Raw genomic sequence first — 225539 nt, forward strand, 5'->3', positions numbered from 1 at the left:
ATGACGCTGCAAGCGGCAGGCTTTGGACCGGCGACGCGCCTGTGGCCGCAAGACGAGCGCAAGCCGGGCGAATCGCTCGATGCCGAGCAGGGCATGCTCGAATACTTTACGTTTGCCGAAAAATTCCACTTCATCGACCTGTGCGGCTTCGATGCCGCGTGCCTGCCGGCGGGAGAAACGCGGGTGGCATTCGAGATCGTGCTGACGCGCCCGCTGGCAAGCGAGGTCACGGTTGCTGCGTCCAACGTCCGCCTGCATTGCACGCCCGTCATCAATCTGTTCGAATTGGACGCAGCGCCGATCCAGACCGTCCGGCATGAGCGCGAGTACCGGGTCATGAGCCCGCCGTCGGCCGGGCCGCACATCGAGCCGTATGCTGCCGTGTCCGTGGTGGCGATCGACCATCAGACGGCAGACAAGCACGCGTACGCGCCGTTTGCCGCGTTCCGTCATCGTGGCGGCATGTTGCGCCACGAAGCGCCCGAGCGCTACTACCATACGCGCAGTGTCCGGGGGCCGTCCGGCGCACGCGAGCTGTGGCTGACGCTCGACGGGCAGGCGTGGGACGCTCCCGGCAGTCTGCCGGACGATCATGTCACGGTACGCGTCATGGCCTGCAACGGGCGGCTGCCGCGCATGGCGTTGCATGAATCGTCGCTGACGGCGTCGTCGGCGCCGCTGCCGGGCATCGAGGCAGTCCGCAACCTGCTCCCGCCGACGATGCCGCTGTATCCGCCCGAAGGCGAGGGTTACCAGTGGAAGGTGTTGTCGCACTTCGCGCCGAACCAGTTGTCGATGCTCGACGCGGATGTGCTGCGCGAGACCCTGGCGCTCTACGACTGGACGGGTGGCGAGGCGAACCGGCGCCGCATCGAGGCCATCACCGACGTGCGCCACCAGCTGCTGCACAAGCTCGAGCGCGGCGGGCTGCGGCGCGGCGTCGAGATCGAGGTCACGCTCGACCCGAGCGGCTTCATGGGGTCGGGCGATATCGCATTGTTCGGCGACGTGCTGAACCGGTTCATCGGGCGCTACGCCAGTGCGCAGCACTTCGTTCAGCTGGTGCTGTGCGTGGCGGCGTCCGACTTCAACAGAGCGTCGGCGGCGCGTATCGAGTTTGCACGCATTGAATTCAGCTGGCCGGTTTTGTAAGTCAATATGCGCGGGCGCATTGATTGACGAGGCATGGCATGCTCACTTCGGCTACAGCGTTTCGATTCGACGACTACACGATGTGAGGGGCGTTTCGATGAAAATGAAACGGCCGGTGCAATCCACGAAATGCACCGGCCGTTACTTCAACGAAGCGCTGAGCGCTTTGTCTGCATTTTGCGCGGCGACCTACGCCGTCACTTCATCCAGCGCCGGATAGTCGAGATATCCGCGCGCGTCCCCGCCGTACAGCGTGGCCTTGTCGAGTGCATTGAACGGACCGCCACGTTTCAGGCGCTCGACCAGATCCGGATTCGCGATGAACGGCTTGCCGAACGCAATCAGGTCCGCGCGGTTTTCCTTGCGCACGTCCAGCGCCAGTGCGAGGTCGTAGCCGTTATTGGCCATGAACGTGCCCTTGAAGAGGCGATGCAGCTTCTGCAGATCGAAGCCGTTCTCGACATCTCGCGGGCCGCCCGTCGCGCCTTCCACGATGTGCAGATACACCAGGCCGAACCGGTTCAGTTGCTCCACGGCGTACGTAAACACCGGTTCCGGATTCGAATCGGCGCAGTCATTCGCCGGGCTGATCGGCGACAGACGAATACCGACGCGATCCGCGCCCCAAACGTCGACGACCGCTTGCGTGACTTCCAGCACGAGGCGCACACGATTCTCGATGCTGCCGCCGTACTGGTCCGTGCGATGGTTCGTCTTGTCGCGCATGAACTGGTCCAGCAGATAGCCGTTCGCCGCGTGGATTTCCACGCCGTCGAAGCCGGCGCGCTTCGCGCATTCCGCCGCGTGGCGGTATTGCGCCACGATGCCCGGGATCTCGTCCGTTTCCAGCGCGCGCGGGCTCACGTGCGGCAGGAAGCCGTCTTCCGTGAACGCCTTGCCGGCCGGTTGAATCGCCGACGGGGCCACCGGCAGCGCACCGTTTTCCTGCAGCGACGGATGCGAGATACGGCCCACGTGCCACAACTGGCAGAAGATCTTGCCGCCCTTGGCATGCAGCGCGTCCGTCACGGTTCTCCAGCCGGCGACTTGCGCATCGGTGTAGATGCCAGGCGTGTACGCGTACCCCTTGCCCTGCTGCGAAATATTGGTCGCCTCGCTGATGATGAGGCCGGCCGACGCACGTTGTGCATAGTATTCGGCATTCATCGGGCCGGGGACGTCGCCCGCGCCGACGCGGCTGCGCGTCAGCGGCGCCATCACCACCCGGTTGGCCAGCGTCAGCGGCCCGAGTTGATACGGTTCGAATAGATCGGTAGATAGCGTTTGCAACGAGTCCGTCATCGTCTTGCTCCTGTAAAAAAAAATGACCGTTATGCGTGTGCAGGTGTCGCTGCTTCCGGCGCCCGGCGATGAATGCGCAGGACCATCACCGCGCCGAGAATGCACACGCCGCCCGACAACATCGACGCCATCGTGTAATTGCCGAGCGTGGCGCGCATCATGCCGGCCACGAGCGTTGCCGTCGCCGCGCCCAACTGATGGCCCGCCACGATCCAGCCGAAGACGATCGGCGCCATCGCGCGGCCGAACACATCGTTCGTCAGACGCACCGTTGGCGGCACCGTAGCGATCCAGTCCAGACCGTAGAACAGGGCGAACACCGGCAAGCCGAAGAAATCCAGGCCGAAAGCATACGGCAGATAAATCAGCGATAAACCACGGAGTCCGTAGTACCAGAACAGCAGCACGCGGCTGTTATAGCGGTCGGAAAGCCAGCCCGACGCTGTCGTGCCGACGAGATCCAGAATGCCCATCGCCGCGAGAATGCCGGCGCCCTTGACCTCCGACAGCCCGAAATCGCTGCACATGGCGATGAAGTGCGTGCCGATATAGCCGTTGGTGCTCGCGCCGCAGATGAAGAAGCTGAAGAAAAGCAGCCAGAAATCGCGCTTCTTCGACGCCGTGGCCAGCGTCGCCAATGCCGTCGTCAAAGGATTGCCTTGCGACATCACCGGATCCGGCGTATCCGCCGTGGCCCCGACCTGGCGCAACCCGACCGAGGCCGGCTGTTCCGGCAGCAGCAACGCCACGAGCGGCAGCATGATCGCCGCCACGATCGCGACGATCCAAACCACCGGGCGCCAGCCGTACGCCTCGACCACGGCCGCCATCATCGGCAGGAATACCATCTGGCCTGTGGCCGAACTGGCGGTGAGAATCCCCATCGCCAGGCCGCGGTGCTTGTGGAACCAGCGATTCGAGACCGTGGCGGCCAGTGTCACCGCCGCCACGCCCGTGCCGCTGCCGACCATGACGCCCCAGATCAGCACCATTTGCCACGGCGCAGTCATCAGCGAGGACAACGCCGTGCCGCTGGCGAGCAGTACCAATGCCCCCATGACGGTCGGTCGAATCCCGAAACGCTGCATGGCCGCCGCCGCGAACGGGCCGGTGAGGCCGTAAAGTGCGAGATTGACCGAGATGGCCAGCGAAATCGTGGCGCGGCTCCAGCCGAACGCGTGTTCCAGCGGCACCATCATCACGCTGGGCGTGGCGCGGATGCCGGCCGAAGCGAGTAGAACAAGGAAAATCACGGCCACCACGACCCATCCGTAGTGGAACCGCCCGTTGATCCGTTGTGCGAGGGCTTTCATCGGCGAGAATCCTTCTGGCGCACATGGCGCTTATGCGTTATGGGGCATTGCCCTGAAGGTTTGTGACAGATCGGTAACATGAGCTTGCTATGTTATGAACCGATCGGTAACATGTCAAGCATCAAAATTGACTTTTGACGTTCGCGGCTGGCTTTCGGGGGCGGGCGGCGATTTGACGGAGAGCAACGATCATGACGAACACACCGGATGAAAAGCCGGAGGGCGTGCCGGGCGAATCGCATGGCAAGCGCACCCGCCAGGTCGTGCCGGCCGGCGTGGCGCAGCAATATCTGGTGGATGCCGCGGTCGAACTGTTTCACGCCGAGGGCGTTCGCGCCGTGGGTGTCGACGCAGTGGTCAAGCGGGCGGGCGTCAACAAGATGTGCCTTTACCGCCAGTTCTCGTCGAAAGACGAGCTGATCCTTGCGTATCTGAAGCGCATGCAGGACGAGAGTTTGGGCAAGATCGACCGGAGCATTGCAAGCCGTGCGGGGCATCCGCGTGAGCAGTTGCTGCAGATTTTCGTCGATTTGTCGGAAAGGGCTTCGGCGCCGGGCTATCGCGGGTGCCCGTTCGTCAACGTTTCGGCGGAGTTCCCCGACCCGGCGCATCCGGCGCGCCTGCAGGTATTGGAATACAAGTCGGAGGTCGTGCGCCGCCTCACGGATCTGGTGAACGCGGCCGGCGCACGCGAGCCGGCGCGCCTGGTCGACATGCTGGGCTTGATCCTGGACGGCGCCTATGCGGCGAGCCAGACCTACGGTCCGGGTTGCGGTCCGCTGCGCGTGTTGCCGGAGGTGGCACGCCAGCTGATCGACGCCGCGGTAGCGCCGATGTCAGGCGCGTGCCCGCCTACCCGTGGATGACGACCAACAGTCCGCGCGCCACCCCCTTGCCTGTGTTGCGGATCGCGTGTGCGCGATCGGCCGGATAACGCGCCGTCTCGCCCGGCTTCACCTTGCGCAGAAACGCTTCGACTTCCACGTCGACGTGCCCCTCGAACACCGTGAAATGCTCGCGCGTGCCCGGGTCGTGCGGGTCCGAGACCAGCGCCGCACCGGCCTGTAGCGTCAGCTCGTACCACTCGAACTTGCCTGCCAGGTCCATCGGACCGAGGATTTTCAACTGATAGGCATGATCGCCGCCGTCCAGCGTCGGGATCTCGTGCTTCCCCATCACGCGGACCGGTTCCGGGTCGCCGCCGGGCCCCCCCAGCAACTGATCCAGCCGTACGCCGAGGGCGTTGGCCAATCGCCACGCGACCGCGATCGTCGGGTTGGCCTTGTCGCGCTCGATCTGCGACAACATCGATTTGGACACGCCCGAAGCGCGCGACAGTGTTTCCAGGGTCATGCCGCGCTCTTTGCGCAACTGCTGGATCATGTCGCCGACCGGCGGCGGGGCGGCGTGGGGGGGGGGCGGGGGCGCCGATGAAGGAGTGCTTGCCATATGCTTTCCTGGATATTAGAATTTTCCAATATATTGAAACAAGTTCAATATAAAGCACACATTCCGCTAAGGTGAATGCCGGCATGGTAGCAGACCCGCACCGTGCCGTGCGCCCCGGGCGGCATGCTATCCCGGAGAGACCGCATCATGACCGACACCGCCCGCGAGGGTTTCTACCGCCAACTGGCCGAACGCCTCGACGACACGCGCCGCCAAGGCCTGTTCAAGCAGGAACGGGTGCTGATGTCGCGCCAGGGGCCCGAAGTCATGTGCGACGACGGCGTGGCGCGCATCAATCTGTGCGCCAACAATTATCTCGGGTTGTCGGGCAGCGAGGCGTTGGTCGAAGCGGGCGTGAAGGCGTTGCGGGAATTCGGTTTCGGCCTGTCGTCCGTGCGCTTCATTTGCGGCACGCAAGGTCCTCACAAGGCCCTTGAAGCGCGCATCGCCGCGTTTCTCGGCACCGACGACGCGATCCTGTACGCCGCAGCATTCGACGCCAACGGCGGCGTATTCGAGCCGTTGTTCGACGAAAAGGACGCCATCATTTCCGATGAACTCAATCATGCGTCGATCATCGACGGCATCCGGCTGTGCAAGGCCGGGCGTTTCCGTTACAAGCACAATGACATGGACGACCTGGCGCGGCAACTGGAGGCTGCATCGGGCGCGCGTCACAAGGTGATCGTCACCGACGGCGTGTTTTCGATGGACGGTACGATCGCGCAGCTCGACAAGATCGTGGCGCTGGCCGAGCGCTTTGGCGCGCTGGTCATGATCGACGAATGTCACGCCACCGGATTCATGGGCAAGACCGGCCGCGGCACCCACGAGCATCACGGCGTGCTTGGCCGCATCGACATCATCACCGGCACGCTTGGCAAGGCGCTTGGCGGCGCTATGGGTGGCTTCACCGCCGGCCGCCGCGAACTCGTTGAAACGTTGCGCCAGCGTTCGCGTCCGTACCTGTTTTCGAACAGCCTCGCGCCGGCGATCGTCGGCACCTCGCTGGCCGTATTCGACGATCTCGAGCGATCCACCGAATTGCGCGATCGTCTGCACGAGAATACTGCGTTCTTCCGCCGTGAAATCGCCGCGCTCGGATTCACGATCAAGCCGGGCACGCATCCGATCGTGCCGGTCATGCTGTTCGACGCCGAACTGGCCCAGCGTTTCGCCCAGCGCCTCTACGCGCTCGGCGTGCTGGCGACCGGCTTCTTCTATCCGGTGGTGCCGCTCGGGCAGGCACGCGTGCGCGTCCAGATGTCCGCCGCACATACGCGCGAACACCTGACCCGGGCCCTGGCCGCGTTTGCGCAGGCCGGCGCCGAACTCGGCATCCTCAAATAAGGTACCCCTCATGGAACGCATCCTCATCATCGGCGCGAACGGTCAGATCGGCAGCGAACTTGTTGACGCGCTCGCCGTACGTTTTGGCGCGGAATACGTCGTCGCCACCGACATTGCGCCGGGACCGTCGGGCCATCCGGTGCACTACGAAACGCTCGATGTACTCGACGCGGCGCGACTGAGCGCGCTGGTGCAGCGTCATGGCATCACGCAGATCTTCCATCTGGCGGCGCTATTGTCGGCCACGGGCGAAGCGCGCCCGATGCAGGCCTGGACATTGAACATGAACGGCCTGCTGAACGTGCTGGAACTGGCGCGCGAGCGGCCGGGATTGCGCGTGTTCTGGCCGTCGTCGATCGCCGCGTTCGGGCCGCATACGCCGGCGATCGAAACGCCCCAACTGGCGATCATGGACCCGACGACCATGTACGGCATCAGCAAACAGGCCGGCGAGCGCCTTTGCGAATACTACTTCGCGAAGTTCGGGGTCGATGTGCGCAGCCTTCGCTATCCGGGCGTGATCAGCTACAAGACCCCGCCGGGCGGCGGCACGACCGATTACGCGATCGACATTTTCCAGGCGGCCAAGCGCGGCGAAATGTACACCTGCTTCCTGAAGGAAGACGCCACGCTGCCGATGATGTACATGCCCGATGCCGTGCGCGCCACACTGGATCTGATGGCGGCGGACGCGGCGTCGATCCGGGTGCGTTCCTCGTACAACGTGGCGGGCGTGAGCTTTGATCCGGCGACACTGGCGGCGGCGATCGCCAAGCGCGCGCCGGGCTTCACTGTGCGCTATGCCCCGGATTTCCGTCAGGAGATCGCCGAGACGTGGCCGCACACGCTGGACGACACGCATGCACGCTACGACTGGGGCTGGCGTCCCGAATACGATCTGGCGGCGATCGTCGACGATATGCTTGCCCACGTGCCGCTCGACTGGCATGCGCCGGTGTTGAGCGACGCCGCCTGAGCACAGCGAGGACAGCGGCGCCGGCAAAGGGTGGTCGCAGTCGCAAGGGGAGAAACGAAGGAAAGGCCGGCCGGGGTATCCCGCCGGCCTTTTCCATGACCGCGCAGCGGTATGCGACGCTGCGCGGTGCTTAGCGCGGGCCGTGGAGCGCGTAGTAGACGAGCGCGGCGAGGACCGCGGCCGTCACGGCGAGCGTACGGCGGCGCAAGCGGTAGCCCGACGTGAATTGAAGGGCCCGGCTGTGGCTTTCTTCTTTGGAATGATAGTAGCTCATGATGCAGTCGTTCTACGGCACGTGGCCGCGCAGCGAGCGCACGAGAGTCATGCCGTGGGCCCCGACCCACGTCAGGTGCGCTCTGAAATGATTATGCGACTGCTGAAATCAGTGTGCGAATTGGTATCTACACTAATATTTGTCGCGTTTTTGTCACGCTCGAGGCGTGCATGACCCGGTATCGCCCGGATGCTTCGAAGTTCTGAATACGCGCGATACGAAGGATCGTGAATTCCCCTTCGAATCGCTTGCGCGCGACTCACGGCCCTGAAACAATGCCAAAAACGAAGGTCGGTCCAACACGCCTGGGAGGGACGTGCCATGATGCCGAAAACAGTCTGCCTGACAGTCTGTGCCTGTCTGGGGGCCGCGAGCGCGATCTACGCGCCAAGTGACGCGAATGCCCAGGAGGCGATCCTGCGTGCCAACAATCAGGTCTGGGCGGGCTTGGGCGGCCACCATCTCCAGTACGACGAACGCATCGACGCGGCCCGCAGCGATTCGGAAAGCGGTACGCAGTTTGCCGGTGCCCTCGGTGGCGTGGCGCAAGGGACGGTGTTCGGACTATCGAATATCTATGCGGCGGGGTCGTTGCGCTTCGCGCGCGGCAACACGCAATACAACGGCTATCTGCAAGACAATCGCGGCCGCGTGGTGGTGCCGTCATACCAGATGGACACACGCAGCACGACGGCCGATCTCACGCTCAAGGTGGGCCGTGCCTTTCCGCTCGCCGCCGGCCGCGCGCAGCTGACGCCTTACGCCAGCTACACGTATCACGATTGGATCCGCGACAGCACGCGCAATCCCGTGGGATTCTACGAGCGCTACCGCCATCACGTCGTGAGCGCGGGGCTGATGGGGCAGTTCGAAGTAACGCCGGGCCTGGTGGCGAACGCCGACGTGCGGGCGGGGACGATGGTCGGCGCGAACATGACGCTGTCGGGCTCGTCCAATACGTTCAACCTCGGCAACAAGCCGGTGTATTCCGCGGGTCTGGGGCTCGACTACGCCGTGGCGCGCAATGTCCACGTCAATGCAAGCTACGAATGGACGCGCTTCAAGTACGGCCGATCCGACCTGACGCCGGTGACGCCGGGCATTACGGCTTACGAGCCCGATTCGCGTACGACGCAGCAGGTCTGGATGGTCGGGCTCGGATACGCGTTCTAGATCGCGCCTTCCACGTCCTCGAGGCTGAACGTTTCGGTGTGGTCGTTGTACGAGAAGATCTCGGCGTAACGGCCCCAACTGATGACGGTGTCGAGCGTTTCCTCGGCGAGGCCGTCCGACAAGGAATCCTCCAGCTCCTGCTCGAAGCGCACGCGCGGCGCCCGCTGCCCGCGGCGTTCCTGCAGCACTTTCCGGATGCGCGCCGCCAGCGGCACGTTGCGCAGCAGGTGTTCGGCGAAGAGGACCTTGCGCGCCTGCGTGCCTTCGCTGGCGAATCGCTTGCCGGCGGCGGTCAGCAGGATGTCGCCTTCCTTGAGCTCCGCGAAGCCAAGCTGCTCAAGGATTTCCGCCACGGGGAACAGGTCGTCGACCTCGAGCAGCAGCGTCTGCGCGATCTCGGGCATGTCGGCCTTGCCGTTGTATGGCGCCCCCTCCAATGCTTCGAGCAGACCGGCCATCAGGTTCGTCGACACTTCCGGCAGCGGGCTGCCGAGTTCGAGCTTCACCTTCTGCGTCGTGTGCGCGCTACGGCGCGCGGTCATGAGCGCGTAGATGTCGTCGACCATCTTGCGGAATGCCGGGTCGAGGCGGTTGCGCGGGTGGGGGAACGGTACCTTGGTTTCGGCCACCACTCGGCCCGGATTCGACGACAGCACGAGGATGCGATCGCACATGAACACCGCTTCCTCGATATTGTGCGTAACGATCAGCACCGACTTGATCGGCAACTGGCGGTGGCTCCACAGATCGAGCAAATCGGTCCGCAGCGTCTCGGCGGTGAGCACGTCGAGCGCTGAGAACGGTTCGTCCATCAGCAGGAGCGTCGGGTTGACGACGAGTGCGCGCGCAAACCCTACGCGTTGGCGCATGCCGCCCGAAAGCTCGCGCGGGTAGGCGTTTTCGAAACCGTCGAGACCGATCAGGTCGATCGCCGCCAGCGCACGCTGGCGGCGATCGCGCGGCTCGACGCCGAGCGCTTCGAGGCCCGCTTCCACATTTTGCAGCACGGTCAGCCACGGAAACAGCGCGAAGGTCTGGAACACCATTGCGACGCCTTCCGGCGGGCCGTCAAGCTGTTCGCCCTTGTAGCGGATCTCGCCCGAACTGGCCTGAATCAGGCCGGCGATGATGCGCAGGAGGGTCGACTTGCCGGAGCCCGAGCGGCCGAGCAGGCCGACGATCTCACCTTCGCGCAGTTGCAGATTGACGCCGTCGAGCACCAGACGTTCGTCGCTGCCTTTGCTGAAGCCGCGGCTGACGTTGGCGAGCGAGAAGATATCTTGTCCGATGGACATTTGGCTATCGTTGGGCATGGCGGACTCAATTCAGGCGAAGCTTGTTTTCGGCAATGGCGTAGAGCGGACGCCACAACAAACGGTTGAACAATACGACGAACAGCGACATGACGGCGATGCCGAGCAGGATGCGCGGATAATCGCCGGCGGCAGTCGTCTGGGCAATATAGCTGCCCAGGCCGTGCGCGGCGACCTTTTCGTTGCCCCACGTCACGAACTCGGACACGATGCTCGCGTTCCACGCACCGCCCGAGGCGGTGATCGCGCCAGTGACGTAATACGGGAAGATGCCCGGCAGCATGACTTGCCGCCACCATTGCCAGCCGCGAATGCGGAAGTTGGTGGCCGCTTCCTGGAAGTCGTTGGGGAAGGTGGTCGCCCCGGCGATCACGTTGAAAAGAATGTACCACTGCGTGCCAAGCACGATCAGCGGAGAGAGCCAGATGTCCGGATTCGCGTGGAAATGCACGATCGCCACGACGAAGATGGGGAACAGCAGGTTCGCCGGGAAGGCGGCCAGAAACTGGGCGAGCGGCTGAATCCGTTCCGCCAGTTTCGGACGCAGCCCGATCATCACGCCGAGCGGCACCCAGACGAGCGAGGCGATCGCGATCAGCAGGACCACGCGAATCAGCGTGATGAAGCCGAGGCCGAATACGCGCAGCACTTCGAAGCCGTCGACTTCCGTTAGCACGAAACTGATGATCTTCCAGGCCGTGAAGACGGCAAGCGCGACGATGGCGATGCCCCAGACCCAGTCGATCGTGCGCGACAGCGGGGTTTGGGCGGACGAATGGATGCCGGCCGGCAGCGACACGTTCAGGCGTGCGCGCGCGATCTTGCGCAGCAGCTTGCCGAATGGGCGCAACAGGTGCTGGATCGCGCGCGTGCGCTGGATCAGCTTGAGCACCCACGATTCCGGCGCGGCTTGCGACGACGTATCTTCGAGCCGGAACTTGTCGGCCCAGGCGACCATCGGGCGGAACAGGAACTGATCGTAGATGACGATGACGACCGTCATGGTCAGGATCACCCACCCCACGGCGCCCAGGTCACGGTGTTCAATGGCGGTCGCGAGATAGGAACCGATACCGGGCAGCGTCACGGTCTTGTCGCCGACCGTGATGGCTTCGGAGGCGACCACGAAGAACCAGCCGCCGGACATGCTCATCATCATGTTCCAGATCAGGCCGGGCATCGAGTAGGGCACGTCGAGCTTCCAGAAGCGTTGCCACGACGACAGGCGCAGATTGACGGCCACCTCGCACAAGTCGCGGGGCTGAGTGCGTAGCGACTGATAGAACGAGAACGTCATGTTCCACGCCTGGCTCGTGAAGATCGCGAAGATCGCCGCGCATTCCGCGCCGAGTACGCGTCCCGGGAAGAGGGCGAGGAAAAACGTGACCGTAAACGAGATATAGCCGAGCACCGGTACCGACTGGAGGATGTCGAGGAACGGTACGAGCAGCTTCTCGGCGCGGCGGCTCTTGGCGGCCAGCGTACCGTAGATGAGCGTGAAGATGAGCGAAGCGACCATTGCCGCGAGCATGCGCAGGGTGGTGCGCAGTGCGTATTCGGGAAGATTGGATGGATCGAGCGAGATCGTTTCGAGTTGAAGCGCGGCGAGCGGCCCGAACGTCTGTCGTATCCCGCTTGAACTGACCAGCAGGAAGCCGATGATCAGCGGGAATGCGACAAAGTCCCAGCGATTGGGCAGCAAGCGTCGAGCGGTGGCGGGGATGAACGGACGGGCAACGCGCGTCATCAAGCCTCTCCGGGGTGAGGGGTGAATCGGAATGGGATGCCGGAACCGGCCCGCCAGGCCGGGTTTTACGGCGTGAAACACCGGCCAGCGAAGAATCTGGCGGTAACGGGAGCGGATGCTACCAGATTGCGCCGCAAAATAATGTTAAAGCGATGTTAAAGCGAATGACGCTTGCAGCGCAACGCCCGTCAGGCTTGGGCCGGACCGCTTGCATGGCGCCGTCGCCGGGGCGTCAGCGGTGCCGACTGTTGTATTTACGCTGCAACCGCAACGTGGAGGCGCCATGTCAAAAAACTGTCGTTTCCCCCTCAAAAGTCCGCGCCGCGTACCTTGCCGCGTGCGGCCTTGACCTGGCTGCGCTGGGTCTTGCCGTCGAGCCTGCGGGTTTTGGAGGCGAGCGTCGGGCGGGTGGGGACGCGTTTTCTGGGCGGCAGGGCGACGCTCTGCACGAGCGCGGACAGGCGCGCAATGGCGTCTTCGCGATTCAGCTCCTGCGAGCGGTGCTGCTGGGCCTTGATGATGACGACCCCGTCGCGTGTGATGCGCTGGTCGCCAAGGGCGAGCAAACGGTGCTTGACGTCGTCGGGCAGCGACGAGGCGCGGATGTCGAAGCGCAGATGAATGGCGCTCGACACCTTGTTGACGTTTTGCCCGCCTGCGCCCTGGGCGCGCATGGCGGTGAGTTCGATGTCGTCGGCAGAAATGTTGATGCGTCGGGTCATCGCACGAGCATAACCGATGACGCGCGGGCCCGCTTACGCCGTATTCAGGGTCGGAAACGGCAGGCGTCGCATGCGTTGTCGCGTCAACGCGGCCACGGCGTTGGCGACAGCCGGCGCGATCGGCGGCACGCCGACCTCACCGATGCCGGTAGGCGGCGCCGCGCTCGGGCATACATGGACCTCGACATGCGGCACATCAGCCATGTAGGCCGGCGTGTAGTCGGCAAAATTCGACTGTTGAACCACACCGTCCTTCAGGGTGATTTCGAAGCCCGGCAAACCCATGCTCAAACCGAACACCAAACCGCCCATCGCCTGTGCCTCGATCGTGCGCGGGTTGACGGGCAGGTTGCAATGCACGGCAGCCGTAACGCGATGCACTTTCGGGCGGCCGTCGGCGATCGAGACCTCGGCGACATACGCCACGGCGGAATCGAAACAAAAATGCACGGCGACACCCCACGCCTGGCCAGCGGGCAGCGCGCGAACGCCGTAGCCGGACTTCGCGACGGCCAGATCCAGCGCTTCGCGGCTGCGCGCGTTCCCGCCCTGCAACAGCTCGCGGCGGAATTCGACCGGGTCGCGGCCTGACGCGACCGCGATCTCGTCGACCATCGTTTCGATCACGTAGGCCGTATGGCTGTTGCCGACCGACCTGAACCAGAGCACGGGCACGTTGGCGACCACGTTGTGCACCGAAATCGCCATATTGGGTATCGCGTATTGCGATCCCCGCGCGCCCTCGACCATGGTGTCGTCGACACCGTCCTTGACCAGCATCGGTTCGAACATCGTGCCGGTCAGGATCGACTGGCCGACGATCACGTGGTCCCATGCGGCGATCTTGCCGTGAGCGTCAAACCCGACCTTGACGCGATGCACATGCATCGGACGGTAATAGCCGCCTCTGACGTCATCTTCGCGCGACCACATCACCTTGACCGGCGTGCCTTGCATGGCACGGGCAATGTGCGCCGCTTCGATCGCGTTCGCCGCCGTCGAGACCGCACGACGCCCGAATCCGCCACCGGCCATGACCGTGTTGAAGCGGACTTTTTCGACCGGAAGTTGCAGCGTCTTGGCAATGGCCTCGCGGTCGGGCGACTGGAATTGCGAGCCGGCCCACACGGTACACGCGGCGCCGGTGTACTGGAGCGACATGTTGAGCGGCTCCATCGGCACGTGCGCAAGATACGGAAACTCGTAGACGGCATCGATCACATTCGGCGCGCGGGCGAGCGACGACGTATCGGCGCGCTGGGCCGGCGTGCCGGGCGTGGCGGCGAGCGCGCGATAGCGCTCGAACGCCTTGGCGCTGTCGACGCGTTCGATGCCCCGGTCGTCCCATGTCACGACGAGTGCGCCGCGGGCGCGTTTAGCCTGCCAGTAGCCATCGGCGACGCACACGACCGATTCGCCGCCGCGATCGCCGGGAATCCTGAACACCGCGCGCACGCCGGGCATCGCCTTGCTGGCGCTGTCGTCGAGGCGGGCCACTTTCGCACCCCACACCGGCGCGCGCGCCACCACCGCGGTCTTCATTCCCGGCACGTCGACGTCGATGCTGAAGTGCTGGTGGCCGCTGGACTTGGCGGCTGTATCGAGCCGCGTGGTCGCGCGGCCGATCAGTCTGAACTTTGACGGGTCCTTGAGTTCGACGTGCTCGGGAAGCGGCAATCGCATGGCCTCGGCGGCAAGCGCGCCATAGCGCAGGCGCTGTCCCGACGGACCGGTGACGACGCCCTTCGACGTTGCGCATGCGCTCGGCGCGACATGCCAGCGCTGCGCCGCCGCCGCGATCAGCATCGCACGCGCCCTTGCACCCAACTCGCGATACTGTGTGAAGGTGTTGGCGATGCTGGTCGAGCCGCCGACGAATTGCAGGTGGTAGATCGGGTCACGGTAGACGTCTTCGCCCGGCGCGAGTTCCGCGCGCACGTTGTCCCACGGACAGTCGAGTTCCTCTGCGAGCAGCATGGGCAACGACGTCAGCGTGCCTTGACCGAAGTCGAGCTTCGACACCTGAATCGTCACGATGTCGTTGGGCGCGATGCGCAGGAATGCGTTGGGCGGGAACGGCTTGGCCGCTTCTGCACCTTGCGCCATCGCTTGCCACCGGCCTATCGGGATGACGCAGCCGAGCACCAGGGCGCCGCCCGCGCCGGCCGTGAGCTTGATGAAGCGACGTCGTTCACGCGAGGCCGGCGTCATGCCGGCGGCGCCGGGAGACGTGTTGAGATTCGTGGGCTCCATCCTGGGCTCCTCACGCGAGTGAACTGGCTGCGTCGAGCACTGCGTCCTTGATGCGCTGGTAGGTGCCGCATCGGCACAGGTTCGCGCCCATTGACGCGACCACTTCCTGTTCGGTCGGATGCGGGTTCTTGCGCAGGAACGCGACTGCCGTCATGACCTGGCCGCTCTGGCAATAACCGCATTGCGGTACGTCGTGCTTGATCCACGCCGCTTCGACAGCGCGGCCGATCCTGTCATGCTCCATCGCCTCGATCGTCGTGACGTTCCGTCCGGCCACTGCCGACAGCGGGTACGAGCACGCGCGGATCGAATTGCCGTCCAGATGGACCGTGCACGCCCCGCATGCGCTGATGCCGCAACCGAACTTGGTGCCGAACATCTTCAGTTCGTCACGCAGCACCCACAACAAGGGAGTATCGGGTGCGCTGCGGACCACGACCGTCTTGCCGTTGAGCTTGATCGTCGTCATCGATTCCTCCGATTGCATTACCCCGGGACAGGGCGGTGTGTCTCACTGCGCGGGGCAGGGGCCGTCCTTGGCAACCCATTGCCGGAACACCTCGACGAAGGCGTCGTGCGGCATGGGTGGCGGCTGTCGCGGTTCGCCGTTCGGATGCGCGCCCGGCTGCCATGCCCAGTTGACGAGCGGCTCGTGCGAGTTGTGCTCGAGCAGGGCGTTGAGGTCGCGCTTGCCGTTGCGGGCAGGGTCCTTGAGCATGAAGCAGAGCTGAGCGCTCGTCATCGCGACACCGGGCCGCTGCTCCCATGACATGCTGAGCGGCGCGAGATGCCAACCCTTGCCGCCGGGAATGCCGGCCGCAGCGTTGTTGATGGCGCCATGGCAGGCCGCGCACATCGCGCCCGGCACGCCGTTGCCGTCTTGGCCGCGGAGCACGCCGAACTTGTGCACATGACGATCATCGCCCTGGCGCGGGTAGTCGGTCGAAGTGTGGCAGTTGAGGCAGCGCGGGCTCGTCAGCACGCGGTAGATCCGGTCCCATTCGGACGGCTGGGATTGCGCGCTCGCCAGCGCAGAAACGAGGCAACACGCGAGGAACAGAAGCGATGTTTTCGAGCCAATACGCATATGACCCCCGCGCGACATCCACGGATCCCGAAACTCCGGATCCTCGAGTGCTGCATCCGCGTCGTGTGCAATGACGGCTAGCGTACAGACACTCCCACATGTCCGTCAATATCACGAGGCGAGCCGTTTCGAGACTCGGAATCACCTTTCATTTTTCCGGCGTACGGAACGCCAGGCCGGTGCGCGTTGGCAACGCAAGAATGCAAACCCTTCTGCCCCGAGCGTTTATCTATGGGGCGATTCCGCAAAGGGCCGGGGTGTTTCCGCCAAAACCTGCGTCCGTAAAGGGGCCATTTTGCGTTGCGGAATGAGGGTTCGCCGGGGAGAAGGGGCGGATTTCGGGCTTTCGGCCGAATGGCATCCTCCAACCACGGGCGCGCTCAAGTCGTCACAATCCTTCTTCATTTTATGTTCCCCCCGAGTCTTCCCGACCGTGGGCGGGGTGTGGATTGCCAGCGCCCCATGAGAAGGCTCTGCGAAGCCAGGGGCGATGCTTGCCGTCGTGATGGCGCTATCCGCGCCCGCGACCGGTATTTGAAACCAACTTTTATCGATGTCGCGCACGTCGAAATTTTCGAGGAATTATGATAATGAGGTGTCCATACTGCGAGGCTGCTGAATTGATTCATGACACACGTGACGTGCCTTACACCTACAGGGAGGAGACGCAAGGCAGGCATCCGGGCAGATCATGCCGGCAAGTTGCGTCGCCAACTGGCGCGGCTTGACGTGGCGACGAATTCCCGGGATATGGACGTCCCGAATTGGAAACTGCACTTGCTCTCGGGAAACATGGCAGGACATTGGTCGGTGTGGGTTAGCGGCAATTGGCGCCTGACCTTCCGGATGGACGGGGAGGATGCCGAAATTGTCGATTACCAGGACTACCATTGAGGATACCAACATGACGCGAATGCACAATCCGCCGCACCCCGGCGAAACGCTCAAGGAGGACGTGCTGCCCGCCTTGGGGCTGACCGTGACGCAGGCAGCCGAACAGCTCGGCGTGTCTCGGGTGGCGCTGTCTCGCGTGTTGAACGGGCGTGCCGCTATCAGCGCCGACATGGCTATCCGGTTGTCTCAATGGTTGGGAGGCAATCCGGAGGTCTGGCTGCGTGAGCAGCTTCAATACGACCTTTGGCATGCAATGCAAAAGAGCACCGTCAAGGTGAGGCCCGCGGAGGGTGTCTCCGCAGCATGACGGCCGTAGGTACGGCGGCACCACGGTTTGCGGAGCAACGAAAAACGGCTTCCATCGCTGGAAGCCGTTCTCAAGCCACCGTCGGATGCGCTCATGGCTCCCAGCCATTCCCCCCCTCCGACACGACAGCGTTAGGGGGGGAGACGTTGATTCAGCGACTGCAGCCGGAGTGATGCGCAACCACTTGCCCTGGCGCCCATCACAGAGCGTCGTCCTTCATATCTGACTGAACCCGACGCGGGATAGCAGTTCAGAGAATCTGGGATCGAAGCGAGCGCTGTCGAAGGTAGGTTCTGTCCTGAGCTCAATGAAGTCAGGACTGTGCTCATCGTAGGCTTTTTCCAGCCAGCCGAAGGTCTGCTCTTTGTCCCCGAGCGAACCAAACACTTTCGCCATGTTGTAGGGGTGGACGTAGTGCTTGTCGGATTCCGTCTCCAGCGCATCCACGATCTGCTGCATGGCCGCTCTCATGTCGGCGGCAGCGTAGGTCTGGGCCAGCCCCGTCAGCGCCTCTGTGCTCCTCCCGGAAAGCGTTACAGCCTTCTGCATCTCCTCGATTGCGTCATGGAACAACTTCTGTTGCTGGTAGACCAATCCCAGCCTGAAGTGAAGCAGAAAGTGGTTTGGATCGATTTCCAGGGCTTTACGGAGTTCGTCCCGTGCCTGGTCGTATCGCCGAGCAAGGTACAAGATGATGGCAACAGATGAATTCACCACTGAATTCAACGGATCCATCTGTTGGGACTGCCTGACCCTGGCAATGGCCTCTTCGGCTCTGCCTGCCATCATGAGATATTCCGCGTACCAATAATAGGCGATCGCGTGTCCTGGACTCAGGTCAATGGCACGCAGGAAATCCGGTTCCAGATCGATCCAATCCCAATCGTGCAAACGCACATGGGCCAGTGACGCATAAGCCTCACCCAAATCGGGTTCAATCTGCAGCGCTTTCCTGGCTGCCATTTTTGCTTTATGAAACGTTTCGCGCGCAGGGCTCACGCCGCGACATGCAAGCATCGTGTAAGCATCGGCCACGCCATCATAGGCGGCCGCAAAGTTCGGCTGGTGTCCAATAGCGAGCTGAAAATACTCAATGCTCTTTCGCATTCCTTCTTCGGTGCGCGTGGACCAGAAGTGACGCCCCTTGAGATAGGCTTCGTGCGCCTGCGCATCAATGGCAGGAGCACGGTCTAAACGCCCTTGCTCGTGCGGCGTGAGCTTGATCTCAATTTCGCGGGCAATTGCCTTGGCCACCTCGATCTGGAGTGCCAGGATGTCATGTCGGTTCCCCTCGTAGGTCTCGGCCCAAAGGTGCGTTTCGTCGCTTACCCGGATGAGCTGCGCCGCAACCCGTACCCGATCTCCGGCACGCCGGACGCTTCCCTCAAGCACGTGGGAAACCCCGAGGTCTTGGCCAATCTGATGAATTGTCCTGGTCGTGGATTTGTAGCGCATCGCCGAAGTCCGGGCGATTACACCCAGGCGCTCCGGGCTGAGCCGGGCAAGTTGGGTGATCATATCCTCAGTTAAGCCCTCACTGAAGTAATCATATTTGTCGCCGCCACCGAGACTTTCGAACGGAAGCACGACGAGTATCACTCGCCCCGCCGATAGCCATGGATTATTTTGGAGCGCTACTGCTTCCGGTTCACTCCGTTCGCTTTCCACCGGCGCCCTGCCGTCAGGTTGCAAACGCCCCGCTCCATCTTCAGTGAGTGGCGGCCGTCCCGGGGCAGCAGTGACCGGTCGGTGCCGGTTCCGATATAGCGCATCAGTCACAATGATTGCGATTCCAACAAAGACAATCACCGGCCGGACATCGAGCGCCAGGCGCGACAAATGCTCCACCCTCTCTGGCGCAGCAATATAGCGGATTAGTCGAGCGATGAATTCCTGCGGCGCGAAGCCGGTGATGGCCAAGAGGACGCCCCCAATGAACCATTCGCTAACCCGCGCTCGCAACATCGCCCACAGGTGCCCCGGTATTCGCTGTGGGGTTCGTCCGTCTTTTTCATCTTCCATGTCGTCCCCGCATAGAGTCGTGTCGACCAGGCGTTACGGTCCCTGACGCGGCACAGGAAGTTGGGAGGTGGGCCAAGGCGTACACGCCGTCGCAATCTACGCGCGGCGTTCTCTAGCCTACACAAACAGCGCTCATTGTTTCTGGGGCGAGAGGTAGCGCAGCGCTGCGGTCCACTAGTAGCCTTCAAGTGACTCGAACGATTCGTGCGCGCGGGAGGATCAAGAAGATTGCAATTCGTGCCACGCCGACATAGCTACATTAATAAGTATCTGCCTTTCCCAGACGAAAATCTACGCACCACCGTGCAAACCACCCAGCCCCTCCAGTGGATTCGCCCTCGGCGTATAACGCTGTAGTCTTGTGAACTGTAACCTCCCGTTGGTACCACTCAAGGGCTTCGCGTAAGGTGGTCCGTTCGGCTTCGCTGCGATCAACGAAGGTTCCGCGCTTCACGGAAGCCTCGACTTCGAGTGCTCACGACTCGGCTTCGGCTCTTGTGTTGAACGTCTTGACCTGGGGAGGAAAGCCCTTGCGGGCGATACTGGCTTGCCACCGAAGCTCGCCGCGCTTGCGGAAGGATGCCATTGTTTTTGCCTTTACCTGTGTGAGACCTGGCGGCCTCATTTGGACAGATTTTGGACAAAAAACCGGAACCCGGAAAGACAAAGGGGTTAGGCATGGCCTAACCCCTTGTTTTGTTTGGTGGCGAATCAGGGACTCGAACCCCGGACCTGCGGATTATGATTCCGTCGCTCTAACCAACTGAGCTAATTCGCCGTAGAGGAGGAATTATAGGGAGGGCCTATGGGGCTGTCAACACCCTTTTGTAATTTTATTGGCTTATCTCGCGTCCCATGAAAAATGCCGGCCACGCGGGCCGGCATTTCAAAGTGGCATCGGCCGCCCGGACAGACCGGGCGGCCGTGGCGAACGTCAGTCGTTCGCGTAGATGTCCACGTCCTTGGTTTCCCGCACAAACAGCATGCCGATCACGAACGTCACAAGCGCGATGATGATCGGGTACCAGAGGCCCGAGTAGATATCCCCCTTCGCCGCCACCACCGCGAACGCCGTGGCGGGTAGGAAGCCCCCGAACCAGCCGTTGCCGATGTGATACGGCAGCGACATCGAGGTGTAGCGGATCCGTGTCGGGAACAGTTCCACCAGCATCGCCGCGATCGGTCCGTACACCATGGTCACGTAGATCACCAGGATCGTCAGGATCACCACCACCATCGGCTTGTTCATCTGTGCCGAGTCGGCCTTGGGCGGATAGCCGTCGCCCTTCAGTGTCGCGGACATGTCGCCTTCGAACGCCTTGGTCTTGTCCTTCGCGTCCGTCGCCTTGCCGTCGACCGACGAAATCACCTTCTCGCCGATCTTGACTTGCGCCAGCGTACCTGCCGGCGCCGCCTGGTTCTGATAGTTCAGGCCCGCGCGTGCCAGATAGCTCTTGGCGATGTCGCACGACGAGGTGAACTTCGAGGTGCCGACCGGGTTGAACTGGAACGAGCACTCGCTCGGATCGGCGATCACCGTGATCGGCGACCGTTGCGTGGCGGCTTCGAGCGCCGGATTGGCGTAGTGCGTCAGCGCCTTGAACAGCGGGAAGTAGGTCAGCGCGGCGATCAGGCAGCCGGCCATGATGATCGGCTTGCGGCCGATCTTGTCGGACAGCGCGCCGAAGAACACGAAGAACGGGCTGCCGATCAACAGGCTGAGCGCAATCAGGATGTTGGCGGTGTTGCCGTCGACCTTGAGCGTCTGCGTCATGAAGAACAGCGCGTAGAACTGACCCGTGTACCAGACGACTGCCTGGCCGGCGGTCAGGCCGACGAGCGCCAGGATCACGACCTTCAGGTTCTTCCATTGGGCGAACGACTCGGTCAGCGGCGCCTTCGAACCCTTGCCTTCGGCCTTCATGCGCTGGAACGCCGGCGACTCGTTGAGCTGCAGGCGAATCCACAGCGAGACACCCAGCAGCACGACCGACATCACGAACGGCACGCGCCAGCCCCAATCGGCGAATTGCTCTTCACCCATCCACTGACGCGTGCCGAGAATCACCAGCAGCGACAGGAACAGGCCGAGCGTTGCCGTCGTCTGAATCCACGACGTGTAGAAACCGCGGCGGCCGTGCGGGGCGTGCTCGGCCACATACGTGGCGGCGCCGCCGTACTCGCCGCCGAGCGCAAGGCCTTGCAGCAGGCGCATGCCAATGAAGATGACGGGTGCAGCGATGCCCCAGGACGCATAGCCCGGCACCAGACCAACGACCAGCGTGGACAGACCCATCAGCGTAATGGTCACGAGAAACGTGTACTTGCGGCCGACCAGGTCGCCGATACGGCCGAACACGATCGCGCCGAACGGACGCACCGCAAAACCTGCCGCGAACGACAGCAGCGTGAAGATGAACGCCGCGGTCGGATTGATCCCCGAGAAGAAGTGCTTGCTGATGAAGGCGGCCAACGAACCGGCCAGGTAAAAGTCGTACCACTCGAACACCGTGCCGAGGGAAGACGCGAAAATGACCTTTCGCTCCTCACCCGTCATCGGCGCATGGGACGGGGCTGTGGTTGCAGTAGCCATGCGGTTGTCTCCTGTCGTGTTTATATGCACGGCCTGTCGGACCGTTGCACTGATTATTGGCGGGCAACCTTACCTGCGTCTGACGGGAAACTGACGCGAACCTTACGTGTGTAGGGACTTACCCTAGAAATTCGGCTTGCCGATGGCCGGCGTGAGCGGCAACGTCACGCGGAAGAGGGTGCCGGTCGCTTCCGGTTGTTGCGCGTCGACGTGATCGAGCACCTGGACTTCGCCGCGGTGGATCTGCACGATCTCGCGCACGATGGCCAGGCCGAGGCCGCTGCCGTCGCTGTCGCTGCCGAGGATGCGGTAAAAGCGCTCGAATACGCGATGCCGTTCGGCGGCCGGAATGCCGGGGCCGGTGTCCTCGACTTCGACATGCACGAACCCGTCGGAAGGCTCGAGCCGCAAGCGCACCGTGACCTTGCCGCCGAAGGGGGTGTAACGGATCGCATTGTCGATGAGGTTGTTGAGCAACTCGCGCACCATTAACGATTGCCCGGAGAAATGCACCGGAAACGGCGGCTCTTCATAACCGAGGTCAATGCCCTTGGTGAGGGCGGCCTGAACCCAATCCTGCAGCGCACTGCGCGCAAGCGTGCTCAGATTGAACGGGGTGAACGCGGCCGCGTCGTTGGCGCTGTTCTCCGTGCGCGCGAGCGCGAGCAACTGATTGACGAGGCGCGCTGCCTGTTCCGAACTGGCCGCGATTTGCGAAAGCGACCGGCGAAGTTCATCGGGCGACGTCTGACGCAGTGCCAGCTCGGCTTGCGTGCGCAATCCGGCCAGCGGCGTCTTCAACTGATGTGCGGCGTCCGCGATGAAGCGTTGTTGCAGCTTCATGTTCTGTTCAAGGCGTCCGAGCAGTTCGTTCAACGAATTGACGAGCGGTGCGATCTCGGGCGGCGCTTGCCGTGCTTCGAGCGGCGAAAGATCATCGGGACGCCGCGCACGGATGTGCTCCTGCAAGGCATGCAGCGGTGCGAGGCCCCGCGTCAGGCCGAACCAGACCAGCACGATGGCAAGCGGCAGAATCACGAACTGCGGCAGGATCACGCCCTTGATGATTTCGTTGGCGAGCTGACTGCGCTTGTCGAGCGTTTCGGCGACCTGGACGAGCGCCGTGCCGCCCGAGGGCGCAAGGCGCGGCAGGTCGACATAGGTATAGGCGATGCGGATATCGTTGCCGCCGAGCATTTCGTCGCGGAATTGCACGACGCCCGGTTGCGGGCGGTCGTCTTCGTGCGGCAGGGGCAACTCGCTCGTGCCGCCAACCAGTTCGTCCTTTGCGCCGAGTACCTGGTAATAAATGTTGTCAGTCGCGTCGGCGCGCAGCAGATCGCGCGCCGGCATCGGCAGCGACAGCGTGACCTGTCCACGATCAAGGTGCACCTGCTGGGCGAGCACGTAGGTGTTGGTTTCCAGCGTGCGGTCGAAGGGGCCGTTCGCAATCGATTTGGCGACGAGGTACGTCACCGCGATGCTCATCGGCCACAGCAGCAGCAGCGGGGCGAGCATCCAGTCGAGGATTTCCCCGAAAAGCGAGCGGGGCGGCATCTCGATTTCGCGCTCGGCGGGCGCGGCGAAGCCTGGCTTCGCAAACGGGTCGGAGAATGGATCGAACGGATCGGTGGAGCCGGGCGGCAACGGGTCGTGATGCGGCGGCATCCCGGGTTTCACGGGACGCGGAAGACCGTCGGAGGATGCACGATGCCACAGTTTCATACGTCTATGCGCCGGCCTCGCGCGGGTGGGGTGCGCGTATCGCGCTCATCGCCGTCAAACCGCAGTGGCGCTGGCCGGGGCGGGGGTGCTGGACGGCTTTTCCAAACAGTAACCGAGGCCGCGGATGGTTGCGATGCGCACGCCGCTCGGTTCGATCTTCTTGCGCAACCGGTGCATGTAGACTTCGATGGCGTTGTTGCTCACTTCCTCGCCCCAACCGCAAAGATGGTCGACGAGCTGCTCCTTCGACACGAGGCGGCCGGTGCGCAGCAGTAGAACCTCGAGCAATTCGAGTTCACGCGCCGACAGGTCGAGCATCTGCTCATGAATATAGGCGGTGCGGCCGACCTGATCGAACGACAGCGGGCCATGCCGGATGACGGTCGAGCCGCCGCCGGCGCCGCGCCGGGTGAGGGCGCGCACCCGCGCTTCGAGTTCCGCAAGTGCGAATGGCTTGGCCATGTAATCGTCTGCGCCCAGATCGAGTCCCTTCACGCGTTCGTCGACACTGTCGGAGGCGGTAAGGATCAGGACGGGCAGATGGGAATTGCGTGCGCGCAGGCGGCGCAGGACTTCGAGGCCGGGCAGGCGGGGCAGGCCAAGGTCGAGGATCAGCAGGTCGAACGTTTGCGCCGCGAGTGCCGAATCGGCTTCGAGGCCGGTCTTCACATGATCCACGGCGTAGCCCGCCTGGCGCAGCGAGCGTGTCAGGGCGTCGGCCAGAATGCTGTCATCCTCTGCGATGAGAATTCGCATGGGCGTGATAGGCTTATCGATACACCGGCGCGTGTCGTGGCGATCCGGCGAGTCTCCGTTGTAGGCGCGTGGTCGCGGCTTTTTTCTGTCGTATCGGCGCAATCGGACAACAGGCACTTGCAAAAAACACTGGTTTTTTATACAGTGCTGACATCACGCCTCACTCGAGCCGTCTCGCTCATCATATCAAAGGACGATTCATGGAAGAAAGCAAGAAAGGGTCCGCCGCCCTGTCGGCCGAGAAAGGCAAGGCACTGGCTGCCGCGCTCGCGCAGATCGAAAAGCAGTTCGGCAAGGGCTCGATCATGCGTCTCGGCGATAGCGATGTCGCAGAGAACATCCAGGTTGTCTCGACCGGCTCGCTGGGCCTCGATATCGCGCTGGGCGTCGGCGGTCTGCCGCGCGGTCGTGTCGTGGAAATCTACGGCCCGGAATCGTCGGGCAAGACCACGCTGACGTTGCAGGTCGTCGCCGAAATGCAGAAGCTGGGCGGTACATGCGCGTTTATCGACGCCGAACACGCGCTGGACGTCGGCTACGCCAACAAGCTGGGCGTGTCGGTGCCGGAACTGTTGATCTCGCAGCCGGATACGGGCGAGCAGGCGCTGGAAATCGCCGACGCGCTGGTGCGCTCGGGCTCAATCGACCTGATCGTGATCGACTCGGTGGCGGCGCTCGTGCCGAAGGCCGAAATCGAAGGCGAAATGGGAGATTCCCTGCCGGGCCTGCAGGCGCGTCTGATGTCGCAAGCGCTGCGCAAGCTGACAGGCACGATCAAGCGCACCAACTGCATGGTGATCTTCATCAACCAGATCCGCATGAAAATTGGCGTGATGTTTGGCAACCCGGAAACAACCACGGGCGGCAACGCGCTGAAGTTCTACGCCTCGGTGCGCCTGGACATCCGCCGTATCGGTTCGATCAAGAAGGGCGACGAAGTCATTGGCAACGAAACGCGCGTGAAGGTTGTGAAAAACAAAGTCTCGCCGCCGTTCCGCGAAGCCATCTTCGACATTCTTTACGGTGCGGGCATCTCGCGCGAAGGCGAAATCATCGATCTGGGCGTCGGCGCGAAGATCGTCGAGAAGTCCGGTGCGTGGTACAGCTATAACGGTGAGAAGATCGGTCAAGGCAAGGACAACGCACGCGAGTTCCTGCGCGAGAATCCCGATCTGGCCCGTGAGATCGAAAACAAGGTGCGTGCCGCTGTCGGCGTCACGGCGGCCAATGAAACGGGCGAGATCGAAACTGAAGACGAAGCTTGACCCGTTGTTGCATCTTTTTGCGGGCGTGAGACCGGCATCGCTTGAGATGCCGGTTTTCCGATTGCATTCACGCTTACGAGAGGCATGCGCATGATCTCGCGCACGCGGCGGCCGTCGAAATCCTCCGGCGGCGCGCCAGATTCTCCGCCGGATTTTGCGCCGGCTTCTCCACCGGCTTCTCCGCCGGATTTTGCACCGGCTTCTCCGCCGGATTTTGCACCGGCTTCTCCTTCGGATTCCCTCTATCGACGCTCGTCCGAGCGCCGCGCGAACGAACGAACCGATGCCGTCCCGGCGAAGCGGGGCAAGCCCGTGCTTAGCCTGAAGGGCCGCGCGCTCGGTTATCTTTCCCGCCGCGAATACAGCCGCGCCGAGCTGCGCCGCAAGCTGCTTCCCCATACCGACGATCCGGACGAAATTGATCGTCTGCTCGATTCGCTCGAACGCGACAAATATCTCTCGAACGATCGTTTTGCCGAGAGCGTCGTGCATCGACGTGCACAACGTGTGGGTACGTCGCGCATCGTCGGCGAACTCAAACAGCATCAGGTTGACCCTGCCAAGGTCGCCGCACTGGCCGAACAATTGCGCGATACCGAATTGGCACGCGCGCGCGCCGTCTGGCAGAAAAAATTCGGGGAAGTGGCCACGACGCCGGAAGACCGCGCACGCCAAATGCGCTTTCTGGCCAGCCGCGGCTTTTCCCATGCCGTGATCGGTAAAGTCGTAAGCGGCGCCGACGAATTTCCCGACGATTCGTAGGGTCACTCCCCGTCGCGGCAAGAGAACGCATGGGGGTGCACGCCCCGCGATGCCGCATTGCACAAGGATTTGCACCTTATTTAACCGACCGGACGGTCGGGTTTTGCCGGGCGGATGGCCGGTTCGCTTGTGCGACCGCGAAAGCGGGCAACTTGCGTATGCTAGAATCAAGATCTTTCCGCGTTCATGCACCGCACATTCGCATGCCGCTCTCAGAGCCCGCCCCTCGTACCCTGCGTCACCGTCGCGCCATCGAAGTCGAAGCTTTCGTGCGCGACGATGGCCTATGGGATATCGAAGCCCGTCTGACCGACCACAAAACACGTGATTTTGCGTTGGCGACGGGCATTCGGCCATTGGGCGAGCCGATTCACGAGTTGTGGCTGCGCGTCACCATCGACGATCAATTCACCGTGCTGGACGCCGAGGCTGCCTCCGACTGGGTACCGTATCCGGGCATCTGCGATGCCATCGGTACCGCCTACCGCCAGCTGATCGGCTTGAACCTGCGTCGCGGTTTCCGCCATGCGGTGCGCGAGCGGCTGGCAGGCGCGGCAGGCTGCACTCACATCACTGAGCTGTGCAGCGTGTTGCCCACGGCGGCGATCCAGGCATTCACGGGCGAAGTCATCGACACGCGCGACACTGCCGGCGCAGGCGACAATTCGGATTCACCCCCTTTCCAACTCGGACATTGCCACGCCCTGCGGTTTGACGGTGAGGCGGTGCGCCGGTTTTACCCGCGCTGGTTCAACGGCCGCGCAAACGATCGAGCGAACGAACCCACGACGGGCGCCACGGAAGCGTCTCGCGATGGCACTTCGGCTCGCACGCTCGAACCCAAACTTCCAACTCAGCAAGAAGGGAATCACGCATGAAGATTCATGAGTATCAAGGCAAGGAAATCCTCCGAAAATTCGGAGTCGCGGTGCCCCGCGGCATTCCGGCGTTTTCCGTGGATGAGGCCATGAAGGCAGCCGAAGAACTCGGCGGTCCGGTTTGGGTGGTCAAGGCCCAGATTCACGCGGGTGGTCGCGGTAAGGGCGGCGGCGTGAAGGTGGCCAAGTCGCTCGAGCAAGTGCGCGAATACGCCAACCAGATCCTCGGCATGCAACTGGTCACGCACCAGACCGGTCCGGAAGGCCAGAAGGTCAACCGCCTGCTGATCGAAGAAGGCGCCGACATCAAGAACGAACTGTACGTCAGTCTCGTCGTCGACCGCGTGTCGCAGAAGATCGTGCTGATGGGCTCGAGCGAAGGCGGCATGGACATCGAAGAAGTCGCCGCAAAGCACCCGGAACTGATCCACAAGGTGATCGTCGAGCCGTCGAAGGGCCTGCAGGACGCAGAAGCCGACGACCTGGCCAAGAAGATCGGCGTCCCCGACGCTTCGATTCCGCAAGCCCGCGCGATCCTGCAAGGTCTGTACAAGGCCTTCTGGGAAACCGATGCATCGCTGGCCGAAATCAACCCGCTGAACGTTGACGGCAACGGCAAGGTCACCGCCCTGGACGCCAAGTTCAACTTCGATTCGAATGCCCTGTTCCGCCATCCGGAAATCGTCGCCTACCGCGATCTGGATGAAGAAGATCCGGCCGAAGTCGAAGCCTCGAAGTTCGATCTGGCTTACATCTCGCTCGACGGCAACATCGGCTGCCTGGTGAACGGCGCCGGCTTGGCCATGGCGACGATGGATACGATCAAGCTGTTTGGCGGCGAACCGGCGAACTTCCTGGACGTGGGCGGTGGCGCCACGACGGAGAAGGTCACGGAAGCCTTCAAGATCATGCTGAAGAACCCGAACCTGACCGCCATCCTGGTCAACATCTTCGGCGGCATCATGCGCTGCGACGTCATCGCCGAAGGCGTGATCGCGGCTTCGAAGGCCGTTTCGCTGAAGGTGCCGCTGGTCGTCCGCATGAAGGGCACCAACGAAGACCTGGGCAAGAAGATGCTGGCGGAATCCGGCCTGCCGATCATTGCTGCGGACAGCATGGAAGAAGCTGCCCAGAAGGTTGTGACGGCTGCCAAAGGCAACTAACGAAAACTGTTGAGCCGCAGCGAGGCGCCGCAGTGATCTGCCAGCGCCTGACGCTGCCCGGCAACCGGATGAAGGAAATAAGCAATGTCGATTCTGATTAACAAAGACACCAAGGTCATCACCCAAGGTATCACCGGCAAGACCGGTCAGTTCCACACGCGCATGTGCCGTGAATACGCCAACGGCAAGAATGCCTACGTCGCCGGCGTGAACCCGAAGAAGGCCGGTGAGGACTTCGAGGGCATCCCCATTTTCGGTTCGGTCAAGGACGCCAAGGCACAAACCGGCGCGACCGTTTCGGTGATCTACGTCCCGCCCGCAGGCGCTGCCGCCGCGATCTGGGAAGCCGTCGAAGCCGATCTGGACCTGGCGATCTGCATCACGGAAGGGATTCCCGTGCGCGACATGATCGAAGTGAAGGACCGCATGCGCCGTGAAGGTCGCAAGACGCTGCTGCTCGGACCGAACTGCCCGGGCGTCATCACGCCGGACGAGCTGAAGATCGGCATCATGCCGGGCCACATTCACAAGAAGGGCCGCATCGGCGTCGTGTCGCGTTCGGGCACCCTGACGTACGAAGCCGTCGGTCAATTGACGGCACTGGGCCTGGGCCAATCGAGCGCTGTCGGTATCGGCGGCGACCCGATCAACGGTCTGAAGCACATCGACGTCATGAAGATGTTCAACGACGATCCGGATACGGACGCCGTGATCATGATCGGTGAAATCGGCGGTCCGGACGAAGCCGAAGCCGCTTACTGGGTCAAGGACAACATGAAGAAGCCGGTCGTCGGCTTCATCGCGGGTGTCACGGCGCCGGCAGGCAAGCGCATGGGCCACGCCGGCGCGCTGATTTCGGGCGGTGCCGATACGGCCGAAGCGAAGCTGGAAATCATGGAGGCCTGCGGTATCACGGTCACCAAGAACCCGTCGGAAATGGCGCGTCTGCTGAAGGCCAAGCTGTAATACAGCCCCATCGTACGATGTGCCGCCTGCCGGAACCGGCGGGCGGCTTGGGTGTCTGAGGAAGAGGGAATCCGGCTTGCCGGGTTCCCTCTTTCGTTATTGTGACGGCATCGTCATCTGATATTGTCGTATTTTCCGGAAAAGGAACCCCCGGCATGTTTGAGTTCTTCGTTGAACTGAATTGGGCAGCGGTGCTGCAAATCATCATGATCGACATCCTGCTGGGTGGCGATAATGCCGTGGTGATTGCGCTGGCCTGTCGCAATTTGCCGGCCAAGCAGCGTTTGCAAGGCGTGATGTGGGGGACCGCCGGCGCCATCATCCTGCGGGTGATCCTGATCGCCTTCGCCGTCACGCTGCTCAATATTCCGTTCCTGAAGGCCATCGGCGGCCTGCTGCTGCTCTGGATCGGCGTGAAGCTGATGTTGCCCGACGCAGATGCGCACGACAACGTGAAGCCTGCCGACAAGCTCTGGACCGCCATCAAGACGATCATCATTGCCGACCTCGTCATGAGCGTCGACAACGTCATCGCCATCGCCGGCGCGGCGCAGGGTGCGGCCGATCATCATCAGATGCCGCTGATCATCTTCGGTCTCATCGTCTCGATTCCGTTGATCGTGTGGGGCTCGCAACTCGTGCTCAAGCTGCTCGACCGCTTCCCGATCATCGTCATGGCCGGCGCCGCGCTGCTCGGCTGGATCGCGGGCGGACTCCTGGTCACCGACAAGGGCGTGGTGCCGTATATGCCGTTCGATCCCGAAGTGGCGCATTACGCCGCGGCTGTGCTCGGCGCCGCGTTTGTCGTCGTCGTCGGCTTGATCCTCAAGAAACGTCAGACGGCGCGCCAGGTCGGCGCGGCGTCGAAGTAAGCGGCACTCGGATTAACGGACGATGCCGCTCGGCATCGTCCGGTTTTGATCCGGGGCAGGGGCGGCGCGGCCGGCCTGTGGCATACTCCGCCCACAGTTTTCCTGCATTCCATTCAACGCTTTCCCCAGGGAGTTTCATGATGCGTCGTACAGGCCGCCGGGTTGCCGGCATCGCCAAGCCCAAGGGCTTTACCCTGATCGAACTGATGATCGTGCTCGCGATCATCGGTGTGTTGGTGATGGCCGGCGTGCCGTACCTGCAGAACTACCTGATCCGCGCACGCGTCGTGGAGGGGCTTGGCGCGGCTGCCGGTGCCAAGACGCTCGTGAACGAGAACGCCATGCATGGTGCGCCGTTTTCGAACGGCTGGGAGGCGCCTGCCGCCACCGACAACGTGAACGCGGTCACAATCGACAATGCGAGCGGCGCCGTCACGGTCGCGTACACACAACGCGCTGGCGACGGCGCTATCGTGCTGGTGCCGACCGCCCGTGCCGCGAATGGCGACGGGCAAGCGCTCACCGTGGGGCAAACGCCGCAGGGCCAGATTGTCTGGGTCTGTTACGCCCAGGGCAAGCAGAACGCGCCGGGCGGCGCCACGCTGCCGGCCAAGTACGCGCCGGCCGAGTGCCGCGACGCCACGCCGGCGACGTAACCTCGACACAAACCATTTGCCTGCATGCCGGGCCCCGTCCGGATCTGACGACGGCGGGCCCTGGCCCGGCAGCGCGCCGCATTCGTCCCCGCACCAGCCACTTTTTGGGTATGCTTTGCGCTTTGCCCGAACTCCCCTTTTGCGGCGGCGACCTTGTTTCCTCCTCTGCTTCTTTCCCTGATCGGCCTGACTGTCGGTCTGATCTGGGCCTGGCCATATAACCTGGTCCGGCACACCTACCCGATTTCCACGTTCTACTCCGAGAGCCTGTGCTTTGCGCTGTTCGTGGTGTTGACCGTGTTGTTGATGATCGCCGTTCAGCGGCGCGATGCCCGGCAACTGCAAACGCCACGTATTGCGCTGATGCCGCTCGGCTTTCTCGCCGTCGTTCTGCTCCAGAAGGCGCTGATCCCTACCGAACTGCCGACGCTGCAGGCGACCGCGGTGTTATACGGTCTGGCCATGCTGGCCGCTGTGCACTGCGGATTCTGGGCCGCGCAACTCGGATGGCGCGACGCGATGATGCGCTGGAGCGCGGCCGCGCTGACGATTGGCGGGCTGTATGCCGTCGGGGCGCAGCTGATGCAGGCATTTCATCTCGAGCCGTCGCTGCCGTGGCTCGTTGCGCAGTACACGGTCAAGGTCGCGCGGCGGCTGTTCGGCAATATGTACCAGCCAAACCATCTGGCGACGTATCTTTCGCTCGCCAGCGCCGGCGCGTTCTATCTCTGGTATTTGCGCCGCTTGCCGGGCTGGGCGTGGGTGCCCATTGCCGCCGCACTTGACATCGGCATCGCGCTGACCGCGTCGCGTACGCCATGGCTGCAACTGGGGCTGCTTGCGGCCGCCGGCCTGTGGATGGTCTGGCTGGAGCGCGCCGAAACGCCGCACACGATGCGCAGGGCGCTACGCTGGTGGGTGCCGGTCGCGATCCTGCCGTTGATGGCGGTGATGACTGAAGGGGTGCATTGGGCCGACGCCGCGTTTCATCTGCAACTGGAAGGCAGCGCCATGGAGCGCCTGCAACAGGCCGGGCAGGTGTCCGGGCGCCTGAATCTGTGGCGCTACGGATGGGGCATTTTCGAGCAGCATTGGCTGTTCGGCGCCGGGTGGTCGAATTACCTCGACGCACAATTCGCGCTGGCCAGCACGCTCGGGCCGGTGGAGATGGCCGACAACGCGCACAATGCGGTGCTCGACATGCTCGCCAAGGGCGGCATCATAGGCGTGATAATGGTGTTCGTGCCGCTGCTGTTCTGGTGCGTGCGCGCGGTACGCGGCCTGAAATCGGCACCGGTCACGTTGGCTTTCATCCTGCTCGGCATGCTGGCAGTGCACGCCATGCTTGAATATCCGCAGCATTACGCGTTCTTCCTGCTGCCCGCGATGTTCCTGCTCGGGTTCGCCGAGACGCGCGCGTTCGAACGCATCAAGCCTGCCGCGGTCGGCACCGTCAACGCACTGATTGCGGTGTTGGGATGTGTGATGCTGGTCTACCTGCATCTGGACTATCGGCGTGCGGAAGTGGCCTACCGCGCGGGCCAGATCGAGGCATATCGCAGCAATCCGGCCCGGTTCTTTGCCCCGTATGGTGACTATGCGGTGACGGGGGCGTTGCAACTCGATCGCGATTCGCTGGACGAGAAGCTTGCCGCGCATCGTCAAGCCATGGCGCTCGGTGCGGGGGCGACCATGATCAAGCGCTATGTCGTGCTGTTGGCGTTGGCAGGCCGGGACGACGAGGCGCTCGAGGATGTTCGCCGGCTGAAGAACTACAACTCGGGATGGTTCGATCGCGAGTACGCGGCGCTCGTTGCCATGTGCCGCGCCCAAGGCGAGGCATTGAAACCGTTTACGAAGAAGCTCACACGCGAGTTCGGTCCCGCGAAGGGCGTGCCGCCGGCGGAAGACGACGCGGCCATCTCGGCGCCGGCACCCCGGCAGGGCGCACGGCTCGCCTAGGGCCGGTTCACGCGACTATCGGACCCGCAGCGGTGTGCGGCGTTATGCCGTGCCCGCCGTTTTTCCCGCGGCCGTGCCAGCCTTCCCGTCTGATTCGCCCCCTGCGTCTGCCCCCGCTGCGTTCTCCTCGTCCCCTCGGGCCCAGAAGAACCGGTCGGGAAAGTGCCGGCCCATGCCGGGGCGGAACGCGTTGAGCGTGACTTGCTGAAGATATTCCTGCGCCTCGCGCACGGCTTCGGGCATGTCGAGTCCGTTCGCGAGCATCGCCGCCACGGCGGCGGCAAGCGTATCAACGGCGCCGGCGATGTTGTGCGGCGGACGATCCCAGGCATCTTCACGAACCACGCCGTCATCGCTGTGCAGCGTGTGCGTCCATTGCGGGCCGCTCGTGTCGCTCACCAGCACGAACTCGCAACCGTGCTCGAGCAGCGCGGCAACGGCTTCGTCCAGCGTCGGATTTTCGTTTTCGATCGTGGCCTGCGCCAGCGCGATGACGGTGGCGGGGCTGGCAACCAGCACGCTCGATTGCGGTGCAAGCAGGCTGGCCGTCGCTTCGCGCAGTTCGTCGGCCGACAGCAAATGCTCGCCGGCCAGCGAGAAGTCGGGCGCAATGACCAACGGGGTGTCGTCGTAATCCGCCACGATCTCCGCGACCGCGGCAACGTTCTCGGCGTTGACTGCGCCGCCGACCTTGAACGCGGCCACCGGCATGTCCTCGAGCAGCATGCGTGCCTGGTCGATGACCCAGTCGGGATCGACGGCAACCACGTCGTCGAGATTGCGGGAGTCCTGTGTCGAATATCCTGTCAGGACAGACACGCCGTAACCGCCCATGCTGGCGAACGTCAGCAGGTCGGCTTGCACGCCGGTGGCGGAGGTCGGATCGGCCAGGCCGAAGGTGAGAATGATGGGCGGGGAATCGATTTGCATGTATTGCCGTCTGGCGTGGGGTGTGCGATCTGGTCAGGGGGTGGGTTCCACGGTACCATCACGCCTTAAGCCATTGTAACGGAACGCTTGTCGCTGAAGAAGAATGGAATACAAGAGCTGGATGTGCCTGATTTGCGGCTGGATTTACGACGAAGCGGCGGGAGCGCCCGATGACGGCATTGCGCCCGGCACCCTTTGGGCGGACGTCCCGATGAACTGGACGTGCCCGGAGTGCGGTGCGCGCAAGGAAGACTTTGAAATGGTCCAGATCTAGGGCCTGTTCCGGCCCAACCCCGCCATCCCCGCCCGACGGGGCAGGAGATACGGCCCATGACGGCTTCGCCCGATAATACGCCGCCCCGCGACAATCCTTTGTGGCGCTTGCCCGATGTCGCGGCCGCGCTGACCGACGCATCTGACGCCTGGTCGTCCGGCGCGGCGGCGGCGCTCGGCCCTTTGCGCCGCGCCAACCGGATGCTGCAGACCAGCGGCCACGCCGATTGGGCCTTGCAAGGCGAATGCCTGGTGCAGGCGATTGCAGAGGCGGCCTACGGTTCGTCGGCAAGCACCGACGCGCTGCGCAACGCCTTGCGCGAGTTCGAACGGGAGGTCTGGCGCGCCGGCGCGCCGCCGGCCGAGTCGGTGCGGGTCTGGCCCGGCGCCCCCACCGCCGGCGAGACAATGGCCGCAGGCTGGCCCCTGGCCCGCGCGCGCACTGGCCCCATGTCCGGCGCCGCTGCACCGTTGCGAGCTGGCGTGGAGCGCGCCCTGCTGCGCCTGCTGCGCGCCGACAGCGATGCCGCGCAGACAGCCGTCGCCCTCGGTCACCTGCATGACCTGGCATCGGACCTGCATCGTCTGGGCGGGAGCGCGCCGCTGGACTTCTGGCGGCTGGCGGCCGCCTGGCTGAGCCACCTTCGCACCTTGCCGGCGCCGCTGAGCCTGCACTCAAAGCGGCTTGCGGGCAAGATGAACCTCGTGTTGCGCCGCCAGTTGACACCCCCCGAGCCCCTCCCAGCCGGGCCCGAGGCGGCGCCCATCCCGGAGCGCACGGACGACCCTGGCCGCGACATGCTGCTATGTCTGGCCACCTGGCAGGCACAGGTGCCGTCGACCGGTCACGAGCGGCTGCTGGCCGACTTCGGCATTTTGCGGCGCAGCAATGTCTTGCCTCCTGCGCTCGCCGGGGCGGGCCTCGCCGAAGACAAACAGAATGCAGGCCTCAATCCGCATGACTGGCTGCGGTTTGGCCCTTTGGCCGTTCGCCTCGATGTTTGTCAGGCGTTTCTGAGTTTGGCGGACGAAGCGCTGCCGAATCTCTCCGATCCCGCTGTCGTCGCGCGGGTTGCGGATTACGCGGGCGCGATCGGCCTGGCGCCTGTGGCGCGCCTGGCCGCTGCGCTGGCGGCGACCGGCGAGCGGCTGGCCGCACACCCGGCGGCAAAGCCCGGCGGCCCGGCGGCGCTGGCGGTCGGCGTGAAGGCCTTGCGGGGCATGCTGCATCAGTTCGCGGCCGACGCGTATCCCGACACCCGGCCGGATCTCATCGCCGACCTGGGCCAATGGCGTGAAGGCGCGCTCGACGCCGCGGCGGTGTCCCGGCGTCTGGCGACCGGCGACGGCGATCCGTGCTAAAGTCATCTAAGGGGCAGCTGTCGTCGGCTGCCGATACCGGCGCCGGCGTGGCGCGAGCAATGGGAAGCCCGCGCCGGACGGCCACCAGGCTCTGATAAACTTGGCCCTATGCCGAACGATCGCATCAACCTTACGAATCAGTTTCTGATCGCCATGCCCGGCATGGCCGATCCCACTTTTTCCGGCACCGTCGTGTATCTGTGCGAACACAGTGAGCGCGGCGCCATCGGACTCGTCATCAACCGGCCGACCGATATCGATCTGCAATCGCTGTTCGACCGCCTCGACCTCAAGCTGGAAATCGAACCGCTCGTGCATCAGCCCGTCTTCTTTGGCGGTCCCGTGCAGACGGAGCGCGGATTCGTGCTGCACGAAGCGACCGGGACAACGTATAGCTCGTCGCTGTCGGTGCCGGGCGGCCTCGAGATGACCACGTCCAAGGATGTCCTCGAAGCCGTCGCCCATGGCGGCGGCCCGAGCCGCTTCTTGCTCACGCTCGGCCACTCCGGCTGGAGCGCCGGGCAGCTCGAAGACGAAATCAGCAAGAACGGCTGGCTGACTGTCGCCGCCGATCCGGGCATCGTCTTCGAAGTGCCGCCTGCCGAGCGCTTCGAAGCCGCGCTTGCGCTGCTCGGCATTTCGTCGAGCATGTTGTCGGCCGACGCGGGTCACGCATGACGGCTGGCAGTGCAACGGTGCTTGCCTTCGACTACGGCGAGCGCCGCATCGGCGTCGCCGTGGGCAACATGCTGCTGCGTGAGGCGCGCGCGCTGACCATCATCGCCAATACCAATCGCGACGTCCGTTTCGCCGAGACCGGCCGCGTCATCGCTGAATGGCAGCCCGAACTGATTGTCGTGGGCTTGCCGACGCATCCCGATGGCGCGCCGCATGCGATGACGCAGCAATGCAAACGTTTCGGCAACCAGGTCAACGGCCGTTTCGACGTGCCCGTCGTCTGGGTCGATGAACGCTACTCGTCGGTGGCTGCGGCAGCCGCACTCGCGCAAGCGGGTCAGGCGGGCGGCCCGCTCGATGCCGAGGCCGCGCGCATCATCCTGCAACAATACTTCGATGAAAATGCGTCCCACTGAAGCGCAAGCGCTGTCCGGCGCATGGCTCGCACCGATTCGCACGGCGCATGGCATCGCGCCGGAGGGTGCTGCATGATCAAGGGCCATCCGCAACTGACCCGAAACGGCGAGCTCAAGCATCTGCTGACCGTCGAAGGCCTGCCCCGGCAGGTCGTCACGCATATCCTCGATACCGCAGCGCAATTTGTCACCCCGGCCGAAGGCGGGGACGGCGAACTCGGGAAGGTCCCGCTGCTGCGCGGTAAATCGGTCTTCAATCTGTTCTTCGAAAACTCGACACGCACGCGCACGACCTTCGAGATCGCCGCGCAGCGCCTGTCGGCCGATGTCCAGAATCTGAATATCAATGCTTCGTCGACGAGCAAGGGCGAGTCGCTGCTCGACACAATCAACAACCTGTCGGCGATGCATGCGGACATGTTCGTGGTGCGTCATGCGGAATCGGGCGCCCCTTACCTGATCGCGCAGCACTGCCCGCCGCATGTGCATGTCATCAATGCGGGCGATGGACGTCACGCGCACCCTACGCAAGGGTTGCTCGACATGTACACGATCCGTCATTTCAAAAAGGATTTTACGAACCTGACGGTCGCGATCGTCGGTGACATTCTGCACTCGCGCGTGGCGCGTTCCGACATTCATGCGCTGACGACGCTCGGCGTACCGGAAGTGCGCGCCATCGGGCCGCGAACGTTGCTGCCCACCGGGCTCGAACATCTCGGCGTGCGCGTGTTCCACGACATGGACGAAGGTCTCAAAGGCGTCGATGTCGTGATCATGCTGCGCCTGCAAAACGAACGGATGAGCGGCGCGCTGCTGCCGTCGGCGGGCGAGTACTTCAAGTATTACGGCCTGACACCCGCCCGCCTCGCGCGGGCCAAGCCCGATGCGATCGTGATGCATCCGGGGCCGATGAATCGTGGTGTCGAGATCGATTCGGCCGTGGCTGACGGTCCGCAATCCGTGATTCTCAATCAGGTGACGTTCGGCATCGCCGTGCGCATGGCCGTGATGAGCATCGTGGCCGGCCACAACCACTGAATTCTCCATGAAAATCCATCTGCAAGGCGGGCGCGTGATCGATCCAGCCACCGGCGCCGATGCCGGGCAGGACCTGTTCATCGCCGCGGGCACGATCGTGGGCGTGGGGCAGGCGCCGTCCGATTTCACCGCGAACCGGATACTGGACGCGCGCGGACTTGCCGTGATGCCGGGGATCATCGATCTGGCCGTGCGCGGCGCGGCGCAAGGCCCGGAAGCGGCGGCTGCGCTGGCGGGCGGCGTCACGAGCGTCGTGTGCCCGCCGGATGCCCGGCCGGTGCTCGACGAACCCGAGCGGGTCGAAATGCTGCGCTATCGCGCGCGCCAACCGCATCAGGCGCACGTGTTGCCGCTGGGTGCGCTGACGGTCGGGCTCGCCGGCAAGGTCATCACCGAAATGGGCCAACTGATGGCCGCCGGCTGCGTCGGTCTGTCGCAAGGCAACGCGCCGATCGCGGACACGAAGACGCTCTTGCGCGCCTTGCTGTACGCGCACACCTACGGTTTCACGGTGTGGTTGCGTCCCCAGGATGCCGCGCTCTCGCAAGGCGGCGTCGCGGCGGACGGTGCCGTCGCATCGCGCCTCGGGCTGGCGGGCATTCCTGCAGCGGCCGAAACGATCGCACTGTTCACGATCCTCGAACTCGTGCGCGCGACGGGTGCACGCGTACACCTGTGCCGCCTGTCGACTGCGGCGGGTATCGCGCTCGTGCGCGCGGCGAAGACGGAAGGGTTGCCGGTGACGTGCGACGTTGGCGCCAACTATCTGCATCTGACCGACATGGACATCGGCTACTTCGACACCCAATGCCGGCTCGATCCGCCGCTGCGCGGCCAGCGCGACCGCGAAGCGATTCGTCAGGCAGTGCGCGACGGCACCGTCGATGCCGTCTGCTCCGATCACACACCGGTGACCGACGATGCCAAACTGCTGCCGTTCGGCGAGGCCAAGCCGGGGGCATCGGGGCTCGAACTGCTGCTGTCGCTGGTCCTCAAATGGGCCGACGAAGCGCGTGTGCCGCTGGTTTCGGCGCTGGCGCGCGTGACGACCGGACCGGCGGCGCTGCTGGGCCGTGCAGGTGCCGAAGCGGGGCGCATCGCCGTGGGCGCGCCGGCCGATCTGTGCCTGTTCGATCCGGCGGCGCATTGGAAGGTGGACGCGCATGTGTTGCGCAGCGGCGGCCGTAATACGCCGTTCCTTGGCTACGAACTCCCGGGGCGGGTGCGCGCGACGTTGGTCGGCGGGCATGTCGCCTTCGAACAATCTTGACCGTCAGGATGTCCCGACCGTGTTGCTGATCAGGAAGTTTCGAATCGCCGCGCATCTTGCGCGCGGCCTGCTCACCTGCCTGCTGCTGTTTCCTCGCTTGAGCGAAGCTCAGAAGCAGGCCCGTATCCAGGCGTGGTCGCGTCGGCTGCTGGCATTGTGCGGCATGCGTTTGGCGGTCGAAGCGGCCGCGCCGCTGGCGACGCAGACCCACCGTACCGGTGTGATGCTGCTGTGCAATCACGTGTCCTGGATCGACATTTTCGCGATCAACGCATGGCATCCCGTGCGCTTTGTCGCGAAGTCCGAGATTCGCGGCTGGCCGCTCGTCGGCTGGCTGGCTGCGCAAACCGGCACGATTTTCCTGCAGCGCGAGCGCCGCGCCGATGCGAAACGCATCATGCACTACCTGGCGGAATGTCTGCAGGGCGGCGAAATCATCACCGTGTTTCCGGAAGGCACCACGACCGACGGACGCAGTCTTCTGCCGTTTCACGCCAATCTGCTGCAGGCGCCGCTGGTCACCGGCACGCCGGTGCAGCCGCTGTGTCTTTTCTATACGGACGAGGCCAGCGGCGCGCAGACGATGGCGCCGGCCTATATTGGCGAGACGAGTCTCGTGGAGTCCATCGACATGATCCTGCGCGCGCCACCGATGGTGGTGCGCCTGGCGGTCGGTCCCGCATTGATGCCCGAGGCCGATCAGCACCGCCGCGAATTCGCATATGCGGCGCAGACTGCGGTCGGTGCGGCCCTGCAGGGATTTCTGCCGGAAGCCATGCTGCCGGAGATGTCGGGCAATGGCGCTACCGGGACGCGGCTGGCCGCGGCGTCGGAAGTGCCGGACGCCGACGACGCCGAGGCGGTCCGGATCTGATCAGCCTTGCGGCGCCGCCTTGGCGGTCTGTACCTTGGCGAACGGATCGCGCGACTGCCGGCAGTCGACCTGCAGGACTTCGCGATCTGCCGGATCGGCTGTCAGCTTGACGGCCGTGAGCTTGCCGCCCCACACGCAGCCCGTGTCGAGGCCGAGCAGATTCTCGCGCATCACGAACCCCAACGCCGACCAGTGCCCGAACACGACGGTGGTGTCGGCCGTCTTGCGCCCGGGGGCGTCGAACCAGGGTGCGAAGCCCGGCGGCGCGGCGTCGGCGCCTTCCTTGATCTTGAAGTCCATGCGTCCGTCAGCGGTGCAGAAGCGCAGCCGCGTGAGCGCGTTGATGGTCAGTCGATGGCGGTCTTCGTCGACGAGATGGTCTTGCCATTGATCCGGCTGGTTGCCGAACATGCGGCCGAGGAAGGCCTTCCAGTCGGGGCCGCGCAGGGCGTTCTCGACGTCCCGCGCCAGGGTAACGGTCTGCGCGGCCGTCCATTGCGGCACAACGCCCGCGTGCACCATCAGATATCCGCGCGCGTAGTGCGCGAGCGGCCGGTGACGGACCCAGTCGATCAGCACGTCCCGGTCGGGCGCCATGAGGATGTCGTCGATGGTGTCGGACGCATGCGTCAAACGCACGCCGGCGGCGACAGCCAGAAGGTGCAGGTCGTGGTTGCCGAGCACGACGGTCGCCCGCGAACCGAGCGACATGACGTGGCGCAGGGTGCCGACCGAATCGGGACCGCGGTTGACGAGATCGCCGGGAAGCCACACGTCCGCATCAGCGGGCAGGCGGGCGATCAGCGTTTCCAGGGAAGTCAGGCAACCCTGCAGGTCGCCGATGGCGTAAGTCGTACGCATCTCTCTGATTGGTGCCGTCTTGTCATGTCGGGGCGGACACCGCACGGATGCCGCCATGAGGTTATTTCTTGTAGATCAGCCAGCGCGGCGCCTTGAAGCGCACGATACGCAGATACAGCCAGACGTACATCACCATGAAGGCCACGCAACCGCCTGCGAGAACCCACGTGTGCCGCCAGAACACCGTCGCCGGAATCACTGCCAACAAGCATAACAGCCAAAGGTAGGGCGAAGTCAGGGAATTGCGCTGCGTGAGGGCGCTGGCGGTGCGTGCGCCGACTGCCCAGCGCATCAGGCGCTTGTAGACGAGCATGTGCAGATGCACCCCGTCGGGGATGCCGGGTGACATGCCGCGCACGAAACGCTTGCGGTAAATCGAGAAACAGACCTCAAACACAGGGTAGATGACCATCAGGGCCGGATACCAGGGCGACACTTGCGGGTTGCGCATGACGAGCAGGATCGACACTTCCGCGAGCATGAATCCCACGAAATACGCGCCGCCGTCGCCAAGGAAGATCAGTCCGCCCGGAAAATTCAGGATGAAGAAGCCGAGCATCGCGCCGATCATGATCATCGACGTCGTCAGCACGACCGGGTCCTGCACCTGAAAGCCGACGTAGCCGAGCGAGGCGAACATCATCACCGCGACCATCGCCGCGAGGCCGTTGAACCCGTCGATGATGTTGATCGCGTTGGCCATGCCGGCGGTGCACAGGACGGTCAGCGCGACCGATACCGTCGTGACGGTCAGGAGCTTGTCGAGCAAGCCGATGTCGATACGGGAAATGTGAATGCCGAGCGCCGCGTAGGCGAACACCGCTGCGACCATGGTTGCCAGCAGGCGTGCGCGCGGCGACACGCGTTTCGTCACGTCTTCCAGGAAGCCGCTGGCGAACGCCGGCAAGCCGCAAGCGGTGAGCAACAGGATGCTGCGCGCGACCGCGGGATAGCGGGGCGCCAGCGCCACGGCAGCCACGATCAGTCCGAGCAGGATGCCGACGCCGCCGACGCGCGGTACCGGACGGGCATGGAATTTCTGGACTCCCGCGATATCGCTGTCGCCGGAAAAGCGCGCATGGACATGCGCGTAGCGGACAATCAGCAGGGTCGCGATGAACGAGACCACGAAGGCGATGACGAGACTGAGCATGGCTGGGTGGTGCGGCTGGCGCCGGCAGGGGCGCCGGTAAAAATCAGGACGAAGGGTATCAGGCAACCGTGGCCAGAATCCGGAAATACTGCGCGATTACCACGCGCTCATCGAATTCGCGCGCTACTTTAGCACGCCCCGCCTCGCCCATGCGCTGGAGTGCGTCGGCGGGCCGGCCGGCCACGTCGCGCATGCGGTCCGTCAACGCGGCGCCGTCGCGCACCGGCACCTGCCAGCCGGTCACGCCGTCGTCGACGACATCGCGGCAACCGGGCGCGTCGCTCGCGATTACCGGACGGCACAGCGCACCGGCCTCCAGCAAGGTGCGCGGCAGTCCTTCGCGATATGACGGCAGCACGATGCAATGCGCCTGTGCCATCAGCGGCCGCACGTCCGGCGTCGTGCCGAGATATTCGATAATGCCTTCGCGCTGCCAGGCATCGACTTCCTCGCGCGTGACCGCCGTCGGGTTGGCGACGTCGGCCGGCCCGAGGATCTGGCACGTAACGTTCGGCATTTCGCGTTTGAGTGCACGCGCGGCCTCGACATACTCCAGCACGCCCTTGTCGCGCAGCAGGCGGCAGATCAGCAGGAAACGGAAGGCCGTCGGCCCGTCGGGGGCCCCGTTGGCGGCTGGCACTGCCGGCGGCCACGGCGCTGCGGCGAAATGCGCCAGATCGACACCTTCGCCGGGCAACAGCCGCGTCTTGTGAAGCGCCACGAGCCCGCCGTCGACGAAGGCGCGATGGTCTTCCGGATTGAGGAACCAGTTCTCGCGGGTATGACGGAAGGCGTAGCGGTACAGGCCGCGCGCGATGCGGGTCGTGAGCGAATCGTTGATGAACACGTAGCCCAGTCCGGTCGTCACGGAGATCGCCGGGATGCCCGCCCAATGGGCGGCGATCGAGCCGTAAATGTTCGGCTTGATGGTGTAATGCAAGATGACAGCAGGACGCAGGCGCCGGTACAGACGATACAGGCGGCCGGTCAGCGCCAGATCCTGCAACGGATTCGTGCCCTTGGCCGCCATCGGCATCAGGTGCACCACGCACCCCATGGCGCGCAACGGTTCGGCGAATTCGTCGTCGGGCGCCGCCACGTGCACGGGGTGGCCGGCGGCAAGCATGGCCGCGATCGGACCGCGCCGGAAGTTATAGATCGACCAGAACGTATTGGAACACAGGAGAACGGGACGGCTGTCGGTCATGGTGCGGGGGGGTGGCGTTGAAGGACGCGGTCGTAGCACGCCAGCCAGCGTGCCACGATCGCCTCCAGCGAATAGTGGGCGTCGATGCGGGCGCGATTCGCGCTGGCGATTTGGGCGCGTGCTTGCCGGTCGAGGGCGAGCCCGGCCTCGATCGCGCCGGCCAGTGCGGCGTCGTCGCCGATGGGCACGAGCCCCGCGGATGCGGTCTCGCCGACCAGTTCGCGCACGCCGCCGCAGTCGGTCGATGCAATCGGCAGTCCCGCCGCCATCGCTTCGCCGATCACGAGCGGCAGGCCTTCCCATGCGGACGACATCACGAAGACGTCGGCGGCGCAGAGCAGGCCGGGGATGTCGTCGCGGCGGCCGAGCAGCGTCACGGCGGCCCGCAGGCCGAGGGTGTCGATCTGTGCGTCAAGTGTGTCGTGCAGCGTGCCCGCGCCTGCGATGAACAGTCGTGCTGCGGGGCGCGCGCCGCGCACCCGGGCAAAGGCGCGCAGCAGCGTCGGGTAGTCCTTGGCCGGGACGAGGCGGCCGGTGGCGAGGGCCACCGGCGTGACATCCGTCACGCCAAGGGTGGCGCGCAAGCGTTGGCGCGCCCCGTCGTCCGGCCGGAAGCGTCCTGTATCAATCCCGTTGGGCATAGCGACGATGCGCCGCGCAGGAGCCGCGTGAGCCGCCACAAATGCGGCGACGGCGTCGTCGCTGACGTTCGTTGTCACGTCGGCCAGACGGTCGGTGAGCCGGTACGCGAGCATCCAGTGTCTGCCACCTTCGTTGCGGCTGTGCGCGCTGCAGATCAACGCTGGCAGTGGCGTGAGCAGGCGTGCCAGACGTGTCATCAGGTTGGCGTGCACCATATGGCTATGCACGACGTCGGGCCGGATGCGCCGCAGATGGCCGGCCAACCGCCACAAGGCGCGCATCAGCGAAACCGGCGATTTCGCGGCACGGAGTTCGATGAGGCGAAAGCGCGCGTCGTCGGGCAGACGAATGGCGCAGTCGCCTGTCAGCGAGATCAGTGTGACGTCGTGGCCGCGCGAAAGGAAGCCGCGCGTCAGGTCGGCGACCTGCGTTTCCGCGCCGCCCAGCTGCAATCCGGTGACAACCAGGGCGATCCTCACGGGCGGCCTCCGCCGGCGAGCAGCGGTTCCCACAGGGCGGCGATGGCGTCCGGCGTGAAACGGCGCGCGTGCACGAATCCTGCACGCCCGAATTGTTCGCGAAGGTCGTGCGAGCCGATGAACCGGCGCAATCCCGCCGCGAGCGCGTCGACGTCGCCAGCGGGGGCGATCAGGCTGTCGACGCCATCCGTCAGCAAACTGCGCGGTCCGGCATCGGCCGCAAATGCCACGATCGGCAGTCCGAACGCCTGGGCCTCGATCAGGACCAGTCCGAAGCTTTCCTGCCGCGACGAAAGGCAATAGACCGAAGCCGACGCGTAATGGGTGGCAATGTCGCTTGTCGCCGGGATGAAATCGACGCGATCGGCGATACCGTCGTCGCGCGCCTGATCGCGCAGGACGGTGTCCATCGGCCCGTCCCCCACGATGCGTAAGCGCCAACCGGGCGCGTCGGGCGCAACTTGCGTCCAGGCACGCAGCAGCAGGTCGAACCCTTTGGCAACGACCAGCCGGCCCACGGCGAGGACAACGGGGGCATCCAGCGTGTTTCGGACCGGCGGCGGACTGATGCCCAGTGGATTCGGAATCGTCACAATATTGGCCCGGGCGCGCGGATGATGACGACGCCACGCCCGAGTGTCGTCGTCCGTCAGCGTCACGACGGCATCGGCGCGCGCTGCCGCAAGGCGTCGGGCGTAGCGGCGCGATTTGCGCCCCAGGTCGCTCGCGTAGGTGCTGTGTTCCCACGCGATGCGCCGCACCGGCAGGCCGAAGGTTGCGGGCTCGGTGAACCACGCGAGCATCGGGTCGACGTCGACGAGGGTGCCGATGGCGTGCTCGCGCAGATAGCGCCGGATGCCGCAAACGGTTGCGGCGAAATGGCGCTTGAACGACACGCGGGCATCGAACAATGCGTGATGCGTGACGCCTGGCGCGAGCGGGAACACGGGCGTGCGGCCCCATTGCGCGAGGATGTGCACGCGATGGCCGCGCGCTGCGAGCGCATTGGCGAGCGTGGCGGTGGCGCGCTCGGCCCCGGCGAAGGCCGAGAGGGTGCCAGTCAGGAAACAGATGGGCGGCAGCGTCATGGCGTCAGTCCCGTACAAGCAGCCAGACGCCGAGCACGAGCGCGGCGGCATAGCCCGCGCCATAGCCCAGTACACCGGCAAGCGCACCAATATGCGGCGCGAGCGAGTAGACCGTCACGAATGCGGCCAGCGCGGCGCATGTCCATTTCGCGATGACCCAGCGTCCGGCGCCACGGCGCACCAGCGCCAGGTTGAGCGCCGCGTCGGCGAAGACGAGGATGCCGAACAGGGCGGACACGCGCAGGATTTGCGCCGCGCCGGTGAATGCCTGCCCGTAAATCAGATGGACGATGAGCGGCGCGCATAGCGCGATCGGCACACCCAGGCAGGCGCCGGCAGCGATCATCAGCCACGTCGCGCGCCACGTATTGCGCCGCGCTTGCCCGGCCGTTGTCGTCTGGAAAATCAGTTGCGGTGCGAGCGAATTGGCAATGATCGGTGCGACCAGCACGAAGTTTTCCGTCACCTGCATGGCAGCGGCATACGCCCCCAGTTCCGAGAGCGGGATAAGGGGCTTGAGCACGAGTTGATCGATCCGTTTGAAGATCATCATCAGCAGCAGGCCCGCCCAGAACGCCATGCCGGTGTGCAGCAATTCGCGCAGCAGCAACGGATCCCACCGGATGGGCGCGATTGGCACGCGCCGCTGGTAATAGATCATGAGCAACGCGGCCGCGACGATGGCCTCGACGGCATAGGCCATCGCAAACGCAACCAGCGGCGCCTGCAGCCAGAACAGCGTGCCGATCAGCGCCAGCTTGACGAACAGCGCACTCAGATTGGCCTTGACGCTGGGCCGGTTGAATGTGCGCGCCTGCAGCCACGCGATGACGATGCCGAACGGCTCGCGAAACAACAGTCCGACGCCCAGCCAGAGCACGACGCCGTGCAGCGCGGGCTCGGTGGCGAGGAGGATGTAGACGGCAAGGGCGGCATAGGCGAGGACGGCACCGCCCAGGCGCAGCACGAACGCGTGCGCCATGACATGCTGCTGGGCGCCCTCGGTGCAGCCGACGAGCCGGGGCACGACGACCTCCGAGCCGCACAGCAGCGTGAGCGCGGCGGCGAGGAAGACCAGCGACTGGCCATACTGGAAAAGTCCGAACTGGGCGGCGCCGAGACTGCGGGCCAGCAGTCCCGAGACAAGAATGCCGCCAACGATCTGCGAGCCGCGCTCGGTCAGCATCCAGAGGATGTTGCGAAGGATGTTCCGGTAAGGCATGTATTCGCGCGGGTCGGCGTGAACCTTGGGTATCAGATAAACGAAACCGGTCCAGGGGACCGGTAGCATGGGGCGTCTCGATGCGGTGGCCCCGCAGTGGGTGCATGCGGCAGGCATTCGGGACTTCTTTATAATTGTAACGTAACGTGGCATCGGCCGGCCGAGCGGGTAAGGTGGTGGGTCCACCGGTCGCAAACGCCTTGGCGCCTGTGAACAGGCCCTGGCGCATGGCGATCCGCCACGCTGCCACCGTATTCATTCAAGAGAGTTATTGCCTATGACGTATCGCGCCGCCCCATCGCCCGCCATTTTCAAGGCCTACGACATTCGCGGCATCGTCGGAACGACGCTGGATGCGAACGTGGCCCGCCAGATCGGTCTGGCGTTCGGCACCCACGTACGGCGCGAGGGCGGCAATGCGGTTGTCGTCGGCCGTGACGGCCGCCTCTCCGGCCCCGAACTGATCGGCGCCCTGGCTGACGGCCTGCGTGCCTCGGGCGTTGACGTTGTCGATATCGGCATGGTGGCGACGCCGATGGTCTACTTCGCAACGCAGGTCTCGCTTGACGGCCGCCAGGTCGACTCCGGCATCATGGTCACGGGCAGCCATAATCCGCCCGACTACAACGGCTTCAAGATGGTGCTGCGCGGCCGCGCGATCTATGGTGACGCCATTGCCGCGTTGCGCAAGACCATCGTCGACCAGGATTTCGAGCGCGGCGAGGGGGCATATCTGGCGACCACCATCGCCGACGCCTATCAAGCGCGCATCACCGCTGACGTCAAACTGGCGCGTCCGCTCAAGATCGCCCTGGACTGCGGCAACGGTGTCGCCGGCGCCTTCGCGCCGCAACTGTTCCGCGCCCTTGGCTGCGAGGTCACGGAATTGTTTTGCGAGGTCGACGGCACATTTCCGAACCATCACCCCGATCCTGCCCATCCGGAAAACCTGCAGGATCTGATCGAATGCCTGCGCACGACCGATGCCGAACTGGGTCTCGCCTTCGACGGCGACGGCGATCGTCTTGGCGTAGTCACGAAGGACGGGCAGATCATCTATCCGGACCGTCAGCTGATGTTGTTCGCGGCCGAAGTGCTGGGCCGCAATCCGGGCGAGACAATCATTTACGACGTCAAATGCACGCGCAACCTGGCCGCCTGGGTCAGCGCGCACGGCGGCCGCCCGCTCATGTGGAAGACGGGCCACTCGCTCGTGAAGGCCAAGCTCAAGGAGACGGGCGCGCCGCTGGCCGGCGAGATGAGCGGCCATATCTTTTTCAAGGACCGGTGGTACGGCTTTGACGACGGCCTTTACACGGGCGCCCGCCTGCTGGAAATCCTGGCCCGCGCGGACGATCCGTCGGCGGTGCTGGGCGCGCTGCCGGACTCGCTGTCGACACCGGAACTACAGATTCAATGCGCCGAGGGCGAGAACTTCACGCTGATCGACCGGCTGCGCGCCACGGCCAGCTTCAATGGCGCAGGGAACGTGGTGACGATTGACGGCCTGCGGGTCGAATATGCCGACGGCTTCGGTCTGGCGCGTGCGTCCAACACGACGCCGGTCGTGGTGTTGCGCTTCGAAGCGGATAACGAGGCGGCCATCCGGCGTATCCAGGACGCGTTCCGCGACGCCATCCTGACCGTCAAGCCGGACGCTGCGCTGCCGTTCTGACCACCCCAATTCGTGCGGGCAGGCACGGGCGGGGTAAAATCGCGCTTTTGCTCACGAGGCCCGGCCAAACCGCCGGGACGGCCGGTTGCAGGTTCTGATCGTCAAAGTCTCGTCGCTCGGCGACGTCGTCCATAACATGCCGGTGGTGCAGGACATCCTGCGCCGGCATCCTGATGCCCAGATCGACTGGGTGGTCGAGGAAGGGTTCGTCGGCCTCGTGAAACTCGTGCGCGGGGTGCGCCGCGTGATTCCGTTCGCCTTGCGCCGGTGGCGCAAGAAGCCTCTATCCGCCGCCACCTGGCGCGAAATCGGCGAATTCCGGCAGGCCTTGCGGACCACGCCGTACGATCTCGTCATCGACACGCAAGGCCTCGTCAAGACCGGCCTGATCGCGCGTACCGCGCGCGGCACGGTCTGGGGCCTCGGCAACCGGACGGAGGGCGCGAGCTACGAATGGCCGGTGCGCTTCCTGTACCAGCACATGGTCAGGATCGCGCCGCATACGCATGTCGTCACGCGCTCGCGCGAGCTGGTGGCCGGCGTGCTTGGCTGCCACGTCCCGGCGAGCATCGACTTCGGCATCGACACGGATCGCGCCGACCACAGCGTCTGCTCGGCCGAGCCGTACGTCGTCTTCGTCCATGCGACGTCGCGCGACGACAAGACGTGGCCGGAAGCGAACTGGACCGCGCTCGGGCGCGAGCTGCTCGCGCAAGGACTCGGGATCGTGCTGCCATGGGGCAGTCCGGCCGAGCGGAGCGTGAGCGTGCGGCTCGCGGCCGCTTTGGGCGAGGGCGCCATCGTGCCGCCCAAGCTGAGTCTGCCGCAGGTCGTCGGCCTGATCGACGGCGGTGTCGCGACGGTCGGCGTGGACACGGGTCTGGTGCATATCGCCGCAGCGCTGAACCGCCCGACGGTCGAGTTGTACAATTTCAGCACTGCATGGCGTACCGGCGGTTTCTGGTCGCCCAACATCATCAATCTCGGCGACGCCGCACACAAACCCACCTTGCCTGAAGTGCGCGACGCGCTTCGGCAATTGGGCGTGCTGCACGTGGCGCTCGCATGAGCGGAGGACTCGCATCATGAGCGACAACAGCCAGATCGTCACCGTCGAATCCGGGGATTGGCACGGTCGGGACCTGTCGGTACCGCGCGAGGCGCTGGTCGCCGACGTCGAGGCGGGCAAGGTCCTGTACTTTCCGCATCTGGCGTTCGATATCCGTGCCGACGAGCAGCGCCTGCTCGACCCGGCCATCGCCGATCCGAAGCGCAAGAACATCAGCCGCGATCCGGCGACAGACGTGTTGGTCGGCGTGGCCGCCGACGACGCCACGCAATCGGCGGTGCACGCGCTGGTCAAACGCTATTACACGCAGGCGTGCGCGCTGATCGACGGCCTGTTGCCCGAGTATCGCGGCCATCTGCGCGCCGCCCCGACCAGCCTGCGGCTGCATCAGGTGGAAACACGCCAGACATCGTGGCGCAAGGACGACAGCCGGCTGCATGTCGACGCGTTTCCGTCGCGCCCGAACTACGGCGAGCGGATTCTGCGCGTATTCACGAACGTCAACCCGGCCGGCCAGCCGCGTGTGTGGCGCGTGGGCGAGCCGTTCGAGACCGTCGCGCAACGCTTTCTGCCCAAGGTGCCGGCGCAATGGCCGGGACAGGCGTGGCTGCTCAACGCCGTGGGCGTGACGAAGCGCCCGCGCAGCGGCTACGACCACATCATGCTGCACCTGCACGACGGCATGAAGGCCGATCTCGACTATCAACGCGACGCCGGACAGGAAACCATGCCGTTTCCGCCCGGATGCGTCTGGATCTGCTTCTCGGATCAGACGTCGCACGCCGTCATGTCGGGTCAGTTCATGATGGAACAAACCTTTTTCCTGCCCGAGGCCGCCATGGTGCATCGAGAATTCTCGCCGCTGTCGGTGTTGCAGCGGCTCACCCAACGCGCGCTCGTCTGAATGCTACGTCTCGTCTATCGCGCCTTGTGGTGCTTGATTGCACCGGTCGCCGTGGCCCGCCTCTGGTGGCGCGGGCGGTTCGAGCCCGGCTATCGCCGTCACATCAAGGAGCGCTTCGGCTTCTACGACGCCGCGCCCTACACGGGGCGCCCGCTCATCTGGGTGCATGCCGTGTCGGTCGGTGAAACGCGTGCCGCGCAGCCGCTGATCGAAGCATTGCTCGCGCGCTATCCGGACCACGGTGTCCTGCTCACGCACATGACCCCGACGGGCCGCGCCACCGGCGAACAGATTTTCGGCGACCGGGTGATGCGGTGTTACCTGCCGTACGACATGGTCGGTGCGATCCGCCGGTTCCTGCGTCAATATCAGCCGCGCGTGGGCGTGGTGATGGAAACGGAAGTCTGGCCGAACCTGATTTACGTCTGCGGTCTTGACTGCGTGCCGCTGGTGCTCGCCAATGCGCGCATGTCGGCGCGATCGTTCCGTCGTGCAGCGAAGTTCGGCGACGCCGCGCGCCCCGTGTTCGGTGGTTTCGCGCGTGTGCTGGCGCAAAGCGATGCCGATGCGGAACGGCTGCGCATGTTGGGGGCCGCGGATGTCGATGTCCTCGGCAATCTCAAGTTCGATCTTGCGCCCCCGCCCGCCTTGCTGACGCTCGGCGTGCGCTGGCGCGCGCGTTTCGGCGAGCGTCCGGTGTGGCTGGCGGCGAGTACGCGCGAAGGCGAGGAAGCGCTGGTGCTGCAGGCGCGCGCCGCGTTGACGGCGACGCCCGGGCCCGGCCAGCGCGCCTTGCTGCTGCTGGTGCCGAGGCATCCGCAGCGCTTCGATGACGTCGCGGGGTTGCTCGCGAAGGCCGGTTTGCGCTATCTGCGGCGCAGCGAATGGCTGGACGACGGCCAGCCGTTGCCCGACGACGTCGATGTCCTGCTCGGCGATTCGATGGGCGAGATGACGGCGTATTTCGAGGCGGCCGATCTGGCGTTCATCGGCGGCAGCTTGCTGCCGTTAGGCGGGCAGAATCTGATCGAGGCGTGCGCGGTCGGCACACCGGTGTTGTTCGGCCCGCACATGTTCAACTTCACGCAGGCGAGCCAGGATGCGCTGGCCGCCGGCGCAGCCCAGCGCGTGACCGATCCGGCCGAGCTGGGCACTGCGCTCGCAGCCCTGTTCGCCAATGCGGATCGCCGCGAGGCGATGGGCACGGCGGCGCTATTGTTCGCCCGCCAGCATCAGGGCGCAACGGACCGCACGGTGACCGCCCTCGGGCACTGGCTCGCGCCCGGGACGCCGGTCAGCGCGCCGGCTTACGCGGCGCAGTAACGCCGGGTCGCCCGCCATCCTTGGGCACGCCGATGACCGGCGTACCCGGGGTGGCTTCCGGGGTGGCGCCCCGGGTGGCGCCATCCCCTGCATTTTTCCCTGCATCCTTGCGCCGCGCGCCCGCCAATGCGGCGGAAGCGTCCGGATTTTCCGTCAGCAAGGTATTGAGTTGCAGCAGATCCGTATCGGCAAGCGTCGCTGCGCTGGCCTTGAGCTGCAGGCTGCTCATTAGCGTGCTGTAGCGGGCACGCGCCAGATCCCGCCGCGTCGTGAACAGCTTGTCCTCGGCATTGAGGACGTCCGCATTGATACGGATGCCGACCTGATAGCCGAGCTTGTTCGACGCGAGCGAGGTCTGCGCCGACTGCTCGGCCGCTTCCAGCGCCTTCACTTGCGCGAGACCGCTCGATACCCCAAGGAACGACTGCTGGGCTGACAGCACGGCGGCGCGGCGGGCGTCGTCGAGATCGCTGGTGGCCTTGTCTTCGAGCGCGAGCGTCTGGCGCATGCGGCTTTGCACGGCGCCGCCCGCGAAAATCGGGATGCTGATCTGGATGCCGATCTGGCCGGCCGAACTGGGCCCTGCGCCGGGGCCTGTGCCGCCGGACATCCCCGCGTTCAGCAGACTGTTGGCGTTGGCGGTGTTGGAGTGCGCACCGCCGGCGACCAGGTCAATGGTCGGCAGATTGCCCGATTTGGCTTTCGACGTTTCCCGCTTCGCTGTCTCCAGCGTCAGCGTTTGCAACTGCACGCCGTAGTTCGACACCTGCGCCTGCTCGATCCAGTCCGCAACGTTGTTCGGGCTGGGCGATGGCAACGACGCACCGGCGCGCAGCGTGGCGAGCGAGGCCACCGGATGGCCGACGATCTTCGCGAACACCGCGCGGCGCACGTCCAGCGTATTCTGCGCGGCGATTTCCTGCGCGACAGCCTGGTCGTAGCCGGCCTGCGCCTCGTTGGCATCGACCACCGTCGCATTGCCGACTTCGAAATTACGCTTCGCGGCGGCGAGCTGCTCCGCGATGGCCTGCTTGTGCGTGCCAGCGAGGGCGAGGTCGTCCTGTGCGGCGAGGACATCGAAATAGGCGGTCGCGACCCGCAGGATCAGGTCCTGCTGCGCTTGCGCGAACGACGCTTCTGCGCTGGCGACGGCGAGCTTGCCCTGGGCGTAGGTTTGCCAGCTGTCCCAGTGGAAAATCGGCTGGGTCAGCGCGAGGCTGTAGCCGGTGGCGCCGAACGTGTTCGAGACCCCGTTCGTGCCGTAATGCGAATTGACGCTGCCCCAGCGGGCAACGACCGTGGGCAGTAAGGCGGCGCGTGCTTGTGGCAGCGCTTCGACGTTGGCCAGATAGAGCGAGCGGGCACTGATGATTTGCGCGTCGCGGCTTTGGGCTTCCCCGTACAGCTGAAGAAGATCGACGGCTCGCGCAGGCGTGCTGCCGATGGCGCTGGCGAGCGCGAAGGCAGCCAGCGCGGCCGCGCGCGTGGGCGCGGCGTGCCTCGGGGGGCGCACGGGAGGGGCTCAGTAAGTCGGCATGGACGGATCGACCTGGCGAGCCCAGGCATCGATACCCCCGTCCAGATTGAACAGCTGCGTAAAACCTTGTTGTTCCAGGAACATTGCCGCGCGGGCGCTGCGCATGCCGTGATGGCAGATGCAGACGATCGGCGTGTCGCTGTCGAGCTCACCGAAACGCGCAGGCACGTCGCCGAGTGGCACGTTCTTGCTGTCGGCAAGGTGGCACGTCTGCACTTCCCAGTCTTCGCGCACGTCGAGCAGCGTCGGCTGGCTGCGTTCCCCATCCGCCAGCCATTGGGCCAGTTGCGACGGTGTAATGTTTTGCATGATTGGTGTGTTGTATGAATGACGATGGCGGCCGGCCCGCCTGACGATCCGGGGCCGGTCCGCGCGGCGCGCTTAGAACTTGAATTGCGACGGTTGCGGGGCGATCAGCGGCGAAATCTGCGTTTCGAACAGGTTTTCGGTGCGGAATTCGGTTTCCGTCACGCGCGTGATCAACTGGGCTTCCATGACCGGGGCGTCGCCGACGATTGCGACGAGTCGGCCGCCGACCTTGAGCTGTTGCAGGAACGCCTGTGGCAGCACCGCCAGCGCGCCGGAGAGGGCGATGACATCGTACGGCGCGGCGGCCGGCCAGCCTTGGGCGCCGTCGGCGTTCACCACATCCACGTTCACCACACCGTTGCGGCGCAGCGTTTCAGCGGCGGACTTGGCGAGGTTGGCGTCGAGTTCGACGGTCGTGACGTGATGCGCGGTATACGCGAGCAGGGCGGCCATGTAGCCCGAGCCGGTGCCGATCTCGAGCGCGTTTTCGCTCTTGCGCGGCGCGAGCGCCTGCAGGATGCGGGCTTCGACGCGCGGGGCGAGCATGTGCTGGCCGGAATACGGGTTGGCGGCGCCCGTCAGCGGGATTTCGACGTCGGTAAATGCCAGGTCGCGGTAGGGCGCCGGCACGAAGTCTTCGCGCTTGACGACCTTCAGCAGGTCGAGGATATGCTGATCGAGCACGTCCCACGGACGGATCTGCTGCTCGATCATGTTAAGGCGGGCCAGTTCGTAGTTCATCTCGAATACCGTTGGAATGTGGGCAAACACAGACCGCGATTTTACCAGTTCCGGAAGCCCGTGATTATGCCGCGCCACGGTGCGTGGAAACCGGTTGTCTCAAAAATGCCATTGTTACGGGTGTTTACGGCAGGGGTGGGCCGAGTTCGGCAGCGTTCGGCGGGTTCGGGCAGACCCGCGTCGGGGCCGTCGCCGCGGACCGCGGTAAAATCGCGGATTCCCCTGAACCGATTCATCATGGAATGCCGCCCCCACTGCGGCGCGTGTTGCACCGCGCCGTCGATTTCGTCGCCGATGCCCGGCCTGCCCAACGGCAAGCCGGCGGGCATGCCGTGCCCGCATCTGGACGAGGCGAGGCGCTGCCGGCTTTTCGGAAAACCCGAACGGCCAGCGGTGTGCGGCAGTCTGCGCCCCTCGGCGGAGATGTGCGGTAATTCGCGCGAAGCCGCGATGCGCTGGATTGGCGATCTGGAAGCGGCGACGGCCATCGTGGCCGTCTGAACCGGCCGCGTTACCCCACACTGCGCCCCCGCATTACCGCCACCCGGCCTTGGGATGCCGGAGCGGCCGCCAAGCATGGCAGTGCTATAGTCCGGCCTGAACAGGTCACAGGGAAACCGCATGTCCAGAACACCCCGCACCGCGCCGGCGCTTGCGTCGCAGCCGTCTTCCGCGATTACCCGCCGCGGCTGGCTCGGCTTCGCCGCCGCAACGCTGGCCACCGGCCTTGCCGGTTGCGCCGGCTTTCCGTTCGGCAACGACTACACGTTTTCCGAAAGCCAATTGCAGCGGGCGCTCGATCGGAAATTTCCGTTCGACCGCCGTATGCTGGCCGTGCTCGACATCAGCCTCACGCGGCCGCGTCTGACGCTTCTGCCCGATCGCAACCGCATTGCCGTCGCAGTAGACGCTTCGGTTTCCAATCCTCTCGGAGGTGCACCGCTGCTGGGTACGCTGGCGGTCGAAAGCGCGCTCGCCTACGATCCCGCAACGCGGTCCATCGTCCTGCGCGACCCCGAGGTCGACGATTTCACCGTCGCCGGATTGCCGGATCGCCTGTCGCGACAGTTGCGCGGCGTGGGGGCGATATTGGCCGAGCAGTTGCTGGAGGGCACGCCCATATACACGTTCAAGCCGGAACAGTTGACGGCCAACGGCGTGTCACGTGAGCCGGGCGCCATCACCGTCCTGCCGCATGGCGTGAACGTCAAGATCGAACGCCGCTAGACGGAACGACCGCACGACGTCGCGAGCGCGCACGCATTCTTTCACTTCAGGATCGATCGCATGGAACTGCTATTGGCGTTCAAAGCCATTATTCTCGGCATCGTGGAAGGCTTGACCGAGTTTCTGCCGGTATCGAGTACCGGTCACCTGATTCTGGCGGGTAGCCTGCTCGATTTCAACGACGAAAAAGGCAAGATCTTCGAGATCGTGATCCAGTTCGGCGCGATCCTGGCCGTGTGCTGGGAGTTCCGCGCCAAGATCGTGCAGGTGGTCGTCGGCCTCGGGACGGAGCGGAAGGCGCGCCGCTTTGCGCTCAACGTCATCGTCGCGTGTTTGCCGGCCATCGCGCTCGGCTTGCTGTTCGGCAAGAAGATCAAGGCGGTACTGTTCAATCCGATCCCGGTGGCGCTCGCCTTCATCGTCGGCGGCTTCGTCATCCTGTGGGTGGAACGGCACAACCGCAAGAAGGCCGAACAGGGTGAGCCGGCGCGCGTGAACGCGGTCGACGACATTACGCTGGCCGATGCCTTCAAGGTCGGTTGCGCGCAATGTCTCGCGCTGATTCCAGGCACGTCCCGCTCCGGCGCGACCATCATCGGCGGCATGCTGTTCGGCCTCGAGCGCAAGGTGGCGACGGAATTCTCGTTCTTCCTCGCCATTCCGATCCTGTTCGGCGCCACAGTCTACGAACTCTACAAGGCGCGCGCACTGCTGTCCGCATCGGACCTGGGCCTGTTCGGCATCGGCTTCGTCGCGGCATTCATCAGCGCATTCATTTGCGTACGCTGGCTCCTGCGCTACATCGCATCACACGACTTTACCGTGTTCGCGTGGTATCGAATCGTATTCGGCGTGCTGGTGCTGGTCACCGCATACAGCGGATGGGTCGTCTGGACGGACTGAGCGGAGCGAATGCCGGGCACGCCGGCGATCAAGCGCTCATCGACACGCGCAGTTCGCCGTGCCGCACGACCTGGTTCTCCATCGGACCGCCGAGCCAGTAAGCGAGCTCGGCCGGGCGATCGATCTGCCAGGCGACAAAATCCGCTGTCTTGCCGGCTTCGAGCGTGCCATGCGTGGCGAGCATGCCCAGCGCCTTCGCGGCGTTGCGCGTGACGCCAGCCAGCGCCTCTTCCGGCGTGAGGCCGAACAACGCACACGCCATATTGATCATGAGGCGCAGCGACAGCGCGGGCGACGTTCCCGGATTCAGGTCGGTGGCGATCGCCATGTCGACGCCATGATGGCGCAGCAGTTCGACCGGCGGCCGGCGCGTCTCGCGCAGCGTGTAGAACGCGCCCGGCAGCAATACCGCGACGGTGCCCGCGCGCGCCATCGCTGCCGCGTCGTCGGCTGTCATGTATTCGAGATGGTCGGCCGAGAGTGCGCCCAGACCCGCCGCCATGCCCGATCCGCCGAGCGATGACAACTGTTCGGCGTGCAGCTTCACAGGCAACTTCAACTTCTGTGCGCGCAGCAGCACCCGCATCACCTGCGCGGGCGAGAACGCGATCGACTCGCAGAAGGCATCGACGGCATCGACCAGCCCTTCGGCCGCCAACGCCGGCAGCATTTCATTGCAGATGTACGTCACGTACTCATCCGCCTGGCCGGCAAACTCGGGCGGCACTGCGTGGGCGGCGAGGCACGTGGCCTTCACCGTCAGCGGCAGCGTCCGGCCGAGACGGCGTGCCACGCGCAGCATTTTGCGTTCCGTCGCCAGATCGAGCCCGTAGCCCGACTTGATCTCCACGGTCGTGACGCCGTCGCGCATGAGCTGCAGCAGGCGCGCCCGGGCCGACGCGAAGAGTTCGTCTTCGCTGGCCTCCCGCGTGTGGCGCACCGTGTGCTTGATGCCGCCGCCGGCCGCGGCGATGTCGGCGTAGCTCACGCCCTCGAGTCGTTGCTCGAACTCGTGGCTGCGGTCGCCGCCGAATACCGCGTGGGTATGGCAGTCGACGAGCCCCGGCGTGACCCAGGCCCCGCCGAGATCGACCTTCGCGTCGTTGCCCGCGGGCGGGCGCTCGCGGCGCGGGCCGATCCATTCGATCCGCGCGCCTTCCGTCACGATCACGGCGTCTTCGATGATGCCGTACTGGCCGCCTGTCATCGTCGCGACGTGACAGTTGCGCCACTGCGTGCGCTTCATGACGGGTTCGTCTCCTGCGCCAGCCGCCCGCCAAGGTTCGGCTTGACCCCGGCGTAGTATGCGATCGACATCAGCACGATCCAGCCGGTGCCGACATACAGGGCGATACGCGTGTCTTCGAAGTAGCCCAGCACGCCAATGACGAACAGCATGAAGGCGATCGCCAGGGCCGGCGCGACCGGCCACAGCGGTACCTTGAACTTGAGCGCACGGATTTCCTCGGCAGACAGGCGGCGGCGCATCGCGACTTGCGACAACAGGATCATCAACCACACCCAGACGGTCGCGAAGGTGGCGATCGACGCGATGATCAGGAACACTTCCTGCGGGATCAGGTAATTCAGCACGACCCCGCCAAGCAGGGCGCCGGCCATCACCAGCACGGTGACCCAGGGCACGCCATGACGCGATGTCGCGCTGAAGATGCGCGGCGCCTGGCCATGTTCAGCCATGCCGTACATCATGCGGCCCGCGCCGAAGATGTTGCTGTTGATGGCCGAGATCGCGGCGGAAATCACGATCACGTTCAGAATGGCAGCGGCCGACGAAATGCCCAGGCCCGAGAAAATCTGCACGAACGGACTGCCCTTGCTGCCGATGCCGGTCCACGGAAAGATGGCCATCAGCACGCACATCGTCAGCACATAGAACAGCAGGATGCGCATCGGAACGGCGTTGATCGCCTTCGGGATCACGGTCTCGGGATTCTTGGCTTCGCCGCCCGTAATGCCGATGATCTCGATCCCGCCATAGGCGAACATGACCACGGCCAGCGAGGCGATGAGCCCGCCAATGCCGTTCGGGAGGAATCCGCCGTGCGCCCACAGGTTGCTGAAGCCGGCCGCGTGCTCGCCGTTCATCGACACGCCGAGGAACAGGACCACCGTGCCGCCGACGATCATCGCGGCGATCGCGAGGATCTTCACCAGCGCGAGCCAGAACTCCATCTCGCCGAAAACCTTCACGTGACACAGGTTCAGGCCGCAGATCATGAGGACAATGCCGAGCACCCAGATCCACTGCGGGACGTCCGGGAACCAGAAGCCCATGTAGATGCCGAAGGCGGTCACGTCTGCGAGGCAGACGATGACCATCTCCAGGATGTATGTCCAGCCGGTGAGGAAGCCGGCGAGCGGCCCCAGGTTGTCGCTGGCATAGCGGCCGAACGACCCCGAAACCGGTTGGCGCACGGCCATTTCGCCGAGCGCGCGCATGACCATGTAGACGGCCGCGCCGCCGATGATGTAAGCCAGAATGACGGCCGGCCCGGCCAGCTGGATCGCCGAGGCCGAGCCGTAGAACAGGCCCGTGCCGATGGCCGAGCCAAGCGCGAGAAAGCGGATATGCCGCGCGCCGAGATGTCGTTGCAGGGTTTTCAAACTGTCTCCTGTATTGCAGTGGGGTCAGACGGGCGGCAGTCTACCTGCCGCCGTCTGAAGGAACGCCTTGTCGCGGGTCTACGCCCGCTCTTCAGATCTGGTCGGAACGAGTGTCGTCAGAGGCTCGGCAGCATGCCCGCCGGCAGCAGCGCATTCAGATGCCGCTCGGTGATCAATGCCCCGGCACGCTCGATATCGGGCGCGAAGAAGCGGTCCTGTTCATAGAACGGCACCGCGCGGCGCAGCATCCCGCGCGCGGTTTCGAGCGTCTCGGAGGTCTTAGCGCCATCGCGGAAATCGAGTCCCTGGCACGCGGCGAGCCATTCGATGGCCAGAATGCCCGTGACGTTTTCGGCCATCTCCCACAGACGCTTGCCGGCGGCGGGGGCCATCGACACATGGTCTTCCTGATTGGCGGATGTCGGCAGGCTGTCGACGCTGGCCGGGTGCGCAAGCGCCTTGTTTTCGCTGGCGAGCGCGGCGGCTGTGACCTGCGCGATCATGAAGCCGGAGTTCACGCCGCCGTTGGCGACGAGGAACGGCGGCAACTGCGACATGTGCTTGTCCATCATCAACGAAATCCGTCGCTCGCTCAGTGCGCCGATTTCCGCCAGGGCCAGCGCGATATTGTCGGCCGCCATTGCCACCGGCTCGGCGTGGAAATTGCCGCCGGAAATGACGTCGCCTTCCTCCGCGAACACGAGCGGGTTGTCCGACACGGCGTTGGCTTCCACCACGAGGACGTCCGCCGCATTGCGAATCTGCGTGAGGCATGCGCCCATCACCTGCGGTTGGCAGCGCAGCGAGTACGGGTCCTGCACCTTGTCGCAATGCGCGTGCGAAAGGCCGACCTCGCTGCTCGCGCCGAGCAGATGGCGATAGATCTGCGCCGCATCAATTTGCCCGCGCTGGCCGCGCGCCGCGTGGATGCGCGGATCGAACGGCGCTCGCGAGCCCAATACGGCTTCGACCGTCAGCCCGCCGCACACCGAGGCGGCTGCGAACATGTCTTCGGCCTGAAACAGTCCCTGGAGCGCGTAGGCGGTCGAGACCTGCGTGCCGTTGAGCAGCGCCAGGCCTTCTTTGGCCGCGAGCGTCAGCGGTTGCAGGCCGGCGACGGCCAGCGCGTCCTTCGCGGACAGCCATTCGCCGCGATGCCGCGCACGGCCTTCGCCGAGCAGCAGCAGCGACATATGCGCGAGCGGCGCAAGATCGCCGGAAGCGCCGACCGACCCCTTCACGGGAATATGCGGATAGACCTCGGCGTTCACCAGCTTGATGAGCGCCTCGATCACCTTGCGGCGAATGCCCGACAGGCCGCGCGCAAGGCTGTTGATCTTGAGGACCATGATGAGGCGCACGACCGCGTCGTCGAGCGCGCGTCCGACGCCGGCGGCGTGCGACAGCACGAGCGAGCGCTGCAGGTTTTCCAGGTCTTCGCGTGCAATGCGCGTTTGCGCGAGCAGGCCGAAGCCGGTGTTGATGCCGTAGGCGGTGCGATCTTCGGCAATGATTTTCTCGACGCACGCCACGCTGCGATCGATGGCGGCGAAGGCGGTTTCGTCGAGCGTGATCGTGACGGCGTTTTGATGGATGGCACGCAGTTGCGCGAGGTCGAGCGTGCCGGGTTTGAGGCGAAGTTGGGTCACGTTCATGCTCCTTGTTTCGAGGCGGCCGACGATCCGATCATCGGCAGGTTCAGGCTGTTTTCACGGGCGCAGTCAATGGCGATGTCGTAGCCGGCGTCGGCATGACGCATCACGCCGGTTGCGGGATCGTTATGCAACACGCGGGCGATGCGTTCGGCTGCGGCGTCGGTGCCGTCGCACACGATCACCACGCCGGAATGCTGCGAGAAGCCCATGCCGACACCGCCGCCGTGGTGCAGCGACACCCACGTCGCGCCGCTGGCGGTGTTGAGCAGGGCGTTGAGCAGCGGCCAGTCGGAAACTGCGTCGGAGCCGTCGCGCATGGCTTCGGTTTCACGGTTGGGGCTGGCGACCGAGCCGGAGTCGAGATGGTCGCGGCCGATCACGACCGGCGCGGACAGCTCGCCGCTGCGGACCATTTCGTTGAACGCGAGGCCCAGCTTGGCGCGCAGGCCGAGCCCGACCCAGCAGATGCGCGCCGGCAGGCCCTGGAAGCTGATGCGCTCGCGCGCCATGTCGAGCCAGTGGTGCAGATGGGCGTCGTCCGGGATCAGTTCCTTGACCTTGGCGTCCGTCTTGTAGATATCCTCGGCGCTGCCCGACAACGCGGCCCAGCGGAACGGACCGATGCCGCGGCAGAACAGCGGACGGATGTATTCCGGCACGAAGCCCGGGATGTCGAACGCGCGCTCGACGCCGGTTTCCTTGGCCATCTGGCGGATGTTGTTGCCGTAGTCGAAGGTGGGAATCCCTTGCGCCTTGAAGGCGAGCATGGCGCTCACATGTTCGGCCATCGACTGCTTGGCGGCGGCAACGACACCGGCAGGATCGGTCACGGCGCGGTCGCGGTATTGCGCCCACGTCCAGCCCTTCGGCAAGTAGCCGTTCAACGGGTCGTGCGCGCTCGTCTGGTCGGTGACCATGTCCGGACGCACGCCGCGGCGCACCAGTTCCGGCAGCAGTTCGGCCGCGTTGCCGCACAGTGCGATCGAAATTGCGCGGCCTTCCTTCGTGTACTTGGCGATGCGGGCCAGGGCGTCGTCGAGATCGGTGGCCTGTTCGTCGACATAACGCGTGGCGAGCCGGAAATCGATGCGGCTCTGCTGGCATTCGATGTTCAGCGAGCACGCGCCGGCGAGGGTCGCGGCGAGCGGCTGCGCGCCCCCCATGCCGCCCAAGCCGGCCGTCAGGATCCAGCGGCCGGTCAGATTGCCGTCGTAATGCTGGCGGCCAGCCTCGACGAACGTTTCATACGTGCCCTGCACGATGCCCTGGCTGCCGATGTAGATCCAGCTGCCGGCGGTCATCTGGCCGTACATGGCCAGGCCCTTGGCGTCGAGTTCGTTGAAGTGTTCCCAGTTGGCCCAGTGCGGCACGAGATTCGAGTTCGCGATGAGCACACGCGGGGCGTTGGCGTGCGTCTTGAACACACCGACCGGCTTGCCGGATTGCACCAGCAGCGTTTCGTCCGCTTCGAGCTGCTTGAGCGATTCGACGATCTTGTCGTAGCACTCCCAGTTGCGCGCGGCGCGCCCGATCCCGCCGTACACGACGAGTTCCTTGGGGTTCTCGGCGACTTCAGGATCCAGATTGTTCATCAGCATGCGCAGCGGCGCTTCTGTCAGCCAGCTCTTCGCCTGCAACTGCGTGCCGCGCGGGGCTCGGATCTCAACGTCACGATACCGGTCGTGGGAGTGGGTGCGTTCGGATGTGCTCACGGGGGTTCCTCTTCCAAAGTGTCATCCATGACGCGGGAACGTCATGTCATTGGGTTGTACAGTATTGTATATACAACTTCACTTGTACTAGGGTTTACCCTTGGTGTGGCGAATACGAGGCGAGATAGGGAGTCCCGGCGAGTGCCGGGAGTGCTCAGGGCCCGAAGCGGCCTTCGAGCCGATGGCGCGAGCCGGGATGCAACAGGCGTGCGGACGTGGCCACCAGTTTGCCGGACCAGGTGCGGCGCCGAATCAGCAGGCAAGGCTCGCCGCGTGGGATTTTCAGCAGATGACACTCGTCGGCCGTGCCCAGCACCGCCTCGACAACATGTTCGCCGGCGGTCAGCGGCGAAACGCGCTGGAGATACGAGTATGGCGTGTGCGTCGTGAAATCCTGTTCGAGGTACTGCGGCGCCAGCGGCGCGTTCACGAAACGGTCTTCGATCTGCATCGGCACGTCGTCCTGATAGTGGACGATCAGCGAATGAAAGACCGGTTCGCCTTCATGAAGGTTCATGGCCAGCGCGCGCTCCGGGCTCGCGGGCTCCTGCCGCAGCAGCACGACTTCGGAGCGATGGCGATAGCCGCGCACTGCGATTTCCTCGGCGATATTGTTCACCGCGAACAGCGCCGAGTGCATTTTCGGCTCTGCGACAAACGTGCCGACGCCCTGCATGCGCACCAGTAGACCTTCCGCGGTCAACTCGCGCAGCGCGCGATTGATCGTCATGCGGCTGACTTGGAGTTCCTCGACCAGTTCGTTTTCGGACGGGACCCGATGATGGGGCGGCCAGGCGCCGGTGAGGATCTGCTGGCTGATCATCTGCTTGACCCGCAGGTAGCGCGGCACCGGCATGCCTTCGACTTGGCTGTCGGTGGATGGCAGAGACGTGGATGGTGGCACTTCGGCGACTCCCTCAGGCGTTTGGGAAAACAGGAACAGGCCACAAGGATAAGGCCTATTGCCTATACAACGATAGACAATTGCCACCAGCATGTCGGAAAACGGCCGCAATGATGACCGGATCGGGCATTCATAAATTCGCTTTGCGGGCGCAAACTGACAACTCGAATCGCGGCAAGGGGCTGCGACGAGCGCCAAGCGAGGTGAAATCATGCTGGACTGGAATGGTTACCGCAAGGAACTGGTGGGTCGTATCGGCGAGATCGGCCAACTGTCGCCGGACACGCTGCGCGGGTATCAGACGTTGTCGCAGGCGGGCGTGAAAACAGGGCATCTCGATGCGAAGACGCGCGAGCTGATCGCATTGGCTGTCGCGGTAACCACGCGTTGCGACGGGTGTATCACCGTGCACACTGCGCAGGCCTTGAAGCTTGGCGCGAGCCGCGAAGAGATTGCGGAGGCGTTGGGGGTGGCGGTGGAGTTGAACGCGGGCGCGGCGTTGGTGTACTCGGCGCGCGTGATGGATGCCGTGGCGGCGTTTCCGTCGGCCAACACGGCGTCGAATGCGACGGAATGAATGCGATGTGAAGGCTTGATCGGCGCACGGCGGCAGTCACGCCGCTGTGGCGGGCGGGACGTCTCCATCGGGACATCCCCGCCTTTGCCGAATGGATTACGGCGCCTGGTACGGCCGGGTACGACACAGCCGCGATGCCGCTTCGGCTGGATGAAAATGCCTTATCCCCGTTTGCGGAAGACGACGTCCCAGACACCGTGACCGAGGCGCAGGCCGCGGTTCTCGAACTTGGTGACGGGACGATAATCCGGGCGCGGCGCGTAGCCGCCGGCCGTATTTTCGAGCGTGGGCTCGGCGCCGAGGACTTCCAGCATTTGCTCGGCGTACTCTTGCCAATCGGTGGCGCAGTGCAGGTAACCGCCGGGCTTGAGGCGCGAGGCGAGCAGGGCGACGAATGGCGCTTGCAGGAGGCGGCGCTTGTGATGGCGCTTCTTGTGCCAGGGGTCGGGGAAGAACACATGAACGCCGTCGAGCGAGGCTTCCGGCAACATGTTTTCCACAACTTCGACGGCGTCGTGTTGAATGATGCGCACGTTCGAGAGCGGCGTTTCCCCGATCCGTTTGAGCATGGCGCCGACGCCGGGCTCATGGACTTCGACGCCGAGGAAGTCGTCATCGGCACGCAGTTTGGCGATATGGGCGGTGGTTTCGCCCATGCCGAAGCCGATTTCGAGGATGCGCGGGGCGTTTTCGCGGCCGAAGGCGGCGGGCCAATCGAGCGGGGCGGGCTGGTAGTCGAGCTTGAACTGCGGGCCGAGGACGTCGAAGGCGCGCTTTTGGGCTTCGGAGCTGCGGCCGGCGCGGCGCACGAAGCTGCGGATGCGGCGCGGATGGGCGACACCTTCGGGGCCGGTCGGATGATCGGCGCCGGCAGATGTGGCGTTATCGGCAGTGTCCGCGCTGGCCGGGATCTCGTCGTCGGCGGGCGGTTGTCCGTGGGTCGTCATGCAAACAAAAAGCCGTCTGAACGACGGCTCATCGAGAAGGGATTCGGTGGAGCGGGCGATGGGAATCGAACCCACGGCTCTAGCTTGGGAAGCTAGGGTATTACCATTATACGACGCCCGCGTAACCGCGCATTATACGCGGGGTTAAGGGGTTTTGGCAATTGAGGAATCTGGTGGGTGGGGTGGAAGGTGTATCCACTCGGGATGAGATTGCTGGCTTCGCTGTGTGTTGGAGGTGCTTCGGGGCATTCGGGCCGATCTCCATCTCCATCGTCGGACGCTTTTTTGAGATTCTTTTTTTCGTTTGATTCGTTTCCAAAACGGTTCGCCTGATTGACTCAGCCGGACGAAAATCGGGTCAAACAATCCCCAAGCCCATCGCCTGACCTCATAAAATCCATCCCGAGATATTTTTTCAATTCACCTATTAAGTTTTCAATCCGCCCGCCGTTAGGTAGTCATATTGCATTCGGCATCCAAATGATGCGCCTGGTGTACAGACAACGCGCCGCGTGGATCGCGGGGCAACACCGATCCGTCAGCCCCCGACTCACACGATGTTAGCGACACCCCGCGCGTCCCAGCCCTGATTACTTGCGTAAAACAGAATAGCGAATCCATGGCGATTATCGATTTGGTGAAATGGAGCGGGAGTCCGAACCTGCTCGCCTGGAAGTTTCCGTCGGAGGAGCTTTCCACCTGGACGCAACTCGTCGTCAATGAATCCCAGGAGGCTTATCTCGTGCGCGGCGGCGTGTACGAGGGGCCGTTCGGGGCCGGCCGCCATACACTCAGCACCGAGAACCTGCCGGTCATGCGTACGCTGATCGGCGTCCCATTCGGCGGTAAGTCGCCGTTTACGGCCGAGGTCTGGTATGTCAACCGCGTCACCAACCTGGACGTGCGCTGGGGCACGCCCGATGCCATCCAGCTGCAGGACCCCAAGTACGGCGTGATGGTCCCCGTGCGTGCGTTCGGCCAATACGGCGTGCGTATCACCGAGCCCAAGAAATTCCTGCTCAAGCTTGTGGGCACACTGGCCGGTTTCGACGCCGATACGCTTGCCGAGTACTTTCGCGGCGTCTTCATCACGCGCATCAAGACCGAAATCGCCAACGCGATCACGCGTGCGGGCCTGTCAGTGCTCGAGATCAACACCCAGCTCGAGGCGTTGTCCGAAGCGCTCAAGACCTCGCTGTCAGCGGAAATGGCGGAGTATGGCGTCGGCCTGGCCCAGTTCAACATCCATTCGATCAACGTTCCCGAGAACGATCCGGCCGTCAAAACGCTCAAGGCCGCGCTCGCCAAACGCGCGGAGATGGGCATCATCGGCTTCACGTACCAGCAGGAGCGCAGCTTCGACGTGATGGAGACGGCCGCCGGCAACGAAGGCTCGGCCGGCACGCTGATGGGCGCGGGCCTGGGCGTTGGCGCCGGCATCGGCATGGCACCGGCGATCGGCCAGGGCTTCGCGCAGATGACGCAACACATCCAGCCGCCCGCCGTGCCGCCGATGCCGCAAACGCCTCAGGCGCCCCCGCCGGCACCCGCGGCTTCTTCCGCCCCCGCCGCGGAGGCGGGCGCGCGCTTGAGCCCCGCCGAGCGCATCCGCCTGCTGAAGGAACTCGCCGAACTCAAGACAGCCGGCATCCTCAGCGACGCCGAAATCGAAGCCGAGAAACAAAAAATCCTCGCCTCCTGAGCGCCCATCCCATGACCGTTCGATACAAACTCGCGGCGGCGGCGATCGTCGTCGTCCTGGCGACGCTCGGCGTCCTCCGTACCCTCCTGCCGTCCAGCTGGAGCGAGGCCGTGACGGCCAGCGCGATCGCGGTCGCGCTCTCCTTGGGCGCGCTCGTCTATCTGCCGGCCGGTTTTACGCGCGCGTCGCGGAGCACGGCGGCACGCCTGGCGGGCCTGGGGCCGCTCGGCGCAACGCTCGCGGTCACGCTGCTGGCGTCGATCGTGGCCCTCGCAACCAGCACGACGGGCCACCCGGGGCTTGCATGGGCCTTGCTGATCGTGGCGCTTGCCGTCTTCGTCATCGGCGTGCTCCTAACCAGCGCGACCGGCAACGTGGTCGACGACGCGCAGACGCGCCAGCGCAAGGATGACCGCTACGGCCAATGGACGCGTTCGCTGGCAAGCGCAGCGCATGCGATCGGCGACGCCGCGCTCAAGGCTCGCTGCGACAAGATCGCAGAAGCGTTGCGCTATGCACCGTCGACGCGCAGCGAGGATGCCTCAAATGAAGCCTCGCTCGTCAGCGCGGCGGTCGCGGCATTGCAGGCGAGCGCCGACCAGGGCGATATCTCCGAGATCGCCGCAAGGATCGACCACCTGCAGCGTGTACTCGCAGAGCACGCGGCCACCGTGACCGCGCTGCGCTCGCAGGCATGAGCGCGACGTCCCGGGCGCCGCCCTGGGGGGGGCATCGCACACGACGCATGAACGCATGAACAAAAACCACACGCATACGGGGAAGTGATGGAAGACGGGGATTTGCAGCTGCTTTGCAGCGGCTGTGGCGCAGACCTGAAATACTCGGCCGGCGCGCGCGCGCTGAAATGCATCTATTGCGCGGCGGTGACCGAGATTCCGCGTGCCGAGAATGAGGCAGTCGACGCGACGCCCGATCAGGTTGTCACGTTGACGGTGAGCCGCAATCAGCTCGAAGACGCGGTGTTCCAGCATCTCGCCGACGGCAAGTATACGCCGGACAACCTGCTCGAACACGCGACCTTCACCAAGATCGAGCAGTTCTTCGTGCCCGCGTATGCGTTCACGGGCACCTACGAGGCGCAGTGGACCGCGAGCTTCGGCTACAACCGCACCGAGCATTACACCGAGTACGTGCGCGACAGCAATGGCCGCAGCCAGCCCGTCAACCGCACCCGCACCGTCACCGATTGGCGCCCGGTCAATGGCTCTGACAGCGGCAAGTTCGGCATCCTGATTTATGGTGGAAGCCGCTTGCATGACAACGCGCTCGCGCTGACGACGCGCCTCGTCGAACATTGCCAGATGGCGGGCGACGTGGCCGACTACAGCCCGTCGTACACCAGCGGCTTCGAGGTCGAGGCATACAGTGTGCCGCTGGACGATGCCTATCGTGAGCGCGGCAGCGCTCTTGTCGACGAGGTCATCGACGCGGGCGTGAAGCGCCATGCGCAGGGCGACACCCAGAAGGACTGGCACTGGACGGCGACGACGCGCAAACAGTCGTCGCGAGTGCTGGTGCCGGTCTGTCACGTCGTCTACGAATATCAAGGCCAGTCGTACAACGTCTGGACCGACGGCACCTCGACCGCCAACCTGCTGGCCGATCCGTCGCCGCAGGACGATTCGCGCAAGCGTGCGGTGCGCATCGGCTTCGTGCCGACGGCCGTCGGCGTGGCGGCGTTCGCCGGCGTAGTGGCGAGCACCGATGGTGCGCTGAGCGCGCTGCCCGAGAACCCGCTGATGTGGGGCGGCCTGCTTGCGACACTACTCTACGGCGTGTTGCGCCGCGGCGCGATCCTTTCGTACTCGATGAAGCTGCGCCAGGCGATTCTTGCGCAGAAGAAGCTCGACACGACGAATACCGCGAATGTCGACGAGGCCGAGCGCCAGCGCATGATCGCCGCCTGCAAGCGACCCAGTCGCTCGTGGCTTGCCGGCGCGATGAAGGATGCCATCATGGTGCCAGCGGTCTCGGCCGTCGCGCTGGCGGCCATCGTCGCGCCGCGCCTGCACCAGGCCGCTCTCGAACATCGCGCGCGACCGGCCGAGATCGCGGCGGCGCGGCCCTACGCGAACCCGCAAACGCAAGCTGCACCGCCGGCGGACCAGGCCCCGGCGACGACCGGGCCAGCCCCGCAAGCGACGCCCGAGCAGACTGAATCGCAGACGGCGCGGATGGTTGCCGACGTGCCGGCGAATGCGGCGCGGCAGGTGTCGCTGCCGCAGCCGGTCAACGACGTGCTCGCGGCGGCCCAGCGTGGCGACTGGGGTGCGGTCGACGCCGGCGCAGACCGCATGCGCAGCGACCGCGAGACCGGGGCGCCCCGCGATCGCGCCATCGCCCGCGACGCCAACAACGAAGGTCGGGCCGCATTGCAGGCGCGCGACTTCGGCGCCGCGATCGAGGCATTCCGCCGCGGCGCCGAGGCCGATCCCGCCGATATCGAGATCCTGAACAATCTCGGCTACGCCTACGGCGAAGCTGGCGAATCGGACGACGCCGTCGAGACGCTCTCGGAAGTCCTGATGCGCGCGCCCAAACGTTCGTCCGCGTGGGCCAATCTGTCGGATGTGCTCGCCGATACCGGCCACCTGTCCGAAGCGACGGCCGCGCTCGGCACTGCGCTGCACTATTCCGGCAATCGCGACCGTACCCTTGCCGCCTTGCAGAAGCAGTCGAACACGGGCCGTACCGAGGCGATCAGGCAGGTTAACCTGGCCGTCGCGCAGCAAGCGCCGGGCATCCCTGGCGCGACGGCACCCGCCAAGGCGGCGACGGCGCAGTCGTCACCGCAGCGGCCGCCGGCCCACGCGCAGGCACCCAATGCCGGCTACCGTGACGAAGTGTCCGTGCGCGACATCCAGCAGCACGTCAATCAGCAACTCAGAAGCATGGGGATCTCGCGATAAGCCGTGCATGGCAGGACGGGCAGGGCGATGGCGCCGTTGGTCTTGCGACCGGTGGTGTCGTCGCGCCTAAACAGGCCATGGGGGTACGACTGTCCGCCCTTCAGGCCGGTGGCAACCGCAATGGATATTGAAATGGCGGCTCGCCCGAAGCCCGCCATTTGTAAAAACTGGCGCTGCTCATGCCGTGCTCCCGGCATAGCTCCGGAACTGGCGTACCGGCTTCGGCCTGCTTCAAGATGGCGATGATCTGGCCGTCTGTGAATCGGGAGGTCTTCATGCAAAATTTCCTAAGGTACCGCTGCTAGAAAATTCTACCTCCCACGACGCATACTTTTCGGGGGGAATACCCACCAGATCGACAGTCCGGAGATTGAAGGGGACGCTCCACAGATCATGGGGCTTACCCGCGGTATTTTGCTGTGCACGCGAACGATCCTGCCAATCATTTGGCGATCTAAAACAAAACCTTGACACTGCCAAATTCCGCACCTACTTTTAGTTTGACGTCGCAGGAAAAATAAAACAAATAGACGCTTTGGGAGGTGTCTATGGCGGCTGATATCGGTGGCATTGCGGCTGTCGGCGGATTCGGTGTGGCGGGCGGCGCCATTGCGGGCGGCGCGGGCTTGAGCGCACCTCCGGTCAGTTCATTGGCCGCGGGACTCGACCCAAGCACGGAGGTGTCCGACGATACCATCGTGTCCATCTCGACAGCGGCGCGTCGAGCGCTCGCGGCGGACACGCTGCAGCCCGGTTCGACCGGCGCGACGGGCACGAGCAAGTTCGACGAACTTGCCGAGGCCGCGCTGCTGGCGCTGCTGCTGGCGCACAGAAATGACAAACAGAACGATCAATCCGTGCCAAGTATCGGAGCGATGCTTGCCCTTGCGGCAATCAGCGCCTATCTGACCGTTCAAACCATGACGTGATCGGTGACGCCAAGTCCTGACACACACACTGGTTAAATCAATGTATCAGACTCGAGCGTCGGGTCGATGGCAAAACTCGGTGGTCCAGCGTCGGCTCCGCGACCAGCTTCTTCAGTTGGGCGTTCTCGTCCTGAAGTTGCTTGAGTTGCGTCCTGAGCCAAGCCGCGCTTTCACTGGTCCGGACGCGCCGCGATCCATGAGTTCAAGCGACACGCAAACCCAGCTCTGATACGATCATGGCCGCCTGATCGTAAGAGATGATGGCACCGCGAAACTGTTCCATATCTGCCAGACGTAGTCCTCCCAGGTCGACACCGCGCAGGTCCGCCCCTGCAAAGCGCGTGTTCTTGAGAAGTGCATTGCGCAAGCTGCCACCCTGGAATACAGCATCGCGAAAATCTACATCGCAGAGATCGGCATCGGAAAGCTCGAGGCGTTCCAGTTGGGCCTTTCGAAATGAGATGCCGCGCAGGGTGGCGCCAATGAGCAGGCACTCGACGAATTGAAGGCCAAGCGTGGCCGCGTGTTCGAAGCTCGCGCCCGTGAGTTTGCTTTCGCGGAATGAGGCCGACGCCAGTTTTGCCCGCCGCCAACTCGTGTTGTTGAGGTCGCAAGCGCGGAAATCCGCGTCGTGCAGGTCCGCAGAGCCGAAGTCGGCTTGTCGACCACGACAGTTGCGCCAGTGGGTGCCCGACAGCGTTGCGCCGAAAAGCGACGTTTCGATGAACGAGCAGCGCTGGAAACGGCAGCCACTCAAATCCAGCCGCGACAAATCCGCCTGTTCGAAATCGCAGTCTTCAAAAATCTTCGGCTCAGGGGAGTCCGCGAGCAGTGCCTGCAGTGAATCCCGTGTGAACGTCGCGGAAACGATCGGACTGCCATCGCGCTCAGGTTTCAGCGTCGAGAATAAATCTTGATTCATGGTCGGCTAAGGGGAGTCGCGCAAGCGATGAACGGGTGAGATGGCCGACGCCGGTCACCCGCAACCGGGTCTTCATTGACATCGACGTCGTTTTCAGTTGAGCGCGGCGCCATGTTATCGGGACATGCGAGTGGCACCTGTCAGAATATAGGTGCCACGGGGCGGCAGCGTCGCCCTGCATACGGACTATTCGTTCGCGGGACGGGCGTGCACAAGGGTGTCGTCGATCTGATACCCGGTGTTCGCATCGCCTCACCCCGACGCGCTGCTTTGGCACGAAACATTGAATCTGACGTTTTAGCAGGCGTCGTGTTAGCTGGTGGGGACGTTACCGACGTGCCCATACTGCGGTGGATTGGCACGCCCCAATCTCCTCATGTTCAACGATCGGGATTGGGCAGGCGACGAGTTCGATCAATAGCGACAAAGGCTCGAATGGCTGCGAGTAGAATATTTCAGGCGCCCGCCATAGCGGTGGATGGATCGCTTCACATCCCGACGAATCATGCCGATCAATTATCTACGTGGCTTCACACAGCCCGTCCGGACCGAGAAGACCAACCGGCGGCTGGGATGTTCTCTGGCATTCGTTGCAGGTGCGGCGAATGCCGGGGGATTTCTGGCTGTCGGGCAGTACACTTCGCACATGTCCGGCATCGTCGCCTCGCTCTCGGACAATCTGGCGCTCGGGCAAATCGTGCTCGTCATCGCGGGATTGTGTTCCTTGCTGGCGTTCCTCGTTGGCGCCGCCACCTCGGCGGTGCTTATCAATTGGGGGCGGCGACATCACACGCATAGCGAGTACGCCGCACCGCTGATGCTTGAAGCCTTCCTTCTGCTGACATTCGGCGTTCTGGGCGCGAACCTTGAACACCATCAATTGCTGTTCGTGCCAGCGACCGTCGTGTTGCTCTGTTACGTAATGGGGTTGCAGAACGCCATCATTACCAAGATCTCGAAGGCCGAAATCAGAACGACGCACGTCACAGGGCTCGTCACCGACATGGGCATCGAGTTGGGAAAACTTTTCTATTGGAACGGGCGGCGAGCGCCCGCCAGCGAGGCGAAGGTCATGGGCGACCGGGCCAAGCTGCGCTTGCTCTCGTCACTACTCGGCATGTTTGCGTTGGGCGGCCTGATCGGCGCTCTGGGGTTCAAGCATCTGGGCTTTGTATCGACAGTACCGCTCGCCCTGATCCTCATGGTATTGGCGGTCGTCCCGCTGATAGACGACCTGACCAGGTCTGCGCACTAGGCAGAGCGTATCGACCTTCCCCCACAGCGGTTACGACCCGTGTCGATAGCGACGAGTCGTCACGCTTGATCCGCTTGGCGCGAAATATTTGGGTTTTCAACTGACAGACCCGTGGGGAATCGCACTCGAGTACACCAACCGTAACGGCAGCCGCAAGTCAGCGCGTTTTGGCGCGCGAGGACTTGCCTGCCGTCGCGGCGCGTGCGGCGCTCTTGCCGGGCATGAGGCCCGACGCTTCCATGTCCTCGAGCCACGACAGTGCCTCTGCATGGCGAAGGAAGTGCCGCAGATAATCCGGCGACACGTCATGCATCAGCGACAGCGCGCGATGAACGAGATGGCTGGAGTTGAGCGGCCCCGCGTTCTCCGGCACTTGCGCGAGCGACTGGCGCAGGTTGCCGTCCGTACTCACCCTGGACCAGGTCTCGCGGAAGTACTCGAGCACGTCCATGTCTTCGATCGGCGCGTCCGCAGAGACGCCGGTCGGGCGTACCACGAGCGAGGCAACCGGCGCCACGCGGCGCTCGTCGGTACGCCGCGCCATGTCGGCGACCAAGGCCGCAAGCGCAGTCGGCGCCGGCGATGACGTGGTTGCATCACGCGGGCCGTCTGCCGTGCCGTCGGAAACACCGGACGTCGTCGCAACGACCGTGCCTGCCTCAGACAGCTCGCGGGAAAAAGCGTCGATCAGTTCACCCAAGCGCGCATCCAGCACGCGACGCGCTTCGCCAGAATAGGCATCGGCACGGCGCGCGGTCGCCTCGATCCGGTGAAAGCGAACGCGGTCGTGGGCATCGGCACCTTGCGCGCGCCAGGCGTCGAGCGTCGCACGCACGTCCAGTCCCTCGTCGCGATCGTCGTCATGCATTCGGCTTCCCCGTACTGGCGCTCGTACGCGGCATCGGCGCGATCTCCACGCGCCGGTTCTTCGCGCGACCGGTCTCGTCGGCGTTCGAAGTCACCGGCTGTTCGGCGCCGAACGCTGCCGAGAAAATCGACGACGGCGGAAGGCCGGCCGCGATCAGCTCGCGCGTCACTGTCAACGCTCGCTGCGCCGAGAGCTCCCAGTTATCGGCAAAGCGCCGGTTGCTCTCGCGCACTTGCTGGTCGTCGGTGAAGCCGCTCACCATCAGGATCTCGTCGCTCGCGCGCAGATAGGCCGAGAGCGGCCCCGCCAGACTGCGCAACACCTCGCGCCCCTGTGGCTGCAATTGGTCGGAATTCAGCGCGAACAACACATTGCCGCTGATTCCGATGCGACCGTTGACGAGCGTCACACGACCGCCCGCGAGCGGGCCGGCGAGCGCTTTCTCGAGCGTTTCGCGCCGTTGCGTCTCGGCCTGCCGCTGCTTGACCTCGCGTTCGAGCTTGGCCGAGAGTTCGAGTTGCACGCCGATCACGCCGAGCATGATCAGCACGAAGGCCCCGAGCATCACCGACATCAGGTCGCCAAAGACGGCCCAGGTCGGCGAGGCCGCTTCGAGTTCGGCGTCGATGTCGTCTCTCATGCCGCACCGCTACTGTGATTGGCCCGTGCGTCGCCGAGCTGTTGCAGGTTCTCGAGGATCTGCTTCTGCGACATCACGCTGAGCTCGACCACCTCGCGCGCTTGCGCCACGTAATAGCCCAACTGTTCGTCACTGCGCGCCATCGACTTGTCGAGCGCGGCCTCGAGGCGCTGTAAATGTTCGAGCAACTGCGTGTTCGATTCGCCAAACGACTGCACCGCCGCGCCGAACGCGTCGCCCAGGCTCGCGACTTCCACCGCGCTGCCAGTCACTTGTGCAGAGGCGGTGGCGAGCTTGTCGGTTTGTGCCTCGATGGCATCGTTCAGGCGGGCGCTGGCGCGCTCGAGCAACTGCGCGGACGTGGTGACCAGCTCGTCGACCGCAGCGCGCTGTGCATTGCCCGCATGGCTGACGGTGTCGAGCAGCGTGCCGAGCGTGTCGAGCAGGCGCGAGCGCTCCGCGAGCATGGCGTTGTCGCGCACCATGCTGTCCGAAAGCTTCTGGCGCAGCTCGGCAATGATCTCGGCTGCCGCCTTGGGAGCCTCGGAAGCGGTCTGCACGAGGCGCGAAATCTCGGCGATGGTGTGGCTCGCGTTGGCACGCGTTTGCTCGGAGATGTCGAGCGCGGTGCGTGTGAGCGTGTCGCAGATCGTTTGCTGCTGGCTCGCCGTTTGCGCGCCCGCTTGCTGCCATTCGTTGCGCAGGGTGGCCAGCGTGCCTTCGAGCGCTTCGGTCCAGGCGGACAGGCGTTGTGCTTCGCGCTGTGCGGTAGCATCGCCATGCGCGGCGTTGGCGGCGCTCAGTGCTTGCAGCAACGAAGCGTTGTGCTCGGAGAGGGCGGACGTCGCCGCGGCAACCAACTGCTGATTGCCACCGGCAAGTTGCTCGCTCACGCGTGCATGCTCTGCGATCGCATCGCGCCAGGACTGCGAGACGTGCGTGGCGGCACTGTCCATTTGCGTCGAGACGTTTTGCAGCAACTGCGTCGAGCGTTGTTCGAAGGTGTCGGTAAAACGCGCCAGCGCGGCGTCGAGATTCGCTGCGAGCGATGCATTGGCACGTTGTTGCTGCGCCAGCGTTTGATCCCATGACTGCGCGACGCGCGCGTGTGCGTCTGCCACGTTCCCGCTGGTCGCTTCCAGACGGGCCGCCACATCGCCGAGCAACGCGGCCGAGCGCGTCTCGAAAGTCTGCGTGAACTCGGCGAGCGACGCGCGCAGATCGGTCGTGAGCGATTCGTTGGCGCGCAACTGACCGTCGAGCGAATCCCTCCAGATGGCCGCCACACGGGTGGTCGTGGCCTCGAATCGATCGGACAGGCCGCTCATGCGGTCCTGCACTGCGTTCGACACGGTCTCGTGCCACGAGGCCGTTTCGCGTGCGAGGCTCGCCATCGTCGCCTCGACTTCCGGGCGGATGACCGCACCGGCAGCGCTGGCCGTGGCCGCCACGCTGTCTTTCAGATACTGCTGCATGGCGCCGGCAAGCTGCGAATACGACGCGTCGGTCTTCGCGTGCAGCGCTTCCTGGTTGGCCGTGAGTCGCTCGCCAAGCGCGTGGCTCTGGCGCTCCATGGCCGCCATCATGTCTTGCAGGCGATCGACCAGCGCCGGCATCACCAGCGCTTGCTGTTGCAGCAGATGGAGGGTGGTTTCGCGCTGATGTTGCCGTGTGAAGCCGCGCAACGTGGTCAGGATCCGTGCGTCGAGGGTTTGCGCGACCCGCAAGCGCTCCTTGCGCGCCAGCGCGGAAAGCAGGCCGAGCATGGCGGACGTCGCCACGCCGGCCACCGACGTGCCGAACGCGAAGCCCAGCCCTTTGACCGGCGAGGCCAGCGATGCGCGGATCGCCTGCAAATCGGTGGCGCTTTCGAGCGCGAGGCCGGTGCCGCGCAGCGTCGCGGCCATGCCGAGGAAGGTGCCGAGCATGCCGAGCAGCACAAGCAGGCCGACGAGATACGGCGTGAGCGCCGGGCCGGGCAGGGCGACACGCTCACCTTCCACGCGCAGGCGCACGGCGGGGCGCAGGCTGGCGGGCAGGGCGTCGAGCCAGGTGCCGAGCGAGGCCGGCGGTGCACTCAGGCCGGCGATGGCGTTCGCGAGCGCGCCGGTCGCCTGATGAAAGCGCTTGAGTTCGAGCGCGCCAATGACATAGACGGCGGCGATGAGCAAAGTCACCGCCAGCGCGAGGGTGTTGGTACCGGTATAGCCTATGCCGATCCAGCACACCACGGCGAGACCGGCGACAAAGGAAACGAGATCAACGAGGTGTCGGGTCATGTTGTCCGGGTTCGCAGGTACGAAGCGCCGCGAGCAGCGCTTCGACCGGTTGAAGGCGAATATCGAGTTCAGCGAGCAAAATGCTCTGCATATCCCGGTGGAAGGTGTCGAGCCACATGCCGGCGAGCGCGGGTGGCGGCGTGCCGGGCGCGCGCGGCGCGGCCAATGCCGCCTGCTCCGTAGCGCGCAGCCGCACGAAATGGCCGTCGAGCAGATTGGGCACGCCGGCGAGCAGGGTGCGCTCGCGTGCGCCCATCACCCGTTCCATTACCGCATCGACGGAGGCCAGACGCGCCGCTTCCGGCGATTTCGTGACCAGCTGCGCGCGCAAACGCGTGCGTAGCGCGCTGATAGCGGTATCCATTGTCTGCTGCGACGTCGCGTAGCGCTGCCTGTACGCCGGGAACTCCGCGAACGAAGCAGCCCGTTGACGCTCGGCCGACCCCAACGAGCGAATCTGCCCGCCGGGCGCTGCGGCCAGACTGCAGTCGCGCGCGATGGCGGCGGTAAGCTCGGTGCGCACGCGCTCGAACTCGCTCGTCGGCGCCGGGGCGGCCGAACGCGCGCCGGGCGTTGCAGCCGGCGGGTTGGCTTTGAGGGCCGACGAGAGCGCGATGGCGTCGGTCCAGCCCAGCCACTGGCTCAGCCGGTCCGACAGCGGCGGCGCGGCCTCAGGGGGCTCGAACGTGCTCAGGCGGGCCAGCGAGCGTATGAGTGTCGGGGCGCTGATGACGGGACGCTGGGACACTTGCACCATTCCACTGGGGGCAAAAAACAGCAGTTTACACTGCGGCCGGCCCGGCCCCCCTGCGCGGCAGCCGCGGATATGCCGACATGGGTCCCTCCAGGTCATCCCCCAAGGGCGATGACCGCCATTTCGCCAAGAAAGGCGTGAAGTTTTGGCGAATCGCAATAAGCGACATTAAACCTGAACCAAACCGAGTCGGCCGGTGTATCGACGTAGAACAGGTCACCCGGCGCAAGGGCGATACCCGCGCGCCGGCCTGCGTCGACAACTGTCTGACTGTTGAACGCCGGACTTGGCTCGACTTGCCATCCAGCGCTCACGAAAAGTCCGCCACGAGGCGTCGCCAGCGTCGCCATGCGAAGCTCGGCGAGCGTGGCAAGGAACCGCTCCCGGTCGTTCGACAGACGTGTGCGCAAACGGTCGATATAGCGACGATGACTGGGGTCCGACAGCAGCTCGAACACGCAGCGTTCGTTGAGCTCCGACGTGGTCAGCCCGCAGATCATTTTCGTATGCAGCAAATCCGACAACAGCCGCTCAGGACATAGCACATAGCCCACCCGCAGCGATGGCGCAATCGTCTTTGAAAATCCACCGATACAGATAACGCGGTTGAAGCCGTCAAGGGCGGCGAGCGAGGCGTCCGACGGGCCGCACAGATCTCGGAAGATATCGTCTTCCACGATCCAGAAGTCGTATTGTTCGGCCAACGCGATGACGCGATGGGCGTTGGCCATGGAGAGCGTTGTCGAAAGGGGGTTCTGCAGCGCGGTGTTGACGAAAATGGCCTTCGGACGATGCAGCGCAGCCAGACGGGCAAGGGCATCCGCGTCGAGTCCGTCGCCGGTACGCCGCACTCCCACCACATTGATGCCCCATTTACGCAAGAGATCGTGGAAATAGAAATAGCCGGGATCTTCCACCAGTACGGTATCCCCCATCCGCACGAGATTGCGCATCACCAGGTCCAGGCCATGGGTTACGCCATTCGTCAACACGATCTGATCGGGGGAGACGGTGCAAAAGCGCTCGCTGAAGTCGCGCGCCAGCATATGCCTTAGCCGCCGAAAGCCAAGCGGGTGCCCGTAGCCGACAAGGCGCTGCGCCGGCATTCTTGTCGCCTGCCGAAGCGCTTGCAAGAGCATGCTCTCGCTGCACCACTCCGGCGGAAGCCACCCGCAGCCCACGGGCAACATGTCCGGATGCTCGTTCCATATCTGAACCGACGTCCAGGGGGTGTCGCCGGCCGGCAGCAATTTGGAGGGCGCGTCGTTGAACACCGGCATCTGCGCCGTGCGCGACGCGACAAAATAGCCTGAGCCCGGGCGGGAATTCAGTATCCGGCGCGAGACCAGAACCTCGTAAGCTTCCGTGATCGTAAACGTGCTGACGCCCAACGCTTTCGCCAACTCCCTGACCGAGGGCGTTTTCGTGCCCGGCTTGAGGCGCCCTGACTCCACTAGCCGGTCAAGCTTGCCGACGATTTGTTCGACCAGGCTGATTCCCCGCTGCCGCTCAACGCGCAACTCATCCAGCAATGTGGATTCCCGGTGATCCGACAGTGCGCCGGGACTGAGCGTGACGTTCGCATAGTGCTGCGGCATGGACGATCTCTTCAAGATTCCGATGTCTGCCAGATACCCTCAGGTACCTTCCCGGGACCTGGCTCGCCTCGTATGCCTCAAAGTAACACAAGCCAACTCACGCAACTACAGTTTATTAAACAACACGTGTTGCGTCAAAAATGTTACATGTTGCCGTGCAGCAATCGCTCCGGGGGCAGCCCTGCGCGCAGCAAAGGTTAGCTGCCGGTGCGCGTCGGCGTTGACGCGCTTGAGATCGGTCCGTTTTGCGAGTAGCCTTTTAGACTCACATTGATTCAATGAACACATGTCGTGACAAAAGCTCGCCTTGCGCAACGACACTCCTCAGAACTTCTTCGGGAACCACGATCGGAATGGCGACAACACCCAAGGGCAAGGAAGATGTGCGGCCGGCAAAACGAAATGGCGGGATGTCGCTGAGGGAGACGTACAAGCAGCTCACGCGTGAACGTTTGATTGACGCCGCGCTGGAAATTTTCGACGAGATCGGATTCAGCAACGCTACCATTGAACAGATCGCAAACCGGGCAGGCACGAATCGCACGACCTTCTATCTGCACTTTAAAAGCAAGGTGGATCTTGCCAGTATCGTGATCCTGAGAGCCGAGCCCGACATTCAGGAGGTCATGTTGGCACTCAACGCATTGGTCAATCCCACGTGGCGGGACGTGCGATTGTGGTTGAACCAATGGGTCGCCCTGACGCGCAAGCAGAAGGTTGCATTTGACGTCGGTTCCCAGCTGATGACGTCCGCCGATCCCGACGCCTCGGCCTCCTATCTCGAACGTGGCCGTCGATTCGCCAGTCTCTTGACGAATCACCTCGACCGGTTCGAGGGCAAGGCCAGGAAGGCCGCCGTGACCCGCTATGCGTTGCTCATGATGATGACCCACCAGACCGTATGTAATAAGGAGTTCCGCAGTTGTCAGTTCGACGACGACGAACATCTCGATCTGCTTGCGGATATGCTTTGGACCGGTTTGTCGATGGGCATCGAGGCGAGAAAGGCTCCGGCGCGAGCGAAGCCGCCGGCGCCGGTCAAGGCATGAGCCGGTTGTGAAGTCAGCGCATGTGCTCGAGGACTTCCGCGCCCGTGAGCACGTCACCGAACTGCTGGATGATGGTTTCGAGCGATGACTGATGTTCCTCGTCGGACAGGGCCGCGCAGCAATCGGACACCATCACCACATTGAAGTCGAGCATCATGCCGTCGCGGGCGGTCGATTCGCAGCAAACGTTGGTCTTTGTGCCCGCGATAAGCAGGGTGTCGATGCCAAGTGATCGCATCGTGCGCTCCAGCGACGATGAACCGGGAATCAGGGCGCTATAGCGCGTCTTGAAAATCGTCAGGTCGCCGGGCGCAGTCTCGAGTTCTGGCCAGACCGTCTGGCGCCCGGGCGTCAGGCTTTCGATCGTGCGTGCCTTGACGTCCTTTGCCACGATATGGTTGAAGAACATTTCCCAGTCGCTCCTGTCGCCGATACGGGCGTTTGCGTGTAATACCCAGACAATCGGGACACCCATCGGCCGCAGGCAACGCGTCAACTGATTGATGCCGGGAACGATGGCACGTGAGCCCGGAACCTCGCCTGGTGCCCCTGCCTCGCAAAACAAGCTTTGCATGTCGATGACGATCAGGGCGGTACGTGCCGGATCGATGCGATCAAACCAATGCACATGTCCACGCCTGGCCATGACCCGGTCAACGATGTGTGGGCGAATATTGACGTCATGCATAACGATGCCTCTCCTGAAGCGATGGATTGTTCTGCGCGCATGAGGCCCTGAGCCGCGCCGCGCAACGGTGTGGGGCGGCCAGCCGGCGCCTGCATCAGCGTGCGCCGGCCGGACATCGTCCCGTTCTGGCACTACATGGCAACCACGTCGTTGAGAAACGGGTCGTCCGGCAAGGCGGTCTCGGTATCGAGAAGGCTGCCGCAACTCGGGCACGAGAACCTGCGTAACACTAGCAGTGCGTTCGTCGCGCACGACGCCCCGGGCAAATCCTTCACCCGCACGGTTGTCAGACTCGCGTGTGGTTTCCATGCGGTTCCCGCCCGTGCCAACGCATGCCCGCACGCCCGGCAGGCAACGCGGTTACCGTCCCCTACCAGGGTTTCCGAAATCCGTTGCGTGCTCATCGCGCCACCTCCGTTTTCGTACGCGCCATGCGCAATGCCGCGCGGCGCTCCGACGTTTGCCGCACGTCGACTTCGTTCCCCTCCAGAACAACCCCATAGATATCGCGCGCAGCGCGCGTGGAGATGGTGCCGCAGATCACGTCGTTCAGGACCTGATCCCGCGCGCGTTCGAGCGGATCGCCGACCCCGCCGCCGCCATCCCAACGCAAGTAGAGTGCATCGTTGCCCATGAGCGGAAAGACCCCCCAGTTGATCGGCTCCGGCTCGCCCGGAATGGCGTCAAGCGTTTGCGCGAATCCGCGTGCCGAATCGAACGCTTCCGGGGCATGTACCCAGACGTAATCGTTGATTCCGCCGGGATAGCCGCCGGCCAGGCCGTCGCTTTGCGGAAAGCTCGACCCCTTGCCCGACAGCACATAGTGAAGCCCGCCGTCCGGCCCGTCGTGCGGGACAATTGCCATCTCGCCCCCGGTTCCTCCGCGGAATTTCCCCGGACCGCCGGAATCCTTCAATCGGCGACGGAATAGGTACCGCACGGGAAACGATGCTTCTATCGTTTCGACGTTCGCCATACGGGAAATCGGATTCGGTATTTCGCCGCCGATATCCACGCCATCGCCGAACGTACGAGCGCCACCGGATCCCGCGAACGTTTCCGTCAAAATGCCGATCGATTGACCGCCTCGCTGATTGGTGCCGAACATGAAAAGGGCGAAGTGATTGGCGTGCCAGACTGCCGTGGCTTCCTCTGCGTACTTGTCGCTCGCGGCCAACATCTTGCCGATGGTGCCGCACGCGGCGTTGTTGACCGACTGGATGGCGCCGACGGTCGCCACGGAGGTCGGTGCCGGCCGTGCGCAATTCACGATGCTCGCCTCGGGTGTGATCATGGTGATCGGCCGGATCACGCCTTCGTTCCACGTGATGTCATAGCACAACAGGGGAAACAGCGGCGCGAACAAACCGCCCAGCGCGGCCCACTTCGTGCAATTCACCGGGTATTGCGACTGAGGTGACGATCCGGTGAAATCGAAGACCAGCGAGTCGTCCTTCTTGGTCATTTCGAGCACGACCTTGAGCGTTTCTCCCTTGACGTCGAGATACTGACGCGACTGCCACACGCCATCGGGCAACTCGCGCAGGCGGGCGCGCAGGCGCGCCTCGGACTGTGTGATCAACGTCAGGCACGCCTCGTCGAACGTATCGGGGCCATACTTGCCGACCAGGGCCAGCACCCGGTCCCGTGCGACGTTGTTGCAGGCGATCATCGAACGCAAATCCAGGGCAACCATTTCCGGACCGCGGACCATGTTCAGGATCGTGTCCCACACATCCTGACGTAGTTGGCCGCGATCGACGAGCTTGATGCCTGGCGAGCTGAATCCTTCGGCAAAGATGTCGCGCGCATCGGGCGCAAAGCCACCGGGGTTCATCGCGCCGATGTCATACACGTGGACAAAACACGCGCTCCACGCGATGAGCTGTCCTTCATGGTGAATCGGTGAAACGAGGTACACGTCCGAGGTATGTAATGCCGCTGTGAACGGATCATTCAACAGAAACAGGTCACCCTCGTTAATATCTCCGTCAAAACGCCGGATCACCGCCTTGCACGCTTCGGCTGCGCTCGTGAGGTGATGCAGGAAGCCGACGCCCCCCATCAAGAGAGAGCCATCGGGGCGATACAGCGACACCATCAAGTCGTGCCCTTCATTGGTGATGGCCGTGCCGGATACGTGCTTGAGTGTGATGACCGCCTCTTCGACGACCCGGAACAAGCGGTGCCGGATAATGGAAAACGTAATCGGATCCATGATTTTCCCTGTGGCCTCAGTTGACATTGATGATGACATTGCGGAATCCGTCCACCGACCCTTGCTGGTTCGCTTGCAGGACAATCGTCGTGATCGGGGTATGAATGACAGCAGGTCCTGTGACCACATTGCCCGGCTTCAGGCGTTCGAAATCGTAGATGTCCGACTCCACCATCGCGCCGGCGGCCTCCACGAAGATAGGACGGCGGGCGATGCGCGCGGCGGATGGATCTGCCGGCGCGAGTGCGACAGGTTCGAGCTTCGGCCGCTCCATCAGGCCGCGAGCGGTCAGCCTGAACTGTGTCATTTCGATCCCGGCTTCGCGGTAGGCCGAGCCTTTCCCGTATTTGCGCTCGTAGATCGCTTCGAAATCGGCCGCCAGCTGTCGTACGCCATCGTCGTCGAGCGGCGTCGTACTGCGCACAGGCGTCGTGACTTCATGGACCTGGCGCGAATAGCGAAGATCTGCCGACCAATCGAGTTGCACTCGGCCCCCTTCGAAACCTTCGGCCTTGAGGTCCCGCAACGCCTTGTCCACCATCGGCGCGAAGATCGCATTGATCGCTTCCGCCGGCGATGGCATCGGCAGGTGCTTCGTTGTGGCGTATTCATGAACAATGTCCGCAGACACGAGACCGAATGCGCAGTTAACCGAAGCTGTATAGGGCACAACGATCTGCTTCACGTTGAGTTCGCCGCCGAACAACCCGCATACCATGCCGCAGCTGCCGCCGAAGGCGTGCAGTACGAAATCGCGCGGGTCCAGTCCCCGCTCGACGGTAATCTCGCGGATCAGGTCCGTGAACTGGGCCGCAGCGACGCGGTAGATGCCGAACGCCGCTTGTTCGACCGTCATGCCGAGCGGACGCGCAATCTTTTCCTCGAAGACTTGCCGGGCGCGCGCCTTGTCGAGCGTCATGGTTCCGCCCAGGAAAATCTCCGGATCCATGTAGCCAATCAACATGAACACGTCGGTGAGCGTTGGCTCCTCGCCTCCCAATCCGTAGCAGACCGGACCCGGGCGAGAACCCGCCGAACGGGGGCCGACGCGAGGTGCATTGCTGCCGGGCTCCAGGGAAATGATCGAACCACCGCCGGCGCCAAGCGAGACCACCTCGATCTTGGGTTGTGCGTAGTGGAACCGGTCGACCATCGGCTCACGGGCATACTCGATCTCGCCGTTCTGGATGACGCTGACCTTGAACGTCGTTCCGCCCATGTCGGTGGCTATGACGTCGGGATGGCCGAGTTGTTCGCCAAGTGCACGACTTCCGATCACGCCGGCCGCCGGCCCGCATTCGAGCATGCCGATCGAACGGTCGGCCGCTTCATGTGCAGGCAGAAGGCCGCCATATCCCTGCATGATCATGACCGCGCCGTCATACCCGGACGCCCGCAGCAGATCTTCAAGACTGTTGATGTACGACTTTGTCACGCGCCCTGCGTAGGCGTTGATCACCGTCGTCGAGGTGCGTTCGTATTCACCGGGGGTGGGCGCTATCTCACTCGACAATGTGCAGTAGGCCTGTGGCGCCACGCGAGCGACCAGCTCGCGGACTCGGGTTTCGTTGGCAGGGTTATAGAATGACCACAGGAAGGACACGGCGATGGATTCGACGTGCCGCTCGTCGATCAACCAACGGATGGCCTGCTCCACTTCCGTGTCGTCAGCTTCCCTGAGCATCGCACCTTTGTAATCGGTGCGTTCGGCAATGCCGACAATGCAGTCGGGATTGATCAGGGGAGCGCCCCGCTCGGTCTTGACCGGGTGCTTCAGGCGGTCCTCGGTCAGTCCGCCCCAGCGTCCATAAGCGCCCCGTGTGACCAGCACCGTGTCCTCGAAACCGCGCGTGGTAATCAATCCCGTTTTTGCGCCGTCCCGTGTCAGGATCGCGTTGTCCACCACGGTTGAGCCGTGGATGAACAGTTTTGTCTGCGCCAACAGTGTCTCCAGCGATATATCCATGCCGCGTGCTACCGTTCGAATGGAGTCCAGGACCCCGTCCGCAAAGTTCGGAGGCGTGGACAACGCTTTGCCCATCCGTACCGGTTCACCGTCGGCGTAGACGATCGTATCGGTGCAAGTACCACCGACGTCCGTTGCAACGAGATACCTTTTATGATTGTCGTTCATGCGTATTCTCCAGCGCTTACTGATTCCGGATCGGTGTGTGCCGATCAATAGTTGCCTTCTTCATGCAAAGCACGGCTGAGCGCCTCGGGGCCTTCGTTCGCAGCGTTGGCAAGTTCGCGCATGCGTTTTCGCCAGATGATGTCGGACTTGTCGCCCGGCACGGACACCTCCTCGTGTGGTTCGCCGATGGCGCGCGGACTGTGTGAGGCGACGAGCGGCAGATCTTCCGTCAGCACAATCGACTGAAGTGCCAAATGCTCCTCCGCGGACGACCCGTCCGACGTCAGGCAGGTAAACCAGTAGCTCCGACAGTTCTCGGCATCGATTGGCGTGGCGTGCATGAAGAGTTGGGTGTCCTTCGTTGCCGACCATCGGAACGAAATGATCATCGTGAACGGCAGGATGACCTGGTAGGCGGCCGGTGCGAGCATTACCGAATCGGGACTGCTCGGCGGCCCGTACGTGGCGTCGCCCGGATTGAACGCCAGGAACGTGTCGTTAAGAAACTCGAGGCGCCCGGCTTTCTGTTCAATCGGATACGGTTTGAACCGTGTGTGTGGCGGCCCGCCCAGCGTGCCCTGATGTCCGAATGCAAGGTGGGTGACGTCGATGAAATTCTCGATGCGGCGTCCGGCCGAGACCGGCCATAGATACGGCGCGCCTGCGTGGCACGTCATGGTGGTGTCGCTCCACGCCGGGAAGTGCGGGATCGTGGTGTCCGCACCCGGCGTCAGTCTCACCCAGATGAGGTCGTAGCGGACTTCACACTCGTATTCCTTGATCTTTGCGCGGGCGGGAATCGGATCACCCTCGTTCAACGTGGGAATTTCGGTGCATTTGCCGGCGTCGCTGTAGCACCATCCGTGATAGCGGCAGCGGAGTTGGTCACCGTCCACCCATCCGAGTCCGAGCGACGCGCCGCGGTGCGCGCAGCGGTCGTCGAACGCGCAGATCTTCTCGCCGAGTTCCGCGATGACGAGACGCTGACCCAACAGCATGGTCGACATCGGTCCCTTACCGCCGTGCGCATGCGAACGAAACTCCTTGACCGTCGCCACTGGATGCCAGAAGTACTTCCACGTGTCGGCCGTCGAGCCGAGGTCATAGTGCGCATCGGGTCGCGACAACGGCTTTAGCTTGCGGTATTCCGGTGGTTTGCAGGGACTGCCGGGATCGATCATGTCGGACGGTTCGATCCATTCGGGCGGATGGTAGGGCAGCTTGGCATTGAGCCAGTTTTGAGCCATGGCAGTATCTCCTCGGGGATTAGTACAGCTTGATTTCTTCGTCATCGCGAAACAGCGCGATGCATTGTGTCGGGCAGCTCTTGGCCGCCTTCAACAGCAAGTCGAACGGACTGTCTGCCGCGTGAGGGAGCGTGCCGGCCATGCCTGCATCGAGCAGCACGAAGGCCTCTGGCGCCAGCGTCACGCACATTTTCGAGCCGCAACAAATCGACTGGTCCACCTCAATCTTGATCATCGTGATTTCCTCCTGGCCTATCGGTCCGATGCAGGCAAATGCTTCCGGACCATCGCTATCGCCTGCTCGACTTCCGCGTGCTGCTGAAGTTGCTGTCGCAGGACCGCAAAAGCCTTTGGCGCGTTCACGGCCACCGCGCCGACGAACTTGCCGACATGCCGGTACAAGGCCACGAATGGTCGTGAAAATTCGTCTCCTGAGAGCGCCACCATCTCGCCGATGTCGGTACGTCCGGCGGCTTGAATCCGGCACCCGTATTGATCCGACCAGAAGTACGGGATGGTCGAAAACGACGACGCATGTGAGCGTCCAAGCAACAGGTTGGATGCCGCGTGCCGCCCTTGGTCCGCAGCTACCATCCATTGCTCACCGCGAACCATCGCGCCCGACCACCGGTTGGGCCACGACACCACGTCGCCCGCGGCGAATACATCGTCGTGACCGACGTTGAGTGTTTCATCGCAGATCAGGCCGTTGGCGATATGCAGACCCGACCCAGCCAACCACTCCACGTTTGGGACCACGCCGATGCCGACCACGACGAGATCGGCCGGAAAAATCCATCCATCCTCGAGGCGCACTGTCTCGACATGCGCCTTTCCGCCGAATCCGACGACTCGGGCGTTGCATACGAGCGTCACGCCATGCTCGTCATGGATCCTTCCAAGCGCGTCGCCCAGGCGGATGCCCACGGCGCGTACCAATGGCGCAGCCGATGCCTCGAGAATGGTGACCTGCGCGCCGCACGCGGCAGCGCTCGACGCGACTTCCGCACCGATAAACCCGGAGCCGATGATCACCACGCGCGTGCCCGGCAGGATCTGCGCCTTGATCGCCAACGCGTCGTCCAGCGTGCGCAGCGTGTGAATGCCGGTCAGTCGCCCACGCGTGGGCAGGTTGCACGGCCGCGAGCCCGTAGCGAGGATCAGTCCGTCGTATGCGAGCCACCGGGTCCCTGCCTGGATGCGCTTCGCGCCGAGATCAAGCCCTTTTGCTTCGCAGCCGAGACACAGCTCGATCTGGTTCTGCGCAAACCAGGCGGCGTCCCGGTACGGCAACTGCTGGACGTCGATCTCGCCGGTCAGTACCTGTTTGGACAACGGCGGGCGGTCATACGGCAGGTGTGGCTCGGCGCCGATCAGGAAAAGTTCGCCGTCGTAGCCCTGCTGCCGCAAAGTCTCGACCGCGCGCAATCCGGCAACGCTGCCGCCCACCACCAGGACTCGCTTCAATGGCATATCTTTGTCTCCGTTGCCGGAAAGGGCCTTGTCGTCATTACAAGTGAATCTCCGCGATGACCGTCGGCGCGGCCGAGTTCGCCCCGGTCGATGCAGTGGCGCCGTACTTGTTGCGCCAGATTTCGATCCCGATGCCGACCTTCACGAAATCCTTCTTCTTGAACAGGAGCGCGCCAGCGTCGAGCATCAGTTTCGGGAAAATATGGAACTCGGTTTTTGCGTCCTTTCCGGTAAATGACGAGAAAAGCTCCGGCCCCTTGGGCCCGATGACATCGCCGTATCCGGTGAAGCTCAAGTACTTTCCGAGTGGAAGGCTCCAGGCAACGTTCAGGTCGTACGTCGCGCGGAACGACACCGAGGAGGGCGCCGGTTCGGCGATATAGCCGTTGTGGTTGTATTCCTTGTAAAGCCATACCCCGACGTCGAGGAAGCCGCCGGTGACGTTGAAATTGAACGTCGGCCCCAAGGTGAACTTAAGCGGCCGCATTGCCCCGACGGTGTTCTCCGCGCCATACACCACGCCGCCGGTGACGGACACATCCCGCACGGGACCGAAGGCAAGCGAGGCGCCGCTCAAGGCCGACAGGCTGAACGACCGTCGCAGTACCGCGTATACGGACAACGACCCGCTGCCGTGACACGCCTCGCCGGGCGCGAAGGGGGGATTGCTCGGCGCGGCGGGATAGCATGAATTGGAAAAGTAGTTATCGACGATCGCCAGGTTGGTGCCCAGCTTGTCGGCGCTGACGTAGCCCAGCTCGACGATGTTCTTCTGGATGCCCGACGTTACGCCGGGTTCGTGCATGTTGCTTTGGAACTGGTAGCCGATCCAGGCGTCGCTCCAGTCAGCCGCCTGCGCGGGGCTACCGAGCAACGCGGCCAGCGTTCCCACGAGAATGCAGATCGAGGATTTCAACATTGCTTTCCTTCCTTTTTTCGGAACGTTTTCATTGCAAGAGGGCAACAACGACGCCCGGATGTCGTTCGTGACGCATACGGGGGACATGAATGATTTGAGTAAGGGGAATAAGGGGAATAAGGGCCGCATAGTTCACACCTGCTCCATGGGGAGATCGGCATCGAGTCGTTGGCGCTCACCGGCCATCAACGGCACGTAGACCAGCATGGAAATGAACACGCCGACGAACCACGCGTAGTTGTAGATTTCCTTGAATCCGCCGGGCACCCATTGGAATTGCCGGGGAAATGCGATAGTGAGAAATCCCGGGATATTGGGAAGGACAGCGATAACGAACGCGGCGATGGCGGAGGGATTCCAGCCGTTCCGGTATTGATATTGGCCGTCGGTCTTGAACAGGTCGTTGACGTTGAGTCTTCCGCGCCGGATTAGCCAGTAATCGGCGAGCATGATCCCAAGTACCGGCCCAAGCAGCGCGCCGTAACCGATCAACCAGGTGAAGATGTAGCCCTGCGTCGATTCGATCAGCCGCCAAGGCATGATGACCACGCCGATCACGGCGGTGATGTAGCCTCCGCGGCTGAAATTGACGTGCTTCGGAAAGATGGCCGAAAAGTCATACGCCGGGCCGACGGTGTTGGCGGCAAGATTGACGCACAGCGTGTCGATCGTAATGATCGCGAGTCCGATTGCCACCGCCACGCCTTCCATCCGGCTGGCGAGATCGATCGGGTCCCAGATGGCCTTGCCGTAGATCGATACCGTGGCCGACGTCACCGCCACGCCGACGAATGCCAGAGCCGCCATCGGGAGCGGCAGTCCGATCGCCTGCCCGATGTATTGGTCGCGTTGCGTCTTCGCAAAACGGGTGAAGTCCGGAATGTTCATTGCAAGGGTCGACCAGAGGCCGACCATTGCTGTGAAGGACGGCCAGAACGCCACCCAGAACTTCCCCGCTTTTTCACCGCCGGCAGAGAATTGCGATGGCGCGAAAAGCATCGCCCCAAAGCCGCCGGCGCGGGAGTATGCCCACCAGAGCAATGCAAGAACGATCAATATCTTGACGGGCGCGCTAAATGTCTCGATCCAGCGAATCGACTCCGGACCGCGCGCGATAAAGTAGAGATGCATGGCCCAGAAGGCAAGAAAGCAGGTCGATTGGCCGAGATCGATGCCCAACCATCCGATTTTGGGTCCGACCAACGCGCCATGAAGCAGGATGTTCCCGATCGCGTAAATCGCGCTTCCGCCGACCCAGCACTGAATGCCGAACCATCCGCAGGCGATGATGGCGCGAAGAAATGCCGGAAGCTTGTTCCCCCTGACGCCGAACGAGGAGCGAACCACGACCGCAAACGGAATGCGATAGCGGGTGCCCGAATGGCCAATCAACACCATCGGAATCAGGATGACCGCGTTGCCGAGCAACACCATGCCCACAGCCTGCAGCGCTGAGAATCCCTGTTCGATCAAACCTGCCGCCAGTACGTAGACGGGAATGCACACGACCATTCCCGTCCACAACGCGGCGTAGTGATGCCAACGCCAGGTTCTGTGATCCGGCGCCGTCGGCGCCAAATCTTCATTCCATAGTTCTGACGCGTTGCTGTTGTTCTCTGACACGTTGTCTCCTCCTGCCGAGCGCCTTAAAGGCCCCGGATTTCTCGCCTTTGTGTGCCGCATGAAAATTATCGTTGTACTAACAATATGTTCATTGCGGTGTCGTCATTCATCCGATCAATGCAGTCTCCTTCGTAGTCGTTGGGGGTGGGGAGTCGATAGCTTGTGCAGTGAATGGTCCTCGTCCAAAAATGGCGGGAACATATGCAGTTGGCGGCAAATCGATCAACCGTTCAGTTGGTCGACGAAAACCGTCATGGTCGAAATTTCTGGACAGTTTCAGGCGGGCGCCGACGGGCAATAGCGACGTGCGGCGCGTCGATGGTGTGATTGACTTGCTGAAAAAACGGCTGGCTTCGTCGCCGTGCGCAACAAGCGACCGGATTGGCCTGGCGACCCCCGGGGGGCATGGGTGCCCCTGATGCGTTTCGTGCTTTGCGAAATGGTGCTCGCCGGCATCGCGGCCGCTGTGATGGTGCCTGGCGCTTTTGAGGCGGGCGACGCCCGGTTGCTACGTTTTCCGATAGAAGGAAATATGCACGGCAATGCTGATAAGGATTGCGAGCGCGCCGATCGTCTCGAGCAAGGCTGACATCATGGTTTTCTCCAGGGCTGGGCGCAATGACCGGACATCGGTCATCGGTGCAACAACGCGGGTGCATACGTTCGTACGAAGAACGCCAGCGCATTCATCGCACCAGCCAGTAGCCCTGCGCCGGAAAGAAGAAAAAGTGGATGCATGGGAGGGATCGTAGCGACGAAACCGTAGGCCCGCAATCTGGCATTTCCAATGCTAGACTTCGGAGAAACGGAAGAAAAAAAGCGGACGGGATCAAAGAAGACGCGCAGGACCAGCTCGTCGTGGTAGCCAACCGTTCGCATCGAGTAGCCGCCGGGGCGTCCGTGGCGTTTTGCTGCGCTGACGCCGCATGCCAGTCTGCTGGCGCAGCAGTTGATTGATGGCGCCGCGCAAATTCCGCGGCCGACTTCACTTTCAACCTGATTTCCGACGAACCGCCAATTCCATGGACACGGCCATTCGAATGTCCGCCATGTTAATCTTCGCGTCTGGGGGCGCAAGCCCTCCGTGTCTTTGATTGCATTGGATAATTTCTTTGCGCAGGGAACGGGATGGCTGAGGGGGACAAGCGAAACGATTGTTTCATTACCATGCCTATTGCCGACGTTGACGATGTGTTGCCGTGTGTTCGGCGTGATGTCACATAAGGCTGAGATCTGACGTAGAAAAACGAGAAGTAAGCGTCGTATGGAATTCGTGACAAGGGAAGTTCTGGCGAACTGCATCGAACTCTTGTTGGATGCCGTTTTCTTGGTGGATCCGGTCGGCAGACTGGTGTACGTAAGTCCGGCTTGCGAGGCAATTCTGGGGTACACGAGCGATGAGCTAATCGGCCAGTCGATGATCAACTACGTGGCGAAGGAAGATCGCGATCGCACGCTGGAGGAGTCGAAGCTCGTGATGGCCGGCATCCCGCGCATTGGATTCGAGAATCGCTATATTCACAAAGACGGCCACTACGTCCACCTGATGTGGTCTGCACGATGGTCCGAAGAACATGGCGTGCGGATCGGGGTGGCTCGGGATGTCTCCGCGAAGAAGCATGCGGAAGCGATTCAACGCGCTACCTACGCAATTTCTGAGGCCGCCCACGACGCCCCGGACTTACGCACCCTGGCCAAGGAGGTTCGCGAAACCCTGACCTCGCTGATCCCGTTGGGTGCGTTTGCCATTGCTGTCAGGGATGAGAAATCTCGATCATTGCAAGAGGTCTATCAGCATTGCGATGACGATGGAGGAAGAGCCGTCGACTGGTCAAGCGTTCAGTCTATCTGCAGTAGCGTCATTGACTCACGGCAAATGAAGCTGATCCGCGCGTCACATATTGGCGACGGAATCAGTGCTGATGACGAGTCGGCCGATGTAACCTGGGCAGTGCTTCCCATGGCGACGGCGCAAAGAGCCGTTGGCGTCATGATGATCAGATGTCCGGTCGGTACCATCGAACCAAGCATGGAGAGGCAGCTCCTTGCGTTCGTGTGCGATCAGGCTGCGCTAGCGATCGAGAGAAAGCAGTTGATCGACGAGTTATATACCGCTGCCCGGTTTGATGAACTGACGGGACTGCCGAATCGGCGGACGTTTCGCGATTTCACGATCGACGCACTTCGCCGTACACAGCACAATAACGAAAAGCTGGCAGTGCTTTTCGTGGATATCGATGGATTCAAGAATGTGAACGATTCGTTCGGGCACGCGGCCGGCGACGCTTTGCTCAAAGAGGCCGCCGCAAGGCTTCACAGGTTGGTGAACGGATATGGCATGGTCGCCCGCCTCGCAGGCGACGAATTCGTTGTGGTGATAGAAGACGCGATTTTTGTCGAGAAGATCGATCTTGTCGTCAAGCAACTGCGTACAGCCGTGATGGAGGCCTTCAGGCTGGGGACTCACGACATCGTGATTCGCGCGAGTGTTGGCGTGGCGCTCTATCCGGATGATGCGGAGTCGTTTTCTGAATTGATGCAAGTCGCCGATAGAAGAATGTATGCCAACAAGTCGCGACGGGATGGTGATGTCGGCGGCATTCTGGATTGGATTCGGTAAGATTTGCCGAACCATGATCTCAAATCACCCTTGTAGGCGTCTGCCGCTCAGCGCGCGGTCGGCAGTTCCCCCCATGTGACGAGGACCTTTTGAATGCCGCGTGCGTAGGCGTCGCGTTTGTTCGGCGTTTCGGAATGATATGCGCCCACGGCACTCCAGGTATTACCGTACTTCACCATCTTTTGCTTGAGTAGCCAGGCGGCAACGTAGATGTTGACGCACGCGTCGGTGAGCGCGCGAGAGGGCACGCCGTTTTGCGCCAACGCCGTGAAATGCACCGAGTTGATCTGCAACTGGCCGATGTCGACCGACCCGTTCGCATTGCGGTGTACCGCACGCGGATCGCCCTTGGATTCATACCATGCGATCGCGCGCAGGAGCGTCGGGTTGACGCCCTGATACATGCCGGCCTGTTCGAAGCAGTCGTCGGCCATGGCCGAACGACAGAACATCGACGAGATCATCGCCAGGCCGAGGATCAGGCAGCGTCGGCGGGCACTCATTTCTGCAACGCCTGATTGAGTTCCCGCTCGACCCCGGTCAGGTAGGCACGCGATGCGTCCGATACGACGAGGTATGCCGTCGGTGCAGCGCTCTTGTGCACGCGCGTCGATATTTTCTTGTACCCGCGGCCCGAGTTGGGTGGCGTTGCGCTTTCGGCGGCGGCCGGCGGCAACATGTCCATCGACGGCAGCGGTGGGTACACCTTGTTGGGCGAGGGCGTGGCGGCATCCTGCGGACTGGCGAACGACGAGGCGCAGAGCAGCAAGCCGAACGTGAGAGTGGCAATACGCAGCATCAGGTTCCGCTCCCCTTGTCCGAAGTCTTGATCGTTACGGTATACGGCTGGTTCGGTCCCGCCGTGCGATTCTCCAGGCGTACGTTGGCCGCGTGCGGTGCGGGAACACCATTCCACAGTGCCTGGTTGATATAGCGGAAGTCCTGTCCGAGCGCCGTGACGAGAATGGTCGCGGGCTGCTTCTGCGCCGCCGCCAGGGCGCCGGCCTTGCCGAGCACCGCAGTGAGTTGCGGATCGTGCGCGCCGAGCGCATCGGGCGGCAGTGCGAACGTCATGATGTCGCGGGCCGGTGGCGTTTTGGCACCGGCCGACGCGAGTCCAGCGGACGACGGCGGGCCCGACAACGGCGCGCAAGCGGCGAGGGCAAGCACGGCCAATCCACCAACGATGCGAAGCGCCGCTGCGTCCTGCAAGCGGCCAATGCCGACGTTCCGAGGCCATGCCGATCGGCGAGGGCGCTTGAGGCGCACGTCTGCCCGGACTTCCGACACCGACTTATTCGTCATGTTTTCCATACGCATGCGCCCACGATATGCCAATCCCCGGGCGCAGTGTAAGCGGGCGTGGAACCGTCAATGCGACGAAAAGCGCCCATTTTTCCTGTCTTTCGCAAGAATTGATATCCGGTGCGGTTTTCCGGGCGGATATCGGGGCGCAGCGGGTTGCGAATCGCGCCACATCGGCGCTCGAATGCCAGGCTGGCGTACTCCGGTGACATCCATACGTGGTAGCTCACGCGGAATTAACCTGTCGTCGCTGACACATTCTAGGCAATTCCACGTGACGCGCTGGTCACCGGATCGCTTTCGCTCCTACGCCGCACACGTGCTGGCGGCAACTCGGGCAGCAAGCCGGGCGCGCGTGATCGAGGCGATTTGCGACAGCGCTTCGTCGAGTTCCTGCGGCGTGCTGCGCGACAGCCGCTTGTTAAGTTCGGCGAAGATGCCTTCGCGCGTGTAGTGGCGCACGCAGATGATGAACGGGAAGCCGTGCCGGCAAGCGTACGCCTCGTTGAGGGCATCAAGCTGCGCTTCGTCTCGCGCCGACATGGCGTCGAGGCCGGCGCTTTTCTGTTCGTCGGTCGAGTCTGTCGTCATGGTGCCGGCGCGCAACGCGCGCCCGGACAATGGCGGGTGTCCGTTGAGAAACGCCTTCCGGCCCGGCTCGTCGAGTCGTTGGACCACGGCCATCATCGCGTCATGCAGCGCTGTCATGTCGGCGAAGGGACGACGGGCCCACGCGCCTTCCGCCGCTTCCGGAAAATGCTCGAAGATGCCGCCGAAGGCCGCCGTGAATGCGTTGCGCTCCATGGTGTTGATGGCCGCCAGATCGTACGTCGCTGACATGACTTTGCTCCCGTTGCCCGCGCCCCCTTGGCGACGGTCGAGAGCAGTATAGGAAGGCCGCGCGCATGCTGCGAGAGGCTGTGACCTATAGGTCGGATAACAGATCCCGATACGCGCGGCCGAGGCGCGCTACGGCTGTATGTCGCGCAAGCTGCGCAGCGTATGCGACGCAGTGCTCAGCAGACCGCGCAGCCAGATATGCGACGCGGAGCGGTGCCGCGACGGATGCCAGAGCTGGTAGAAGCGCATGAAGGGGAATGTGAACGGCGAGGGCACCACTCTTATCGGCACGATCTGCGCATGATAATTGGCGAAATGGCGGCCTGTGGTGAGGATCAGGTCGGTGCCGGGAATCAGGCTGGGCGCGAGATTGAAGTAGGGGCAACTCACGCGATTATCGCGATGCACACGCAAGGTCCCGAGGCCTGTATCGACCACGCCGCGCTGGCCGCGCGAGTACGGCGTGGGCACGATGTGCGAGGCCGCAAGATAAGCTTGCTCGGTAAGCTTGCCGGGCTGGGCGTGCACGCTGTCCTTGTCGACGACGCACACGACCTCGTCTTCGAGCAGTACCGAAAGGTGCAGGTGTTCAGGAGGATTCGGCCAGTTGCCGATGACGATATCGACATTGCCTTCCGAAAGCGCACGTTCGTAGTCGTAGTCGGGGCCCATCGGCATGGCGACAAGCCGCGCGCGCGGCGCCGCCTGGCGAAAAGCGCGCACCACGGCTGCGAAGAAAGGTGGCGCCAGATAGTCGGGCATCGCCACGACGAAGTTCTGCTCCGTCAGCGCAGGGTCGAAACGGTCGTCCGAGACGAGCAGGGCATCGAGCGCGCTCAACGCCGTCTGCGCGCTTTTGGCCAATTGCAGCGCACGTTCGGTCGGCACCATCACGTTTTTTTCGCGCGTGAGCAGCGGGTCGTTGAAGATTGTCCGCAGGCGCTTGAGGGCGCTGCTGATCGCCGGTTGCGACTGGTTCAAACGAATGGCGGTGCGCGAGACGCTTCGTTCCGCGATCAGGATGCAGAGCACGCGCAAAAGATAGGTATCGAAGGGATCGTCTGTCCGGAGCATCAGGGTTCCTGTCTGAGAGCGCGTCGCGGGCCGCGCAAGACGCGCGGGTGGCTGTGGCGGATAAGCCCTTGTACCGTGCCTGCGTCAAACGGGCAAGAAGGCGCGTTCCGGGCACCCGCGCCACCCGGGTGCCAAACCGACCCCAACCCGGGGATTTTCGCCGTATCAGGGTAATCCTTAGTCAGCGATTATAGCGCCGCCAGTGGCCAAGGCGCCCGTGGCACAAGGCTTTCCGGCAGATATGCATCCTCATATGGGGCTTATAGCAGCACGGCCGTTTCGCACTTTTTTGCCGCTCCTATACTTGCCTGCACCGATCGGAAAACACGGCCTGCGCGTCCTGCGGCGCGCACTGGCGAGTTCACATTCAGCACAGGGGTGATGTCATGTCGACCACCAAGCAAGCGGTTCCCGCCTTCGTCGCCACGGTGACGGATGCCGAAAACCACGTTTATCGAAAAGTGTCCTGGCGGCTGCTGCCGTTTCTCGGCGTGCTCTGGGTCCTGGCGTGGCTCGATCGGGTCAACATCGGCTTCGCCAAGCTGCAAATGCTCGATGCGCTGCATTTCAGCGAGGCCGTCTACGGTCTCGGCGCGGGCATCTTCTTTCTCGGCTATTTCCTGTTCGAAGTGCCATCGAACGTATTGTTGCAGAAGATCGGCGCGAAGAAGACGATCATGCGCATCACGATCTGCTGGGGCGTGATCTGCATGTTGCAGACGTTTGTGACCACGCCCACGCAGTTCTACGTGCTGCGCTTCCTGCTCGGCGCGTTCGAGGCCGGGTTTTATCCGGGCGTGATCCTGTATCTCACCTTTTGGTATCCGTCCAAACGGCGCGCGAAGGCGTTCGGCACGTTCATGTCGGCTTCGGCCATCGCCGGCGTGCTCGGCGGCCCGCTCGCAGGCTGGATCATGACGTCGATGGGCGGCTTCCACGGCCTGCACGGCTGGCAGTGGCTGTTCGTTCTCGAAGGCATCCCGTCCGTGTTGGCAGGCCTGTTTGCTTGGCTCTACATGACCGACAAGCCGGAGCAGGCCAACTGGTTGTCGGCAGACGAGAAGCGCGTGCTGCAATCCGCGCTTGCGAACGACAGCGCATCGCTCGGCGAGCGCGGCAGCGACTGGCGTAGCCTGTTCGCCAACCCGAAAGTCTGGTTGCTCATCGCCATCTTCTTCTGCCTGCTGTGCGCGAATTCCACGCTGACGTTCTGGATCCCGACGATTGTCAAGGAAGTCGGCTTCGCCACGCCGATGGCCGTAGGCTGGGTGGCGGCGCTCGCCTATCTGTGCGGCGCGATCGGCATGATCGCCAACGGCGCGCACTCCGACAAGCGCAATGAAGTGCGCTGGCATTTCAGCGCGGCGGCATTCGCCGGCGGCACGGCCATGGCGGTGCTGGCGGTGATGCTCAGCGTGGGCGGCCTGACGCCGGCGTTGACAGTGCTCGCCATGACTGTAGCGCTGGTGGGCACCATGAGCGCGATTCCGGTGTTCTGGCAGTTGCCGAACCGTTTTCTGACGGGCACGGCCGCCGCGGTCGGCGTGGCGCTGATCAACTCCGTCTCGAACCTCGCAGGCTTCGGCGCGCCGTACCTGATGGGCGTGATCAAGAACGCCACCGGCAAGGTCGCCCCGGGCCTGTACCTGGTCGCCGCGATCGAAATCCTGGCAGGTGTGCTCGTGCTCGTCGGCATCCGTCAACTCAAGCAGTCGCGGGAGGCATGAAATGACCCACAACGCTTTCGATTCACGCCGGCAAGGCGGTCAGGGGATGGACCCGCAAGCGGCATGCGACGTCTCGCGCCGCCGCTTCGGACTGCAAGCACTCGGCTTCGGCGGCGCACTGCTGGCAAGCACGCAACTGACGGCTTACGCGGCCGAGACCGTGCCGAACCAGGCGACGGGCCCGGTGCAGCAGGGCGGTCTCAGCCCGCGCCTGACGATGCATGCGCTCGATACCTACCACGGCACGCCGGCGGCTGGCATGCGCGTCGATTTTTCGCGCATCGACGGCGAGCGGATCACGCAGCTGGCGACGGTCACGCTCGCGCCGAACGGCCGCAGCGAGCCGCCGCTGCTGATCGGCGACAGTTATCGCGTCGGCACGTATGAGTTGTTGTTGCACGCGGACGACTACTTCGCGATGCGTCATGCCGTCCTGCCGCGGCCGGCGTTCCTGTCGAAGATTCCGATCCGCTTTCGCGTCGTCGATGCCGGCCAGCGCATTCATCTGCCTGTGCTGTTCGGTCCGTGGAACTACACGTACTACCGCGGCAGCTGAGGCGTTCTGACGGCCGGGCAACCCTTCAACGAACAGGAGCATCCCATGACAGGCATCAGCACGCATGTCCTTGACGTGTCCACCGGCAAACCGGTTTCGGGCATGCAGATCGAGCTATACGACCTCGGCACGCAGCCGCCCACGCTGCTCGCGCGCACGCGCACCAACGGCGACGGACGCACCGACGCGCCCATGCTGCCGCCGAACCAGGCGCGCACCGGCGACTTCGAATTGCGCTTCTCGGTCGCCGAGTACTTTCGGACCCCCGAGGTATTTGCCGACGTGGTGCCGGTGCGGTTTTCGGTCGCCGACGCCAAGCAGCACTACCACGTGCCACTGCTGTGCTCGCCGTGGAGCTTCGGCACGTATCGGGGAAGTTGAGCGGGCCGGGGCCGGGCCGCCATCGGCACGGCTCATCGTCCGTTACCGTTCGGACGGCTTACGGGATCTTGTGCCCGTGGCGGCCGAGATAATGTGCGGTGAGCGTGGGCTTCACCTTGATTTCCTCGACGACTTCGTAGATACGCTCGTACCCCGTGTGCTTGATTTTCCAGCGGCCATCCACCTTGACATACTTGTCGCGGTAGAGCGCGGTGCCGATGGTGCTGCGCATGGCGCGCAAGTCATGGAAGACGTCGTGCAGGTACCAGACGCCCGTCGCTTCGGTCTCGCTGATTACATCGATATCGGGGTGGTGGCCATTGTGTTGCGCAATCGCGTCGGCGTGAAAGCCGTTACGCACCATCTCCAGATAGTCGTCGCGCCCCGCGAGTTCCACGACATAGCTGCCGCCGACCAGTTTGGCAGTTACGTGCTCGTCAAGAATCTCGGCGAGATCGGTGACGTTCGCCGTGTCGATGCAGCGGAAATACTGATGCTTCACGCGTTTGATCTGCTCGATATCCCGCAAGATCCGGATATCTCGCATGCATTGCCGAAGTTCATCGTCGAGTTCCATTCACAACTCCTTTTGGGGCGCATGAGGGCGTGTCCTGATTCTAGGCACGGATCGACGGCGCTGGCCTACTCCGATCGAGGCGATACGCGATGTCGCGTTCGTCGAACAACATCCGGGTATCCATGGTCCATGCCTCGTAACGTGAGAGAAGCATTGAAGCGCGTTGCCCATTGTCAGTGGCATTTCCTGACAATGCGGGCATCCATCTGCGCGAGACGTCTTGCTTCAGACAGGCACGTTAAGATGAAAACGCAAATCGCCGGTGAACTCCAGCAGCGAATAATCGCGGTAGCAAAAGCGCCACGTCTGGCCGACGCGCTCGAATTCGTCGTGATAACGGCCTGCCGCAATTGGCTGGAGCGGAAGTTCGCTGGTTGCCTGAAGCACCGTGTAATACGAACGTGCGGTCGCCTTGCCCGAGGTTTCGTCGACTTCGATGATCGGGTTGGTGATCACGTGTTTTGTGCGCGGCGTGCCGCAAGGATAGATCTTCACGTACTGCTTCCAGAGGCGCAGTATTCCCGCCTCGTCGAGCATCTCCTCGCTGTCCTTCACCTTGACGCGCGCGTGCCGGAAGAGGGCTGCCACACCTTCCAGGTCGCCTGCGTCCATCATCTCGGCGTAACGGTAGAGCAGATTGGCGATTTCCACGGCGCTATGGCTCATCGATCATCCTTGTCGACAAATGGTTAAGGGGCTTGCCGGGGGCGGTGAACGTTACGCGCGTTGTCCGCGCAACCGGCTGTCAGCGCGTCAGGTAGTTGCGCTTGATCGCATCCACGTCAACCTTGAGCGTATTGCGCAGATAGGCATCCATGCCGCCATATTGCTGATTGATGACGTCGAGCGCGGCGTTCAGGTATTCCGGCTTGACCGTCAGCAGCGCCTGCAGCACGTCGGGCTTGATACCGGTCGGCGCGACTTTCGCTACCGTCGCCTCATTGGACGCGGCGTTCCATTGGTTCGACTCGAGGTAGTTGTCCATGATCGTGTCCGGGGCGACGCCGAGCGCGGATAGCAGCAGCAACGACGCAAAGCCAGTACGGTCCTTGCCTTTCGTGCAGTGGTACAGGATCGACTTGTTTTGCTCGGCGAGCGTCAGGAATGCCTTGAATTGCGACTGGAAGTCGCTCGGGAAGCGCCGGTACGAGTCGATCATGAACGCATCCGCGTCCTGTGCCGTTGCTGTCCGGAGCCATCCGAAGAAGCTTTTTGCCGAAAAATCGCCGCTCAATACCGGATCGGAAATCCACGGAAACGCGGCGGCAAAGGCTTGCTCCGTGGCCGGCGATCGTTCGCTTGGCGTTCTGAAGTCGACGACCGCATCGAGATGAAATGTCTTGAGCCGCGCGATATCGCCGGTGCTTGCCAAGCCAGGATTGGCACTGCGGAACAGGCGGCCGGGTTTGATCTTGTGACCGTCTGCCGTCACGAGGCCGCCGAGATCCCGCGCGTTGTCGATTTGTTCAAAGGCGACATGGGTGTCGGTCGGTTGGCCGGCCTCAGTGGCGCCGCACGGAACCGCAATCGAAAGCGATGCGGCGACGCTCAATTGGCCGATCAGGCGGGTAATGCCGGAAGCAGTGAGGCCGGTCATGGACGAGTCCTTTCTACGATTTATCGCAGAGCATACGGACCCAGGCCAATGCCCTCATCATTCCTTTGGACTAGATCGGCGCAAACGCATGCCCCGCGTTCCGGCGGGGGCCTGATGCGGATGGGGGCGACGCGGGCGTCGGCCGGCAACGTGCGCCGGCTGATCAGGAGGGATTGCTCAACGGGCCCAGTGGCCCGGGACCCAGCGCCAGTCGCCGTCGCGCCATTGCCAGTGGCCCGGCACCCAGAAATGGGCGGGACTTGGCGCCACGGTGATTTGTTCCACAATCAGCGGCGGGATGGGGCGAACCACGCCGGGATTCCAATGACCGGCTTGCCAGCGCCAATCGTCGCCTTGCCAGACCCAATGTCCGGGGACCCACTGGAAGCCGGGCCCCGGCTGCGCCGTGCGTACCTCAGCGACCGGCGCAGGCATGCGTTTGACGACGACCCGCGCAGGCTGTTCCCGAACGACAACGGGTTCGCGCACAATCGTCGTGCATCCGAAAAGGGTTGCCAGCGTACCGGCCGAGGCGGCGGCAAGGAACAGGCGGCGTTTTGACATGGTGTTCTCACGGGAGAGGGAGGAAATCCCGAGCGTGCGCTTGTGAACGCTTCGGGGATATTCCAACAACGTTGCACGATGTTCCCGCGATGACCGTCGTATCAGGCTTTCGTGTTACCAATCGTTAATGGTCACGTGAGGGCCACTTGAGCGTCACGTGAGCCGTACCCACCCCCGGGGCCGGGGGTGGGCAATCCTGCGAATTCACCGATCAGAAATCGTAGGTAATGCCAGCCGAAACCGCCTTGATCGTGGTGCCGGCAAACGCGTTGCCCGCGCCGTCCTTGTCGTCGACGACGACGCCGTGACCGCCTGCGCCGAGGTCATAGTGCGCGCCGACGTGGTTCTTCATCACGGCGCCGATCAGGTAGAAGGTCGTCCGTTTGTCGCCGAAATAGTGTCGGTAGCCGATCGCATACATATTGGCCTTGTTGTCGATCTGGCCCGCCACTTGCGTCAACGGCACACCCGGCTGGTTGATCACGCCGCCGGGGTCTCCCGGGGTCGCCCCGGCATGCGCCCAGGCGGCCATGACTTCATCCGAGCGCGTGATCCTCTGCACCAGCGACAGGTAGAACGCGTTGTTCCGCGTGCGCTCGTTGAACGCGTCAACCGGTGCTTTGCGATTCAGGCGCTCCCAGATGAAGGCCCCCGTCGTTCCCGTCGGCTCGTAGGTATATTGGATACCTGCCTTCAGGGCGCTTTCGTCGCCGATCCCGACCGATCCGGCGGGCGGATTGACACCGTCGGACGCGCCGAGTTCGTCGCCGATACGGTTCACGTTCGCGTGATGCTCGTAGGCCAGGGTAAGGTACAGCGGCCCGTTCTGGTAGGCCAGCGACGCGCTCCACAGGTTGCCGAAGGCACCGTCGGTACAGGAGCCGCCGCTGTTGCCCGGTGTGTTGCCGCCCGTGCAGTCTGGTTCGCCGCGTGCCGTGATGGAGTTGTCGTTCGTGCGGTTCTGACCCGGTGAGAACAGCACTGAGCCGCTGAAGCCGTGGATGTTCGGCGACTCATACCAGATGGCATGCGGCACCCGTGTGGCAAACTCGACGCGATTGTCGCCGCCACTGTTGCCCATGATGCTGCGCATATCGCCCAGTGTGTTGACGAACGGGTCCATGCGCGTAGTCGAGTTCTTGTACGGCGCGTCGGTCTTGCCGAGCTTGACCGCGCCCCAATTGCCCGCCAGGCCGACGAAGCTGTTGCGCGAACCGATGGCGCCCTTGACCGAGCTGTCGTGTGCGCCGCCGCCGTTGACGTCGAGGTTGTTGCCCGGCGTGGCAGCGAACTGGATATCGGCCTCCAGCTGGAACACGCCCTTCAGGTTGTCGGCGATTTTGCGCTCACCCTTGATGCCGAACGCCGAGTTGTTGCTTGAGACCTGGCTGAGCCACCCGTTCTTGCCCACCGCGCCCGGCCGGCCGTTCAAGCCGTTGTTGACAAAGTCGAAGGACAGGTCGCCGTGTCCGTACAACGTGACTTCGCCGCCTCCCACCAGAAACGTAAGCGACTTGGAATCGGGTTTCATCTGAATAGCCGGAGCCGACTGCGCTTGGGCCTTCGCCAATGCGTCGGTTTTCTGCTCCATCTGCGTCGTTTTCTGCTCCATCTGCGTGGTGACCTGCGACATCTGGGCTTGCAGTGCGCTCATCTGCTGCTGGAGCGCTTCAAACTTCGCGCGCAATTCACTGTCGTCCGCAGCAAAGGCGCCGCGGGCGGCGGTGCCTGCCAACAGGCATGCGGCAAGTAGAACCTTCCTGTAAATCATGACTACTCCTCCTGGTTCCTGGAACCGTGTCTCAGTTGTCCCGTTAGTCGTTGGTTTTTTGCTACACGTCGCCGGTGCGTCGCTTCGGGACAAGAGACGAGCCGGTCTGGGCTGGGAATGTCTTGGTGGGTGTCGGGCGCCTCGCGGATGAAGAGCATATGCAATTTCAAATCCGAGCTTGAAATGTAATATGCGATATATTAATCAATGATATTTAATATATTTAAAAATTGGCCGAATTTTGGCATCTCCTGTATAAAAATCGTTTGGGAAAGGTATCTAATGCATTACATTGGTGCGATAATGACCTGATGCGGTGCAAAATCTGATCGTCGCAAGGTTAACAAGCGACAAACATTCGCTAATAAATTGCGTCTACGCACCGTCTTGCACCAAGTTCGAACGTCGTTTCGCAAGCCCTTCGAACCGTCCATCGTCGAATGAACAGGCCGAATATATCGCCATTCAAAGTCGTGTGCAATTCAAAAATACCATATGTGATATATCGTATTTTTTGTGAGACGAGGAGGTAATTCAATCAGACGTTGCAACTCGCAGGACGACGTGGAAAAGTGCCCTCGACAAAGCATGGCGCGGTGATGCGCAAATGCTGTTGGCGCAAGCCGTTTCAAGGGGCGCAAGCCCCTGGCGAAGGCGTTCGAGCGCAACCGATGCGCAGGGAAATTGGGGAACGTCCATCTGGGCACTTGATCGAGAGAACAGAAAACATGGTGACGCAAGCGAACGAAGCGGGTTTTTCGACGGAACGGTTGCAGCGGCTGTCAGACGCGATGCGTGGATACGTCGAGCGCAAGGAGGTGGCCGGGTTGGTCGCCATGGTGTATCGCAAGGGGGTCCTGGCTCACTGCGATGTGCTCGGTGCCCAGGACGTCGAGACACGTGCGCCGATGCGCCGGGATTCGTTGTTCCGCATCGCGTCGATGAGCAAGCCGGTGACCAGTGTTGCCGCCATGATGCTGATCGAGGAAGGACGCCTTCTGCTCGATGACCCCATCGAACGTTGGCTGCCGGAATTTGCGAACCCCCAGGTCCTGTGCAATCCCGATGGGCCGCTCGACGAAGTTCGTCCGGCCGCGCGCAGCATTACGGTTCGTGACCTGCTCGTGCATCGTTCGGGGCTGTCGTACCCGGTCACGGCGTCGGGCCCGTTGGCCGAAGCGCTCTTTCGCTTCAACACGGAAGTGCTCCCTGCCGGCGATCCCGATGCGTGGTTGAAAGCGCTGGGCGCGCTGCCGTTGACCTTCGAGCCCGGCGCCCGGTGGCACTATGGTTTCTCGACGGATGTACTGGGTCTGCTCGTTGCGCGCGTGGCCGGGTGCACATTTCCGGAATTTCTGCGTACGCGCATTTTTGAGCCGCTCGGCATGAACGACACCGGCTTCGCCGTGCGGTCCCAGTCGCTCGATCGCCTGACCACCGGCTACGTGACGGGACCGGCGCCTGGCGAGCTGATTGCACACGATCACCCGGAGCGCCGGGTGTGGAATCAGACGGGATTTCCGTCCGGCGGGGCGGGCCTGATATCGACCGCTGACGACTACATGAAGTTTGCGCGAATGCTGCTCGGCAACGGGCGCGGCGACGCGGACCGTATCCTGTCGCGCAAGTCGGTCGAACTGATGACCACGAATTTCCTGACCCCCGAAGAACGGAGCATGCCGTTCATGGGCATTCCGGGTTTCTGGGGCGCTCAAGGTTTCGGGCTGGGCCTCGCGGTCATCGACAACGCCGCGCAGCAGGCAACGCTGGGATCGACCGGTCAATACGGTTGGCCCGGCGCGTATGGCACCTGTTGGCAAGCGGATCCGGACGAGGACATGGTGTACCTGCTGATGATCCAGCTCTACTGGTCGACACAGTGCCGGATTGCGCAGCACTTCCAGTCGCTCGTGTACGCCGCCATCGACGACTGATCGGCCTCGGCGCGGTCTTCCGGCACGGGGCGAACTGCGCCTTGTGCAGGGGCCGCGCCCGCGTCGTTTTCCGATGGACTGGATTTTCGCTTATCCAAAGAGACGATGCGTCTGTCACGCCTGGATCCTAAATTGGGCATGGCAAACAATTATTTGAGAGGGGGCCGACGTGGCAACGACGCATTCGGAATTTCCGCAGGGCTCGGTATTGGTGATTGGCGGCAGCGGTGGCGTGGGAGAGGCAATTTGTGCGCGCTTCGCCGAACTGGGATCCGATGTGGTGCTGACCTACCACCGCAATGAATCCCGCGCCGCGCAAGTCGTGGCGAAGGTCACGGCACAAGGGCGCCGCGCCGAGGCGTTTCAGCTCTCGATGAGCGACACGGCCCGAACGCGTGCAGTGATCGACGATATCGTCGCTCGCGAGCGCGTGCATACGGTTGTCATCGCCGCGGGGTCGGATATCGCGCAACCGAAAATTCGCGATCTGAGTGTCGAAGACTGGCGGGCCGTCATCGACGCCGACCTCAACGGCTTCTTCAATATCGTGCACGCCACGCTGCCGCATCTCAAGGGGAACGGCGGCGGCTCATATGTGCACGTCAGTTCCGCCGGTTTGCATCGCTGGCCTGACGGCGACGTCCTTTCAGTTGCACCGAAAGCCGCCATCGAATCCTTGCTCAAAGGCATCGCCAAGGAAGAAGGGCGCTTTGGTATCCGTGCCAACAGTGTCGCCATCGGCGTCATCGAAACCGGCATCTTCCTGCGCCTTTGGCAGGACGGCACCTTCGACGAGAAGTGGCAGAAGGCCGTGCATGCCAACTTGTGCCTCAAGCGTTGGGGGCAGGCACAGGAGGTCGCGAACGCCGTTGCCTTCCTGGCCTCGAACCGGGCGCTTTACACCACCGGCCAGATGCTATCCGTCGACGGCGGCTACGGCGTCTAACGGCCAGCACGCCGCCTCCTTTCGCACGGCTGCACTTCCCCGCCCGGCGTCAAGCCGCAGGCGGGCGGAGAGTCGGCCGGTTCGCTGAAAATGCCATCCGGGCGATTTCCGCAAAGCTGGCGGGAATCGTTCGCCGGCATCGGGATGCGATATTATTCCTCACACGCATCGCCATCGGCGGTGAGTGCTTCGTGATGCAAAATGAATACCAATCGGCGCATTGCCGTCACTGTTTGCATTCGTGACTCGGGGGAGTAATGAACATGGACCTGTCAGGGGATCGCCTGCCGCAGCCGCAACCGGCTGGATCTGTGCAGAACGAAATGCCTTTCACCTTCACCGGAAGTGGCGCAAGCTACTTCCGCATCTGGATCGTCAATGGCGTACTGAGCCTGCTTACGCTTGGCATTTATTCGGCATGGGCCAAGGTGAGGCGGCTGCAATACTTCTACCGCAATACCCAGGTGGATGGCGCCGCCTTCGACTATCACGGTACGCCGTGGGCGATCCTCAAGGGCCGCATCATCGCCATCGTGTTGTTCATGCTCTATTCGTTTGCCGGCGAGTTCTCCAAGCTGGCCGGCGGGTTGGTGTTGCTTGCACTGATCGCGATCATGCCCTGGCTGCTGTGGAACTCGTTGCGGTTTCGCCTGTACAACTCCAGCTATCGCGGCATCCGGTTCGCGTTCCGCGGCTCGCTCGGCGGCGCGTACGGCATATTCCTGGGGCTGCCGGTATTGGCGCTGTTTACCTTGTATCTGGCGGCGCCGTTCGCCCACTGCCTGTTCAAGCGCTATCAGCACAACGGATCGGCGCTTGGCAATACACGGTTCAGCTTCCATGGACGCGCGTCGCGTTTTTATCTTGCCTATGTCGCGTGTTTCGCCATCGTGGCCATCATCACGGTGATCGTGGGCACGGGGTTGCTGGGGCTGTTTTCCGCAGTCGCGACGCAGGCCAAGCACACTGCGGCCTTTGCGTACGTGATCGGGTTCTATGTCGGCTTGCTTGCCGCGTATCCCGTCTTTTCGGCGTTGATCCTGCGTTGTGTCTGGAACGATACACGTCTCGGCGAACATCGATTTGTCTGCCGTCTGAGCGTGCTCCGATTCCTCGGCATCCATTACGCCAACCTGCTGCTGACAGTGATCACGCTCGGGCTGTACCGGCCGTTTGCCAAGGTGCGCGTGACCCGCTATTTGCTCTCGACCTTCGCGTTGATCCCCAGCGGCAGTCTCGACGCGTTCACGCAGTCGGAAGCCGACGCCATCGGTGCCGCAGGCGAAGAAGCGGCCGGTGTGTTCGACATCGACATCGCATTGTGACGCAGGTTGACGCGTATTACTTCGACGGGCGGACGTCGGCGCGCCATCGCGTCGTCCTGTCCGTCGAAGACGATGTCGCCACGGTGCGCGGCGATGGCATCGAGCGGCAGGCGCCGCTGCGCGAACTGCGCGTTTCGGAGCGTGCCGGCGCCGCGCCGCGGCTGGTCACGTTTGCCGACGGGGCCTTCTGCGAGATCGGCGATCATCCGGCGTTCGAACGATTGCTTGCGCAGACCGGGTGGGCCGACTCCGCGGTCGTGCGTTGGCAGTCGCGCTGGCGCACGACCTGGATTGCCCTCGCGGCGGGCGCACTGGTCTTGCTGGCGGCCTATCGCTGGGGCGTGCCGTGGATGGCGGAGCAGATTGCCACGCGCCTGCCGTCCCAGGTCGCCGCGGCGGTCGGCCAACAGGCCCTGACAGCGCTGGACCAGCGCGTGTTGCGCCCGAGCCGTCTACCGCTTGCCCGCCAGCGACGCATCATCGATGCGTTGTCCGCTTTGCACGCGCCGGGCGAGGGCGCGGCTGGCGGGCGGGCGCCGCTACCCGCATTTCACGTGCATTTCCGCGATGCGCCGGCCATGGGCGCGAACGCATTCGCGCTGCCAAGCGGCGATCTCATCGTCACTGACCAGCTGATAACCCTTGCCGGCGACGACGACACCCTCGTCATCGCGGTGCTCGCGCACGAGCTTGGGCATTTGCAGGCCCGCCACGGCATGCGCATGCTTGTCCAGGGGAGTATCGTCGGTGCCGCCGTGGCCCTGTATACGGCCGATCTGAGCAGCATCGTGTCGGGAATGGCGGCGGCCAGCCTGTCGACGCGCTATTCGCGCGAGTTCGAAACGCAGGCGGACGATTACGCGGCGGCGCTGCTTCGCGCGAACGGCCTGTCACCGGCACGATTGGCGGACATGCTCGAGAAAATGACGGCCGGGCATGGTGGTAAGGCGGGCGCCGCCGGAGCAGGCGGCCATGATGGCGATGCGCAAGACAAGTCCGGATGGGACGCGTATTTTTCCACCCACCCGGATCCACAGGCGCGCATTGCGCGGTTGCGTCGCGGCGGGGGCTGATGGGGTGGCGAAGTTCGCGTCAGGGGTGCACTGAGCGTCGCAATGTCTCAGGACGCGTCGCGTGACCGGCGCTCCGGATCGTCCGTCTGCGCTGGCGGTGTAGCAGGGTGCTCGGAATCGTCCTGGTCCCATCGATGCCTGGCGCGCGCCTGGCGTTGCGCACGCTCGCGCGCCATCTGTTCCTCGAACTGCTGTCGGCCGGCTTTGGCGGCCGCGATCATTTTCGTGCGGTCCTTGTAGAGCGGGTACATATCGTTCGTCAGGTTGAGGTTGCCGCGCCGGAACGCCATTGCGGCTTCGCGCGCCTCATGCGCAGGCCAACCCAGGACCTCCAGAACCGAACGCGCACTGTGCAGCGACGATTCGAACAACTCACGTTCGATATGTTCCACGCCGCGGTCGCGCAGTTGGAACAGATGCCCCACGTTGCGGGCCCGCGCCACGATCTGCACGTCCGGAAAATGCTCGCGCAGCAGGTCGACAATCTCCAATGACTGATCCACGTCGTCCACGGCGACGACTACGGCAGACGCCTGCGCCACGCCCGCGATGCGCAGCAGATCGAGTCGCGTCGCATCGCCGTAGAACACGTGGAAGCCGAACTGCCGCAGACTCTCGATGGTGTCGGGATCGTGATCGAGCACCGTGATCTTGATGCCCTGCGGCAGCAATACGCGGCCGACGATTTGCCCGTAACGCCCGAATCCGCAGATGACGACGCTCGCTTCCTGCGGCTCCGAGATTTCCTCCATGCGCGGGGAGCCGCGGGCGCTGTAGCGCGGCAGCAGCCACTTGTCGACAGCGACGAGCAGCAGCGGCGACAGCAGCATGGACAGGGCGACGGCTGCAATCAGGAACGACGCCACGCCGGGGGGAAGCACATGCGGGCCCGCGGCCTGGAAGACGACAAACGCGAACTCGCCGCCCTGCGCGAGCAGCAGCGTGAAGACCGGCCGTTCCTGGTAGGGCAGCCGCATCGTCCGTGCCAGTGCGTAGATGGCGATCGCCTTGACCAGCATGAAGCCTGCCACCGCAAGCAGCATTTTCACCGGTTGCGTGAGCAGCACCCCAAAATCGATGCTCATGCCGACCGCAATGAAGAAGAGCCCGAGCAGCAGCCCCTTGAACGGCTCGATGTCGGTTTCCAGTTCTCTGCGGTATTCGCTTTCCGCAAGCAGCACGCCGGCCAGGAACGCGCCCAGCGCCATCGACAGACCGATGATCTGCATCAGCGTAGCGATCGCCACGACCAGCAACAACGAGGCGGCGGTGAAGATCTCCGGCGTGCGGCTGTGCGCGATCCATCGCAACAGGGGCCGCAGCGCGAGCCGGCCGCCGAGCACGATGGCCGCGATCACCCCGACAATCTTGGCGCCCTCCAGTGCGCGTTCGGCGCCAGTCATGGCGTGGTTGCCGGCGTCGGTCGCGAGCAGCGGCAGCAACGCGAGAATCGGAATCGCGGCAACGTCCTGGAACAGCAGGATGGAAAACCCGGCCTGTCCGCTTTCCGTACGCATCAGATTGCGCTCGCCCAGCACCTGCAAGGAGATCGCGGTCGAGGAGAGCGCCAGTCCCAAAGAGGCCACGAGTGCGATACGCCAGTCCACGCCGACCACGAGGCCGCCTGCGAACAGCAATGCCGCGCACCCGGCCACCTGCGCCGTGCCCCAGCCGAAGATCGGACGCCGCAGACTCCATAGCCGGCGGGGTTCAAGCTCAAGGCCGACGAGGAACAGCATCAGCACCACGCCAAACTCGGCGAAATGCAGGACATCTTCCACGCGCGAGACAAGGCGCAGGCCCCACGGCCCGATGGCGATGCCGGCGGCAAGATACCCGATGATGGCGCCGAGGCCGAGCGCCCGCGAAAGCGGGACGACGAATACCGCGGCGGCAAGGTAGATGAGGCTGCTGAGCAACCAGGCGGGGGCGTGTTCCATCAGGCGCTTGTCGCGGGACGGTCGGCCGGCGGAACGTCGCAGACCGGTTGGGCAGCGGGATCGGCGTGCCCGCACCATTGCGGATAGCGGGCCAGCCGGTCGGCGACGATCGCCACGTGGGCGTCGAGTTGTGCGTTGCCGGCGCTGCGTGCGCCGTGGAAGATCAGCGGCGGCAGGAAACGCATGCCGCAGAGCACCGCCGTCTGCTCGTAAGGCGGGAGAAAGGCGTCGAATGCGTAGCGGTTATAGCTGCGCGTATCGTAGCTCGCCGCCGAGCCGCCGGTACTGCCCACAAGCCAGACGTCCTTGCCCGCCAAGGCGTGGCCATGCGTGCCGTAGGCCCAGCCCCATGACAGCACTTCGTCGAGCCAGAGTTTTTGCAGCGGCGGCATCGAATACCACTGGATCGGGTGCATCAATACCAACATATCGGCGCGCGCCAGCCGCGCCTGCTCGGCCGGGACGTCGATCGCGTAGTCGGGATACGTCGAATAAAGGTCGTTGACATCGACGCCGGGCGTCTCGCGCACCACCTCGAGCAGCCGGCGGTTGACGCGCGAGTCGCGCCATCGGGGGTGCGCCGCGAGCAGGTAAATCCGTGGGGCTGGCGTGTCGGTCATGGGTGATGACATGGGGATTTCGTGGTCGTCCGGCCGGACTGTCCGGCACCGCCATCGTACCGGATGCCGTGCGCAATGACGATGGCCGTTTCGACAGCCGGCACCGCCGTGCGCGGCGGGCAAACGCCTCCCGGGGACTGAAATATGCGATTTGCGTCAGCGTGTTACCATCCGTGCACTTCGGATTGGCGCCGCAAACAAGGCCACCCCAAATGAAACGTATTGGTTTTGCCTTCCTGATTGGCGTCCTGCGGCTTTGTGCCGTGCTTCCATACGGATGGGTGGCCCGCGTCGGGCATGGCCTTGGCCTCGTGTTGTATGCGATTCCGAGCCGCCGCCGGCATATTGCGCTCACCAATCTGCGCCTTTGCTTCCCGAATCGCACCGACGCGGAATACGAAGCGCTCGGCCGCGCCCATTTCGCCCACGTCGTGCGCAGCTATCTCGAGCGCGGCGTGCAGTGGTTCGGCAGCGAAAAAGCCATCCGCCGCCTGGTCCAGGTGGAAAGCCACATCGATCTCGCCGCCGACGCCAGCGTCCCGACCATCTTCATGGGGTTTCACTTCGTGGCCATCGAGGTGGGCTGCATGCAGTATTCGGCGGGTGCACCGGTCGCCTCGCTGTATACGCGCATGTCCAGCCAGCGCATGTGCGACCTTGCCAAGCGTCAGCGCGGACGATTCGGCGCGCAGATGATCGAGCGCGGCGAAAGTGCCCGCAAGGTCGTGTCGATCCTGAGGGCCGGCACGCCCGTCATGCTTGCCGCCGACATGGATCAAGGCATCAAGAATTCGGTGTTCGTGCCGTTCTTCGACGTTCCCGCCTGCACGCTGACGTCGGTCTCCCGGCTGGCCAAGCTGGGCCGCGCGCGCGTGGTGCCGTTCATCACGGAAGTGCTGCCGGACTATCAGGGCTACAAGCTGACCATCTTCAAGCCGCTCGAGGGGTTTCCGTCCGCCAGCGAGGAAGAAGATGCGCGCCGGATGAACGAATTTCTCGAGACCCAGGTGCGCCGGTTGCCCGAACAGTACTACTGGGTGCACCGCCGGTTCAAGCACCGCCCCGAGGGCCTGGCGCCCGTGTATTGACGATGCGGGCGCGCCGCGGCGCTCAAGTTGTGGCGACGGAATGCCGATGAATGTCTTATCGCCCCGTTCCAGCGCGGCCGGTTGACAGCATGCCTGCACCGGCCGACGATGCACGGCGGCAAAAGGAACATTCCCAAAAGCCGCAGGACAACGAACCATGTCGCCGCAATCGTTCAAGGCCGTCACGAATGCCATTGACTACGCGAGGAATGCCGCGCTTGCCGGGCTGATATTTGCGCTCGTCTACAACCAGACGTTCTGGGCGCTCGTCAGCGTGATCGCCGCCGGCGTTTGCACCGCGGCGCTGAAGCAGGCGTATCGCATGCCGGACGCACCGGTGCCCCGGCGCTCCCTGCCGATGCAAATCCTGCGCATCTCCGTCCCCCTTTTGCTGACGATGTTCGCGATCGGCTATGTGGCCGTTTGGGCAACAAAACAGTTCGCCTAGGGCCGGTTCGGTTGGCGGGGTATCAAGCTTTTTTCCGCATGACGATCGCCTGCGATGGATCGCACAAAACATCGTTTGCGCTGTGTGGGTAATCCGCGTATAAATGGGGCATGGATCCGCCTGTTGGCGAACGTCGTGCGCAGGCCGAAACGTCTCATTGATCACGCCATTCGCCGATGCCTGCCGGTATGTGTGCGTCAAGCAGGCCTCGCCATCCCGCCGCGCAATTGCATCTCCGGTTGCCGCCGCGTCCTTTTCCACGAAACATGCTGCATTTCGCCGAGCCGCGGTGCCCGCAGGGCAATGCGTGCCCCCTATCGCCGTAGCGTTTGCCGCGCGTACCCGCGGCGCGCCGGCCCACCCGCCGAACTTGCTCCTGGAGCGCTCATGCCCTACATCCTGCCCTTCTACAAGGGTTTTGAAATTGAAACCCTGGTGTACCCGCAAAGCAATGGCGACGGGTTCGTGTCACGTCGCGATCGCACGTATGGTGTCGCCGTGAAGATCTCACGTGCGGTGGCCGACGTCACCGACAAGACCAGCCGTGTGTTCAAGCTCAAATCCCAAACGCCGTTTGAATCCGTTGGCGAAGCACGCCGCGCAGGCGACCAGTTCGGCCAGTCGATCGTCGATGGGAAAATCGACGACATGTCGATTCACGACCTGTGAGCGGATGACATCGGTCGACATTTCGCGATTATTTTTCAATGGCATGGAATAAAGGGGGGGCGTCATCCGTCCATGCTTGTGTCGATCCCGACAATGTCGATCCAAGGACCCATTATGCAAACTCGTTCGCTCCTCGCCATCGCCGCGGCCTGCGCCGCGCTCGCCACCTCGCTCGCGCATGCCGAAGCCCCGGTCAAGATGTCCGGGGGCATGCTTGTGGACAGCAAGGGCATGACCCTCTACACGTTTGACAAGGACACCGCCGGCAAGAGCGCCTGTACTGGCGGGTGCACCGACCTTTGGCCGCCGGTCATGGCCGGCGCCGACGCCAAGCCCGAGGGCGACATGACCCTCATCAAGCGTGACGACGGCAACATGCAATGGGCCTACAAAGGCAAACCCGTCTATCTGTTCAAGCAGGATGCGAAGCCCGGTGACATGAAGGGTAATAACTTCAAGGACATCTGGCACGTGGTCAAGCCGTAAGCGCTTCCGTTTCGAGACGGCGTCCGCGCTCGTGCGGCATCCGACCGGGTGCCGGGCCCTAGCGCCGAGCGCCGTTGCCGAGCGGGGCGATGACGTGATACAGCCCGCGGGCGTCCATCGGGCGGGCGAACCAGTACCCTTGCGCCTCGTCGCAGCCGAGTTCCGTCAGATGTTTGGCCTGCTCGGCGGTCTCGACGCCTTCGGCCGTGACGCGCAGGCCGAGCGCGTGCGCCATGGCGATCACGGCGGCGACGATGGCGTTGCACTGCGGGTCGGTCAGCATGTTACGGACGAACGACTGATCGATCTTCAGTCGATCGGCCGGAAACCGGGTGAGGTAAGCCAGGCTGGCATAGCCGGTGCCGAAATCGTCGACGGCGATTTCGACCCCCAGTTCGTGCAGCTCGCGCAGCGCCGCACCGGCCGGCTCGGCATCGGTCAACAGTACGCTTTCCGTGATCTCGATTTCCAGGTAACGCGGCTCCAGCGCGAAATCGTCGAGTGCGCGGCGCACCATGGCGACCACATCCTGCCGGTGAAATTGTTGCGGCGAGACATTGACGGATACGCGCGGCAGCACGCCGCTGCGGCGCAGCAACAGGCTGGCCTCACGGCAGGCCCGGCGCATGACCCATTCGCCGAGCGGCACGATCAGGCCGCATGCTTCGGCCACCGGCACGAATTCGCCGGGGGAAATCATGCCATGCACCGGATGTCGCCAGCGCATGAGCGTCTCGACACAGCGCATGGCGCCATCCGCCAACGTGACCTGCGGCTGATACACGACATGCAGTTGCGGCTGGCGCGGTTCGGCAAACGCCGCGCGCAGCAGCGATTCGAGTTCCTGGCGGCGATTGGACGCGGTGTCCATCGCGCTGCGGAACACCCGCACCCCGCCACCGATTGTCAGTGCATCGGCCAGCGCAACGCTGGCGCGCCGCATCAATGCTTCGGGCGTGTCGCCGTGCGCGGGATAACTGGCCACGCCGACGCAGGCGTCCAGCGTCAGCGGCGCCGGGTGGGCGTCGATCGATTGCCCGAGATGTATTCGCATGCGCTCGCCCAAGGACAGCGCACGCTCCCCGGTGCCAGGCGTCACGACGACGAATTGCCGTCCACCGATACAGGCGACAGTGTCTTCCGGTCCAGCCGAGCTGCGCAAGCGCTCGGCTGCGATCTGCAAGGCGCGCTCGGCCGTCGGCTGGCCGAACGCACCTTGCAGTTGGCGCAGCTGTTCCAGTTCGATGAGCAGCACGGACAGATCGCCGCCTAGCCGCGCGCATCGGCTGATGGCGAGTTCGAGGCGTTGGATCAGCAGTCTCTGGTTGGGCAGACGCGTGACTTCGTCGTGATGGGTCACGTACCAGAGCTGCTGCGCGATCTGTGCTTCCTGTGACAAGTCGAGCACGATGCCGACCCAACGGCGTTCGCCCGGCGCGCCCTCGACGCACGACAATGCGAGGCGGACCGGCAGGCGGGTGCGGTTGTGATGCAGGCACGACCATTCGCCGTCGTACGGCGTTTCATCGGATTGCACGCCGGACAATACGGGCAGGTCGCGGCGAGCGACTTCGGCGGGATCGAGCAGGGACACGAATGTTCGCCGGTTGACAAGACTGTCGGCGTCGAACCCGGTCAGGCGGGTGAAGGCGGCGTTGACGCGTTCGAATACGCCGTCGTCATTGCAAACGAATACCGCGTACGGCGCGCTTTCGATCGCGGCGCGGCTGATATCGGTGTCGGCGGAGGTGCGGGGCGGCGGCATGCAGCCTCGGCTCAATGGTGGTAAGGGCGCGGCCGGCCGACCGGTTGCCTGCGCATTGTCACTGCGGTCATGCAACACCTCCCTGGTGCCCACGTCGTTGCCGCAATCGCTTGGAAATCGAGCGGTCTGTGCCGCGTGCAATCATTTTGCCACATCGTTGTCGAGTGTTCGGCCAAGGTTGCCACGGATGGCACGAGACCCGGTTTATGCGTACGTATCCATAGGTATTGACCGGTTCCGGATCCGCGTACACCGAGCCTGTGTGAAACTCGGGCACAATCACGGTATTGCCGCTTGAAATTTCACCAATGATATTGCTTCGAGTCGCGCGGGCCGCCGCGGTTTGCGCGGCACTTTGGACGAACCTCGCAGGGTCCGTCGCCGCGCAACCCGCCGGAATCGGCTGGGCCGGCGCCTGGGCCACCGCGCCCCAGGCCGTTGCGCAACACCCTGATGCGCCCGCCTTCAATCGTGCACCGTCCGTTGCGGGGCGCACGGTCCGTCAAATCGTTTATCTGCGCGTTGCGGGCCGTCAACTGCGCGTGCGCTTGTCCAATTCCTATGGCCCCCATGCGCTGACCATCGAACGCGCGAGTGTAGCGCTTTCGGGCGGCGGCGCGGCGGTGCAGGCTGCGACATTGCGGCCGCTTACGTTCGGCGGCCAGCCCTTCGCCCGCATTGCGCCAGGCGCGGAATTGGATAGCGACCCGGTCGCGCTCGACGTGCCGGCCGGCGCGGCGTTGGCGGTGAGCTTTTACACGCGGGAGGCTTCGCCGCCGACCACGTGGCACAAGGTCGCCGGGCAGGTGGCTTTTCTGAGCGCGTCAGGCGATCAGACGCTCGATGCGTCCGCGGCACCTTTCCGTCAAAAGGTGACGAATACGCTCTGGCTGGCGGGCGTGAGCGTTGCGCCCGTTGCGCCCGTGCATGTCGTGGTGGCCATCGGGGATTCGATTACCGACGGGCTGCGCAGCACGTTGAATGCGAACCGCCGCTGGCCGGATGTCCTGACGCGGCGGCTGGAAGCGGCGGGCCGGCGCGACGTGTCCGTGCTCAATCTCGGTATCAGCGGGAATCGTCTGCTGCACGATTCCGCGTGCTACGGGGAACGTCTGGTGGGACGCTTCGCGCGCGACGCGCTGGAACAGCCCGGTGTGCGCACCGTTGTGGTCCAGGTCGGCACGAATGACATCAATTTCGGCTATGTACCGCCCCATGGCGGGCTCGACTGCGACGTGCCTCACGTGATCGTGTCGGCGCCCGAGATGATCGCGGGATACGAGCGCCTGATCGCCGCAGCGCGCGCACACGGTGTACAGATTCTCGGAACGACGATTCCGCCGGGCAAGATGACCGGACCGCGCGAATCGGTGCGGCTCTCGGTGAATCAGTGGGTCCGGACGTCAGGGGCATTCGACGGCGTGATCGATTTCGACGCAGCGCTGCGCGATCCGTCGCAACCGGCCCGCATGCTGCCCCGCTTCGACAGCGGCGACGGCACGCATCCGAGTGACGCGGGCTATGCCGCGATGGCCGAGGCCGTGCCGATTCCGCTGATATCGGGCGCGGTGCGCTAGGCTGAACAGGTCATCAGCCCGCTTAACGCGCGCGTTCCACGCCGACCGGCAACGCGCCGATGCGGCGCACTTCCGCTGAGTCCAGCCATTCGGGATGCTTCAGGCAGTGGACGAACAGGGCGGTTGCGTCGTCGCCCCAGAACAATTCCCCCTGACGAACGAACGTCGGCACCCCAAATACACCGGCCGCAATCGCCGCTTCGGTGTTTGCGCGCAATGCCTGTTTGACGGCCGGGTCCTCGACGCGGGCGTCGGCATCCTCGGCCCCAAGCCTCGTACAGAGATCGCGCCAGCCGTCCGGGCTGACGACATCCCGCCCCTCGCGCCAGATGAACCGGAAAATGGTCTGTACGACGTCGAACGTCGCACCCAGGGCCACCGCCAGCCGCAAGATGCGGATCGGGTGGAACGGGTGCACCGGGGGCATGCGAAAAGGGATGCCCGCCTGTTCTGCCCGAAATTGCGCCATGCGGTACGTGAGCGTCCGCTTGCCGGGAATCTCCGCCGGACCGCGTGTCTGCCAGTGCGAGAGCAGAGCGCCCAGCACGACAGGGTGCAGGGTGACGGTCAGGTCCGCTGGCAATTCGCCAAAGCGCTCCAACTGCAGGTAGGAAAATGGCGAAGCGAAATCGAAATACCAGTCGGCCAGGGACGCAGAGGGCGTGGCAGTTGAAACGGATGGCGTGGCAGCGTGCGACATGGCGAAATTGTCTCCGGTGTGTATCCACTGAGTAATGTTCGGATTCGCGCTTGGATTGGCCGCCTTCGCTCGTGCCTCGGGCGCGATATCGCTTGCTGATCGAGTGTAACGCAGGAAGGGCTACGGGCTTCACCGCGGACGCTCACCGGTATGGGTGGTCGGGATTTGGGTGAACATCCATTTTTCTGATATTTTTCATAAGATATAACGATTTTTATTATTTATCGGGAGTTCTTAGACTTCAGGGTATTGATTCTGCGAGCCCTGCCATGTCGACGAAAACATCCAGAAGTCCTGCCCTGGTACGTGTCCCCGATCATCAAAATCCGTGGGCCGGTCTGGCGCTTGCGACAGTCATCGCCTTTGTCGCCCTGTTTCTCGGACGCCTGATGCCGCTCGTCGGCGGCCCGGTGTTCGGCATCATTATCGGTATTCTCGTGCGAAACACTTTTTCGCCGGGCGTACGGTACGAGGCCGGCATCCGCTTCGCCTCGAAGTATGTGCTGCAATGGTCGATCATCGCCCTTGGCGCCGGCCTGAGTCTGTCGCAGGTGGCCCACACAGGCCTCGATTCGCTCGCGGTCACCGCAGTGACGGTCACGACCGCCGGCCTCACCGCATGGGGGCTCGGCCGCCTGCTCGGCGTCGGCGGACGTCTGAAGCTGCTGATTGGCGTGGGCACGGCGATCTGCGGCGGTTCCGCCATCGCGGCCGTCACGCCGATCATCAAGCCGGACGACCACGAAACCGCGTACGCGATTTCCACGATTTTCCTGTTCAACGTCGCCGCCGTGCTGCTGTTCCCGGCAATAGGCCATCTCGTCCATCTGTCCGATCTCGGCTTTGGCATGTGGGCCGGCACGGCAATCAACGACACTTCGTCGGTCGTGGCGGCGGGCTACAGCTACAGCAAGGCTGCCGGCGACTATGCGACGATCGTCAAGCTCACCCGCGCTACGCTGATTATCCCGATCTGCCTGACGCTGGCCTGCATTGTCGCGTACCGCCAGAAGAAGGCTGGCGCAGGCAACTTCCGCCTCGCCGCGATCTTCCCGTGGTTCATTCTGTGGTTCCTGGTCGCGTCGGGGCTGCGCACTGCCGGTCTGATTCCGGAGTCGATCCTGCCGTGGATCCACGAGGCTGCCGAGTTCCTGATCATCGTGGCGCTGACGGCCATCGGCCTGTCGTCGAACCTGCGCCACATGGCGGCGAGCGGCGTGCGCCCGATCCTGCTCGGCCTCGGCGTATGGGCGGCGGTGTCGGTCAGCAGCCTCGCCGTGCAGTATGCGATGGGGCAACTGTAAGGAAACCGATGCCACACCGCAGTACTGTGGGTCCCGGGCGCGTAAGCGCCCATTTGCCGTTCATCGCCTAGAATAAAAGCGCCGGAACGGCCCTATTTGCCGGCCGGCCCATTTACGGGGGGGTGAATCATGACGACTTCATTCGGCGAAATCTGGTACACGATCGGCGCGCTCGTCGTTTTGGCGATCCTGGCAGGCATGGTCTGGGAAATCGGCGTCTGGTGGACACGTCATCAGGACAATCGCACTGTTCAACGCATGCATCACGTCTGGGAACGCATTCGCCACCCTCACTGACGTACGGGCGCCGACCGGCGCCGCCAAGACTGCCGGGCGTTCCCGCTAACGTACTTTTGTACTTTTGCGAGGACGGCTGTTCAGTCGCCTGCCAACACGAGATGACGGCCGATGTCGTCGTCCCAGCGTTCGAGGTCGGCAAGCGGGTACGCTGCGCGGCCGTGCACGGCGCGTTTAAGGCGGCTTGCCGTGCTCGGACGGGGCACGTTGGGTAAGCTCGCCGCTTCACCGCGTCCGGCCGGAACGAGGTAGTCGCGCTTGAATTCGGTCTGCGTCATGCCCCATTTCATGAGGAATTCGCGGCTGCCGCGGTTCTTGTTGACGCGGCCGGTCGAGCGGCACCCGAAGTGATAGACAACGCTTTCGCCTACCGTACGAAACGCACGGCAACCGACCAGCCAGAGCTTCATCAGGAAATCGTCGTCGCTGCTCATGCCTGGTCCGAACTCAATGCTGTAGCCGCCCACCAGATGCCAGAGGTCGCGACGCACCAGCGTCGGCTGGGTCGGCACGCCGTTGACGTCGGGGCGTTGCAGGGATTTCGCGAAGGCGAGCAGGCCGGCTTCGTCGAACGTGTCGGGCGTGGCACCGAAATCGTGGTGGATGACTTGCGTGCTGGGGCTGGGTGTCGGCTCGATCATGACGGACGACAGATAGCACAGTGGCGTGTTCAGTGAAGCGTGGGCCGCGAGCAGGCCGGTATCCCAGCCGGGCGTGCAAAACATGTCGTCGTTGAGGAACAGCAGCCAGTCGCGCGTCGCCAGCGGCGCGAGTTGATTGAGGGCGAGGCAGACGCCGACATTGCCTGTGCTGTGGGTATGACGCAACCCTTGTTCGCGCACCCAGTCCAACGTGCCATCGCTGCCGTCGTTCACGTGGACCAGAATCTCATGCTCGAACGCCGAATGCCGGCGTACGCTGTCCAGGCAGAGCTTCAGAAACGGCAGATTGTTCCACGTGGGAATCAGGATGCTGAACATGGCGGCGGCGCCAGTTCTACCGGGCGCATTTTGTCGACGATTCGGCAGGGTACGTGAAAGCAGCGAATACCGCCAGTAACGTGGCGTAAAACGCGGCGGTGACCTTGAGGTTGAAGGTCTCGACCGTCAAACCGAAAATGAAGAAGCCGGTCACCAGGACCAGGCCCATGAGCGCAGCGCGGCTTTGTTCCCGCGCGGGTTGACGCAGCCCGCGCCAGAAGAGCCAGGCCGGGCACGCGTAGAGCGAGAGCATGGCGATCAAGCCAAGGGTGCCATAGTCCGCCGCATAGGCCAGCAGTTGATTGTGAACCTCGCCCCGGCCCAGGTCGGCGGCCATCGCGGTCAACTTTCCGGCCGCGGCCATCGGTGCCATGGCGTCGTGGAAACCGTGAGGTCCGAGTCCAAACAGTAGATTGTCTCGGAAAAGTCCGAGTGCGGTTCTCCATAGCTCAAGTCGTACCCCGACGGATGTATCGACCTGGCCCTCGGCCAACGCGTGCAGATCGGAAGCCACCGACAGGAAGCGGGCTTGCACCGTCGCCGACAGTACCAGCGGCAGCACCACGCATGCGATGGCCAATGCGGCGACGCCGAGCTTCGCGCGTAACGAACGGCGGCGCATTTCGACGGCAAGGCAAATGACGACAATCACCGGCAACGCTACCCACCCGCCCCGCGTCTGGCTTGCCCATGAGGCATATCCGCCGGCAAGAAAACCCGCCGCTTTGAGCCACTTGACCCACTGTTGATCATGCCGTCGCCAACGGATCGACAACAGCGACAACGCGCCGATGATCAGCGCAATGTCGCCGAAGTGGATCGGATTCAATAATGCGCTTTCCGCACGCGTGCCGGTACGAAGCGTACTGTCGGCAAATGCAACCGCGCCGGCCACGATGCCACCCAATGCGAACGCCAGGTCCGTCCACGGGGCAAGCGACCGGGAGACACGGCGCAGGCCGACGAACAGCGGAATGGCCAACAGGAAACGGGCCGGGGAATCGAAGGTATTCGGGACCAATCGGCCATGGGCGATGTTACTGACAAGTATCGCAGCGATCGGCAGTAACAAGGCTACGACAAACGCACGCACACCAGCATCGGCCGTGTCTGCCATGGGGACGCCCAGCTTCCCGCCGGTGACGAGCAATATCAGCGAGGCCGCGACCGCCAGAAACATCACGGCGTTACCGCCGCTCGGCAATGCGAGCGTCACCGAGGGGAACGCAAGCAGGAGCAGGCTAAGGATCAGCGTGGTGTGCCGGCAAGGCATCGACGACACCGGCTTGCGAAAAGTGGGCATGGAGATTGCTTTGAGGAGCGCATTTCAACATTTCTGAGGATGAAGTATGCCAGAAATCGAAAGGCTCTCTCACTTCGGATGCCTTACCCCGCTTCATGTCTCACGCACTGGTACGCGGCTTGTGAGGTGAGCGCGCACTTACTATTTGCCTGGTCGCGTGCAACCGGCGCGGAAGGCCTCACTGATTCATCGCACCCAGCGTCGCCCGCAGGCACAGTGTCACATGCAGCCAGGCGGCTTCGTCAAACTCGCCGGCCGCACGCGCTTGCAACTGCGCCGCGTGAAACAGGCGCCACAGGCGGGCGGCCGTGGATGACGCGCCGGCCGGGATGTCGAAACGCCGGCATAGCGCTTCCGCGAGCCATGGCTGTTCGGCGCTGCAGGCATTGATGTAGGCTTGCACTGCAACTCGGGCGTAGGGGTCGCTTCCGGGGTCAAGCACAACGTCGGTCCGTTCCGCGCTTCCCTGCGGCTGGGCGGCACCGCCGCCAAGGCTGGGCAGCTCGGGCGAAACGGCGGTTTGGCGTGTCATGGTGTTGTCCTGGCGTGTGGTGTGAACGGCCGGACGTCTTTGCGCCCGGCCAGGGAAAGTCAATACGGTTGTGCTTCCATGTCGCGGATGTACATCATCGCGGCCTGCTTGGCCGATTCAATGCTGGTGAAGGTCCGTCCCTCAATGGGCCAAACGTCGACGAGCACCTCCAAACGGCCCGGCGCGGCACTCTGCATGATGCGGATGTAGTGCTGGCGAAACACACAGCGGGCCAGTTCGACAGTCGGATGCGGGCGATGAAAGTGATCGGATGGCATGGCAGTCTCCAGGGGATCGGCGCGGCCCCGGCCTCACCGGGCCGTTCCCATTTCATACGCAAGACACATGCCAGTCCTCATGTGGGCTCCTATGTATTTGATTTGCAAGGATTTAGTGAAAACCCGCCACCGCGTGTTACGCCCTTGGCGCAGGGAAACGTTACGGATCTGAAACGCGCGGGCGTAACATCGCTTCCTGCCGATGCGGCGGCGCGCGCCCAATGCAAACCGGCCGACATGGGTGGTGCGCTAGAATCGGCACATGAACCTGCGCTTTCTCGAAACTTTTGTCTGGCTGGCCAAGCTGAAGAATTTCCGGCTGACGGCCGAACGTCTGCACACGACGCAGGCCGCCGTATCGAGCCGGATTGCCTCGCTCGAGCAGGGCTTCGGCGTGCGCCTGTTTGACCGTAGCGCGCGCGAGGTCACGCTCACGGCCAGCGGCCAGAAGGCGTTGGCGTATGCTGAGCGGATCGTCAAGCTGGGCCACGAGATGAAGCGCGAACTCGCCGATGCCGATGTCCGCCCAAGCTTGCTCCATATCGGCGTGATCGAGTCCATTGTGCACAGCTGGTTTCCCGACCTGGCTGCGCGTATCCACCGCGAGTATCCGAAACTGGAGATCGAACTGACGAGCGAGACGACCATCAACCTCTGCAAGCAGCTCGAGGCCGGTTCGCTGGATCTGATCCTGCAGACCGACGTCATTGAGACTACCGGTATCGAGAACGTGTCGCTGGCGGAGTTCCCCATGCGCTGGGTCGGCAGTCCCAAGCTCAATCTCGAAGGCGAGACCTTGTCGCTCGCCGATCTCGCCGCCTATCCGCTGATCAGCTTCTCGCGTCATTCCGGTCCGCACAAGACTGTCGAACGGATGTTTGCCGTGGCGGCGGATCAGCCGGTGCGCGTGTCATGCATGACTTCCGTCGCGGCGATGATTCGTCTCGCGGTCGACGGTTTCGGCGTGACCGTGCTGCCGCCGGCCATTATTCAGCGCGAGTTGCATGAGCACAGCCTGCAACTGCTGCGCGTGGACGCCAATTTCCCGAATCTGCCCCTCGTCGGCTCGTTCCGCACGGGAACACCACTGGCCGAGAACGTGGCGCGGCTTGCGCAGCAGACGGCCAGCGAATTCGCGCTCAACATGGGCCCGGACATCGCCATCCCGCCCGCCGTGTCGATGCAGGCGCCTGCCTGGGGCACGCAGGACGCCTGACACGGCGTCGTCCCGCTTCGCTTTTCCCCCTTTTTTTCCGGTAACGCCCGTCCCGCGGGCGTCATAAGATTTTCGCGTTGCTGTGAATTAGTTTTCTTGTTGGACGCGTTTCCCGCGATTTTGCACACTCGGGCTCTGCCTTGCCCGTGCGGCGTCCCGAACGGACGCACCTTCCCCCACGCACGGCAGGCGCCTGTAGACGATTTCGACGGAACGCTTGCCATGACTTCGACCCCGCCCCGCGCCCAGCTCTGCATCTGGACGGACATCGACCCGGCCTTCGAGGCCGATTTCAACCGCTGGTACGACCGCGAACATATGCAGGAGCGCGTCGCGATTCCCGGGTTCCGGTTCGCACGCCGCTTCAAGGCGCTCGATGCCACCGCGCGTCCCTACCTGGCGCTGTATTGCACGCAAGACGCGGCGGTCTTCACGAGCGATGCGTACCGGAACGCTTTCAACGGCCAGACGGAATGGTCGCTGCGCAATTTCGCGCGCATGCGCGCCACGCAGCGCCGGGTCGGCACGCTCGACGTCGAGGCAGGCGTTGGGCAGGGCGGTTTCCTTGCGGCATTCGTGCTGTCCGAAGCAGCGCTCGCGGCCGTGCGCGATCGCCTCGCGGCCCAGCTGACGGAAACCACGGCCGCCGACGGTATCATTCGCGCGACGTTGCAGGTCACGGTGCCCACGCTGTCTGTCTCGCTGACCGCACCGGACGCCGCGGCGGCGCCTGCCGATGGCGTCGTGCTGATCGAAGGCACGAGCGCCGAGGCGGTGCGCGCTGCAGCCGTCGCGCTTGCCGCAGCCCACGGACTGCCGGCGTCGTCCGTTACTGTCTTCGGCATGCTTTGGCGCCTCGGCGCCGACAGCAACTGAGCGCTTCATTGCCCGCCATTGCGCGGGTTCCCCTGTTCCGCCCCGCCAAGAGATTTCCATGACGTCCCTGACTGAAGCCCAAGCGCCTGCCCGCCCAGGCGCCGTGCCATCCGCCGCATCGTCCACCGGCCGGAACAAAGGCCGCCTTGCCACCGCCAGCATGGTCGGCACAACGCTGGAGTGGTATGACTTTACCGTCTACAACACGCTTGCCGCGCTGGTATTCAACCACCTGTTCTTTCCTTCAGTGGATCCGCTTGCGGGGACCATCCTCGCACTGTCGACCTATGCCGTAGGCTACGTCTCACGTCCGCTTGGCGGCTTCGTTTTCGGCAATCTGGGCGATCGCATCGGGCGTCGCGCGGTGCTGGTGCTGACGCTGATCCTCATGGGGCTGACCACCGGCCTGATGGGGCTGCTGCCCACGTACGCGGCGATCGGTATCTGGAGTCCGGTCTTGCTGGTAGCGCTACGGTTCGTTCAGGGCGTGGCGCTTGGCGGCGAATGGGCCGGCGCAGTGTTGCTTTCGATCGAACACGGCGAGCAGGACAAGCGCGGACTGAACGCCTCATGGACACAGGTCGGCCCATCGTTCGGCACACTGCTCGCGACGGGCTTGATCGCGTTGATCACGCTGGCCATTTCGCCCGATGACTTCCTCGGTTGGGGCTGGCGTATTCCGTTCCTGGCGAGTCTGTTGTTGGTCGGCTTCGGCCTGTGGGTGCGACGTGGCGTCGAGGAAACGCCCATGTTCGAAGAAATGGCCCAGTCGCACCGGCAGGCGAAGACGCCGATTGCAGACGTGTTTCGCTCGCACTGGCGCAATCTTCTGGTGGCTGGCGGTTCGCGCATCGGCTCGGATGTGCTTTACGCACTGATGGTCGTCTTCACCTTGACCTACGTGACCGGCACCCTGCATCTCTCGCGTCCGCTCGCCTTGACCGCCGTGCTCGTAGGCACGGCCTGCAACGCGCTGAGCGTCCCGCTGTTCGGTGCGCTGTCGGACAAGCTCGGGCGCCGTCCGGTGTACGGATTCGGCGTGCTTTGCGCGGTGATCTGGGCGTACGCGTTCTTCGTTCTGCTCGATACGGCGCATCCGGGACTGATCGTGCTGGCGGTGGTTGTCGGCCTTGTGATTCACGCGATCATGTACGGACCGCAGGCGGCCTTCGTCACGGAACAATTTCCGACACGCGTACGCTACGCGGGTTCATCGCTGGCCTACACGCTGGCGGGGATTGTCGGCGGCGGTTTCGCGCCATTGATCATTGTCAGCCTGTTCAAGCAATACGGCACGACGTTCGCCGTTTCGATCTACGTGACGGGCGCGCTGCTGGTGACCGCGATCGCATTGTTCGCGGCCCGTGAAACGGCCGGCAAGCCGCTCGCGGACTGAGACCGAACACGTGATCCACCACCGCGCAGGGCGTCGTCCGATTAGGCAACCCGGTTTGCCGTGGTCTATAGTGATAGCGCATATCCTGGACCGATAGCCTCGCCGCGCACGATCGCGGCGCGCGACGACAAGCGTTCGCGCCACCGACGGCGCCGAGCGCACGGGCGCAAGCGACGAGCGGCGCCGCGTACGCGGGAGGGATCATGCGTCTTCACTTTGTTCAGGCCACCACCCTGGGGGCCGGTTTGTTGGCCGCAGCGCTTGCCGCGCAGGCCGAGCCGATGCGGCTGTCCGATGTCAGGGCAGCGAACGGCCAACAGCTCACCGTCGAAGAACTCAGGCAGATGATGCCTGGCGCGAAGGTGATGAGCATCTCATACAACGGCAGTACGCGCCGGTGGACAAACGATACCGACGGCAAGCTCAATGCTTCGTCCGACAATAAGGGCAATACGGGATCGGGCGGGCGGATGAACACCGTCGCACAGGGGGTCGGGACGTGGTCCGTCAACGACAACGGTTCGTTCTGCGTGAACATCGAATGGCGCTCGCTCACCGAGAACTGGTGCCGTTTCATGTTCAAGGTCGGCGACAAGTACTACGGTGTGACGTCGGTCGCGAACAACGCGGCCGTGGCCATGGAGTTCAGCTTCAGCAAATGAGGGCGCCATCGGCGCTTGCCGCGCCGATGGCTGCTGCAGCTGCCGTCATTCCTCGTCGGTCCAGCTCACGTTGGCGCCGACCGAGCGCAGGTTTTCGACGAAACGCGGATGCGCGCGTTTGATCGGCAGCGCATTCTTGATGACGGACCGGCCGTCGATGCTGGCCGCGACCATGAACAATGCAATCGCCACGCGGATGATGTACGGACTCTCGACTTCGGCCGGCGTCAGCGCTACGCCGCCGAACGTCACCAACCGGTGAGGGTCTGCGAGGAAGACGTGTGCGCCAAACTTCGACAGTTCCGTCGACCACCCCATGGCGCCGTCGTAGACCTTGTTCCAGAACATGGCGCTGCCTTCGGCCTGCACCCCCAGGGCGATGAAGATCGGCAGCAGGTCCACCGGGAAATAAGGCCACGGCGCGGCCTCCACCTTCGTCAGGATGTTCTGCGTAAACGGCGTCTGCACCTTGAGCGGGCCGTTGCGCGTGGCGGTTGACCAGCCGTCGCGGTGCGTTACCGTCACGCCGAACTTGGCAAACGTGCGGTCGAGCAGCGGGAATTGTTCCGGCGCCGAATTCTTGACGCTGATTTCGCCACCCGTGATCGCGCCGAGCGCGAGGAACGTCGTGATTTCGTGAAAGTCTTCGGCGAAACGGAACTCGCCGCCGCCGAACGCCGACACGCCTTCGATGGCCAATTGCGACGTGCCGATGCCGTCGATTTTCGCGCCGAGCATCTCCATGAAGCGGCAGAACTCCTGCACGTGCGGCTCCGACGCGGCGTTCGTCAATTGCGAACGGCCGCGCGCCGTCGCGGCGCACAGCACGAAGTTTTCCGTGGTCGTGACTGACGCGTAGTCGAGCCAGTGATGAATCGCGGGGCGATCCTCGGCCGCATGAATCAACAGCGAGCCGGCCGTGCGCTCGACCCGCCCGCCAAACTGGCGCAGCACTTCAATGTGCGGATCGATCTCGCGCACGCCGAGCGTGCAGCCTTTCACGTTGTCTTCGATGCGTGCCACGCCGAAGCGGGCGAGCAGTCCGGGCACCAGCATGATCGACGAGCGCATTTCCTCTGGCAGATGATCGCGCGCGGGATCGAAGCGGGTGTTTTTGTGATGCAGATCGAGCGTGCCGGCGGCGAAATCCACGCTCACATCGCTGCCGAGCTGACGAAAGATATCGAGGATCTTGCGCACGTCGGTGATCTCGGGCACACCGATGAGGCGCACCGGCTCGGCCGTCAGCAGGGTGGCGCAAAGGATCGGCAGAACGGCGTTCTTGTTCGCGGACGGAATGATGCGGCCGCGCAGCGGCTGGCCGCCATGGACAACCAGATGGGACATGAGCTTCCTTCGGGCTTGCTGGGTGTAGCGAGGGCTCCGGGCGTCGGTCGAACGCACCCGGGGCAAACAGGCGAAATATACCCCGGTTGCGGAAATTTGGGTTCGTATCCCTTGTAACGGATCGTAAAACGGAACCGGCCCTACACCCGGAAGCTCGCGGCGAAGATGGCCCGGAAATCGGGTGTCTCGGCCTCGGCTGCGCGCGCGATCACGCGGGCTTCCAGTTCGTCGAGATGGCTGGTGACGAGATCGATGGCCGCCTGCACGCGCCGGGTCTGCAGCACCGCGACAATCTGCGCGTGTTCCGTCGGCGCGCAGTGGATGTATTCGGCAGGATCGTACAGCGCCTTGAACAGTTCCGTTTTGGCGACGAGCCGCTCGGCGAAGTCGGTGAGATCGCCGCTGCCGGTCATCCCGATCAGTTTCAGATGAAACGCGCCGGCGAGGCGGATCGACGCCTCGACCGCCTGATCGGCATGGGCGCGCGCTTCGTCGGCGACGTGGGATTCCAGCACGGCCACCTGCTCGGGCGTGAGATGCCCGCACAGCGTGGCGACGACGCCCGCTTCCATCACCCGCCGCGCCCGATAGACCTGGCGGATGTCGTCGAGCGACGGTTGAGGCACGAACGCGCCGCGATTCGGCTCGAGCACGAGCTTCCCCTCGAAGCCCAGCCGCGCGAGCACCTTGCGTACCGCGCCGCGCGTGCAGCCGAACGCCTCGGCCAGATTGCGTTCACGCAGCGGCATGCCCGGGCGCAGTTTTCCCGACAGCAACGCCTGCGAGATCGCCACGTAGACCCTGTCTTCCACTCCCATTTCGCTCCCGGCGTCTGTGCCGGCGTCCTGCGTTGAAGCCGTCGTCATCAAGCCTGTCATCCGTCTCATTCCGAATCCGGCGCATTGTAACCGGTCACCGTCGGCCCCGGACTTTCCCTAGGGTCCTTGCCATTCTGCAAAGCATTGTAGATAATGGTCAACAAAAATGGTTAACAATTTTGGTTGATGATTCCAACGAAAAAAGACGGTTCGCCCCCAAGGGCCGTCGCATGGGCAGGAGAGAGATGAGATGAAACCGATACATTGCCTGGGGCTGTTGCCCTTCGTGGCGTTCTTCAGCGGCGGCTGGCTCGCGGAGCACCTGGCGCCGCGCGTGTTCGGCCTGCCGTTCCTGATGGCCTGGAACGTCTTGTGGCTCGTGGCGTCGAGCGGGATCATGGCCTTGATGTTCTGCCTCGACGGCAGCACGCGCGCCGGGGCCATCGCCGAGGATACGGTTGACGGAGGCCGGGCATGAACGCGGCGCTGATCGTCATTTTCGGTTTCCTGGCGTTTGCCCTGTTCATCGGCATCAGGGCGCGGGCGGGGCGCACCATGAGCCTGGAACAGTGGGCGGTCGGCGGCCGGGGCTTCGGCACGCTGCTCGTCTTCCTGTTGATGGCCGGCGAGGCGTTCTCGACGTTTACGTTTCTGGGCGCGAGCGGCTGGGCGTACAGCAAGGGGCCGCCCGCGTTCTACATTCTCGCGTACGGCAGTCTGGCCTACGTGATGGGCTACTGGGTGCTGCCGGCCGTGTGGCGCCATGCCACGAAGCACCGCTGCGTCTCGTTCTCGGACTTTTTCGCGACGGCTTATCAGAGCAGGGCGCTCGGCGTGGTGGTCTCGATCGTGGCCGTGCTGGGGATGAGTTCGCTGCTGATCATCCAGTTGCGTGGCCTCGGTATCATCGTGTCCGAGGCGTCGTACGGATCGATCCCGCCGGCCGTCGCCATCTGGCTGGGCGCAGCGGCGATGGTCGCGTACATCGTGATTTCGGGCATCCACGGATCGGCCAGCATCGCGATCTTCAAGGACATCCTTATCCTGGGCATCGCGATTTTCCTGGGCGTGTACCTGCCGCTGCACTATTACGGCGGTTTCGGGCCGATGTTCAACCAGATCGAAGCGGCGAATCCGGGCTTCCTGAAGATGCCGGAGACGGGCCTGAACCTCTCCTGGTACAACTCCACGATTTTGCTGACCTCACTCGGCTACTACCTGTACCCGTACGTCTTCACCTCGGTCTACGCGGCGAAGAACGACATGGCGGTGCGCAAGAATGCGATTCTGATGCCGCTGTACCAGGTCGTGATCGCGTTCATGTTCTTCGTCGGCTTCGCTGCGATCCTGCAGGTGCCCGGGTTGAAGGGCGCCGAGTCCGATCTGGCACTGCTCAAGCTCATCAAGCTGACCTTCGATCCGTGGTTTGTCGGCGTGATCGGCGGTACCGGGGTCTTGACCGCGCTGGTGCCGGGTTCGATGATCATGCTCAATGCCTCGACGCTGATCGCCAAGAATGTGTATCGCGACGGCTTTGCGCCCCACGCGAGTGAACGGCGGGTGGCACAGGTCGCGAAGGGCGTGTTGCCGGTGTTCGGTCTGGTGGCCGTGTATTTCGTGCTGCGTGGCGGCGCGACATTCGTGTCACTGGCGATCTTCGCCTCCAGCCTGCTCACACAACTGTTCCCGTCATTCATCGCGAGCCTGTTGCCGGGGGTATCGGGCCGGAAGTTCGGCACGAAACATGGCGCGTTCGCAGGGATTGCCGCCGGCGCTGCCGTGTTGGCCATGGCGCTCGTCTTCGACGTGAATCTGGCGACGCTGCTGCCGAACGCATCGTCCGCTGTCAAGTCGCTCAACATGGGGCTCGTGGCGCTCGCCGCCAACGCCGTCGCGTTCGTGGTGGTCAGCGCCATTACGCGCGCCTCGGGCGTGAGCGCGGGCGACACGTCGCGCGCTGCGCTGGAGTCGTGAACAGGCCCTTATGCAATCAGAGGAATGGATGGAACGCTTGCTGATCCGGAACGCGCGCGCACTCGATGGCGCGCCGGCCGATGTCCTGATCGAAAACGGCCGTATCGCGGCCATCGGCGAATCGCTGGCGCAGCCGGCCGGCGCCGCCGGCCGCTGCACGACCGAAGACGCCGGCGGCGCATTGCTGCTGCCGGGGCTGGTCGAGGCGCACACGCATCTGGACAAGACTGTGTGGGGCATGCCGTGGTACGTCAACAAATGCGGTTCGCGCCTGGTGGACCGCATCGATAACGAACGCCAGTGGCGCGCCACGAGTGGGCACGACGCGGGCCGCGCGTCGCTTGCGCTCGGCCAGGCGTTTCTCGCCGCCGGCACCACGCGCTTGCGCACGCACGTCGACATCGACACGGATGCCGGTCTGCGCCATCTCGAAGGCGTGCTCGCCACGCAGGCGCAATTGGCCGACCGGCTCGACATACAGATCGTGGCGTTTCCGCAGTCGGGCGTGCTCGACCGCGAGGGCACCGATGCATTGCTCGATCGCTCGCTGCGCGAAGGCGCCGACATCCTCGGCTGGCTCGATCCCTGCGCCATCGACCGCGACCCGGCGGCGTCGCTCGACGTCATGTTCGCGTTGGCCGACAAGCATGGCTGCCCCGTCGACATCCACCTGCACGAACCTGGCGAAATGGGGGTGTTCACGCTGGAGTTGATGTTCGAGCGGATCGCCGCGCTCGGCATGCAGCATCGCGTGGCCATCAGTCACGGCTTCTGCCTGGGCGAGCTCGACGAGCGCCGCCGCGACGCCATGCTCGCACGCATGGCCGATCTCGGCGTGGCTGTGATCACCACGGCGCCGCCTTCGCGGCCGGTGCCGGCGGTGATGGCCTGCCGCGCGGCGGGCGTGACGATCGCCGGGGGCAACGACGGTATTCGTGATACCTGGACGCCATACGGCGCGCCCGACATGCTCGAACGCGCGATGATGATCGGTTTGCGCAACAACTTGCGGCGCGACGACGAACTCGCCGTCGCGCTCGATTGCGTGACGTACGCCGGCGCGCGCGCATGCGGCTTTGCCGAATATGGCGTGCAGGTGGGCGCGCGGGCGGATCTCGTGCTGGTGCAGGCCGGCAATGCTGCCGAAGCGGTGGCCGCGCATCCGGTGCGCAAATGCGTCATCGCGGGCGGGCGCATCGTGGCTCGCGATGGCGTGCTCGTATGACACGCGCACTTGAGCGCGATGCCGGAAAGGGGACGTCGTCAGCCACCGCTTCAACCGCCCGCCCGTCGTTGTCGGTCGTGCGCAACATGGGCCGCGCAGCCGCGCCTACGCCCGGTTGGGCGCTCTTTGTGGCGATCGTGGCGGTCGGCCTCACGTTGCGCCCGACGCTGACGTCGGTCAGTCCGTTGTTGGCACAGATTCGGGCGACGACCGGCATGAGCTTTCCGATGGCGTCGATGCTGACGTCGCTGCCGGTGTTGGCCATGGGCGTGTTTGCCCTGGCGGCCGCCCCGCTGATGCGCAAAATTGGCGAACGCGCCGGCGTCTCGGCCGGACTCGTGGCGCTCGCGGCCGCATGCGGCATGCGATTCGTGGCGGACACATCAGGGTCGTTGCTTGCGTCGGCGCTGCTGGCGGGGATCGGCATTGCTGTCGTGCAGACATTGCTGCCGGGCGTGATCAAGGGCCGCTACGGCGCGGCCCGCATGACCGCGATGATGGGTTTGTATTCGGCGGCGCTCATGGGCGGCGGCGGCCTGGGCGCCGCGCTGAGCCCGCGCGTGGCGCAATGGACGGGCGACTGGCGCGCCGGACTGGGGATATGGGTTGTCGTGATGGCATTCGCGCTGATTGCGTGGTTCATCGCACCGCAGGCGAGGCGTGGCGTAGGCAACGGGTCCGATCCGGCCCCCCCCCATCCGGTCCGGGGCCTTCGCGCGGTATCGTCCGCCGCATCGGCTCCCCGGTGGTTCCGTCATCCGCGCGCGTGGCTGCTCGCGGTCTACTTCGGGCTGATCAACAGTACCTACACGAGCATGGTGGCGTGGCTGCCGCCGTTCTATCAACAGGCCGGCATGAGCGCCGGCGAAAGCGGCGTCTTGCTCGCATGGTTGACGGCGTGCCAGGTGATATCGGCACTGTCATTGCCATGGCTGGCGCGCCGGGGGACCGACCGGCGGCGCTGGCTGGCGCTTGCGCTGACGTCCACGCTCGGCGGCCTGTGCGGCTTCCTGCTGGCACCGGCCGCGGCGCCGTGGTTGTGGGTGGGCGCCATCGGCTTCGGTTTGGGTGGCACGTTTGCACTCGGCCTGATCCTGACGCTGGATCATCACGCGCATCCCCAGCGCGCGGCGGAACTGGCGGCGTTCGTCCAGGGTGCAGGCTATCTTGTCGCGGCGACATCGCCGTTCGCCACGGGGGCCCTGCGCGCCATGACGGGCAGTTTCGCGGGCGCCTGGCTCGCGTTGGCCGCGAGCATCGTCCTGCTGTTGGCAATGACGTGGCGTTTCGATCCGGCCGGGTACGCACGGGCGATGGCCTAGGGCGAGGGCCAGGGCCGCAAGGCTCGCGGCGCATGTGCGTAGCGGACGCGAGACTGGGCCATCCCGCGCAGAAAAAGCGCGTAAAAAATGCGGGGGTCCTACCGATTCCGCGCTAAGATGACTCATCGTGTGGCGTCCCCTGGAGCGCCGGCCGCCCGCCGCCTCCGTGTGGGCCGCGCGCGCCATGACTTCAGGAGGATGGATGCACGGGGCGATGCGTTTGGCCGTATGGCTGTTGATCGGTGCGGGGGGTGTCCCGCTTGCCAGTCACGCGGCCGGGTCCGCACCCACCGCGTCCGCGCCCGCTTCCTCACCTGCCGCCAACGGGGCGCCGCCTACGGGACTGGTACGCAACGCCAACCGTGCCGACGGCACACCTGCCACGCTCCGTGTGTTTCGGCCTGTCGGCGCTTGTGCCGGGGCCGCCATACTGAGTCCCGGCGCGGGCGGCGATCAGGATGCGCTCGCCTGGCTGGGCCGGGCCTTGTCGCAATACGGCTGGCTGACGATCGTCATGGGCCACAAGGAAAGCAGCCGCGACTCGTTGCGTGACCGGGTGCGCAGCGGCGGATTACGCGACGGCCTGCTGTCATTGACCACGGATCCCGCTGCGTATCGCGATCGCCTCCAGGACGTCGGCGCTGCGCTGCAGTGGTCGCGTGGCCGCTGCCAGGCGTCGCCGGCCGTGCTCGTCGGTCATTCCATGGGCGCCGCGACCGCCTTGCTCGAGGCGGGGGCCAAAAACAACCTCAAACTCGACGGCGCCGACCGCTTCGACGCCTATATCGCACTGTCGCCGCAAGGGCCAGGTCCGATCTTTCCGGACGGCGCCTGGCATGATCTGCAAAAGCCGATGCTGATGATCACGGGTACCCGCGACGCACCGCTCGACGGCAAATGGCAATCGCGTACCGAGCCGTATGCCGATTTGCCGCCGGGTTGCCACTGGCTGGCGGTCGTCGACGGCGCGACACACTTCAACTTCGCGGGCTTCGGCTACGGACACGGCGACATCGAAGCGCGCATCCTGCCGTTGATCGAGCGCTTTCTCGACAATGTCCGGGAACATCGTTGCGCCGTGCCTGGTGTGCCCGGCGGTGTGAAGCTCGACACAAAATAGACGTGCCGGACAGACCTGCCGGCGGCGACCGTCCCCGGCGTGATTCGAGGGGCCTGCGTCAGCCTCGCGCGTCGGTATGCGCGGCGGATGCCGTCATGACACCGTCGAGCGTGGCGCGCATTTCATCGCGCAGCCAGCCGAGAAGGGCGGCCCTGGCCGGGTCGGCATCGAACGGCGTGACCGACAAAGCCACATAGGACGACCCGTCGCGCACAAACCCTTCAGGCGCGTCGATACGCCCGGCCGCAAGTTCGTCGGCGACCATGTACACGGACCCGATCGCAACGCCGAGACCCGCGCCGGCCGCTTGAAGACTCAGGTAAAAGTGCTCGAAAGTCTGCTGCGCGCCCGCGCCGGTATCGTAATGATCGGCCCGTGCCTTTGCGAGGCCGGCGATGACGGCGGCGCGCCGCCAGTCGGCCCACGCTTTCGCTCGCGTTCGCGTGTGCAGCAGACGCGGCGCAGCCGCACCCGTCTGTGCGCCCGTGCCGGGCACGGCGCGAATCGGGCCGACCCATTCGTCGCCGATCGGCGCCACGAGCAGCGCGTGCCCCCAAAAGAAATCGTTGCGGCGGATCGCGATGTCGACGCCCGCGGCGGCCAGATCGAGCGGCCCGCCGGCCGTATGCAGATGGAGCGCGATTTCCGGGTGTAGCCGGTAAAAACCCCCGAGCCGGGGAATCAGCCAGCGCATGGCGAGCGTGGGTTCGCACGAAACCACCAGCGGCGAGGGCTGGGCGGCAGGCCGCAAGCGCGCGACCGTGCCGGCCAGTTGGTCGAACATCTGCCGCGTGGTCGCGTGCAGTTGCGCGCCGGCAAGGGTGAGGAAAACGGCGCGATTGCGGCGCTCGAACAGGGTGACACCGAGCGCATCTTCGAGTGTCCGGATTTGCCTGCTGACCGCCCCCTGAGTGACAAACAGACGATCGGCGGCGCGCGCAAAGCTCAGTTCGGCGGCGGCCGTATCGAACACGAAGAGGGCGCCCAGCGGCAAATGACGAAGGTTCATGCTTGAGAAATTATCATGAATCGTCATCCCGGAAAATCGCTTTTCGTGCCGTCACGAAGCGCGAGAAAATGCCAGAAATGAAGTCCATGTGGTGGGTGCGGCACGAGATCGGTGCCTGCCGATCGTGGTTTTCATCCATGATTTTTTTGCGAGAGGCAACATGCACGAATTGTTGGCGGTCATGATGATCACCGTATTGGCCGTGGTAAGTCCGGGGGCGGATTTCGCGATGGTCACGCGCAATAGCTGGCTGCACGGCCGCCGCGCTGGGCTGTGGGCGGCGGCCGGCATCGCACTCGGCGTGCAGGTGCATGTGGCCTACACGCTCGTGGGCGTCGGGGTGCTGATCAAGAGCGCGCCCTGGCTGTTCACGGGGATCAAGCTCGTCGGGGCGGCGTACCTCGTCTACATCGGATGGCAAACGTTGACCAGTCGGCCGCTCAAGGTCCCGGAAGGCACCGGGGTGGACGGTGGGCAGAGCGGGCCGGCGGGGCGGGGCGATGCGTCCCGCCTGTGCCGCGCATCGGCGGACGAGGCCGGCCGCGCCGCAGATCGGGCCGCCTTGCGTACCGGCTTTCTGACCAACGCGCTGAACCCGAAGACGACGCTGTTTGTCGTCAGCACATTTACGCAGGTCGTGCAGCCGGGGACGGGCTGGAGCGTTACGCTCGGCTACGGCGCATTCATGTCGCTGGCACACTGGGTGTGGTTCAGCGTGGTGGCGCTCGGCTTTTCGCAGGGTTGGATGCGCGCCGCGATGGTTCGCCGCCAAAAGACCGTGCAACGGACCATTGGCGGCACGTTGATGGCGCTCGGCACAGTGCTTGCCACGGCCGGGCGGTGAGTGCCCACGTCGGTGGGCCGGCCCATCGGCGGGCCCGTTTTTGGCTAAAGGTCGTGCGAACAGGTAAAATTGCGCGTTCGGCGCGCGTTGGACACTGCCAGCGCGCGCGCTTTCGCTCTGGATGCCGATGGATCTTCTGCCGACCGAGACGTCCCGCAACGCCGCGCCCGCCCTGTCCGGCGGGCCACGGCATGCCCTGAACCAGACTTGCCACCCCCGCGCCCGGCGTGGGTGGCGAATTGTCTTTACCGTCCTGCTTGGCGCCTGCACGCTGATTGCCGCACAAGCCGGGCATGCCTTCGGCTTTGAAGATGTGGCCAAGCAAGCCCGTACGCTGGCAGGCAGCCGGTTCAAGCCGCAAGACCCGAATCTGCCGAAGGAATTGCAGGGGCTGACTTACGATCGCTACCGCAATATCCGCTTCAAGCCGGAACGTGCCTATTGGCGTGGCGCCAAGCTGCCGTTCGAGCTGATGTTCTTCCACGAAGGCTCGTATTACGACCGCCCGGTCAAGATCAACGAGCTTGCGCCGCAGGGCGTTCGCGAAATCCGCTACAGCCCTGACATGTTCGATTTCGGGCCGAACAAGATCGACCCGAAGCAACTGCGCAACCTCGGCTTTGCGGGGTTTCGGGTGCATTATCCGGTCAATACCACCAAGTACAAGGACGAAGTTCTCGTATTTCTCGGCGCGAGCTACTTCCGCGCCGTTGGCCGCGATCAGATCTACGGCCTGTCGGCGCGCGCCCTGGCGCTCGACACGGCCCTGAATTCGGGCGAGGAATTCCCGCGTTTCACCGAATTCTGGATTCAGCGACCCGCAGCCGGCGCGAAGGACCTGACGATCTACGCGCTGCTCGACTCGTCGCGCGCGACGGGTGCGTACCGGTTTATCTTGCGTCCGGGGACCGACACCGTCGTCGACGTCAAGGCGCAATTGTTCCTGCGCGAAAATGTCACGAAGCTCGGGATGGCGCCGCTGACCAGCATGTTTTTCTTCGGTGAGAACCAAGCGTCGGCCGTTGCCGACTACCGGCCCGAAGTGCACGATTCGGACGGCCTGTCGATCCAGTCGGGTACCGGCGAATGGATATGGCGTCCGCTGATCAATCCGAAGCGCTTGCAGGTATCGTCGTTCGCGCTGACGAATCCGCTGGGATTCGGTCTGATGCAGCGCGACCGCAGTTTCACCAGTTACGAAGACCTCGATGACCACTATGAAAAGCGGCCGTCGGCGTGGGTCGAGCCCAAGGGCAATTGGGGCCGGGGCCGTGTGGAACTCGTACAGATTCCCACGCCGGACGAAACCAACGATAATATTGTGGCTTACTGGGTGCCGGACGCGCCGCCGCGTCCGAAGCAACCGTATTCGTTTGAATACCGGCTTTCGTGGCAGAAAGATAACGACAAACGCCCGTCTCTGGCATGGGTGTCACAAAGCCGGCGTGGACATGGCTACCGGGGAAAACCAGACGACAGTCTGCTGTTCGCGGTCGATTTCGAAGGGCCGGCCCTCAAGAAACTCGCGGCCGACGCCAAGGTCGAAGGCAATGTGTCCCTCGACGCTAATGGCAAGATCCTCGAACTCGTCACGCAGCGGAATGAAGTCACGGGAGGCTGGCGCGTGATGATGCGGATGCGCCGTCTCGATACCGAGAAACCCGTCGAAATGCGTGCCTATCTGCGCAGCGGCAGTACTACCCTATCCGAAACGTGGAGCTACCTGTTACCCCCCGAGTGAGCGAACGCACTGACATTCCGGTCGGTGAGCTTTATGTCGACCGGCTTCCGCTGGCGCCCGAAAAGCGCCGCGCGCTGCTCGCCCAGGCGTTGCATGATGCCGCCCAAACGGCCGGCTCGGACACCGGGACGCTGCTACGTGTGCATGACGTCCTGGCGGATCCGGACGGCGCGGCGCACGCCGTGGCCGGCGCGGATTCCGCCCGCTCGCCGTTGGAGGCCGCGGGTGACGCCGTGCTCGCCTCGGTGCCCGCGCGTCTGGCGATGACCGAAGGCGGCTCGCTTGCCGAGGCCGCCGGCATGGACACCGTGCGCGGCACGCCCACGCTGCATATTGCGCCGCCGGTACAGAGAACTTCGCTGGTGCCGCGTCCGTGGTCGCTCAATCCGCTCACCCGCCTGTGGCATCGGCTGACCCGCCGTGCCGATCCCGATCCGCTGTTGCGCGATTCGCCCGATCCGCGAGGTGTCTGGTCGCATGCCGGGCGCCGCCGTCGTTGGCTGCTGCTGGCGCTGATGATCGCGCAAACATCGCTCGCAACGCATTTCATGGCCGATGTGCTGCCTTATCACGGTGCCGATCCGCTCGAATTTTCGGTGCTGACGCTGTTTGTCCTGCTGTTCGGCTGGGTGTCAGCCGGCTTCTGGACGGCCGTCATGGGTTTTTTCACGCTGTTGTTCGGCGGCGACCGTTACATGATTTCGCGCATGGCCGCGGGCGACGCGCCGATCGAGGCCCAGGCCCGCACGGCGATCGTGATGCCGATCTGCAACGAGGACGTCGCACGCGTGTTCGCGGGGCTGCGCGCGACCTATGAGTCGCTCGCAAAGACCGGCGATCTCGACCGCTTTGACGTGTTCATCCTCAGCGACAGCAACGACACGAATATCTGCACGGCCGAAGTGGATGCCTGGCAATCGCTGTGCCGCGCGGTCGATGGCTTCGGACGCATCTTTTACCGCCGCCGTCAGCGGCGCGTGAAGCGCAAGAGCGGAAATCTCGACGATTTCTGCCGCCGTTGGGGTGGCGCCTACCGTTACATGGTGGTGCTCGACGCGGACAGCGTGATGAGTGGCGAATGCCTGACGAAGCTGGTTCGGCTGATGGAGGGGCATCCGAGCGCGGGCCTGATCCAGACGGCGCCGCTGGCCGCCGGGCGCGAAACGTTCTATGCACGGGTTCAGCAATTCGCCGGGCGGGTGTACGGGCCGTTGTTCACGGCCGGGCTGCACTATTGGCAACTGGGCGAGTCGCACTATTGGGGGCACAACGCGATCATCCGCATGAAGCCCTTCATCGAGCATTGCGCCCTTGCGCCGATGCCGGGCAAGGGCGCGCTTTCAGGGCCGATCCTGTCGCACGATTTCGTGGAGGCGGCGCTGATGCGCCGCGCCGGTTGGGGCGTGTGGATTGCGTACGATCTGCAGGGCAGCTACGAGGAAATGCCGCCGAACCTGCTCGACGAACTCAAGCGTGACCGCCGCTGGTGCCAGGGCAACCTGATGAATTTCAAGCTGTTCATGGCCGAGGGCATGCACCCCGTGCACCGCGCAGTGTTCGTGACCGGCGTCATGGCGTACATCTCCGCGCCGTTGTGGTTCCTGTTTCTGATTCTGTCGACGTGCCTGCTGGCCAAGCACACGCTCGTCGTGCCGGAGTATTTCAGCGCGCCGCGCCAGCTGTTTCCGCTGTGGCCGGAGTGGCATCCGGAGCGCGCGGTGGCATTGTTCACTGCGACGGCGACGATGTTGTTCCTGCCCAAGATCCTGGCCGTGGTGCTGATCTGGGTGAAGGGCGCCAAACGCTTTGGCGGCGCGTTGCCGGTCACGTTGAGCATGATCATCGAACTGGTATTCTCGGCGCTGCTCGCGCCGGTGCGGATGCTGTTCCACACGCAGTTCGTGCTGGCGGCGCTCACCGGCATCGCGATCCAGTGGAAGTCGCCGCCGCGCGAGGATGCGGAAACGCATTGGGGCGAGGCGTTTCGCCGCCATGGCCTGCACACGCTGCTTGGCGCGGCATGGGGCGGCATCGTGTACTGGCTCAATCCGAATTTCATCTGGTGGCTGATGCCGATCGTCGGCGCCATGATGCTCTCGATTCCGTTGTCGGTGTTCTCGAGCCGAGTGTCGCTGGGACGAGGGCTGAAGCGGCTTAGCCTGTTTCTGATTCCCGAGGAGTCGTGGCCGCCGAAGGAGCTGCGCTGGACGGAGAAGTACGCGCTGGAAACACGTCCCGGGCCGGATTTCATCGCCACCGTGGTCGATCCGATCGCCAACGCGCTCGCGTGCGCGACCGTGCCGCCGACGCATGACGACCCGCGTCACCGCGCGACGCGCGCGAAGCAGGTCGAGTCCGCGTTGCTGATGGGGCCGAAACGGTTGAGCGGCGCGCAGAAATGGGCGCTGATCAACGATCCGCGCGCGTTGTCGCAGTTGCACGCCGCCGTATGGACGGATCCGCGCGCCCATCGCGAATGGCGCGATGCCCGGGCAAACGGGCTGCGTCAAGGATATCTCGAGTCGGCTTGAGTTTTTGGCGCGACTTATTTTTTCGGCAGGAACGCCATCGGGTCGTAGGGCTTGCCCTGCTGGCGGACCTCGAAATGCAATTTCACGCGGTCGGTGTCGCTGCTGCCCATCTCGGCAATCCTTTGCCCCTTGCTCACTTGCGCGCCTTCTGTCACCAGAACCCTGCTGTTGTGCGCGTAGGCGGTCAGATAGCCGCCCGTGTGCTGTAGCATGACCAGATTGCCGTAGCCGCGCAGTCCGTGTCCGGCATACACCACCTTGCCGGGGGCCGCTGCCGTAACCGGATCGCCGGTGTTGCCGCCGATGTCGATGCCCTTGTTGCTGCTGCCGTTGAAACCGGCGATGACTTGACCGCTTGCCGGCCAGTCCAGCGCAATGCGTGCGGCCGGCGTGTCCGGGGTGGGCGCCGAAGGCCGCGCGGTGCCCGGCCGGGCCGCAGGCTTCGCCGCACTGTCAGTCGCCGGCGCATTGCCGCCGGATGGCGGCACCACGCGCAGGACCTGGCCGACCTCGATTTTGTCGGGGTCCGCAAGACCGTTCCAGCGAACGAGATCGGCCGTGCTGGCGCGATTGGCGCGCGCAATGCCATAGAGCGTGTCGCCCGATGTGACGCGGTAATGGCCGGCCGGGACAGGGCCGTAGGCGGGGGAGGCCGCGCAGGCGGCAAGCGTGGCCGACAGGAGCAGGGCGGCAATGCGGGGGGGGCATCGCGGCCATTGCAGCCGCGCAAGTCGAATAGGCGCCATCCGTGATCGATTTTGGGGCGGCCCCCGTAAACAGGGCGGCACGCGGGCAAAAACGTCCATTGTACGTCGACGAGAAGCCGTCCCCACCGCGAATCCCAAGGAAAATGCCCACTTCTGTCCGTGAACTGCGCGGAAAGTAAGGAAATTTCCCTGCTTGACAAGATTGGGCACACCACGTATAAAACGAAATGCAGATTGTCAAGCAGCGAAGTGTTTGTTCGACGTAGTATTCAGCGTTTCGCCGGTGCTCTAGTACTTCATTCTCCCTTGATTGTCAGCATTCACGGGGCCTCGGCCCCAGGCTATGTTTTTTATTTGGAAATAAGTAATGGAAACCGGTACTGTTAAGTGGTTCAACGACGCCAAGGGCTTCGGCTTCATCACCCCGGACGCTGGCGGCGAAGACCTGTTCGCGCATTTCTCGGAAATCCGCGCTGACGGCTTCAAGACGCTTCAAGAGAACCAAAAGGTCTCGTACGAAGTGAAGACCGGCCCGAAGGGCAAGCAAGCCGCGAACATCAAGCCGCTGTAAGTCGCTTTTACGACTACAACGGTTTGCCGCCCCGCCGGACCGTAAATACGGTATCGGCGTTGCGGTAGAACGCTGCAAAAACGAAGGCCTGACGGCATGCCGTCAGGCTTTTGTCGTTCTGGTGGCGTGAAATTTTTGCGGGAGGGCGGGGCGCCGGAGCCTCCGTCCCGACGTGTTCAACGCTACAATGCACGATGCGCCGCGCGTTGCGGCGGACACGCTGTGAGGGCCGCCGATGAAGGTGTGGCAGACTGCCCACGGCGTATGTTCCGGCGCGCAGCTGCCCCCGATTCACCTGCCATTCGAGACAATCATGAGCCTGCAAACGTGGTGGCTGTATGTCGTCACCGTCTTTTTCGTGTGCGCAACACCCGGCCCCAACATGCTGCTTGTCATGACGCACGGCGCGCGCTTCGGTCTGCGCGCCTCGCTTGGCACGATGGCCGGCTGCATGACGGCGTTGCTGGCGATGATGTCGATCTCTGCCGCCGGGCTCGGCGCGGTCCTCAAGGCCTGGCCGATGCTGTTCGATACGCTGCGGTACGCCGGCGCGGCCTATCTCGTCTACCTCGGCTACAAGAGCTGGCGCTCCCCGGTGCGCGTGGCCGCGCCAGGCGCGGACGAGGCGGTGTCCGAAGTGTTTGCCCGTGAATCCGCGAGTTTTGCCACCCGTTTCAAGGCCGGCTTTCTCGTCGCGGCGAGCAATCCGAAAGCGATTCTGTTTGCCGCCGCCTTCCTGCCCCAATTCATTGATTCGGTGGCCCCGAAAGCACCGCAGTTCGTCATCTTGCTGGTTTCGTTCGCCGTGATCGAGGTCAGCTGGTATTTCGTGTACGCAACGGGGGGCCTGCGCATCGCGCCGTATTTGCGCGAAGCGCGCGTGCTGGCGGCATTCAACCGCATCAGCGGCGGGGTGTTCATGGGCTTCGGCGCACTGATGGCGGCGGTGCATCGTTGATCCGGGCGGGTGACGTGCCGCCTCGGGGATGACAGGGCGCCGTCACACTGAATTCAACTCAATATTCCCACCCGGCGGCCGTTAAGTCCGTTGAGGCATAAAGAGACGCGGTCCATGCCGCGTCGGCAAATAAGTAAAAGACCAGGTATGGAAACGACAGAACCGCAGGTGGTCCCGCCGCCTTCCGAGGAAGATGCACAACTGCACGACACTTTCCGCATCTCCAATCCGCTGGAGATCGGCGGCGTGTTGCGCCACTTGGCCACGCGCGGCGATTTCGTGACGGTGTATTTCGCCAATGGTCAGCGTCAGTTGGTCACGCGCATTCTCAAGGTCGATATTCCGGCGCGCGGTTTCTATTTCGACTGGGGCGGCGTGGAGAAGGAAAGCCGCGCGTTGCTCGATTCGAAGCGTGCGATGTTTGTGGCGGTGCCCGAGGGCATCCAGGTGCATTTCCCGTGTCTGGATGTTGCTGAACGCGAATTCGAAGGCTATCCGGCGTTCTACGCCAGTTTTCCCGAGCACCTCGTGCGCTTGCAGCGGCGCGACTATTTCCGCGTCAAGACGCCGATCCTGAACCCGTACCAGTGCAAGGTGCAATTTCCCGATGAGCAGCAATTCGTGCGGATGTCGGTATTCGATCTGTCCCTCGGTGGCGTGGGACTGCGCTCCAAGCTGCCGATCGTCGCGGAAATCCCGAAGGGCACGATGCTGATGCAGGTGGACATGGAACTGCGCGACTACGGCACGGTGCAGGTCGATCTCGAAGTCTGTTCGCTGCGCACCGTTCCGCTTGCGAAGGACGTCGAGCACCATCTCGGCTGCCGCTTCGTCGCGCTCACGCGTGCGGCGGAATCGCGTTTGCAGAAGCTGATCACCCAGCTCGAACTCAATCGCAAGGCACTGGTGCGCGGCTAGGACCGCACAGCCGGAATGGCGTTCAGCAGGCGCACAAGGTCGGCCTGACGGCGGGAGCCGGTCTTGTCGAAGATATTGCGCAATTGCGTGCGCGCCGTGTTGATCGCGACGCCCGCTTCCTCTGCAATCTGCGCGAGTTCCTTGCCGTCGTACAAGGCCAGGGCCAGGCGGGCTTCCGCGGGCGACAGCCCGAAGAGCGCCTTGAGCGTGTACGGGGTCAGGGTGGTGCGCTGCATCAGGTCGGCGACCGTCAGCATCACCATCGGGCGTTGCCAGGCAAGCGCCGCGGGATGATCGGGGCGTAGCGGGATCGCCGACACCACGAGTTTTCGGTGCTCATCATGCCGGATGCGATGGCTGCCGGCGGTCGGGACAGGGCCGCTCGCCAGCGCAAGGAGCTGCTGCAGCGCATTCTGGTCGGTCGATGCGAAGGCCTCGATACGCCCTTGGCGCAGGCGCAGCGAGCGCGATTCGCCGAGCAGTTGATGCGCCGCTTGATTGAGGTATCGGGTCTGGCCCTTTTCATCGGCGACTAGAATCGCCAAATCGAGCTGGTCAAGCGCGGCCATGCCCAGTGCGGCCTGCGCTTGCCATGCTTGTGTCCCGGCGCGCAGCCGGGCGGCGCGCGAGAAATGCTGCATGAGGATCTGGAGTTCCGGCGCTTCGTCGTCGCTTTCGAACGGACGGTGGTCCGGCGCGCGCATGATGCCGACAATTTCCGAAGTGACAGGGCCGGCGTGGAGATGCATGCCGTAGGTGTAGCGCACGCCGTTCGGGATCAGGAATTCGTTGAACAGGTCGCTGCCCGCGACGTAGCGCTCGGACAGGAACTCGTGGCAGCGCATCGCATGACCGGGGGACTCCTGCAGGATCAGGTTCACACGCGGATCCTTCGGGGCGAGGGTCTCGGTGAAATCCTTCATCCGGTCGCCCGGCAAGACGATCGACGTTGATTCGGCAGTGGCGCAGTGCCGCACGCGATCCCAGGTCAGGGCATGGTAGCCGATACCGCCGGCCAACCGGTTGAAGGCCTGCAACGCCTCGGTCCACACGGCTTCATCCAGTACGCCATCATAGATTTTGCCGATCAGCGGATCGAGCGACAGATTCCCCTTGTCGTTCATGCTGCCCCCATGGGTATGCCTGCCGAAACGGCGGCTGCGCGCCTCTGGTGGGCCACGTCAGCCATGTGTTCGTTACCGCAACCTGATGTGCGTGATTGTCGCCAACTGCCGTTCGGGAATCACCGGGGACAAACCCTTGGTGTGGCAGCGCCGCGTCAGCGCCCGCACCCCGGGCGGGCCGGGGGGAAGCTCACTCAGGCGGCCTCGGCGTCGCTGTCCGGGCGATCGACGCCATCTGGATAGATGCGCACCAGGATGATGCGCGGCCCCTGCATTTTCTTGACGACCACCTTGAATCCGTCGAATTCGATGCATTGCCCTTCGCGCGGCAAGTAGCCGAGCGCGTCCATGATGAGGCCGCCGACCGACTCGGCGTGTTCGCTCGGAATCTCGATGTGCAGCGCCCGCTCGAGCGTCAGGATCGGCAGGCTGCCCCGTCCGATCAGGGTGCCGTCTTCCATGCGCGTCCAATCGTCTTCCGTCTGACGAAATTCGTCGCGAATCTTGCCGACGAGCGCGGACAGCAGATTGTCGAGCGTCAGAAAGCCGATCGGCTTCTGGCCGGGCCATCCGACAATGGCAAAGTGCGGTGCGCCGCGGCGGAAACGGCGGAACAGTTCGCGCGCCGGCATGTCCGGCACCACCCGTTCTACCGGCCGCGCCATGCGGCCCAGATCGTCGATGGGTTCGTCGTGGTGTTCGGCGAGGAACAGGTCCTTCAGATGGACCACCCCGAGCACCGTCTCGCCGTCCGCGTCGTAGAACGGATAGCGGCTGTAACGGTGGCGGTAGGCCGTGTCCATGTTCTCGGCAAAGGTCGCGGTGCGCCGGAACGCGGCGACCTCGCTCATCGGACGCATCAGGTCCGACACCTGCAGATCGCTGAAATCGATGGCGTAGGCGACGACATTCCAGTCGTCGGGCGAGAGCTTCTCGCTCGACGCACCGCGACGCATGATCAGCTTGATCTCGTCAGCCGAATAGTGGGCGTCGGGACCGTGGGAGACGTCCAGGCCGATCCAGTGCAGCACCCGGTTGGCGCTCTTGTTCAGGATCCAGATCGCCGGATACATCGCCCAATAGAACACGTAAAGCGGGGCGGCCGTCCAGATCGAGATGGCTTCCGGCATGCGCAGCGCCATCGATTTCGGGGCCAGTTCGCCGATCACGATATGCAGGTACGAAATCGTGAAGAAGGCGATGAAGAATGCGAGCGCATGAATCAGCTCGGGCGAGGCGATCCCGAGCCAGCCGAAAAATGGGGTGAGGACGCGTGCGAAGGCCGGTTCGCCGATCCAGCCGAGGCCGAGCGAGGCGAGCGTGATGCCGAGCTGGCAAGCGGAAAGGTAGGTATCGAGATGCCCGTGCACCCGGGCAAGGATGCGCCCGCGCCAGCCTCGCTGGCGGGCGATCACGTGAACGCGCGTCTGGCGCAGTTTGACGAGGCCGAATTCCGCCGCCACGAAAAAGCCGTTGAGGACGACCAGGAGTATCGCGGCGGCGATCAGTATCAGATTTTCCAAAATGGGGTCGACAAGGACATCAGGCCCGTCAGTATAAGGGACCGGGCATCACGGCCGAAATTGGGGCGTGCCGGGGGCGCGGCGAATCCGGGCGCGACGTTTGGCGTGTCAATACCGCAACTGGGGGATTGCCGGGCTACCAACCACTGAGTACACTCCCCGAAGCGGTGTCGTCCATGACTCGTCTCGGATAACGAAAGACGGGCAGGATGACTCAAGAAACGGCAATCAAACGCCGATAACAAAGTACGCAGGGGAAATTCATGAAAACCGTGATTCGCGCGAGCGCTCGCGCCGCATTCGTGTGCCTGGCCGCCGCAACACTCGGCGCTTGCGCCAACTACGGCACCAAGATGAACACCAGTACGGACAGTCTGCGCAGCGGCGCGCTCGATGCCGCGCTCGCCGCGCACGAGGCCCAGTACGAGGGCGTCAAGCCCGCCGACCGTGACCTCCTGTACTACTTCGAACACGGCGAACTGATGCGCGCCAAGCCCGGCAAACTTTCGGAAAGTACGGAAGCGTGGCTGGAGGCCGACACACGCGTGCGCGCCTGGGAAGACGACGCCCGCGGCAAGCTGCGCAAGTCGGCGGGCGATCTCGGTGCGGTGCTGCTCAACGAAACCCTGTCGCGCTACGATGGACAGGATTACGAAAAAGTCATGCTGTCGACGCGTCTGGCCGAAAATCATCTCGTCGCCGGCAAGTGGGACAACGCCCGCATTGAAGTGCGCAAGATGTACGAGCGCGAAACGCTCATCGCCGAACTGCGCGACAAGGAAGTCGAAGCGCTCAAGGCCGGTGCGAAGGACAAGGGCGTGGCCGCAGCCGGCATGGAAACGATCAAGGGTTATCCGGTCGAAATCTTCAGCGACCCGCAAGTCACGAATCTGCGCAATTCTTATCAGAGCGCCGCGTCTCACTATCTGGCCGGTTTCGTGTTCGAGGCCCTGGGTGAACCGAGTCTGGCCGCCGCCGGCTATCGCCAGTCCATCGAGCTGCGCCCCGACGTGCCGATGCTCAAGGGCGGGCTGGAGCGCGTGGCGACCCGCAAACGCGTGCCGAGCGGCATGACGGAGGTGTTGTTCATTGTCGAGACCGGCTGGATGCCGGCGCGCGAATCGCTCAAGGTCACCCTGCCGGTGCCGATCGGCACGGGCATCAAGCTGCTCACCGCCAGCTATCCGGTGATTCGCCCGGCCAAGGACGCGTTTGCTCCGACGTCGATCGATGCGGGCGGTACCGCCGTGCCGACCTTCGTCGTGACGAACCTCGACGCGATGGCCCGTCGCGCGTTGAAGGACGACATGCCCGGCCAGATCGCCCGCAGCATGGTGCGCATGGCCGTGTCGGGCGTGGCGCAAGAGGTGATCGAGCGCCAGGGCGGCACCTTCGGCAGCCTGATGAGCCTGGCGGTCGGCTTGACGAGCGCGGCCACCGAGACCGCCGACACGCGTCAGTGGCGCACCCTGCCGGCCTATATTTCGCTGGGCCGCGCCACGTTGCCGAGCGGCAAGCGAACCGTCACCGTCAATACCCCCACGGGGCCGAACCGGGCCGAGGTTGACCTCAACGGCCCGTACGCGGTCGTGGTCATCCGTCCGATGGGGGCGGTCACCGAGACGCTCGTGTCGCAGCCCACCGACGACATGATCCGTTACGCGAGTCAGCCGCAGAAGCCGGAGCCCGCGCAGCCGGGGAAGAAGGGTCGTGCGCCGGTGAAGAAGCCGGCGGCAAAACAAGTTGCGGCGCAGTAATTGTCTGCGCCGTCTTTCGGAGAACAAGTCACTCATGAAATTGCGTGTCGCACTGTTGACGGCCGTGCTCGGCATGGCCGTGCCCCTGACGCCGGTGCTGGTCGCCGCACCGGCGCAAGCCCAAACCATCGCCTCGAAGCTGCAAATGCTGGGCGAGATGACCTATGTGAAAGTCGCCGGCCTCAAGAGCACACGCCGCAACGGACTGCTGTTCGTTCAGGCCACGCTTGCGAACACGAACAACGTGGACCAGCAGGTCGCCTACCGCGTAAAGTGGCTCGACCAGGACGGCTTCGACGCGTGGGACGAGGAGGCCTGGAAGCCGTTGGTGCTGCACGGCCTGCAGCAGACCAACATCCAGGTCACCGCGCCGACGCGCAACGCGACCGATTTCCGGATCGAACTGCACAGCCCGGAAAATTCCGCGTCCCAGGCCGCCGGCGCAGGCCCCGCTGCGAGCACGCAGCCGCGCCCCTGATGTGCCCGGTGCGTGTCTGTCAGCGGATTTCCCTTGATCAGGATCGCGCGTGAGGATCGCGCGATCTTCCGTATCCCTACTTTTGGCAGGACTTTGATGATGAAACGCATGCCCCTCCTACTGTCGCGCACCGCCCTGGCCGCCATGGTCGTGTCCTTCGCCGGTTGTGCCAACGTGAGCGGTCCGCTCGTGGGCGGATCGAACGTCCAGTATGGCGACGCGCGCGCGGTGGAGACCGTCAGCAACGAATTCGGTTCGACCGATCTGCAGACCATCGCCGAGAGCATGGCGCGCTCGCTCCTGCAGGCCCGTGTGATCACGAACTCGCGCGATACGCCGATGGTCACGATTTCGGAAGTGCAGAACAAGACCAGCGAATACATCGATACGCGCACCATTACCGACAAGATTCGCGTCCAGCTGCAAAAGAGCGGCTCGGTGCGCTTCCCGATCAATGCCAACGAAATGCAAGGCCAGGTGGACGAGCTGACGCGTCAGAACCAGACCGGTCTCTACAAGAAGTCCGGTGCGGCCAAGATTGGCAAGATGGAGGGCGCGAAATACCGCATCCAGGGCAGCATCTCGTCGATCGTCAAGCGCAACGCGAACATCAAGGATGTCTTCTACACGTTCCAGCTGAGCCTTGTGAATATCGAGTCCGGCGTGATCGAGTGGGCCGACGAAAAGGACATCCGCAAGACTTCGACGCGCTGATCCGCGCCCTCCGTCTCATTGCAAAGGACACGCCGCCATGCACCGCACGGGTCTTTCCCCGCGTTTTACCTTTCTTGGCCGCGCCCTCGTCGGCGCAGCGCTGGCGACCGCCAGCGTGTGCGCTTGGGCGCAGGCGAAGATCGCCGTCACCGATCTCACGTACAAAGATCAGGTGAGCGAATACTTCTCATATGAAGCCGGCTACGCCAAGTCGCGCGAGAGCGGCTCCGCCAACTATCGCGATTCGGATTTCTCGAGCAGCGGCAACGCGCGGCGCAGCGCAAGCAGTGAATCGGCGTACGTGAAGGCGAGCGGTACGCTCACCCGTATCGAGTACGGCGAGCTGCGCAAATTCACTGCCGACCTGAAAGGCCAACTTCTTCAGTCGGGCGCGTTTCGCGTGGTGCAGGGCAAGCCCGTGACGGACGCCAGGCCGACCGAGCAGATCTTCGATATCGTCGCGCGCATCAAGAAGGGCTACTACCCGGGCGCGGACTACGTGCTGTTCGGCACTGTCGACTCCGTCGAGTTCCGCAACGACGTGCAGCCGGTCGAAGGCACGAACAAGACCTCGCTGCTGTACAGCCTCGAGATCGCGGTCGAGTTCAGCCTGATCAACGCGCGTACCGGCGAGATCAAGGCGGCGTTCACCGCAGTCGGCGAGGGCAACGACACCAAGCTGTGGTCGGGGGGTGCGCGCCTTACGCCGAACCGCGCACGCGTGATGCAGGAAGTCTCCCGTTCGCTGGCCGACGAGGCCATGGACCAGATCGCCGCACAGTTCCAGGGTGCGCCGGTTCGCCGCACGGAGCGCGGCGAGGACCGGGGCTCACGCAGTGACAGGGGCAACGCGCCGCCACCGCCGCGCGAGGCCGTCACCGTGTATCAATGACATGCCACTGCGCTACCGGCCGTCCTCGCGCCAGGCCGGATGCGCAAAGGCTTCGACGAGATAGTCGATCAGCACCCGTACCTTCGCGCTCAGGTATTTGCGGCTCGGGTACACCGCGTAGACGCCTGTCTCCGACGTGGTGAAAGCCGGCATCAGTTCGATCAGCCGGCCGTCGAGCAGGGCATCCTGCACCAGGAACGTCGGCTGCAGGATGATGCCGGCTCCGGCGATCGCCGCCGCGAGACAGGTGTCGCCGTTATCGGCCATCAGGCGCGCGTGCGTGCGTACCGATACGGGCCCGTCGGGCCCGTCGAAACGCCACTCCCGGCGATGCGAGAAATAGCTGTACGCGACCGTCTCGTGATGCGCCAACTCGCTGGGATGTTGCGGCGTGCCGTGCTCGGCGAGATAGGCAGGCGACGCGCACAGCACCATGCGGGTGCTCGCGAGCGGCCGGTAGATCAGCGACGAATCCGGCAGCCGGGTGATGCGGATGGCGACGTCGAAGCCTTCCTCGACAATGTCGACGAGCCGGTCGCTCAACGTGATGTCGAGCATGACTTGCGGATGTCGCGCCAGGAATGCAGGCCACAGCGGGGCCAGATGCAGGACGCCGAACGTATGCGGCGCATTCACGCGCAGCGGCCCGGCCGGCTGGCCGTCCCGTTCGCCGGCCATGGCGTCGGCTTCCTCCAGTTCGGTCAGGATTTGCCGGCAGCGCTCCACGTAGCGTTGCCCGGGTTCCGTCAATGACAAACGCCGGGTGGTGCGTTGCAAGAGGCGTGTGCCGAGGCGTGCCTCGAGATCGGCGACATAGCGCGAGACCGCCGTCTTGGAAATGCCCAGCGTGTCGGCCGCTTTCACGAAGCTGCCGGATTCGACGACCGCAATGAAGCATTCGATCTCGCGCAGTTTGTTCATGCCGCTCCGGGAAAGACGAAAAAGGCGCGGCCGTCCGGGAGACGGCCGCCGTGCATGCGCATTATGCCGCCATGACGTCCGCGACGGTAGGCGCCGCGCTGCCGAACGCAAACGCGTCCATGCGCAGCACGCCGAATGTGCTGCCCGAATCGAAATGCGTCTGCTTTGCGGCATCGTCGGCCGCGCCGAGCGCCACGAAGATCGGCAGCAGATGTTCGTCGGTCGGATGCGCACGCTGGGCATGCGGCGCGCGCGCCCGGTAATCGAACAGGGCCTGCAGGTCGAGTGCGGCCATATGTTCGGTAAACCACGCAACGAACTCCCGCAGATACGGGGCTTCGACTTCATCTTCATTTTGTGTGCGAAACACTTCATGAAGATTGTGCGTGAAGCTGCCCGACGTCAGGATCAATACGCCTTCACGCGCGAGCGGTGCGAGCGCCTGGCCCACGCGATAGTGGTATTCCGGACCCTGCTGGCGTTGCAGCGACAGTTGCGTCACGGGAACGTCGGCGTCCGGGTACAGATAACGCAACGGCACCCACGCGCCGTGGTCCAGACCCCATTGGTCGTCGAGCGCGGCGGGCAGGCCGGCACCGCGCAGCAGGCCGGCGGTGCGCTCGGCCAGCGCCGGCGCGCCCGCTGCGGGGTATTGCAGTTCGTAGAGTTCACGCGGAAAGCCACCGAAATCGTGGATCGTGCGTTGCTGCGCGAGGCTTCCGACGCGCGGCGTCGGCGTGGTCCAGTGCGGCGAGATCACCAGGATCTCCTTAGGGCGCGGCAGGGTGCGGCCCAGCGCGGACAGCAGCGGACCGGTGCGCCCCGGCTCGATGGCGAGCAGCGGCGCGCCGTGTGAGACGTAGAGCGAGGGCAGGGCGGCGGCGGTCATGACAATTCTCCGGCAAGACGGACGATTGCGTGCGTCCGTCGACACAATAATAGGACCGGCAGCAGTACCTGCCGGCCGGTCTGTCGATCAGGCGGCCTGGCGGGCGCCGCGCACCGACAGCGCGCCGTCGCCGAGCAGGGCCACAGCCAGCAGGCCTGCCACCCAGAACGCCGGGAATTCCCAACCGCCGCCCTTGTTCGTGAACAACCAGCCGTTCGCGCCATGCACCGACGCGATCGTGCCGAGCATCAGCGCGGCCAGCGGCAGTGCGAACCAGCGCGCATGAAAGCCGGTGATCAGTGCGATGCCGCCCGCCAATTCGAGCGCCATCACAGCGTAGGCCAGGATCGCAGGCAATCCGAGCGAGGCAAAGAAGCCGACGAAGCCGGGAATCGTAAAGACGAACACCTTCAGCGACAGGTGGGCAAGGAACAGCGCGCCGAGGGAAACGCGCAGCAACAGCGCTGCATACGGAGCGGTCTTGGTATCGATCATGAGAAGACTCCAAACGGATAGGGTTAGCGAACAAGACCCATTCTATGGAGGTCGACCGTTGAGATAAATGACGTGTATCGGGATGCATTATCCCGTATCCCGGGTCAATGGTGGCAGCATTCTTCAACGAGGTGCAACCCTAGTGAAAACCCGATAATTGATTACTATACGATCAATTAAATTGCATAGTGAATATTGCGGGCCTAATCTCCAGTCACTTCGCAAGCATCGACAGGCTGGAATTCGGCAACATGGCAACGAACGGACCTTTGCTCGACACCCTGCGCGCCATCGTCGGCGAGCATGGCATTCTCAGTAGCGCCCACGACCTCGAAGGTTTCGTCGAGGATTGGCGCGGCCGTTACCGTGGTGACGCGTTGTGCGTTGTCCTTCCCCGCAATACCGGTGAAGTTTCCGCCGTGGTGCGGGCGGCAGTCGCGGCCGGCGTCCCGGTATTGCCGCAAGGCGGCAATACGAGCCTGTCGGGCGGCAGCGTGCCGTTTGAAGGCGAGGGCGCCGTGATCCTCAATCTGTCGCGCATGCGCCGGATCCGTCATGTCGACGCCGCGAACCATTCCATGGAGGTCGAGGCTGGCTGTGTACTGGCCGACATCCAGGCCGCGGCGGTAGCGGCGCATCGCTTCTTCCCGATCAGCCTGGGCGCCGAAGGCTCCTGCCAGATCGGCGGCAACATCGCGACCAATGCCGGCGGCACCGGTGTATTGCGTTACGGCAATACGCGCGAAAACGTGCTCGGCCTGGAAGTCGTGCTGCCCGATGGCACCGTCTGGAACGGTCTGCGCACGCTGCGCAAGGACAACACCGGACTCGATCTCAAGCACCTGTTCATCGGCGCGGAAGGCACGCTCGGCATCATCACGGCCGCGACACTCAAGCTCAGCCCGCTGCCGACGGCCCATGCCGTCTCGTGGCTCGCCCCCGCCAGCGTTGAAGCCGCGCTCGAACTCCTTGGCCTGTTCCAGGAACGGTGCGGCGCCCAGTTGTCCGCCTTCGAGTTGATGAACCGCAAGCAGCTCGACATTGTGCTGGCGCACGTGCCGGGGCAGCACAGCCCGCTGGCCGAGCCGCATGCCTGGCATCTTCTCGTCGAGCTGTCGGACAGCGACGACGAAGCCAGGCTGGGCGAAGCGCTCGAGAACACGTTGGCGGTCGCGTTCGATCGCGGCCTCGTGACCGACGCCGTGCTCGCCAGCAGTTCCGCCCAGCGCGAGGCACTCTGGAAGATTCGTCACAGCGTCTCCGAAGGCAACAAGAAAGCCGGTGTCGGCCTCACGCTCGATACCGCCGTGCCGGTCTCCCAAGTGCCCGAGTTCATTGCGCGCGCTACGGCCGCCATCAAGGCGGCGTTTCCGGCGGACGTCGTGATCGTCGGCCACATGGGCGACGGCAACATCCATTTCATCCCGTTCTTCGACTTTGCGACATGGGAAGCGCAGACCAACCGCGACGCACTGACGATGCGCGTCAAGCGCGTGGGCCACGACATTGCGGCGTCCTTGGGCGGCACCTTCAGCGCGGAGCATGGCGTTGGCCGCACGCTGCTGGGCGAGATGCAGCATTACAAGTCCGACGTCGAAATCGCGATGTTGCGTGCCGTGAAGCGCGCCTTCGATCCGCAGGGGCTCTTCAACCCCGGCAAGCTGATTCCGTAGCAGTCCGCGCCGTTTTTCACGCGTGCCGGGGTTGTGCGCGCATTCGTGAAGTAGCACGTCTTTCGAATTTTTGTCTTTCGTAGTGGAGACCCAGATGAGCCAGTTCGACAAACCGAGCAATCCCTCACGCCGCAACGTCATCAAGACCGTCGCCGCGACCACGGCCGCCATCGCCATGCCGGCGATCTGGACGTCGTCGAAGGCTGCGTCCAAGCGTATCGTCATCCGCGATTCGGGCGGCATTTATTCGAAGGTGTACGGCGATGTGTTCTACAAGCCGTTCACGAAAGCCACGGGCATTGAAGTCGTCGGCGTGCCGTCGAACGCCGAGCCGACCGCGCAGATCCGCACCATGGTCGACACCGGCAACTACACATGGGACATGGCGTCGATCAGCCAGCCGGCCATCGAGCTGCTGACGACCGGCAAGCAGTATCTGGAAAAGCACAATCTGGACGCCGATCCGGTGATCGCGGGCATTCCCGCAACGTTCAGGTCGGCTTATGGCGTCGGCACGAACGTCTACACGACTGTGCTGGCCTATCGCACCGATGCCTTCAAGGGCCGCAAAGCCCCGACGTCGTGGAAGGACATGTGGAACGTCGCCGAATTTCCGGGCCGCCGGTGCCTGCGCAAGCACCCCTTCGACACTATCGAGGAAGCACTGATGGCCGATGGCGTGCCGGGCGGCGCCGTGTACCCGTGCGACGTCAACCGCGCCTTCAAGAGCCTGGACAAGATCAAGCCGCACATCGATGTGTGGTGGACGGGCGGCGCGCAGGTCGAGCAGATGCTCAAGAGCGGCGAAATTGACATGGTGGCCACGTGGATCTCGCGTCCGCAAGCGGCGATCGCCGCCGGCGCGCCGGTCTCGATCTGTTGGGACCAGCATCTGTGGGGCGTGGACAACTGGACGATCCTGAAAGGCTCGCCCAACGCCGAAGCGTGCCGCCAGTTCATCAAGTTCGCGTCGGACCCGAAGCGCCAGGCGGCCCTCACGCCGTTCCTCGCCGCCGGCGTCACGCATCCGGATGCCTTCAAGTACATCGATCCGAAGATCGCGCAAACCTTGCCCACGTATCCGGACAATCTGCGCCGCGGCGTAAAGATCAGCGCCGACTACTGGCTGAAGAACCAGGACGTCGCGCTCGAGAAGTTCAACGCGTGGCTCCTGAAGTAGACGATTCAGAGATACGACGCCCGGGGCATGACGCCTCGGGCGGGCAATAACAATGAGGTGGATGTGATGTCTGTGGCGAACCCCAAACTCCAGACCATGCAGCTTTCAAAGCGGTATGGCGATTTCGTGGCGCTGGCGCCGACCGATCTTGTGGTCCCGGAAGGTGAATTCCTGACGCTGCTCGGCCCCTCGGGCTCGGGCAAGACGACGCTGCTGAGCCTGATCGCGGGGCTCTCGCATCCGGATGCGGGCAGTATCCACATCAACGGCATCGACGTGACGCGCGGCCAACCGTACGAGCGCGACATCGGCATGGTGTTCCAGAACTATGCGCTGTTCCCGCACATGACGATCGCGGAGAACATCGCGTTTCCCTTGCGCATGCGCAAGCTGCGCGCGCGGGACGCTGCCCGCGAAGTCGAGCGCGTGCTGGAAATGGTGCGTTTGCCGCACGTTGCGCAGCGGTTGCCCAAGGAACTGTCGGGCGGCCAGCAACAGCGCATCGCGTTGGCGCGCTGCATGGTCTATCGTCCCTCGATCATTCTGATGGACGAACCCCTGGGCGCGCTCGACAAGAAACTGCGTGACCAGATGCAGTTGGAGATCAAGCGCATCCATCGGGAGCTGGGCACGACGATCGTCTACGTCACACACGATCAGGAAGAAGCGATGACCATGTCCGACCGCATCTGCCTGATGAACGGCGGCAAGATCGAACAGCTCGGCACCCCGCAGGATCTGTATTTCCGTCCGCGCACGCCGTTTGTCGCGGACTTCCTGGGCGAGTCGAATCTGCTCGCCGCGACCGTTGCGTCGGTCGATGGCGACAGGATCGGCGTGACCCTGGAGGGCCTGTCGGGCCATGGTGGTGTCATGTCGAATGGCGAGCGCTTCAGCGTGGGCCAGCGCATCAAGGTCATGATTCGTCCGCAGAACATGCACCTGGTGCAGGGCGCGGCCGGCGCTGCGAACACCCTGCAAGGCTCGCTCACGGACTGGATCGTGACGGGCGGCGTCAGCAAGTTCTACATGACGCTGGCCAATGCCCAGCCGCTGGTGGTCGCGGAACTGACGCGCGGCGTCGCGGCGCGTCATTTGCCCGGCGAAACCTTGACGGTCACGTGGCAGGACGGCGAAGCCGTCGCCATCCCGGAGTAAGCCATGACCAGCCAGATTCTCAGCGCGGCGCCGCCTGCCGCCCCGGTCAAGGCGCGCGCCCCGTGGCGGCGCGACATCTTGCTCGGCATGCCGGTCGTGCTGTTCTTGCTCGTCCTGCTGATCTACCCGGTTGGACAACTGCTGTGGATGAGTGTCTCGCCGGCGGATGGCGTGCTGACGCTCGACCAATACGCGCGCCTGTTCCATTCGTCGGTCTACCTTGACGTCCTGGGGATCACGTTCAAGATTGCGGGCTGGACGACCGTGCTCGCCGTGATCGGCGCGTATCCGGTTGCCTATCTGACGACGATCGCCAAGCCCGGCGCGAAAAGTTCCTTACTGTTCTGGATCCTGCTACCGTTCTGGACCAGCTTCCTCGTGCGGATGTTCTCGTGGATCGTGCTGCTCGGGCGCAACGGCGTGATCAACCAGCTGCTGCAATCGCTTGGCGTCACTGATGCGCCGGCGAGCCTGCTGTACAACTTCGGCGCGACGCTCGTCGGCATGGTGCACGCCATGATGCCGCTGGCGATCCTGACGATGATCTCCGTGATGGAGAACATCGACCGCAACCTGCCGCGCGCGGCGCTCACGCTTGGCGCGCGTCCCGGCGCGGCGTTCTGGCTTGTGTATTTCCCCCTGTCGCTGCCTGGCGTTGCCGCCGCCGCGATCATGGTGTTCGTCACCTCGCTCGGCTTCTTCATCACGCCGGCCTTGCTGGGCGGGCGCCGCGAGACGATGATCACCCAGCTCATCATCGATCAGGTGCAGCAGACCATGAACTGGGGCTTCGCCGGCGCCATCTCGATGCTGCTGCTGGTGGCCGTGCTGCTCGTGTTCGTCGCGTACGACCGGCTCGTCGGCTTGTCGACGCTGGCGGGCGAGGCATCGAGCGCGGGCGAGCGCAACAGAGGCTCGCGCGGACCGTTGCGCCGTGCCGGCTATCAGTTGCTTGGCGCGTTGGCGAATGCGACGGACCTGATCGGCCGCCTGATCCCGACGCGCGCCCGTTCGGCGGAGCAAAACGCCGGCGGCGGCAAGCTCTTGTGGACGGTTGTCGTGCTGGTGCTGCTGTTCCTGATCCTGCCGGCCTTCCTGATGATTCCGATTTCGTTCTCGTCGAGCTCGGCGCTGGACTGGCCGCCGCGCGGCGTCTCGATGCAGTGGTATCAGGAGATGTGGGATTCGCCGACGTGGATGTCTGCGGCGGTGCGTTCGCTGATTGTGGGTTTGGGCACGGGTGTCCTTTCCATGCTGATCGGCACGCCGACTGCGTTCCTGCTGGTGCGCTCGCGCATGCGCTTCAAGGCCGTGTTCATGGCGTTCGTGTTGCTGCCGATCATCGTGCCGCGCATGATCATTGCCGTGGGCATCTTCTACTTCTTTTCGAAGGTGCATCTGGTGGGCTCGGCGTTCGGTCTGATGCTTGGCCACACGGTCGTCGCGATTCCGTACGTCGTCATGACGATGATGGCGGTGCTCAAGAACTACGACACGCGTCTCGATCAGGCGGCGTACAGCCTGGGTGCGCGGCCATGGGCGACGTTGCGCTACGTGACGTTCCCGATTGTCGGCGCGGGCTTGCTGTCGTCGTTCCTGTTCGCGTTCGTGACTTCGTTTGACGAACTGACGATTGCGCTGTTCGTGACCGGCGGTCTTGACGCCACGCTGCCCAAACAATTCTGGGACGAAGTGATCTTGAGCGTTTCGCCGACGATCGCCGCGGTCTCAACCTGTCTGTTCGTGTTCATTGCGCTCGTGATCTGGGCTGCCGACCGGCTGCGCCGTCGCAGCGCGGCGCACTGACCACGCCGGCATCCATTCTCCGGTGCGCGTGAGGCGCGCACCGTCTCCCACTTTGCAACAGGTTTGACTATGATGGATTCGACTCGACTGCAGGGCATTTTTGCCGCCATTCCCACGCCGGTTCATACGGACGGCACGATACACGAGGCGGGCACGCGTGCGCTGCTCGACTTCCAGCGTGCGCAAGGTGCGGACGGTGTCGTGCCGCTCGGCGGCACGGGTGAATATGGCTCGATGTCTCAGGCCTCGCGCGTGCGCATGATCGAGCTGTGCACCGAACATTTGGGCGGCAAGATGCCGGTGATCGCGGGCGTGCTGACGCCGGGCCTGCCCGACGCGTTGGCTGCCGCGAAGGATTATGCGCAGGCGGGCGCGGATGCGCTGATGGTTATCACACCGTACTACACCAACCCGACCCAAGATGGGATTCGCGATTATTTCCTGCGTTTTGCCGATCAGTCGCCGCTGCCGGTGCTGCTGTACGAGATTCCGTACCGCACGCGCATTGCCATCAATCCGTCGGTGATTCACGAGTTGTCGCGTCACGAACGCATTATCGGCATGAAGGCGTGCAACACCGATATCTGGCACTTCCTGAAGACGGTTGCGGGCGTAGCCGACGATTTTTCGGTGCTGTCGGGTGAGGACACGCACTTCCCGCTGCATGTCGCCGCCGGGGCAAAGGGCGGGATCCTGGCGACGGCCAGCTTGCTGCCGAAGACGTGGCGCAGGCTGTTCGATCAAGTGCGCGCAGGCGATTTGAACGGCGCGCTGGTCACGCATCGTCAGCTGATCCCGTTCATCGATCTGGTGTTCTCGGAGACGAATCCGGGGCCGATGAAGTCGGTGATGGACTTGATCGGTATCGATGCGCCGGAAGTGCTCGCGCCGCTGGTCAAGCCGGCTGGTCAAGTGCGCGAAGGTCTGCGCGCGGAGTATTCGCGTCTGCTGGAGACGTTGGAAAGCGTTTGATTTCTTAAGGTGCAGGTCGGTCGAGGCCTCTTCTCTTGCCTATCTGTGCTCGCTTCGACCGCTGCCCGTCTCGCCTATCTGCGCTCTCGCCGGCCGCAACTGCTCCTCTTGCCTATGGATGCTCGCGCCAGCCGCAGCATTGACCCGCTTTCCGCTCCCGACAGAACACACGTACGCGGAAAGCGGGCCAACGCTCCGGCGAACCGCCACCGTTGCGTCGACACACTGCCTCACGCCACCCAATGCTTGCCCCAGTCTGACGCTACCGCCGTCTTCACCAGCCGCTCCACGCGGCATGCCGATTCCCGGACTCGCTCTCGAGGGACCGGCGTCGACTCCGATAATCGTCATGCCGTGATACCCCGGCGGTCCACACAGCCCCCGCGGCCTCGGGGCCGCACACCGAACGAAGATTTCGGCGCGCCACTGTGTATCGTGCGACGTGGTTCATCGGCGACCACGTCGGTCGCGCTTCTCGCGTATCGGATCGCCCGTTCAAAAGCACCATCACTTCACTCCCGCAATCGGGCGGGCCAGATTCACGGCGCAACGCACCGTATGCGTCGCTGCTACACCCGGGCCGATTATTCCCGTGCCAATATCTCTTCTGGTGGTGAGAGGGTCGCGAGAAAACCGGTTGAGAACCCCGCCTGATGGATAGTCGCCTTCGGCATAGCCGCGTTCGACCCGCAACGTGCCGCTCGCTGGCCCCTTGGGATCCCGCTCGGGACTCACCTGGTAATACGAGGCGTCATACCAGTCCTGCATCCACTCCCAGCCGTTCGAGCTCATGTCATAAAATCCCAGCGGATTCGGCGGGAACATGCCCACCGGATGCAGTGACGTGCGCTGGACTGACGGATTGACTCTCGTCACCGGGCCCAGCAACCTTGTCTGTTCGTACGAAGGAGCGTTGCGCCCGACATCGAGATGGCCGTTATCCGTTGCCCATATGAAGTTCTGCCCGCCGCTGCGCGCGGCGTACTCCCATTGCGCCTCCGTCGACAAATCGAACGGCACGCCGGTCTCCCTGGCCAGCCACGTGCAGTAGTCCTTGGCGTGCTGCCAATACAGGCCCGCCGGCACCACGGGGTGCCGATTGACCCCGTTCCACCACGTGGCTGCGGCGCGCGGGCGTCCGGTCGCATCCGTAAAAACATCGAACTCCGCATAGGTGGTCTTGTAGCGCGACAAACTGTAACTCGTGAGCGTCACCTTGTGGGCCGGCTTGTTGTCGACACCAGATGAGAAATACAGCTGTTCGGGCGACCAGGATGGGCCAAAGTCCCCCATCATGAAGGTGCCGCCCTTCACGAAGATGAGATCATTGAGGACTTTGCGTTTGAGCCGCGCGCGCCGATCCTCGATGCCGCCGATCGTCAGCGCCATCAACTCGGCTTGCAGTGCCGGCGGCTGCACCAGTTGCGGCCCCTTGGCGTAGGTGCCCAGGTCAGGGTCTCGTGACATGCGCGGCTCTCTCGGTGGCGCGACAGTAGTCGCCGCCAACACGGAGGTGCCGAGGCTCACGAGAAGCGCGCCGGCAAGCGCGTTTAGGTTCTTTCCGGAAATCACTCAGGCCTCGCTTCTGTAGTACGCATTCCAACCCGTGGACGCAAATTGCGGATGATCGTTGCCATCGCGGAGGATTTCGTATGCCGGAGACGTTGCATCGGTCAATGCGTACCCGTGGGGCACGCGATCCATGAGGTGCTCATAAAACGCCGCATGCCACTCCAGGAAATCCCCGTGCACCACGACCGGTTCCCGTGCGATATCTGGCATTCCAAAGAACGGGGATTTATATCCCGTAACATTCAATCCGGCGATGGATTCCTGGCCAAAAAAACTTGCAAGCTCCGACAGGTTTTTGTCGAAATCTCCTTTCGCCCCATCCTCCGCGATGTGTTGAATGATGTTGTGGTATTCCGACTTTATGTTTGTACCCTTGAGCAATGCCATAACCGCCCGCTTCTTCGACCTCATGTAAGAAGAGTCCGCATATACGTCGCCTGCATCGGCAATGGAGTTTCCTTGCCGCGTCAGTTGACAGATCAGCATGCCCTTCGTTTCCGGGATCGCACAATGCAACGGTTCCGGTCCCGACAGGATGCGCTCCGCGAGCTGCACCCTGGCCTTCGGCGTATTCAACCTACCTTGTATATCAGCCACCTGCCGTTGGATGTCATCCAGCGGCGTCATATAGAAATCTTCGAAGCGTTTTTCCGGCTGAGCGGCAAGAAATTGAATGCTCGTTATCGCATCGAATGCTTGCGTGGTGAATATCCCGACGTTCTTGAATAGCAAATAGGCAATTTTGTAAGAAATGCACTTGAAAAATGCCCTTAATTGGTTCGTATCAACAACAAACTCGATCTTCCCCTTCCCGCCAAGCCCAAGACACAGGCTGGCGTGCGCAGTCAGCCGGAACACGCCGTTCTGGTAATGGATGCTGAACTTCCCTCCCGCGCCGAACCCAACCATTCCCCCCGCAGACGGCGCAATCGTCGCAATCTCTTCGAACGCCTTGTCGTTGTGCTCCGGATCACGCCACTCCAAGGTGCCGCTCAGCGTGCCCGTCGCTTGCGCGCCCGCAAACACCTCCGCCGCCACGGTCATCTCGGCGACATCGACTTCATCCTTGGCGTTGATCGAGACCGTTGATTGGGCTCCCGTCTTCTTTCCCTTGGGCCCGAGCTTGCGCTTGCGTCCCGGCTTGCCCTTGACCTTCGGACGCTCGTTGGCCACCTTCGCGGTCTCCACCTGAAACGCCAACTCGCCCGCGATGCTCGCCCCGACCACGCCCGATACTGTCATTGCGACTTGGCAACGCGTGGCGAGCAGACGTTGGGTCTCGTTCTTCGAGTCCTGCGCGGTCCACAGCCAACCGGTCTTGCGTGGCAGATATAGCTCGAACGTGGCTTGCGCCTTCGCGAAGTCCATGGCCACATGACCTTCGGCTCTGGCCTTGGCCCGCCGGTCCATGACCGAAAACTCGCCATCGAGGCTGCCGCCGTAGGTAAATCGCATCAACTGGGCGGCGGCATTAAGCTCGATATCGGCACCGTCGTCGGCAAGGCTTCCCGCCATCTCCGTCTTCAGCACCTGATTCCAGCTATCGGCCCATTTCCCCAGCGTGAGGCTCGCGCCTCCTTCCAGGTCCTCGCCGAACACCGACTTGGCCGACAACGTGGTGTGCTTGGCGACCTGCTCGATGGCATAGCGCTTCAGCTTGGCCTTGTCCAGCGTCCGGCGGCCGTTGTGCCCCTTCTTGTAGACGTCCGACCACTTCGTCTTGTCGGCATCGCGGGTCTTGATCCATTGCGGATTGAGCTTGTCCGAGCGCACGTAGACCAGCTTCTCGGGCATGCGCTTGGGCCACCGCCCCAGCGTTTTGAGCTCCTCCGCTGTCGTGACCTCCCCGAGCTTCTTCTTGAACACGCCATCTTCGAGGCGGCCCTCCCTACCTTCCGCCGATTTCCTGCGATGCTCCATCGCGCCGTGCTGTTTTATCGCGATCAGTTCGATCAGGCGCTTGCCGGTCCCTGCGGTCGTGACCTTGTCCAGTTTGCCGTCTCCCGATGACGTATCCGCAGCCGCTGGCGCCTCGTCGGGCAACGGCCCCAGTTGTTGGAATTCGCGATATTGCGTCTCGTGCGCCTCCGCTTGCCAATCCAATGCGAGCCCAAGCACACGCTCAGCAGCGTCCTGATCTGCCTTCGAGGCATGCTTCAAGCGAAGATCCTGCAAGTGCTCATCGCACATCTGCACCGCGTGATTGGCCGAGTGAAATTCCGCCACTGCGGTGCTCAGGCCGTTGTAGTGCGAGCGAAGCAGGTTCGATTTGTCTGCCGGCACCACCACCAGCTCGCCGGTTTCCGGACGCAGAAACACCAGCGTCTCGCCCGGGACCATGATGTCCACGTTGCTGGTGCCGGGGTTGCGGCTATTGGTCCGGCCCGTTCCCAATAGATGCCGGTCTTTACCCTGCCCGTCGCTCATGCACTATTCCTTGAATGTTTTCAGTCTGATAATTAATTAAACCTATGTATTTCATGGCGCCATCAATCAACTCGCCAGACGTGCTTCACTCCAGCAAAAACGTGATCGAAAATGCATCGCGCAGGCGTGACGCCACTTACGCAAGTTCCTCATAAGGAGGACGCACAGAGAGCGCACGATAAGCGCTTTTCTCGTCGCCGTGAACCGCATACCGTTGGTTTCTCGCACAGGCACAAGCAAATGTGATTTTTCCCATGAAACGCGGCTTGACGCCTGTTCGTGCTGGCGCAGTGCGGTGTCGGAAGGCAACTAAACGGAAAACAGGCACGTTATCCTAATGATTTTCTCGGACGATTCTGAAAGTCGCGCAAAACGATAGAATTGGCGGCATATCGCCTTGTACATGCCGAGTGCCGCGCGTAAGCTTTTCCTTGTCGCGACCCAATCGCGATACGGGAGTGAGATCCCGGTAGCAATTGCCATGGGCACACGGCCGCGCTTCGGCGCGGCCCGTCGTGCACCGACTGCGCACGTCATTTCTCTACGGGCGGGCTCAGGTTGGGCGATCTTCGGATCGGCCGTTTTTCTCCATGGGAATTGCACGGTATCTCACCCCGGCCTGGTGCCCGCCCACCCGTTCGTCATCGGAACGCTATCTCTCACGTCACTCCCACGACAGCGCTGAGCGGGCGCAAACCCACTTTGTTGTGTTGGAGGTGTTATGTCTGAAGTTGAGCGTCAACTTTCCCCGGAAGACGAAGCGATTGCCCAGTGCTCCAGTGAGCAGGATGAACGTGCGGTTGAACTGCGCAATGTGACTGGCAAGATCGTCGCGCTGTCGATGGTGGGTGGCCAAGGCGGGATCGATTCGCTGGATGAGGAATTCGTGCATGCGTTCTTTGAACAACTCGAAGCACTCGCGAGCACTGCGCATGAGCTTTCGGCGAAAATCTTCGAGCAGCGGAACCACGCCGTCAATCGCACGCAGTCGCGTGCCGCGTAACACAGGCGCAGCTTTGCCCGGATGTCATGGCATCCGGGCGGCTATCGATGCGTTACCGCCCGGACCTTCGCGATAAGGCCGGATTACACGGAGGGCTTCAACGAACTGGGGCGCATCGCGCGGTGCCGGTACGTCGAAACCCGCGTTCGGTTTACGGCCCCGAGGCCGCGGGGGCTGTGTGGACCGCCGGGGTATCACGGCATGACGATTATCGGAGTCGACGCCGGTCCCTCGAGAGCGAGTCCGGGAATCGGCATGCCGCGTGGAGCGGCTTGTGGAGACGGCTGTCGCGTCAGACTGGGGCAAGCATTGGGAGGCTTGAGGCAGTGTGTCGACGGAACGATGGCGGTTCGCCGGAGCGTTGGCCCGCTTTCCGCGTACGTGTGTTCTGTCGGGAGCGGAAAGCGGGCCAATGCTGCGGCTGGCGCGAGCATCAATAGGCAAGAAGGGCAGTTGCGGCCGGCGTGAGCATGAATAGGCACGAAGGGTTGCGGCCGGAGCGAGCGCAAATAGGCAAGCGAAGAAGCAGCGACGCCTAACGCCCGTACCCGTTGAATTTCGCCTTGGAGATGGAAGTTGCGGCGACTTGCACATACTTGGCGAGTTCAGCCTCCACCTTCTCGACCGTCCAGCGCGACGTCGGCACGGAGATGTTGATCGCAGCCACCGCAATGCCGCGTTGGTCGATGATCGGTGCGGCAACGGAAATATCGCCAAGCACGGTTTCGTTTGCGACGATCGCGTAACCCTGTTCCGCCGCCCGGCGGATGCGCCGGCGCAGTTTGTCCGGGTCGATCTCCGTGTACGGCGTGATCGGCATCAGCGTTTCCGCCGCGAGCATGGCATCCTGCTCCGCTGCAGGCAGCCGCGACAGGATCGCCGTGCCCGACGCCGTACAGAAGGCCGGCAAGCGGCTGCCGACCGCGATGTCCACATTGACCAGATGGCGCGACAGGAAACGTGCGACGAACACGATCTGGCGGCCGTCGATCTCCTGCAGATTCGTCGTTTCGCCGAGCGTGCGGTTGATCTCCAGCAAATAGGGCAGCGCCTTGTCGATCAACTCGTGCGAGCGCACATAGTTGAACGAAAACTGTAGCACCTTCGACGTCAGCCCGTAGGTTTTCGTCTCGGGCACACGGCGCAGGTAGCCCAGCGCTTCGAGCGTATAGACAAGCCGCTGCGTCGCGCTGCGGTCAAGTTCCGCAGCACGGGCGATATCGGCCAGCGTCATGTAGCGGGCCGCGCCGTCGAACGCGTGCAGCACACGGAACGCCTTGGCCGTCGAGCTGACGAATAGCGACGAGGCGGCGCGATCGTCATCGCCATTGCCTGGACTGGCGTCGCGCCCGCTTGCTAAGGGGTTGTCTCGGATATCCACGCGAATTTCCTTGTGTTGAATGGCCCGGGTGCCGCGCTCAAATCGCGTCGAGCTGCGCCAGGGCTCGCGCATCGAGCGCGTCGCGGCCGAGGTCGTGGAGATGGCTGCGGCCAAGCAGCCGCAGCGTGATTTCGATTTCTTCCTGCAGGATCTGCATCACCTCCATCGCGCCCTTGCCGCCCCGCGCGCATACACCGTAGAGCGGTGCGCGGCCCAGCAGTACCGCACGCGCGCCGAGGGCGATCGCCTTGACAATGTCGCTGCCGCGCCGTGCGCCGCCGTCGACAAGCACATCGACCTGCTTGCCGACCGCGTCGAGCGTGGCCGGCAACAATTCCAATGCGGACGGCGCACTCTCCAGCTGACGGCCGCCGTGATTCGACAGCACGATCCCGTTAACGCCGTGCTGCATCGCCTGACGGGCATCGTCGACCGACTGGATGCCCTTGACCATCACCGGGCCATCCCAATGACGGCGCAACCACCCGATGTCGGACCACGCCAGCGAGAGATCCATCTGGCGGCTCAGCGAGGCGGCCTGCGTCTGCATGTTCGGCAGCACCCCGGCGCTGCGCGCGAGATTGGGTAATTGCGGCGAACCGTGGCGCAGCATCTGCCAACACCAGTGAGGATGCGTGACGACGTCCGCGGCCAGCTTGCGCGTGACACGCAGCGGCAATTTGAAGCCGTTGCGCCGGTCATGATCGCGCTTGCCGTGCACGGGCACGTCGACAGTGAGGACCAGCGTCGTGTAGCCCGCGGCACGCGCGCGCCGCATCAGATCTTCGGCGATGCGGCGATCCTGCTGGACATACAACTGCATCCACAGCTCACCGGACGTGGCGTCGCGAACGTCCTCCAGCAGCGACGTCGACGCCGTCGACAGCACGAACGGCACGCCGTGGGCGTGGGCGGCAAGCGCCAGGAGCTCATCGGCACGCGGCCAGAACAGCCCATTCAAACCCGTGGGGCCGACGATGCACGGCAGCGCAAGCGGTTTGCCGAAAAGGGTGGTGCCGGGCTGGCAGTCGCTGACGTCAGTCAACACGCGCGGCCGGAAAATCAGACGTTCGAACGCGGCACGGTTGCGCGCAAGCGTACGCCCATCTTCGGCGCCGCCTTCAAGATAGTCGAAGACAAATCGCGGCACGCGTTTCTTCGCGAGTTCGCGATAATCCAACACCTTCGCTTGCACAATCCTCTCCCTGGCCGATTGCCTGTCAGGTATCCGGCCCTTGTTGCGGTAGCTGCGGCAGCATCGCATTCGCGTGGCTGTTGGTGAATGACGCCATCCGACAATCGCCTGTCGCTCGTTTGATTCAGTATAGGGGCAGAATTGTGCGATATGCAATTCATGCAATTGCCATGCAATTGACGGGCGACCCGGTGTTATCCCTTAGCCGGGCGCTTCCTATAATGAAATTCGATGCACGACCGGGGACAGGAGGAAACGTATGGCGCTCCGGGCGCTCGATGCGCGTACCGCGAACGGTGCGGACCGATGGCGGCGGCGCTGCCTGGCGGCGGAGGCGCGGGCGGCGCAGACGGGGGCGGCGCTCGACCGGATCGAGTTGGGCGTGCTGCTGGTCGACCGCTACGGCGCATCCCATTTTGTGAATCGCGTGGCCGCGCGCATGCTCGCAAGGGGTGACGCGCTGCATCTGGAAGACCGCACGGTGTGTGCGGCGGATCCTGCACAAACCGCGCACCTGAGGCATCTCATTCTCGCGGCAGCCGCAGCCAACAGCGGCGCCGAGCCGGGCGATCTGCACCTTCGCCTGACCGGGACCGATCCGCGTTGCAGTCTGATGATTCGCGCCATGCCGCTCGGCCCCGGCAATCCAACGGGCCCTGCGCGCGTCGCCCTGTTTCTCGACGACGGACAGCCGCTCGCCTTGTCATCCGCGAGTGTGCTGGCGCGTCATTTCGGACTGACGCCGCGCGAGGCCGCGATCGGCTGGCGTCTGGCGCAAGGCCACACCCTGCCCGCCGTGGCCGATGCACTCGGCATCGCCCCGGCAACGGTGCGCACCCATCTCAAGCATCTCTTTCGCAAGACCGGCACGGCGCGTCAGGCCGATCTCGTCCGGTGTCTGCTGAGTGTGCGCTGGTGATCCGCTGATATCTTCAAGCCGCGGGCTTCGGCGCCGCGATCGGCGGTGTGCCGTCCTGGAACGCGCTGCGCAGCATCTTGCGCAATTCCGGCGAATCCTCGTGCTTGTGGACACTCACCGCGTGCTGCACCGCAGCTTCGAGCAATTCGTCTTCCGAGTCGGCCGAGAGTGCAACGGTGCACTTGATGTCGCTGGGAAACGCGCGGCAGTCGATGTATTTGCGAGACATGGTGACCTCCGGGTTCCGATGCGTGGCATCGGACGAGCGATACGGCGCGCGATTCGACCTCACGGCCGCGCAGGACACATACGCGCCGGCATGGTTCGTTATAGGCGGGCGCAGTCGCCGGCGGCGTCCCCCGTTCGGGGTAGGGCGAAACACGGATGCCGGGCGCCGCGTACCTGTCGTACGCGGCGCGGGGTAGCGGGGAACGCCGCGGTAGAGCGCGGGTCAGGCGGGCGCCAGGAGACGGTCGACGAGTTCGATCCAGTGTTGCACCGGCGTGTGCGTGCCGGCTTGCAGATGGCAGATGCAGCCGACATTGCCCGACACGACGAGCTCGGGTTCGAGCGCTTCGATGGCGGCAAGTTTTGCGTCTCGCAGGCGGTGCGACAACTCGGGTTGCGTGACCGAATAGGTACCCGCCGATCCGCAGCAGATGTGGCTGTCGGCGGGCAGCGCCACATTCACGCCCAGTTGCGACAGCAAGCGCTCGACCACGCCCTTGAGCTGCTGCCCATGTTGCAGCGTGCACGGCGGGTGATACGCAATCTTGCCGTGCTTGCGCAGTTGCACGTGCGCCTTGAGCGTGTCGATGTTGTCGAGCAGGACTTCGGAGATATCGCGCGCGAGTTCCGAGACGCGCTGCGCCTTGCCCGCGTAAGCGGGATCGTGGCGAAGGAGGTGGCCGTATTCCTTGACCGTGGCGCCGCAACCGGAGGCGTTGATGACGATGGCTTCCGCGCCCGCCTCGATGGCCGGCCACCAGGCATCGATGTTGTGGCGCAGATCGGCGAGACCGTCTTCGTGATAGTTCAGGTGCAGGCGAATGGCGCCGCAGCAGCCTGCGGCTTCAGGGCGCACGGTCTCAATGCCGAGCGCGTCGAGCACGCGCGCCGTGGCCTTGTTCACGTTCGGCAGCATCGACGGCTGCACGCAACCCTCGAGCATCAACATGCGGCGCGCGTGCGACGCTTGCGGCCATGCGCCGGAGCGTTGGCGGTGCGGCACCTTCTCGCGCAGGGTGCGCGGCAAGAGTGTGCGGAACTGTTGGCCCAGGCGCAGCGCGGGCGTGAACAGGGCGCGGTTGGGCAGGATCTGCGCAAGCGTCCAGCGCAAGGCGCGCTCCCCGGCGGGGCGGCCGACCTTGGCGTCGACATGCCGGCGGCCGATTTCCGCGAGGCGCCCGTACTGCACGCCCGATGGGCAGGTGCTTTCGCAACTGCGGCAGGTCAGGCAGCGGTCGAGATGAAGCTGCGTTTCCCGTGTGACTGGTTGCCCCTCGACCATTTGCTTGATCAGGTAGATACGGCCGCGCGGACCGTCGAGTTCGTCGCCCAGCAATTGATACGTCGGACATGTGGCGGTGCAGAAGCCGCAATGAACGCATTTGCGGAGAATGCTTTCGGCTTCGTCGCCGTCAGGCGTGTTGCGGAGAAAATCTGCGAGGTTCGTTTGCATCGTCTTTTAGGCAGCGTACAACCGATGGCGATTGAAAATCCGGCTGGGGTCGAAGGCTTGTTGCAGGCGCTCGCCTATGGCGTGCTGCGCCTCCGGCAGCGGCGTGAAAACCCCGGCCGCTTTATCCCCATGCCGGAACAGCGTAGCATGGCCGCCGGCCGCTGCGGCGATTTCGCGGATTTCGCCGGCGCTGGGGCCGTTTTCCGCAGTGGGAATCCACCAGCGCTGCGCACCGCCCCATTCGATCAGTTGTTCCTGGGCGTGCGGCAAAGGCGCGGCGGTCTGCGGCACCGACAGTCGCCACAGCGCCGCGCCGGGCGCGCTGACGGGCGAGCGCGCGAAGAAGGGGTGGGTCTGTTCGCGCAAGGAAGTCCAGAAGGCAACGGCGGCGCGGGCGTCGACGTCGATGCCGCCCATCGCGGCGCGTGCCGCATCGACGGCGGCGCCGGCGCCCGCGAGCCGAACCCGCAGTTCCCCGGCATGCCAGCATGAGCCCGACAAAGGCAGCGGCTGACCGCCCCAGCGATTGAGACGTTCGAGCGCTTCCGATTGGGGCATCGTGAACGACAGCGTCGCTTCGGCGACGGGCCGCGGAAGTACCTTGATTGACAGTTCGAGGATGACGCCCAGCGTACCGAGTGCGCCCGCGAGTACGCGCGACACATCATAGCCGGCTACGTTTTTCATGACCTGACCGCCGAAATGCAGCACTTGGCCCCGGCCGTTCATGATGACGGCGCCGAGCACGAAATCGCGCGGTGCGCCCACATGCGGGCGGCGCGGTCCGGCCAGCCCTGCAGCGATGCATCCGCCGAGCGTGGCGCCCGGCCCATAGTGCGGCGGCTCGAACGGCAGGAGCTGACCGCACAGCGCAAGCGCCGCTTCGATTTCCGCGAGCGGCGTGCCGGCCCGGGCGGTGATGACAAGTTCGGCAGGATCGTACGCGACAATGCCGCGATACGCGCGCATGTCGAGGCGTTCGCCTGCGGGCGCCTGGCCATACCAGGCTTTCGTGCCGCCGCCGCGAATCTCGAGCGGCGTCCCGCGCTCGGCGGCGGCGACGACCTGGGCACGCAGTGCCGCGAGGATTGCTTGCGCATCGATCGGGGGGGATTGTGGATGATTCATCAGAACCTCGGCAGTTCGGGATGCGGCAACAGGCCGTGGCGCACGTGCAGCTTGCCGTACTCGGCGCAACGGGCCCGCGTGGGGATGGCCTTGTCCGGGTTGAGCAATTCGGCCGGATCGAAGGCGCGCTTGACGGCGAAGAAGGCGTCGCGTTCTTCCGGTGAGAACTGCACGCACATCGAGTTGATCTTCTCGATGCCGACGCCATGCTCCCCGGTGACGGTGCCGCCGAGTTCCACGCACGCTTCCAGGATGTCGCTGCCGAAGGCTTCGGCGCGGTGCCATTCGTCGAGGTCGTTGCCGTTGAACAGGATCAGCGGATGCATGTTGCCGTCGCCGGCATGAAATACATTGATGCAACGCAGCCCATACTGCGCTTGCATGGCCTCGATGCGCTTGAGCAGCGTGCCGATCGTGCGCCGCGGGATCGTGCCGTCCATGCAGTAGTAATCGGGCGACATGCGTCCGGCGGCGGGGAAAGCATTCTTGCGGCCGGACCAGAAGCGCAGGCGTTCCGCTTCCGACGCCGATACCTGGATGCGCGTTGCGCCACTTGCGCGTAGCACTTGCGACACACGTGCGATTTCTTCGGCGACTTCTTCGGCGGTGCCGTCCGCCTCGCACAGGAGGATGGCGGCGGCGTCAAGATCGTAGCCGGCGTGAACGAACGCCTCGACGGCTTGCGTGGCCGGTTTGTCCATCATTTCAAGGCCGGCAGGGATGATGCCGGCGGCGATGATGGCGGCTACGGCATTTCCGCCGGCTTCCACGTCATCGAAACTGGCCATGATCACTTGCTGTACTTGGGGCTTCGGCACCAGTTTGACGGTGACTTCCGTGACCACGCAGAACATGCCTTCGCTGCCGATGAACACGGAGAGCAAATCAAGGCCGGGGGTATCAAGGGCGTGCGAGCCGAATTCGACGATCTCGCCGGCCATGGTGACCGCGCGCACGCGCAGGACATTGTGGACGGTCAGGCCGTACTTTAGGCAGTGCACGCCGCCGGAGTTTTCCGAAACGTTGCCGCCGATGGTGCATGCGATCTGGGAGGACGGATCGGGCGCGTAATACAAGCCGTAGGGCGCGGCGGCTTCCGATACGGCGAGATTCCGGACCCCGGGCTGCACGGTCGCGGTACGGGCATAGGCGTCTACGTTAAGAATTTTCTTAAATTTGGCGAGCGAGAGGACGATGCCGTCGGTGATGGGCGTGGCGCCGCCCGACAGGCCAGTTCCCGCGCCGCGAGGCACGACAGGCACTTGCAGGCGATTGCAGGCTTGGAGGATATGGCAGACCTGGTCTTCGGTTTCCGGAAGCACCACGGCGAGGGGCAGTCGGCGGTAGGCGGCAAGTCCGTCGCACTCGTAAGGTGTCATGCGTTCGCGATCGGTGAGCCATTGGCAGTCGGGAACGGCGGTGCGCAAAGCGGCGACCGTTTCGGCAGGATCGCGCTGCGGTTGGGCGTTGGCGGTTTCGCCAGCGGAGGGGGGCGCGCCGGCCGCAGGCGGGCCGAAGGCGTTCGAGGTCATGATGGGACGTCTCGTCTCTGGGTTGTCACGCTTGGCTCGTTGCAGCGAAGTGTTGGTATCGGGCCTGCGTCAGTGGTATTCTGGGCTACCGGTAGACTGGTAGACCAGACGTTTCGTGGCGTTATCGTAAGGGATTGTTGAGGGTGTGGCTAGAGGGTTTACCCTTGGGCCGGGCTCGCTTGGAAGACGTCGCCGTTAAAGCGTCGCCACTTGCGGCGCGCGTTTCCCCACACTTCCGGGGCCGCCAACGGACCTACGTTTGCTTCGCAAAACCAGCGCCATTGCCGGCGGCATGCATCGTGGAGTTCCCGCTCCGGTGAGGTCGGGCTGACGCGCAAAGGGATACGCTTCAAATCTCGTGCGGCAAAAGCCGGTCCCAAGCACGCGCGGCATCCTGTATCGTTGCGTCTGAGAATTTTGAGAATCCAGAGAACCGACATGGCTACCAATGAGTCGTCGATTTCGTCGCCGAATTTGCCTGCCGCCGCAGGCGCTGCCTCGGCGTCGCCGTTTGCCCCCGTGACGCCGCCGCCGCGCTTGCGTCTGTCCGATATGGTCTATGAGCAACTCGAGACGATGATCGTCGAAGGACGTCTGGCGCCCGGTTCGGCGCTGCCGTCCGAGCGTGACCTGGCTCAGCAGATGGGGGTGTCGCGTCCGTCGCTGCGGGAAGCTTTGCTGCGCCTTGAATCGCGCGGTGTCATTGTCGGACGCGCCGGCGGAGGGTACCTCGTTGCCAATGCCAGCCAGCCGCTGCTGGCCGAGCCGTTGTCTCAGCTCATGTCGCGCCACAGCAAAACCGTCGACGACGTGCTGGAAATGCGCGAAGTGCTTGAAGCCAAAGCAGTGGAGTTGGCGGCTGCCCGTGCGACGTCGGAAGACATCGCACGTTTGCGACAAGTGCTCGAAGCGCTCGAGGCCGCGTTCGCAGCCGGACAGGACGGCCGCGATGGCAATGCCGGCAAATCGCTGCTCACGCATATGCCGGAGCTCGATGCCCAGTTCCATCTTGCACTGGCTGAAGCGACCCACAATCTTGTCCTCGTGCACTTGATGCACGCCATCTTCGAACTGTTGCGCGGCTCGGTCGCCGACAATTACCAAGCGATCGTCGGCCATGGCGCCGACCTCGAAGAACTCATCGACCAGCACCGCCGCATCTTCAATGCCGTCGCCACCCGGGACGCCTGCGCCGCAACACGCCACCTGCAAGACCACCTCGCATTCATCCGCGCCAATACCGCCAATACCGCCAATACCGTCGATAGCTCCGGTACCTGAGTCGATTGGTCAGCACGTTTTAAAAGCCCGCTTACGTCTCATCGTTTTCCCTGACGCGTTGCGCCGTTCGTTATCGGACGAGCAGCGCGTTTTCGTCCGGACGTGCGCCCGCACTTACTGCCGGAACCCCGTCCTCGCGGCGTTCGAGACGCGCCGGACAGATGCCGCCGCCTCAATGCATTCCCCGCCATGACGTGATACGTCCCGGTCATGCAGGGTCAATCCCCTTGACAGCCATCGGTCCGTCGTCTAACTTTGGAACCGTAAAAGTATATGGAATTAAATATATTGAATCTTGTATATCAGTACCCAGGCAACGACGCGTCCGTGTGCCGCGCCGGCCTGATGTGTGTGGGGCATCGCAGAAATCCTCAATAGATATTCAGCACCGATGCCCGCCACACTAGCGCAGCTTTCAAGCGACTACATCGATTGCCGGCCACTTGCCGTCGCGCTCATCCCGCGTCGCCGCACCGATGAATTCGCCGGACCGGTCCATTGGCCGGGCCGCTATATGTAACGAGCCGGGGGACCACCCCCGCGAGCGCGCCCGCCAGGGAACGCTCCGCGATTCAGCGGCCGATATCAGAGCCGCATGTAATGCCAGGAGGCGCCTGGCGTGCCGTGTATCACGGCGCGCCGGTCGCGATGACGGCGGAACCCGAGACGCATTCAGACGCGATCGGCCCGCCGCGATTCATCGGACAGGACAGGAGGCAAGTCATGCAAGCAGGAGCGCAACAACAGGGAGGGAAGTCGCCCTTTCTGGGTGGGCGTTGGTCACAACTCGTGATCGGCATCATCTGTATGGGCCTGGTGGCCAATTTGCAATATTCGTGGACGCTGTTTGTCGAGCCCATGAACAGCAAGCACCAATGGGGGACGGCGGCCATTCAGGTGGCGTTTTCCATCTTCATCGTCGTGGAAACGTGGCTGGTCCCGATCGAGGGCTGGCTGGTCGACCGCTTTGGTCCGCGGCCGGTCGTGGCCGGCGGTGCGGTGTGTGTCGGCTTGTCGTGGGTGATGTACTCGTACGCGTCAACGCTTCCGGTGCTCTACACGGCAGCGGTTATCGCCGGTATCGGCGCGGGGTGTGTCTACGGCACGTGCGTGGGCAATGCGTTGAAGTGGTTTCCGGATCGCCGCGGCCTGGCCGCCGGCTTGACGGCTGCCGGCTTCGGTGCAGGCGCGGCCATCACGGTGATTCCGATCGCGAACATGATTCGTTCGTCAGGGTATGAATCGGCCTTCTTCAATTTCGGGATCATCCAGGGCGTCGCGATCTTTGTGCTCGCGCTGCTGTTGATCAAGCCGCGTGCGCCAAAGGGCGCAGTGGTTTCGCGCCGCAATATGGCGTCGAGTGTCGATTACTCGCCGGGCCAGATGATCAAGACGCCGGTGTTCTGGGTGATCTACATCTGTTTCGTGGCCGTGGCGGCGGGTGGCCTGATGGCGACGGCGCAAATCGGCCCGATCGCCAAGGACTTCGGCATCGCCAAACTGCCGATCACGCTGTTCGGTGCAACGCTTCCGCTGCTGACGATGACGCTGTCGGTCGATAATCTGTGCAATGGCTTCACGCGTCCGTTGTGCGGTTTCGTGTCGGACAAGATCGGTCGTGAGAACACCATGTTCATCGTCTTCCTCGGCGAAGGTGTGGCCATGCTGGGCCTGATGCAGTTTGGTCAGAATCCGTATGCGTTCGTGTTCTTCGCGGCAATGACGTTCCTGTGCTGGGGCGAAATTTTCTCGATCTTCCCGGCGCTGTGTGCCGATACCTTCGGTACCAAGAATGCCGCGGCGAATGCCGGCACGCTCTATACGGCCAAGGGAACGGCAGCATTGCTGGTGCCACTGGCCTCGGTGCTGTCGGTCGGCGGTCACTGGGATCGTGTGTTTATCGCCGCAGCCACGATCAGTATCGTGGCTGCCGCCTCGGCGAAGTTCCTGCTCGCCCCGATGCGCAAGCGTTGGATCAACAGCGTCAACCAGCCGTCGACGTGCGCCGGTGGTGTCCAATTGGTTTCGCCGGCGAGCGAGTAAGCGCTCAATCGACTGGCCGGGCATGTTCGGTGCCCGGCGCAGAAACAAAAAAGCCTTGCCACAATGGCAAGGCTTTTTTGTTGTTTTGGCTCCCCGAGCTGGGCTCGAACCAGCGACCTGCGGATTAACAGTCCGTCGCTCTACCAACTGAGCTATCGGGGATCAAATCATGGCTCGGTGCACGTGTCACCGATATAAAGAAAAGCCCCGCATGCCGCGAGGCTTTTGCTCTTGAATCTTGGCTCCCCGAGCTGGGCTCGAACCAGCGACCTGCGGATTAACAGTCCGTCGCTCTACCAACTGAGCTATCGGGGATCAAAAGAGAAAGCGATTATAGTAGGGCGTTTTGGCCGCTGTCAACACCTTGCGGCGAAATTCGCGAGCGGCGTGCCCTGGTTAGCGCCACCCCGCACCTGTCGGGGCGCCGCCGGGCAGGCCGACGGCCCGCGCCAGGGCGCCGGACTCAGGGCGCCAGGCTCAGCGCTCCAGGTGCTGCAGCTTGTCCGTGATGTCCTTCCATTCGTCGGCATCGGGAAGCGGGGCCTTCGTCTTGGTGATGCTGGGCCAGGCCAGCGCCAGTTCGGCGTTCAGGCCGATGAAGGCTTGCTGATCGCCAGGCACGTCTTCCTCGGCATAGATCGCGTTGACGGGACATTCGGCCACGCAGACCGCGCAGTCGATACACTCGTCCGGATCGATGGCCAGGAAATTCGGGCCCTCGCGGAAGCAATCGACGGGACAGACGTCGACGCAGTCGGTGTAGCGGCACTTGATGCAGTTTTCGGTGACAACGTGGGTCATTCCAACTCCTGAGGGAACAGGGCGGCTTCGGGTGGCCGCATATCCAACAAACCGTTATTGTAGCGCAGCATACCCTTGCCGGCAGGCCGTAGGTGCCCGCCAGGCGCAGTCGCGCCGCGCTTTGCGGTAACATCGAAAAGGGCCCTGCCCGCGCGTGTCGCGGCGCGCGGCATTGTGCCACATTCGCCGAAATGCCGTTTCGTCATCCCGTTCGCGCAAAAGCGCCCGATGAGCTTGTCGTCATGATCATTACTTCGCTGCTCGACACCGATCTGTACAAATTCACGATGATGCAGGTGGTGCTGCATCATTTTCCGGCGGCGCAGGTGGAATACCGCTTCAAGTGCCGCACCGAGGGCGTCGATCTGACACCTTATGTCGCTGAAATCCGTGAGGAAATCCGCCTGCTGTGTGGACTGCGGTTCTCCGAATCGGAGCTGGAATACCTGGGCAGCATGCGTTTCATCAAGAGCGATTTCATCGATTTCCTCGATCTGTTCCGTCTCAACGAGAAATATATTGACGTGCAGCCGTCGCCCAAGGGCAACGGTGAGATCGACATCACGATCCAGGGGCCGTGGCTGCATACGATCATGTTCGAGATTCCCGTGCTGGCGATCGTCAACGAGGTCTATTTCCGCAACACGCAGCGCCGGCCCGCGTATCAGGAAGGGCGCGGCCGGCTGAAGGAAAAGATCGCGCTGCTGTCCCGCCCGGACTACGGCGATTGCAAGATCGCCGACTATGGCACGCGCCGCCGCTTCTCGCGGGAGTGGCACGAGGAAGTCATCCTGACGCTGATTGACAAGCTCGGCGACCAGTTCGCCGGGACCAGCAACGTCTACTACGCGCACAAGCACAACCTGACACCGCTCGGGACGATGGCGCATGAATACCTGCAGGCGTGCCAAGCACTGGGCCCGCGCCTGCGGGATTCTCAGATTTACGGCTTCGAAGTCTGGGCCAAGGAGTACCGAGGCGACCTCGGGATCGCGTTGTCGGACGTCTACGGTATGTCGGCCTTCCTGCGCGACTTCGACATGTATTTCTGCAAGCTGTTCGACGGCGCGCGTCACGATTCGGGCGATCCGTTCGCCTGGGGGGAGCGGCTCCTGCAGCATTATGCGGACAATCGCGTCGATCCCCGAACCAAGACGATGATCTTCTCGGACGGCCTCGACATCCCCAAGGTGCTGCAGCTGTTCGAGCGTTTCGGCCATCGCTGCAAGCTTGCCTTCGGCGTCGGCACGAACCTCACCAACGATCTCGGCTACCAGCCGTTGCAGATCGTCATCAAGATGGTCCGTTGCAACGGGCAGCCGGTCGCCAAGCTGACGGACTCGCCGGGCAAGAATATGTGCGATGACGAGGCCTATCTCGCGTATTTGCGGCAAGTCTTCGAGATCCCGGTACTGGCCGGGAATTGACGCCTGAGACCTGATGCGCCCGATTCATGCGGTTGACCGACAGGCCCGCTGCGTGTGCGCCGGGGCAGGTTTCGCCGCGCGCGGGCGCCTGCGTGCCGGTATAATTGCGGATCGCCCCGCCGGCCGTGATTGGCCCGATTCTCGTCCGAGAGGCTCACCCGAGTGTCTCGCCAGGGTTTCTTTCCCCAGTCGTCGCCGGCTCATCAGGAAGCTCGCATGGACACCTCCGACGCCCGCAATCGCATTTTTGCCCGCATCCGCGGTGCGCAGCAGCGCCCCGCCGAATTGCGCGAGACGGAACATGCGGCGGCACAGGACTACCTTGCGCACCATCCGTCGGGCCCGCGTCCGGCATTGCCCGACGACCTCGTCGCGCATTTCATCCTGAAGGCGGAAGCGCTGGCCACGACAATCGCGCGCGTGCCTGCGCTGGCCGACGCGCCGGCGGCGGTCGCCGCGTATCTCAAGGCCCGGGAATTGCCGACGGACGCCATCGCGTGGCCGACACTGAGCGCACTGGACTGGGCCGGCGCCGGTTGCCATGTCGAATTCCGCAAGCCGCACGGTACCGATCTCGTCGGCATTACCGGCTGTTTCTGCGCCGTGGCCGAAACCGGCGCGCTGATGATGCAGTCCGGGCCGGAAACCTTCGCTTCGGCGACGCTGCTGCCGGAAACGCACGTGGCGATCGTGCCGGTTTCGCGCGTGGTCGCGGGGCATGAAGATGCCTTCGCGCTGGTGCGCAGCGAGCGCGGCCAACTGGCGCGCGCGACGAACTTCATTGCGGGGCCCTCACGCACTGCCGACATCGAGCAGACGCTCGTGCTCGGCGCGCATGGGCCGTATCGCGTCCACGTGATCCTTGTCGACGGCGCGTGAGCGCAGGCGCGGGACGCATTGACAATACGCGGCGTCCGCCGGGCGTTTGCGCTGTGTTTTGGGGGAATTCCCAATCGTTGGGGAGGGGCGGGCACTTCGGGCCGGCGCAGGACTCGAACTGGCTTTACAACATAACCACAAGGGGCCATGACCGCATGCAAAAACTGTTTCCCGGCGCGTTCGCTATCGTCTTTCTCACCCTGCTGAGCCCAGCCGTCCAGGCGGCTGAGCTCAACGGCGCGCAACTGAGCGCAGCGTGGGGCGTGCCGTTCGCGGGGCTGCTCCTGTCGATTGCGCTCGGGCCATTGCTCGCGCCGGCGTTCTGGCATCACCATTTCGGCAAGATCTCCGCGTTCTGGGCGGCAGCCTTTTTTCTCCCGTTCGCGCTCGTGCAAGGCGTGGGGCCGGCGTGGCACGGCGCGGTGCATGCGCTCGTGGCCGAATACATTCCGTTCGTCATCCTGCTGATCGCGCTGTATACCGCTGCGGGCGGCATCTGCGTGCGCGGCAATCTGCACGGTTCCGCGAAGCTCAATACCGGCTTGCTCGCGCTCGGCACCTTCCTTGCGAGCATCATGGGCACGACGGGCGCGGCCATGTTGCTGATTCGTCCGTTGATCCGCGCGAACGATAACCGCAAGCACAATGTGCATGTGGTCGTGTTTTTCATTTTTCTTGTCGCCAACGCAGGGGGCTCGCTGACGCCGCTGGGCGATCCGCCGCTGTTTCTTGGCTTCCTGCAGGGTGTCGATTTTTTCTGGACCACGGCACAACTGTGGCCTGAAACGCTGATGGCGTGCGGGATCCTGCTGCTGCTGTTCTTCATCATCGACAGCTATTACTTCCGTCAGCCGGATGAGCAGAAGATCTCCCGGCTCGATCCCACGCCGGACGCCCCGCCCGTGAGCCTCGACGGCAAGCGCAATTTCTTCCTGCTGGCAGCGGCGGTGGGTCTCGTGCTGATGAGCGGCATCTGGAAGCCGGGGGTCGTGTTCGACGTGGCGGGCACGCCGGTCGAGCTGCAGAATATCGCGCGCGACGCAGGGCTCCTGATCGTCGTGCTGATTTCGCTCGCGATCACGCCCAAGACCGCGCGTACCGGCAACGATTTCAACTGGGAGCCGATGAAGGAAGTCGCGAAGCTGTTCGCCGGCATCTTCCTCACGATTATCCCCGTGGTCGAGATCCTGCGTGCCGGCGAGGCAGGGGCGTTGGGCTGGGTGATCCGCCTGGTGAGCGGCCCCGGTGGCGAACCGAACAACGTGATGTACTTCTGGGCCACCGGCCTGTTGTCGTCGTTCCTCGACAACGCGCCGACCTATCTCGTGTTCTTCAACACGGCCGGCGGGGATGCGCAGACGTTGATGACGGCAGGCGCCTCCACGCTGGCGGCAATTTCGGCCGGCGCCGTGTTCATGGGCGCCAACACATACATCGGCAATGCGCCGAACTTCATGGTCAAGGCGATCGCGGAGCAGCGCGGCATCAAGATGCCGAGTTTCTTCGGCTACATGCTGTGGTCAGGCGCGATCCTGTTGCCGCTGTTCGTCGTCATGACCGTATTCTTCAAGTGAGGCGGACGAAGTGAAACCGAAAATCCTTGTCGCGCGAGCGATCTTCCCGGACGTCATCGAACGGCTGACCCGGTATTTCGAAGTGGAAACGAACGATGCCGACGTCATCATGCCGCCGGCCCAACTGGCTGCGCATCTTGCCGACAAGGACGGTGCCCTGACCACGGCGAGCGAGCGCGTCGACGCGACTGTCCTGGCAGCGGCGCCGAAACTGCGCGTCGTGGCCAACATGGCGGTTGGCTACAACAACTTCGACCTCGACGCGATGACCGCGAAGGGGGTCATGGCCACGAACACGCCGGACGTCCTCAACGAAACCACCGCCGATTTCGGCTGGGCATTGCTGATGGCCACGGCGCGCCGTATCACCGAATCCGAGCGCTGGCTGCGCGAGGGCCGCTGGGACAAGTGGGCGTACGACATGTTCCTTGGCGCCGACATTCACGGCGCCACGCTCGGCATCATCGGCATGGGGCGCATTGGCCAGGCGATCGCGCGCCGTGCCGCCGGATTCAACATGCATGTCGTCTATCACAACCGCTCGCGGCTCGATGCAACGCTGGAAGCGGCGTGCAAGGCGTCGTACGTTGGCAAGGACGAACTGCTACGGAGTGCCGACCACGTCATTCTGGTGCTGCCGTATTCGGCGGCCACGCATCACACCATCGGCGCGGCGGAATTGGCGCAGATGAAGCCGACGGCCACGCTGGTCAACCTTGCGCGTGGCGGTATCGTCGACGACGCGGCGTTGGCGCGCGCGCTGGCGGAAAAACGGATTGCGGCGGCCGGGCTCGATGTCTTCGAAGGCGAACCGAATGTGCATCCCGATCTGTTGACGGTGCCCAACGTCGTGCTCACGCCGCATATCGCGAGCGCCTCGGCGGCGACGCGCCGCGGCATGGCGAATCTTGCGGCCGACAATCTGATCGCCGCATTGGGGTTCGGCGCCGACGCGGGCAGGCCGCCATGCCTGCTGAATCCGTCCGTTCTCGGCAAGTAAGGAGTTTGCGCAGTGGAAATGATGCTTGTGGCGCTGTCGGCGCTGAGTCTGCTGGTGATCATCGCGGTCGCCGTGCGGGTCTGGTCGGGCAACGGCAATGCCGGGGTGCGCGATGCGTTGGCATCGACTCGCGACGATCTGCTGCGTGCTGCCGAGCGCACCGAGCGCGGTTTGCGCGAGGAGTTCGCGGACACGGCGCGGGCCGCCCGCGCAGAGCAGAGTACGCAGATGGCGCAGTTCCAGCAGACCCTGGCCGCGCAGATGACGAGTGTGGCGACCGTCCAGAACAATCAGATCGACGGCTTCGCGCAGCAGTTGGCCAAGCTGACGGAATCCAACGCTGCACAGCTCGATGCGGTGCGGCAGAGCCTGATGCAGAACGGTCAGCAGATGCGTGAGGAACAGTCCGCGGCGCTGCGCCGCTTCGGCGAGGCGCAGCATCAGCAACTGACGCAATTGAGCGAAGGCAACGAACGGCGTCTGGCGGAAGTTCGCGCAACGCTCGAACAGAAGCTCAAGGACATCGAGGTCAACAATGCGGCGAAGCTCGAAGAGATGCGCCGCACCGTCGACGAAAAGCTGCATGCTACGCTCGAACAGCGTCTGGGCGAGTCGTTCAAGCTCGTATCCGACCGGCTCGAACAGGTGCATCGCGGCTTGGGCGAGATGCAATCGCTGGCAGCCGGCGTGGGCGATCTCAAGCGGGTGTTGACGAATGTCAAGACGCGCGGTATCTGGGGGGAAGTGCAGCTCGAAGCCTTGCTCGATCAACTGCTGACCAGCGATCAGTACGCGAAGAATGTCGCGACGGTGCCGGGCAGCGGCGAGCGCGTCGAATTTGCGATTGCATTACCCGGGGCCAACGGCGAGCAGGGCAAGCCGGTCTGGCTGCCGATCGATGCCAAGTTCCCGCGCGAGGATTACGAGCGCCTGCTCGACGCGCAGGAGCGTGCCGATCCGGCCGCCGTTGAAGAGGCGTCGAAGGCGCTGGAGGCGCGGATTCGGTTGGAAGCGCGCACGATTGCCGAGAAGTACCTTTCGCCCCCGCACACCACGGACTTCGCGCTGCTGTTCCTGCCGACGGAGGGGTTGTACGCAGAAATCCTGCGCCGCCCGGGCCTGTCGGACCTGTTGCAACGTGATTTCCGCGTGACGGTAGCCGGCCCGACAACGCTGACGGCATTGCTCAACAGCTTGCAGATGGGTTTCCGCACGCTGGCCATCGAGCGGCGTTCGAGCGAAGTCTGGCAGGTGCTCGGCGCGGTGAAGACCGAGTTCACCAAGTTCGGCGACGTGCTGGCAAAGACGAAATCGCAGCTGGAAACGGTGACGCGGTCCATCGATCAGGCGGAGGTACGCACGCGTCAGATGGCGCGCAAGCTCAAGACGGTCGAAGCGTTGCCGGGTGAACAGGCGACGGCGCTGCTTGGCGCGGACGGCTTCGCCGACGAGGAATAAGGTCGTGCCTGCACGGCCGCCCGGCAGGACACGTTCGCGAGCCCGATATTGGCGTGAACCGGCCCTAATCCGTTTCGGGCACGTCCGACAGCGTGATCTCGATGCCGCCGAAACGCACGGCCACCCAGTTATAGGCGTGGCAGGCAATCCACAGCAGCACGAAGCCGAGCACGGCATTCAGGAGCAGCGCAGAGAAGAAGGTCAGGCCGGGCAGGTCGCCGTAGCGCAGGAAGGCGGCCAGGAATGCCAGCAGCACGAGCGGGATGCTGAACGTCAGATAGATCAATACAAGGGCTTTGGCGGTCTGTCCCGGGCTGATGTAGGTAATCTGTTTTTTCATTATAAGAATCGACGGTAAAAGAAGACGTTGCGCGCAGTCGCTAACAGTGGCGTCAGACAAGTCCTTCGAAAACGGTCACCCCGACCGTCTCTCCGGCGGCCACGTCGCCGCGCCCATGCTCGAGCACGACGAAACAGTTGGCCTCGCTCATCGTACGAAGGACACCCGCGCCCTGCGCGCCGGCGACGGTGACCTGCCATTGGCCGGCGGCGTCCCGCGCCAGGATGCCGCGCAGGAACTCAGTACGCCCGGGGCGTTTCGCGATCGCCGTGGCCGTTGCCACGGGCAGGCACGGCAGCGGCTGTGGCGCCGCACCCATCATCGCAAACAGCGCGTCGCGCACGATCTGGTAGAACGACGACATCACGGCGGCCGGATTGCCGGGCAAGCCAAACAGCAGCGCGTTGCGGCCATCGCAGTCCAGACGTCCGAATGCGAAAGGACGGCCCGGGCGCATGGCGATCTTCCAGAACGCGACCTCGCCGAGCCGCGCCATCATTTCACGCGTAAAATCCGCTTCCCCGACGGATACGCCACCCGAAGTAATGATCGCGTCGGCATCCCGGCACGCGACGCGCAGCGTGGCTTCGAGCGCCTGGGGATCGTCGCGCACGACGCCGAGATCGAGGACCTCGACGCCCAGGCGCGTGAGCATGCCGAACAGCGTATAGCGGTTGCTGTCATAGAGCGTGCCCGGCTCGAGCGGCTGGCCGACCGAGCGCAGTTCGTCGCCCGTTGAGAAGAAGGCCACGCGAAGCCGGCGGCGTACCGGGACTTCGGCGATGCCGAGCGACGCGATGAGCCCGATGTCGGCGGGACGCAGGACCTTGCCGGCCAGCATGGCCGGCTGGCCTTGCGCCAGGTCCTCTCCGGCATAGCGTACGTGACGCCGGGCCTGTACGGCGGTGGCGTCGAACATGACCTCATCGCCGTCCGTCTGCACCAATTCCTGCGGAATCACGGTATCGCAACCTGCGGGCAGGTGCGCGCCGGTCATGATGCGAACGCACTGTCCTGCGCAGGCGCTGCCGCCAAACGGGCGCCCTGCCAGCGCGCGGCCGGCGACCGCCAGACGCACCACGCCGCCCGCCGCGAGCGCATCGCCGGCGAAGGCATAGCCGTCCATGGCGGCATTGTCGAAGGCGGGGACATCGAGCGGGGAAATCAGGTCGCGCCCAAGCACACGGTCGAGTGCGCTGCGCACGGCGACCGATTCGATCGCCTCGACCGGTTGCGCCAGGCGCGCGACGATGCTGCGCGCGGCGTCGACCGTCAAGGCGTTCGGGTCGTAGTCCGGCAGGCCAACCAGGGCGTCGTCTAGTGTTTTCATTAATGTGGCGTCGCAGGACCGGCCTGCGCGAAGCGATACCAGGGTCAGGCCGCAGGCCCGCGCCGCTCGTATGCGTGAAGATCCTCAAGCGTGTTGATATTGTAAAACGGACGCTCGTCGGGGAAGTGAACTTGTACGGCCTTGTGGCGTGCCAGCCACGCTTGCACGCGGCGCTCGTCCCGCGCAAGCGCTTGCGCCAGGGATCCGGCGAGCGAAGTGCGCAAAAGAGCGAAAACCGGATGCGGGCCACTGTCGGTGATGGCAAAGGCGGCATCGGCATGGCCGAGCATCAGGGCCGCGCCGAGCCGGGCGACGAGGTCACCCGGCAGGAACGGGGAGTCGCACGGGACAGTGATGACGAATGGCGTATTCGCTGCTTCGAGCCCTGCCAGCATGCCGGCGAGCGGCCCGGGAAAGCCGCCGGCGTGGTCGCCGACGACCGGCGCGCCGAGTGCGGCATAGCGGTCCGCATGGCGATTGGCGCTTATCAGCAGCGCACCCACCTGCGGTTGCAGGCGTTGCATCACGTGCGCCGCGAGCGGTGCGCCGTGCAGGGGCTGGAGGCCCTTGTCGAGACCGCCCATGCGTTGTCCGCGCCCGCCCGCCAAAATGACGCCGGTTACCTGAGAACGATCGGGCGCGGCGGCGACGGCATCGGAGGCGGTCATGGCGAAGTCGGCCAGGTGAGGATCCGGTTTCAGCGGTTCAGCGCGATGACGCGCCCGTCGGCGTCGAACCAGACCGCCCCGTCGCCGAGCATGACGCCGTCTGCACGCGCGAACATCAGGCGTGGTACAGACGTGCCGATCGTTTTCACGAAACTGTCGGTGAAGATTTCGTTGTAGCGCGCGAGCAGCGTTTTCGGGTTACGCAGGATCAGCGTCTTGCCGCGAAGCGACACGCGCAACGGATAGCGGATGGACTGCGCCACAACGTCGCGCCGGTCATCGAGCACGCCGCGCCGGAACATGCCGGCAGCACGATTGACGGCCTCGTCGTCGGTCACGCCGGCGATGTTGTAGAGATGGCCGAGCTTGCCGCTCTGGATGCTCGACATGGCCAACTCGAACGGCACGGTGCGGCCGTTGCGCAGATCTTTCCATTGACCGCTCAGGACTTCACATTGCTGCGATTGTCCCGCCTGACGGTTGATGTCGTCCGGTGCGGCGAACTCGCCTTCGAAGGTAGCGCGCGGCATGCCGCCGGCGTCGAATTCGGTCAACGACAGGCGGGTCTTGCCTTCGAGCTTGCCGGTCAGGAAGGTGTCCCCCTGCGAAGAGGCGTTGGCATAGCGGCCTTCGAGCTTGCCGCTGGACGATGGGCGCAGCACCATGCGCAGCGGATTGCGTTCACCGAGCTGGCCGCTGTATGTCAGCAGGCGATTGGTCAGGTCGCGATGGCCAGGATCGCAATCCGCATGGGCCACGGCGGGGGCGCCGAGGCAAGCGAGCGTGCCCAGCACGACAGCGCAAAGACTTGCGCGTGCAGGCGCGGCCGGGCCATACAGGCCCCGGGAGAGGCGCCGGGAGAAAAACAGGGCGAGGGCGCGGGCTTGGCGGGCGCCCGTGTCGAAAACAGTCATGAGTCTCAATAAAACGGGTATCTGGGTGTCGAATGTCGCGCACAAACGGCATGCCGCTTCCGCGGCATGCCATCGGCGGCGTGTCAGCCGCCGATATACGACATCTCGACTTTAGGTGCGGCGTTTTCAGGCAAGCCTGTGGCGGCGGTTCGCAACGCTGAATAACGGTCGGTGCGGCCCGCCCAGATCTCGCCGATGGCGGCGGAGATTTCGGCGTCGCTCGCGCCACCGCGCAACAGTGCGCGAAGGTCGTGACCGGCGCTGGCAAACAGGCACAGGTACAGCTTGCCTTCCGTAGACAGCCGCGCCCGTGAACAAGTGCCGCAAAAAGCGCGTGTCACGCTGGAAATCACGCCGATTTCGCCACCACCGTCGACATAGCGCCAACGCTGGGCAGTTTCGCCCGGGTAGTTCGGTTCGAGCGGTTCCACCGGCAGATGGGCATGCAGGCGGGCGATGACGTCGGCTGACGGCAGCACGTCATCCATGCGCCAGCCATTGGAGGTGCCGACATCCATGAATTCGATGAACCGGACGACAATTCCGCTGCCGTGGAAATGGCGTGCGACTGGCACGATATCGTGGTCGTTCGTGCCGCGCTTGACGACCATGTTGACCTTGATCGGCCCGAGCCCGACGCGCTGCGCTTCGGCAATGCCTTCCAATACGCTGGCAACCGGAAAGTCGACGTCGTTCATGCGGCGGAACGTCGCGTCGTCGAGGCTGTCGAGGCTGACTGTCACGCGTGTCAGACCCGCATCCTTCAACGTCTGCGCCTTGCGTTTGAGCAGCGAGCCGTTCGTCGTCAGGGTCAGGTCCAGGGGTTTGCCCGACGGCGTGCGGATCGCGGCGAGCATTTCAACCAGGCGCTCGAGATTCTTGCGCAGCAGCGGTTCGCCGCCCGTGAGCCGGATTTTCTCGACGCCATGGGCGACGAACAGGCGTGCCGAACGTTCGATTTCCTCGAACGTCAGCAGCGACGAATGCGGCAGAAACGTATAGTCCTTGTCGAAGACGTCCTTCGGCATGCAATACACGCACCGGAAATTGCAGCGATCGGTGACCGAAATACGCAGGTCGTGGAGGTGCCTTCCCAGGCCATCTTCGAGATGGCCGGTAGCGGGACGCAACACATCGGGAATCTGCGGCGTTTGCGTCGGATAGCGCAGATCGGTCAAGCGGATGATCGTCTCAGTCATGGTAAAGGCCCTGCGCCTTCATTCTAGCGAATCCATTTCAATGGCGCAGAAACCCCGGAGCCGGGGCAGGCTTACCTTGGGGGGGAGATAAGCGGAAAATGCTGCGGGAGATACAGGTATTGTGATGAAACTTCGGGATTGGTGCAATGCGGTCAACCCCGAATGTCCGTGGTACACGGTAGGCAGCAAAAAAGGGGGCCGAAGCCCCCATTTTTGCGACTGTCGTCAGCCGATGCTGCCAGTTCGTACGATTACTCGGGCGAACGCTGTGTCTCGACCTGTTCCATCGGGCCCGAATTCACGGGAGGCGAAACTCGGCGTTCACGCGGCACACGCGGGGCCGGGACGGTTTGCGCGGCGGCATCCTGCGCGGCACGGGCCTTGCTGACGTCTGTCTGGACCCAGACGAGACCTGCGCTTGCCAGCGTCGACTCGAGCGAAGCCTGGCTGGCGGCCGGTGCGCTTTGCACGGCGGCCGGTGCCGGTTGCGCCGGCGCGGCCGCCACGGCAGGTGCCGTTGCGACCGGAGCCGCTTCGACCGGCTTGACGGTTTCGACCGGCGCCGGCGCGGCGTGCGCGACGACCTGGGCCGGTTCGGCCGGTGCCGGGGCTGCTTGCGCAACGACCTGGGCAGTTTCGACCGGTGCCGGGGTGGCCACCGGCGCTTGTGCCGGCTCGGCGATCGACGGTGCAACCGCGCTCGCGGCGATTTCCGTCAGGGCTTCGGCCGGAATGCTCGGCTGGGCCGGCGCAGGCTCCGCGGCGGGCAGCGGTGCCGGCGTAGGCGCGATCACAACCGGGGTGACGCTCGGCAGCGGTGCGCTCATGGCCGGGGCGACCGGTGCGGCCGCCGGGGCAACCGCGACAGGTGCAGGTTCCGGTGCTGGTGCCGGTGCTGGTGCTGGTGCCGGTGCCGTTTCGGCCGGCGCGGCGACGGTTTCCGTCGTCACAGGGGCAGCGGGCGGCGCAGCCGGGGGGGCGGCGCTAACGGTCTCGGCCGGCTCGGCGTGGACAACTGCCGGTGTCGGTTGCAGTTCGGCGACTGGCTGCGGCATGGCCGGGGCGGCAGGTTGCGGTGCATATTGCGTTGCCTGCTGCGGCGCATACTGCAGTGCGGCTTCACTCACCGTTTCCACGGCGGCTTCCGGCGCCGCGTGCTGCATTACGGCTTCGCCCGCGCCTTCGGCCTGGCTGTCGGCCGATTGGCCCTCACCGGCTTCGCGGTCGCGGCGGCCGCCACGACGGCCACGACGACGGCTGCGACGGCGTTCTTCTCCGGCCTCCGACGTTTCGTCGCCCGGCAGGCCCGGGGCTGCGCTGGCCAGCGTGTTGTCGACGATGTCTTCCTCGATGACCGGGGCCGGCGCGCCGGCCGGCGGCACCAGGCCGGCTTGCGGGGCGCGCGCCTGTTGCGTTTCCTGCGTACCATCCTGCGGGCGGCGCTCGCGGCGATCCTGACGGTCACGGCGGCCACGGCCTTCGCGGGCCTCGTCGGTCCGGGCTTCCGTGGTTACCGGTTGACGTTGCGACTCGTCGCGCTCGCGCGGCTGGCGGCCGTCCTGGCGTTCGCCACGCTCACCGCGTTGGCCACGGCCGTCGCGGCCCTCGCGCCCTTCACGGGCTTCGCGTGGTGCCGGTGCGGCGGCTTCCTTGCCGACGGCGGTCTTTTCGTCGCGGGCACCGCGACGGTTGCGGTTTTGCTGATGCGGGCGTTCGTGACGTTCACGCGGCGGGCGGACCGCCGGCTTGGCCGGTTCCTCGGCCTTCTTGACCGGTGTGGCCGGCGTGTCGAAGCCGAGAATGCGCTTGACCCAGCCGATGAAACCGCCCGAGGCGGGGCGCAGCGCCGGCGCGGCCGGTGCTGCGGTGGCCAGTTCCGGGCGCGGCTGTGCTGCCGGCGCGGGCTGTTCCGGCGTGATGCCCTTGACGGCAGCTTCCTGACGCGGCTTCACTTCTTCCTTGCGCTTGCTATAGCCGGCGTCTTCTTCCATCGTACGCGCGGCTTCGTCGGCGATCGTGTAGCTGGCCTTCGGCGCGTCGAGGCGCGGATCATCGAAACGCAGGCGCTCGAGCTTGTAATGCGGCGTCTCGAGATGCTTGTTCGGGATCATCAGCACGCCGACCTTGAAGCGCGCTTCGATCTTGTTGATTTCCTGGCGCTTCTCATTGAGCAGGTACGCTGCGACTTCGACCGGCACCTGGGTGTGGATCGCGGCCGTGTGCTCCTTCATCGCTTCTTCCTGGATGATGCGCAGGACTTGCAGCGCCGACGATTCGGCGTCGCGGATGTGGCCCGTGCCGTTACAGCGCGGACAGGTGACGTGGGTGCCTTCCGACAACGACGGACGCAGGCGCTGGCGCGACAGTTCCATCAGGCCGAAACGCGAGATCTTGCCCATCTGGACGCGTGCGCGGTCGTGTTTCAGCGAATCCTTGACACGTTGTTCGACTTCACGCTGGCTCTTGGCCGACTCCATGTCGATGAAGTCGATCACGATCAGGCCGCCGAGGTCGCGCAAGCGCAGCTGGCGCGCGACTTCGTCGGCGGCTTCCAGATTGGTGCGCAGGGCGGTTTCCTCGATGTCCGCACCTTTGGTGGCGCGGGCCGAGTTCACGTCGATCGAAACAAGCGCTTCGGTGTGATCGATCACGATCGCGCCGCCCGAGGGCAGCGGCACCTGACGCGAGTAAGCCGTTTCGATCTGATGTTCGATCTGGAAACGCGAAAACAGCGGCACGTCATCGCGATACTGCTTCACGCGGTTGAGATGGTCGGGCATGACCACCTGCATGAAGTTGCGCGCCTGTTCGGAAATTTCTTCCGTATCGATGAGGATTTCACCGATATCGGGTTGGAAATAGTCACGAATCGCGCGAATGACGAGGCTCGATTCGAGATAAATCAGGGCGGAATCGCGCGGCAGTTCGATGTTGCCGGCGGCGCCTTCGACGGCGCGCCACAGTTGCAGCAGGTAATTCAGGTCCCATTGCAGTTCCTCGGCCGAACGGCCGATGCCGGCGGTACGGGCGATGATGCTCATGCCTTCGGGCAGCTCGAGCTGGCCCATCGTCTCGCGCAGTTCCTGGCGGTCTTCGCCTTCGATGCGGCGCGACACGCCACCGCCGCGCGGATTGTTCGGCATCAGCACGAGATAGCGGCCGGCCAGCGAGATGAACGTGGTGAGGGCGGCGCCCTTGTTTCCGCGTTCTTCCTTCTCGACCTGGACGATCAGTTCCTGACCTTCGGACAGGGCGTCCTGGATACGGGCGTTACGAACGTCGGCGCCGTCCTTGAAATAGGCGCGGGCCACTTCCTTGAACGGCAGGAAACCATGACGGCCTTCGCCGTAATTGACGAAGCAGGCTTCGAGGGAGGGTTCGATGCGGGTGATGACACCCTTGTAGATATTGCCTTTGCGCTGTTCGCGCCCGGCGGTTTCAATATCGATGTCGATGAGCTTCTGCCCATCGACAATGGCCACGCGCAACTCTTCCTGTTGCGTGGCGTTGAACAACATGCGTTTCATGAAAACGACTCCCACCCGCCGCAGCCCGCTGTGTCGCGGAGCGTCGGGCATATATCACTCTAGTTATCCAACACGCATGGGTGGAATCGCTGGGGGGAGAATTGCCGAGGGGCCTGGCCTTGTCAGGGCACAGGACATGCGGGCGCCTGCGAAAACGCTAACGCGCTCGCCCGGAGTCGCCACGCGGCCGGCAGGGCCGGTACGGTGCGAGTCATTTCGGGTTTGCAGTCCGTAACTCGAGAAACATCATTGCTTTTTCTCGGGGCGCCTGCCGACACTTCTTATTCTTGTGGCGGCGCCTCAATCTTTGACTATTTGCGTGAGCGTTATTCACAAAGCGGTCAGCCTCCGGCAAATCCCGGGGCTGGCCGCCAAAAATTCTGTATCCAGTAACTCTATCCTGCGGCACCGCCTGACGACCGAAGCGACCTGTGGGCCCGCTTCCTGCCTTCACGGACGTGCCGTGCGTGTGTCTCTCTGCTCAAGGTAACCGGACGAGCAGCCAGCCCGGGGTGCAAGTAAAATAGCGTTTTGGCGCTTGCACCGGCAAAGGCGGGGATTTGGCTTGTTTCCGCTACCGCCAACCTCTGTTGGGCAAATTATATTCATAATGAATGAGTTAGGCAAAAGTCGGCGAGAATTGGCAACGTCGGCACCGGCACCTCAGGTGCGCCTGGTTGAAGTGGACGAAGGCTCCGCGGGCCAGAGAATCGACAATTTCCTCCTGCGGGAATGCAAGGGTGTGCCGAAAAGCCACGTCTATCGCATCCTGCGCAGCGGCGAAGTCCGCGTCAACAAAGGGCGGATAGACGCAACCTATCGTCTTGTTCTGGGCGATATCGTCCGGATTCCGCCCGTCCGCATGGCGGCCCCGAATGCGCCGGCACCCGTGCCGGCCGCGACTTTCCCCGTGTTGTTTGAAGACGACTACTTGTTGGCAATCGACAAGCCGGCCGGCGTCGCAGTCCATGGCGGCAGCGGCGTCTCGTTCGGTGTCATCGAACAACTTCGGCAGGCGTTGCCGCATTTGAAGTTTCTGGAGCTTGTGCATCGGCTCGATCGCGAGACTTCTGGCATCCTGTTGCTGGCGAAAAAACGGGCGGCCCTGGTCGGCATGCATGAGCAGATCCGGCAGAATCGCATGGACAAGCGTTACCTGGTGTGCGTAAAAGGGGAATGGACCGACCGCCAGCGGGCGGTGAAGGTGCCGCTGTACAAGTACGTGACGGCGGAGGGTGAGCGCCGGGTACGCGTACAAGATGACGGACAGGCATCGCATACGGTATTCCGGCGGATGGAGTCCTTGGCGCCATATACGCTACTTGAGGCGGAACTGAAGACCGGTCGAACGCATCAGATTCGGGTTCATCTGGCGCATTTGGGCACCCCGATCGTCGGCGACGACAAATATGGCGACTTCACGCTGAACAAAGCGCTGGCGAAACCCGGGGTGAAGCCGGGCATCAAGCGGATGTTCCTGCATGCATGGCGGCTTCGTTTGACACATCCTGTGCTGGATACGCCAATTGCGCTGGAAGCCCCGTTGCCGCCAGAATGTGAGAAATTCCTGAAACAACTTCGAGGCACCGTACCCGATGCCAAGCCCTGAGTTTGACCTGGTCGTTTTCGACTGGGACGGGACGTTGATGGACTCAACGCCCACCATTACACGTTGTATCCAGGCCGCGTGCCGCGACTTGGGCCTGCCGGTGCCGGCCGACGAGTTGGCGAGTCACGTGATCGGTCTCGGTTTGCGCGATGCGCTGCAGATGGCTGCGCCAACACTGGATCCGGCGCATTACCCGCGCCTGTCGGAGCGCTATCGTTTTCATTACCTGATTGGCGACAAGGACACGGTGTTGTTCAATGGGGTACGCGAATTGCTGGACGAACTGCGTGCGCGCGGCCGTTTTCTGGCGGTGGCGACGGGCAAGTCGCGCGTGGGCTTGAACCGGGCGCTGGAAGCGGCAGGCCTGATGCGCATGTTCGACGCGACCCGATGTGCGGACGAAACCTTCTCGAAGCCGCATCCGGCGATGCTGCAGGAGTTGACGCGCGAACTGGGGCAGGATTTGCGCCGTACCGTGATGATCGGCGACACGACGCATGACTTGCAGATGGCCAAGAGCGCCGGCTCGGCGAGCGTGGCGGTCGCCTATGGGGGCGCGCATCCGCGTGAGCAACTGGAGGCGTTGTCGCCCGATTTCTGCGCGGGCAGCGTGACCGAATTGCGCGAGTGGCTGTTGGAGCGCGTTTGATGAATGATACGTACGCGGTCGAGATCTGCCCGGGCGATGCCCTCGCCGAGGGCGGTCGCGGCGTACGCTTCGAGGTGACGATCGACGGCCGCGCGATGCCGGCGTTCGTGGTCCGGTACGGCGGTGCAGTCTTCGGCTACCTGAATCAATGCGCTCATGTGCCGATGGAGTTGGATTGGCAGGAAGGCCAGTTCTTTGAAGGCTCAGGCTTATACTTGATGTGCGCCACGCACGGCGCGATGTACGAACCCGATACCGGGCACTGCGTGGGCGGACCCTGCCGGGGCGCGTGGCTGTGCAAGCTCGATGTCGAGGAGCGTGGCGAGGGGGCCGGGGCCGTCGTGGTCTGGCTCCCGGACGAACGTATCCGCCCGCCCGCCAACCCTGGCGCTGCATGAATCTCTGACTTGTGGAACTCGTATGGTTGACCAAATCCCGCCTGACACTCCCCGCAGCGAACCTGGCTTTCCGCCCCCGGGCGCAGGCACCGGTAGTAGCCGCGATCCGCGCGACGTCCAGCCATGGGAGCGGGCAATGCTGGAGAAGGTGCTGCTGGCCGGCATCAAGGAGCAGCGCGCGGCGCGGCGCTGGAAGATTTTCTTTCGCCTGTCGATGCTGGCGGTCGTGGGGCTGGTGGTATGGTCGCTGTTCGACATCGGCGGCAGCGGCAGCACTGTGGTGGCGAGCACCGGCAGGCATACGGCGCTCGTGACCCTGAACGGCGAAATTTCCGCAGACGGCAAGGCGAGTGCTGAAAACATCAATAACGCGCTGGAATCGGCGTTTGATGACGCCAATGCGGCCGGCGTGATCCTGCGCATCAACAGCCCGGGCGGCAGTCCGGTGCAGGCGGGCATCATTTACGACGACATCACGCGTTTGCGCGAGAAGTATCCGAAAAAGCCGATTTATGTGGTGGTTGAGGAGATTTGCGCGTCGGGCGGTTACTACGTGGCGTCGGCAGCAACCAGTATCTATGTCGACAAGGCGAGCATCGTTGGCTCGATCGGCGTGTTGATGGACGGTTTTGGTTTCACCGGGCTGATGGACAAGCTGGGTATCGAGCGCCGTCTTCTGACCGCCGGCAAGAATAAGGGCTTCCTCGACCCGTTCTCACCGCAAACCGACGGGCAGAAGGTTTATGCGCAGGATATGCTCGAGCAGGTGCATCAGCAGTTCATCGATGCAGTGAAGAAGGGGCGCGGCGACCGCTTGAAGCGTGATCCGGACATGTTTACCGGGTTGTTCTGGACGGGGCAGAAGAGCGTCGAGCTGGGGCTCGCCGACGGGCTTGGCAGCGTCGACATGGTGGCGCGCGATATCCTCAAGGCACCGGACCTGGTGGATTACACCGTCAAGGAGAGCTTCCCGGAGCGTATGGCACGCCGGTTCGGCGCGGCCATGGGGGCGGCTGCCGTCAAGACGATGATGATGGGGGCGTCGCTGGCGGTGCGGTGAGTGTCTCGAGGGGGCGTTTTTGAAACCTTCGCAGTTTGCGCGGGTTTCATCCTCTTTAGCGCCCGGGGCCGCCAACGGGCCTACTTTTGCTTCGCAAAACCAGCCCCATTGCCGGCGTCATGCTCCCGGGAGTTGGCGCTCGCGGTGCGCTTTTCCTTATTGCGCCAAAAACAGGAAGATTGCCGGGCGTTTGTGCAGCTCGATGGCCTCCTTGGGCCATCCCTTGATGCGATGTGAGACGATTTTTTCGTCCTGTTGCGTCAAATCGGCGGCAACACACAACAATGTCGACGCATCGCACGCGCCGAGCAGGGCGTCGAGCATCGCCCGGTTTCGATAGGGCGTTTCGATGAAAATCTGTGTCTGCTTCTCGCGCCGCGAACGTTGCTCAAGGTCGCGCAGGCGTTTTTGCCGCTCCGCCGGGTCGGTCGGCAAATAGCCATGGAACGCGAAACTCTGCCCGTTCAACCCCGAGGCCATCAGCGCCAGAAGGATGGAGCTCGGGCCCACGAGCGGCACGACGCGGACGCCGCGCTCGTGAGCGCGGCGCACCAGCAGCGCGCCCGGGTCGGCCACCGCAGGGCAGCCGGCTTCGGAGACCAGCCCGCCATCCGCACCCGCCAGAATGGGGGCCAGCAGGTCGTCGATCGCCCCGTCCGGTGTATTGACGTTCAGCTCTCGAATCTCGACTTCCTGTATCGGCGCGGTAATGCCGACGGTTTTCAGGAATGCGCGCGTACTCTTGGCCTGCTCCCCGACAAAATATGTCAGGCGGGCGGTCAACGTGCGGACTTCTTCCGGCAACACACCGGGCAGGCCACCCAAGGTCGCGTCGCCAAGCGTGTTGGGAATCAGATACAGCGTGCCGCTCATGCTGCCACCGGACCCGGCAGCGAGACGCCGGCGTTGAGCAGCATGGTCGTCAATGCGATCAGCGGCAACCCGATCAACGCGGTCGGGTCGTCGCTTTCGATCTTTTCCAGCACCATGATGCCGAGCCCTTCGGACTTGGCGCTGCCCGCGCAGTCATACGGTTCCTCGGCGCGCAGGTAGGCGTCCAGGACGTCGTCGGGCAAATGTCTGAATTTGACGATCGTCACGACGTCGTCGGTCTGCGCGACACCCGTACGGGCGTCGAGCACGCACAGGGCCGAATGGAACTCCACCACGCGGCCGCGCATCATGCGCAGTTGTTCCATGGCGGTGTCGTGGTCGCCGGGCTTGCCGATCTGGCGTCCGTCAAGCGTCGCGACCTGATCCGAGCCGATCACGATCGCCCCGGGGTGCTTGGCGGCGACGGCTTCGGCCTTGCTCCGCGAAAGGCGCAGCGAGGTGTCGTGCGGCGTTTCACCGTTCAGCGGTGTCTCGTCGACATGGGGGGCGTACACTGTGAAAGGCAGGCGCAGGCGTTCGAGCAACTCGCGGCGGTAACGCGAGCCGGAGGCCAGAATCAAGAGGGGCGCGGGGGTAAGGGCAGGTTGTTGCGACATCGGGTTTAAGTGTTTGACGAGAAACGAAAAACTATTTAAAATTCACGGCTTTTGCAATTTGGCGTCCGGTCCCATTGCGGCTTTTGCCGCCCAATCATGCGGGTTTTGTGCAGATTGGACGCGGGTTTCACGCGAATTATCGCGCAAACCCCGGCAGGGGATACGGGAGCATGACGGCGCATCGAGCGTTCAGTGAACCGGGGCAATGATGAGCGAATACGTAGTTGATCTGTTCGAATTCGCGCGTACAGGCCGGGTGGCTGAAGGGGACGTGCGTTTGACGGCTTTGCCGCGCATGTTAACCGAAGTTCCGGCCGAAGTGGCGGAAGCCGCGCGCGCCGAGCAGGTTTTCCATTGGCGCGTCGAAGGGGCGGAGCGGAAGGTGCCGCGCGCCGACGGCAAGGAAAGCATCGAGCAATTCATCACGCTGGCCGTCACCGGCCCGATGTGGCTTGAATGCCAGCGATGCATGAAGCCGTACCAGGAGCCCCTCGTCTCCGAAACCACGTTCGAGATCGTGCACGACGAAGCCGCGGCGGAAAACCGCCCGCTCGACGAAGACGAACTCGAAGCCCTGGTGGGCTCAAAGCAGTTCGATCTGCTCAGCCTGATCGAGGAAGAATTGTTGCTGGCCTTGCCCATCGTGCCCAAACATACGGTCTGTCCGGCCGTGCACGATAGCCTGGCCACGGGCAGCGACGGGTTGACTGAATCGGTCCCCGAGCCCGAAGAGGATAAGCCGTCTCCGTTCGCGGCGCTGGCAGCGCTCAAGCGCTCGCCGGACAAGGACGGAAAGTAACCAGAACATGTTTGCGTTAGTCGCACAGGGCGGGCCAATTGGCCGACACCATAAGCGGCGCTCGAACTGTGTTAAAATTTCGCGATATTTTGAGGAGTTATCATGGCCGTTCAACAGAACAAGAAATCGCCGTCGAAGCGCGGCAATCACCGTTCGCACGATTTCCTGACCGCCCCGGCGACCGCCGTCGAGCCGACGTCGGGTGAGACGCACCTGCGTCACCACATTTCGCCGAACGGTTTCTACCGCGGCCGTAAAGTCGTCAAGACCAAGAACGACTAAGTCGGCCCGAGAGGCGACACCGCGCCTGTTCACGGCGCAGCTTGATCGTCCGATGTGGCAAAAGCGGCACTCATCCTGCCGCTTTTTTGTTACCAGTAACGCAAGCCAAACACGTCGACACGCATGACAGTCACAATGACGATCGACTGCATGGGCGGTGACCACGGTCCATCGGTAACGGTGCCGGCCGCGGTTCGCTTCGTGCAGTTCAACGACGACGTCGAACTCGTGCTGGTGGGGCAGGAGGCGGCCATCGCCGCGCAGTTGTCGAAGCTGCGCGCGGATGGGCATCCGCGCCTGTCCGTGGTCAACGCCACCGAAGTCGTCGCCATGGACGACTCGGTCGAAACCGCACTGCGCAAGAAGAAAGACTCCTCGATGCGCGTGGCGCTCAACCTCGTCAAGGAAGCGCGCGCGCAAGCCTGCATTTCCGCCGGCAATACCGGCGCGCTGATGGCGGTGTCGCGCTACGTGCTCAAGACGCTGCCGGGCATCGAGCGTCCTGCCATCGCCACCGTGTTGCCGAACCAGTTGGGCGGCTACACGACCGTGCTCGATCTCGGCGCGAACGTCGATTGCGAAGCCAGCCATCTGCTGCAATTCGCCGAGATGGGCCACGCGCTCGTCGCCGCCGTTGACGGCAAGGAACGCCCGTCGATCGGCCTGCTCAATATCGGCGAAGAAGTCATCAAGGGCAACGACGTCATCAAGCAGGCGGGTGAGTTGCTGCGCGCGTCCACGCTCAATTTCTACGGCAACGTCGAAGGCAACGACATCTACAAGGGCACCACCGACATCGTCGTTTGCGACGGTTTCGTCGGCAATGTCGCGCTCAAGACTTCCGAAGGACTCGCCCAGATGCTGGGTGATATGATCAAGGAAGAGTTCAGCCGCGCCTGGTGGACCAAGCTGATGGCGATTTTTGCCATGCCCGTGCTCAATCGCTTCAAGCACCGCGTGGATCACCGCCGATACAATGGCGCGGCGCTGCTCGGACTGCGCGCGCTGGTCATCAAGAGCCACGGTTCGGCTGACGCGTTCGCATTTGAATGGGCTATCAAACGGGGCTATGATGCAGTTCGCAATGGTGTGCTCGACCGCTTGTCGCGCGCCATGGACGAAAATCAGACTCAGCTCCAAGAGACAAAGCCCATGCCGGCAATCCCGGCGCTATAACCGTTCACATAATGACCCAGTCTGCGATGTACTCCCGTGTTGTCGGCACAGGCAGTTATCTGCCGCCGCGCCGCGTCACCAATCAGCAATTGGCCGATGAGCTGGCTGCGCGCGGTATCGAAACGAGCGACGAATGGATCGTTGCGCGCACGGGTATCCAGGCGCGCCATTTCGCGGCGCCCGAGCAGACCAGCAGCGACATGGCTGTCGAGGCGGCACGCCGCGCGCTCGAGATGGCCAAGCTCGATGCCAACGACATCGACCTGATCATCGTCGCCACGTCCACGCCCGACTTCGTGTTCCCGAGCACTGCCTGCCTCGTGCAGTCCAAGCTCGGCATCAAGAACGGCGGCGCCGCGTTCGACATTCAGGCCGTCTGTTCCGGCTTCGCATACGCGCTCGCCACGGCCGATAATTTCATTCGCTCGGGCGCTCACCGCAACGCGCTCGTGATCGGCGCTGAAGTGTTTTCGCGCATCCTCGATTTCAATGACCGCACGACCTGCGTGTTGTTCGGCGACGGCGCCGGCGCCATCGTGCTGTCCGCGTCCGAAACGCCGGGCGTGCTGTCGAGCGCGCTTCATGCCGACGGCAGCTACGCGAACATCCTGTGCGTGCCGGGAAATGTGCATGGCGGGGAGATCGCCGGTCAGGCTTTTCTTTACATGGACGGTCAGGCGGTGTTCAAGCTGGCCGTCAAGGTCCTTGAAAAAGTCGCTCACGAGGCGCTCGACAAGGCTGGTCTGGCATCGTCGGACATCGATTGGCTGATTCCGCATCAGGCGAATCTGCGCATCATGAGCAGTACGGCGCGCAAACTCGGCCTGCCCGACGAAAAAATGGTCGTGACCGTCGACCAGCATGGCAATACCTCGGCTGCCTCGATCCCGCTCGCGCTTGACGTGGCGGTGCGCGACGGCCGAATCCAGCCGGGCCATCACGTCATGATCGAGGGCGTGGGCGGCGGATTTACGTGGGGCGCCGTGCTGTTCCAAATGTAAGACCCCGGCGCTCGCCAGGCGGGCCCGGTGCCCTGCCTGCGGCGTCACTGCCGCCCCACTCGTTCATGCATCGTGAGTGCTCGTTAATGGTTGGTTGGCCGCTTGCCATCCGCGCTGCGGACCGGCGGCACGCGCCAAACGCTTTCCTGAATCTGACAGTCTTTCAAGCGCCATGACATACGCTTTCGTTTTCCCCGGACAAGGTTCCCAAACCGTCGGCATGCTCAATGCCTTCGGCGACCATCCCGCCGTGCGCGAAACACTCGCCGAGGCCTCCGACGCCCTGGACCAGGACCTGGCCAAGCTGATCGCCGAAGGTCCCGCCGAAGATCTGAATCTGACCACGAACACCCAACCCGTTATGCTGAGCGCGGCTTACGCCGTCTATCGCGCATGGTTGGCCGAGGGCGGCGCCGCCCCGGCGTTTGTCGCGGGTCATAGCCTCGGCGAATACACGGCGCTGGTCGCCGCCGGCGTCATCGCCTTCAAGGATGCGGTTCCGCTGGTGCGTTTCCGTGCACAGGCCATGCAGGAGGCCGTGCCGGTCGGGCAGGGCGGCATGGCTGCCGTGCTTGGGCTGGACGACGATGCCGTGCGTGCCGTTTGTGCTGAAGCCTCGGTCGCGGGCGTCGTCGAAGCCGTCAATTTCAATGCGCCGGCGCAGGTCGTGATCGCTGGCAGCAAGGCCGGTGTGGAAAAGGCCTGCGAACTCGCGAAGGCCGCAGGCGCCAAGCGCGCGCTGGTGTTGCCGGTTTCCGCGCCATTCCACTCGTCGCTGCTCAAGCCGGCATCGGACCGTTTGCGCGAGTATCTGGCGTCAGTGCCGTTCGCCGCCCCGCAAATTCCGCTGCTCAATAACGTCGATGTCGTCATCGAGACCGACGCCGCGCGCATCAAGGATGCCCTTGTGCGTCAGGCTGCAGCGCCGGTGCGTTGGGTTGAAAGTGTGCAGGCGCTTGCCGCCCAAGGTGTGACGCAGGTGGTCGAGTGCGGCCCGGGCAAAGTGCTGACCGGCCTGACCAAGCGCATCGATGGCAACCTGACCGGCATGTCGATCACCGATCCGGCTTCGTTGGCCGAAGCCCTGAATCTCCTCAAATAAGGCGTCGGAGCCGCAAATGAGCAAGCAACTCGAAAATCAGGTCGCGCTGGTCACCGGCGCCTCGCGCGGCATCGGCCGCGCCATCGCGCTCGAACTGGCGCGTCAGGGCGCAACGGTCGTCGGCACGGCAACCAGCGAAACCGGCGCGCAAGGCATCAGTGCCTATTTCGCCGAAGAAGGTCTCGCCGGCCAGGGTATTGTCCTGAATGTGACGGACGCCGACGGTGTCGCCGCCGCGCTCGACGATCTTCTGAAGGTCCATGGCAAGCTCGACATTCTCGTCAACAATGCGGGCATCACGCGCGATAACCTCGCCATGCGCATGAAAGACGAAGAGTGGGACGACGTCATCGACACGAACCTCAAGGCGGTGTTCCGTCTGTCTCGCGCCGTGCTCAAGCCGATGATGAAGGCGCGTCACGGCCGCATCATCAACGTGACCTCGGTCGTCGGCGCCGCCGGCAATCCGGGCCAGGCCAACTATGCTGCAGCGAAGGCGGGCGTGGCCGGCATGGCGCGTGCGCTGGCGCGCGAGATCGGCAGCCGCAACATCACGGTCAACTGTGTCGCGCCCGGCTTCATCGACACCGACATGACGAAGGCCCTGGGCGAAGCCCAGCACGATGCCCTCAAGCAGCAGATCCCGCTCGGCCGTCTCGGCGAGCCCAAGGAAATCGCTTATGCCGTCGCTTTCCTGGCGTCGGCGCAAGCGTCGTACATTACCGGCGTCACGTTGCACGTGAACGGCGGTATGTTCATGAGCTAACCGTAGAAGCGGTAGGTTGCGGTAACATTTATCGATTTTGCGCGCAGTTCATTAATATTGGCGCCGAGCTAACTTTGCCCGGCAAACCTGTTAAAATGCGCGCACTTGTCTGAACTAACTACCCCGGAGGGTTTGCATGGATAACATTGAGCAACGCGTCAAGAAGATCGTCGCGGAACAACTTGGCGTTGCCGAGGCGGAAGTCAAGAACGAAGCATCGTTCGTGAACGATCTGGGCGCTGACTCGCTGGATACGGTTGAGCTGGTGATGGCCCTCGAAGAAGAGTTCGGCATGGAAATCCCGGACGAAGAAGCCGAAAAGATCACCACCGTGCAGCAAGCGATCGATTACGCAAGCGCGCACGTCAAGGCCTAAGCGGGTCCAGTGGACGCGGGGCCGGCCGGGAGGCCGTCCGGTTCCTGGTACCAGGGATGCCTGTCAGCCGCAGTGAGCGCAGGGTTGAGCCCTGCCGCCTCTGTGGCTTTTGTTTTGTATGACGCAGCAGAAGAAGGGGAGTATCGTGAGCCGTCGCCGAGTTGTCATTACTGGCCTGGGTCTGATTTCGCCTGTCGGCAATAATGTTGCCGATGGGTGGGCGAATCTCGTCGCCGGCCGTTCAGGCATCGCCACCATCACGAAGTTCGACGCGAGTGCATTCAAGGCGCGCTTCGCCGGTGAAGTCAAAGGCTTCAACGTCGAGGAGTACATCAGTGCCAAGGAAGCGCGCCGCATGGATACGTTTATCCACTACGGCCTCGCGGCGGGTATTCAGGCGATGAACGATAGCGGCCTGCAGATCACCGAGGAAAACGCCGAGCGCGTTGGCGTGCTGGTGGGCTCAGGCATCGGCGGCTTGCCGATGATCGAGGACACGCAGACCGACTTGATCAACGGTGGCCCCCGCAAGATTTCCCCCTTCTTCGTGCCGGGCTCGATCATCAACATGATCTCCGGCCATCTGTCGATCAAGTACGGCTTGAAGGGCCCGAACCTCGCCATCGTCACGGCCTGCACCACGGGCCTGCATTGCATCGGCCAGGCTGCGCGCATGATCCAGTACGGTGATGCCGACGCCCTGCTCGCGGGCGGTGCGGAATCGACCGTGTCGCCGTTGGGCATCGGCGGGTTCGCGGCCATGACCGCGCTGTCGACGCGTAACGACGACCCGGCAACGGCGAGCCGTCCGTGGGACAAGGATCGCGACGGCTTCGTGCTGGGCGAGGGTGCCGGCGTGATGATGGTCGAGGAATATGAGCATGCCAAGGCGCGCGGGGCGAAGATCTATGCCGAGCTGACCGGCTTCGGCATGAGCGCGGACGCGTATCACATGACCGCGCCGTGTGCCGACGGCGACGGTGCGCTGCGCTCGATGCGCGCTGCGCTGCGCGATGCCGGCATGGACGCCGGCCGGGTCGACTATGTCAATGCGCATGGCACGTCTACGCCGCTCGGCGACATCGCCGAGACCGTGGCGGTCAAGCGCCTGATGGGCGAAGACGCAAAGCACGTGGTGGTCAATTCGACCAAGTCGATGACCGGCCACCTGTTGGGTGGCGCGGGCGGCCTGGAGTCGGTATTTACCGTGTTGGCCGTGCATCACCAGGTGTCGCCGCCGACCATCAATATCTTCAATCAGGATCCGGAGTGCGATCTTGATTACTGTGCCAATACGGCACGGGAAATGAAGATTGATGTGGCGTTGAAGAACTCTTTCGGTTTTGGCGGGACTAACGGCACGCTGGTGTTCCAGCGCGTCTGACGCGCGGAGCGTTTGCGCGCTCCGCTGCGCTTCCGTCCGCGGCCGGGTGGCCGTGCGGCATCGAGGAACCCTCATCGCTTTCGTTGTTGCCTCACTTTCCGGGCGGTCCGAGCGGCCGCCGATCGGCTGGCCTCGCGCACGCCGACAGGGGGGGGCGAAGGCGCGGCACGACGCAGCGGGTTGTCCGCGCAGGACGACGCTGCCGCGCCGGGTTGGCGCAGCAGCATGAGCATCGGCAATTTCGACGGTCTGGCGTGCCTTGTGTGCCGGGCCGATGACCTTCCCAAAGGATTTTGCGGCCGCCGGCGGGTGGGCCGCCTGCCAGAGATAACGGATCTATCAGGTGAGTGAACGAGAAATCGACCAGGCGCTTGTCGAGCGCGTGCAAAAAGGCGACAAAGCCGCCTTCGAGCTGCTGGTCGCGAAATATCACCGCAAGATCATCCGCCTCGTGTCGCGTCTCGTGCGGGATGCCGCCGAGGTCGAGGATGTGACGCAGGAGGCCTTCATCAAGGCCTACCGCGCCTTGCCGCAATTTCGCGGCGAGTCGGCGTTTTATACCTGGCTGTACCGCATTGCCGTGAATACGGCGAAGAATCATCTCGCGACGCAGGGGCGCCGTGCGCCGACCTCTACCGACGCCAATGCGGAAGAGGCGGAAACTTTTGCCGAGGCCGATCAACTAAGGGATATCAATACGCCCGAGTCGATGCTGATGAGCAAGCAAATTGCCCAGACGGTCAACGCGGCGATGGAGGCTCTGCCCGATGAACTCCGGACAGCGATCACCCTGCGGGAAATCGAGGGTTTGAGCTACGAGGAGATCGCAGAAGCCATGGGGTGCCCGATTGGAACGGTACGTTCGCGAATTTTCCGGGCGCGTGAAGCGATTGCCAGCCGGTTAAGACCGTTGCTGGACACGCCTGACGGCAAGCGCTGGTAAGCGCGCGCCGCCGGGAAAGTATTTTTCGTTGGGGGATATCATGGGATCAGCGACGGTGCAAACGCAGCGGGGGCTGCAAGCCGAGCGCATTTCCGCGTTGCTGGACGGGGAAATCGAACCGGACGAGTTATCGATCCTGTTGGGTGAGGCCGTTTCCGGCGACGCGCGGCAGTTGTGGAACGATTACCATCTGATCGGGGAAGCGCTGCGCACGGATGAGTTGTCGCTGCCGCGCTCGGAATCGGCCTTCATGGCCGATTTTGCAGCCCGCCTGGCCAACGAGCCGCATCTGCTGGCCCCGGCCGCGCTGGCCGACGCGCCCGCCGCCGCCGCCGCTGCACGCTCCGGCGGCCGTATCAATCCGTTCTTTCGTGTTCGCCGGGCCCTGCCGACGGCCGCGGCGGCGGCTGCCGTGGCCGCCCTGTCGTGGGTCGTGGTGCCGCGAATTCAGGAACACCCTGCCGGCGGCACGCCCGTGCCGGTGCTGGCCCAGGCTGATTCGGCCACTGCACAGGCCAACGCATTGCAGCGCGTGACGCTTGCGCAAACACCGGCGGCCGCACCTGCGGCAAATGGCGAACAAAGCGACCTGATCGTCATGCGCGACGCGCGTCTCGATCAATACCTCGCCGCGCATCAGCAGTACGCGCCGGCGCCGATCGGTCAGAGCGCGTCTCCTTTCATGCGGGCCTCGGCGCAAGCGGATGAATAAATTGCAGCGCCTGAGTCAACTCCCCCTTTCACGTGTGCAAAAGACGGCATTTGCGCCCGTCGGCCGCACTTTCCTGCTGTTCGCCTTCCTCGTGGTGTCGACCCTGCAAGCCCAGGCATGGGCCCAGGCGTCGGCGCCCGGCGTCGATCCGCTGATCGAGCGCCGCGAGGTCAACGCCTGGCTCAACAAGATCCATCGCGCGGCCCAGGTTCAGAATTATGTCGGCACGTTCGTCTTCCAGCGCGGTTCCACGATGCGCTCGTCCAAGATCAGCCACTACGCCGACCGGGGCAACGAATACGAAGAGCTGGAAACGCTCGACGGACGTCAGCGTCGCATCCTGCGCCACAATGAAGACCTCTACACGCTCCTGCCGGAGCAGAAGACCGTCTATCAGGAAAAACGTGAGAGCAAGGATTCGTTCCCGGCCCTGCTGGCCACGCCCGGGCGCGATGTCCTCGATTACTACGACCCGAAGATGCTGCCGTCGGAGCGGATGGCGGGGTTCGACTGCATCGTCATCGAGCTGAGCGCAAAGGATGCCTATCGCTTCGGCTATCGCCTGTGGGCCGACCGCAATACCGGCTTGTTGCTGCGCGCGCAGACGCTCGACCCGGACGGCCATCTGCTTGAACAGGCCGCATTCTCCCAGATCAACATCGGCGTGCCGAGCGAGAAGTCCCGCATCGTCAACGCAATTCATGGCGCGCAAGGCTGGCATGTCGTGCGTCCGCAGGTGCAGGCGGGCCATATCGCTGACGCCGGTTGGACCATCAATGCCAACGTGCCGGGCTTCAAGGCGGTGCGCGAAGTGCGCCGCACCATGCACGCCGGTGCCGATGGCGCGCCGCTGGAGGTCCAGCAAGTGGTATATTCCGACGGCATGGCCGGGCTTTCGGTGTTTATCGAACCCGCCACGCGGGACCGCAAGGAAGGGCACGGCAGCGCGGGAGCGACCAACATCCTGATCAAGCGCTACGGCAATTTCTGGCTGACCCTGTTGGGCGAAGTGCCGCAGGCGACATTGCAGCAGTTCGCCGCGAACATAGACTACAAACCGGGCAAGTAAGCGTGCGAAGCGACCTTCGCGGGCCGCGTGCCCCTTGTGGCGGCCGGGGCCGTGGGCCCGTCTGGCCGCTTGCCGGACTCTAGCGTATAAGCGATCTTCCCATGAAGAAGACTCTCCTGATTCGTATTCTCCTCGGCAGCGTGATGGCTGCGTCGCTTGCCGGCGCACCGGCCATGCCTGCCTTTGCCGCGCCTGCGGCGGCTGCGCCGCTGACCGGCCTGCCTGATTTCACCCAGCTCGTCGACCGCGTCGGCCCGGCCGTCGTCAACATCCGCACGACGGAGCGCGTGTCCCGCGCCCAGCGCGGCGGACTGCCCCCGGGCATGGACGACGACATGGCCGAACTGTTCCGCCGCTTCTTCGGTATTCCGATGCCATCGCCCGGTCCCAAGGGCGGCACGCCCAAGAAGGGCCAGCCGCAGCCGGACGAAGAGCAGAACAGCGGCGTCGGCTCCGGCTTCGTGGTGTCGGCCGACGGCTACATCATGACCAACGCGCACGTCGTGGACGGCGCGGAGAGCATCTACGTCACGCTGACGGACAAGCGCGAATTCAAGGCCAAGCTGATCGGCGCCGACAAGCGCACCGACGTCGCGGTGGTCAAGGTCGACGCGCGCGATTTGCCGACCGTGCCGATCGGCGACTCGAACAAGCTGCGCGTGGGCGAATGGGTCGTGGCCATCGGCTCCCCGTTTGGCCTCGAGAACACCGTGACCGCAGGCATCGTCAGCGCCAAGGGGCGTGACACGGGCGATTACCTGCCGTTCATCCAGACCGACGTTGCCGTGAACCCGGGTAATTCGGGCGGGCCGCTCATCAATATGCGCGGCGAGGTCGTGGGCATCAACTCGATGATCTATAGCCAGACCGGCGGCTTCATGGGCATTTCGTTCGCGATTCCGATCGACGAAGTCATGCGTGTGGCCGAACAGCTCAAGAAGACCGGCAAGGTCGTGCGCGGACGCATCGGCGTGGCGATCAGCGAGGTCAGCAAGGATGTGGCCGATTCGCTGAACCTGCCGCGCGCCGCTGGCGCGCTCGTGCGCAGCGTCGAGCCGGGCAGTCCGGCCGAAAAGGCGGGCGTGTTGCCGGGCGACATCATCATGAAGTTCGACGGACGCGCCGTCGACCACGCGACCGACCTGCCGCGCATGGTCGGCGAGACGAAGCCGGGGGTGGCGTCCACGCTGCAAGTGCTGCGCAAGGGCAAGAACCAGGATTTGAAGATCACTATCGCCGAAGCGGATACCGACGTGCAGAAGCCGGCGAAGGCGTCGCAAGGTAGTGCCGACGTGCCGCACCCGAACGCGCTGGGTCTCGTGGTGTCCGACCTGACCGATGCGCAGCGCAAGGAATTGAAAATGCGCGGCGGGGTGGTCGTCGAACTGGCCGAAGGTCCTGCCGGCCGTGCAGGCCTGCAGCAGGGCGATATCATTCTGCGCGTGGGCGACACGGACATCACTTCCGCCAAGCAGTTCGAAGAGACCGTGAAGGGGCTCGACGCCAAGCGGCCGGTGGCGATTCTCGTGCGCCGTGGCGATGCCACCCAGTTCGTGCCACTGCGTCCGCGTACGCCGTCTGGCAAATAGGGCGGCAGGCGGATGCGCGGCATGAGCGCACCGGCGTTGACGCTGTACGGCCGCAAGTGGTGTCATCTGTGCGATGACATGCTTGCGGCCCTCGAAGCGCTCCGGCCGGCCTATGACTTTTCCGTGACTGTCATCGACGTCGACAGTGATCCCGCGCTCGAAGCCCGCTTCGACGAGATCGTGCCGGTGCTGATGTTGGGCGCCATGGAGTTGTGCCGCTACCGATTCGACGATGCCGGTGTGCGGGCTGCGCTCGATGGTGGCGAGAACGACGGTTCGATACGTCCTGACGCTTGATTCAAAACGAGAAAAGGGCCGGTACGCTGCCGCTTTGGGCTAAAATGTCGAGTTAGCCGATTCCCTTGAAGGCGGCCCCACGGGTGAACCCCCGGCGCCGCCTTTTCCTCTTGCCGCTCCATGAACCATATTCGCAATTTTTCGATCATCGCCCACATCGACCACGGGAAATCCACCCTGGCCGATCGCATCATCCAGTTGAGCGGCGGATTGTCCGATCGTGAAATGGAAGCCCGGGTCCTCGACTCGATGGATCTCGAGCGCGAGCGCGGCATCACCATCAAGGCGCAGACCGCGGCCCTGGTGTACAAGTCGCGTGACGGCAACGTCTATAACCTGAACCTGATCGACACGCCGGGACACGTCGACTTCTCGTACGAAGTCAGCCGCTCGCTGTCGGCGTGCGAAGGCGCGCTGCTCGTCGTCGACGCCACGCAGGGCGTGGAAGCGCAAACCGTCGCCAACTGCTATACCGCCATCGAGCTCGGCGTGGAAGTGGTGCCGGTGCTCAACAAGATCGACTTGCCCTCGTCGAATCCCGAGAACGCGATCCAGGAGATCGAGGACGTGATCGGCATCGACGCCATGGACGCCGTGCGCTGCTCCGCCAAGACGGGCGAGGGCGTGGTCGACGTGCTCGAAGCCCTGATCGCCAAGGTGCCGCCGCCCAAGGGCGATGCGAAGGCGCCGTTGCAGGCGCTCATCATCGATTCGTGGTTCGATAACTACGTCGGCGTGGTGATGCTGGTGCGCATCGTCAACGGCACCCTGAAACCCAAGGAAAAAATCCAGTTGATGGCCACTGGCGCGACCTATCCGGTCGAGCAGGTCGGCGTGTTCACGCCCAAGTCGCAGTCGCGCGATTCGTTGTCGGCGGGGCAGGTGGGCTTCATCATCTCCGGCATCAAGGAACTGGGCGCCGCCAAGGTGGGCGACACGGTGACGCATGCCGTGACGACCACCACGAAGCCGGCGCCGGCGCCGCTGCCGGGCTTCAAGGAAGTCAAGCCGCAGGTGTTCGCCGGTCTTTATCCGGTCGAAGCGAATCAGTACGACGCGCTGCGCGAATCGCTCGAAAAGCTCAAGCTCAACGATGCATCGCTGCAATACGAGCCGGAAGTCTCGCAGGCCCTCGGCTTCGGTTTCCGTTGCGGATTCCTCGGCCTGCTGCACATGGAAATCGTGCAGGAGCGGCTCGAGCGCGAGTTCGACATGGACCTCATCACCACGGCGCCGACCGTGGTCTATGAAGTGGTGCAGCGCGACGGCACGACGATCATCGTTGAAAACCCGTCGAAGATGCCTGACCCGGGCCGCATTGAAGAGGTGCGCGAGCCGATCGTGACGGTCAATCTGTACATGCCGCAGGAATACGTGGGCTCGGTCATCACGCTGTGCACGCAAAAGCGCGGCTCACAGATCAACATGAGCTATCACGGCCGCCAGGTGCAATTGACGTACGAAATCCCGATGGCGGAAATCGTGCTCGATTTCTTCGATCGCCTGAAGTCGGTGTCGCGCGGCTATGCGTCGATGGACTACGAGTTCAAGGAGTACCGCGCGTCCGACGTCGTGAAGGTCGACATGCTGATCAACGGCGACAAGGTCGACGCGTTGTCGATCATCGTGCACCGTTCCGCAAGCCAGCAACGCGGCCGTCAGGTGGCGGCGAAGATGCGCGAGATCATCCCGCGTCAAATGTACGATGTTGCCATTCAGGCCGCGATCGGCGCGAACATCATCGCGCGCGAAAACATCAAGGCATTGCGCAAGAACGTGCTGGCCAAGTGTTACGGCGGCGACATCTCACGCAAGAAGAAGCTGTTGGAGAAACAGAAGGAAGGTAAGAAACGCATGAAACAAGTGGGCTCGGTCGAGATCCCGCAGGAAGCGTTCCTGGCCATTTTGCAAGTCGAAGACAAGTAAGCCACAACGAGACTTTTGATGAATTTCGCCCTGATTCTTTTGATCCTGGTCGCCGTGACCGGGGTGGCCTGGGTGGCCGACAAGCTAGTGTTTCAGCCGGCACGCCGCCGGGCTGCCGAAGCCGCGCTGGCGCAATTCGATCAGCAGCAGTTGGCGCTGACGATGCCGGGCGGCGCCTCCGATGGCATCGACCGGGCGCGCGCCAAGGTGCGCGACGACAAACTGCGCCAGCCGTGGTGGCTGGAGTATTCGGCGAGCTTTTTTCCAGTCATCCTGGCGGTGTTCGTGCTGCGCTCGTTCGTGGTCGAGCCGTTCAAGATTCCGTCGGGTTCGATGATCCCGACGTTGCTTGTCGGCGACTTCATTCTCGTCAACAAATACGAATACGGCATCCGCTTGCCGGTCATCAACAAGAAAATCCTCGACATCGGCGAGCCGAAGCGCGGCGACGTGATGGTCTTCCGTTACCCGAAAGACGAGTCGATGGACTACATCAAGCGCGTGATCGGCGTACCTGGCGACATCGTGGCGTACCAGAACAAGCGTCTGACGATCAACGGCCAATCCGTGCCGGCCGCAGCGTTGCCCGATTATTTTGACGAAGAGCATATCGCCTACTTCAAGCAATTCGAAGAGGAAGTCGGCGGCGTGAAGCACCATATTCTCAACGATCCGAACGTGCCGCCGTTCATCGTCGGCGCCGACGATTTCCCGTTCCGCGAGAACTGCAGCTACAACAGCCAGGGCGTGATCTGCAAGGTGCCCGCGGGCCACTACTTCATGATGGGCGACAACCGCGACAACAGCGCGGACAGCCGCTACTGGGGGTTCGTGCCGGACAAGAACATCGTCGGCCGTGCTTTCTTCATCTGGATGAATTTCTCGGATCTGAAGCGCCTCGGCGCCTTCCACTGAGCGGGGTTGCGCCATTGACCGAGCGGCATGCCCGTCGGAGGACAGGCATGCCGGGGTCAGATGCCTGGCATCCGCGCGGGAGATTCATTTCTGATTTTGGTGCAATAACGTAATAAATCGGCAATTGTTGTTGGATTTGACGTAAATAGCGGCAATTATTGGCAATTATTGCTTGGAAATTGCCTGACGTCACAACCTCTGCGTCGGATCCCCGTCCAACCCTCTCCAGACCTTTTCCCGGCCCATTGTTTCGTCGTCTCGACAGCGTCGTTTCTTGGCGACGACCCGCGCCGGGGCCGGGCCGTCGCGCTATACTTGCGCCATGCCTCAATCTCTGAACCAGCTGGAAGAACGCCTCCAGTATCGTTTTCACGATGCGGAATTGCTATGTCAAGCGCTAACGCATCGTAGCCACAGTGCTGCCAACAATGAGCGGCTTGAATTCCTCGGTGACTCGATCCTGAACTGTGCGGTCGCGGCGTTGTTGTTCCGCCGCTATGCCAAGCTCGACGAAGGCGACCTCTCGCGTGTGCGAGCCAATCTCGTGAAGCAGCAATCGCTGTATGAGATTGCGCAGACGCTTGGGGTTTCCGATTTCCTGCGCCTTGGCGAAGGGGAACTCAAGAGCGGCGGTTTCCGTCGCCCGTCGATCCTGGCCGACACCCTCGAAGCGTTATTCGGCGCGGTTTTCCTCGACGGCGGATTCGAAGCGGCGTATGCCGTGATCGAGCACCTTTACGTGCCGGTGCTAGAGCACGTCGACCCGAAGACGCTCGGCAAGGACGCCAAGACCTTGCTGCAGGAATATCTGCAGGGGCACAAGATTGCGTTGCCGCAGTATGCGGTGATCGCCACGCATGGGGCGGCGCATAACCAGCAGTTCGAGGTCGAATGCACCGTTCCCAAGCTTGACATCAAGGTCGGGGGCGCGGGCGCAAGCCGTCGTGCCGCCGAGCAGGCTGCGGCCAAGAAGGCGCTCGAGGAAGTGCAGAAAATGCCGGCGCTCGCGCGTCCGAAGGCGGAGAAGGGGGCGAAGGCTTCGCGCAAGCGCGCGGCCAAGCATGACGATGCGGGCACCAGCGCACGTCCGGCCCACGCGCCTGCCGTCACGGCCGCCCCTGCGATGACCGCGGCGGTGAACAACGGCAGTGCGAAGGCAGCGTCCAACGCGCCTGCGGCGCCCTCGGGCGCAGGCGTTGCCGAAACGGATACGCCCGCCGCCAAGACTGCCGGCAGCACGCCGCCAGCGGTCGCCTGAACCCGGCGCGCTGCCAATCGGCGAGTCGGCGAGGCGGCGCGGCGGCGCACGGGCATATCCGCATCCGGGTATCCGGCGATGTCAATTATTAGCTGTTCGATGTGCCGGGCACGTCGCGGCGACCCATCAAGAAAGGGAATCACATGAACGACACCTCAGATTTTCGCTGCGGCACCGTAGCGATCGTCGGGCGTCCCAACGTCGGCAAATCGACGCTGATGAACGCGTTGGTTGGCCAGAAGATCAGCATCACGTCGCGCAAGGCCCAAACCACGCGTCACCGCATCACCGGTATCCGCACAACGGAAGACGCGCAATTCGTGTTCGTCGACACGCCCGGTTTCCAGACGCGTCATGCCACTGCGTTGAACCGTTCGCTCAACCGTGCGGTAACGTCGACCTTGTCGAGCGTCGATATCGTCCTGTTCGTGATCGAAGCCGGCAATTTCGGGCCGGACGACGAGAAAGTGCTCAAGCTGCTGCCGGACAATGTACCGGTCATGCTCGTACTCAACAAGCTCGATCGCGTCGGTGACAAGGGCGAGCTGTTCCCGTTCATGAAACAGATCACTGACCTGCGCGAATTCCGCGAGGTCATCCCGATGTCGGCAAAGCGCCACGAAGACATTGAGCGTCTTCTCGCAACGTTGCGCCCGCATCTGCTCGTCGGTGACCCGATTTACGGGGAGGATGACCTGACCGATCGCAGCGAGCGCTTCCTGGCCGCCGAAATCCTGCGTGAGAAAGTGTTCCGCTGGACGGGCGATGAACTGCCGTACACGAGCACGGTGCTCATCGACAAGTTCGAGCAGGAAGGTAACCTGAGGCGCGTTTTCGCGACGATCCTGGTCGATCGCGACAGCCACAAGGCGATGATCATCGGCGCGAAGGGCGCGAAGCTCAAACAGATCAGCACCGAAGCGCGCCTTGACATGGCCAAGCTGTTCGATGGCCCCGTCTATCTGGAAGTCTGGATCAAGATCAAGAGCGGCTGGGCCGACAACGAGGCTGGCCTGCGGGCATATGGCTACGAATGATGTCGATGCCGGCGGCGACGAGGTCGAATCCCCCGACAACCGCCAGCCGGCACCCGCGGCAATCAAGAAGACCCGGCGGGCGTCGCCACGCCAGCCGGCGCGTCCGGACACGCGCGTGCAGGAGCAGCCCGCATTCGTGCTGCACAGCTATCCGTATCGCGAAACCAGCCTGATCATCGACGTGCTCACGCGCGACTTTGGGCGCCTGGCGCTCGTGGCCAAGGGGGCGAAACGTCCGCATTCCGCCTTGCGCGGTGTCTTGCAGACGTTCCAGCCGCTGGCGCTTTCGTGGACCGGCAAGGCTGAGTTGCGCACCCTCACCAAGGCCGAATGGGTCGGCGGGTTGCGTCCCCTGGAAGGCGACGCCCTGCTCTCCGGCTTCTACCTGAACGAACTGCTCGTGAAATTCTGTGCGCGCGAAGATCCGCACGAAAAGCTGTTCAATCACTATCTGGCCACGCTCCACCATCTGGCGCATGACGAGCCGCCCGCCATCATCCTGCGTGCCTTCGAGCGCGTGTTGTTGCGCGAGACCGGCTATGCCGTCGCCTTCGATCGTTGTACGCAGACGCGTGCGCGCGTGCTGCCCGAGCGCCAGTATGTGTTCCATCCGGACTGGGGCGTGAGGCCCGCGCGGGGCGACGAGCCCGACGAATGGCCCGTCGTGTCCGGCCAGACGCTGCTCGACATGGAGCAGGACGACTACGCACGTGCGCAGACGGTTCAGCAAAGCAAACTCCTGATGCGCTTCCTGCTCAATTATCATTTGGGCGGCGTGCCGCTCAATACGCGGCAAATCCTGCTCGATCTGCAAAAACTGTGAGCCCTATGAGCCTGTTCGACCATTCTCCCGTCATTGACCTCGGCGTGAACATCGATCACGTCGCGACATTGCGCAACGCGCGTGGCACCGTCTATCCCGATCCGATCCAGGCAGCGCTGCTTGCCGAGGAAGCCGGCGCGGACGTGATCACGCTGCATCTGCGCGAAGACCGCCGGCACATCAAGGACGAGGACGTGACGAACCTGCGTGGCCGGTTGAAGACGCGCATGAACCTCGAGTGTGCCGTCACGGAAGAAATGCTCGCGTTCGCCTGCCGCGTGAAGCCGGAGGACGTTTGCCTCGTGCCCGAGAAGCGCGAGGAAGTCACGACGGAAGGCGGGCTCGATGTCGTCGGCTTGTACGACAGCGTGGCTGCCGCGACGGCGAGGCTGATGGCATCGGGCAGCCGCGTGTCGTTGTTCATCGATCCCGACGACGCTGCCATTCGCGCCGCCGCCCGCATGGGCGCGCCGGTGATCGAACTGCATACCGGACGTTATGCCGAAGCGCGTGACGAAGCGTCACAACTGGCCGAATTCGCGCGCATCGAGCGCAGCGTCGAACTGGGCCTGTCGCTGGGCCTGAAGGTCAACGCAGGACATGGCCTGCATTATCAGAACGTGCAGCCGATCGCGGCCATCGAAGGCATTGCCGAGTTGAACATCGGCCATGCGATCGTGGCGCATGCGATTTTCGCGGGCTGGCAGAACGCCGTGCGCGAGATGAAGGCGATCATGATCGCGAGCCGTCTGTCGGCGGCGCGCTGATTGCTGCCACGCGCCCATATTCGACCTGCGAGGCCTGAGCCCATGATTCACGGCATCGGCACCGACATTCTCCAGATCAGCCGCGTCGTCGGCGTGATGGAGCGTACGCACGGCCGCTTCGCGGAAAAGATCCTCGGCCCGGAGGAGCTCAAGATTTACCACGCGCGCCGGGCGCGATCCGCCGTGCGCGGCCTCGCATTCCTGTCGACCCGCTTCGCGGCCAAGGAGGCTGTGTCGAAGGCGATCGGCCTCGGCATGCGCTGGCCGATGACGTGGCGTGCCGTGCAAACCCTCAATGCGCCTTCGGGCAAGCCGGTCGTGGTCGCTTCGGGCGAACTGGCCGAATGGCTCGCGGCGCGAAACCTCGTCATTGACATTACGATCACCGACGAGAAGGACTACGCGGTCGCTTTCGCGATCGCATCGATCAAAACGCCATCGGAGACCCCCCAATGAGCAAGCGCAGACCCGGCCCGGTGATGCTGGACGTGGTCGGATTGACCCTCAGTGAAGACGACATCCGCCGTATCGACCACCCGCTGACCGGCGGTGTAATCCTGTTCGCGCGCAATTTCGACGACCGCGAGCAACTGTGTGCGTTGACCAGGCAGATTCGCGAAGTACGCGACGATATCCTGATTGCGGTCGACCATGAAGGCGGCCGCGTGCAGCGATTCCGTACGGACGGGTTCACGCGCCTGCCCGCGATGCGCCTGATCGGCGAACTGTGGGAGCGCGATGTCCTGCTTGCCACGCGTGTGGCGACGGCGGTCGGCTACCTGCTGGCGGCCGAACTGCGCACCTGCGACATCGACTTGAGTTTCACGCCGGTGCTGGACCTCGACTATGGGGTATCGGAGGTGATCGGCGACCGTTCGTTCCATCGCGATCCGCGCATCGTCGCATTACTCGCCAAGAGCCTGAATCATGGCCTGCTGCTGGCCGGCATGGCCAATTGCGGCAAGCACTTCCCGGGACATGGATTCGTCACGGCGGACTCGCACCATGAGATTCCGGTCGACGAACGCTCGCTTGAAGACATCCTCACGCTCGACGCCGAGCCATATGCATGGTTGGGCATGGCGCTGACGGCGGTCATGCCGGCGCACGTCATTTATCCGAAGGTCGACGCCCATCCTGCGGGTTTCTCGAAAGTGTGGCTCAAGGACATCCTGCGCGGCCGCCATCGTTTCGACGGCGTGATTTTCAGTGACGATCTGAGCATGGAGGGGGCAAGCGTGGCCGGGGACGTGGTGGCGGCGGCGCATGCGGCGCTCGATGCTGGTTGCGACATGGTGCTGATTTGCAACAGTCCGGACAAGGCGGACCAACTGCTGCGCGAAATGAAAACGATTCAGGATCCGGTATCGCAGCGCCGCATCAAACATCTGAGGGCGCGCGGCAAGGCTTATGGCTGGGAAAAACTCCAGGCCCAACCGGAATACCTGGCCGCCCAGAAGTTGCTGGAACAAGCCTTCGCCTGCGAGGCACCATAAAAAAAAGCTCGCCCCGAGAAGGGGGCGAGCGTTTTCTTGCGTGGGCGAGCATGCCGGAGCACACGCGCCGTCACGGCGCGATAACTTACGCGCGGCTGCGGTATTCGCCGGTGCGCGTATCGATTTCGATCTTGTCGCCGGTCGTGCAGAACAGCGGCACGGAGATTTCGAAGCCGGTAGCGATCTTGGCGGGCTTGAGCACCTTGCCCGACGACGTATCGCCCTTGACGGCCGGTTCCGTGTACGTGATTTCGCGCACGATCGTGGTTGGCAGTTCGACCGAGATGGCTTGTTCGTTGAACAGCACGACTTCGCAAGCCATGCCTTCTTCGAGGTAGTGCAGGGCGTCGCCGAGGTTTTCGGCATCGACTTCATACTGGTTGAAGTCGGCGTCCATGAAGACATAGGCCGGATCGGCGAAGTACGAGTAGGTCACGTCCTGGCGATCGAGGCGGACGTCTTCGAACTTGTCGTCGGCCTTGTAGACGGATTCGCTGGAGCCAACGCCCTGCAGCTTCTTGAACTTCATCTTGACGACAGCGGAGTTACGCCCCGACTTGTTGTATTCGGCCTTGACGACAACCTGGGCGGTACCGTCGATCATGACGACGTTGCCAACGCGGAGTTCCTGAGCGGTTTTCATAAAAAAATAAATCCTATGACGAAATAAGCGATTTGCCGCTTGTTTAGCGCTTCCTCGCCCGCCTTCTTCCCCCGCATTCCCGGTAGTGTCCTCCGTAGGCCGCGCGCATCAAGGCCGATTGGCCTGACCGAACGTCCCGTGGCTTGTACAGCGGCAGCAGATTCAGCAGCAAAGCGTTGAATAACCAGTTATTTTACCTGATTTTCCGCGAACCTTGCCAACTGTTGCGCAAGGTCGCTGCGGGCCCCGATCCATGCGGCCCACGCGCGTGCGTGGTGCGCGAGCGCCGGCAATTGTGCGGACAGCGCGGGCCAGTTGGGCCTCACCTGCGCAAATCCGTTCCACAGGTGCCAGAACGTCCGCAACGCCTCTACGGCGGGGGCGGCGAGGGGGGGCGGCGCGTCCGGTGCCGGGACATGGGCCAGATACTGTGCGAGAAAGGCATCGAGCTTGTCACGGTGCGCGTCGTCCTCCTGCGGATAAATATGCCACACGAACGGCTTTGCCGCCCATTGCGCGCGCACGAACGAATCTTCGCCCCGGACGAAATTGAGGTCGCACCCCCAGAGGAGCGCGTCGAACCGGTCCTGCGGCACGAACGGCAAGCCATGGACGGTCAGGGCGCCGCGCGTGGCCGAGGCGCCGGGCGGCAGTGCTTCCCTCCCGAAATAATGCGCGACGGCCGGCACGATCCGGCCTTGCGGCGCGAGGCAGACGACGGGGCGGTCGTGCGCCGCCCACTGGTCGAGCAACGACGGCAGGGCAGCGTTTTCATAGGCGAACAGCGAAATCGTCAACGCGTGCTCAGGCTTTGGCGGCAGTCCCAGGGCTTGCCAATCGGCGTTTTGGGCGTCTTCCGACGCGAGCCAGGTATCGCGGCGTGCAAACAGGTCGTTTTCTCGCGCCAGTCCACCGGTTTTCGCCGTGAAGCCCGGGAAGAAGAACGTCTTCGCCAGACCGAGCTGCGGATGAACCGATCGCTGCAAATGACAATCGCCGACCCAGTCTTCCGCACTGAGATACTCGAGATTGATCCAGGCCGGCGGCTTGCCGGCGGTCTTTTGCGCCTGCATGGCGCGCAGATAAGGGTCGGGCACATTGCAGGCGAAGGCCTCGATGACCACCTCGGCGGGGGCGCATTCGGCGAACGGCGCGCCCCAGCGGCGCACGTCGACGCCGTCGAACGTCTGGGCAGCGCGATCCGCATCGATTTCGGGGCGCAAACGGGCGAAGCTTTTCAAATCGTCGACCCAAAGCCGCACCTGCCACCCGTGTTCCCGCGCGAACTGGCGGGCCAGACGCCAGCACACGCCGATGTCGCCGTAATTGTCGACGACCGTACAGAAAATGTCGCAGCGGAGTGCGCGTGGAGAAACCATTGGAAGGTGCCGGGCGGGATTGGTCTAAACTTCCAATTTTAGCCGTAACCGCACAGGCGTCGCCGCCGCGCGGTTTTGCGGGCCGTTCCGGGCCCGTCACACAGAATTTTCCGATGATCGAAGACGTCAACGGCACCCCGAAGGCAGTCCCCCTGGAGGACGCGTCCTGTTTCGATGCCCGCACCGTGCTGGCACAGTTGCCGCATCTGCCCGGCGTATACCGCTATTACGATGCGGCCGGTAACGTGCTGTACGTGGGCAAGGCGCGCGATCTGAAGAAGCGTGTGTCGAGCTACTTCAACAAGACCCAGTTGTCGCCGCGCATTGCGCTGATGGTCAACCGCATCGCGAAGCTCGAGACCACCGTCACGCGTTCGGAAACCGAAGCGCTGCTGCTCGAGAACAATCTCATCAAGGCGCTGCAGCCGAAGTACAACATCCTCTTTCGCGACGACAAGTCGTATCCGTTCCTCAAGCTCACGGGGCACAAATACCCGCGCATGGCGTACTACCGCGGCGCGATCGATCGGCAGGCACAGTATTTCGGGCCATTCCCAAGCGCTTGGGCAGTTCGCGAAAGCATTCAGATTCTGCAAAAGGTGTTTCAACTGCGGACTTGCGAGGATTCCGTGTTCACGAATCGTACGCGCCCGTGTCTGCTGCATCAGATCCATCGTTGCAGCGCGCCGTGCGTCGGTGCGGTGAGCGATGAGGACTACGCGCGCGACGTGGCGAACGCGAGCGCATTCCTGTCGGGACGTCAGTCGGAAGTGCTGAAGACGCTCGAAGAGAAAATGTTCGCCTATTCCAATGCGCTCAAGTTCGAGCAGGCGGCCGCCGTGCGCAATCAGATGCAGGCGCTGTCCGGCGTGTTGCAGCAGCAATCCGTCGAGACGGCGGGCGACGTCGACGCCGATATCCTCGCCGTCGTGTTCCAGGGCGGGCGCGCGTGCGTGAATCTCGCGATGGTGCGCGGCGGCCGTCACTTGGGCGACAAGGCGTATTTCCCCACGCATCTCGACGGTACGGTCGAAGACGTCGAGATCGAAGGCGAGGCCGGTTCGCTGGAGTCGCGCCTTCTGGAAGCGTTCGTGGCGCAGCATTATCTGGGGCAGGGTGTGCCGCCCGTGCTGATTGTCAGCCACCCGCTGCCGGGCGACGAACTGCTTGCCGCGTTGTGCGAGCAGGCGGGGCGCCGGATTGCCGTGGTCCGTCAGCCGCAAGGGCAGCGGCGCGCCTGGCTGGAAATGGCGCAGCAGGGTGCGCAGCTTGCGATCACACGCTTGCTGACCGAGCAGGGCAGTCAGCAGGCGCGCACGCATGCGCTGATGGAAACGCTCGGTCTCGAACTCGACGATGCGGGCGAATTGCGGGTGGAGTGTTTTGACATCAGCCATACCGCCGGCGAGGCGACGCAGGCCTCATGCGTCGTGTTTCATCATCACAAGATGCAGAACAGCGAGTATCGGCGCTTCAATATCACCGGCATCACGCCGGGAGATGACTACGCCGCGATGCGTCAGGTGCTGACACGCCGCTACGGGCGATTGATGGAAGCGGCGGCGGCCGCGGAAGACGACGTGCCTGTCGCCGAGGTGGCGGCCAAGGGGGATACGTCGTCCGTCGAGGCCGATATCGCGCTGGCCGTGGCTTCGACGGAGATGACGGCGGCGCCGGCGGCCGAGACGACGACCTCCGGCGGCATGGAAGCGAACCTGCCGCAGCTCGTGCTGATCGATGGCGGCAAGGGGCAGGTCGAAGTGGCGCGGCAGGTGTTCGAGGAGTTGGGCATCGATATCGGCCGGCTTGTCGGCGTGGCGAAGGGCGAGGGCCGCAAGGTCGGGCTCGAGACGCTGATTTTTGCCGATGGACGCGCGCCATTGGCGTTGGGCCGCGAGAGTTCGGTGCTGATGCTCATCGCGCAGATTCGCGACGAGGCGCACCGTTTTGCGATCACGGGCATGCGCGCCAAGCGGGCGAAGGCGCGGCAGGGGTCCCGTCTCGACGAAATCGAAGGCATCGGTGCGAAACGCCGGCAACGCCTGCTCACGCGCTTTGGCGGCCTGCAGGGGGTGATGGCGGCCAGCGTCGACGAGCTCGCCAGCGTCGAGGGCATTTCGTCCACGCTCGCGGAACAGATCTATCGCCAACTGCATTGATGCCGGTGCGCGCGGCGGCGGCCGAATCGGCCTCGCGGGCGCCGCAGGGAGGGCGGGTCGCCGGTCAAATCTTGTGACAATGGGGCAGACACGGCACAATGCGGGTCTGGTACGGCCGCCGAGCGGGCCGTGTGTCGACTGCGCTTGCCGAACTCATGCTGCCATGCCATTCAACCTGCCCATTTTTCTGACCTGGCTCCGGATCGTGCTGATTCCGTTGATGGTCGGTGTCTACTATTTGCCGGCGGATTGGATAACGTCGATGCAGATGAACTGGGTGGCGTGCGCGATTTTCGTGCTGGCGGCGCTCACTGACTGGTTCGACGGTTATCTGGCGCGCCGCCTGGATCAGACGTCGGCATTCGGGGCGTTTCTGGATCCGGTGGCGGACAAGCTGATGGTGGCGGCGGCGCTGCTGATGCTGCTTCAGCTGGGGCGGATCAACGGCATGATCGCGCTGGTGATCATCGGCCGGGAGATCACGATTTCGGCATTGCGGGAATGGATGGCGCAGATCGGCGCGTCGCGTAGCGTTGCGGTGCACTCGTTGGGCAAGATCAAGACGGCGGCGCAGATGGTGGCGATTCCGATGCTGCTGTTCAACGGCACGTTGACGTGGGCGGGCCTCGCGTTCGATTCGCGCGTGTGGGGTACGTGGCTGATTTACGTGGCAGCGGTGCTGACCTTGTGGTCGATGCTGTACTATTTGCGCCGCGCGTGGCCGCAGATTCGTGAGCGGGGCGGCGCGAAGCTTTAGCGCAGGCCCTAGGCATGCGGGTTTGCGGCGGGCGAAGACGAGAAATTTTGCGTTCCGGCGGCAAAGACGCTTGACAGCGAAATCGGGTTTCGACATAATCTCATTCTCGCTGCTACGGCAACTGCCCTGGCAGCGAAGTTTTAAGAAGTCATCGCTGTGCAGGTGTTTGGCGCCGGTGATGCAGCAATGCAGTGCAATGCGGGAGTAGCTCAGTTGGTAGAGCGCAACCTTGCCAAGGTTGAGGTCGCGAGTTCGAGACTCGTCTCCCGCTCCAGTTTCGCGCTGGAGCATATCGGTGGTTATTGTGATGTGCTCGTGCATTGCGGGAGTAGCTCAGTTGGTAGAGCGCAACCTTGCCAAGGTTGAGGTCGCGAGTTCGAGACTCGTCTCCCGCTCCAAATCCAGAGGGAAGCCTGGGCTTCCCTTTTTATTTGCTGAAGCCCCTGGCGATCGTTCCGGTGGGTGCTGTCGATGGGAACATCGGTGGTGAAATGCAGCAAACCCCTGGCGGGGTGGCAGAGTGGTTATGCAGCGGCCTGCAAAGCCGTGGACGCCGGTTCGATTCCGACCTCCGCCTCCAAATTTTAAAGCCCTGACTTGTCAGGGCTTTTTCTTTTTCCGGCCACGGTTCTCGTGGCCGATTCAAGCTTGCGTTTCCAGCATGTGATGCGATTGTGCGTACTCGCGCAGCACCTCATTAATGCGCGTCTGCCATCCATCGCCGGTTGCCTTGAACGCTTCAACCACTTCCCTGTCGGCGCGCATGTTCAACGTCACCTTTCGCTCGGTCACGGGGAGGGCAGGGCGGCCGCGGCGCTTCAAAATGGCTTCTGCTCTGTCCGTTCCCAGCAGTTCCGGGAGTGCCTTTCGTGCTGGCCTCAGTTTGGCAAGTTGTTGGTCATTTAGCGGAGGATTGTCGGGATCCGACGCAGCGGCGCGAGTTAGCGCCGCATCCTCGGCGTCGGTGGGAATGTGAAACTTACGCTTCGTTGACATATTTCAGTACCTCGCGACGATTTGCTTTACGCAGGCTGATGACGCGTATCGTGTCGCCTCTCATCGTATAGATCATCACGTGGATACGATCCCCGATGGGGCCGACTGCAATAAATCGGGCTTCGTTGTACTCGAAGCGGTCGTCGGGAGAGATCTGCGCGATCTCCAGTTCGAACGATTCGGCGAACGCCAACGAAATGCCGTGCTTCGCTAGATTTATCTGGTTCTTGGTGGCATCGAACTCGATGGACATAATTATTGTATGGGCATTAAATAGTGGGCGTCAATAAGATTTCTGCCTGCGGATCAGATTGCCCATCGCGCAGCGCTTGGACTGGCGGCGTGATCAGTGATGGCATGTAGCTGCGATCTGCTTATACAGATTCGGTGGCGAGTGCGTTTGGGGGAAGGCGCCTCGTGTGCGTGACTCTGGTCCCCACTGCGCCTGTGTGCTGAATGGCCAGGGGGGCGGTCTCACCCGCCATTCGTGGGTTGGAATACCGTGCCGAATGCGAAAGACCTTCGAGGGGGAGGGGAACGTGTGGCGAGTGGAAAATGCGAATCTTCCTCGCCTGAAATGGGGGCTCGCCAGCCGAATTCATGTCATTTGCGTTCTTGACCGCAATATGTCTATTGCCGCCCAATCGGCATAGGGGACAGCGGTGAGGGCCGCACGCCTGCCACACCGGCGTGCGGGTCCGCACCGGGTGGTTCGAGAGGTTGAGGTTATGAGATCTCCATTACGTGATGAAACAGTCCCGCACGATGATCTCGGTCGTTCCGGTGCCCGAAGCCTGGCATCTCGAGGGCCGGCTTGAGGAACTCTTCACGCGCGCTGCTGAGACCTCGCCTCATCCGATGCAGAGCTTCGACTACGACACCTACCATCGGATGAACGATGCCCGAGGGGCGCACGAGGTCGCTCGCGGCGTGTATGTTGGCGCGATCGCAATTGCGCTTTCGGGAGATTCGGTCCCAACTCTCCGGGAGGTGTTCACCCAAAGCATCATATGATGGTCCGACAGCGGTAGCGGTATGTCTACATCTCGAATCGACAGGACTAAAACGGAAAGGAACAGGACGGTCTTGGACGGTCTACGGACAAGTGCTTCCATGGGCGATCACGTCAATCCAGCCGTATGTATTTTGACCAGAGTCAGTCGCGGCAACTGTGGGAGTATTCAGAAGTGCACGACGAATGGGCGTGAAGTCGGAGCGGCTCGGCAAAGTAATGCAACCGAAGGAATTGCCAGTACCGCCCACGCCGTACAGCGCAGCCCGCCAGTGGGCCGGTCCACGATCCAATATCTACTGGCCGAAATCGGTACGATGCCGACCAAAGCGGTGCAACCGCCTCGGTTTCGATAAGCGCCGTGCATGCCGGCCCCACGCCCGCCCGCCTGCTTTGAGAGGCTCAATGCTCGTGCGGGGTGTCCTTCCAGAAGCGTCGAGCACAGATTCGCCACAGCCGGATGATCAGCACGTGGACGACAATCGTGGTGACGAGTTGGCAGACCCACATCGTGGGAATCCATAGATCCTCGGGGTTCCGAATATTTAATCTGCCTGACATGCGGTACCAGAATTCCAACTGATCATCCGGCATGGGAATCGGGTAGGTATGTACGTATTTGGCCGAATATAACAAGATGACCAGAAAAAGCAGGGTTTTATAGGCCCTACGGACAAGTGTTGCCATGCGTGATCACCTCGATGCAGCCGTACGCCATAAGTCCGGAATTGCGAGCGGGCACCGGACTTGTGTTAAGGAGTGCGCGACGAATCTGCAAGAATTCCACACGACTAGGCAGCGTGATGCAGCCTTGAGAAACGCCGCTGCCGCCCACTGGGTGAAGCCGGAAAAGCCCTCGACTTACGCCGCTAACCCACGTTTGATCATCGATTCGGCCATCGTCCCGATAGAGCGCGAACTATTCTCGGTGATCGACGAAACGCTTCAAAGCGCTGATGCTCAAGTCTTTCATCCATTGCGAGGCCCTGGATAAGTTGCCGCCAGCGGGGCGATCGACGATCCAGTATTTTCCAGCGGGTATCGGCCCACGACTTGCCAATGCGGTGCATCCCCCCCGATTTCGATAAGCGCCATCCCCGGAAAACGCCAGATAGGTGCCGACGCCATTGATAACCAGCGGGGCCAGGGTCTCGTTATTGACCACAAACTTGCCGTATAACGCCATGAATCAGTTCCCGATGCTGTTGAGAAAAAGGGGCATGCCCCAGTGCCAATTAGCGGTCATTCCACGCATCGGTGAACTTGATATTGCCGTCGGTGTAATGCCATGTGATGCGCTCGTACATCATGGAAACGGACTCCATGTGATTGAGCTGTGACATGCTCATCACCTTGGTATTCGCCATCCCGGGATTGACGCCGGTGATCTTCACGTCTTCGAGCAGCATCGCGAAATACAGCTCCTCGCGCCCGCTGTGGTTGATTCGATACCAGCGCAACTCAGCAGATTCCAGGGTTTGACCCGTTGCGACGGCTTTGTACAGATACGGACTCGACGCATCGAACTCCTTTTCGAGGGACATCGGAGAGTGCATGCGGGTGCCGGTGATAATTCCGCTCTGGCCATCCACGGGCAGCGTAAGGCCGTGGCTGAATCCAATGATCTCGATACTTCCCTCTCGTCCCTGAACGGTCGAGGAGCCCTTGATGTCGGTGCCGCCGTCATCCTTGAGCCACAGATGCGCTGGAATTGCCATAACGTCCATCTCCAAGTAGGTAAGCGCGATGTTCGCGCGAGGCCGTTACTGATATCGCGGCACAGGGTACTTTGGCAATGGGCTAAGTCCCAATGTGATGGGACGCAATCGACGTAGCGTGGGCTCGAAAGACGTATTGCTACTGAGTTTCAGGTGGTTTTTGCGGTGGTGTGTTCTGTATGTATTTGAATTAATTGTAAGTTATCCGGCCTGCAAAGCCGTGGACGCCGGTTCGATTCCGACCTCCGCCTCCAAATTTTAAAGCCCTGACTTGTCAGGGCTTTTTCTTTTTCCGGCCACGGTTCTCGTGGCCGATTCAAGTCAGAGCGTGGCCTGCGCCAAGCGAAATTCGAGCATGGCCGGCACGAAGCAGTGATTCTGCTTGTCCGTGCGGCGCGAGAGTTTCGTCAGCACGTAGCGGCGAAACGGCGTGAGCCCGGCCCAATCCGCCACGGATGGTGGCGCGAGATCGGCCAGTGCGCACTGCGCGAGCAAGCCGGGCGGCAGCGCGTGCGTGTCTTCCCATGCCATGTCGGGCGCGTCGCCGGCCGTGTCGGGCGAGCGCCCCAGATGATCGCTCACGAGTTGATCGAGCCGCGCGGGGAAATCGTCATCGCCGGGAATGTAGCCGGCGAGTGCTTCACGCGCGGCATAGGGTAGCGCCTGCCAGTCCTTGAGGGACAGATGCCGGCCCGTGCGATCCAGGTTGAAGCGTATGGCCATCGTGATGTATGTCAGGTTCTCGCAGGCTTCGATCTCGAACACGAAAATCGGCAGGCGTTCGTATAGGTGCATGACGGTCTCTCCGGAAGCGTTGATCCGCTCATTGTCCACCTTTTCAGAAGGGGCGCAATCCGGATGGGAAGATTCCTAGACGGCGGATGCATTTACAGCGTCCGGCTGAAAGCCTAAGGTGCGAAGCATCAAGCCTAAGGAGTCCTCATGACCGAAGCGCCGTGTATGTCACTTGTCCGCGAGAATGAAGCCACGTTCGACACCCCGCATGTGCATGCGGTTTCCTTGGTGGTGATGGTGCCGCCCGCCCGCGGGCAGGACGCTGCGATCACATGGCACGTGACCCGCAAAGTCACGCGGCATCCGGCGGCTGTGCTCGGCGTTATCGTACGATGAGCGACGTGACGCCGATGTTGTTGATGACCTCGCCGCACGCGAGATGGGCGCGCTTGGGCGACGCGGTACACGTCGATACCCCCGATGTCGCTTGCACGTTTGAGGAAGCCGGCGCCGCCATGACCGTTTGGCTCGATCGCCTACGGCATGGCACGATGATCGCGGAAGGTCCGAGCCGCGACACGTGGCTCGATACCCTGGTCGAGCACGGTGCGGTGTGCGCCTTGCCGGCCGTGCATGCTGACGCGGACGCTTATCTACGAGACATGTCCGGGATTTGCGACCGCTGGATGGCGGGCATTTTCGCATCGCCGTTTTGGCCGCGTTTTCAGAGCGGCGCGTCGAGCGAGGTGCAGGTGCTCGCGTTTCTTGCGCAGTTGTACCACCGCACGGCAGGGGCCGACGTCCACAACCGGGTCGCGGTTGAACGGTGCAGCGCGCCGCAAATGCGGCCGTGGCTGTTGCGCCGCTATCGCGAGGGGCGCGGGCACGCGACCATGCTGGCCGCCGGGCTGTTGCGATGCGGTCCGTCCGCGCGGACTTTTCTCGACAGCGGCGCCTTCGAGGCCACCCATGCGCTTGTCGACTTCATGATCGAGGCAGCGGGCGATACGCTCAACTACCTGGGCTGTCATGCCCTCTTCGATGCGCCGTCGGCGCAGCTTTCGGACGCAGAAATCGTT

At 63.6% G+C, this 225539-nt stretch carries 212 protein-coding genes, 7 tRNA genes and 3 pseudogenes (1 of these 222 running past the window's edge); 119 read left to right on the forward strand and 103 right to left on the reverse strand.

Features of this window, described 5'->3' with window-relative positions:
* A partial coding sequence (gene tssF, locus PTE30175_RS07045) for a type VI secretion system baseplate subunit TssF (RefSeq protein ID WP_150696368.1) occupies nt 1–1152 on the forward strand: 1152 nt, incomplete at its 5' end.
* Nucleotides 1153–1341: 189 nt separating this feature from the next.
* Here tssF and PTE30175_RS07050 read toward each other — a convergent pair.
* Together PTE30175_RS07050 and PTE30175_RS07055 are read right to left on the reverse strand one after the other, a co-directional pair.
* Nucleotides 1342–2454, reverse strand: a complete 1113-nt coding sequence (locus PTE30175_RS07050; protein ID WP_150696369.1) for an alkene reductase — start codon at nt 2452–2454, stop codon at nt 1342–1344.
* Between the two features lie 29 nt (nt 2455–2483).
* Nucleotides 2484–3767 carry an MFS transporter gene (locus PTE30175_RS07055; protein WP_150696370.1) on the reverse strand — a complete coding sequence of 428 codons (1284 nt, stop codon included), beginning with the start codon at nt 3765–3767 and terminating at the stop codon, nt 2484–2486.
* Between the two features lie 191 nt (nt 3768–3958).
* On the opposite strand from PTE30175_RS07055, the gene PTE30175_RS07060 reads away from it, so the two are divergent.
* Nucleotides 3959–4633, forward strand: coding sequence for a TetR/AcrR family transcriptional regulator (locus tag PTE30175_RS07060; protein WP_150696371.1), 675 nt, complete (start codon nt 3959–3961; stop codon nt 4631–4633).
* On the opposite strand, the gene PTE30175_RS07065 is transcribed toward PTE30175_RS07060, so the two are convergent.
* Nucleotides 4620–5216 (reverse strand): helix-turn-helix domain-containing protein, encoded by a 597-nt coding sequence (locus tag PTE30175_RS07065; RefSeq protein WP_150696372.1) that lies wholly within the window; start codon nt 5214–5216, stop codon nt 4620–4622. The two genes, PTE30175_RS07060 and PTE30175_RS07065, sit on opposite strands and share 14 nt — an antisense overlap.
* Before the next feature lie 147 nt (nt 5217–5363).
* Here PTE30175_RS07065 and kbl point away from each other — a divergent pair, with 147 nt between their 5' ends.
* Nucleotides 5364–6566 (forward strand): glycine C-acetyltransferase, encoded by a 1203-nt coding sequence (gene kbl / locus PTE30175_RS07070; RefSeq protein WP_150696373.1) that lies wholly within the window; start codon nt 5364–5366, stop codon nt 6564–6566.
* 10 nt (nt 6567–6576) lie between these two features.
* Nucleotides 6577–7542, forward strand: a complete 966-nt coding sequence (locus tag PTE30175_RS07075; protein WP_150696374.1) for an NAD-dependent epimerase/dehydratase family protein — start codon at nt 6577–6579, stop codon at nt 7540–7542.
* Nucleotides 7543–7672: 130 nt separating this feature from the next.
* Here PTE30175_RS07075 and PTE30175_RS28160 read toward each other — a convergent pair whose 3' ends face one another.
* Nucleotides 7673–7816 (reverse strand): hypothetical protein, encoded by a 144-nt coding sequence (locus PTE30175_RS28160; protein WP_191628889.1) that lies wholly within the window; start codon nt 7814–7816, stop codon nt 7673–7675.
* A gap of 321 nt (nt 7817–8137) precedes the next feature.
* Between PTE30175_RS28160 and PTE30175_RS07080 the strand changes: the two genes are divergently transcribed.
* Complete coding sequence (locus tag PTE30175_RS07080) at nt 8138–8989, forward strand: hypothetical protein (protein WP_150696375.1); 852 nt, start codon at nt 8138–8140, stop codon at nt 8987–8989.
* Here the strand turns inward: PTE30175_RS07080 and PTE30175_RS07085 are convergent.
* From PTE30175_RS07085 to PTE30175_RS07110, 6 genes are all read right to left on the reverse strand, one after another.
* Complete coding sequence (locus PTE30175_RS07085) at nt 8986–10302, reverse strand: ABC transporter ATP-binding protein (RefSeq protein ID WP_150696376.1); 1317 nt, start codon at nt 10300–10302, stop codon at nt 8986–8988. The genes PTE30175_RS07080 and PTE30175_RS07085 overlap by 4 nt on opposite strands.
* 7 nt (nt 10303–10309) lie before the next feature.
* Complete coding sequence (locus tag PTE30175_RS07090; RefSeq protein ID WP_150696377.1) at nt 10310–12049, reverse strand: ABC transporter permease; 1740 nt, start codon at nt 12047–12049, stop codon at nt 10310–10312.
* Nucleotides 12050–12357: 308 nt separating this feature from the next.
* Nucleotides 12358–12771, reverse strand: coding sequence for an alternative ribosome rescue aminoacyl-tRNA hydrolase ArfB (arfB, locus tag PTE30175_RS07095; protein ID WP_150696378.1), 414 nt, complete (start codon nt 12769–12771; stop codon nt 12358–12360).
* A 33-nt stretch (nt 12772–12804) separates the two neighbouring features.
* Nucleotides 12805–15024 (reverse strand): xanthine dehydrogenase family protein molybdopterin-binding subunit, encoded by a 2220-nt coding sequence (locus PTE30175_RS07100; protein WP_224788636.1) that lies wholly within the window; start codon nt 15022–15024, stop codon nt 12805–12807.
* A 10-nt stretch (nt 15025–15034) separates the two neighbouring features.
* Nucleotides 15035–15493: a (2Fe-2S)-binding protein gene (locus tag PTE30175_RS07105; RefSeq protein WP_150696379.1), complete on the reverse strand. Its 459-nt coding sequence runs from the start codon at nt 15491–15493 to the stop codon at nt 15035–15037.
* A gap of 42 nt (nt 15494–15535) precedes the next feature.
* Complete coding sequence (locus tag PTE30175_RS07110) at nt 15536–16111, reverse strand: hypothetical protein (protein ID WP_150696380.1); 576 nt, start codon at nt 16109–16111, stop codon at nt 15536–15538.
* A gap of 590 nt (nt 16112–16701) precedes the next feature.
* On the opposite strand from PTE30175_RS07110, the gene PTE30175_RS28535 reads away from it, so the two are divergent.
* From PTE30175_RS28535 to PTE30175_RS07125, 3 genes are read left to right on the forward strand one after another with little or no spacing between them, the layout of a single operon-like run.
* The gene (locus PTE30175_RS28535; protein WP_150696381.1) at nt 16702–16839 is read left to right on the forward strand and encodes a type II toxin-antitoxin system MqsA family antitoxin; all 138 of its coding nucleotides are present in this window, start codon (nt 16702–16704) and stop codon (nt 16837–16839) included.
* The gene (locus PTE30175_RS07120) at nt 16814–17005 is read left to right on the forward strand and encodes a type II toxin-antitoxin system RelE/ParE family toxin (protein WP_224788637.1); all 192 of its coding nucleotides are present in this window, start codon (nt 16814–16816) and stop codon (nt 17003–17005) included. The genes PTE30175_RS28535 and PTE30175_RS07120 overlap by 26 nt, the downstream gene beginning before the upstream one ends.
* Before the next feature lie 10 nt (nt 17006–17015).
* Nucleotides 17016–17312 carry a HigA family addiction module antitoxin gene (locus PTE30175_RS07125; RefSeq protein WP_150696383.1) on the forward strand — a complete coding sequence of 99 codons (297 nt, stop codon included), beginning with the start codon at nt 17016–17018 and terminating at the stop codon, nt 17310–17312.
* 216 nt (nt 17313–17528) lie between these two features.
* On the opposite strand, the gene PTE30175_RS07130 is transcribed toward PTE30175_RS07125, so the two are convergent.
* From PTE30175_RS07130 to PTE30175_RS07150, 5 genes are all read right to left on the reverse strand, one after another.
* On the reverse strand, nt 17529–19334 hold the full coding sequence (locus tag PTE30175_RS07130) for a tetratricopeptide repeat protein (RefSeq protein WP_150696384.1): 1806 nt from the start codon (nt 19332–19334) through the stop codon (nt 17529–17531).
* Between the two features lie 701 nt (nt 19335–20035).
* Nucleotides 20036–20112: transfer RNA gene (locus PTE30175_RS07135), tRNA-Met, on the reverse strand.
* A gap of 156 nt (nt 20113–20268) precedes the next feature.
* Nucleotides 20269–21927 carry an MFS transporter gene (locus PTE30175_RS07140; RefSeq protein ID WP_150696385.1) on the reverse strand — a complete coding sequence of 553 codons (1659 nt, stop codon included), beginning with the start codon at nt 21925–21927 and terminating at the stop codon, nt 20269–20271.
* 123 nt (nt 21928–22050) lie between these two features.
* Nucleotides 22051–23595, reverse strand: coding sequence for a sensor histidine kinase (locus tag PTE30175_RS07145; protein ID WP_150696621.1), 1545 nt, complete (start codon nt 23593–23595; stop codon nt 22051–22053).
* A 111-nt stretch (nt 23596–23706) separates the two neighbouring features.
* Nucleotides 23707–24408 (reverse strand): response regulator, encoded by a 702-nt coding sequence (locus tag PTE30175_RS07150; protein WP_150696386.1) that lies wholly within the window; start codon nt 24406–24408, stop codon nt 23707–23709.
* A gap of 200 nt (nt 24409–24608) precedes the next feature.
* On the opposite strand from PTE30175_RS07150, the gene recA reads away from it, so the two are divergent.
* The 8 genes from recA (at nt 24609) to PTE30175_RS07190 (ending at nt 32932) form a co-directional block, all read left to right on the forward strand.
* Nucleotides 24609–25673, forward strand: a complete 1065-nt coding sequence (gene recA, locus PTE30175_RS07155; protein WP_150696387.1) for a recombinase RecA — start codon at nt 24609–24611, stop codon at nt 25671–25673.
* Between the two features lie 312 nt (nt 25674–25985).
* The gene (gene recX, locus PTE30175_RS07160) at nt 25986–26435 is read left to right on the forward strand and encodes a recombination regulator RecX (RefSeq protein ID WP_338044416.1); all 450 of its coding nucleotides are present in this window, start codon (nt 25986–25988) and stop codon (nt 26433–26435) included.
* Between the two features lie 203 nt (nt 26436–26638).
* Nucleotides 26639–27313 carry a DUF2889 domain-containing protein gene (locus tag PTE30175_RS07165; RefSeq protein ID WP_150696389.1) on the forward strand — a complete coding sequence of 225 codons (675 nt, stop codon included), beginning with the start codon at nt 26639–26641 and terminating at the stop codon, nt 27311–27313.
* Entirely contained in the window at nt 27310–28476 is a 1167-nt protein-coding gene (gene sucC / locus PTE30175_RS07170; protein ID WP_150696390.1) for an ADP-forming succinate--CoA ligase subunit beta, read from the forward strand. Before PTE30175_RS07165 ends, sucC begins: the two co-directional genes overlap by 4 nt.
* A gap of 84 nt (nt 28477–28560) precedes the next feature.
* On the forward strand, nt 28561–29442 hold the full coding sequence (gene sucD / locus PTE30175_RS07175; protein ID WP_150696391.1) for a succinate--CoA ligase subunit alpha: 882 nt from the start codon (nt 28561–28563) through the stop codon (nt 29440–29442).
* 155 nt (nt 29443–29597) lie between these two features.
* Nucleotides 29598–30314, forward strand: a complete 717-nt coding sequence (locus PTE30175_RS07180) for a TerC family protein (RefSeq protein ID WP_150696392.1) — start codon at nt 29598–29600, stop codon at nt 30312–30314.
* Between the two features lie 137 nt (nt 30315–30451).
* Entirely contained in the window at nt 30452–30970 is a 519-nt protein-coding gene (locus tag PTE30175_RS07185) for a pilin (protein WP_224788638.1), read from the forward strand.
* A 153-nt stretch (nt 30971–31123) separates the two neighbouring features.
* A complete protein-coding gene (locus PTE30175_RS07190) occupies nt 31124–32932 on the forward strand; it encodes an O-antigen ligase family protein (protein ID WP_150696393.1) in 1809 nt (602 codons plus the stop codon).
* 42 nt (nt 32933–32974) lie between these two features.
* Here the strand turns inward: PTE30175_RS07190 and thiD are convergent, their stop codons facing one another.
* Nucleotides 32975–33862, reverse strand: coding sequence for a bifunctional hydroxymethylpyrimidine kinase/phosphomethylpyrimidine kinase (gene thiD, locus PTE30175_RS07195; protein ID WP_150696394.1), 888 nt, complete (start codon nt 33860–33862; stop codon nt 32975–32977).
* Between the two features lie 103 nt (nt 33863–33965).
* Here thiD and PTE30175_RS07200 point away from each other — a divergent pair, with 103 nt between their 5' ends.
* The 7 genes from PTE30175_RS07200 to PTE30175_RS07230 all read left to right on the forward strand — a co-directional run bounded on the left by PTE30175_RS07200 (nt 33966) and on the right by PTE30175_RS07230 (nt 39776).
* On the forward strand, nt 33966–34136 hold the full coding sequence (locus tag PTE30175_RS07200) for a rubredoxin (protein WP_150696395.1): 171 nt from the start codon (nt 33966–33968) through the stop codon (nt 34134–34136).
* Nucleotides 34137–34192: 56 nt separating this feature from the next.
* Entirely contained in the window at nt 34193–35497 is a 1305-nt protein-coding gene (locus PTE30175_RS07205) for a FimL-related protein (RefSeq protein ID WP_150696396.1), read from the forward strand.
* 108 nt (nt 35498–35605) lie between these two features.
* The gene (locus tag PTE30175_RS07210; protein ID WP_150696397.1) at nt 35606–36175 is read left to right on the forward strand and encodes a YqgE/AlgH family protein; all 570 of its coding nucleotides are present in this window, start codon (nt 35606–35608) and stop codon (nt 36173–36175) included.
* Nucleotides 36172–36591 (forward strand): Holliday junction resolvase RuvX, encoded by a 420-nt coding sequence (gene ruvX, locus PTE30175_RS07215; protein WP_150696398.1) that lies wholly within the window; start codon nt 36172–36174, stop codon nt 36589–36591. The genes PTE30175_RS07210 and ruvX overlap by 4 nt, the downstream gene beginning before the upstream one ends.
* Nucleotides 36592–36663: 72 nt before the next feature.
* Entirely contained in the window at nt 36664–37632 is a 969-nt protein-coding gene (locus PTE30175_RS07220; protein ID WP_191628891.1) for an aspartate carbamoyltransferase catalytic subunit, read from the forward strand.
* A gap of 7 nt (nt 37633–37639) precedes the next feature.
* A complete protein-coding gene (locus tag PTE30175_RS07225) occupies nt 37640–38902 on the forward strand; it encodes a dihydroorotase (RefSeq protein WP_150696400.1) in 1263 nt (420 codons plus the stop codon).
* Nucleotides 38880–39776: a lysophospholipid acyltransferase family protein gene (locus tag PTE30175_RS07230; protein ID WP_150696401.1), complete on the forward strand. Its 897-nt coding sequence runs from the start codon at nt 38880–38882 to the stop codon at nt 39774–39776. Before PTE30175_RS07225 ends, PTE30175_RS07230 begins: the two co-directional genes overlap by 23 nt.
* On the opposite strand, the gene PTE30175_RS07235 is transcribed toward PTE30175_RS07230, so the two are convergent.
* The 6 genes from PTE30175_RS07235 to PTE30175_RS07260 form a co-directional block, all read right to left on the reverse strand.
* Nucleotides 39777–40637, reverse strand: coding sequence for a symmetrical bis(5'-nucleosyl)-tetraphosphatase (locus PTE30175_RS07235; RefSeq protein WP_150696402.1), 861 nt, complete (start codon nt 40635–40637; stop codon nt 39777–39779).
* 61 nt (nt 40638–40698) lie between these two features.
* Nucleotides 40699–41790 carry an MraY family glycosyltransferase gene (locus PTE30175_RS07240; RefSeq protein WP_150696403.1) on the reverse strand — a complete coding sequence of 364 codons (1092 nt, stop codon included), beginning with the start codon at nt 41788–41790 and terminating at the stop codon, nt 40699–40701.
* Between the two features lie 58 nt (nt 41791–41848).
* Nucleotides 41849–42997: a glycosyltransferase family 4 protein gene (locus tag PTE30175_RS07245; protein WP_150696404.1), complete on the reverse strand. Its 1149-nt coding sequence runs from the start codon at nt 42995–42997 to the stop codon at nt 41849–41851.
* Complete coding sequence (locus tag PTE30175_RS07250) at nt 42994–44118, reverse strand: glycosyltransferase (RefSeq protein ID WP_191628893.1); 1125 nt, start codon at nt 44116–44118, stop codon at nt 42994–42996. The genes PTE30175_RS07245 and PTE30175_RS07250 overlap by 4 nt, the downstream gene beginning before the upstream one ends.
* A complete protein-coding gene (locus PTE30175_RS07255; RefSeq protein ID WP_150696406.1) occupies nt 44115–45206 on the reverse strand; it encodes a glycosyltransferase family 4 protein in 1092 nt (363 codons plus the stop codon). Before PTE30175_RS07255 ends, PTE30175_RS07250 begins: the two co-directional genes overlap by 4 nt.
* Before the next feature lie 4 nt (nt 45207–45210).
* On the reverse strand, nt 45211–46497 hold the full coding sequence (locus PTE30175_RS07260; RefSeq protein ID WP_191628895.1) for an oligosaccharide flippase family protein: 1287 nt from the start codon (nt 46495–46497) through the stop codon (nt 45211–45213).
* A 208-nt stretch (nt 46498–46705) separates the two neighbouring features.
* Between PTE30175_RS07260 and PTE30175_RS07265 the strand changes: the two genes are divergently transcribed.
* From PTE30175_RS07265 to waaA, 4 genes are all read left to right on the forward strand, one after another.
* A complete protein-coding gene (locus PTE30175_RS07265; RefSeq protein ID WP_150696408.1) occupies nt 46706–48103 on the forward strand; it encodes a phosphomannomutase/phosphoglucomutase in 1398 nt (465 codons plus the stop codon).
* An 85-nt stretch (nt 48104–48188) separates the two neighbouring features.
* Nucleotides 48189–49172, forward strand: coding sequence for a lipopolysaccharide heptosyltransferase I (gene waaC / locus PTE30175_RS07270; RefSeq protein WP_150696409.1), 984 nt, complete (start codon nt 48189–48191; stop codon nt 49170–49172).
* Nucleotides 49173–49188: 16 nt separating this feature from the next.
* The gene (locus tag PTE30175_RS07275; protein ID WP_150696410.1) at nt 49189–50076 is read left to right on the forward strand and encodes a Kdo hydroxylase KdoO; all 888 of its coding nucleotides are present in this window, start codon (nt 49189–49191) and stop codon (nt 50074–50076) included.
* Nucleotides 50077–51399 (forward strand): lipid IV(A) 3-deoxy-D-manno-octulosonic acid transferase, encoded by a 1323-nt coding sequence (gene waaA / locus PTE30175_RS07280; RefSeq protein WP_150696411.1) that lies wholly within the window; start codon nt 50077–50079, stop codon nt 51397–51399.
* On the opposite strand, the gene PTE30175_RS07285 is transcribed toward waaA, so the two are convergent.
* The 3 genes from PTE30175_RS07285 to PTE30175_RS07295 form a co-directional block, all read right to left on the reverse strand.
* On the reverse strand, nt 51371–52912 hold the full coding sequence (locus PTE30175_RS07285; RefSeq protein ID WP_224788639.1) for a TolC family outer membrane protein: 1542 nt from the start codon (nt 52910–52912) through the stop codon (nt 51371–51373). The genes waaA and PTE30175_RS07285 overlap by 29 nt on opposite strands.
* A gap of 9 nt (nt 52913–52921) precedes the next feature.
* Nucleotides 52922–53245, reverse strand: a complete 324-nt coding sequence (locus PTE30175_RS07290; protein WP_150696412.1) for a rhodanese-like domain-containing protein — start codon at nt 53243–53245, stop codon at nt 52922–52924.
* Between the two features lie 72 nt (nt 53246–53317).
* Entirely contained in the window at nt 53318–53986 is a 669-nt protein-coding gene (locus PTE30175_RS07295; protein WP_150696413.1) for a protein-L-isoaspartate O-methyltransferase family protein, read from the reverse strand.
* Between the two features lie 237 nt (nt 53987–54223).
* Between PTE30175_RS07295 and PTE30175_RS07300 the strand changes: the two genes are divergently transcribed.
* The 3 genes from PTE30175_RS07300 to PTE30175_RS07310 all read left to right on the forward strand — a co-directional run bounded on the left by PTE30175_RS07300 (nt 54224) and on the right by PTE30175_RS07310 (nt 56116).
* Entirely contained in the window at nt 54224–54487 is a 264-nt protein-coding gene (locus PTE30175_RS07300; protein WP_150696414.1) for a YkgJ family cysteine cluster protein, read from the forward strand.
* A gap of 120 nt (nt 54488–54607) precedes the next feature.
* Complete coding sequence (locus PTE30175_RS07305; RefSeq protein ID WP_150696415.1) at nt 54608–55213, forward strand: DUF1439 domain-containing protein; 606 nt, start codon at nt 54608–54610, stop codon at nt 55211–55213.
* Nucleotides 55214–55273: 60 nt separating this feature from the next.
* Complete coding sequence (locus tag PTE30175_RS07310) at nt 55274–56116, forward strand: undecaprenyl-diphosphate phosphatase (protein WP_150696416.1); 843 nt, start codon at nt 55274–55276, stop codon at nt 56114–56116.
* A 28-nt stretch (nt 56117–56144) separates the two neighbouring features.
* Here the strand turns inward: PTE30175_RS07310 and hutI are convergent, their stop codons facing one another.
* The 5 genes from hutI to hutC all read right to left on the reverse strand — a co-directional run bounded on the left by hutI (nt 56145) and on the right by hutC (nt 62964).
* A complete protein-coding gene (gene hutI, locus PTE30175_RS07315) occupies nt 56145–57362 on the reverse strand; it encodes an imidazolonepropionase (RefSeq protein WP_150696417.1) in 1218 nt (405 codons plus the stop codon).
* The gene (locus PTE30175_RS07320) at nt 57359–58741 is read right to left on the reverse strand and encodes an amino acid permease (RefSeq protein WP_150696418.1); all 1383 of its coding nucleotides are present in this window, start codon (nt 58739–58741) and stop codon (nt 57359–57361) included. Before PTE30175_RS07320 ends, hutI begins: the two co-directional genes overlap by 4 nt.
* Before the next feature lie 116 nt (nt 58742–58857).
* Nucleotides 58858–60396 carry a histidine ammonia-lyase gene (gene hutH / locus PTE30175_RS07325; RefSeq protein ID WP_150696419.1) on the reverse strand — a complete coding sequence of 513 codons (1539 nt, stop codon included), beginning with the start codon at nt 60394–60396 and terminating at the stop codon, nt 58858–58860.
* The gene (gene hutU / locus PTE30175_RS07330; RefSeq protein WP_150696420.1) at nt 60393–62108 is read right to left on the reverse strand and encodes a urocanate hydratase; all 1716 of its coding nucleotides are present in this window, start codon (nt 62106–62108) and stop codon (nt 60393–60395) included. Before hutU ends, hutH begins: the two co-directional genes overlap by 4 nt.
* Before the next feature lie 154 nt (nt 62109–62262).
* A complete protein-coding gene (hutC, locus tag PTE30175_RS07335) occupies nt 62263–62964 on the reverse strand; it encodes a histidine utilization repressor (RefSeq protein ID WP_150696624.1) in 702 nt (233 codons plus the stop codon).
* 259 nt (nt 62965–63223) lie between these two features.
* Between hutC and PTE30175_RS07340 the strand changes: the two genes are divergently transcribed.
* Nucleotides 63224–63589 (forward strand): carboxymuconolactone decarboxylase family protein, encoded by a 366-nt coding sequence (locus PTE30175_RS07340; RefSeq protein ID WP_150696421.1) that lies wholly within the window; start codon nt 63224–63226, stop codon nt 63587–63589.
* Between the two features lie 161 nt (nt 63590–63750).
* Here PTE30175_RS07340 and trmB read toward each other — a convergent pair whose 3' ends face one another.
* Both trmB and PTE30175_RS07350 read right to left on the reverse strand, forming a co-directional pair.
* Nucleotides 63751–64536: a tRNA (guanosine(46)-N7)-methyltransferase TrmB gene (gene trmB / locus PTE30175_RS07345; RefSeq protein ID WP_150696422.1), complete on the reverse strand. Its 786-nt coding sequence runs from the start codon at nt 64534–64536 to the stop codon at nt 63751–63753.
* A 47-nt stretch (nt 64537–64583) separates the two neighbouring features.
* A tRNA-Gly gene (locus PTE30175_RS07350) sits at nt 64584–64657 on the reverse strand.
* 498 nt (nt 64658–65155) lie between these two features.
* Here PTE30175_RS07350 and PTE30175_RS07355 point away from each other — a divergent pair.
* The 3 genes from PTE30175_RS07355 to PTE30175_RS07365 all read left to right on the forward strand — a co-directional run bounded on the left by PTE30175_RS07355 (nt 65156) and on the right by PTE30175_RS07365 (nt 69168).
* Entirely contained in the window at nt 65156–66238 is a 1083-nt protein-coding gene (locus PTE30175_RS07355; RefSeq protein WP_150696423.1) for an SPFH domain-containing protein, read from the forward strand.
* An 11-nt stretch (nt 66239–66249) separates the two neighbouring features.
* On the forward strand, nt 66250–66936 hold the full coding sequence (locus PTE30175_RS07360) for a hypothetical protein (protein ID WP_150696424.1): 687 nt from the start codon (nt 66250–66252) through the stop codon (nt 66934–66936).
* A gap of 87 nt (nt 66937–67023) precedes the next feature.
* A complete protein-coding gene (locus PTE30175_RS07365) occupies nt 67024–69168 on the forward strand; it encodes a zinc finger domain-containing protein (RefSeq protein ID WP_150696625.1) in 2145 nt (714 codons plus the stop codon).
* A gap of 148 nt (nt 69169–69316) precedes the next feature.
* On the opposite strand, the pseudogene PTE30175_RS07370 reads toward PTE30175_RS07365, so the two are convergent.
* Nucleotides 69317–69445, reverse strand: a pseudogene (locus PTE30175_RS07370) (transposase); the annotation flags it as partial.
* A gap of 271 nt (nt 69446–69716) precedes the next feature.
* Between PTE30175_RS07370 and PTE30175_RS07375 the strand changes: the two are divergent.
* Nucleotides 69717–70097, forward strand: a complete 381-nt coding sequence (locus PTE30175_RS07375; protein ID WP_150696425.1) for a hypothetical protein — start codon at nt 69717–69719, stop codon at nt 70095–70097.
* A 202-nt stretch (nt 70098–70299) separates the two neighbouring features.
* Here the strand turns inward: PTE30175_RS07375 and PTE30175_RS07380 are convergent, their stop codons facing one another.
* Entirely contained in the window at nt 70300–71019 is a 720-nt protein-coding gene (locus tag PTE30175_RS07380) for a pentapeptide repeat-containing protein (protein ID WP_150696426.1), read from the reverse strand.
* A 505-nt stretch (nt 71020–71524) separates the two neighbouring features.
* On the opposite strand from PTE30175_RS07380, the gene PTE30175_RS07385 reads away from it, so the two are divergent.
* A complete protein-coding gene (locus tag PTE30175_RS07385) occupies nt 71525–72274 on the forward strand; it encodes a YoaK family protein (RefSeq protein WP_150696427.1) in 750 nt (249 codons plus the stop codon).
* 157 nt (nt 72275–72431) lie between these two features.
* On the opposite strand, the gene PTE30175_RS07390 is transcribed toward PTE30175_RS07385, so the two are convergent.
* The 5 genes from PTE30175_RS07390 to PTE30175_RS07410 form a co-directional block, all read right to left on the reverse strand.
* Nucleotides 72432–73142 (reverse strand): DUF2894 domain-containing protein, encoded by a 711-nt coding sequence (locus tag PTE30175_RS07390; protein ID WP_150696428.1) that lies wholly within the window; start codon nt 73140–73142, stop codon nt 72432–72434.
* Nucleotides 73135–73782 carry an OmpA family protein gene (locus tag PTE30175_RS07395; protein ID WP_150696429.1) on the reverse strand — a complete coding sequence of 216 codons (648 nt, stop codon included), beginning with the start codon at nt 73780–73782 and terminating at the stop codon, nt 73135–73137. The genes PTE30175_RS07390 and PTE30175_RS07395 overlap by 8 nt, the downstream gene beginning before the upstream one ends.
* Nucleotides 73779–76061: a DUF802 domain-containing protein gene (locus PTE30175_RS07400; protein WP_150696430.1), complete on the reverse strand. Its 2283-nt coding sequence runs from the start codon at nt 76059–76061 to the stop codon at nt 73779–73781. Before PTE30175_RS07400 ends, PTE30175_RS07395 begins: the two co-directional genes overlap by 4 nt.
* The gene (locus PTE30175_RS07405) at nt 76042–76818 is read right to left on the reverse strand and encodes a DUF3348 domain-containing protein (protein WP_150696431.1); all 777 of its coding nucleotides are present in this window, start codon (nt 76816–76818) and stop codon (nt 76042–76044) included. Before PTE30175_RS07405 ends, PTE30175_RS07400 begins: the two co-directional genes overlap by 20 nt.
* A gap of 92 nt (nt 76819–76910) precedes the next feature.
* Nucleotides 76911–78413, reverse strand: coding sequence for an aminotransferase-like domain-containing protein (locus PTE30175_RS07410; protein WP_150696432.1), 1503 nt, complete (start codon nt 78411–78413; stop codon nt 76911–76913).
* A gap of 410 nt (nt 78414–78823) precedes the next feature.
* Here PTE30175_RS07410 and PTE30175_RS07415 point away from each other — a divergent pair, with 410 nt between their 5' ends.
* A complete protein-coding gene (locus PTE30175_RS07415; protein WP_191628899.1) occupies nt 78824–79462 on the forward strand; it encodes a TetR/AcrR family transcriptional regulator in 639 nt (212 codons plus the stop codon).
* 13 nt (nt 79463–79475) lie between these two features.
* On the opposite strand, the gene PTE30175_RS07420 is transcribed toward PTE30175_RS07415, so the two are convergent.
* From PTE30175_RS07420 to PTE30175_RS07460, 9 genes are all read right to left on the reverse strand, one after another.
* Complete coding sequence (locus PTE30175_RS07420) at nt 79476–80150, reverse strand: isochorismatase family protein (RefSeq protein WP_150696434.1); 675 nt, start codon at nt 80148–80150, stop codon at nt 79476–79478.
* Nucleotides 80151–80281: 131 nt separating this feature from the next.
* On the reverse strand, nt 80282–80554 hold the full coding sequence (locus PTE30175_RS29180) for an acetone carboxylase subunit gamma (RefSeq protein WP_150696435.1): 273 nt from the start codon (nt 80552–80554) through the stop codon (nt 80282–80284).
* The gene (locus PTE30175_RS07430; RefSeq protein WP_150696436.1) at nt 80551–82368 is read right to left on the reverse strand and encodes a hydantoinase B/oxoprolinase family protein; all 1818 of its coding nucleotides are present in this window, start codon (nt 82366–82368) and stop codon (nt 80551–80553) included. The genes PTE30175_RS29180 and PTE30175_RS07430 overlap by 4 nt, the downstream gene beginning before the upstream one ends.
* 16 nt (nt 82369–82384) lie before the next feature.
* On the reverse strand, nt 82385–84502 hold the full coding sequence (locus PTE30175_RS07435; protein WP_150696437.1) for a hydantoinase/oxoprolinase family protein: 2118 nt from the start codon (nt 84500–84502) through the stop codon (nt 82385–82387).
* 44 nt (nt 84503–84546) lie between these two features.
* Nucleotides 84547–85749 (reverse strand): Rieske 2Fe-2S domain-containing protein, encoded by a 1203-nt coding sequence (locus PTE30175_RS07440; protein WP_191628901.1) that lies wholly within the window; start codon nt 85747–85749, stop codon nt 84547–84549.
* A gap of 19 nt (nt 85750–85768) precedes the next feature.
* Nucleotides 85769–85984: a ferredoxin gene (locus tag PTE30175_RS07445; protein ID WP_150696439.1), complete on the reverse strand. Its 216-nt coding sequence runs from the start codon at nt 85982–85984 to the stop codon at nt 85769–85771.
* Nucleotides 85985–86001: 17 nt separating this feature from the next.
* Nucleotides 86002–87222, reverse strand: a complete 1221-nt coding sequence (locus tag PTE30175_RS07450) for an NAD(P)/FAD-dependent oxidoreductase (RefSeq protein ID WP_150696440.1) — start codon at nt 87220–87222, stop codon at nt 86002–86004.
* 37 nt (nt 87223–87259) lie between these two features.
* Entirely contained in the window at nt 87260–88141 is an 882-nt protein-coding gene (locus PTE30175_RS07455; RefSeq protein WP_150696441.1) for a hypothetical protein, read from the reverse strand.
* 132 nt (nt 88142–88273) lie between these two features.
* Nucleotides 88274–89824, reverse strand: coding sequence for an NCS1 family nucleobase:cation symporter-1 (locus PTE30175_RS07460; protein ID WP_150696442.1), 1551 nt, complete (start codon nt 89822–89824; stop codon nt 88274–88276).
* A 358-nt stretch (nt 89825–90182) separates the two neighbouring features.
* Between PTE30175_RS07460 and PTE30175_RS28165 the strand changes: the two genes are divergently transcribed.
* Nucleotides 90183–90353 carry a hypothetical protein gene (locus PTE30175_RS28165; RefSeq protein WP_191628902.1) on the forward strand — a complete coding sequence of 57 codons (171 nt, stop codon included), beginning with the start codon at nt 90183–90185 and terminating at the stop codon, nt 90351–90353.
* Between the two features lie 675 nt (nt 90354–91028).
* Nucleotides 91029–92384, forward strand: a complete 1356-nt coding sequence (locus PTE30175_RS07465) for a diguanylate cyclase domain-containing protein (RefSeq protein WP_150696443.1) — start codon at nt 91029–91031, stop codon at nt 92382–92384.
* 47 nt (nt 92385–92431) lie between these two features.
* Here PTE30175_RS07465 and PTE30175_RS07470 read toward each other — a convergent pair whose 3' ends face one another.
* The 5 genes from PTE30175_RS07470 to PTE30175_RS07490 form a co-directional block, all read right to left on the reverse strand.
* Complete coding sequence (locus PTE30175_RS07470) at nt 92432–92848, reverse strand: lytic transglycosylase domain-containing protein (protein WP_224788650.1); 417 nt, start codon at nt 92846–92848, stop codon at nt 92432–92434.
* Between the two features lie 35 nt (nt 92849–92883).
* The gene (locus tag PTE30175_RS07475; protein ID WP_150696445.1) at nt 92884–93183 is read right to left on the reverse strand and encodes a hypothetical protein; all 300 of its coding nucleotides are present in this window, start codon (nt 93181–93183) and stop codon (nt 92884–92886) included.
* Complete coding sequence (locus PTE30175_RS07480; RefSeq protein ID WP_338044418.1) at nt 93183–93689, reverse strand: hypothetical protein; 507 nt, start codon at nt 93687–93689, stop codon at nt 93183–93185. The genes PTE30175_RS07475 and PTE30175_RS07480 overlap by 1 nt, the downstream gene beginning before the upstream one ends.
* A 306-nt stretch (nt 93690–93995) precedes the next feature.
* Nucleotides 93996–94529 (reverse strand): 2-oxo-4-hydroxy-4-carboxy-5-ureidoimidazoline decarboxylase, encoded by a 534-nt coding sequence (gene uraD / locus PTE30175_RS07485; protein WP_150696446.1) that lies wholly within the window; start codon nt 94527–94529, stop codon nt 93996–93998.
* A 129-nt stretch (nt 94530–94658) separates the two neighbouring features.
* Nucleotides 94659–95603, reverse strand: coding sequence for a LysR family transcriptional regulator (locus PTE30175_RS07490; RefSeq protein ID WP_150696447.1), 945 nt, complete (start codon nt 95601–95603; stop codon nt 94659–94661).
* 386 nt (nt 95604–95989) lie between these two features.
* On the opposite strand from PTE30175_RS07490, the gene PTE30175_RS07495 reads away from it, so the two are divergent.
* The 3 genes from PTE30175_RS07495 to uraH are packed head-to-tail and all read left to right on the forward strand — an operon-like array spanning nt 95990 to nt 98267.
* Complete coding sequence (locus tag PTE30175_RS07495; protein WP_150696448.1) at nt 95990–97330, forward strand: MFS transporter; 1341 nt, start codon at nt 95990–95992, stop codon at nt 97328–97330.
* A gap of 46 nt (nt 97331–97376) precedes the next feature.
* Complete coding sequence (locus PTE30175_RS07500; RefSeq protein ID WP_150696627.1) at nt 97377–97886, forward strand: hydroxyisourate hydrolase; 510 nt, start codon at nt 97377–97379, stop codon at nt 97884–97886.
* Nucleotides 97887–97931: 45 nt separating this feature from the next.
* Nucleotides 97932–98267 carry a hydroxyisourate hydrolase gene (gene uraH, locus PTE30175_RS07505; RefSeq protein ID WP_150696449.1) on the forward strand — a complete coding sequence of 112 codons (336 nt, stop codon included), beginning with the start codon at nt 97932–97934 and terminating at the stop codon, nt 98265–98267.
* A 58-nt stretch (nt 98268–98325) separates the two neighbouring features.
* Here the strand turns inward: uraH and PTE30175_RS07510 are convergent, their stop codons facing one another.
* The 5 genes from PTE30175_RS07510 to PTE30175_RS07530 all read right to left on the reverse strand — a co-directional run bounded on the left by PTE30175_RS07510 (nt 98326) and on the right by PTE30175_RS07530 (nt 102776).
* Nucleotides 98326–98844 carry a nuclear transport factor 2 family protein gene (locus PTE30175_RS07510; protein WP_150696450.1) on the reverse strand — a complete coding sequence of 173 codons (519 nt, stop codon included), beginning with the start codon at nt 98842–98844 and terminating at the stop codon, nt 98326–98328.
* Nucleotides 98845–99069: 225 nt separating this feature from the next.
* Nucleotides 99070–99510, reverse strand: coding sequence for a nuclear transport factor 2 family protein (locus PTE30175_RS07515; RefSeq protein WP_150696451.1), 441 nt, complete (start codon nt 99508–99510; stop codon nt 99070–99072).
* A 79-nt stretch (nt 99511–99589) separates the two neighbouring features.
* On the reverse strand, nt 99590–100441 hold the full coding sequence (locus PTE30175_RS07520; RefSeq protein WP_150696452.1) for a tyrosine-protein phosphatase: 852 nt from the start codon (nt 100439–100441) through the stop codon (nt 99590–99592).
* A 177-nt stretch (nt 100442–100618) separates the two neighbouring features.
* A complete protein-coding gene (locus PTE30175_RS07525; protein ID WP_150696628.1) occupies nt 100619–101005 on the reverse strand; it encodes a YXWGXW repeat-containing protein in 387 nt (128 codons plus the stop codon).
* Between the two features lie 211 nt (nt 101006–101216).
* A complete protein-coding gene (locus PTE30175_RS07530) occupies nt 101217–102776 on the reverse strand; it encodes a porin (RefSeq protein ID WP_150696453.1) in 1560 nt (519 codons plus the stop codon).
* A gap of 728 nt (nt 102777–103504) precedes the next feature.
* Between PTE30175_RS07530 and PTE30175_RS07535 the strand changes: the two genes are divergently transcribed.
* The 4 genes from PTE30175_RS07535 to PTE30175_RS07550 all read left to right on the forward strand — a co-directional run bounded on the left by PTE30175_RS07535 (nt 103505) and on the right by PTE30175_RS07550 (nt 108054).
* A complete protein-coding gene (locus PTE30175_RS07535) occupies nt 103505–104710 on the forward strand; it encodes a serine hydrolase domain-containing protein (protein ID WP_191628904.1) in 1206 nt (401 codons plus the stop codon).
* A gap of 169 nt (nt 104711–104879) precedes the next feature.
* Nucleotides 104880–105656 (forward strand): SDR family NAD(P)-dependent oxidoreductase, encoded by a 777-nt coding sequence (locus PTE30175_RS07540; RefSeq protein WP_150696454.1) that lies wholly within the window; start codon nt 104880–104882, stop codon nt 105654–105656.
* A 323-nt stretch (nt 105657–105979) separates the two neighbouring features.
* Nucleotides 105980–106981, forward strand: a complete 1002-nt coding sequence (locus PTE30175_RS07545; protein WP_224788641.1) for a YjgN family protein — start codon at nt 105980–105982, stop codon at nt 106979–106981.
* Nucleotides 106978–108054 carry a M48 family metallopeptidase gene (locus PTE30175_RS07550; protein ID WP_150696456.1) on the forward strand — a complete coding sequence of 359 codons (1077 nt, stop codon included), beginning with the start codon at nt 106978–106980 and terminating at the stop codon, nt 108052–108054. Before PTE30175_RS07545 ends, PTE30175_RS07550 begins: the two co-directional genes overlap by 4 nt.
* 47 nt (nt 108055–108101) lie before the next feature.
* Here PTE30175_RS07550 and kefC read toward each other — a convergent pair whose 3' ends face one another.
* Both kefC and kefF read right to left on the reverse strand, forming a co-directional pair.
* The gene (gene kefC, locus PTE30175_RS07555) at nt 108102–109994 is read right to left on the reverse strand and encodes a glutathione-regulated potassium-efflux system protein KefC (RefSeq protein ID WP_150696457.1); all 1893 of its coding nucleotides are present in this window, start codon (nt 109992–109994) and stop codon (nt 108102–108104) included.
* Nucleotides 109994–110626 (reverse strand): glutathione-regulated potassium-efflux system oxidoreductase KefF, encoded by a 633-nt coding sequence (kefF, locus tag PTE30175_RS07560; protein ID WP_150696458.1) that lies wholly within the window; start codon nt 110624–110626, stop codon nt 109994–109996. Before kefF ends, kefC begins: the two co-directional genes overlap by 1 nt.
* Before the next feature lie 200 nt (nt 110627–110826).
* Between kefF and PTE30175_RS07565 the strand changes: the two genes are divergently transcribed.
* The 4 genes from PTE30175_RS07565 (at nt 110827) to PTE30175_RS07580 (ending at nt 113305) form a co-directional block, all read left to right on the forward strand.
* Entirely contained in the window at nt 110827–111702 is an 876-nt protein-coding gene (locus tag PTE30175_RS07565; protein ID WP_150696459.1) for a lipid A biosynthesis lauroyl acyltransferase, read from the forward strand.
* Between the two features lie 157 nt (nt 111703–111859).
* Nucleotides 111860–112150, forward strand: a complete 291-nt coding sequence (locus PTE30175_RS07570; protein ID WP_150696460.1) for a hypothetical protein — start codon at nt 111860–111862, stop codon at nt 112148–112150.
* Nucleotides 112151–112537: 387 nt separating this feature from the next.
* The gene (locus tag PTE30175_RS07575) at nt 112538–112819 is read left to right on the forward strand and encodes a hypothetical protein (protein WP_150696461.1); all 282 of its coding nucleotides are present in this window, start codon (nt 112538–112540) and stop codon (nt 112817–112819) included.
* Between the two features lie 114 nt (nt 112820–112933).
* Nucleotides 112934–113305: a COG4315 family predicted lipoprotein gene (locus PTE30175_RS07580; protein WP_150696462.1), complete on the forward strand. Its 372-nt coding sequence runs from the start codon at nt 112934–112936 to the stop codon at nt 113303–113305.
* A 58-nt stretch (nt 113306–113363) separates the two neighbouring features.
* Here the strand turns inward: PTE30175_RS07580 and PTE30175_RS07585 are convergent, their stop codons facing one another.
* A complete protein-coding gene (locus tag PTE30175_RS07585) occupies nt 113364–115070 on the reverse strand; it encodes a putative bifunctional diguanylate cyclase/phosphodiesterase (RefSeq protein WP_150696463.1) in 1707 nt (568 codons plus the stop codon).
* 308 nt (nt 115071–115378) lie between these two features.
* Between PTE30175_RS07585 and PTE30175_RS07590 the strand changes: the two genes are divergently transcribed.
* Entirely contained in the window at nt 115379–116647 is a 1269-nt protein-coding gene (locus PTE30175_RS07590; protein WP_150696464.1) for an SGNH/GDSL hydrolase family protein, read from the forward strand.
* 22 nt (nt 116648–116669) lie between these two features.
* Here the strand turns inward: PTE30175_RS07590 and PTE30175_RS07595 are convergent, their stop codons facing one another.
* Nucleotides 116670–117347, reverse strand: coding sequence for a 2-hydroxychromene-2-carboxylate isomerase (locus PTE30175_RS07595; RefSeq protein WP_150696465.1), 678 nt, complete (start codon nt 117345–117347; stop codon nt 116670–116672).
* A gap of 269 nt (nt 117348–117616) precedes the next feature.
* On the opposite strand from PTE30175_RS07595, the gene PTE30175_RS07600 reads away from it, so the two are divergent.
* Nucleotides 117617–118651, forward strand: coding sequence for a YeiH family protein (locus PTE30175_RS07600; protein ID WP_150696466.1), 1035 nt, complete (start codon nt 117617–117619; stop codon nt 118649–118651).
* Nucleotides 118652–118780: 129 nt separating this feature from the next.
* On the forward strand, nt 118781–118948 hold the full coding sequence (locus tag PTE30175_RS28170; RefSeq protein WP_191628906.1) for a hypothetical protein: 168 nt from the start codon (nt 118781–118783) through the stop codon (nt 118946–118948).
* 80 nt (nt 118949–119028) lie between these two features.
* Here PTE30175_RS28170 and PTE30175_RS07605 read toward each other — a convergent pair whose 3' ends face one another.
* The 4 genes from PTE30175_RS07605 to PTE30175_RS07620 form a co-directional block, all read right to left on the reverse strand.
* Nucleotides 119029–119928, reverse strand: coding sequence for a glycosyltransferase family 2 protein (locus tag PTE30175_RS07605; RefSeq protein WP_150696467.1), 900 nt, complete (start codon nt 119926–119928; stop codon nt 119029–119031).
* A 16-nt stretch (nt 119929–119944) separates the two neighbouring features.
* Nucleotides 119945–121231 carry an O-antigen ligase family protein gene (locus tag PTE30175_RS07610; protein WP_150696468.1) on the reverse strand — a complete coding sequence of 429 codons (1287 nt, stop codon included), beginning with the start codon at nt 121229–121231 and terminating at the stop codon, nt 119945–119947.
* Nucleotides 121232–121409: 178 nt separating this feature from the next.
* Nucleotides 121410–121763, reverse strand: a complete 354-nt coding sequence (locus PTE30175_RS07615) for a hypothetical protein (RefSeq protein ID WP_150696469.1) — start codon at nt 121761–121763, stop codon at nt 121410–121412.
* Between the two features lie 59 nt (nt 121764–121822).
* Nucleotides 121823–122041: a hypothetical protein gene (locus PTE30175_RS07620; RefSeq protein ID WP_150696470.1), complete on the reverse strand. Its 219-nt coding sequence runs from the start codon at nt 122039–122041 to the stop codon at nt 121823–121825.
* A 262-nt stretch (nt 122042–122303) separates the two neighbouring features.
* Between PTE30175_RS07620 and PTE30175_RS07625 the strand changes: the two genes are divergently transcribed.
* The 4 genes from PTE30175_RS07625 to PTE30175_RS07640 all read left to right on the forward strand — a co-directional run bounded on the left by PTE30175_RS07625 (nt 122304) and on the right by PTE30175_RS07640 (nt 126191).
* Entirely contained in the window at nt 122304–123257 is a 954-nt protein-coding gene (locus PTE30175_RS07625; RefSeq protein WP_150696471.1) for a LysR family transcriptional regulator, read from the forward strand.
* A gap of 222 nt (nt 123258–123479) precedes the next feature.
* Complete coding sequence (locus tag PTE30175_RS07630; protein WP_150696472.1) at nt 123480–124133, forward strand: DUF4286 family protein; 654 nt, start codon at nt 123480–123482, stop codon at nt 124131–124133.
* A 58-nt stretch (nt 124134–124191) separates the two neighbouring features.
* Nucleotides 124192–125529, forward strand: coding sequence for an MFS transporter (locus tag PTE30175_RS07635; protein ID WP_150696473.1), 1338 nt, complete (start codon nt 124192–124194; stop codon nt 125527–125529).
* A gap of 203 nt (nt 125530–125732) precedes the next feature.
* Entirely contained in the window at nt 125733–126191 is a 459-nt protein-coding gene (locus tag PTE30175_RS07640) for a DUF995 domain-containing protein (RefSeq protein WP_150696474.1), read from the forward strand.
* Nucleotides 126192–126236: 45 nt separating this feature from the next.
* On the opposite strand, the gene PTE30175_RS07645 is transcribed toward PTE30175_RS07640, so the two are convergent.
* Both PTE30175_RS07645 and PTE30175_RS07650 read right to left on the reverse strand, forming a co-directional pair.
* Nucleotides 126237–127538 (reverse strand): UDP-N-acetylglucosamine 1-carboxyvinyltransferase, encoded by a 1302-nt coding sequence (locus PTE30175_RS07645; RefSeq protein WP_150696475.1) that lies wholly within the window; start codon nt 127536–127538, stop codon nt 126237–126239.
* Between the two features lie 140 nt (nt 127539–127678).
* Nucleotides 127679–128404, reverse strand: a complete 726-nt coding sequence (locus PTE30175_RS07650) for a GntR family transcriptional regulator (RefSeq protein WP_224788651.1) — start codon at nt 128402–128404, stop codon at nt 127679–127681.
* Between the two features lie 202 nt (nt 128405–128606).
* On the opposite strand from PTE30175_RS07650, the gene PTE30175_RS07655 reads away from it, so the two are divergent.
* The 5 genes from PTE30175_RS07655 to PTE30175_RS07675 all read left to right on the forward strand — a co-directional run bounded on the left by PTE30175_RS07655 (nt 128607) and on the right by PTE30175_RS07675 (nt 133997).
* Nucleotides 128607–128834, forward strand: a complete 228-nt coding sequence (locus tag PTE30175_RS07655; protein WP_150696476.1) for a DUF3311 domain-containing protein — start codon at nt 128607–128609, stop codon at nt 128832–128834.
* A complete protein-coding gene (locus PTE30175_RS07660; protein WP_150696477.1) occupies nt 128831–130330 on the forward strand; it encodes a sodium:solute symporter family protein in 1500 nt (499 codons plus the stop codon). The genes PTE30175_RS07655 and PTE30175_RS07660 overlap by 4 nt, the downstream gene beginning before the upstream one ends.
* Before the next feature lie 28 nt (nt 130331–130358).
* Entirely contained in the window at nt 130359–131555 is a 1197-nt protein-coding gene (locus PTE30175_RS07665; protein ID WP_150696478.1) for an amidohydrolase family protein, read from the forward strand.
* A complete protein-coding gene (locus PTE30175_RS07670) occupies nt 131552–132877 on the forward strand; it encodes a cyanate transporter (RefSeq protein ID WP_224788643.1) in 1326 nt (441 codons plus the stop codon). The genes PTE30175_RS07665 and PTE30175_RS07670 overlap by 4 nt, the downstream gene beginning before the upstream one ends.
* Before the next feature lie 184 nt (nt 132878–133061).
* Nucleotides 133062–133997, forward strand: coding sequence for an alpha/beta hydrolase family protein (locus tag PTE30175_RS07675; protein ID WP_150696479.1), 936 nt, complete (start codon nt 133062–133064; stop codon nt 133995–133997).
* A gap of 58 nt (nt 133998–134055) precedes the next feature.
* On the opposite strand, the gene PTE30175_RS07680 is transcribed toward PTE30175_RS07675, so the two are convergent.
* Both PTE30175_RS07680 and PTE30175_RS28965 read right to left on the reverse strand, forming a co-directional pair.
* A complete protein-coding gene (locus PTE30175_RS07680) occupies nt 134056–135006 on the reverse strand; it encodes a LysR family transcriptional regulator (protein WP_150696480.1) in 951 nt (316 codons plus the stop codon).
* A 13-nt stretch (nt 135007–135019) separates the two neighbouring features.
* A complete protein-coding gene (locus PTE30175_RS28965; protein WP_263596277.1) occupies nt 135020–135145 on the reverse strand; it encodes a hypothetical protein in 126 nt (41 codons plus the stop codon).
* A 21-nt stretch (nt 135146–135166) separates the two neighbouring features.
* Here PTE30175_RS28965 and PTE30175_RS07685 point away from each other — a divergent pair, with 21 nt between their 5' ends.
* The 3 genes from PTE30175_RS07685 (at nt 135167) to mdoH (ending at nt 140122) form a co-directional block, all read left to right on the forward strand.
* On the forward strand, nt 135167–135850 hold the full coding sequence (locus tag PTE30175_RS07685; RefSeq protein ID WP_150696481.1) for a LysE family translocator: 684 nt from the start codon (nt 135167–135169) through the stop codon (nt 135848–135850).
* Nucleotides 135851–135977: 127 nt separating this feature from the next.
* Entirely contained in the window at nt 135978–137591 is a 1614-nt protein-coding gene (locus PTE30175_RS07690) for a glucan biosynthesis protein G (RefSeq protein WP_150696482.1), read from the forward strand.
* Entirely contained in the window at nt 137564–140122 is a 2559-nt protein-coding gene (gene mdoH / locus PTE30175_RS07695) for a glucans biosynthesis glucosyltransferase MdoH (protein WP_150696483.1), read from the forward strand. The genes PTE30175_RS07690 and mdoH overlap by 28 nt, the downstream gene beginning before the upstream one ends.
* 14 nt (nt 140123–140136) lie before the next feature.
* Here mdoH and PTE30175_RS07700 read toward each other — a convergent pair whose 3' ends face one another.
* On the reverse strand, nt 140137–140868 hold the full coding sequence (locus tag PTE30175_RS07700) for a peptidoglycan DD-metalloendopeptidase family protein (RefSeq protein WP_150696632.1): 732 nt from the start codon (nt 140866–140868) through the stop codon (nt 140137–140139).
* Nucleotides 140869–141196: 328 nt separating this feature from the next.
* On the opposite strand from PTE30175_RS07700, the gene PTE30175_RS07705 reads away from it, so the two are divergent.
* The 3 genes from PTE30175_RS07705 (at nt 141197) to PTE30175_RS07715 (ending at nt 143276) form a co-directional block, all read left to right on the forward strand.
* Complete coding sequence (locus tag PTE30175_RS07705) at nt 141197–141400, forward strand: cold-shock protein (RefSeq protein WP_150696484.1); 204 nt, start codon at nt 141197–141199, stop codon at nt 141398–141400.
* Nucleotides 141401–141713: 313 nt separating this feature from the next.
* Nucleotides 141714–142358 carry a LysE family translocator gene (locus PTE30175_RS07710; protein WP_150696485.1) on the forward strand — a complete coding sequence of 215 codons (645 nt, stop codon included), beginning with the start codon at nt 141714–141716 and terminating at the stop codon, nt 142356–142358.
* Nucleotides 142359–142505: 147 nt separating this feature from the next.
* Nucleotides 142506–143276 (forward strand): flagellar brake protein, encoded by a 771-nt coding sequence (locus PTE30175_RS07715; protein ID WP_191628908.1) that lies wholly within the window; start codon nt 142506–142508, stop codon nt 143274–143276.
* Here PTE30175_RS07715 and PTE30175_RS07720 read toward each other — a convergent pair.
* A complete protein-coding gene (locus PTE30175_RS07720; protein ID WP_150696487.1) occupies nt 143273–144400 on the reverse strand; it encodes a helix-turn-helix transcriptional regulator in 1128 nt (375 codons plus the stop codon). The genes PTE30175_RS07715 and PTE30175_RS07720 overlap by 4 nt on opposite strands.
* 194 nt (nt 144401–144594) lie before the next feature.
* Complete coding sequence (locus PTE30175_RS07725) at nt 144595–145923, reverse strand: hemolysin family protein (protein WP_150696488.1); 1329 nt, start codon at nt 145921–145923, stop codon at nt 144595–144597.
* Nucleotides 145924–146186: 263 nt separating this feature from the next.
* Here PTE30175_RS07725 and PTE30175_RS07730 point away from each other — a divergent pair, with 263 nt between their 5' ends.
* From PTE30175_RS07730 to PTE30175_RS07745, 4 genes are all read left to right on the forward strand, one after another.
* On the forward strand, nt 146187–147680 hold the full coding sequence (locus PTE30175_RS07730; RefSeq protein ID WP_150696489.1) for a COG3014 family protein: 1494 nt from the start codon (nt 146187–146189) through the stop codon (nt 147678–147680).
* A 34-nt stretch (nt 147681–147714) separates the two neighbouring features.
* Nucleotides 147715–148158 (forward strand): YcfL family putative periplasmic lipoprotein, encoded by a 444-nt coding sequence (locus PTE30175_RS07735; protein WP_150696490.1) that lies wholly within the window; start codon nt 147715–147717, stop codon nt 148156–148158.
* A gap of 108 nt (nt 148159–148266) precedes the next feature.
* On the forward strand, nt 148267–148872 hold the full coding sequence (gene lpoB, locus PTE30175_RS07740) for a penicillin-binding protein activator LpoB (RefSeq protein WP_224788646.1): 606 nt from the start codon (nt 148267–148269) through the stop codon (nt 148870–148872).
* Between the two features lie 37 nt (nt 148873–148909).
* Nucleotides 148910–149764, forward strand: coding sequence for an LPS assembly lipoprotein LptE (locus tag PTE30175_RS07745; protein WP_150696492.1), 855 nt, complete (start codon nt 148910–148912; stop codon nt 149762–149764).
* A 12-nt stretch (nt 149765–149776) separates the two neighbouring features.
* Here PTE30175_RS07745 and PTE30175_RS07750 read toward each other — a convergent pair whose 3' ends face one another.
* The 3 genes from PTE30175_RS07750 to PTE30175_RS07760 form a co-directional block, all read right to left on the reverse strand.
* Nucleotides 149777–150685, reverse strand: a complete 909-nt coding sequence (locus PTE30175_RS07750; protein WP_150696493.1) for a LysR family transcriptional regulator — start codon at nt 150683–150685, stop codon at nt 149777–149779.
* A 61-nt stretch (nt 150686–150746) separates the two neighbouring features.
* Nucleotides 150747–151574 carry a dioxygenase family protein gene (locus PTE30175_RS07755; protein WP_150696494.1) on the reverse strand — a complete coding sequence of 276 codons (828 nt, stop codon included), beginning with the start codon at nt 151572–151574 and terminating at the stop codon, nt 150747–150749.
* Nucleotides 151575–151661: 87 nt separating this feature from the next.
* Nucleotides 151662–152069, reverse strand: coding sequence for a DoxX family protein (locus PTE30175_RS07760; protein ID WP_150696495.1), 408 nt, complete (start codon nt 152067–152069; stop codon nt 151662–151664).
* 251 nt (nt 152070–152320) lie between these two features.
* On the opposite strand from PTE30175_RS07760, the gene PTE30175_RS07765 reads away from it, so the two are divergent.
* The 5 genes from PTE30175_RS07765 to PTE30175_RS07785 all read left to right on the forward strand — a co-directional run bounded on the left by PTE30175_RS07765 (nt 152321) and on the right by PTE30175_RS07785 (nt 158858).
* Nucleotides 152321–153742 carry an FAD-binding oxidoreductase gene (locus tag PTE30175_RS07765; RefSeq protein WP_150696496.1) on the forward strand — a complete coding sequence of 474 codons (1422 nt, stop codon included), beginning with the start codon at nt 152321–152323 and terminating at the stop codon, nt 153740–153742.
* Nucleotides 153743–153836: 94 nt separating this feature from the next.
* A complete protein-coding gene (locus PTE30175_RS07770; RefSeq protein ID WP_150696497.1) occupies nt 153837–154922 on the forward strand; it encodes an ABC transporter substrate-binding protein in 1086 nt (361 codons plus the stop codon).
* A gap of 66 nt (nt 154923–154988) precedes the next feature.
* Nucleotides 154989–156080: an ABC transporter ATP-binding protein gene (locus PTE30175_RS07775; RefSeq protein ID WP_191628910.1), complete on the forward strand. Its 1092-nt coding sequence runs from the start codon at nt 154989–154991 to the stop codon at nt 156078–156080.
* 3 nt (nt 156081–156083) lie between these two features.
* Entirely contained in the window at nt 156084–157886 is a 1803-nt protein-coding gene (locus PTE30175_RS07780; protein WP_150696498.1) for an ABC transporter permease subunit, read from the forward strand.
* Nucleotides 157887–157955: 69 nt separating this feature from the next.
* Nucleotides 157956–158858, forward strand: coding sequence for a dihydrodipicolinate synthase family protein (locus PTE30175_RS07785; RefSeq protein ID WP_150696499.1), 903 nt, complete (start codon nt 157956–157958; stop codon nt 158856–158858).
* 507 nt (nt 158859–159365) lie between these two features.
* Here the strand turns inward: PTE30175_RS07785 and PTE30175_RS07790 are convergent.
* Together PTE30175_RS07790 and PTE30175_RS07795 are read right to left on the reverse strand one after the other, a co-directional pair.
* The gene (locus tag PTE30175_RS07790) at nt 159366–160325 is read right to left on the reverse strand and encodes a formylglycine-generating enzyme family protein (RefSeq protein ID WP_150696500.1); all 960 of its coding nucleotides are present in this window, start codon (nt 160323–160325) and stop codon (nt 159366–159368) included.
* A 105-nt stretch (nt 160326–160430) separates the two neighbouring features.
* Nucleotides 160431–162533 (reverse strand): hypothetical protein, encoded by a 2103-nt coding sequence (locus tag PTE30175_RS07795; protein WP_191628912.1) that lies wholly within the window; start codon nt 162531–162533, stop codon nt 160431–160433.
* Nucleotides 162534–163578: 1045 nt separating this feature from the next.
* Between PTE30175_RS07795 and PTE30175_RS07800 the strand changes: the two genes are divergently transcribed.
* On the forward strand, nt 163579–163860 hold the full coding sequence (locus PTE30175_RS07800) for a hypothetical protein (protein WP_150696502.1): 282 nt from the start codon (nt 163579–163581) through the stop codon (nt 163858–163860).
* 535 nt (nt 163861–164395) lie between these two features.
* Here the strand turns inward: PTE30175_RS07800 and PTE30175_RS07805 are convergent.
* Nucleotides 164396–165235: an IclR family transcriptional regulator gene (locus PTE30175_RS07805; RefSeq protein WP_224788652.1), complete on the reverse strand. Its 840-nt coding sequence runs from the start codon at nt 165233–165235 to the stop codon at nt 164396–164398.
* 43 nt (nt 165236–165278) lie between these two features.
* Complete coding sequence (locus PTE30175_RS07810) at nt 165279–166436, reverse strand: alpha-hydroxy acid oxidase (protein WP_224788647.1); 1158 nt, start codon at nt 166434–166436, stop codon at nt 165279–165281.
* Nucleotides 166437–166695: 259 nt separating this feature from the next.
* Here PTE30175_RS07810 and PTE30175_RS07815 point away from each other — a divergent pair, with 259 nt between their 5' ends.
* Nucleotides 166696–167355, forward strand: coding sequence for a helix-turn-helix transcriptional regulator (locus PTE30175_RS07815; protein ID WP_150696505.1), 660 nt, complete (start codon nt 166696–166698; stop codon nt 167353–167355).
* 13 nt (nt 167356–167368) lie between these two features.
* Here the strand turns inward: PTE30175_RS07815 and PTE30175_RS07820 are convergent, their stop codons facing one another.
* From PTE30175_RS07820 to PTE30175_RS07835, 4 genes are all read right to left on the reverse strand, one after another.
* Nucleotides 167369–167584, reverse strand: coding sequence for a DUF1059 domain-containing protein (locus PTE30175_RS07820; RefSeq protein ID WP_150696506.1), 216 nt, complete (start codon nt 167582–167584; stop codon nt 167369–167371).
* Between the two features lie 222 nt (nt 167585–167806).
* The gene (glcF, locus tag PTE30175_RS07825; RefSeq protein WP_150696507.1) at nt 167807–169036 is read right to left on the reverse strand and encodes a glycolate oxidase subunit GlcF; all 1230 of its coding nucleotides are present in this window, start codon (nt 169034–169036) and stop codon (nt 167807–167809) included.
* Nucleotides 169037–169042: 6 nt separating this feature from the next.
* Nucleotides 169043–170140, reverse strand: coding sequence for a glycolate oxidase subunit GlcE (gene glcE / locus PTE30175_RS07830; protein WP_420819613.1), 1098 nt, complete (start codon nt 170138–170140; stop codon nt 169043–169045).
* Nucleotides 170141–170163: 23 nt separating this feature from the next.
* Entirely contained in the window at nt 170164–171696 is a 1533-nt protein-coding gene (locus PTE30175_RS07835; protein WP_150696509.1) for an FAD-linked oxidase C-terminal domain-containing protein, read from the reverse strand.
* 438 nt (nt 171697–172134) lie between these two features.
* On the opposite strand from PTE30175_RS07835, the gene PTE30175_RS07840 reads away from it, so the two are divergent.
* Together PTE30175_RS07840 and oxlT are read left to right on the forward strand one after the other, a co-directional pair.
* On the forward strand, nt 172135–172977 hold the full coding sequence (locus tag PTE30175_RS07840; RefSeq protein WP_150696510.1) for a FadR/GntR family transcriptional regulator: 843 nt from the start codon (nt 172135–172137) through the stop codon (nt 172975–172977).
* Between the two features lie 723 nt (nt 172978–173700).
* Nucleotides 173701–175020: an oxalate/formate MFS antiporter gene (gene oxlT, locus PTE30175_RS07845; RefSeq protein WP_150696511.1), complete on the forward strand. Its 1320-nt coding sequence runs from the start codon at nt 173701–173703 to the stop codon at nt 175018–175020.
* An 86-nt stretch (nt 175021–175106) separates the two neighbouring features.
* Here the strand turns inward: oxlT and PTE30175_RS07850 are convergent.
* The 3 genes from PTE30175_RS07850 to fdxA all read right to left on the reverse strand — a co-directional run bounded on the left by PTE30175_RS07850 (nt 175107) and on the right by fdxA (nt 175821).
* Nucleotides 175107–175182, reverse strand: a tRNA-Asn gene (locus PTE30175_RS07850).
* Between the two features lie 77 nt (nt 175183–175259).
* Nucleotides 175260–175335 (reverse strand) — tRNA-Asn (locus PTE30175_RS07855).
* A 162-nt stretch (nt 175336–175497) separates the two neighbouring features.
* On the reverse strand, nt 175498–175821 hold the full coding sequence (gene fdxA / locus PTE30175_RS07860; RefSeq protein WP_150696512.1) for a ferredoxin FdxA: 324 nt from the start codon (nt 175819–175821) through the stop codon (nt 175498–175500).
* A 242-nt stretch (nt 175822–176063) separates the two neighbouring features.
* Here fdxA and pncB point away from each other — a divergent pair, with 242 nt between their 5' ends.
* From pncB to PTE30175_RS07885, 5 genes are all read left to right on the forward strand, one after another.
* Nucleotides 176064–177248: a nicotinate phosphoribosyltransferase gene (gene pncB, locus PTE30175_RS07865; RefSeq protein WP_150696513.1), complete on the forward strand. Its 1185-nt coding sequence runs from the start codon at nt 176064–176066 to the stop codon at nt 177246–177248.
* Nucleotides 177249–177464: 216 nt separating this feature from the next.
* Nucleotides 177465–178127 (forward strand): LutC/YkgG family protein, encoded by a 663-nt coding sequence (locus tag PTE30175_RS07870; RefSeq protein ID WP_150696514.1) that lies wholly within the window; start codon nt 177465–177467, stop codon nt 178125–178127.
* Nucleotides 178128–178282: 155 nt separating this feature from the next.
* The gene (locus PTE30175_RS07875; RefSeq protein WP_150696515.1) at nt 178283–179701 is read left to right on the forward strand and encodes a sodium:proton antiporter; all 1419 of its coding nucleotides are present in this window, start codon (nt 178283–178285) and stop codon (nt 179699–179701) included.
* 10 nt (nt 179702–179711) lie between these two features.
* Complete coding sequence (locus PTE30175_RS07880) at nt 179712–180701, forward strand: 2-hydroxyacid dehydrogenase (protein WP_150696516.1); 990 nt, start codon at nt 179712–179714, stop codon at nt 180699–180701.
* A gap of 18 nt (nt 180702–180719) precedes the next feature.
* Nucleotides 180720–182159 carry a DNA recombination protein RmuC gene (locus PTE30175_RS07885; RefSeq protein ID WP_150696634.1) on the forward strand — a complete coding sequence of 480 codons (1440 nt, stop codon included), beginning with the start codon at nt 180720–180722 and terminating at the stop codon, nt 182157–182159.
* Between the two features lie 64 nt (nt 182160–182223).
* Here the strand turns inward: PTE30175_RS07885 and PTE30175_RS07890 are convergent, their stop codons facing one another.
* The 6 genes from PTE30175_RS07890 to PTE30175_RS07920 form a co-directional block, all read right to left on the reverse strand.
* Nucleotides 182224–182499, reverse strand: a complete 276-nt coding sequence (locus PTE30175_RS07890) for a hypothetical protein (RefSeq protein WP_150696517.1) — start codon at nt 182497–182499, stop codon at nt 182224–182226.
* A 52-nt stretch (nt 182500–182551) separates the two neighbouring features.
* A complete protein-coding gene (moeA, locus tag PTE30175_RS07895; RefSeq protein ID WP_150696518.1) occupies nt 182552–183829 on the reverse strand; it encodes a molybdopterin molybdotransferase MoeA in 1278 nt (425 codons plus the stop codon).
* 44 nt (nt 183830–183873) lie between these two features.
* The gene (gene mobA / locus PTE30175_RS07900) at nt 183874–184497 is read right to left on the reverse strand and encodes a molybdenum cofactor guanylyltransferase MobA (protein WP_150696519.1); all 624 of its coding nucleotides are present in this window, start codon (nt 184495–184497) and stop codon (nt 183874–183876) included.
* Between the two features lie 29 nt (nt 184498–184526).
* A complete protein-coding gene (locus PTE30175_RS07905) occupies nt 184527–185411 on the reverse strand; it encodes a hypothetical protein (protein WP_191628914.1) in 885 nt (294 codons plus the stop codon).
* A gap of 83 nt (nt 185412–185494) precedes the next feature.
* Nucleotides 185495–186610 carry a GTP 3',8-cyclase MoaA gene (moaA, locus tag PTE30175_RS07915; RefSeq protein WP_150696522.1) on the reverse strand — a complete coding sequence of 372 codons (1116 nt, stop codon included), beginning with the start codon at nt 186608–186610 and terminating at the stop codon, nt 185495–185497.
* A gap of 251 nt (nt 186611–186861) precedes the next feature.
* On the reverse strand, nt 186862–190137 hold the full coding sequence (locus PTE30175_RS07920; RefSeq protein WP_150696523.1) for an Rne/Rng family ribonuclease: 3276 nt from the start codon (nt 190135–190137) through the stop codon (nt 186862–186864).
* Between the two features lie 610 nt (nt 190138–190747).
* Between PTE30175_RS07920 and PTE30175_RS07925 the strand changes: the two genes are divergently transcribed.
* The 4 genes from PTE30175_RS07925 to PTE30175_RS07940 are packed head-to-tail and all read left to right on the forward strand — an operon-like array spanning nt 190748 to nt 193853.
* Complete coding sequence (locus tag PTE30175_RS07925; protein ID WP_150696635.1) at nt 190748–191746, forward strand: RluA family pseudouridine synthase; 999 nt, start codon at nt 190748–190750, stop codon at nt 191744–191746.
* Nucleotides 191733–192395, forward strand: coding sequence for an HAD-IA family hydrolase (locus PTE30175_RS07930; protein WP_150696524.1), 663 nt, complete (start codon nt 191733–191735; stop codon nt 192393–192395). Before PTE30175_RS07925 ends, PTE30175_RS07930 begins: the two co-directional genes overlap by 14 nt.
* On the forward strand, nt 192395–192793 hold the full coding sequence (locus PTE30175_RS07935; protein WP_150696525.1) for a Rieske (2Fe-2S) protein: 399 nt from the start codon (nt 192395–192397) through the stop codon (nt 192791–192793). The genes PTE30175_RS07930 and PTE30175_RS07935 overlap by 1 nt, the downstream gene beginning before the upstream one ends.
* Nucleotides 192794–192815: 22 nt before the next feature.
* The gene (locus PTE30175_RS07940) at nt 192816–193853 is read left to right on the forward strand and encodes a S49 family peptidase (protein WP_150696526.1); all 1038 of its coding nucleotides are present in this window, start codon (nt 192816–192818) and stop codon (nt 193851–193853) included.
* A 156-nt stretch (nt 193854–194009) separates the two neighbouring features.
* Here the strand turns inward: PTE30175_RS07940 and PTE30175_RS07945 are convergent, their stop codons facing one another.
* Nucleotides 194010–194726 (reverse strand): SAM-dependent methyltransferase, encoded by a 717-nt coding sequence (locus tag PTE30175_RS07945; protein ID WP_150696527.1) that lies wholly within the window; start codon nt 194724–194726, stop codon nt 194010–194012.
* On the reverse strand, nt 194723–195343 hold the full coding sequence (locus PTE30175_RS07950; protein ID WP_150696528.1) for a Maf family nucleotide pyrophosphatase: 621 nt from the start codon (nt 195341–195343) through the stop codon (nt 194723–194725). Before PTE30175_RS07950 ends, PTE30175_RS07945 begins: the two co-directional genes overlap by 4 nt.
* A 205-nt stretch (nt 195344–195548) precedes the next feature.
* Here PTE30175_RS07950 and PTE30175_RS07955 point away from each other — a divergent pair, with 205 nt between their 5' ends.
* The 21 genes and pseudogenes from PTE30175_RS07955 (at nt 195549) to nagZ (ending at nt 215061) form a co-directional block, all read left to right on the forward strand.
* Nucleotides 195549–196142 carry a YceD family protein gene (locus PTE30175_RS07955; protein ID WP_150696529.1) on the forward strand — a complete coding sequence of 198 codons (594 nt, stop codon included), beginning with the start codon at nt 195549–195551 and terminating at the stop codon, nt 196140–196142.
* Between the two features lie 102 nt (nt 196143–196244).
* Nucleotides 196245–196424, forward strand: coding sequence for a 50S ribosomal protein L32 (gene rpmF / locus PTE30175_RS07960; protein ID WP_150696530.1), 180 nt, complete (start codon nt 196245–196247; stop codon nt 196422–196424).
* A 123-nt stretch (nt 196425–196547) separates the two neighbouring features.
* Nucleotides 196548–197600: a phosphate acyltransferase PlsX gene (plsX, locus tag PTE30175_RS07965; protein ID WP_150696531.1), complete on the forward strand. Its 1053-nt coding sequence runs from the start codon at nt 196548–196550 to the stop codon at nt 197598–197600.
* Between the two features lie 11 nt (nt 197601–197611).
* Complete coding sequence (locus PTE30175_RS07970) at nt 197612–198601, forward strand: beta-ketoacyl-ACP synthase III (protein WP_150696532.1); 990 nt, start codon at nt 197612–197614, stop codon at nt 198599–198601.
* Between the two features lie 172 nt (nt 198602–198773).
* On the forward strand, nt 198774–199703 hold the full coding sequence (gene fabD, locus PTE30175_RS07975; RefSeq protein ID WP_150696533.1) for an ACP S-malonyltransferase: 930 nt from the start codon (nt 198774–198776) through the stop codon (nt 199701–199703).
* 16 nt (nt 199704–199719) lie between these two features.
* The gene (gene fabG, locus PTE30175_RS07980) at nt 199720–200469 is read left to right on the forward strand and encodes a 3-oxoacyl-ACP reductase FabG (protein WP_150696534.1); all 750 of its coding nucleotides are present in this window, start codon (nt 199720–199722) and stop codon (nt 200467–200469) included.
* 136 nt (nt 200470–200605) lie between these two features.
* Nucleotides 200606–200845: an acyl carrier protein gene (gene acpP / locus PTE30175_RS07985; protein ID WP_150696535.1), complete on the forward strand. Its 240-nt coding sequence runs from the start codon at nt 200606–200608 to the stop codon at nt 200843–200845.
* 145 nt (nt 200846–200990) lie between these two features.
* Nucleotides 200991–202229, forward strand: coding sequence for a beta-ketoacyl-ACP synthase II (gene fabF / locus PTE30175_RS07990; protein WP_150696536.1), 1239 nt, complete (start codon nt 200991–200993; stop codon nt 202227–202229).
* Between the two features lie 343 nt (nt 202230–202572).
* Complete coding sequence (gene rpoE, locus PTE30175_RS07995) at nt 202573–203172, forward strand: RNA polymerase sigma factor RpoE (RefSeq protein ID WP_150696537.1); 600 nt, start codon at nt 202573–202575, stop codon at nt 203170–203172.
* A gap of 40 nt (nt 203173–203212) precedes the next feature.
* The gene (locus PTE30175_RS08000) at nt 203213–203884 is read left to right on the forward strand and encodes a sigma-E factor negative regulatory protein (protein WP_150696538.1); all 672 of its coding nucleotides are present in this window, start codon (nt 203213–203215) and stop codon (nt 203882–203884) included.
* Between the two features lies 1 nt (nt 203885).
* Nucleotides 203886–204953, forward strand: a complete 1068-nt coding sequence (locus PTE30175_RS08005; protein ID WP_420819614.1) for a MucB/RseB C-terminal domain-containing protein — start codon at nt 203886–203888, stop codon at nt 204951–204953.
* Nucleotides 204954–205054: 101 nt separating this feature from the next.
* The gene (locus PTE30175_RS08010; protein WP_150696540.1) at nt 205055–206542 is read left to right on the forward strand and encodes a DegQ family serine endoprotease; all 1488 of its coding nucleotides are present in this window, start codon (nt 205055–205057) and stop codon (nt 206540–206542) included.
* Between the two features lie 21 nt (nt 206543–206563).
* Nucleotides 206564–206839, forward strand: a complete 276-nt coding sequence (locus PTE30175_RS08015) for a glutaredoxin family protein (protein ID WP_150696541.1) — start codon at nt 206564–206566, stop codon at nt 206837–206839.
* A gap of 120 nt (nt 206840–206959) precedes the next feature.
* Complete coding sequence (lepA, locus tag PTE30175_RS08020) at nt 206960–208765, forward strand: translation elongation factor 4 (protein WP_150696542.1); 1806 nt, start codon at nt 206960–206962, stop codon at nt 208763–208765.
* A gap of 18 nt (nt 208766–208783) precedes the next feature.
* Nucleotides 208784–209680, forward strand: a complete 897-nt coding sequence (lepB, locus tag PTE30175_RS08025) for a signal peptidase I (protein ID WP_150696543.1) — start codon at nt 208784–208786, stop codon at nt 209678–209680.
* Nucleotides 209681–210002: 322 nt separating this feature from the next.
* Nucleotides 210003–210929 (forward strand): annotated as a pseudogene (rnc, locus tag PTE30175_RS08030) (ribonuclease III); the annotation flags it as partial.
* Nucleotides 210930–211081: 152 nt separating this feature from the next.
* Nucleotides 211082–211975 (forward strand): GTPase Era, encoded by an 894-nt coding sequence (gene era, locus PTE30175_RS08035; protein ID WP_150696545.1) that lies wholly within the window; start codon nt 211082–211084, stop codon nt 211973–211975.
* The gene (gene recO / locus PTE30175_RS08040; protein ID WP_150696546.1) at nt 211962–212798 is read left to right on the forward strand and encodes a DNA repair protein RecO; all 837 of its coding nucleotides are present in this window, start codon (nt 211962–211964) and stop codon (nt 212796–212798) included. The genes era and recO overlap by 14 nt, the downstream gene beginning before the upstream one ends.
* A gap of 5 nt (nt 212799–212803) precedes the next feature.
* Nucleotides 212804–213565, forward strand: coding sequence for a pyridoxine 5'-phosphate synthase (gene pdxJ / locus PTE30175_RS08045; RefSeq protein WP_150696547.1), 762 nt, complete (start codon nt 212804–212806; stop codon nt 213563–213565).
* A gap of 42 nt (nt 213566–213607) precedes the next feature.
* Nucleotides 213608–214021 carry a holo-ACP synthase gene (gene acpS / locus PTE30175_RS08050; RefSeq protein ID WP_150696548.1) on the forward strand — a complete coding sequence of 138 codons (414 nt, stop codon included), beginning with the start codon at nt 213608–213610 and terminating at the stop codon, nt 214019–214021.
* Complete coding sequence (gene nagZ / locus PTE30175_RS08055) at nt 214018–215061, forward strand: beta-N-acetylhexosaminidase (RefSeq protein ID WP_150696549.1); 1044 nt, start codon at nt 214018–214020, stop codon at nt 215059–215061. The genes acpS and nagZ overlap by 4 nt, the downstream gene beginning before the upstream one ends.
* Before the next feature lie 85 nt (nt 215062–215146).
* Here nagZ and efp read toward each other — a convergent pair whose 3' ends face one another.
* Together efp and earP are read right to left on the reverse strand one after the other, a co-directional pair.
* Complete coding sequence (efp, locus tag PTE30175_RS08060; RefSeq protein ID WP_150696550.1) at nt 215147–215704, reverse strand: elongation factor P; 558 nt, start codon at nt 215702–215704, stop codon at nt 215147–215149.
* Nucleotides 215705–215892: 188 nt separating this feature from the next.
* Nucleotides 215893–217083, reverse strand: a complete 1191-nt coding sequence (gene earP / locus PTE30175_RS08065) for an elongation factor P maturation arginine rhamnosyltransferase EarP (RefSeq protein ID WP_150696551.1) — start codon at nt 217081–217083, stop codon at nt 215893–215895.
* Nucleotides 217084–217196: 113 nt separating this feature from the next.
* Between earP and uvrC the strand changes: the two genes are divergently transcribed.
* The 5 genes from uvrC to PTE30175_RS08090 all read left to right on the forward strand — a co-directional run bounded on the left by uvrC (nt 217197) and on the right by PTE30175_RS08090 (nt 220579).
* Nucleotides 217197–219242 carry an excinuclease ABC subunit UvrC gene (gene uvrC, locus PTE30175_RS08070; RefSeq protein ID WP_150696552.1) on the forward strand — a complete coding sequence of 682 codons (2046 nt, stop codon included), beginning with the start codon at nt 217197–217199 and terminating at the stop codon, nt 219240–219242.
* Nucleotides 219243–219405: 163 nt separating this feature from the next.
* Nucleotides 219406–219999 (forward strand): CDP-diacylglycerol--glycerol-3-phosphate 3-phosphatidyltransferase, encoded by a 594-nt coding sequence (pgsA, locus tag PTE30175_RS08075; RefSeq protein WP_150696553.1) that lies wholly within the window; start codon nt 219406–219408, stop codon nt 219997–219999.
* A 198-nt stretch (nt 220000–220197) separates the two neighbouring features.
* Nucleotides 220198–220273 (forward strand) — tRNA-Gly (locus tag PTE30175_RS08080).
* Nucleotides 220274–220321: 48 nt separating this feature from the next.
* Nucleotides 220322–220397 (forward strand) — tRNA-Gly (locus PTE30175_RS08085).
* A 108-nt stretch (nt 220398–220505) separates the two neighbouring features.
* A tRNA-Cys gene (locus tag PTE30175_RS08090) sits at nt 220506–220579 on the forward strand.
* 62 nt (nt 220580–220641) lie between these two features.
* Here PTE30175_RS08090 and PTE30175_RS08095 read toward each other — a convergent pair.
* Entirely contained in the window at nt 220642–220995 is a 354-nt protein-coding gene (locus PTE30175_RS08095) for a BrnA antitoxin family protein (RefSeq protein ID WP_150696554.1), read from the reverse strand.
* Complete coding sequence (locus PTE30175_RS08100; protein ID WP_150696555.1) at nt 220979–221248, reverse strand: BrnT family toxin; 270 nt, start codon at nt 221246–221248, stop codon at nt 220979–220981. The genes PTE30175_RS08095 and PTE30175_RS08100 overlap by 17 nt, the downstream gene beginning before the upstream one ends.
* 491 nt (nt 221249–221739) lie before the next feature.
* Between PTE30175_RS08100 and PTE30175_RS08105 the strand changes: the two genes are divergently transcribed.
* Complete coding sequence (locus PTE30175_RS08105; protein WP_150696556.1) at nt 221740–222009, forward strand: hypothetical protein; 270 nt, start codon at nt 221740–221742, stop codon at nt 222007–222009.
* Between the two features lie 400 nt (nt 222010–222409).
* On the opposite strand, the gene PTE30175_RS08110 is transcribed toward PTE30175_RS08105, so the two are convergent.
* The 4 genes and pseudogenes from PTE30175_RS08110 to PTE30175_RS08125 form a co-directional block, all read right to left on the reverse strand.
* The gene (locus tag PTE30175_RS08110; protein WP_150696557.1) at nt 222410–222694 is read right to left on the reverse strand and encodes a hypothetical protein; all 285 of its coding nucleotides are present in this window, start codon (nt 222692–222694) and stop codon (nt 222410–222412) included.
* A pseudogene (locus PTE30175_RS08115) lies at nt 222675–223193 on the reverse strand (DUF2778 domain-containing protein). The gene PTE30175_RS08110 and the pseudogene PTE30175_RS08115 overlap by 20 nt, the downstream one beginning before the upstream one ends.
* 49 nt (nt 223194–223242) lie before the next feature.
* On the reverse strand, nt 223243–223725 hold the full coding sequence (locus PTE30175_RS08120) for an Hcp family type VI secretion system effector (RefSeq protein ID WP_150696558.1): 483 nt from the start codon (nt 223723–223725) through the stop codon (nt 223243–223245).
* A 321-nt stretch (nt 223726–224046) separates the two neighbouring features.
* Nucleotides 224047–224520 carry a nitrate reductase associated protein gene (locus PTE30175_RS08125; protein WP_150696559.1) on the reverse strand — a complete coding sequence of 158 codons (474 nt, stop codon included), beginning with the start codon at nt 224518–224520 and terminating at the stop codon, nt 224047–224049.
* A 147-nt stretch (nt 224521–224667) separates the two neighbouring features.
* Here PTE30175_RS08125 and PTE30175_RS08130 point away from each other — a divergent pair, with 147 nt between their 5' ends.
* The gene (locus PTE30175_RS08130; RefSeq protein ID WP_150696560.1) at nt 224668–224856 is read left to right on the forward strand and encodes a hypothetical protein; all 189 of its coding nucleotides are present in this window, start codon (nt 224668–224670) and stop codon (nt 224854–224856) included.
* Nucleotides 224853–225539: the 5' portion of a hypothetical protein gene (locus PTE30175_RS08135; RefSeq protein ID WP_150696561.1), read on the forward strand. The gene runs 243 nt beyond the window's last position; the window shows 687 of its 930 coding nt (coding positions 1–687); it begins with the start codon at nt 224853–224855; its stop codon lies beyond the right edge, outside the window. Before PTE30175_RS08130 ends, PTE30175_RS08135 begins: the two co-directional genes overlap by 4 nt.

The sequence above is a fragment of the Pandoraea terrae genome (assembly GCF_902459695.1).
GTDB lineage: Bacteria > Pseudomonadota > Gammaproteobacteria > Burkholderiales > Burkholderiaceae > Pandoraea > Pandoraea terrae.

Excerpts from the sequence above, each read along its gene's own strand:
- PTE30175_RS07680 (WP_150696480.1), bottom strand. The coding sequence starts at position 135,006 with ATGAACCTTCGTCATTTGCCGCTGGGCGCCCTCTTCGTGTTCGATACG.
- PTE30175_RS07780 (WP_150696498.1), top strand. The coding sequence starts at position 156,084 with ATGACCAGCCAGATTCTCAGCGCGGCGCCGCCTGCCGCCCCGGTCAAG.
- PTE30175_RS07125 (WP_150696383.1), top strand. The coding sequence starts at position 17,016 with ATGACGCGAATGCACAATCCGCCGCACCCCGGCGAAACGCTCAAGGAG.
- PTE30175_RS07265 (WP_150696408.1), top strand. The coding sequence starts at position 46,706 with ATGACGTATCGCGCCGCCCCATCGCCCGCCATTTTCAAGGCCTACGAC.
- PTE30175_RS08130 (WP_150696560.1), top strand. The coding sequence starts at position 224,668 with ATGACCGAAGCGCCGTGTATGTCACTTGTCCGCGAGAATGAAGCCACG.
- PTE30175_RS07450 (WP_150696440.1), bottom strand. The coding sequence starts at position 87,222 with ATGCCATTGAAGCGAGTCCTGGTGGTGGGCGGCAGCGTTGCCGGATTG.
- lpoB (WP_224788646.1), top strand. The coding sequence starts at position 148,267 with ATGCCCCTCCTACTGTCGCGCACCGCCCTGGCCGCCATGGTCGTGTCC.
- PTE30175_RS07870 (WP_150696514.1), top strand. The coding sequence starts at position 177,465 with ATGGACACCTCCGACGCCCGCAATCGCATTTTTGCCCGCATCCGCGGT.
- PTE30175_RS07260 (WP_191628895.1), bottom strand. The coding sequence starts at position 46,497 with ATGCTACCGGTCCCCTGGACCGGTTTCGTTTATCTGATACCCAAGGTT.
- PTE30175_RS07920 (WP_150696523.1), bottom strand. The coding sequence starts at position 190,137 with ATGAAACGCATGTTGTTCAACGCCACGCAACAGGAAGAGTTGCGCGTG.
- PTE30175_RS07140 (WP_150696385.1), bottom strand. The coding sequence starts at position 21,927 with ATGGCTACTGCAACCACAGCCCCGTCCCATGCGCCGATGACGGGTGAG.
- PTE30175_RS07060 (WP_150696371.1), top strand. The coding sequence starts at position 3,959 with ATGACGAACACACCGGATGAAAAGCCGGAGGGCGTGCCGGGCGAATCG.
- PTE30175_RS07340 (WP_150696421.1), top strand. The coding sequence starts at position 63,224 with ATGCTGGACTGGAATGGTTACCGCAAGGAACTGGTGGGTCGTATCGGC.
- waaA (WP_150696411.1), top strand. The coding sequence starts at position 50,077 with ATGCTACGTCTCGTCTATCGCGCCTTGTGGTGCTTGATTGCACCGGTC.
- PTE30175_RS07360 (WP_150696424.1), top strand. The coding sequence starts at position 66,250 with ATGACCGTTCGATACAAACTCGCGGCGGCGGCGATCGTCGTCGTCCTG.
- PTE30175_RS07690 (WP_150696482.1), top strand. The coding sequence starts at position 135,978 with ATGGATCTTCTGCCGACCGAGACGTCCCGCAACGCCGCGCCCGCCCTG.
- PTE30175_RS07050 (WP_150696369.1), bottom strand. The coding sequence starts at position 2,454 with ATGACGGACTCGTTGCAAACGCTATCTACCGATCTATTCGAACCGTAT.
- PTE30175_RS28535 (WP_150696381.1), top strand. The coding sequence starts at position 16,702 with ATGAGGTGTCCATACTGCGAGGCTGCTGAATTGATTCATGACACACGT.
- PTE30175_RS07755 (WP_150696494.1), bottom strand. The coding sequence starts at position 151,574 with ATGACCGCCGCCGCCCTGCCCTCGCTCTACGTCTCACACGGCGCGCCG.
- uvrC (WP_150696552.1), top strand. The coding sequence starts at position 217,197 with ATGATCGAAGACGTCAACGGCACCCCGAAGGCAGTCCCCCTGGAGGAC.
- PTE30175_RS07375 (WP_150696425.1), top strand. The coding sequence starts at position 69,717 with ATGGCGGCTGATATCGGTGGCATTGCGGCTGTCGGCGGATTCGGTGTG.
- PTE30175_RS07230 (WP_150696401.1), top strand. The coding sequence starts at position 38,880 with ATGTCGCCTTCGAACAATCTTGACCGTCAGGATGTCCCGACCGTGTTG.
- PTE30175_RS07355 (WP_150696423.1), top strand. The coding sequence starts at position 65,156 with ATGGCGATTATCGATTTGGTGAAATGGAGCGGGAGTCCGAACCTGCTC.
- PTE30175_RS07640 (WP_150696474.1), top strand. The coding sequence starts at position 125,733 with ATGCGTCTTCACTTTGTTCAGGCCACCACCCTGGGGGCCGGTTTGTTG.
- PTE30175_RS07200 (WP_150696395.1), top strand. The coding sequence starts at position 33,966 with ATGGAATACAAGAGCTGGATGTGCCTGATTTGCGGCTGGATTTACGAC.
- PTE30175_RS07530 (WP_150696453.1), bottom strand. The coding sequence starts at position 102,776 with ATGATTTACAGGAAGGTTCTACTTGCCGCATGCCTGTTGGCAGGCACC.
- PTE30175_RS07300 (WP_150696414.1), top strand. The coding sequence starts at position 54,224 with ATGGAATGCCGCCCCCACTGCGGCGCGTGTTGCACCGCGCCGTCGATT.
- PTE30175_RS07580 (WP_150696462.1), top strand. The coding sequence starts at position 112,934 with ATGCAAACTCGTTCGCTCCTCGCCATCGCCGCGGCCTGCGCCGCGCTC.
- PTE30175_RS07570 (WP_150696460.1), top strand. The coding sequence starts at position 111,860 with ATGTCGCCGCAATCGTTCAAGGCCGTCACGAATGCCATTGACTACGCG.
- PTE30175_RS07180 (WP_150696392.1), top strand. The coding sequence starts at position 29,598 with ATGTTTGAGTTCTTCGTTGAACTGAATTGGGCAGCGGTGCTGCAAATC.
- PTE30175_RS07055 (WP_150696370.1), bottom strand. The coding sequence starts at position 3,767 with ATGAAAGCCCTCGCACAACGGATCAACGGGCGGTTCCACTACGGATGG.
- PTE30175_RS07395 (WP_150696429.1), bottom strand. The coding sequence starts at position 73,782 with ATGAGAGACGACATCGACGCCGAACTCGAAGCGGCCTCGCCGACCTGG.
- PTE30175_RS28160 (WP_191628889.1), bottom strand. The coding sequence starts at position 7,816 with ATGAGCTACTATCATTCCAAAGAAGAAAGCCACAGCCGGGCCCTTCAA.
- PTE30175_RS08000 (WP_150696538.1), top strand. The coding sequence starts at position 203,213 with ATGGGATCAGCGACGGTGCAAACGCAGCGGGGGCTGCAAGCCGAGCGC.
- pgsA (WP_150696553.1), top strand. The coding sequence starts at position 219,406 with ATGCCATTCAACCTGCCCATTTTTCTGACCTGGCTCCGGATCGTGCTG.
- PTE30175_RS07770 (WP_150696497.1), top strand. The coding sequence starts at position 153,837 with ATGAGCCAGTTCGACAAACCGAGCAATCCCTCACGCCGCAACGTCATC.
- PTE30175_RS07430 (WP_150696436.1), bottom strand. The coding sequence starts at position 82,368 with ATGGATCCGATTACGTTTTCCATTATCCGGCACCGCTTGTTCCGGGTC.
- PTE30175_RS07635 (WP_150696473.1), top strand. The coding sequence starts at position 124,192 with ATGACGTCCCTGACTGAAGCCCAAGCGCCTGCCCGCCCAGGCGCCGTG.
- PTE30175_RS07605 (WP_150696467.1), bottom strand. The coding sequence starts at position 119,928 with ATGTTCAGCATCCTGATTCCCACGTGGAACAATCTGCCGTTTCTGAAG.
- PTE30175_RS07655 (WP_150696476.1), top strand. The coding sequence starts at position 128,607 with ATGAAACCGATACATTGCCTGGGGCTGTTGCCCTTCGTGGCGTTCTTC.
- PTE30175_RS08110 (WP_150696557.1), bottom strand. The coding sequence starts at position 222,694 with ATGGCAACACTTGTCCGTAGGGCCTATAAAACCCTGCTTTTTCTGGTC.
- trmB (WP_150696422.1), bottom strand. The coding sequence starts at position 64,536 with ATGACGACCCACGGACAACCGCCCGCCGACGACGAGATCCCGGCCAGC.
- PTE30175_RS07310 (WP_150696416.1), top strand. The coding sequence starts at position 55,274 with ATGGAACTGCTATTGGCGTTCAAAGCCATTATTCTCGGCATCGTGGAA.
- PTE30175_RS07465 (WP_150696443.1), top strand. The coding sequence starts at position 91,029 with ATGGAATTCGTGACAAGGGAAGTTCTGGCGAACTGCATCGAACTCTTG.
- PTE30175_RS07685 (WP_150696481.1), top strand. The coding sequence starts at position 135,167 with ATGCACGAATTGTTGGCGGTCATGATGATCACCGTATTGGCCGTGGTA.
- PTE30175_RS07645 (WP_150696475.1), bottom strand. The coding sequence starts at position 127,538 with ATGTCCCATCTGGTTGTCCATGGCGGCCAGCCGCTGCGCGGCCGCATC.
- PTE30175_RS07790 (WP_150696500.1), bottom strand. The coding sequence starts at position 160,325 with ATGTCACGAGACCCTGACCTGGGCACCTACGCCAAGGGGCCGCAACTG.
- uraD (WP_150696446.1), bottom strand. The coding sequence starts at position 94,529 with ATGTCAGCGACGTACGATCTGGCGGCCATCAACACCATGGAGCGCAAC.
- oxlT (WP_150696511.1), top strand. The coding sequence starts at position 173,701 with ATGCAAGCAGGAGCGCAACAACAGGGAGGGAAGTCGCCCTTTCTGGGT.
- acpP (WP_150696535.1), top strand. The coding sequence starts at position 200,606 with ATGGATAACATTGAGCAACGCGTCAAGAAGATCGTCGCGGAACAACTT.
- PTE30175_RS29180 (WP_150696435.1), bottom strand. The coding sequence starts at position 80,554 with ATGAGCACGCAACGGATTTCGGAAACCCTGGTAGGGGACGGTAACCGC.
- PTE30175_RS07390 (WP_150696428.1), bottom strand. The coding sequence starts at position 73,142 with ATGCATGACGACGATCGCGACGAGGGACTGGACGTGCGTGCGACGCTC.
- PTE30175_RS07290 (WP_150696412.1), bottom strand. The coding sequence starts at position 53,245 with ATGCAAAACATTACACCGTCGCAACTGGCCCAATGGCTGGCGGATGGG.
- PTE30175_RS08010 (WP_150696540.1), top strand. The coding sequence starts at position 205,055 with ATGAAGAAGACTCTCCTGATTCGTATTCTCCTCGGCAGCGTGATGGCT.
- PTE30175_RS07585 (WP_150696463.1), bottom strand. The coding sequence starts at position 115,070 with ATGCCGCCGCCCCGCACCTCCGCCGACACCGATATCAGCCGCGCCGCG.
- PTE30175_RS07445 (WP_150696439.1), bottom strand. The coding sequence starts at position 85,984 with ATGATCAAGATTGAGGTGGACCAGTCGATTTGTTGCGGCTCGAAAATG.
- kefF (WP_150696458.1), bottom strand. The coding sequence starts at position 110,626 with ATGTCATCACCCATGACCGACACGCCAGCCCCACGGATTTACCTGCTC.
- PTE30175_RS07665 (WP_150696478.1), top strand. The coding sequence starts at position 130,359 with ATGGAACGCTTGCTGATCCGGAACGCGCGCGCACTCGATGGCGCGCCG.
- PTE30175_RS07365 (WP_150696625.1), top strand. The coding sequence starts at position 67,024 with ATGGAAGACGGGGATTTGCAGCTGCTTTGCAGCGGCTGTGGCGCAGAC.
- PTE30175_RS07950 (WP_150696528.1), bottom strand. The coding sequence starts at position 195,343 with ATGTCGCAACAACCTGCCCTTACCCCCGCGCCCCTCTTGATTCTGGCC.
- PTE30175_RS07535 (WP_191628904.1), top strand. The coding sequence starts at position 103,505 with ATGGTGACGCAAGCGAACGAAGCGGGTTTTTCGACGGAACGGTTGCAG.
- PTE30175_RS07750 (WP_150696493.1), bottom strand. The coding sequence starts at position 150,685 with ATGAACAAACTGCGCGAGATCGAATGCTTCATTGCGGTCGTCGAATCC.
- PTE30175_RS07945 (WP_150696527.1), bottom strand. The coding sequence starts at position 194,726 with ATGAGCGGCACGCTGTATCTGATTCCCAACACGCTTGGCGACGCGACC.
- PTE30175_RS07650 (WP_224788651.1), bottom strand. The coding sequence starts at position 128,404 with ATGACGACGGCTTCAACGCAGGACGCCGGCACAGACGCCGGGAGCGAA.
- PTE30175_RS07490 (WP_150696447.1), bottom strand. The coding sequence starts at position 95,603 with ATGCTCCGGACAGACGATCCCTTCGATACCTATCTTTTGCGCGTGCTC.
- PTE30175_RS07935 (WP_150696525.1), top strand. The coding sequence starts at position 192,395 with ATGAATGATACGTACGCGGTCGAGATCTGCCCGGGCGATGCCCTCGCC.
- PTE30175_RS07940 (WP_150696526.1), top strand. The coding sequence starts at position 192,816 with ATGGTTGACCAAATCCCGCCTGACACTCCCCGCAGCGAACCTGGCTTT.
- PTE30175_RS07145 (WP_150696621.1), bottom strand. The coding sequence starts at position 23,595 with ATGCCGCCGCATCACGACCCGTTGCCGCCCGGCTCCACCGATCCGTTC.
- PTE30175_RS07105 (WP_150696379.1), bottom strand. The coding sequence starts at position 15,493 with ATGACGACGATCAAGCTCAACGGCAAGACGGTCGTGGTCCGCAGCGCA.
- PTE30175_RS07255 (WP_150696406.1), bottom strand. The coding sequence starts at position 45,206 with ATGACGCTGCCGCCCATCTGTTTCCTGACTGGCACCCTCTCGGCCTTC.
- PTE30175_RS07765 (WP_150696496.1), top strand. The coding sequence starts at position 152,321 with ATGGCAACGAACGGACCTTTGCTCGACACCCTGCGCGCCATCGTCGGC.
- recA (WP_150696387.1), top strand. The coding sequence starts at position 24,609 with ATGGAAGAAAGCAAGAAAGGGTCCGCCGCCCTGTCGGCCGAGAAAGGC.
- PTE30175_RS07630 (WP_150696472.1), top strand. The coding sequence starts at position 123,480 with ATGACTTCGACCCCGCCCCGCGCCCAGCTCTGCATCTGGACGGACATC.
- hutC (WP_150696624.1), bottom strand. The coding sequence starts at position 62,964 with ATGCCGGTGCCGCGCTACCTGCGGGTCAAGCAGATGATCAGCCAGCAG.
- PTE30175_RS07730 (WP_150696489.1), top strand. The coding sequence starts at position 146,187 with ATGAAAACCGTGATTCGCGCGAGCGCTCGCGCCGCATTCGTGTGCCTG.
- PTE30175_RS07800 (WP_150696502.1), top strand. The coding sequence starts at position 163,579 with ATGTCTGAAGTTGAGCGTCAACTTTCCCCGGAAGACGAAGCGATTGCC.
- ruvX (WP_150696398.1), top strand. The coding sequence starts at position 36,172 with ATGACGGCTGGCAGTGCAACGGTGCTTGCCTTCGACTACGGCGAGCGC.
- PTE30175_RS07520 (WP_150696452.1), bottom strand. The coding sequence starts at position 100,441 with ATGACCGGCCTCACTGCTTCCGGCATTACCCGCCTGATCGGCCAATTG.
- PTE30175_RS07495 (WP_150696448.1), top strand. The coding sequence starts at position 95,990 with ATGTCGACCACCAAGCAAGCGGTTCCCGCCTTCGTCGCCACGGTGACG.
- PTE30175_RS07210 (WP_150696397.1), top strand. The coding sequence starts at position 35,606 with ATGCCGAACGATCGCATCAACCTTACGAATCAGTTTCTGATCGCCATG.
- PTE30175_RS07075 (WP_150696374.1), top strand. The coding sequence starts at position 6,577 with ATGGAACGCATCCTCATCATCGGCGCGAACGGTCAGATCGGCAGCGAA.
- PTE30175_RS07610 (WP_150696468.1), bottom strand. The coding sequence starts at position 121,231 with ATGCCCACTTTTCGCAAGCCGGTGTCGTCGATGCCTTGCCGGCACACC.
- moaA (WP_150696522.1), bottom strand. The coding sequence starts at position 186,610 with ATGACTGAGACGATCATCCGCTTGACCGATCTGCGCTATCCGACGCAA.
- sucD (WP_150696391.1), top strand. The coding sequence starts at position 28,561 with ATGTCGATTCTGATTAACAAAGACACCAAGGTCATCACCCAAGGTATC.
- PTE30175_RS07815 (WP_150696505.1), top strand. The coding sequence starts at position 166,696 with ATGGCGCTCCGGGCGCTCGATGCGCGTACCGCGAACGGTGCGGACCGA.
- earP (WP_150696551.1), bottom strand. The coding sequence starts at position 217,083 with ATGGTTTCTCCACGCGCACTCCGCTGCGACATTTTCTGTACGGTCGTC.
- PTE30175_RS07575 (WP_150696461.1), top strand. The coding sequence starts at position 112,538 with ATGCCCTACATCCTGCCCTTCTACAAGGGTTTTGAAATTGAAACCCTG.
- PTE30175_RS28170 (WP_191628906.1), top strand. The coding sequence starts at position 118,781 with ATGACGACTTCATTCGGCGAAATCTGGTACACGATCGGCGCGCTCGTC.
- PTE30175_RS07970 (WP_150696532.1), top strand. The coding sequence starts at position 197,612 with ATGACCCAGTCTGCGATGTACTCCCGTGTTGTCGGCACAGGCAGTTAT.
- PTE30175_RS07775 (WP_191628910.1), top strand. The coding sequence starts at position 154,989 with ATGTCTGTGGCGAACCCCAAACTCCAGACCATGCAGCTTTCAAAGCGG.
- PTE30175_RS07385 (WP_150696427.1), top strand. The coding sequence starts at position 71,525 with ATGCCGATCAATTATCTACGTGGCTTCACACAGCCCGTCCGGACCGAG.
- lepA (WP_150696542.1), top strand. The coding sequence starts at position 206,960 with ATGAACCATATTCGCAATTTTTCGATCATCGCCCACATCGACCACGGG.
- PTE30175_RS07475 (WP_150696445.1), bottom strand. The coding sequence starts at position 93,183 with ATGCTGCGTATTGCCACTCTCACGTTCGGCTTGCTGCTCTGCGCCTCG.
- recO (WP_150696546.1), top strand. The coding sequence starts at position 211,962 with ATGGCTACGAATGATGTCGATGCCGGCGGCGACGAGGTCGAATCCCCC.
- PTE30175_RS07150 (WP_150696386.1), bottom strand. The coding sequence starts at position 24,408 with ATGCGAATTCTCATCGCAGAGGATGACAGCATTCTGGCCGACGCCCTG.
- PTE30175_RS07455 (WP_150696441.1), bottom strand. The coding sequence starts at position 88,141 with ATGTTGAAATCCTCGATCTGCATTCTCGTGGGAACGCTGGCCGCGTTG.
- PTE30175_RS07220 (WP_191628891.1), top strand. The coding sequence starts at position 36,664 with ATGATCAAGGGCCATCCGCAACTGACCCGAAACGGCGAGCTCAAGCAT.
- PTE30175_RS07295 (WP_150696413.1), bottom strand. The coding sequence starts at position 53,986 with ATGAACTACGAACTGGCCCGCCTTAACATGATCGAGCAGCAGATCCGT.
- acpS (WP_150696548.1), top strand. The coding sequence starts at position 213,608 with ATGATTCACGGCATCGGCACCGACATTCTCCAGATCAGCCGCGTCGTC.
- pdxJ (WP_150696547.1), top strand. The coding sequence starts at position 212,804 with ATGAGCCTGTTCGACCATTCTCCCGTCATTGACCTCGGCGTGAACATC.
- PTE30175_RS07525 (WP_150696628.1), bottom strand. The coding sequence starts at position 101,005 with ATGTCAAAACGCCGCCTGTTCCTTGCCGCCGCCTCGGCCGGTACGCTG.
- moeA (WP_150696518.1), bottom strand. The coding sequence starts at position 183,829 with ATGAAAACACTAGACGACGCCCTGGTTGGCCTGCCGGACTACGACCCG.
- PTE30175_RS07080 (WP_150696375.1), top strand. The coding sequence starts at position 8,138 with ATGATGCCGAAAACAGTCTGCCTGACAGTCTGTGCCTGTCTGGGGGCC.
- PTE30175_RS07400 (WP_150696430.1), bottom strand. The coding sequence starts at position 76,061 with ATGACCCGACACCTCGTTGATCTCGTTTCCTTTGTCGCCGGTCTCGCC.
- hutH (WP_150696419.1), bottom strand. The coding sequence starts at position 60,396 with ATGAACGTGACCCAACTTCGCCTCAAACCCGGCACGCTCGACCTCGCG.
- PTE30175_RS07590 (WP_150696464.1), top strand. The coding sequence starts at position 115,379 with ATGATATTGCTTCGAGTCGCGCGGGCCGCCGCGGTTTGCGCGGCACTT.
- fabG (WP_150696534.1), top strand. The coding sequence starts at position 199,720 with ATGAGCAAGCAACTCGAAAATCAGGTCGCGCTGGTCACCGGCGCCTCG.
- PTE30175_RS07760 (WP_150696495.1), bottom strand. The coding sequence starts at position 152,069 with ATGATCGATACCAAGACCGCTCCGTATGCAGCGCTGTTGCTGCGCGTT.
- PTE30175_RS07470 (WP_224788650.1), bottom strand. The coding sequence starts at position 92,848 with ATGATCTCGTCGATGTTCTGTCGTTCGGCCATGGCCGACGACTGCTTC.
- PTE30175_RS07885 (WP_150696634.1), top strand. The coding sequence starts at position 180,720 with ATGATGCTTGTGGCGCTGTCGGCGCTGAGTCTGCTGGTGATCATCGCG.
- glcF (WP_150696507.1), bottom strand. The coding sequence starts at position 169,036 with ATGCAAACGAACCTCGCAGATTTTCTCCGCAACACGCCTGACGGCGAC.
- PTE30175_RS07890 (WP_150696517.1), bottom strand. The coding sequence starts at position 182,499 with ATGAAAAAACAGATTACCTACATCAGCCCGGGACAGACCGCCAAAGCC.
- PTE30175_RS07745 (WP_150696492.1), top strand. The coding sequence starts at position 148,910 with ATGCACCGCACGGGTCTTTCCCCGCGTTTTACCTTTCTTGGCCGCGCC.
- pncB (WP_150696513.1), top strand. The coding sequence starts at position 176,064 with ATGATCATTACTTCGCTGCTCGACACCGATCTGTACAAATTCACGATG.
- PTE30175_RS07715 (WP_191628908.1), top strand. The coding sequence starts at position 142,506 with ATGGAAACGACAGAACCGCAGGTGGTCCCGCCGCCTTCCGAGGAAGAT.
- PTE30175_RS07420 (WP_150696434.1), bottom strand. The coding sequence starts at position 80,150 with ATGCATGACGTCAATATTCGCCCACACATCGTTGACCGGGTCATGGCC.
- PTE30175_RS08125 (WP_150696559.1), bottom strand. The coding sequence starts at position 224,520 with ATGCACCTATACGAACGCCTGCCGATTTTCGTGTTCGAGATCGAAGCC.
- PTE30175_RS07435 (WP_150696437.1), bottom strand. The coding sequence starts at position 84,502 with ATGAACGACAATCATAAAAGGTATCTCGTTGCAACGGACGTCGGTGGT.
- PTE30175_RS07065 (WP_150696372.1), bottom strand. The coding sequence starts at position 5,216 with ATGGCAAGCACTCCTTCATCGGCGCCCCCGCCCCCCCCCCACGCCGCC.
- PTE30175_RS07600 (WP_150696466.1), top strand. The coding sequence starts at position 117,617 with ATGTCGACGAAAACATCCAGAAGTCCTGCCCTGGTACGTGTCCCCGAT.
- PTE30175_RS07720 (WP_150696487.1), bottom strand. The coding sequence starts at position 144,400 with ATGAACGACAAGGGGAATCTGTCGCTCGATCCGCTGATCGGCAAAATC.
- arfB (WP_150696378.1), bottom strand. The coding sequence starts at position 12,771 with ATGACCCGACGCATCAACATTTCTGCCGACGACATCGAACTCACCGCC.
- PTE30175_RS07625 (WP_150696471.1), top strand. The coding sequence starts at position 122,304 with ATGAACCTGCGCTTTCTCGAAACTTTTGTCTGGCTGGCCAAGCTGAAG.
- PTE30175_RS07545 (WP_224788641.1), top strand. The coding sequence starts at position 105,980 with ATGCCTTTCACCTTCACCGGAAGTGGCGCAAGCTACTTCCGCATCTGG.
- PTE30175_RS07235 (WP_150696402.1), bottom strand. The coding sequence starts at position 40,637 with ATGCGTACGACTTACGCCATCGGCGACCTGCAGGGTTGCCTGACTTCC.
- PTE30175_RS07675 (WP_150696479.1), top strand. The coding sequence starts at position 133,062 with ATGACTTCAGGAGGATGGATGCACGGGGCGATGCGTTTGGCCGTATGG.
- PTE30175_RS07085 (WP_150696376.1), bottom strand. The coding sequence starts at position 10,302 with ATGCCCAACGATAGCCAAATGTCCATCGGACAAGATATCTTCTCGCTC.
- PTE30175_RS07925 (WP_150696635.1), top strand. The coding sequence starts at position 190,748 with ATGAATGAGTTAGGCAAAAGTCGGCGAGAATTGGCAACGTCGGCACCG.
- PTE30175_RS07245 (WP_150696404.1), bottom strand. The coding sequence starts at position 42,997 with ATGACCGACAGCCGTCCCGTTCTCCTGTGTTCCAATACGTTCTGGTCG.
- PTE30175_RS07840 (WP_150696510.1), top strand. The coding sequence starts at position 172,135 with ATGGCTACCAATGAGTCGTCGATTTCGTCGCCGAATTTGCCTGCCGCC.
- PTE30175_RS07165 (WP_150696389.1), top strand. The coding sequence starts at position 26,639 with ATGCCGCTCTCAGAGCCCGCCCCTCGTACCCTGCGTCACCGTCGCGCC.
- sucC (WP_150696390.1), top strand. The coding sequence starts at position 27,310 with ATGAAGATTCATGAGTATCAAGGCAAGGAAATCCTCCGAAAATTCGGA.
- lepB (WP_150696543.1), top strand. The coding sequence starts at position 208,784 with ATGAATTTCGCCCTGATTCTTTTGATCCTGGTCGCCGTGACCGGGGTG.
- PTE30175_RS07905 (WP_191628914.1), bottom strand. The coding sequence starts at position 185,411 with ATGACTGTTTTCGACACGGGCGCCCGCCAAGCCCGCGCCCTCGCCCTG.
- PTE30175_RS07700 (WP_150696632.1), bottom strand. The coding sequence starts at position 140,868 with ATGGCGCCTATTCGACTTGCGCGGCTGCAATGGCCGCGATGCCCCCCC.
- PTE30175_RS07820 (WP_150696506.1), bottom strand. The coding sequence starts at position 167,584 with ATGTCTCGCAAATACATCGACTGCCGCGCGTTTCCCAGCGACATCAAG.
- PTE30175_RS07380 (WP_150696426.1), bottom strand. The coding sequence starts at position 71,019 with ATGAATCAAGATTTATTCTCGACGCTGAAACCTGAGCGCGATGGCAGT.
- PTE30175_RS07735 (WP_150696490.1), top strand. The coding sequence starts at position 147,715 with ATGAAATTGCGTGTCGCACTGTTGACGGCCGTGCTCGGCATGGCCGTG.
- PTE30175_RS07515 (WP_150696451.1), bottom strand. The coding sequence starts at position 99,510 with ATGAGCCATAGCGCCGTGGAAATCGCCAATCTGCTCTACCGTTACGCC.
- PTE30175_RS07955 (WP_150696529.1), top strand. The coding sequence starts at position 195,549 with ATGATGAGCGAATACGTAGTTGATCTGTTCGAATTCGCGCGTACAGGC.
- PTE30175_RS07710 (WP_150696485.1), top strand. The coding sequence starts at position 141,714 with ATGAGCCTGCAAACGTGGTGGCTGTATGTCGTCACCGTCTTTTTCGTG.
- kbl (WP_150696373.1), top strand. The coding sequence starts at position 5,364 with ATGACCGACACCGCCCGCGAGGGTTTCTACCGCCAACTGGCCGAACGC.
- PTE30175_RS08015 (WP_150696541.1), top strand. The coding sequence starts at position 206,564 with ATGAGCGCACCGGCGTTGACGCTGTACGGCCGCAAGTGGTGTCATCTG.
- PTE30175_RS07410 (WP_150696432.1), bottom strand. The coding sequence starts at position 78,413 with ATGCCGCAGCACTATGCGAACGTCACGCTCAGTCCCGGCGCACTGTCG.
- PTE30175_RS07110 (WP_150696380.1), bottom strand. The coding sequence starts at position 16,111 with ATGCGTATTGGCTCGAAAACATCGCTTCTGTTCCTCGCGTGTTGCCTC.
- PTE30175_RS07500 (WP_150696627.1), top strand. The coding sequence starts at position 97,377 with ATGGACCCGCAAGCGGCATGCGACGTCTCGCGCCGCCGCTTCGGACTG.
- kefC (WP_150696457.1), bottom strand. The coding sequence starts at position 109,994 with ATGGAACACGCCCCCGCCTGGTTGCTCAGCAGCCTCATCTACCTTGCC.
- PTE30175_RS07875 (WP_150696515.1), top strand. The coding sequence starts at position 178,283 with ATGCAAAAACTGTTTCCCGGCGCGTTCGCTATCGTCTTTCTCACCCTG.
- PTE30175_RS07670 (WP_224788643.1), top strand. The coding sequence starts at position 131,552 with ATGACACGCGCACTTGAGCGCGATGCCGGAAAGGGGACGTCGTCAGCC.
- fabD (WP_150696533.1), top strand. The coding sequence starts at position 198,774 with ATGACATACGCTTTCGTTTTCCCCGGACAAGGTTCCCAAACCGTCGGC.
- PTE30175_RS08100 (WP_150696555.1), bottom strand. The coding sequence starts at position 221,248 with ATGTCCATCGAGTTCGATGCCACCAAGAACCAGATAAATCTAGCGAAG.
- PTE30175_RS07405 (WP_150696431.1), bottom strand. The coding sequence starts at position 76,818 with ATGGTGCAAGTGTCCCAGCGTCCCGTCATCAGCGCCCCGACACTCATA.
- PTE30175_RS07240 (WP_150696403.1), bottom strand. The coding sequence starts at position 41,790 with ATGCTCAGTCTCGTCATCGCCTTCGTGGTCTCGTTCATCGCGACCCTG.
- nagZ (WP_150696549.1), top strand. The coding sequence starts at position 214,018 with ATGAGCAAGCGCAGACCCGGCCCGGTGATGCTGGACGTGGTCGGATTG.
- thiD (WP_150696394.1), bottom strand. The coding sequence starts at position 33,862 with ATGCAAATCGATTCCCCGCCCATCATTCTCACCTTCGGCCTGGCCGAT.
- PTE30175_RS07130 (WP_150696384.1), bottom strand. The coding sequence starts at position 19,334 with ATGGAAGATGAAAAAGACGGACGAACCCCACAGCGAATACCGGGGCAC.
- PTE30175_RS07205 (WP_150696396.1), top strand. The coding sequence starts at position 34,193 with ATGACGGCTTCGCCCGATAATACGCCGCCCCGCGACAATCCTTTGTGG.
- PTE30175_RS07090 (WP_150696377.1), bottom strand. The coding sequence starts at position 12,049 with ATGACGCGCGTTGCCCGTCCGTTCATCCCCGCCACCGCTCGACGCTTG.
- plsX (WP_150696531.1), top strand. The coding sequence starts at position 196,548 with ATGACAGTCACAATGACGATCGACTGCATGGGCGGTGACCACGGTCCA.
- PTE30175_RS07615 (WP_150696469.1), bottom strand. The coding sequence starts at position 121,763 with ATGACACGCCAAACCGCCGTTTCGCCCGAGCTGCCCAGCCTTGGCGGC.
- PTE30175_RS07480 (WP_338044418.1), bottom strand. The coding sequence starts at position 93,689 with ATGACGAATAAGTCGGTGTCGGAAGTCCGGGCAGACGTGCGCCTCAAG.
- PTE30175_RS07460 (WP_150696442.1), bottom strand. The coding sequence starts at position 89,824 with ATGCGGCACACAAAGGCGAGAAATCCGGGGCCTTTAAGGCGCTCGGCA.
- rpmF (WP_150696530.1), top strand. The coding sequence starts at position 196,245 with ATGGCCGTTCAACAGAACAAGAAATCGCCGTCGAAGCGCGGCAATCAC.
- PTE30175_RS07835 (WP_150696509.1), bottom strand. The coding sequence starts at position 171,696 with ATGACCTCGAACGCCTTCGGCCCGCCTGCGGCCGGCGCGCCCCCCTCC.
- PTE30175_RS07305 (WP_150696415.1), top strand. The coding sequence starts at position 54,608 with ATGTCCAGAACACCCCGCACCGCGCCGGCGCTTGCGTCGCAGCCGTCT.
- PTE30175_RS08095 (WP_150696554.1), bottom strand. The coding sequence starts at position 220,995 with ATGTCAACGAAGCGTAAGTTTCACATTCCCACCGACGCCGAGGATGCG.
- uraH (WP_150696449.1), top strand. The coding sequence starts at position 97,932 with ATGACAGGCATCAGCACGCATGTCCTTGACGTGTCCACCGGCAAACCG.
- PTE30175_RS07225 (WP_150696400.1), top strand. The coding sequence starts at position 37,640 with ATGAAAATCCATCTGCAAGGCGGGCGCGTGATCGATCCAGCCACCGGC.
- PTE30175_RS07185 (WP_224788638.1), top strand. The coding sequence starts at position 30,452 with ATGATGCGTCGTACAGGCCGCCGGGTTGCCGGCATCGCCAAGCCCAAG.
- PTE30175_RS07595 (WP_150696465.1), bottom strand. The coding sequence starts at position 117,347 with ATGTCGCACGCTGCCACGCCATCCGTTTCAACTGCCACGCCCTCTGCG.
- era (WP_150696545.1), top strand. The coding sequence starts at position 211,082 with ATGAACGACACCTCAGATTTTCGCTGCGGCACCGTAGCGATCGTCGGG.
- PTE30175_RS07510 (WP_150696450.1), bottom strand. The coding sequence starts at position 98,844 with ATGGAACTCGACGATGAACTTCGGCAATGCATGCGAGATATCCGGATC.
- PTE30175_RS07415 (WP_191628899.1), top strand. The coding sequence starts at position 78,824 with ATGTCGCTGAGGGAGACGTACAAGCAGCTCACGCGTGAACGTTTGATT.
- PTE30175_RS28965 (WP_263596277.1), bottom strand. The coding sequence starts at position 135,145 with ATGGATGAAAACCACGATCGGCAGGCACCGATCTCGTGCCGCACCCAC.
- PTE30175_RS08120 (WP_150696558.1), bottom strand. The coding sequence starts at position 223,725 with ATGGCAATTCCAGCGCATCTGTGGCTCAAGGATGACGGCGGCACCGAC.
- PTE30175_RS07620 (WP_150696470.1), bottom strand. The coding sequence starts at position 122,041 with ATGCCATCCGATCACTTTCATCGCCCGCATCCGACTGTCGAACTGGCC.
- PTE30175_RS07440 (WP_191628901.1), bottom strand. The coding sequence starts at position 85,749 with ATGGCTCAAAACTGGCTCAATGCCAAGCTGCCCTACCATCCGCCCGAA.
- PTE30175_RS07785 (WP_150696499.1), top strand. The coding sequence starts at position 157,956 with ATGATGGATTCGACTCGACTGCAGGGCATTTTTGCCGCCATTCCCACG.
- fdxA (WP_150696512.1), bottom strand. The coding sequence starts at position 175,821 with ATGACCCACGTTGTCACCGAAAACTGCATCAAGTGCCGCTACACCGAC.
- hutI (WP_150696417.1), bottom strand. The coding sequence starts at position 57,362 with ATGAAGCGCACGCAGTGGCGCAACTGTCACGTCGCGACGATGACAGGC.
- PTE30175_RS07930 (WP_150696524.1), top strand. The coding sequence starts at position 191,733 with ATGCCAAGCCCTGAGTTTGACCTGGTCGTTTTCGACTGGGACGGGACG.
- PTE30175_RS07705 (WP_150696484.1), top strand. The coding sequence starts at position 141,197 with ATGGAAACCGGTACTGTTAAGTGGTTCAACGACGCCAAGGGCTTCGGC.
- PTE30175_RS07660 (WP_150696477.1), top strand. The coding sequence starts at position 128,831 with ATGAACGCGGCGCTGATCGTCATTTTCGGTTTCCTGGCGTTTGCCCTG.
- PTE30175_RS07275 (WP_150696410.1), top strand. The coding sequence starts at position 49,189 with ATGAGCGACAACAGCCAGATCGTCACCGTCGAATCCGGGGATTGGCAC.
- PTE30175_RS28165 (WP_191628902.1), top strand. The coding sequence starts at position 90,183 with ATGCGTTTCGTGCTTTGCGAAATGGTGCTCGCCGGCATCGCGGCCGCT.
- PTE30175_RS07565 (WP_150696459.1), top strand. The coding sequence starts at position 110,827 with ATGAAACGTATTGGTTTTGCCTTCCTGATTGGCGTCCTGCGGCTTTGT.
- PTE30175_RS07100 (WP_224788636.1), bottom strand. The coding sequence starts at position 15,024 with ATGGAGCCCACGAATCTCAACACGTCTCCCGGCGCCGCCGGCATGACG.
- mobA (WP_150696519.1), bottom strand. The coding sequence starts at position 184,497 with ATGACCGCCTCCGATGCCGTCGCCGCCGCGCCCGATCGTTCTCAGGTA.
- efp (WP_150696550.1), bottom strand. The coding sequence starts at position 215,704 with ATGAAAACCGCTCAGGAACTCCGCGTTGGCAACGTCGTCATGATCGAC.